The organism is Acidobacteriota bacterium (assembly GCA_039683095.1).
GTDB lineage: Bacteria > Acidobacteriota > Aminicenantia > Aminicenantales > Saccharicenantaceae > RBG-16-66-30.
Genome location: JBDKSB010000003.1, coordinates 1 through 175,408 on the forward strand (window position 1 = coordinate 1; position 175,408 = coordinate 175,408).

Genomic DNA, 175,408 nt, shown 5'->3' on the forward strand with positions numbered 1-175,408 from the left:
CCGCGGACTGGACGCGCTTGATCCGGGCGCTCGACGACGAGGCCTTCCGCTTGGCCGGCGGCGGCGGGGGCGGGGGGGGCGGCGGCGGCGGCGCCAGGAACGCGCTGTAGACCTCGACCGTGGGCAGTTCGCCGGTCGAGAGGAGTGGAACAACGATGGCCGTCACGATGAGGACGACGTGGAGGATCAGGGCGACGGGGAAAACGAGGGCTTTCCGCTTCGTGCCCTTCTCGCCCACGAAGAACGAGTCCCTGAAGAGCGCGGGGACGGGGGCCGCTGCTCCTGAGGGCTTTTTCGCTTCCGTCATGATGTTACCTCATGCTCGGGATATTACAGAAACTCACGCCACTAGTATAAAAGAAAAGTGACCCTTTGACAAGGGAATTTTATCGTCTCCTCGCATTTTTCGACCCGAACCAGCTCTGCCAGAAGAGCACGACCGGGCACGACATGTAGACCGTCGAGTAAACGCCCTCGATCGTGCCGATGAGCATCAGGAAGGCGAAGTCGTTGATGACCTCGCCGCCGAAAAGAAAGAGCGCCATGACGGTCAGGAAGACCGTGCCCGAGGTGATGATCGTCCGGCCCAGGCACTGGTTGATCGAGATGTTCATGACGTCTTCCAGGGGCTTGCCGCGCATCAGCTTCTGGTTCTCGCGGACCCGGTCGAAGATGACGATGGTGTCGTTTATGGAGAAACCGACGATGGTCAGGATGCCGGCGATGATCGGCAGGTTGATCTCGCGGCTGGTGAACGAATAGATGCTCATCGTGATCAGGACGTCCTGGGCCAGGGTGAAAATGGCCGCGACGCCGTTGGCGACCTTGAAGCGCAGGGCGATGTAGACGAGCATGCCCATGAGCGACCAGATCGTCGCCAGGACGGCCTTGCGCCGCAGGTCGGACCCGGCCTGGGGGCCGACTGTCTCGCGGCTGAGGGTGGTCATTTTGCCGAGGTAGGTCTTGTCCTGGATATACGACCGGACCTCCGGCTTGAGCCCGAGGCCGTCGAGCTCCCGGAAATCGGCCACGATGCCGGCCGTGTTGCGCTGGGCTATTATCGCCCGGGCCGCCTCCGGGCCGGAGCCGGGGAAGGCGCTCTCGAGGAGCGCGGTCAGCGATCTTTCGTCGATGCCGTTGAGGTCGACGAGACCGCGGGCCCGCTCGGCCGTGCCGTCGTCGCCCTTGAGAGCGGCGATGATCTTGTCGGCCAGGGCCTCGTGGGCCTCGATCTGCTCCTTGTCGCTCGGCTTGGTCCGGACCGATTCGACGGCCCGGATCTGGAACTCGCGGCCGCTCGAGCCGGATTTCTGGACCTGGCTCTTGCCCAGGCCGACCGTCTGGAGGAGGTCCCGGATATGGCCCTCGTCCGACGGCGTCTTGAGCATGATCCGGAGAAGGGTGCCTTCCCCGAAATCGACGCCGAGCTTGAGGCCCTTGAAGAAGGCGATGTTGATCACGCCGGCCAGGACGATGGCGAAGGCGAGGCCCAGGGCCAGGTACTTGTATTTCAGGAAGCGGATGCTGGGGGTCTTGAAGAGTTGCATGTCAGATACTCAGCTTCTTGGCGGATTTGCGGACCATCAGGTCGAAGAGAAGATGTGAGATGAAGACGGCCGTGAACAGGTTGGCGAGCAGGCTGATCACCAGGGTCACGGCGTAACCCCGGATGGGTCCGGTGCCGAACTGGAACAGGAAGACGGCCGAGATGATGGTCGTCAGGTTGGAGTCGAAGATGGCCGAAAAGGCCCGGGAGAATCCCTGCGTGATGGCGCTGGCCACGCCCTTGCCCACGGCCAGCTCCTCCTTGATGCGCTCGAAGATCAGGACGTTGGCGTCGACCGCCATGCCGATGGACAGGATGATGCCGGCGATGCCGGGCAGGGTCAGGGCGGCCTTGAAGTAGGCCAGCGCCCCGAACAGGATGAGGACGTTGAGGATCAGGGCGATGACCGCATTGGCCCCGGAAAGCTTGTAGAAGACGATCATGAAGGCCATCACGGCGACGATGGCCACCAGCCCGGCCAGAAGGCCCTGGCGGATGGAGTCGGCGCCGAGGGCCGGGCCGATCGTCCTCTCCTCGAGGTACTTGATGCCGGCCGGCAGGGCGCCCGCCCTGAGGATGACGACCAGGTCGTCGGCCTCCTGGGGCGAGAACCGGCCCTGGATGACGCCGCCCTGGGCCCTCGAGATGCGGGCCTCGACGAGCGGGGCCGATTGGACCTTGTTGTCGAGGATGATGGCGATCTGCTTGCCGATGTTGGCCCCGGTGACCTGCTCGAAGCGGGCCCCGCCGTCGGAATTGAGGGAGAAGGAAACGGCCGGGTTGTTCCATTCGTCGGTGACCCGGCGGATCGTCCTCAGGTCCTTGCCCGTGACCACGGCGACCTTGTTGACGAGATAGAAGCCGCCCTGGCCGCGCTTGGGATCGCCCCGGAGGACCTCGGCGTCGTCCGGGACCTGCCCGTTCGTCGCCTGGAGGAGGGTGGCCTCGTCGGGGGCCGGACCGGCCTTGACCAGCTTCCACTCGAGGATGGCCGTGACCTTGATGAGATCCTTGATCCTCTCGGGGTTGTCGACGCCGGGCAGCTCGACGATGATCTTGTCGTTGCCCTGCCGCTGGATGAGGGGCTCGGAGACGCCGAGACCGTTGACGCGGTTGTCGATCGTCTCCTTGGCCTGGACGACCGACATGTCGCGGAGGGCTTGGGCCGCCAGCGGCTTGAGGCTCAGGTTGGCCCGGTCGCCGGTGAAGGAGTAGTCCCAGTCGCGGGAATACTGGTCGAACAGGTCGCGGGTCTTGCCCTCCTGGTCGGCCAGCGTGCCCTGGATCGAGATGCGTCCGAGACCTTCCTTGGCGAACTTCTGGTAGGTGAGGCTGTTCTTCTTGAACAGCTCCTCGAGCCGGGAGATCTCCTGGTCGGTCTCGATGTTGATGGCATCGTCGGTGATGACCTGGAGGCTCAGGTGGATGCCGCCCTTGAGGTCGAGACCGCGATGGATCTTGGTGTCGTTGAAGGGGTAAGCCAGGAAGATCGACAGGCCGATGACCGCCACCGCCAGGACGACCTTCCATTGCAGGTTCTTTTTCATATGACCTTCACTCTCGCGGGGATATTCGAGGCCGGGGAGGGGAGGCGGCCCCTCCGCCGGGGCCTCATTCGCCTTCGATCTGGTCCGTGGCGCCGCGGATGACGCCGACGGCGCTCTTGGTGATCTTGATGTTCGTGCCGGAGGAGATCTTCAGCTCGACGACGTTCTTGCTGACGCCCATGACAGTGCCCAGGATGCCGGCCGTGGTGATGATCCGGTCGCCGGGCTTCAGGGCGTCGACCATCTGCATGTGCTTTTTCTGCTTCTTCCTCTGGGGCATGATGATGAGGAGGTAGAAGATGACGAAGACGAGGACGAAGGGCAGCAGGGCGCCGAGCATGTTGGGCTGGGCTGCCTGCGCTGCTCCGGTCTGGCGGGCCAGGTCTGCGACTGCTCCGAAGATCATGTCAGTTCTTCCTTTTGAGAAACGTTGGACATCAAATCCTTCTTCAAGGAGGCGAAGGAGTTAGACGAAATAGAATGGCGTATTTCCCGGAAGATGTCAAGATAGAAATGCAGGTTGTGGATGGTGTTCAGGACGGCCGATGTGATCTCGTTCCGCTCGTAGAGGTGGCGCAGATAGGCCCGGCTGAAATGGCGGCAGGTGTAGCAGCCGCAGGCCTTGTCCAGCGGCCGCTCGTCCCGGGCGTACTTGAGGTTCTTGATGGCGATCCGTCCCTGGCGCGTGAACAGGGTGCCGTTGCGGGCGTTGCGGGTCGGCAGGACGCAGTCGAAGAGGTCGATGCCGCGGGCTACGGCCTCGACGACATCCTCGACGTAGCCCATGCCCATGAGGTATCGCGGCCGGTCGGCGGGCAGGAGGCCGTGGCCGAGCTCGAGCGTCTCGAAGAGCCGGGTCTTGGGCTCGCCGATGCCCAGCCCGCCGTAGGCGTAGCCTTGGAAATCCTGTTCCAGGAGGCCCTCGATCGACCGCGTCCTCAGGTCGGCGTGGACGCCGCCCTGGCTGATCCCCCAGAGCTGCTGCCGGGTCTCGTGTTCGGCGAAGCGGGCCTTGGAGCGGCGGGCCCACAGGCCGGTCAGGCGGACCGACTCGCGGAGGGCCTCGTCGGCATAGGGGTAGGCCGGGAAATGGTCCAGGCACATCAGGATGTCGGTCCCCAGGCGGAGCTGGAGATCGACGACGTCCTCGGGCCTGAGGAAGATCCTGGAGCCGTCGAGGTGGGAGGCGAAGCTGACGCCCTCGTCCGACAGGCGGACCAGGGGCGACAGGCTGTAGATCTGGAAGCCGCCGCTGTCGGTCAGGATGGGCCTGGGCCAGGACATGAAGCGGTGGAGGCCGCCCAGGGCCTCGACGGCGTCCACGCCCGGCCGGAGGAACAGGTGGTAGGAGTTGACCAGAAGGACCTGGGCCCCCAGGGCCTCGACCTGGGCGTGGGTCAGGCCCTTGACCGTGCCCTGGCTGGCCACCGGCATGAAGGCCGGCGTCTCGATCGAGCCGTGCGGGGTCTCGAGAAGGCCGGTCCGGGCCGCCGAGCCGGGATCCTGAGCCGTCAGACGGAAGGCGGCGCTCATGCGGCGAACCGGAAGTAGATGACGTCGCCGTCCCGCACGACGTAGTCCTTGCCCTCGAGCCGGATGGCCCCGGCCTCCTTGGCCTGTTGCAGGGTCCCGTGGCGGAGGAGCTCCCCGGCGGAGACGACTTCGGCCCGGATGAAGCCGCGGGCGATGTCCGAGTGGATGGCCGCGGCGGCTTCGGCGGCCGGCGCGTCGCGCCTCACGGTCCAGGCCCGGACCTCGTCCTTGCCCACGGTGAAGAACGAGATGCGGTCGAGGAAGGCGGCGGCCCGGCCGGTGAAGAGCGGGGCGCTCATCCCGTCCAGGCCGTATTCGGCCATGAAGGCCGTCCGTTCGCCGGGCTCGAGTTCGGCCAGGTCCGATTCGATGCGGCCGCAGAAGGCCAGGACCCGGCGTTCCGCGCCGACGGGGAAGAGGGCCTCGGGCGTCCGGATCCGGGCCAGGTCCTTTTCGTCGATGTTTATGAAATGGAGGAGCGGCTTCAGCGTCAGGAAGGCGAAGCTGCGGATGAGCCTCTCTTCGGCCGGCGCGAGCGCCAGGCCGCGCAGGCACCGGCCCGCCTCGAGCTCGGGGCGCAGCCGCAGGAGCAGGTCCCGTTCCTTCTCGCCCTCGGGGTCCTTCATCTTCTTGAGGTCCTTGTCCAGGCGCTCGAGCCGGGAGTCGGCCAGGACGAGATCGGCCAGGACGAGCTCGTCCTCCATGGCCCGGATTTCTGCGACGGGGTCCAGACGGCCCCGCGCCGGCGGGATGTCCTCGTGGCCGAAGGCCCGGACGACGTGGACGAGGCCGTCGGCTTTCCGCAGGTGGCCGAGGAAGAGGCTGGTCTTGACCTCGCCGAAGGAGATGCCGACGAGGTCGGTCAGGTCGAGGGAGGCGGCGACCTTCTTCCTGTCGGGGTAGGCCGCGGCGATGCGGTCCAGGCGCGGATCGGGCAGGGGCACGGCCCGGACGTTCGGCTCCCGCTTGCCGTCGTCGTAGGCATGGACGGCGGCCCGGGTCCCGGCCAGGAGGTTGAACAGGGTCGTCTTGCCCGCCTTGGGATAGCCGAACAGGGTGACGTTCACGCGACTAGTAAACCCGGAATGGCAGGGGGTGTCAAGGCGCGAGACCGACGGCCGGGCGCGCGGAACGTTCTTGATGTCCCCGCCGTTTTCCTTTATATTAGGCTTTAATCATCGTGAGGGACATGAGCAACGAAGCGAAAGACAGGAAGCCGAGGGACAAGAGCGTTTTCCGCGAGTATTTCGAGCTCATCGCCGAGACGGCGGTCTTCGTCTTCTTCGTCATGACCTTCGTCGTCCAGGCCTTCCAGATCCCCACCGGGTCCATGGAGCCGACCCTCCTCGTCGGCGATTTCCTCCTGGTCAACAAGCTGGCCTACACCCGGCCCGTCCTGCCGATCGAAGGCGCGATCCTGCCCCGCAAGCCGATCGAACGGGGCAACATCGTCGTCTTCAAGTATCCCAAGGACCTGACCAAGGATTTCGTCAAGCGGGTCATCGGCCTGCCGGGGGAAAAGATAGAGGTCAGGGACAAGCAGGTCTATGTCAACGACAAGCCCCTCGACGAGGCCTACAAGGTCCACATCGACAGCCACATCAATTCCAAGAACGACTTCTACAACTACGACGAGATCATCCGCGATAATTACGGTCCGGTCACCGTGCCGCCGGACCAGCTGTTCGTCATGGGCGACAACCGCGACAACAGCATGGACAGCCGTTACTGGGGCTTCGTGCCCCTGGACTCGATCAAGGGGCGGCCCTGGGTCATCTATTTCTCCTACAGGGCGGAGCGGGACTCTTGGCAGAAAACGGGCTTCCGCGACCGCCTCAGGAAGCTGGTCAGCTTCATCCCCAAGGCCCGCTGGGGCCGCATGCTCCGCATCATCAACTAGGCCTCGGCCGGCCGGGGTGTCCTCGGGGATGGTCTCCGCTCGCCGGGCTGATCTTTCACGCCGTTCCGCACGCCGGACCCGTCGCCAAAAAAACCCGCTCGGCTTGCGCTGAACCTCGCTCAGACACGTTTTGGCGGTTTCCAGGGAAACTGCCCCCGCCCGGCTCCGGCTCCGGAACGGCTAGATCAGCTCTTATGCTCGCTTCGACGATCCCCTCGGACCCCGAAGCGCCGGCTTCCCTTTTTCGAGGTCCGGCGGATCGGTTCACGGCCGCGGGGGAAGCCGCCGATGATGACGGGATGTCGCTCCGGGTTGACGGGCCTTGGGGGAAACGCCTAACATGGGGCCGGCATGAAGAAAGCGGAGCTGGTGACCGGCCGGGAGTGCCTCGACGGCACGGTCGACGAGATCGTCTTCTACAATCCCGACAACGGCTACACGGTGGCCAAGTTCTCGACCGATGACGGCGAGCCGCTGACCATCGTCGGCTCGTTCCCGCCGCTCTCGCCGGGCGAGGTCCTGAGCATCCGCGGCGGCTGGGAGCTCAACCCGCGCTTCGGGCGGCAATTCAAGGTCGACCACTTCACCATGACCCTGCCGGCCTCGGCCAAGGGCATCGAGAAGTTCCTGGCTTCGGGGCTGGTCAAGGGCATCGGCCCCGTCCTGGCCGGGCGCATCGTCGCCGCCTTCGGGGCCGGGACCATCGATATCCTGACCCGCGATCCGGAACGCCTCCGCGAGGTCGGGGGCGTCGGCGCGGTCAAGCTCAGGGAGATCCGCCGCTCCTGGGCCGAGCACCAGGACATCCGGGACCTGATCATGTTCCTCCAGGAACACGGCGTCTCGACCAGCCTGGCCACCAAGATCCACCGCCAGTACGGCGACCGGTCCTTCACGGTCCTCCGGGCCAATCCCTACCAGCTCAGCTTCGACATCTGGGGCGTCGGCTTCAAGACGGCCGACCAGCTGGCCCTCAAGCTGGGCCTGGACCCGGCCTCGCCCGAGCGGGTCAAAGCCTACATCCTCTATATGCTCGAAAAGGACAACGAGCAGGGCCACGTCTACTCGGCCGCGGCCGAGGTCGGGGAGAGGTGCGCCGCGGACCTCGCCGTGCCCTCCGAGAAATGCGAGCAGGCCCTGGCCGGGCTCATCAAGGGCGGGCAGGTCGTCGCCGAGAACGGGGCCGGCGGCACGGCCCTCTACCTGCCGTTCTTCCACCAGGCCCAGAACGAGGTCGCCCGGGCCATCCACAAGCTGGCCGGCTTCCCCTGCCAAGCCCCCGGCTTCGATCTCGACCAGGCCGTGGCCGCGACCGAGCGGGACCTCGGCCTGGCCTTCTCGCCGCTCCAGCGCCGGGCCATCCGCGAATCATTCGAGCGCAAGATCCTGGTCATCACCGGCGGCCCGGGCACGGGCAAGACGACCATCATCCGGGCCATCACCGACATCTATCGCAAGTGGGGCAAAGAGGTCATCCTGGCCGCGCCGACCGGCCGGGCCGCCAAGCGGCTGGCCGAGGCCACCGGCCTGGACGCCCGGACCATCCACCGCGTCCTCGAGTTCCAGCCGAAGAAAGGGACCTTCAAGCGCAACGCGGCGAACCCCCTGCGCGGCGAGGCCCTGGTCGTCGACGAGTTCTCGATGGTCGACCTGCCGCTGATGTTCCACCTGCTCCAGGCTGTCCCGCCGTTCATGAGGCTGGTCGTCGTTGGCGACAAGGACCAGCTGCCTTCGGTCGGCCCCGGCAACCTGCTCCACGACATCATCGAGTCGGGCACGGTCGACGTCGTCCGGCTCGACGAGATCTTCCGCCAGGAGAAGGAGAGCCTCATCGTCGCCAACGCCCACCGGATCAACCAGGGCCTCGCGCTCCTTCGCCCGGAGAAGGACGACCGGGACGCCGACTTCTACTTCATCCGCCAGGACGACGAGAAGAAGGCCTTCCAGGCCATCGTCAAGATGTGCGCGAGTAGCGTGCCGCGCAAGCTCGGCCTGAGCCCGCTCTCGCCCCAGATCCAGGTCATCAGCCCGATGTACAAGGGGATGGTCGGCGTCGACAACCTCAACGCCGAGCTCCAGGCCAGGCTCAATCCCGGCGGGGAAGGGCTGCAGGCCGGGGCCCGCACGTTCAAGGCGCGGGACAAGGTCATGCAGGTCCGCAACGACTACGACAAGGACGTCTTCAACGGCGACATCGGCTCGGTCGTCCACGCCGACAGGGCCAAGTATCGCCTCTACGTCGATTATGACGGCCGGACGGTCTGCTACGAGAAGGACGAGCTGAACGACATCACCCTGGCCTACGCCGTGTCGGTCCACAAGGCCCAGGGCAGCGAGTACCAGGCCGTCATCATGCCCCTCATGACCCAGCACTTCATCATGCTCCAGCGCAACCTCTTCTACACGGCGCTGACCCGGGCCAAGAAGCTGGGCGTGGTCATCGGCTCGTACAAGGCCCTCTGGATCGCCGTCAAGAACGACAAGCCGGTCAAGAGGAACTCGCGGCTGAAGGACAAGCTGGCGGCGCTGGGGACGCCGCGTTGACTCGACGTCCCGTTCAGATATAATAAGGCCGTTCCCAGATCCCCGAGTTCGTGAAAGGACGCCCCTGCGATGGCCGGACCGGCGCCGGGTCCGGGAGACATGTCCTGACGGAGAACTGAAAGGAGAGGTCATGGATAAGTACGAATGCACGGCCTGCGGCTATATCTACGATCCCGCCGTCGGGGACCCGGACCATGGCATCCCCCCCGGGACGAGCTTCGAGTCCCTCCCGGACAGCTGGGTCTGCCCGCAATGCGGGGTCCCCAAGGACCTCTTCCAGAAGCTCGCCTGAGCCGCCGGGAGCCTGAGCCGCCGTGAGGATCGTCGTCGTCGGAGGCGGGCTGGCCGGCACCATGGCCGGCAAGACCGTCCGTGAGCTCGACCCCGAGGCCGAGATCGAGATCATCGGCGAAGAACGTTATCCCTACTACCCGCGGCCCAACCTGATCGAGTACGTGGCCGGGCGGCTGCCGCGCGACCAGATGTTCGCGTTTCCCGAGGGCTGGGCAGGGCGGCAGAGGATCGCCCTGAGGCTCGGCGAAAAGGTCGTCCGCGTCCGGCCGGCCGAACGGCGGGTCGAAACCTCGTCCGGCGCCGAGCTCGGCTATGACGCGCTCCTCCTGGCCACCGGCGCCCGGGCCGCCGTTCCGCCCGTGCCCGGCATCGACCGGAAAGGCGTCTTTGTCCTGAGGACTCTCGACGACGCCGAGGCCCTGATCGGGCGCCTCGCCTCGCCGCGGCGGGTGGCCGTCCTCGGCGGCGGGCTGCTCGGCCTGGAGATCGCCCGGGCCATCCGAAGCCGTGCGACGCCGTCCGAGGTCGAGGTGATCGAGTTCTTCGACCGCCTGCTGCCCCGCCAGCTCGACACGGCCGCCGCCGCCCTGCTCAAAGCGCACTTCGAGAAGGCCGGCATCGCCGTCCGGCTCTCCGCCGCGGCGACCGAGATCCTCGGCGGCGAGGAAGCGCGGGGCGTGGCCTTCAGGTCCGGCGGCGTCGCCGGGGCCGACACGATCGTCGTCGCCGCCGGCATCAAGCCCGAGACCCGCGTCGCGGCGGAAGCCGGCCTCCGGGTCGGACGGGGCATCATCGTCGACGACCGCCTGAGGACCTCGGCGCCCGCAGTTTTCGCGGCCGGGGACGCGGCCGAGCACCGCGGCCGGATCCACGGCCTCATCCCGGCCGCCTTCGAGCAGGCCCGCGCCGCCGCCTACAACATCGTCGGCCAGGACAAGGCCTACCCGGGCACGATCGCGGGCAGCACCCTCAAGGTCGCCGGGGTGTCCCTGACCTCGGTCGGGGAGATCGACGCGGAGGGGCCCGGCTACGAATCGCACGTCCGTTCGGTCCCCGAAGAGGGGCTGTATAAAAAGATCGTCTTGCACAAGGGCCGGCTGGCGGGCGCGATCTGGATGGGCACGAAGAAAGGGGCGGCCGAGATCACCCGCCTGGTCGCCCTTCACAAGGATGTCGGGGAGTTCAAGGACGCCCTGCTCGCCGACGATTTCGATTTCTCGGAGCTCGCATGAAAACAAGAACCGTCGTCCTCGCGGCCGCGCTCGTCGCGGCCCTGGCCCGGCCGGGCCTCGGCCAGACCGCCGTTCAGACCCAGACCCAGACCCAGGCCGCCGCCCGGACCCAGGTCGGGGGCTATATGTCGCTCGAGTACATCAAGGGCCAGCCCGAGAGCGGCTTTCACCACGGAGCGATCGAGAACCTCCTGGCCGGCGTCCTGGCCGGCGGACAGATCGGGCAGAAGTTCGGATTCGCGGCCGAGGTCCAGGCCCGCGGCGTCGACACGTTCAGCCTGAACCAGGCCTGGGCCGGGTTCCTGCCGTCGCAGGCCTTCGCCGTCCGGGCCGGCCTCTACCTCGTGCCTTTCGGCGCCTGGAACACGGCCAGCCGGCCCTACGAAACGGTCCTCATCCGCACGCCCCTCGACCTGGAGTTCCTCTACCCGTCGAGCTGGCGCGACCTGGGCGTCCTGGTCCAGGGCCAGATCGGCGTCGTCAGCTACGCCGGCTACATCGGCAACGGCCTGGCCGAGACGGCCGGCGACACGACGCTGGCCTATATCCAGCAGTTCCACGACAACAACCAGGACATGGCCAAGGGCGGCCGCATCGGGTTAGTCGCCGGCCAGGCCATCCAGGGCGGCGTCTCCTACTACTCGGGCAAGTATGACGACCAGAACATGCGCGACCTGACCCTGGAGGGCGCCGACTTCTCCTGGGTGACCGATCAATGGGAGGTCCACGGCGAATACGCCAAGGCCCTGGTCGAGAACCCGCAGCCCTACCCGCGCGGCGAGACCGAGGGTTGGCACGTCTGGGCCTGCATGAGCTTCAAGAGCCTCCAGCCGGTCGGCAGCTTCCAGAAGGTCCGGATGACGGACGTTTACCACGACGGCGGCGTCGATCTCGACCGGAGCCGCTGGAGCGCGGGGCTGCGCTACGTCCTGAGCCAGACGCTCTTCGTCAAGTTCGAATACGACTGGAACAAAGAGAAGGGGACCCAGCTCAAGAACAATCAATGGCAGGTCCAGCTGGGGCTGAGCTTCTGAGCCCGGCGGGCCTTCCCAGCAAAGGATAGCATCGACATGGCCAATCTGCTCGTTCTCGGAACTCAATGGGGCGACGAAGGCAAGGGCAAGATCGTCGACCTCCTGACGCCCGCCTTCGACGTCGTGGCCCGCTACCAGGGCGGACACAACGCCGGCCACACCGTCTGGGTGCGCGGCCGCAAGATCGTCCTCCATCTCATCCCCTCCGGCATCCTCCATCCCGGGACGCTCTGCGTCATCGGCAACGGCCTGGTGGTCGCTCCCGCCGCTTTCTTCAAGGAGATCGGCGACCTCGAGGCCCAGGGGGTCGCCGCCGGCCCGGACCGCATCGCCGTCAGCCGCGGCGCCCACCTGATCATGCCCTGGCACCCGATGTCCGAGCGCGTCTCCGAGGACCGGCGCGGCGCGAAGAAGATCGGCACGACCTGCCGCGGCATCGGCCCGGCCTACGAGGACAAGGCGGCCCGGATCGGCGTGAGGGCCGGGGACCTGGCCGACCCGAAGGTCCTGCGCGAGAAGATCGCCGACGCCGCCGCGGCCAAGGGCCCGGCGTTCAAGGCCTTCGGCCTGCCGCCCCTGGACGTCGAGGCCATCTGCCGGGAGTACGCGGGCTGGGCGGAGAAGCTAGGGCCGTACCTCCGCGACGTCTCGCTGCTCCTCGACGAGCGCATGAAGCTCGGCCAGAACGTGCTCTTTGAGGGGGCCCAGGGCGCCCTGCTCGACCTCGACCACGGCACCTATCCGTACGTCACCTCGTCGAGCTCGACGGCCGGCGGGGCCGCGACCGGGCTCGGCGTCGGCCCGCGGGCCATCCACGGCGTCCTCGGCATCACCAAGGCCTACACGACGCGCGTCGGGGAGGGGCCGTTCCCGACCGAGCTCGAGGGCGAGACGGGGCGGACGATCGCCGCTCGCGGCGACGAGTTCGGGGCCACGACGGGCCGGGCCCGCCGCTGCGGCTGGTTCGACGCCGTGGCCGTGCGCTACGCCTGCCGGGTCAACGGGGTCGACCGCATCGCCCTGACCAAGCCCGACGTCCTCGCGGGATTCGCCGAGATCCCGGTCTGCACCGGCTACCGCTACAAGGGCGAACGGCTCGCCAGCTTCCCGCCGGAGCCGTGGATCCTCGAGCAGGTCGTCCCGGAATACCGGGTCATGCCGGGCTGGCCCGAGTCCCTGCACGGCGCGTCCGACCCGGAGGCCCTGCCGAAGACGTTCGCCGAGTATGTCCGCGTCCTGGAGGACCTCGTCGAGGCCAGGGTGGCCATCGTCTCGACCGGCGTCGAGCGGGCCGAGACGGTTTTCCTCGACGGGAAGCTCCAGGGCCTCGTCGACCTGTCCCGGGTCCGGGCGGCGGCGGGCTGAGGGGCGCGGGCATGGGCGGCCGGGCCGTGGAGCGCGTCGAGATCAGCCGCCGGGCCCTCGTCCGCAACATCCGCGGCTTCCGCCGCCTCATCGGGCCGCGGCGGAAGTTCCTGGCCGTGGTCAAGGCCAACGCCTACGGACACGGCCTTCTCGAGGTCGCCGGGATCGCGGCCGGCGAGGGCGTCGACTGGTTCGGCGTCGATTCCGTCGACGAGGGCGCGGCCCTGCGCCGGGCCGGGATCGGGGCCCCCATCCTCGTTCTCGGCTACGCCCCCCTGGCCTCGCTCGAAGAGGCCGTGGCCGCGGACCTGCGCCTCACGGTCTACAACAGGGAAACGGTCGCCCGGCTGGCCGGGCTGGCCGCGCGGCTGAGGAAGACCGTCCGCCTGCACGTCAAGGTCGAGACCGGGACGTGGCGCCAGGGCGTGGCGCCGCGGGACCTGCCGGCCTTTGTCCGCGACATCCGCCGCCGGCCCGGCCTGGTCGTCGAGGGGCTGTCGTCGCATTTCGCCAACATCGAGGACACGACCAGCCACGACTATCCCCGCCGCCAGCTCGAGACCTACCGCGCGGCCTGCCGGGCCCTCGAGGGCGCCGGCCCGCGCCTCCCGCTGAAGCACATGTCCTGCACGGCGGCCGCCATCCTCTTCCCCGAACCGGGCTTCAACCTGGCCCGGGTGGGCATCGGTCTCTACGGCCTCTGGCCCTCGAAGGAGACCTTCCTGTCGTGCCTGCTCGACAGGAGGGAGCCGCTCGCGCTCGAGCCGGTCCTGTCCTGGAAGGCCCGGATCGCCCAGATCAAGAAGGCGCCGGCCGGGGCCGACATCGGCTACGGCTGCACCTACCGGACGACCCGGCCGACCGTGCTCGCGGTCGTTCCGGTCGGCTACTTCGACGGCTACGACCGCGGCCTGTCCAACGCCGCCCACGTGCTCGTCCGGGGCCGGCGGGCGCCCGTGCGCGGCCGGGTGGCCATGGACTTCTTCATGGCCGACGTCACCGACGTCCCCGCCCCGGCGCTCGAGGACGAGGTGACGCTCATCGGCGCCGACGGCCGGGAGCTGATCACGGCCGACGACCTGGCCTCGCTCGCCGGGACCATCAGCTACGAGATCCTGGCCCGCATCAACCCCCTCGTCCCCCGGGTCGTCGTCTAGCAGGGGAGCGGGGAATGCGGCTTCCCTCGGGCCCTTTGAAAAAAACACTACTGGAATTATAGGAATTCGTGTATAATGTCGGCCTGGAGGAGGTGGGCGATGGCCAATGAAGAGAGGACCAAGGCCGCGGCCGCGCCGGTCGAGCTCGACCGCGGAGCGCTCAGCGCGGAGCAGATCGACCTGATGATGACGCATCTGCCAGTCGACGTCTCGTTCGTCGACGAGACCGACACCGTGCGCTATTATTCGGCGTCGCCCGGCCGCATCTTCCGCCGGACGCCGTCGGTGATCGGCCGGAAGGTCCAGAACTGCCACCCGGCCGAGAGCGTCCACATCGTCCAGCGGATCGTCGACGCCTTCCGGAGAGGGGAGCGGGACACGGCCGAGTTCTGGATCGAGCTCCACGGCCGGTTCGTCCACATCCGCTATTTCGCCCTGCGGGACAAGGCCGGAGCGTACCGGGGCGTCCTCGAGGTTTCCCAGGACGCGACGGGCATCCGGGCCCTGCGCGGCGAGCGGCGCCTGCTCGATTGGGACCGGGCCGAGCATCAGGGAGACATCTGACCCGCCGGATGGCGGGCCGATCGATCGTCGCAGGAGGGAGGAACGAGATGGCCACCACGAAAGCGAAGAAGCCGGCTCCGAAGCCCAAGGGCCGGAAGGCCGCGGCCAGGCCGGGGAAGCCCGCGCTCGAGTGCGGCGTCTGCGGCTACCGGCTGATCGTCGACGAGGCCTGCGGCTGCACCGAAGAGCACGTGCTCTTCTGCTGCGGCCAGCCGATGAAGAAAAAGGGCTAGCCCGGCCGGACCGGCCCTGCGCCTTGTCATGCGCCACCGGGCGGCGTAAAATAAGGGGACCAGCGCCCGGACAGACGAGGAGATTTACATGAAAGAGAAGGTCGAACAAGCTTTGTCCAAGATCCGCCCGGCCCTCCAGGCCGACGGCGGCGACGTTGAGCTCGTGGACGTCGGGCCGGACGGCGTCGTCAAGGTCCGCCTGCGCGGCGCCTGCGGCGGCTGCCCGATGTCGCAGCTGACCCTGAAGATGAGCATCGAGCGGATCGTCAAGAAAGAGGTCCCCGAGGTCACGGCCGTCGAAGCCGTCTGATCCCGGCCGCCGCCGGCCGCCGGGGACGGGCCGTCCCGCCGGAGGCCGCCGGAGGGGGAAGGGTCATGAAGAGGATCTATCTCGACCATATCGCGGCTACGCCCGTGCGCCCCGAGGTTCTCGAGGCCATGCGGCCGTTCCTGGCCGACTCGTTCGGCAATCCCCAGAGCCTTCACGCCTGGGGGCGGCAGGCCCAGGAAGCGGTCGAGGCCGCCCGGGCCGAGGTCGCCGCCCTGATCGGGGCCGATCCCGCGGAGATCTACTTCACGGCCAGCGGCAGCGAGGCCAACAACTTCGCCGTCAAGGGCCTGGCCGCGGGCCAGCAGGCCCGGGGCCGGCACCTGGTCGTCTCGGCCATCGAGCACACCTCCGTCCTCAATTCGGTCAAGGCCCTGGAGAAGTCCGGCTTCACGGCCACGCTCGTCCCCGTCGATCGCGAGGGACGGGTGGACCCGGCCGCGGTGGAGAAGGCCCTGACCAGGGAGACCGTCCTGGTCTCGGTGATGACCGCCAACAGCGAGGTCGGGACGATCGAGCCGGCGGCCGAGATCGCCGCTGTCTGCCGGGCCCGCAACATCCTCTTCCACACCGACGCCGTGGCCGCGGCCGGCAGCATCCCGGTCGACGTCAAGGCCCTCGGGGCCGACGCCCTGAGCCTGGCCGGCGACCAGTTCTACGGGCCCAAGGGCGCGGCCGCCCTTTTCGTCCGCAAGGGCGTCCGCATCATGCCGCTCATCGACGGCGGCATCCAGGAGGGCGGGCGCCGGGGCGGCACCGAGAACGTGGCCGGCATCGTCGGGCTGGGCCGGGCCGCCGCCCTGGCCCGGACGGAAATGGCCGCCCGGGCCGCCGCCCTCGTCCCGCTGCGGGACCGCCTGCTCGAGGAGCTGCCCCGGCGCGTCGGGCACGTCCTCGTGACCGGCCCGCGGACCGGCCGGCTGCCCTTCCACGCCAGCTTCTGCGTCGAGTTCGTCGAAGGGGAAGGCATGCTCCTCTTCCTGGACATGAAGGGCTTCGCCGCCTCGAGCGGCTCGGCCTGCACCTCCAAATCCCTCAAGGCCTCGCACGTGCTCCTGGCCATGGGCCTAGACCACGCCACCGCCCAGGGATCGCTCATCTTCAGCCTGATCGACGGGACGAAGGGCGGGGACGTCGAGGCCCTGCTCGAGAGCTTCCCGCCGATCGTCGAACGGCTGCGGGGCATGTCCCCGCTCTATACCGAGTTTCTCAAGCAGCGAGGTTCCTGATGTACAGCGACAAAGTGATGGACCATTTCGCCAATCCCCGCAACGTCGGGATCATCCCCGACGCCGACGGCGTGGGTCAGGTCGGCAATCCGGTCTGCGGCGACATGATGACCTTCTACATCAAGGTCAGGGACGGACGGCTGGCCGACGTCAAGTTCCAGACCTTCGGCTGCGGCGCGGCCATCGCCGTGTCCAGCATGGTCAGCGAGATGGCCAAGGGCAAGACGATCGACGAGGCCCTGGCCATCACCAACGAGCTCGTGGCCCAGGAGCTCGGCGGGCTGCCGAAGAACAAGATGCACTGCTCCAACCTCGGCGCCGACGCCCTGCACGAGGCCATCAGGAATTACCGCGACCGGCAGGCCGGCCTGGTCCCGGCCGGGGCCGCGGCCTCCGACCCGCACGAGCACGACGAGGGGATGGCCTGCCCCTACTGCGACACGGCCCTGGACGAGAAGGACAAGACCTTCTGCCGGGCCTGCCGGATCGAGTTCGAGGAGTGCCCGTCCTGCGGCGGCATAACCAAGAAGGGCGACTCGGCCTGCATCCATTGCGGCCGGCCCCTGCGGGGCGAGGCCTGAGACGATGGACGTCCTCGAGCGGATCGGCGAGCTGAAGCGGCGCGGGAACGCCGTCATCCTGGCCCACAACTACCAGGCCCCGGAGGTCCAGGACGCGGCCGACTTCGTCGGCGACTCCCTCGAGCTCAGCCGCAAGGCCGCCGGGCTCGAAGCCTCGACCATAGTCTTCTGCGGCGTCCACTTCATGGCCGAGACGGCCGCCGTGCTGGCGCCGGGCAAGACCGTCCTCCTGCCCGAGATCGAAGCCGGCTGCCCCATGGCCGACATGATCAACGGCCGCGAGCTCCGGGCCTGGAAGGCCGGCCATCCCGGCCTGCCGGTCGTCTGCTACGTCAACAGCAGCGCCGAGGTCAAGGCCGAGAGCGATGTCTGCTGCACCTCGAGCAACGCCATCGCGGTCGTCAACTCGCTCGGGACCGACAAGGTCCTGTTCGTGCCGGACAAGAACCTGGCCGCCTATGTCGCCCGGGAGACGCACAAGACCGTGATCGCCTGGGACGGCTACTGTTACGTCCATCACCGCTTCACGCCGCGGGACATCGAAGAGGCCCGGGCCCGCCACCCGGAGGCCGAGGTCTGGGTCCACCCGGAATGCCCCATGGACGTCATCGAGCGGGCCGACCGGGTCCTGTCGACCGGCAAGATGGTCGTCGAGGCCCGGACGACGTCCCGCCGGGAGATCGTCATCGGCACCGAGAAGGGCATCATCTACCGCCTGTCCAGGGAGAATCCCGGGGTGAGATTCTATCCGGCCCGCGAGACCGCTCTCTGCGCCCATATGAAAATGACGACGCTCCCCAAGGTCCTGCGGGCCCTGGAGACCGGCACGACCAGGGTCGAGGTCCCCGCCGACGTCGCCGACCGGGCCCGGGGCGCCATCCAGGCCATGATCCGGATCTCCTGATTGATATATTGTCAGCAAAAGGAGAACGCGCCATGATGAAGACGACCGAAGACAACGTCAAGGCCGCCTTGGCCGGCGAGAGCCAGGCTCACGTGAAGTACGCCGCCTTCGCCGGGAAAGCCGAGGCCGAGAAGCTGGCGAACATCGCCCGGACCTTCAAGGCCAATTCCTACGCCGAGCAGGTCCACGCCTCGAACTACGTCAGGATCCTGGGCGCGCTGGGCCCGACCAAGGACAACCTGGCCGCGGCGGAAGGGGGCGAATCGCACGAGATCGCCGAGATGTACCCGGCCTTCATCGCCGCGGCGGAGAACGAGGGCGAAAAAGCGGCCGGGACCTATTTCCGGTACTCCCTGGCCGCGGAGAAGGTCCATGCGGGCATGTACCGGGCAGCCCGCGAGGCGGTCGCGGCGGGCCAGGACATCGCCTTCAAGCCCATCCACGTCTGCTCGGTCTGCGGCTTCACCATGGAAGGCGACGCGCCGGACAAGTGCCCGATCTGCGGCTCGCCCAAGTCCAAGTTCGTCGCCTTCTGAGGCCGGGCCGGCGAAAGGGGAGGGGCCCATGGAGGCCGCGCGACTGCGGATCAAGCCGATCATCAGGCTGCTGCGGAAACACTACCCGGAGGCGCGGACGGCGCTCGAGTTCCGGAACCCGCTCCAGATCCTCGTGGCCACGATGCTGGCCGCCCAGAGCACCGACAAGCTGGTCAACACGGTCACGCCGGCCCTGTTCCGCAAGTACCCGACGGCCGAGGCCTTCGCCCGGGCCGATCGGGCCGAGCTCGAGCGGGAGATCCACGCGACCGGCTTCTTCCGGAACAAGGCCAAGGCCATCATCGGGGCGGCGCAGCGGATCGTCTCGGCCTACGGCGGCGCCGTCCCGGACTCCATGGAGGAGCTGACGACCCTGCCTGGCGTGGCCCGCAAGACGGCCAACATCGTCCTCTCGGCGGGCTACGGCAAGGCGGAAGGGATCGCCGTCGATACCCACGCCCTGCGCCTCTCCCAGCGGCTCGGCCTGAGCGGGGAGAAGGACCCGGTCAAGGTCGAGCGCGACCTCATGGCCCTGGTGCCCCGGCCCGATTGGCTCGATTTCAACTTTCTGCTCGTGGATCACGGCCGGGCCGTCTGCCAGGCCCGCAAGCCGGACTGCCCGGGCTGCTTCCTGAGGCGGCTCTGCCCCTCCGCCGCGGAGTTCTTCCCGGAGCTGGAGGGCCCGTGATCCGCGAGGCGATGCTCTGGGACCCGACCGAGGCCGGCGCGGCGGCCTGCCGGCTCTGCGCCCACCGCTGCGTCATCAAGCCCGGCCAGGCCGGCGTCTGCGCCGTCCGCGAGAACCGTGACGGGCGGCTGGTGACGCTCGTCTACGGCGAGGTCGTGGCCGCCCACGTCGACCCGATCGAAAAGAAGCCCTTCTACCATTTCTTCCCCGGCTCGCGGGCCCTGTCCGTGGCCGCGGCCGGGTGCAACTTCCGCTGCGGCTTCTGCCAGAACTGGCAGATCTCGCAGGCGCCGCGGCGCCCTGGCGGCGGAGTGGCCGGGGAGCCCTTCGAGCCCGAGGCCATCGTCCGCGCCGCCCTGGCCGATGGCTGCCGCAGCATTTCCTACACCTACACGGAGCCGACCATCTTCTTCGAGTACGCCTACGACACGGCCCGCCTGGCCCGCCAGGCCGGCCTCCTCAACAATTTCGTCACCAACGGCTACATGACGGCCGAGGCCCTCGAGGCCGTCCGGCCGTTCCTCGACGCGGCCAACGTCGATCTCAAGGCCTTCCGCGACGAGACCTACCGGAAGGTCTGCGGCGCCCGGCTCGAGCCCGTTCTCGAGACCATCCGGCGGATGCGGGCCGTCGACATCTGGGTCGAGGTGACGACCCTGGTCGTCCCCGGCCTCAACGACGGCCCGGCCGAGATCGAAGGGATAGCCAGGTTCATCGCCTCGGTCGATCCCGACATCCCCTGGCACATCAGCCGCTTCCATCCGGATTTCGAGTACGACCGGACGCCGCCGACCCCCCTGGCCACCCTGCGTGCCGCCGCCGAGACGGGCCGCCGCGAGGGCCTCCGGTACATCTACGTGGGCAACGTCGGCGGCGAGTCCGAGGACACGGTTTGCCGGACCTGCGGCGCCGTCCTCATCCGCCGGCGCGGCTTTTCCGTCCTGGCCGACGCCCTGCGGGGCGCGAGCTGTCCCAAGTGCGGCGCCGTCCTGCCCGGGCGCTTCGTCTGAGACCCGGTCGCCGGTCCTTTCCTTCCGCGCCGAATCGGTTATAATGGTGCCTTTTGAGGAGGCCTCATGAACGCTAAGACGCGATTTGGGGCGGTCGTCCTCCTGGCCGCCGCCCTCTCGATCGCCGGCGCGGGCCGGCTCGCGGCCCAGGGCCGCCAGGCCCCGCCGGAATACAAGGAACTTGTCGCCGCCTACCAGATGACCGATCCGGCGGCGCGTCTCAGGGAGTTCGAGCGGATCAAGGCCGCTTATCCGAGCTCGCAGTTCATGGAGGCCATCGAGGGCGGCATCCAGGAATCCAAGGTGGCCCTGGCGGCGAACCTCGAAGACCTGCTGGCGCTGCAGAAGGATTTCCTGGCCGGGGCCCGGGGACCGACCCGGATGCAGAGGCCCGTGGCCATGGGCGCCCAGCTCCTCAACCATCCGCTCGTCGAAACGTTCGACCACGCCAGGGTCCTCGAGACCGTCCTGTCCTACCGGGGCGCCGCGCTCCAGGCCGCGGCCGACCCGGCGGCCTACGAGGGCATCCCCCAGGATCAGCGCGACCAGTTCAAGGCCAACGTCGTCAACGCCGTCGAGCTGCTCACGGCCCGGGCCTGCCTCAACGCCGGGGACGCGGACAAGGCCGAGACCTCGATAGCGGCCTATAAGAAAGGCGGCGGGGCCGCTGGCGGGAACTATTATTATATCCTGGCCGGCATCCTCGAGAACCGGGGCAAGACCGCCGAGGCCGCCGACGCTTATCTGTCCGCCGCGGCCGACGGCTTCAGCGACGCGACTTCGAAGGCCCGGGCGCTCTACGGCCGAGTCCACGGCTCCGAGGCGGGCTTCGAAAACGCTCTCGCGGACCGGCTCAAGGCCCTGCCGTTCAAGCCGGAGCCTTTCAAGGCCCCGGCCGGCTGGAAGGGCAAGACCGTCCTGGCCGAGCTCTTCACCGGCTCGGAGTGCCCGCCCTGCGTCGGCGCCGATATCGCCTTCGACGGGCTCTCCGAGACCATCCCGTCGAAGTACCTGGCGGTCCTGGTGTACCATTTGCCCATCCCGCGGCCGGACCCGATGATAAACCCGGCCTCGACCCTGCGGGCCGGCGCCTACGGCATAGGCAGCACGCCGACGATCGTCATCGACGGCGCCAACAAGTCCGTCGGGGGAGGCAATCGCAGCTCGGCCGAGGGCAAGTTCAAGCAGTTCCGGAGCGTCATCGAGCCGCTCCTGGCCGAGGCGCCCGGCGTGTCCCTGAAGGCCCGGGCCGCGATCGCCGGCGACAAGGTCCAGGTTTCTTTCGACTTCGACAAGGCCGTCACCGGCGTCGAATACCTGCTCGTCCTGGTCCAGGACGAACAGGAGCACGCGGGCGGCAACGGCGTCACGGCCCACCGGATGGTCGTCCGCGATCTCTACGTCCTCGATCCGGCCGCGCCGAAGACGGCCGTGTTCGACCTCGCCGAGTCCGAGAAGAAGACGGACGGCTTCCTGACCGAATTCGAGAAGTCCTACACCCGGATCCCGGGATTCAAGTGGGCCGTCCGGCGGAACGCGATCTCCCGGACCGGCCTGCGGGTCGTCCTGTTCGCGCAGGAGAAGTCCACCGGCCGGGTCCTAAACGCTTTCGTGGCCCCGGTCCAGTAGCCGTCCGGCTGACTTTTCCGGGCGGATGGGCTAGGATATCCCCGGAGGGGGAGAGGCCGCGATGGAGACGGAACGCTACCGGATCCTGCCCCACACCGCCGACGGCAAGTTCCAGGCCTACGGCCGGACCCTCGGGGAGGCCTTCGGGAACGCGGCCCTGGCTCTGGCTTCCCTGATGTGGGATTGGCGCCGGGTCGAGCCCAAGGTCCGGCGCCGGGTCCGCGTCGACGGCATGGACCGGGAACAGCTGCTGGTCAAGTTCCTCGGCGAGATCGTCTTTCTTTTCGAAGCCCGCCGGTTCCTTCTCGGCCGGGTGGACGAGGTCGAGATCAGGCCCGGCTCCGGGCGCCTCAGCCTCGAAGCCGTCCTGGCCGGAGAGACCCTGTCCGCCCGCCACGAACTCCACGGCGGCGTCAAGGCGGTGACCTACCACGACCTCAGGATCGAGGAGCGCGGCGGCTTCACGGTCCAAGTTGTCGTGGACATGTGAGGCGGCCATGGACCTGCGCCGGATCGACGACAACACCTGGGAGATACCGGCCGAGGGCCCGATGCGGGTCCCGGCCGTCATCTACGCCTCGGCCCGCCTCCTCGACGACATCCGGCGGGACCAGACGCTGGTCCAGGCCCGCAACGTCGCCTGCCTGCCGGGCCTGGTCCGCCGGTCCTTCGTCATGCCCGACGCCCACCAGGGCTACGGCTTCCCGATCGGCGGCGTGGCCGCCTTCGACCCAGACGACGGGATCATCTCGCCGGGCGGCGTCGGCTACGACATCAACTGCGGCGTCCGCCTGCTCCGGACGGACTACACGGAGGCGGATGTCGGCGCCAGGCGCCGGGAGCTCCTGGCCGAGATATTCAAGGAAGTGCCGGCCGGGGTGGGCAAGGGCGGCGTGACCAGGCTCAGCCGGGCCGTGCTGCGCGATATCCTGGCCCGCGGGGCGGAGTGGGCCGTCGGGAACGGCTACGGCTGGGCCGAGGACCTGGAGCGGACCGAGGAGCGCGGCCGGATGAAGGACGCGTCCGTCGAGGACGTTTCCGAGCGGGCCCTGGAGCGGGGCGTCCCCCAGCTCGGGACGCTCGGCGCGGGCAACCATTTCCTGGAGATCCAGAAGGTCGACCGGATCTACGACCAGGAAGCGGCCCGGGCCTTCGGGGTCGCGGCCCCGGGCCAGATCATGGTCATGGTCCACTGCGGCAGCCGCGGCCTGGGCCACCAGGTGGCGACCGATTTCATCGAGATCATGGAGAACGCCTTCGGCGTGGCCGGGCTGCCCGACCGCGAGCTCGTCCACGCCCCGTTCACGTCGGCCGAGGGCCGGCGCTATTACCGGGCCATGTGCGCCGCGGTCAACTACGCCTTCGCCAACCGCCAGATGATCGCCCACTGGATCAGGGACGTCTTCGCCAGGGTCCTGGGCAGCGCCGAGGGCATGGACCAGGTCTACGACGTCTGCCACAACGTGGCCAAGGTCGAGGAGCACGAAGTCGACGGCCGGCCGCGGCGGCTCGTCGTCCACCGCAAGGGCGCGACGCGCAGCTTCGGGCCGGGCCGGCCCGAGGTCCCGGCGGCCTACCGGGCCGTCGGCCAGCCGGTCATCATCCCCGGCAGCATGGGCACGGCCTCGTTCCTCCTGGCCGGGACGAAGCAGGCCGAGGGCCTGAGCTTCGCCTCGACCGCCCACGGCGCCGGCCGGGTCATGTCGCGGCACGAGGCCCTGCGGCGCTTCCGCGGCGAGACGATCCGCGACGATCTGGCCCGGCGGGGCATCGAGCTCCGGTCGACGAACTGGAAGGGCGTCGCCGAGGAGGCGGCCGAGGCCTACAAGGACGTCGAGGAGGTCGTGCGCGTCTCGAACGAGGTCGGCCTGGGCCGCCTCGTCGCCAGGCTCCTGCCGCTCGGGGTCATGAAGGGCTGAGAGCGCGCCGCTGCGTCGCGCCCTCGGCTGATGTAGTTTGACAAAAACGGCGACGGACTCTAAGGTAGAGGGACCATGAAAGTGGTCCTGGCCGGATACAACGTCGACAGCGTCGTCCTCGACGAGCTCAAGCGGAATTCGCCGACGCGCCAGGACGCGACCCCCGAGACCCTGTCGGCCTCCTACGCCCGGATCTCGCGCGATCCGCGCCCGGTCGACGAGCTGCGGGCCGCGGCCCGGGCCGAGGTCGACCGGAGCCGGCGGTCCAACCAGGCCATCATCTTCAGGATGGGCCACCATTCGGTGGCCGAGCACGCCGTTTTCAACTTCGACGTCATCGGCGTCAGCCGGCTGGCCATCGAGGAGATCGAGCGCTTCCGGCTGATGTCCTTCACCGAAAAGTCCCAGCGCTACATCACGCTCGGCGAGGACTTCGTCGTCCCCGAGGAGGTCCGCCGGGCCGGACTCGAGGGCATTTTCACCGGCGCGGTCCGGGCCCAGAACGCCCTTTACCACAAGCTTTACGCCCGCCTCAAGCCCTTCGTCTTCGCCAAGCACGCCGGCGCCGCGGCCGACCCGCGCAACCACGCCGTCCTCGACGGCTGGGCCAAGGAGGACGCCCGTTATGTCGTCAGCCTGGCCACGGAAGGCCAGCTGGGGCTGACGGCCAACGCCCGCAGCCTCGAGCTCGTCATTCGCCGCTTCGCCGCCAAGGGGCTGGCCGAGCTCCGGGAACTCAACGCCCGGCTCTATGATCTGGCCAAGGAGGCCGCGCCCTCGATCATCCTGTTCACCGACCCAAGCCCGTTCGACGCCGAAACCTATGACGACTTGGCCGGGGCCGCGGCCGCCTGGGGGGAGCCCGGCCGGCGGCCGGCCCGTCGGCGCCGGGCCTCGGCGCCGGGCGTCGTCCTGGCCGGCGCTCCGGCCGACGGCGACCAGCGGGTCATCGCCGCCCTGCTCCATTCGGTCACCCGCTGGCCCTACCGGGAATGCCTGGACCGGGCCGGCCGGGCCAGGCCGGCGGCCCGCCGGGACATCGTCCGCCGGGCCCTGGCCCGGATGGAGTTCTACGATTTCCCGCCCCGGGAATTCGAGCACGCCGATCTCGTCTACGATCTCGTCCTGTCGGCCTCCTGCTTCGCCCAGCTCAAACGGCATCGCATGGCCACGCTGACCTGGCAGCGCTACGATCCCGGCCTGGGCGTCACCGTCCCGCCGTCGGTCCGCGAGGCCGGGGGCGAAAAGGATTTCCTGGAGGTCATCGACCGGACGAACGAGACCCACGCCCGGCTGGAGAAGGAGATCGGGCCGGCCGCCGATTACGTCCTGACCAACGCCCACCGGCGCCGGGCCCTGCTCAAGCTCAACGTCCGGGAGCTCTACCACGTCTCGCGCCTGCGCCAGGATGAGTCGGCCCAGTGGGAGATCCGCGGCCTCGCGGCCGCGATGTCCCGCCAGGCCGCCCGGGTCATGCCGCTGGCCTGTCTCCTGATCGGCGGCAAGGACGCCTATCCGGGGATCTACGCCAAGGTCTTCGGCCGTCCGCCGAAGATGGTCCCGCCCCGGATCCTGAAGTAGGCGTCCCGGCCGTCGGCGCGGAGGGGAGGGATGGAGCGGCCGTGCCGGACCGGGGCGCGTCAGGCCCCGGGCCCGAGGATGAACACGCGGCGGCCCCGGACCTCGAGCCGGCCCTCGAAATAGAGCTTGACGGACTCGGGATAGATCTTGTGCTCCTCGACGAGGATGCGGGCCGCCAGCGTCTCCTCCGTGTCGTCCTGGAGCACCGGGACGCAGGCCTGGAGGATGATCGGGCCCATGTCGACCTCGGCGGCCACGAAGTGGACCGTGCAGCCCGAGAAGCGGACGCCCCAATCGATAGCCCTCTGCTGGACATGGAGGCCGGGAAAGGCGGGGAGGAGGGCCGGGTGGATGTTGAAGATGCGGTTCCTGAAGGCGTCGCACAGGGCCGGCGTCAGGACCCGCATGTAGCCGGCCAGGCAGACGAGGTCGATCCGCCGCTTCTCGACCTCGGCGATGATCGCCCGGTCGTAGTCTTCGCGGGAAGCGAAGAGCTTGGGATCGAGGAAGAGGGTCTCGAGCCCCCATTCCCGGGCCTTGAGCAGGCCCGGGGCGTCGGCCTTGTTGCTAAGGACCAGGGCGATCTCGGCGTTGACGGCGCCGCGGGCCGCGGCCTCGCGGATGGCCATGAAGTTCGAGCCCCGGCCGGACAGCAGGACGGCGACGCGGCCCTTCTTGCGCGGGCTGCGGAAGACGGCTTCGTCCATGGCGCCCCCTAGGTCCGGACCTTGAAATAGGCCGGCAGGCTGTCCTTCCAGGCATGGAAGGCCGCGTCGACCGAAATATGCAGGATCTCCCGTCCCCGCCGGCTGACGATCAGGGCCGTCCCGCCGGCGCGGCCGATGGCCCGGGCCGGCACGCCGCGTCCCTCGGCCATCTCCAGGAACCGGGCCAGATCGGCCTTCCGGCAGGTGACCAGGACGCGGGACTGGGTCTCGCTGAAGAGGAGGACGTCGTCCCGCATCCCGCCGCCGTCGAGCTCGACGGCGCAGCCGATCCGGCCGTCGCCGTGGAACGCGCATTCGGCCAGGGCCACGGCCAGCCCGCCCTCCGCGAGGTCGTGGGCCGAACGGACGAGCCCGGCCTCGATGGCCTCGAGCAGGAACTCCTGGTGGCGCTTTTCCCGTTCGAGGTCGATCGCCGGCGGCGCGCCGGCCTCGAGGCCGTGGACGGCCCGGAGGTATTCCGAGCCGCCGAGCTCGCCGAGCGTCTCGCCGACCAGCACCACGGCGTCGCCGGCGGCCCGGAAGCCCGGCCGGACGGCCCGGCCGACGTCGTCGATGAGGCCGACGACGCCCAGGACCGGGGTCGGATGGATGGACAGCCCCTCGGTGTCGTTATAGAAGCTGACGTTGCCGCCGGTGACCGGGATGGCGAAGGTCCGGCAGGCCTCGGCGATGCCGTTGACGGCCTGCTCGAACTGGCCCATGACCTCGGGCTTCTCGGGATTGCCGAAGTTCAGGCAGTTGGTGACGCCGATCGGCCGGGCGCCGACGCAGGCCAGGTTGCGGCAAGCCTCGGCCACGGCGATCCGGGCCCCGGTCCGGGGGTCGAGCCGGGTGTAGAGCCCGTTGCCGTCCAGGGTCATGGCCAGAGCCTTCTTCGAGCCCTTGATGCGGAGCACGGCCGCGTCGGCCCCGGGCAGGAAGACCGTGTTGACCTGGACCATGTGATCGTACTGGCGGAAGATCCACTCCTTGTCGGCGACGGTGGGCGAGGCCAGGACCGTGAGCAGGGCCTGATTGAGGTCGCCGGGCGCGGCCAGCGTCTCGAGCGGCGGAAGGGGCGGGGGAGGGGCGGGCGCGGCGATGGGCCGGTTGTAGGCCGGGCAGAGGTTGACCACGGCGTCGACCGGGATGTCGACGACGACCTCGCCCTTGAACGAGATGCGGGCCCGGCCGCCCTCGACGACCTCGCCGACGACCGGCGCGTCGAGGTCCCACTTGGCGAAGGCCGCCTGGACGGCGGCGACCTTCCCGGGCTCGGCCACGATGAGCATGCGCTCCTGCGACTCCGAGAGCAGGATCTCGTAGGGGGTCATGCCGCTTTCGCGCTGGGGCACCTTGTCGAGGTCGAGGACGACGCCCATGCCGCCCTTGGCCGCCATCTCGGTCGTCGAGCAGGTCAGGCCGGCCGCGCCCATGTCCTGGATGCCGACGATGAGGTCGCGGTCCATGACCTCGAGGCAGGCCTCGACCAGGAGCTTTTCCTTGAACGGGTCGCCGACCTGGACGTTGGGGCGCTTCTGCTCCGTGTCCTTGCCGAACTCGGCCGAGGCCATGGTCGCGCCGTGGATGCCGTCGCGGCCGGTCTTGGCCCCGACGTAGAGGACCTTGTTGCCGGCCCCCTCGGCCTTGGCGTAGAAGATCTTGTCCTTGTCGGCCAGGCCGAGGCAGAAGACGTTGACCAGCGGGTTGAGGGCGTAGCAGGGATCGAAATAGACCTCGCCGCCGACGGTCGGGACGCCGATCGAGTTGCCGTAGCCGGCGATGCCGGAAACGACGCCCTCCATGATCGAGCGGTTCTTCGGGTCGTCGGGCGGGCCGAAGCGCAGCGAGTCCAGGACGGCGATCGGCCGGGCGCCCATGGTGAAGATGTCCCGGAGGATGCCGCCGACGCCCGTGGCCGCGCCCTGGTAGGGCTCGATGTACGACGGGTGGTTGTGGGACTCGATCTTGAAGACGACGACCTGGCCGTCGCCGATGTCCAGGACGCCGGCGTTCTCGCCGGGCCCCTGGACGACGTGCTTGCCATCGGTCGGGAACTTCTTGAGATGGACGCGCGAGCTCTTGTAGCCGCAGTGCTCGGACCACATGACCGAGAAGATGCCGAGCTCGGTCAGGTTCGGCTCCTTGCCGATCAGCTCGACGATGAGCTTGTACTCGTCTTCGGTCAGGTTATGCCGGTCGAGGACGGATTTATCGATCATGGCGGACCTTCTTGCGGGGGGCGGGGCGCCGGGCCGGCCGGCCCCGCTCGATGCTGAGGATGAGGGACTCGAAGATCGTCCGGCCGTCCCGGCTGCCGAGCAGGGACTCCGCGGCCCGCTCCGGGTGGGGCATCAGGCCGAGGACGTTGCCCTCCCTGTTCCGGATGCCGGCGATGTTGCCGAGGGAGCCGTTGATGTTGGCCTCGGCGGTGACGTTGCCGCCGGGATCGCAGTAGCGGAAAACGACCTGGCCGTTCCGCTCGATCTCGGCCAGCGTCCGGGCCGGGGCGTAGTAGTTGCCGTCGAAGTGGGCGATGGGGATGCGCAGGACCTGGCCCTTTCGTCCGGCCCGGGTGAAGTCCGTCCGGGCGTCCTCGATCCGGACGTGGACGTGCTGGCAGAGGAACTTGAGGTTCTTGTTCCGGAGCATGGCCCCGGGCAGGAGGCCGAGCTCGAGCAGGATCTGGAAGCCGTTGCAGATGCCCAGGACGCGGCCGCCGCCGCGGGCGAAGGCCTTGACCTCCTGCATGAGCGGGGAGAAGCGGGCGATGGCCCCCGAGCGGAGGTAGTCGCCGTAGGAGAACCCGCCCGGCAGGACGACGCAGTCGACGCCCTGGAGGTCGTGGTCCTTGTGCCAGAGCATGACCGTCGGGCGCTTCATCACGTCCTTCAGGGCGTGGAGCGCGTCGAAGTCGCAGTTGGAGCCGGGGAATTGGACGACGCCGAACTTCATGGCAGCGACCTCAGCGGCCCTTGATGATTTCCCAATCGAACTTCTCGATGATGGGATTGGCCAGGACCCGGCGGGAGATCTCGGGGACCAGGTCCTCGGCCTCCTTCCGGGTGACGCCTTCGAGGTCGAGCTCGAAGACCTTGCCCTGGCGGACGTCCGTGACCGCGGCGTAGCCCATCGTGTGGAGAGCGTTCTTGACGGTCTGGCCCTGGGGGTCGAGGACGCTGTCCTTGAACGAAACGAGGATCCGTACTTTCATCGGAGAACCCTTTCGAAGATGTAGTCGATCTTGGCGAGATACGGGTCGAGCGCGAAGCAGGCGGCCGTCTCCTTCGGGCCGAGGACCTTGGCGACGTCGGGGTCGGCCGCGACGAGGGCCCGGAAGTCGAGGTTCTCGTTCCAGGCCTTGAGGCTGTTGCGCTGGACGATCTGGTAGGCCGCCTCGCGGCTCAGGCCCTTCCGGGTCAGGGCCAGGAGAACGCTCTGGGAGAAGATGAGGCCCCGCGTGGCGTCGATGTTGGCCCGCATGCGCTCGGGGTGGACGACCCAGTGGGCGACGATGTCGGCGGCGTCGGCCAGCAGGAAATCGGCGGCGATGAACGAATCCGGGAAGACGATCCGCTCGGCCGAGGAGTGGGAGATGTCGCGCTCATGCCAGAGGACCATGTTCTCGAGGCCCACCCCGGCGTTGGCCCGGACGACCCGGGCCAGGCCCGAGATCCGCTCGGAGCGGACGGGGTTCTTCTTGTGGGGCATGGACGACGAGCCCTTCTGGCCCTTGGTGAACGGCTCCTCGAGCTCGAGGACCTCGGTCCGCTGGAGGTGGCGGACCTCGACCGCGATCTTCTCGACGGTCGTGGCCAGGAGGGCCAAGGCCGAGAGGACCTCGGCGTGGCGGTCGCGCTGGAGGACCTGGGTCGAGACCCTGGCCGGCTCGAGGCCGAGCTTCCTGAGGGCGATGACCTCGACGCGGGGATCGAGGTGGATGAACGTGCCCACCGAGCCGGAGATGCGGCCGACGGAGATCGTCTTCAGGGCGTGCTCGAGGCGGTCGATGTGGCGGCCGACCTCCTCGTACCAGACGAGGATCTTGAAGCCGAAGGTGATCGGCTCGGCGTGGACGCCGTGGGTGCGTCCGATGCAGACGGTCTTGCGGTGCTTGACGGCCTGGCGCTTGAGCAGGCGGTGGAAGGCCCGCAGGTCGGCCAGCAGCTTTTCGAGCGATTCCTTGATGAGGAGCGACAGGGCCGTGTCGACGACGTCGTAGGAGGTCAGCCCGAGGTGGATGTGGCGCGAGGCGGGGCCGACCTTCTCGGCGACAGAGGTCAGGAAGGCGATGATGTCGTGCTTGACGACCTTCTCGATCTCGTCGATGCGCTTGACGGAGAAGCCGGCCTTGCCCCGGATGACGCGCAGGTCGGCCTGGGGGATCTTCCCCAGGCGGGCCCAGGCCTCGCAGACGGCCAGTTCGACGTCGAGCCAGCGGCGGTACCTGTTCTCCTCGGTCCAGATCGCCCCCATGACCGGGCGGGTATAGCGTTCGATCATCTCGATACAGCCTTTCTTGGAATGGTCGGATGATAGCACAAAAACGGGGGACACGGAACCGGTTCCCCGCAAAAACCGGGCGCGGGCCGCGTTCCGGCCCTATCCGCGGCGCCGGCCGAAAAGAAGCCCTTGACAAGCCCCCTGATTTCCTCTAGCATAGCTCTCGGTCGTTCTATATATTTCAGATTAAATCTCTGAATAAAAAGAACACTTTCGAGCTCGAGAAGAGAGGTTTTGTTCATTTTTAGCTTCGTCTTCTCGGCATTTCCCCCGATTTAGCAGGTGAGCGGCGAGACGAGTGGAGGGAACGCCAGCGTAGCTCAGCAGGTAGAGCGGCTGATTTGTAATCAGCGGGTCAGGGGTTCGAATCCCTTCGCTGGCTTAGACGGGCGATCGAAGGCGAGAACGATGTACCATAATGCGGGCAGGTTCCAGAGTGGCCAAATGGGACGGGCTGTAAACCCGTTGCGGAAACGCTTCGGAGGTTCGAATCCTTCCCTGCCCATTTTCCTCTGCTTCTTAACGGATCGGGACGGCTGCGGATCTATGAAGAGGCCGGGGGGCGCGGGAATAGCTCAGTTGGTAGAGCGTCAGCCTTCCAAGCTGAACGTCGCGGGTTCGAATCCCGTTTCCCGCTCTTTTTCGAGGTTGCCGGGCCCAAGTAGCTCAGTTGGTAGAGCACGTCCTTGGTAAGGACGGGGTCACCAGTTCAATTCTGGTCTTGGGCTCTCTTATGATTCCGATAAAGGCCCGCCGGGGCCGGGAAGGACCGATATGCGAGAGATCATCACGCTCCAGTGCGGCGAGTGCAAGAGGCGCAACTACAGCACGACCAGGAACAAGAAGAAGCAGACGGAAAAGCTCGAGACGAACAAGTACTGCCCGGCCTGCCGGAAGCACACGGCCCACAAGGAATCCAAGTAACAGGACGACAGGTGAGTAGCTCAATTGGTAGAGCAGCGGTCTCCAAAACCGCAGGTTGCGGGTTCGAGCCCTGCCTCACCTGCCATGATCGCTCCCGGAGGAGGGGAGGCCGGGCCTGACGGCCCGGGTTTCCGAAAGAGAGACCCCCATGAGTGAGACGAAGCTTCGCTGGTACAAGCGGTTCTGGAATTTCCTCAAGGACGTCTGGGCCGAGCTCAAGCGGGTGACCTGGCCGTCCAAGAACGAGGTCGTCAACACGACCATCGTCGTCATCGCCGCCACGATCTTCTTCGGATTCTACCTGTTCTTCATGGACGTCATCTTCGCCTGGCTCCTCAATCAGGTCAAGAACCTCTTCGGGTGAGGCAAGGATTCGGACGATGGCAAAGAACTGGTTTGTCGTTCACACCTACTCGGGCTTCGAGAAGTTCGTGGCCGAGTCGATCCGGCAGAAGGCCATCGAATGCCACCTCGAGGACCAGGTCGGGCAGATCATCATCCCGACCGAGGACGTCATCGAGATCCGGGCCGGCAAGAAGGTCGTCTCGACCAAGCGCTCCTATCCCGGCTACATCCTCGTCGAGATGGAGATGAACGACGAGAACTGGCTCATGATCCGGCAGGTCCCGAAAGTGACGGGCTTCGTCGGCTCGGGCCGGACGCCGACCCCCCTGAGCAAGAAGGAGGTCGGCCAGATCGTCGAGCACATGGAGACGACCTCGGAGAAGCCCAAGCCCAAGCATTCGTTCGAGAAGGGCGAGGCCGTCCGCATCATCGACGGCCCGTTCTTCAACTTCAACGGGATCGTCGAAGAGGTCCACCCCGAGCGCAGCACGCTCAAGGTCCTGGTCACCATCTTCGGCCGGTCGACCCCGGTCGAGCTCGAGTTCCTGCAGGTGGAAAAGCTTTAGGAGGCCGTTCATGTCGAAAGAAGTCGTCGCCAAGATCAAGCTGGAGATCGTCGCCGGGCAGGCCAGCCCCGCGCCCCCCGTCGGGCCGGCCCTGGGCCAGCACGGCGTCAACATCATGGGCTTCGTCCGGGAGTTCAACGACCGGACGAAGAAGATGGACGAGGGCACGGTCGTCCCCGTCCTCATCACCGTCTTCAAGGACAAGTCGTTCAACTTCGTCGTCAAGACCCCTCCCGCCTCGTACCTCCTGAAGAAGGCGGCCGGCATCGCCAAGGGCTCCGGCACGCCGAACAAGGAGAAGGTGGGCAAGGTCACCGCGAAGCAGATCGAGGAGATCGCCAGGATCAAGCTGGCCGACCTCAACGCCTACGACGTCGAGGCGGCCAAGAAGATCATCGAGGGCACGGCCCGCAACATGGGACTGGAGATCATCAGTGAGTAAGCACGGCAAGAACACCATCAAGGCCCGCGAGGTCAAGGGGACCGAGGCCCGGACGTACACCCTCGAGGAGGCCGTCGGCCTGCTCAAGAAAGCCCACTTCGCCAAGTTCGACGAATCGGTCGACATGGACATCCGGCTGGGGGTCAATCCCAAGTATTCCGACCAGATGGTCCGCGGCACGGTCGTCCTGCCCCACGGCACGGGCAAGACCAAGAAGATCTGCGTCATCGCCGCGGGCGAGAAGATCAAGGAGGCCGAGGAGGCCGGGGCCGATTACTTCGGCGGCGACGACATCATCGAGAAGATCGCCGGCGGCTGGATCGACTTCGACGTCGTCATCGCCACGCCCGACGTCATGCGCGGCGTCGGCAAGCTCGGCCGCATCCTGGGGACCAAGGGCCTCATGCCCAATCCCAAGTCCGGCACGGTCACCTTCGACGTCCGCAAGGCCGTCGAGGAGACCAAGGCCGGCAAGGTCGAGTTCCGGGTCGACAAGACGAGCATCGTCCACTCCACGGTCGGCAAGGTCTCCTTCCCCGAGGCCAAGCTGGTCGACAACCTGAAGACCTTCATCCAGGCCATCGTCCACGCCAAGCCGCCGGCCGCCAAGGGCAAGTACATCAAGACGATGTTCGTGTCCTCGACCATGGGCCCGTCCTTCCGGATCGCCGAGGACATTCTCGAGAGCTAGAGGAGAGCGCCGTGAAGAAGGAAGCCAAGATCCCCGTCGTCGAGACGCTCGGGCGCCTGTTCGAGACGAACGACACCTATTACCTGATCGATTTCAAGCGGATGAAGGTGGCCCAGGCCGTCGAGCTGCGCAAGACCCTGCGCAAGGCCGGCTACGCCTACAAGGTCATCAAGAACCGGCTGGCCCTGCGGGCCCTGGGCGAGAAGTGCCCCGAGGCCCTGCGGCCGGTCTTCCAGAAGCCGACGGCCGTCGCCTTCGCCGACAAGGACCCCATCGCCCTGGCCAAAATCCTCAAGGACTTCTCCAACCAGGGCAAGGTCCTGGCCGTCAAGGGCGGCCAGATCGAGGGCCGGATCATGCCCTCGGAGAGGTTCGACGAGGTCACCAAGCTCGGCTCCCGCCGGGAGCTGCTGGGCAAGGTGGGCTATCTCATGGCCAACCCGCTGCACCGGCTCATGCGGACCCTCCAGGCGCCCCTGGGCAACCTGGGGATCCTGCTCAGCGAGCTGAAGAAGACGAAAAACACCTGAAATCTCATATTATTAAGGAGAGCGTGACATGGAAAAACTCACCAAGGAACAGTTCTTCGCCCACCTGGACAGCCTGACGATCCTCGAGCTTGCGGACTACATCAAGGAGTTCGAGAGCCGGTACGGCATCAGCGCCGCCGCCGCCGCCCCGGTCATGATGGCCGGCGCCGCCCCCGCCGCCGAAGCCGCCAAGGCCGAAGAGAAGACCGAGTTCACGGCCGTGCTCAAGTCGGTCGGCGACAAGAAGATCAACGTCATCAAGGTCGTCCGCGAGGTCACGAACCTCGGGCTCAAGGAAGCCAAGGACCTCGTCGACGGCGCCCCCAAGCCGCTCAAGGAAGCCGTGAGCAAGGAAGAGGCCGAGGCCATCAAGGCCAAGTTCGCCGAAGTCGGAGCCGTCATCGAGATCCAGTAAGTGACCTATTTGGCTGAGCGTCCGTCGGGCCGGTGCCGGAAACAAGGACACTCGATCTCTGCGTGAGAGTGAGACAGAATGGCCAAAGAACCTAGACAACCGTACCGCGAGAGGGTCGACTTCTCGAAGATCAAGGCGGTCTTCCCGATGCCGGACCTTCTGGACATCCAGACGCAGTCCTACCGCGATTTCCTCCAGATGGATCTCATGCCCGAGGAGCGGAAGGACGCCGGCCTCCAGGCCGCGCTGAAGGATGTCTTCCCGATCTCCGATTTCAAGGAGACGACGGAGCTCGAATTCCTGAGCTACTCGATCGGGACGTGGGAATGCAAGTGCGGGCGGCTCAAGGGGGTCGAGAACTCCCGGGCCAAGTGCACGGCCTGCCAGACCCTGCTCCCCGCGGACATGGAGATCTCCGAGAAGGAGGTCTGCCCGTTCTGCGGCGCGGCCCGGAAGATCGAGCTGCCGCTCTGCGAGCACTGCGGCGACCGCGTCGGGCTGCGGATCAAGTACACCCCGATGGAGTGCATCCAGAAGGGCTACACCTATTCCATCCCCCTCAAGCTCAAGGTCCAGCTCGTTTCCTGGGACAAGGACGCCACGACCAAGGCCAAGCGGCTCAAGCACATCAAGCAGCAGGAAGTCTATTTCGGCGACATCCCGCTCATGACCGACAAGGGCACGTTCATCTTCAACGGCATCGAGCGGGTCGTCGTCAGCCAGCTCCAGCGCTCGCCGGGCGTGTTCTTCCGCCAGGCCGAGACCAAGGGCTTCTATATCGCCAAGATCATCCCGTACCGGGGCGCCTGGGTCGAGTTCGAGCACGACGCCAAGAACCTGCTCTGGGTCCGCCTGGACCGCAAGAAGAAGTTCCTGGCCACCGTCTTCCTCCGGGCCCTCGGCTACGGCAGCGACGAGGAGATCCTCCGGCTCTTCCACAAGGTCGCCAAGGTCGTGGTCGAGGACGGCAAGCTGTTCTGGGAGGTCGGGGACGGCCTCCTCGGCCGGACCCCGGCCGAGGACGTCATGGACGCCAAGGGCCGCAAGGTCCTGGCCCCGGCCAAGAAGAAACTGACCGCCGAGACGCTGGCCGCCCTCAAGGAAGCCGGCGTCAGCCGCGTCCCCGTCAGCAAGAAGGACATCATCGGCGCCTATTCCCTGGCCGCCATCAAGGGCAAGGTCCGGACCAACGAGCCCATCGAAGACACCTCGCTCGAGATCCTGACGGCCCGGGGCGAGCCCTTCGAGGTCTTCTATCCCGAGGAGGACCGGGCCGGCCTGATCATCAGCACGACGCTCAAGAAGGACCTGCGCAAGGACACGCCCTCGGCCCTCGGCGAGATCTACCGCAAGCTGAGGCCCGGCGAGCCCCACACCCAGGAGAGCGCCCACAACCTGTTCCAGAGCCTGTTCTTCAATCCCCAGAAATACAACTTCTCCCGCATCGGCCGGCTGAAATTCAACATCAAGCTCGGCCTAGAGACGCCGCTCGAGGAGAAGACCCTCGGCAAGCAGGATTACGTCGAAGTCCTCAAGTACCTGCTCAACCTGCGCTTCGGCGAGGGCGCGGTCGATGACATCGACCACCTCGGCAACCGGCGCGTCCGCTCGGTCGGCGAGCTGGTCGAGAACGCCTTCCGCATCGGGCTGACCCGCATGGAGCGGACGATCAAGGAGAAGATGACCATCACCGCGGACCTGGCGGCGGCCATGCCCCAGGACCTCATCAACTCCAAGCCGGTCATCGCCGCCCTCAAGGAGTTCTTCGGCAGCTCCCAGCTCTCCCAGTTCATGGACCAGATCAACGCCCTGGCCGAGATCACCCACAAGCGCCGCCTCTCGGCCCTCGGCCCCGGCGGCCTCAGCCGCGAGCGGGCCGGCTTCGAGGTCCGCGACATCCAGACCTCGCACTACGGCCGCATCTGCCCGGTCGAGACGCCTGAAGGCCCGAACATCGGCCTGATCTCCTCGCTCAGCTGCTTCGCCCGGGTCAACGAGTACGGCTTCATCGAGACCCCCTACCGCAAGGTCGACAGCGGCCGCATCATCGACTTCGTCCAGGTCCTCCACCCCGGCAGCAGCGAGTACAAGATCGGCGACGTCGTCAAGAAGGACGAGATGGCCAAGGTCGTCGAGCGGCTCAAGGCCGAGAAAGCCCGCCGCCTGCCGACGGTCGAGCCCTATTGCTACTACCTGACGGCCTGGGAAGAGGAGAAATACAACATCGCCCAGGCCAACGCCCCCGTCGACGAGCGCGGCCGGTTCCTGAACGACCTCGTCAGCGCCCGCGAGAAGGGCAACTTCAAGAACATCCCCCGCGAGCAGATCCACTACATCGACGTCTCGCCCAAGCAGCTCGTCTCCCTGTCCGCGGCCCTGATCCCGTTCCTCGAGCACGACGACGCCAACCGGGCCCTGATGGGCTCGAACATGCAGCGCCAGGCCGTGCCCCTCATCCGGCCGGAGGCCCCCCTGGTCGGCACCGGCATCGAGGACCTGGTCGCCGTCGGCTCCGGCGACGTGGTCGTCTGCAAGCGCAGCGGCACGGTCGGCTTCGTCGACGCCGAGCGGATCATCGTCCGCGTCGACGAGAAGGAGGGCGGCCGGGGCTACGACGTCGGCACCGACCTCTACACCCTGACCAAGTTCCTGCGGACCAACCAGAACACCTCGACCAACCACCGGCCCATCGTCCGCAAGGGCGACAAGGTCGCCCGCGGCCAGGTCCTGGCCGACAGCTCCTGCACCGACGGGGGCGAGCTGGCCCTCGGCCGCAACGTCCTCTGCGCCTTCATGCCCTGGCGCGGCTACAACTACGAGGACGCCATCATCGTCAGCGAGAAGCTCATCAAGGACGACGCCTTCACCTCCCTCCATATCGTCGAGGAGACCATCGAGGCCCGCGACACCAAGCTCGGCCCCGAGGAGATCACCCGCGACATCCCCAACGTCCCGGAGAACCTGCTCCGCAACCTCGACGAGAACGGCATCGTCCGCATCGGCGCCCACGTCAAGTCCGGCGACATCCTCGTCGGCAAGGTCGCGCCGAAGGGCGAGACGCAGCTGTCGCCCGAGGAGAAGCTGCTCAAGGCCATCTTCGGGGAGAAGGCCCTGGACGTCAAGGACGCCTCCCTCTACTGCTCGCCCGGCGTCGAGGGCACGATCATCGACGTCCGCATCTTCTCGCGCCGGGGCATCGAGAAGGGGCCCCGGGCCAAGGCCATCGAGAAGGACGAGATCGGGACGCTCAAGCGCAACCTCGACGACGAGATCCTGATCATGGAGCACGAGAAGTGGGACAAGGTCCGGGCCCTGCTCAAGGGTTCGACCGTCGAGAAGGCCCAGAAGCTAGAGGACCTGAGCCTGGAGAAGGGCGCCAAGCTGACCGACAAGGTCCTCGAGTCCCTCGAGTTCGAGGACGTCCTCAAGCTCAAGCTCAACGACGACGAGGCCCGCGACCGCGAGATCAAGGACCTCGACAAGAAGGTCAAGCGCCAGATCGAGGCCCTCCGCGGTATCTTCAAGGAGAAGGTCGAGAACCTCAAGAAAGGCGACGAGCTTTCTCCCGGGGTCATCCAGTCGATCAAGGTCTTCATCGCCATGAAGCGGCGCCTGTCGGTCGGCGACAAGGTCTCCGGCCGCCACGGCAACAAGGGCATCGTCGCCAAGATCGTGCCCGAGGAGGACATGCCCCGGCTGCCCAGCGGCCTGCCGGTCGAGATCGTCCTCAACCCGCTCGGCGTCCCGTCCCGAATGAACGTCGGCCAGATCCTCGAGACCCACGCCGGCTGGGCCGCGCGGACCCTCGGGTTCTGGATGGCCACCCCGGTCTTCGACGGGGCCAGCGAGACCGAGATCAAGCAGCTCCTCAAGAAGGCCGGCCTGCCGGAGACCGGCAAGACGCCGCTCTACGACGGCGTCACCGGCGAGTTCCTGGACCAGGAAGTGACCGTCGGCTACATCTACATGATGAAGCTCTTTCACCTCGTCGACGACAAGATCCACGCCCGCTCGACCGGCCCGTACTCCCTCATCACCCAGCAACCGCTCGGCGGCAAGGCCCAGTTCGGCGGCCAGCGCTTCGGCGAGATGGAGGTCTGGGCCCTCGAGGCCTACGGCGCCGCCTACTGCCTCCAGGAGCTGCTGACGGTCAAGTCCGACGACGTAGAGGGCCGGGCCAAGATCTACGAAGCCATCGTCAAGGGGGACCTCGACTTCACGCCCGGCCTCCCCGAATCGGTCAACGTACTCATCCGCGAACTCCAGAGCCTGTGCCTGAACGTGGAGCTGGAGAAGGGCGAGAAGGACGAGATGCTCCCCTGGGGCATCGCCGTGCCCCAGCCGGGCAAAGGAGAAGCCTAATGGACATTCGACCTCCGATCACCACGGCTCCCCGGCCGCGGCCCGAGTTTGACCGGGTCCGGATCAGCATCGCCTCGCCGGACAAGATCAAGAGCTGGTCCTGGGGCGAGGTGACCAAGCCGGAGACGATCAACTACCGGACCTTCAAGCCCGAGAAGGACGGCCTGTTCTGCGCCAAGATCTTCGGGCCCATCAACGACTATGAGTGCCTCTGCGGCAAGTACAAGCGGATGAAGTACCGGGGCATCATCTGCGAGCGCTGCGGCGTCGAGGTCACCAAGAGCAAGGTCCGCCGCGAGCGCATGGGCCACATCCAGCTGGCCTCGCCCGTGGCCCACATCTGGTTCTTCAAGAGCCCGCCGAGCCGCATCGGCCTCGTCCTCGACCTGTCCATCAAGGACCTGGAGAAGGTCCTCTACTTCGAGTCCTACATCGTCATCGACCCGGCCGACACGCCGCTCAAGGAGAAGCAGCTTCTCAACGAGGAGGAGTACAAGGACGCCCAGGAGAAGTACGGCGACAAGTTCGAGGCCTCCATCGGCGCCGAGGCCATCAAGACCCTCCTCGTGAAGATCAACATCCAGAAGGAGGCCGACCGCCTGCGCAAGCTTATGAAGAAGGAGACGTCCCAGCAGCGCAAGCTCCGCTACGCCAAGCGCCTCCGCGTCTTCAAGGCCCTCAAGCGCTCCGGCAACCGGCCGGAGTGGATGGTCCTCGACGTCATCCCCGTCATCCCGCCCGACCTGCGGCCCCTCGTCCGCCTGGACGGCGGCCGCTTCGCCACCTCGGACCTGAACGACCTCTACCGCCGGGTCATCAACCGCAACAACCGGCTCAAGAAGCTCATCGAGCTCAAGGCCCCCGAGCTGATCATCCGCAACGAGAAGCGGATGCTCCAGGAGGCCGTCGACGCCCTGTTCGACAACGGCAAGCGGGGCCGGGTCCACCTCGGCGCCAACCGCCGGCCGCTCAAGTCGCTGAGCGAGGCCCTGCGCGGCAAGCAGGGCCGCTTCCGCCAGAACCTGCTGGGCAAGCGCGTCGACTACTCGGGCCGCTCGGTCATCGTCGTCGGCCCCGAGCTCAAGCTCAACCAGTGCGGCCTGCCCAAGAAGATGGCCCTGGAGCTGTTCAAGCCCTTCATCTTCAACAAGCTCGAGAAGGAGGGCCTCGTCCCCAGCGTCAAGGTTGCCCGGGAATGGCACGAGCAGGAGCGGCCCGAGGTCTGGGACTACCTCGAGGAGGTCGTCCGCGAGCACCCGATCTTCCTCAACCGCGCGCCGACCCTGCACCGGCTCGGCATCCAGGCCTTCGAGCCCCTGCTCGTCGAGGGCAAGGCCATCCAGATCCACCCGCTCGTCTGCGCCGCGTTCAACGCCGACTTCGACGGCGACCAGATGGCCGTCCACATCCCGCTCTCGGTCGAGGCCCAGATCGAGGCCCAGACCCTGATGCTCTCGACCAACAACATCCTGTCGCCCGCCCACGGCCGGCCGCTGACCATCCCCAGCCAGGACATGGTCCTCGGCTGCTACTACCTGACCCTCGAGAAGAAGGGGCTGAAAGGGGAGGGCCGCATCTTCGGCTCGCCCGAGGCCGCCCTGCTGGCCATGGAGGCCGGCGAGGTCGCCCTCCAGAGCATCATCAAGCTGCGCTTCAGCGGGCCGTTCATGAACCTGGCCACCTACTACGACGACCAGGGCGTCATGACCTGCCCGGTCCAGTCCTTCAAGAACGAGCTGGTCGAGACGACCCCCGGCCGCATCATCTTCAACGGGGTCCTGCCCAAGGGCCACCCCTTCGTCAACGGGGTGCTGCGCAAGAAGGGCATGGAGAACCTCGTCTTCTACACCTACCTCAAGGTCGGCCTCCAGCCGACCGTCCAGATGCTCGACGCCCTGAAGCAGCTCGGCTTCACCTACGCCACCCGGGCGGGCTTCTCCCTGGGCATCGACGACTTCGTCATCCCCGGCGAGAAGAAGGCCCTGGTCGACAAGGCCGAGCGCGAAGTCCAGGCCATCGAGAACCTCTACCGCGACGGCACCATCTCCTCGGGCGAGCGCTTCAACCGCGTCGTCGAGATCTGGGGCACGGTCACGGACAAGGTCTCGAGCGCCATGATCGAGGAGATGAAGCGCATCAGCCTCGAGGGCAAGGAGCTCAACCCGCTCTACGTCATGGCCGACTCCGGGTCGCGCGGCAACAAGCAGCAGATCCGCCAGCTGGCCGGCATGCGCGGCCTGATGTCGAAGCCCTCGGGCGAGATCCTCGAGACCCCCATCACGGCCAACCTCCGGGAGGGCCTGAACGTCCTCCAGTACTTCATCTCGACCCACGGCGCCCGCAAGGGCCTGGCCGACACGGCCCTCAAGACGGCCAACTCGGGCTACCTGACCCGCAAGCTCGTCGACGTCTGCCAGGAGGTCATCGTCGACGAGCACGACTGCGGCACGCTCAAGGGCATCAACGTCTCGGCCATCGTCGAGAACGGCGAGATCATCGAGCCGTTCCTCGACCGGATCGTCGGGCGCGTCGCCCTCGAGCAGGTCGTTCACCCCGACACGGGCGAGGTCATCGTCGAAATGAACGGCGAGATCACCGAGAAGATCGCCCAACAGTTCCAGGACCTCGGCATCGAGCGGGTCAAGATCCGCTCGGTCCTGAGCTGCGAAGCGAAGCGCGGCATCTGCCAGCTCTGCTACGGCCGCTCGCCGGCCTCCGGCAAGATGGTCGAGCTCGGCGAGGCCGTCGGCATCGTCGCCGCCCAGTCGATCGGCGAGCCCGGCACCCAGCTGACCATGCGCACCTTCCACGTCGGCGGCATCGCCATGGGCGGTGCCGAGCGGTCCAAGATCGAGGCCAAGAACGAGGGCGTCCTGAAGTTCAACAACCTCAAGGCGGTCGCGAACAAGGAAGGCACGCTCATCGTCGTCAACCGCAGCGCCAACATCGCCGTCCTCGACCACCGCGGCCGCGAGGTCGAGCACTACCAGGTGCCCTACGGCGCCCGCATCCTCGTCCCCGAAGGCCAGGAGATCAAGTCCCGCCAGGCCTTCGCCGAGTGGGACCCCTTCAACACCTTCATCTTGACCGAGGAGTCGGGCGCGGTCCGTTTCCACGACGTCGTCCTCGGCGTCAGCATGGAGGAGGTCCAGGACGAGTTCACCGGCCTGATCACCCAGGTCATCATTGACCCCAAGGACGAGAAGCTCCAGCCCCAGGTCGAGATCGTCGATCCGAAGCGGACCGACGACAAGGGCCGGCCGGTCCTCCTGCGGAAGTACTTCCTGCCCTCGGGGGCCAACCTCGAGATCAAGGACGCGGAGGCGGTCTTCGCCGGCGACGTCCTGGCCAAGATCCCGCGCGAGGCGGCCCGCACCAAGGACATCACGGGCGGCCTGCCCCGGGCCGAGGAGCTGTTCGAGGCCCGGCGGCCCAAGCTGCCGGCCGTCATCAGCGAGATCGACGGCACCGTCCAGATCGGCGGCCTCGTCCGCGGCTACCGCAAGATCACCGTCCGCAACGAGCGCGGCGGCGAGAAGGAATACCTCATCCCCAAGGGCGCCCACCTGAGCGTCTCCGACGCCGAGCGCATCCGGGCCGGCGACGCCCTCATGGACGGGCCGGTCAATCCGCACGACATTCTGCGCGTTCTCGGCGAGAAGGAGCTGGCCGAGTACCTCCTCAAGGAGGTCCAGGCCGTCTACCGGCTCCAGGGCGTGGCCATCAATGACAAGCACATCGAGACGATCATCCGGATGATGCTGCGCTGGGTCAAGGTCGAGGAAGTCGGGGACACCGAGTTCCTGATCGACGAGCAGGTCGACAAGTTCGTCTTCCAGGCCGAGAACGAGAAGGTCATGAAGAAGGGAAGCAAGCCGGCCAAGGCCCGGCCGCTCCTCCTGGGCATCACCAAGAGCGCCCTGAGCACGGACAGCTGGATCTCGGCCGCCTCCTTCCAGGAGACCACCCGGGTCCTGACCGAGGCCTGCCTGTACGGGAAGGTCGACTACCTCCGCCGGCTGAAAGAGAACATCATCATGGGACGGCTCATCCCGGCCGGAACGGGCTACAAGTTCTACCGGAACGTCGAGCTGAAGGAAGAAATGCAGCCGCTCCTGGCCGAGAAGGAAGAGGAGGAGGTCCTGCCGGACGCCTGAGCCCGGGAGAACGACAAGTCCGTAAATTCCTTGACAGGATGGACAAATTTTGCTAATATCGCACCATTCGTCTCGGGCTATCCCCCTGGGGATGAATAAAACCTTTTGAGAAATCTTGTGTAGAGGAGTATTTTTCATTGCCGACCGTCAACCAGCTCATCCGCAAGGGGCGAACGCCCAAGAAATACAAGAGTAAGTCTCCGGCCCTCGACGCCTGCCCTCAGAAGCGGGGCGTCTGCACCCGGGTGTTCACGACGACCCCGAAGAAGCCGAACTCGGCCATGCGCAAGGTCGCCCGCGTCCGCCTGACCAACAACATCGAGGTCACGGGCTACATACCCGGCATCGGCCACAACCTCCAGGAGCACTCGATCGTCATGATCCGGGGCGGCCGCGTCAAGGACCTGCCCGGCGTCCGCTACCACATCATCCGCGGCACGCTCGACGCCGAAGGGGTCCAGAACCGCTGCAAGGCCCGCTCCCGCTACGGGGCCAAGAGACCGAAAGAGAAGCGGGTGGCGGCCTAAGGCCAGGAGCATTTCCCATGCCGAGACGCGGAACCATCAAGAAGCGCAAAACGCCGGTCGACGCCATCTACAACAGCTCGGTGGTCGCCCGGTTCATCAATCTCTTCCTGCGCAAAGGGAAGAAGACGACGGCCGAACGGGTGGTCTACGGCACGATGGACATCCTCAAGGCCAAGACCAAGGAAGACCCGCTCAAGGTCCTGGAGAAGGCCCTGGAGAACGTCCGGCCCTTCCTCGAGACCAAGTCGCGGCGCGTCGGCGGCGCGAACTACCAGGTCCCCATCGAGGTCGCGCCGGGGCGGTCCTATTCCCTGGGCTTCCGCTGGCTGGTCAAGTACGCCAAGGAGAGGGGCGGCAAGAGCATGCAGGAGAAGCTCTCCGCCGAGATCATCGACGCGATCAACAACCGCGGCGGCGCGGTCAAGAAGCGCGAGGATACGCACAAGATGGCGGAGGCCAACCGGGCCTTCGCTCATTATAAATGGTAGTCTTCAAGAAAGAGCTCGGTCTGTGATTTGGGTCGATATGGAGCGAACTGTTTATGCGGTCATACCCGGTCGAGAGAGTACGGAACATCGGCATTATGGCCCATATCGACGCCGGCAAGACGACCACGACCGAGCGGATGCTCTTTTACACGGGTATGACCTACAAGATTGGCGAGGTGGACGACGGAACGGCCGTGATGGATTGGATGGTCCAGGAGCAGGAGCGCGGGATCACCATCACCTCGGCCGCGACGACGTGCGCCTGGCGTGACCACCGTATCAATATCATCGATACGCCCGGTCACGTGGATTTCACCGCGGAGGTCGAGCGCTCCCTGAGAGTGCTCGACGGCGCGATAGCCATACTGTGTGGAGTTGGCGGCGTCGAACCGCAGTCCGAGACAGTGTGGCGCCAGGCCGATAAGTATCGGGTGCCGCGGATCGTGTTCATCAACAAGATGGACAGGGTCGGCGCGGACCCCGAACGGGCGGTCCTCATGCTGAGGACGCGGGTGGCGGCCAAGCCTCTGCCGGTCCAGATCCCCCTGGGTAGGGAGGACGGATTCCGCGGCGTGATCGACCTCATCGACCGCAAGGTCTATGACTGGGGTCAAGACATCCTGGGGACGGACTATGTCGTCCGCGAGGTCGCGGACGGAGAGCGCGAGGAAGTCGAACGGAAGCGACAGGACATGCTGGAAATGCTGAGTGAGCACGACGACGCCCTGATGGCGAAGTACCTCGACGGGATCGAGGTGCCTGCGCCGGAGCTGCGCGCCGCCGTCCGCCGGGCCACCCTGGCCCAGGACTTCGTCCCCGTCCTCTACGGGGCCGCCTTCCGCAACAAGGGCGTCCAGCCGCTGCTCGACGCCGTCGTCGACTACCTGCCCTCGCCGGCCGACATCCGGCCGGTCGTCGGGCATCACCCCAAGACGATGGCCGAGGAGACGCGGCCGGCCTCGGACGAGGCCCCGTTCTCCGGCCTGGTCTTCAAGATCGCCAACGACCCGTTCCTGGGCAGCCTGGCCTACTTCCGGGTCTACTCCGGCAAGGCCAAGGTCGGGCAGGCCGTCTACAACTCGACCAAGGGCGAGGAGGAGAAGCTCTCCCGCCTGCTCGAGATGCACGCCAACAAGCGGACGGAGATCAAGGAGGTCTACGCCGGGGACATCGCGGCCATGGGCTCGATGAAGAACATCTCGACGGGGGACACGCTCTGCCTCAAGAGCCATCCCATCGTCCTCGAGTCCATCCGCTTCCCGGAGCCGGTCATCTCGGCGACCATCGAGCCCAAGACCAAGGCTGACCACCCCAAGCTGGCGACGACCCTGGCCAAGCTCGTCCGCGAGGACCCGACCCTCAAGGTCAGCCAGGACCCGATGACGGGCCAGACGCTCCTGCGGGGGATGGGGGAGCTGCACCTCGAGATCGTCATGGACCGGATGGAGCGCGAGTTCGGCGTCAAGGCCAACCTGGGCAAGCCCCAGGTCGCTTATAAAGAGACCATCCAGGCCGAGGCCGAGGGCGAGGGCAAGTACATCCGCCAGGCCGGCGGCAAGGGCCTGTACGGCCATGTCGTCCTCAAGCTCGAGCCCCTCGACCGGGGCCGCGGCTTCGAGTTCGTCGACCGGACCCGGGGCGGGGTCATCCCGCGCGAGTTCATCGGCGACATCGAGAACGGCGCCCGCGAGGCCTGCGAGGCGGGCGTCGTGGCCGGCTTCCCGGTGACCGACCTGCGGGCCGCCCTCGTCGGCGGCTCGACCCACGACGTCGACGCGGCGCCGGTCGCCTACAAGATCGCGGCTTCCCTGGCCTTCCGCGAGGCCGCCAGGAAGGCCGCCCCGGCGCTGCTGGAGCCGCTGATGAAGCTCGAGATCGTCGCCCCCGACGAATATCTGGGCGACGTCGTCGGCGACATCAACGCCCGGCGGGGCAAGATCGAGGGCATGGAGATGCGCAGCGGCTCACGCGTCATCATGATCCATGTCCCCCTGGCCGAGATGTTCGGCTACGCGACGGCGCTCCGGACCCTGACCCAGGGCCGCGGCGTCTTCGTCATGGAGTTCGCGCGGTACGACCGGACGCCCCAGGGCGTCCAGGACGAGATCGTCGCCCGGATCGAGGGCCGCATGCCGTTCCGGGCCGACGCCTAGGAAGCGTTTGGAGTTAGTAAGCCATACAGGAGGTGAGCGATGGCGAAAGAAAAGTTTGCGAGGACGAAACCCCATGTCAACGTCGGTACGATCGGTCATATCGACCACGGCAAGACGACGCTGACGGCCGCCATTACCAAGGTTTTGGCGACCAAAGGCCTGGCCCAGGCCAAGAGCTACGACGACGTCGCCAAGGCCGACGCCAAGATGTTCCGCCGCGACGCGACGAAGATCCTGACGGTCGCCCTGAGCCACGTCGAGTACGAGAGCGAGAAGCGGCATTACGCCCACATCGACTGCCCCGGCCACGCCGACTACATCAAGAACATGATCTCCGGCGCGGCCCAGATGGACGGCGCCGTGCTGGTCGTGTCCGCCGCCGACGGCCCCATGCCCCAGACCCGTGAGCACATCCTGCTCGCCCACCAGGTCAACGTGCCGGCCATCGTCGTCTTCATGAACAAGTGCGACCTCGTCGACGATCCCGAGATCCTCGACCTGGTCGAGCTCGAGGTGCGCGAGCTGCTCTCGAAGTACGACTTCCCCGGAGACAAGGTCCCGGTCATCCGCGGCAGCGCCACCAAGGCCCTGGAAGACCCGGCCGGCGAGGGCGCCAAGCCCATCTGGGAGCTGGTCAAGGCCATGGACGACTACATCCCCGAGCCCCAGCGCGAGGTCGACAAGCCGTTCCAGATGGCCATCGAGGACGTCTTCTCGATCACCGGCCGCGGCACCGTCGTCACCGGCAGGGTCGAGCGCGGCGTCGTCAAGGTCGGCGACGAGTGCGAGATCGTCGGGCTCCGCCCGACCCGCAAGACCGTCGTCACGGGCGTCGAGATGTTCCGCAAGCTCCTCGACCAGGCCCAGGCCGGCGACAACATCGGGGCCCTGCTCCGCGGCGTCGGCAAGGACGAGGTCGAGCGCGGCCAGGTCCTGGCCAAGCCCGGGTCCATCACGCCGCACCGGAAGTTCAGGGCCCAGGTCGTCGCCCTGACCAAGGAAGAGGGCGGGCGGCACACGCCGTTCTTCAAGGGCTACCGGCCGCAGTTCTACTTCCGGACGACCGACGTCACCGGCTCCGTCAAGCTGCCTGACAACGTCGAAATGGTCATGCCCGGCGACTCCGTCAACCTGGAGATCGAGCTGATCACCGACGTGGCCATGGAGAAGGCCCTCCGCTTCGCCATCCGCGAGGGCGGCCGGACGGTCGGCGCCGGCACCGTCACCGAGATCATCGAGTAACAGCGAGGCCGCCGAGGGTCCGCGGGCCGCGTGGCCCGGGAGAGCCCGAGGGATAACAGAGGAACGAACGATGGAAAAGATCAGAATCCGCTTACAGAGCTTCGATCACCGCCTGCTCGACCAGTCCGTCAAGGACATCGTCATCAAGGCGAAACGGACCGGCGCCAGCGTCGCCGGCCCCATCCCCCTGCCGACGCGCATCCACAAGTTCTGCGTCCTCCGTTCCCCGCACGTCGACAAGAAGTCGCGCGAGCACTTCGAGATGCGGATCCACAAGCGGCTCATCGACATCAGCGAATACAACAACGAGACGATCGAGGAGCTCCAGAAGCTCGACCTGCCGGCCGGGATCGACGTCGAGATCCAGGCCTCCGGGACGGGAGAATGACCATGATCCAGGGACTGATCGCCAAGAAGATCGGCATGAGCCAGCAGTTCGACGACGCCGGCAACGTCGTCCCCGTCACCGTCCTCAAGGCGGGGCCGTGCACGATCATCCAGAAGAAGACGGACGAGACCGACGGCTACACGGCCGTCCAGCTCGGCTTCGTCGAGGAGCGGGCCGTCGCCCGGCCGCGCAGGCCCCAGTCCGGGCATTTCAAGAAGGCCGGCGTCCCCGTGGTCAAGAAGCTCCAGGAGGTCGGCTGCTCCGATCTCGCCGCCGTCAAGGAAGGGGACCAGGTCCTGGTCGACATCTTCGAGGTCGGCGAGACGATCGACATCATCGGGACGAGCAAGGGCAAGGGCTTCGCCGGCGTCGTCAAGCGCCACCACTTCGCCGGGGGCGGCGCCGCCCACGGCTCCATGTTCCACCGCGCGCCCGGCTCGATCGGCGCCTCGTCCTATCCCTCGCGGGTCATCAAGGGCATGCGCATGGGCGGCCACATGGGCCACGACCGGGTCACGGTCCGCAAGCTCACGGTCGTCGCCACGGACAAGGACCAGAACCTCCTCATCGTCAAGGGCGCCGTGCCCGGCGCCAAGGGGGGCTACGTCCTGGTCCGCAAGGCCGCGCCGGCCCCCGCGCGGGCGAAATGAACGGGAAAGAGGGCACCATGGCCAAACTCGACATCATCGACCGCAGCGGCCAGACGGCCGCGCAGGTGGACCTGCCCGACGCCGTCTTCGGCGGGCGGGCCAAGGACCACCTGATCTACGAAGCCGTCGTCAACTACCAGGCCAACCAGCGCCAGGGCACGGCGGCCACCAAGACCCGGGCCTTCGTCAGCGGCGGCGGCAAGAAGCCGTGGCGGCAGAAAGGCACCGGCCGGGCCCGCGTCGGCAGCACGCGCTCACCTCTCTGGAAGAAGGGCGGGACGGTCTTCGGGCCGCAGCCCCGCGACTATTCCTACGAGCTGCCGAAGAAGGCCCGCCGGGGCGCCCTGCTCTCGGCCCTGGCCCAGAAGCACGCCGCCGGCGAGCTCCTCGTCGCCAGCGACCTCGACGTCAAGGAGCCCAGGACCAAGGAGGCCGTGGCCCTGCTCAAGGCCTACAAGCTGGGCTCGGCCCTCCTCGTCGACCTGCCCGACAACGCTCACCTCTTCCGGGCGGTCCGGAACCTGCCCCGGGTCAAAGCGGTCGATGTCGCCGGCCTCAACATCTACGACGTCCTCGCCCACAAGTCCGTCGTCTTCAGCCGGCGGGCGTTCGAGGCCGTCCTGGAGAAACTGTCGTGATCAAAGACCCCCACAAAATCATCCTGCGTCCGGTGATCACGGAGAAGACGACCCGGCTCAAGTCCGAGAGCGGCGTCATCTGCTTCGAGGTCGCCCGGAACGCCAACAAGATCGAGATCAAGCGGGCCATCGAGCACCTGTTCAAGACCCACGTGGCCGAGGTCCGGACCCAGGCCAAGGCGGGCAAGGTCCGCCGGGTCGGCCGCAACGCGGGGCGCACGAGGGACTGGAAGAAGGCCTACGTCCGGCTCCGCGAGGGCGAGAAGCCGATCGAATACTTCGAGGCGGCATAACATGGGCATCAAAACATACCGGCCAATGACACCCGGCCTGCGCCACAGGACGGGCAACCGCTACGACGAGCTGAGCGGGGACACCCCGTACAAGCCCCTGCTCACGTCCCTGTCCAAGTCCGGCGGGCGCGACAGCCGCGGCCATCTGTCGATGCGCAACCGCGGCGGCGGGCACAAGCAGCTCTACCGCATGATCGACTTCAAGCGGGACAAGATCGACATCCCGGGCACGGTCGAGACCGTCGAATACGATCCGAACCGCTCGTCCTTCATCTCGCTCGTGCGCTACCGGGACGGCGAGCGCCGCTATATCATCTACCCGGCGGGGCTCCAGGTCGGGCAGGAGGTCGTCTCGACCGACCGCCAGGCCGACATCCTGCCGGGCAACGCCATGCCGCTGCGGTTCATCCCGCTCGGCACGGTCATCCACAACATCGAGCTCCGGAAAGACAAGGGCGGCCAGGTTGCCAAGTCGGCCGGGGCCGGCGCCCAGATCCTGGCCAAGGAAGGGGACTACGCCCAGGTCCGGCTGCCCTCGTCGGAGATCCGCAAGGTCCACCTGGACTGCCGGGCGACGATCGGCCAGATCGGCAACGCCGACCACTCGAACATCAGCATCGGCAAGGCTGGCCGGAGCCGCTGGCAGGGCATCCGGCCCCACGTCCGCGGCACGGCCATGAACCCCATCGACCATCCGCACGGCGGCGGCGAGGGCAAGGCCAAGGGCGGCCGGCACCCGGTCAGCCCGACGGGCATCCCGACCAAGGGCTTCAAGACCAGGAAGAACAAACGGACCCAGGCCTTCATCGTCCGGCGCAGGAGCAAGTAACCATGAGCAGATCGCTGAACAAGGGCCCCTTCATCGACGGGCACCTCCTCGAAAAGGTCCAGGCTTTGTCGACGCCGGCGGGCAAGCGCCAGGTCATCAAGACCTGGTCCCGTCGGTCGACGATCATCCCCGAGATGGTCGGCATGACCATCGGCGTCCACAACGGCCGGAAGTTCATCCCGGTGTTCGTCACCGAGAACATGGTCGGGCACAAGCTCGGCGAGTTCTCCCCGACGCGCCACTTCAAAGGCCACACGTCGAAGACGGCCAAGCAGCTGAAGGTGGAGAAGAAATGAACGCCCAGCCCCAGCCCCCGCTCGCCCATGCCATCGCCCGGTTCGTGCGCATGAGCCCCCAGAAGGGCCGGCTCGTCGCCGACCAGGTCCGCGACCGGTACGTCGGCGAGGCCCTGACCATCCTGCGCTTCAGCGAGCGCAAGAAGATCGGCGCCATCCTCGAGAAGGTCCTGCGTTCGGCCATCGCCAACGCCCAGCAGAAGTCGCCGAACGTCGATGTCGATACGCTCTACATCTCGCACATCCAGATCAACGGCGGGCCGATGGCCAAGCGCATCCGCCCGGCGCCCCAGGGACGGGCCTACCGCATCCAGAAGCGGACCAGCCACGTCCATATCTATCTCGACGAAAAGGGGAGATGACCGTGGGACAGAAAACTCACCCGTACGGATTCCGGCTCGGCTTCAACAAGCCGTGGACGTCCCGCTGGTTCGCCAAGGGCCCGGACTACGCCCGCCTCATCCATGAAGACCTGAGGATGAAGAAGGCCATCAAGGAGAAGTACTTCCACGCCGGCATCGCCGGCGTCGACGTCGAGCGCGTCGGGCCGAAGATCAGGGTCATCATCCACACCGCCCGGCCCGGCATCATCATCGGCCGGGGCGGCAAGGAGATCGAGAGCCTGAAGGCCTACCTCGAGACGATCGCCAAGCGGGACGTCTACGTGGACATCCGCGAGGTCGACAAGCCCGAGCTCAACGCTCTGCTCGTGGGCGAGAGCATCGCCGTCCAGCTGGAGAAGCGGATCGCCTACCGCCGGGCCATGCGCAAGGCCGTCGAGTTCGCCCTCAAGATGGGGGCCAAGGGCATCAAGGTCATGTGCGCCGGCCGGCTCGGCGGCGTCGAGATCGCCCGGTCCGAGTGGTACCTCAAGGGCCAGCTCCCGCTGCAGACCCTCAGGGCCGACATCGACTTCGCCTTCACCGAGGCCTTCACGACCTACGGGCAGATCGGCATCAAGGTCTGGGTCTACCGGGCCGACGTGGAGAAGCCCAAGATGACCTCCCAGATGGCCGAGGTCGAGGAGATCTAGCCATGTTGATGCCCGCCAAAGTCAAATACCGCAAGCAGCAGCGGGGGCGCATGCGCGGCACGGCCCTGCGCGGCGGCACGCTGACCTTCGGGGCCTACGGGCTCCAGGCCCTCGAGCCCGGGTGGCTGACCTCCCGGCAGATCGAGGCCGGCCGCATCACCATCACCCGGCATATGAAGAGGAAAGGCAAGCTCTGGATCCGGACCTTCCCCTGGAAGTCGGTCACCAAGAAGCCGACCGAGGTCCGCATGGGCAAGGGCAAGGGCGATCCCGAGTTCTGGGTCGACGTCATCCGCCCGGGCAAGATCCTGTTCGAGATCGAGGGCATCGACCTGGCCGAGGCCCAGGAGGCCATGCGCCTGGCCGGCCATAAGCTGCCGATCAAGACGCGCTTCATCTCCCGGGAAATGAGGGAGCTCAGATGAAGATCAAGGAACTCAGAGAACTCTCGAACGAAGAGCTGAAGCACAGGGAGTCGGAGCTCGTCGATCAGCTCTTCAAGCTCCGCTTCCAGAAATCCCTGGGCCAGCTCGAGAGCCCGATGAAGATCAAGTCCATCAAGAGGGACATCGCCCGCATCAAGACCATCTTGAACCGGGCGACGCCCGCGGAGTAGCCCATGGATACCCCCACGAAAGCCCGGAAGACCACCAAGGTCGGGACCGTCGTCGCCAAGAAGATGAAGAAGACGGTCACGGTCCAGGTGGAGCGGCAGATCCGCCACCCCCTGTACCGGAAGATCATCCGCCGGAAGCAGACCTTCCTGGTCCACGACGAGGCCGAGGCCTGCAAGGTCGGCGACGTCGTCCGCATCATCGAGACGCGGCCGATCAGCAGGACCAAGCGCTGGCGCGTCCTGGCCGTCATCGGCTTGACGCCCGAACTGACGGCCAGCGCGATCGTGGAGACCCCGATCGTCGAGGCCCCGGCCCCCAAGGCGCCGGCCGCGGAAGCCCCGGCCGCTGAAGCCCCGGCCGCCGAGGCGCCGGCGGAGACGAAGACGGGAGAACCCCGATGATCCAGATGCGCACGATGCTCAAGGTCGCCGACAACTCCGGCGCCCGGCGGATCCAGGCGATCACGCCGATCGGCGGGGCCGTCGGCCACATCGCCCGGATCGGCGACGTCGTCTCGGCCACGGTCAAGGAAGCCGACCCCGAGAGCAAGATCCAGAAGGGCAAGGTCATCCGGGCCGTCGTCGTCCGGACGCGCAAGGAGGTCCGCCGCAAGGACGGCTCCTATATCCGCTTCGAGGACAACGCCGCGGTCATCATCGACAAGGCGGGGGAGCCCGTCGGGACGCGCGTCTTCGGGCCGGTCGGCCGCGAGCTGCGCGAGCGGAAGTTCATGAAGATCGTCTCCCTCGCGCCGGAGGTCCTCTGATGTCCAAGATCGCGCTCAAGAAGAACGACCTGGTCGTCGTCATCCGGGGCAAGGACAAGGGCAAGCAGGGCAAGGTCCTGAAGCTCATCCCCGAGACCAACCGGGTCATCGTCGAACGGGTCAATTTCGTCAAGCACTTCGTCAAGGCCGACCGCAGCAAGAACCAGCAGGGCGGGGTCATGGAGAAGGAAGCCCCCATCGCCGTGTCCAACGTCATGCTCTACTGCGCCGAGTGCGGCCAGGGCGTCCGGGCCCGCAGCCGGCGGCACGAGGACGGGTCCAAGGACCGCTACTGCCACCGCTGCGATACGCTGATCGAAAAGGCCAAGTGAGGAAACGCCCATGAGCCGCTTATACGACAAGTACCGCAAGGACGTGGTCCCCGCGCTCGAAGAGGAGCTCGGGATCAAGAATATCATGGCCGTGCCCCGGCTCGAGAAGATCATCGTCAACGTCGGGGCCGGGGACGCCATCGGCAACATCAAGCTCCTCGACACGGCCAAGGCCGAGCTGGCCCAGATCACCGGCCAGCTACCGGGCATCGGCCGGGCCAAGAAATCGATCTCGGCCTTCAAGCTGAGGAAGGGCCAGGCGATCGCCTGCTACGTCACCCTCCGCAACCAGCGGATGTACGAGTTCCTCGACCGGCTGGTCAACATCGTCCTGCCGCGGGTCCGCGACTTCCGCGGCGTCCCGGCCACGTCCTTCGACGGCCGGGGCAACTACACCCTGGGGATGCGCGACCAGCTGGTCTTCCCCGAGATCGACTACACCAAGGTCGAGCGGCCCCGGGGCATGAACATCACCATCGTCACGACGGCCCGGACCGACAAGGAGGCCCTGGCCCTCCTGAAGCACCTGGGCATGCCGTTCCGGGAATCCTGAGAAGCGAGGTCGATATGGCAACCAAAGCGCGCAAGGCCAAGATGGTCCGTCCCCTCAAGTACGCCATCCGGATCCGGCACCGCTGCCGTCTCTGCGGACGGCCGCGGGCCTATTATCGGAGGTTCGATCTCTGCCGCCTCTGCTTCCGCGAGCTGGCCCTCAAGGGCGAGATCCCGGGCGTGACCAAGTCGTCCTGGTGAGATCGGAGAAAGGAACACCCATGGATTCGTTATCTGACCTGCTCACCCGGATCCGCAACGGCGTGAAGTCCAAGAAGCGGGAAGTCAACATGCCGTCCTTCCGGCTGGGGATCGAGGTCGTCAAGATCCTCAAGGAAGAGGGCTACGTCAAGAATTACAAGGTCCTCGACGACAAGAAGCAGGGGATCCTCAACGTGACGCTCAAGTACACCGAGGACAACCGCAGCGTCATCAGCGGCCTCAAGCGGGTCAGCACCCCGGGCTGCCGGATCTACTGCACGCGCGACTCCGTGCCCAAGGCCCTGGACGGGCTGGGCCTGGTCGTCGTCTCGACGTCCCGCGGCGTCATGACCGGCCGCGCCTGCGAAGAGGCCGGGGTCGGCGGCGAAGTCCTCTGCAGCATCTGGTAGGCGGGGAGAGGAAGCATCATGTCGAGAGTCGGGAAGAAACCCATCGCCATTCCGGCGGGCGTGAAGGTCACGGTCCACCCGGACCGGATCGAGTTCGAGGGCAAGAAGGGCAAGCTCGAGACGCCGCTCCAGCCGGGCATCACGGCCGCCCTGGAAGGGTCGAGCCTGGTCCTGAGCCGGGCCGACGACAGCAAGACGTCGCGGGCCAACCACGGCCTCGGCCGGGCCCTGGCCCACAACGCCGTGGTCGGCGTCACCGAGGGCTACGTCAAGCAGCTCGAGATCGTCGGCGTCGGCTACAAGGCCAAGATCGAGAAGGGCAGGCTCGAGATCAGCCTGGGCTATTCCCGGCCGATCTCCTACGAGATCCCGGCGGGCGTCGAGATCGTCGCCGAGAAGCCCACGCTGCTGACCGTCCGGGGCATCGACCGGCAGAAGGTCGGGCAGGTGGCCGACGACATCAAGAGCCTGCGCATCCCGGACCCCTACAAGCAGAAGGGCGTCCGCTACCTCGGCGAGCGGCTCATCAAAAAAGAACGAAAAGCGGGAGTGACCGGTGCTTAAAGACAAGACCAGCGAAAGAAAGGTCCGGGACGACCGGCTCCGGAAGCGGATCCGCGAGCGGGTCCAGGGCACGCCGGAGCGGCCCCGTCTGCACGTGTTCAAGAGCAACGCCTACGTCTACACCCAGGTCATCGACGACCGGAAGGGGACGGTTCTCCTGACGGCCTCGACCCTGGAGAAAGAGTTCCGGGCCAAGGCCAAGGGGACCAAGAACAAGGACGCCTGCGGCCTGCTCGGCCAGATCCTCGGCCAGCGGCTCAAGGCGGCCAAGATCGAGAAGGTCGTCTTCGACCGCGGCACCCACCCGTATCACGGGCGGGTCAAGACCCTGGCTGACGCCATCCGTAAGGAAGGCATCCAGTTCTGAGCGGACGGACGAACAAGGAGACAGCAACGTGGACGATCGCAGACACCAAAGGAAAGTCGGGGTCCTCGACGAAGATGGCCAGGAGCTCAAGGACCAGGTCATCTCCATCCGCCGGGTAACCAAGGTCGTTAAGGGCGGCAAGAACCTGAGCTTCTCGGCCCTGGTCGCCGTCGGCGACCAGCGGGGCCGGGTCGGCATCGGCAAGGGCAAGGCCCGCGAAGTGCCGCAGGCCATCGCCAAGGGCGTCGAGGCGGCCCGCAAGAGCATGATCCGGGTGCCCCTGGCCGAGACGACCATCCCGCACCTGGTCAAGGGCATCGACGGCGCGGGCCTGGTCGTCCTGCGCCCGGCCTCGAAAGGCACCGGCGTCATCGCCGGCGGCGCCGTCCGCGTCATCATGCAGCTGGCCGGGATCAGGGACATCCTGACCAAGTCCCTCCGCAGCAGCAACCCCATCAGCGTCGCCAACGCGACCCTGGACGCACTGCGCCACATCCGCAACCCCGAGGACGTGGCCAGGATCCGCGGCAAAGCGAAAGGTGCGTTATGAGCGAAAGCGTCAAGAAGCCCGTCAAGGCGGCCCGGGGCGCGAAGAAGCCGGCTGAAGGCCCATTCGTCCGGGTCACCTTGGTTCGCAGCCTCATCGGCTACCCGCCGGAACAGCGGCAGACGGCCCGGGGCCTCGGCCTGCGGAAACCCCAGTCGAGCGCGGTCCTGGTCGACACGCCCGCGGTCCGCGGCATGATCCGCAAGATCGTTCACGCCCTCAAGGTGGAAGCGGTGGAGAAACCATGAACCTGAGCAACCTCAAACCGGCCCCCGGATCGCGGAAGGCGCGCAAGCGCGTCGGGCGAGGGCCCGGCTCCGGCCTCGGCAAGACCGCCGGGGCGGGCAGCAAGGGACAGCTCCAGGGCAGCGGCTATTCCCGCAAGCGCGGCTTCGAGGGCGGCCAGATGCCCCTGACCCGGCGCATCCCCAAGCGCGGCTTCACCAACATCTTCCGCGAGGAGATCGCGGTCGTCAACCTCGACCGCCTGGCCAAGCTGCGCAAGGACGAGATCGGGCCGGCCGAGATGGCCGAGCACCGCCTCATCCGCAGCGCGGCCGACCGGGTCAAGGTCCTCGGCCGCGGCGACCTGGCCTCGGCCAAGACCGTCAAGGCGCACGAGTTCTCCGCCTCGGCCGTCCAGAAGATCGAGGCCAAGGGCGGCAAGGCCGTCGTCATCGGGAAAGACTAATGTTAGACAGCATCCGCAACATATTCAGCGTCCCCGAGCTGCGGAAGAGGGTCATCTTCACCCTTCTCCTGCTCGCGGTCTACCGGGCCGGCGGCGTCATCCCCAATCCGGGCTTGAGCGCCTCGGCCCTGGCCGAGTTCTGGCAGAGCCAGAAGGGCTCCCTTCTCGGCTTCATCGACCTGTTCTCGGGCCGGAACATGTCCCGGATGACCATCTTCGCCCTGGGCATCATGCCCTACATCTCGGCCTCGATCATCCTCCAGCTGCTGACGGTCGTCTGGCCCTACCTCGAGCGCCTGTCCAAGGAGGGCGAGCTGGGGCGGAAGAAGATCACCCAGTACACCCGCTACGGCACGATCGTCATCTGCCTGATCCAGGCCATCGGCATCGCCATCTTCCTCGAGGCCCTGACGACGCCGGCCGGCGCCCACGTCGTCCTCAACCCCGGCTGGGGCTTCAAGCTGTTGACCGTGCTGACCCTGACGACGGGGACCGTCTTCGTCATGTGGCTGGGCGAGCAGATATCCGAGCGGGGCATCGGCAACGGCATCTCGCTCATCATCTTCGCCGGCATCGTCGTCGCCTTCCCGAGCAACCTCGGGCGGCTGGTCGCGGGCCTGCGGACGGGGAACATGGATCCCCTGAAGATGATCTTCGTGGCCGCCCTGATGATCGCGGTCGTCGCCTTCATCGTCTTCGTCGAGCGCGGCCAGCGCCGCATCCCGGTCTCCTACGCCAAGCGCGTCGTCGGCCGGAAGGTCTACGGCGGGCAGAGCACGCACCTGCCGCTCCGGGTCAACACCGGCGGCGTCATCCCGATCATCTTCGCCGCCTCGGTCATCAGCATCCCGGCGACGGCGGCCAGCCTGATCAAGGCGCCCTGGGCCAAGGCCATCTCGGACCAGTTCGGCATGGGCATGCCGCTCTACAACCTGATCTACGTCGCCTCCATCATCTTCTTCACCTACTTCTACATCTCGATCATCTTCAACCCGGTCGACGTGGCCGACAACCTCCGCAAGTACGGCGGCTTCATCCCCGGCATCCGGCCGGGCAAGAACACCTCCGACTATATCGACGAGGTCCTCAGCCGGATCACCCTGGCCGGCGCCATCTACCTGGCGGTCGTGGCCATCCTGCCCGAGTTCCTGCTGACCGGCTTCAAGGTCCAGGGCCTGCCCTGGATCGGCCCCTGGCTCGAGGCCAACATGCCCAAGTTCATCACCCAGGGCATGGGCATCGACTTCATGTTCGGCGGCACGTCGATCCTGATCGTCGTGGGCGTGGCCATGGACACGATGCAGCAGATCGAGGCCCAGCTGGTCATGCGCCACTACGACGGGTTCATGCGCCGGAGCCGGATCCGCGGGAGGCGCGGATGAGGATCATCCTCCTGGGCGCGCCAGGAAGCGGGAAGGGGACCGTGGCCGAAGCCCTGCGCGCGGCCTACGGCTGGCCCAAGGTCGCCACGGGCGACCTGCTCCGCGAGGCCGTCCGGGACAAGACCCCCCTCGGCCTGGTCGCTGCGGCCCAGATGGGCAAGGGCAACCTGGTCGACGACGACACGGTGATGGCCCTGCTCCGCGAGCGTCTGGCCAAGGACGACTGCCGTGACGGCTGCGTCCTCGACGGTTTCCCCCGGAACGTGACCCAGGCCGACCGCCTCGACGCCGCCGGCCTGCCGGGGCCGGAGATCGTCATCGACCTCCGGGTCACCGACGACGTCGTCATGGAGCGGCTGACCCACCGCCGGATCTGCCCGGATTGCGAGGCCATCTACCATCTCGTCAACAGGCCGCCCAGAACGGCCGGCATCTGCGACCTCTGCGGCGCGGCCCTGGTCCAGCGCAACGACGACAAGCCGGAGATCATCCGCGAGCGGCTCAAGACCCACTATGCCAAGACCGAGCCTCTGGTCGCCCGCTACGCGGCCAGGGGCCATCTCCACAGGATCGACGGCGACGGCCCGGCCGAAGCGGTCGTCCGCGAGGTCCGGCGCGTCCTCGACGCCGAGCTCGGCCGCCCGGCGGCCGGGGAGGGGAAGGGCGCATGATCACCTACAAGTCCGCGACCGAGATCGAGGCCATGCGGCAGAGCGGCCGCATCGCCGCCGCGGTCCTCGGCGAGCTCGAGCCGCTCATCCGGCCCGGCATCCGGACGCGCGACCTCGACCTCTACGCGGAGAAGCGGACCCGGGAGCTCGGCGCGGCGCCGGCCTTCAAGGGCTACCGCGGCTATCCGGCCTCGGTCTGCATCTCGGTCAACGAAGAGGTCATCCACGGCATCCCCTCGGGGCGCATCCTTCAGGAAGGCGACATCGTCAGCCTGGACTTCGGCGTCCTCTACGAGGGCTTCTACAGCGACTCGGCCCTGACGGCGCCGGTCGGCCGGGTCTCGACCGAGGCCCTGGCCCTGATCGCCGCGGCCGAGCGTTCCTTCGCCAAGGGCCTGGAGCAGATGAGGGAGGGCAACCGGCTGTCGGACGTCTCGGCGGCCATCCAGGCCTCGGTCGAGAGCGAGGGCTTCTCGGTCATCCGCCAGTTCGTCGGTCACGGCATCGGCCGGGCCCTCCACGAGGAGCCCCAGGTCCCGAACTTCGGGGCGCCTGGCCGCGGCCCCAGGATCAAGCCGGGGATGACCCTGGCCATCGAGCCGATGATCGCCGCGGGCACCTACGAGGTCGAGATCCTCGAGGACGGCTGGACGGCCGTCACCCGGGACCATCGGCTGTCGGCCCACTACGAGCATACCGTGGCCATGACCGAGAACGGCCCGGAGATCCTCAGCGCCCGGCCGGGGACGCGCCTCCCCAAGGAGGGACCGCATGCCTAGACAGGACATGTTCGAAGCCGAGGGCGTGGTCCTGGAGACCCTGCCGAACGCCATGTTCCGGGTGGAGCTCCAGAACAAGCACGTCATCCTGGCCCACATCTCCGGCAAGATGCGCAAGCACTTCATCCGCATCCTGCCCGGCGACCGGGTCCTCCTCGAGCTGTCGCCCTACGACCTGACCAAGGGCCGGATCACCTATCGATTCAAATAAAAGGACGGGACGATGAAAGTCAAAGCCTCCGTGAAGAAGATCTGCCGGAACTGCAAGATCGTCCGGCGCAAGGGCGTGGTGCGGGTCATCTGCTCCAACCCGAGGCACAAACAAAAACAGGGATAAACGAGGTAATTCCATGGCACGAATCGCAGGCATCACCCTCCCGCCGGACAAGCGCATCGAGATCGGCCTGACCTACATCTATGGGATCGGCCGGTCCAAGAGCCGCCAGCTCCTCGACGAGGCCAAGATCGACAAGAACAAGAAGGTCAAGGCCCTGACCGAGGACGAGGTCAACAAGATCCGGCAGATCATCGAGAAACGGGAGAAGATCGAGGGCGACCTCCGCAAGGAGGTCACCATGAACATCAAGCGGCTGGTCGACATCGGCTGCTACCGCGGCCTCCGGCACAAGAAGAAACTGCCGGTCCGGGGCCAGCGGACCAAGACCAACGCCCGGACCCGCAAGGGGGTCAAGGGGCAGCGGATCAAGAAGCTCAAAGAAGCGAAGAAAGCGTAAGGAGGGCCAGCCGCCATGCCGCCAAAAACCACTGCCAAGAAGAAGAAAGCCCGCCGCGAGATCGGGTTCGGGGTGGCCCACATCCAGTCCACCTTCAACAACACGATCATCACCATCACCGACCATGTCGGCGCCACGGTCGTCTGGGCCAGCGGCGGCACGTCGGGGATGAAGGGCGCCCGCAAGGGCACGCCCTTCGCCGCCCAGCTCGCGGCCAAGGACGCCGCGACCAAGGCCCGGGAGTACGGCGTCCGCTACGTCGACGTCCGGCTCAAGGGCCCCGGCGCCGGGCGCGAGTCGTCCATCCGGGCCATGCAAGCCGCCGGCCTGGAGATCAAGTCCATCAAGGACGTGACGCCCATCCCGCACAACGGGTGCCGCGTCCGCCGCCGCCGGCGGGTCTGAGGAGAGAGATATCATGGCGAAGTATCAAGGAGCCGATTGCCGGCTCTGCCGGGTCGAGAAGAACAAGCTCTATTTCAAGGGCGCCAAGTGCCTGACCGACAAGTGCCCGCTGGAACGGCGCGCCTACGCGCCGGGCCAGCACGGGCGCTCGCGCAAGCGCGTGCTGGGCTACGCCATCCAGCTCCGGGAGAAGCAGAAGCTGAAAAGGTACTACGGCATGTCCGAGGAGCAGTTCCGCTTCTTCTTCGAGCGGGCCGAGCGGCAGAAGGGCGTCACCGGCGAGAACCTCCTGTCCATGCTCGAGCGGCGCCTCGACAACGTCGTCTACCTGTGCGGCTTTTCCCTGTCGCGCGGCCACGCCCGCCAGCTCATCGGGCACGGCCACTTCCGTCTTAACGACCACAAGGCCGATATCCCCTCCGCCCTGGTCAAGCCGGGCGACGTTATCGCTTTCCGGCCCCGTTCGGCCAAGAGCGAGGACGTCCAGGCCGTCGTGGCCTCGAACCGGTCCAAGACCCTGCCGGGCTGGCTGCAGGTCGATTGGGAGAACCTGAAGGGCCGGGTCCTGGCGCTGCCGACGCGCGCCGACGTCACCCTGCCTGTCGAGGAGCACCTGGTCGTCGAGTTGTACTCCAAGTAAGGAGAACGTCCCATGACAGAGACGAATTTCCAGAGACCCAAGTTCCTCGAGTGCGATTACGAGACCCTGACTCCCCAGTACGGGAAGTTCATGGCCCAGCCCTTCGAGCGCGGCTACGGCGTCACCGTGGGCAACGCCCTGCGGCGCATCCTGCTGTCCTCGATCACCGGGGCGGCCGTAACCTCGGTGCGGATCCACGGCGTCCTGCACGAGTTCTCGACCATCCCCGGGGTCGTCGAGGACGTCACCGACATCATCCTCAATCTCAAGTCCATTCCCCTGAAGCTCCGGGGCGACGAGCCGCGGCGGATGAGCATCAAGAAGGCCGGCCCGGCCACGGTCACCGCGGCCGACATCCAGCACGACGCCGACATCGAGATCCTGGACCAGGCGATCGCCGTCGCCTCCGTCGATGTCGACGGGACGCTCGACGCGGAGATGGTGGTCAAGAACGGCCGCGGCTACATCCCGGCCGACCAGAACTTCGACGAGGAACAGAGCCTCGACTACATCCCGCTCGACTCCTCGCACTCGCCCGTCCTCAAGGTCAACTACAAGGTCGAGCCGGCCCGCGTCGGCAAGCGCATCGACTACGAGAGCCTGACCCTGGAGATCTGGACGACCGGGGCCATCCGGCCCATGGACGCCCTGTCCCAGGCGGCCAAGCTCATGCGCGACCACCTCGGCATCTTCCTCAACGTCGTCGACGAGCCGCTCGAGCGCGAGCCGGCCGCCTCGAAGAAGGAGATCCCGTACCTGGGCCAGGCCGACGTCCTGGCCAAGACCATCGATCACCTGGAGCTCTCGGTCCGCTCCAACAACTGCCTCCGCTCGGCCGGCATCGAGCGGATCTACGAGCTCGTGCAGAAGACCGAGGACGAGCTCCTCAAGACCAAGAACTTCGGCCGCAAGTCCCTTGCCGAGATCAAGGAGACGCTGGCCAATCTGAACCTCGGGCTGAACATCGAGCTCCACCCTCGTCTCATCGAGCGGATCCAGGCGGAGATCAAGGCCGGCGCGCCCGAGAAGGAGACTGAGGCATGAGGCACCAGGTCAAAAAAGGAATGCTCGGGCGCAATACCGCCCATCGCCGGGCGCTGCTGCGCAACCTCGTGACGTCCTTCCTCGAGCGGGAGCGGGTCCGGACGACCCTGGCCAAGGCCCGGGAGGTCCGGCCCATCGCCGAGAAGATGGTCACCCTGGGCAAGCGGGGCACCCTGCACGCCCGGCGCCAGGCCCTGGCGTACATGACCAAGGAGACCGCGGTCAAGAAGCTCTTCGACGAGATCGGCCCGCGCTTCAAGGAGCGTCCGGGCGGCTACACCCGGATCGTCAAGCTCGACCGCCGGGCCGGCGACGGCGCGGCCATGGCCCTGATCGAGCTGGTGGACGCGGAGTTCAAGGCCAAGACCAAGAAGAAGAAGAAGGAGGCCAAGAAGCCGGCGGCCAAGTAGCTTAGGCGAGGATCATAGGGGGCCCGGCGTTCGCCGGGCCCCTTTTTTATTGGCTCGGGAAGCAGCTCTCTCCGGCTCTGACAAGAGCTCTGTTCGGACATTTCCCGGAAGCATGGCTCGGGGCCGCTCAAGCGGGCTCCCGCCCTCAGCTCACTTGGCGGGCGCTTCGGCCGGACGCCGCGCGGCCTGGTAGATCTTTGTCCAGTAGGCGTCGGCCAGGCGGTCAATGCGGACGCAGGGCGTCTCGTGGACCGTCGCGTTGATGAAGTACTCGCGGTCGATCATCATGCCCACGTGGCCGATCTTGTTCAGGGCCTGGCCGAAGAAGATCAGGTCGCCGGCCTGCTCCTGGCCCTTGGGCACCTCCCGCAGGCCGCTCTCGGTCATCTGGATGTCGGCGTCGCGGAGGATCGGCACGCCGTTCATCTTGTAGACGAGCTGGGCCAGGCCCGAGCAGTCGAGCCCGAGCGGGGAGGTCCCGCCCCAGGTGTAGGGCACGCCGAGGAGGCGCTTGGCCAGGGCGACCATGTCGGCCGCGGGCCGGCGGGGCCAGGTCCAGGGGGCCTCATGGATCTCCCCGTCTCCCTTCTGGATCCAGGCCCGGACGCCGTCCGGCAGCAGGACCTCGAGCCAGCGGTCGTTCTTCTCGCCGGCGACCTCGAGGACCGAGCTCAGGGGCGCCGTTCGCACCGGCTTGTGGGCCGTGACGTCCGCTTCCCGGTAGGTGTTGGCCAGCAGCCCCAGCACGACGAAGACCCGGCCCGACGAAGCGTAGGGCTTCTCGCCCGGCTTCAGGAAGCGCAGGGAGGAAGCCGGGACCCAGCCCGGGTAGGCATCCGGCGTCTCGATCCGGACCCAGTCTTCCCCGGCGGCGTTCTTCTCTCTCTTGACGATCTTGACGTTGTCGCCGAGCAGGGCCTGGCTGACGACGTCGACCGTATCCGTGGGGCCGCTGAACATGTTCTCGACCGAGCGGATCACCACGGCCGCCGTCGGCCCGGCCGCGAGCTCCGGGCGGAGATCGGCCGGCTTCGCGGTCTGCGGCTGGGTTTGGCCGGCGCAAGCCAGCACGGGGGACAGGGCGATCAGGATCGCGGCGATCAGCGTCTTGGCCATGAGGCACCTCCGGGCGAACGTCCGAATGAATATCATAGCCGTGTTGAGGGCGGGAGACAAGCGGGTATCGGGGGACACGACCGCATTTCCAAATGTCCTCTTTTTTCCGTTATAATGCGGGGCGGAGGTGACGACATGAAGCGCAAGGAATTCCTGGGACTCGCCGGCGCCGCCGCGGCCGGGTCGCTCGTTTCCATCCGGCCGGCCCTGGCCCAGGCCCTGACCGGCGGCGGCGGCAGGACGAAGCTTTCGATCAAGATCATGGACCTCAAGCTCCAGTACGCCTGGGGCCTGTCGCGGGGGACCTGGACGACCCGCCGGAACGCCTTCGTCAGGATCGAGCGGGACGGCCTGGCCGGGCTGGGTGAAGCCGCCCCCATCGCCCGCTATAACGAGACGGCCGAAGGCGCCGCGGCCTTCTTCGAAAAAGCCCGCCCCGTCCTCGAGCGCGACCTCTGGGAATACGCCGTCCGCTGGAACGATCTCGAGGCCCTGGCCCCGGCCGAGCACGCGGCCAAGGCGGCCCTGGACATGGCCCTGCTCGACTGGGTCGGGAAGAAGCTGGGCGTGCCGGTCTGGAAGCTCCTCGGCCTCGACAAGGGCGGCGCCCTGAAGACGACCTATTCCATCGGCATCGACGAGGTCCCGGTCATGCAGGAGAAGATCCGCGCCTACCCGGACTTCGGCGTCTACAAGATCAAGGTCGGCACGAAGGACGACCGCAAGATCATCGAGGGCATCCGGGCCGTGACCTCGAAGCCCCTCCGTGTCGACGCCAACGAAGGCTGGAAAACCAAGGAAGAGGCCCTCGAGAACATCAACTGGATGGCCGGCCTGGGGATCGAATACGTCGAGCAGCCGATGCCCGCCGGCATGCTCGGGGACTACGCCTGGCTCAAGGAGCGCTCCAAGCTCCCCCTCTACGCGGACGAGAGCCTGATGAAGGCCTCGGACATCCCGCGCATCGCCCCGTACTTCGACGGCCTCAACATCAAGCTGATGAAGTGCGGCGGGATCCAGGAAGCCGTGCGCATGGCGGCCATGGCCCGGGCCCTGGGCCTGAAGCTGATGATCGGCTGCATGGTCGAGACGTCGCTGGCCATCTCGGCCGCCGCGGCCATAACGCCGCTCTTCGACCACGCCGACCTCGACGGCAACCTGCTCTCGGCGACGGATCCGTTCAAGGGCGTCAGGACGGTCAAGGACCAGCTGGTCCTCAACGACAAGCCCGGGCTGGGGGTCGAAGGCAGCGTCTGGTAACGGCGCGCGCCGGGCGGGATCAGGTCGTCTTGCCGGCGGTGACGACGAGCTTCTGGCCCACGTAGAGGATATCCGAGGCCAGGCCGTTCTCGGCCTTGATCTTGTCCACCGTCGTCTTGAAGGACTGGGCGATCTGGAACAGGGTATCGCCGCCGCGCACCGTGTAGTTGACCTTTTCGCCCTCGGCCGCCGCCGTCGCCGCGCCCGCAGCGGCCGGGGTTTCCACGCCGCCCCGGGAGGGCACCCGGAGGACCTGGCCGACCCGGATGAGGTTCGACCTCAGGCCGTTCAGGCTCATGATGGCGTTAACCGAGGTCCGGTAGCGCCGGGCGATCGCTCCCAGCGTGTCGCCCGGGCGTACCGTGTGCCGGTCGGTGACGACATCGGGGGGGATGTACTGGGGGAGCGTGGCGATGCAGGCCAGGCATTTCTCGCCGTAGCCCGCCGGGACGCGGAGGCCGTAGGAGTAATTCGGGGTCGAGTCGTGGCGCAGCTCCGAGTTGAGGGAGACCAGTAGCGCGGGATCGAGCGCCAGGTTCTGGGACAGCGTCGCCAGCTTGACGGCGGCGTCCACCTTGACGGTTTCGAAGGGGAGGGGCGGGTCGGGCGTCGGCAGGTCGAAGCCGTACTTGGCCGGGTCGCCGACGATCAGCAGGGTGGCGATGAAGCGGGGCACGTGCCGGGCCGTCTCGAAGGGCAGGTTGGCGAAGATGTCCCAGAAGCTGTCGAAGTACTCGACCTTCTGGGCCCGCATGACCCGCTGGACCTGGGCCTCGCCGCAGTTGTAGGCGGCGATGGCCGACATCCAGTCGCCGAACATGTCGTGGAGCTCGACCATGTACTGGATGGCCGCCCGCGTGGCCTTGACCGGGTCCATGCGCTCGTCGATGTACTTGTCCTGCTTGAGGCCGTAGCGGAAGCCCGTCGAGCGGATGAACTGCCACATGCCCAGGGCCCGGGCCCGGGACAGGGCCCGCGGCCGGAAGGCGCTCTCGATGAGCGGGATCCAGGACAGCTGCTCGGGCAGGCGCTCCTTGCGCAGCTCCTCGAGGATCATGTCCCGGTACTGCCCGGAGCGCTTGTAGGAGTCGAGGAAGGCGTTGCGCTCGACCGTCTGGAAGGACTTGATCTCCCGGAGGACCCACTGGTTCTCGACCAGGGGGATGGAGCCATTGACCGAATGGGCCAGGGTCGTCCGGGCCGCCGAGAGCTTCTGGATGCGCTGGGCGATCAGGAGACGGAGGTCATGCTTCTCCTGGAGGAGGGGCGAGTCGGCCGGGACGGACATCCTCAGGAGGTAGCCGTAGGCCTCGTCGAGCTTGACCAGGGCGCCGTCCATGTCCTCCCGGTCGATGGCCGCCTGGGCTTCCTCGACCGTGGCATAGGCCGCCTCGAGCAGGACCGACGGGTCTTTCTCGTCGATATCGGGTTTCGCGGCCTGGACGGCTTCCTTGTCCTCGTCCCGGGCCGGCTTGGGAGCCGGCTCGGCCTCGACGGCGGGCTTCTCGGGCTGGGGCGCCGGGGCCTGGACGTCGGCCGGCGGGGCCGCGGCCGGCTTCGAAACCGGCTTGGGGGCCGTCGCGGCGGGCTTGGGGGCGGGAGAACAGGCCGCCAGCAGGAGCAGGATCAGGGGAAAAGCGGCCCAGGCCAGGGGTAAATTGCGTTGTTGCTTCATTTTCGGACACATCTTATACCACAGGGGCCGGCCGACCGTCAACGCCGAAAGGGGGTAGAAGCGGCTCAGGCTGCTTTGCGGTGCCAGTTCCAGGCCGATCCGACGATCGTCTCGAGGGAGGACAGGCGCGGGGTCCAGCCCAGGACCCGCCCGGCCTTGGCCTTGGAGGCCAGGAGCACGGCCACGTCCCCCTGGCGCCGTGGCGCGACATCATAGGGGACCGGGCGGCCGGTCACCTTTTCGGCCGTCCGGATGACCTCGAGAACGGAATGGCCCGCCTCGGTGCCCAGGTTGATGACGTCGCCGGGCCCGCCGGCCAGGAGCGACTTCAGGGCCAGGACATGGGCGTCGGCCAGGTCGGTGACGTGGATATAGTCCCGGACGGCCGTCCCGTCGGGCGTCGGGAAATCGCCGCCGAAAACCTTCAGGCGGGGCGCCTTGCCCAGGAGGCTGAGCAGGACGTTAGGCACGAGGTGGGTCTCGGGGGAATGGCATTCGCCCGCCGTCCCGTCGAGGGCCGCCCCGGCGGCGTTGAAATAGCGAAGCGCGATCGAGCGCAGGCCGTGGGCCCGCTCATAATCCCGGAGGATGTCCTCGACCATGAGCTTGGCCCGGCCGTAGGGGTTGGCCGGCCGCGTCGGGTGGCTCTCGGGGATGGGTGTGGTCTCGGGCTCGCCGTAGACGGCGGCCGTCGACGAGAAGATGAGGGCCCTGGTCCCGGCCTCGAGCATGGCGTCGAACAGATTCAGGCTGGTAGTCAGGTTGTGGGTGTAGTATTTCCTGGGGTTGACCCAGGATTCACCGACCTGGATGAGCGAAGCGAAATGGAGCACCGCCCCGATCTCATGGTCGCGGAAGACCCGACGCAGGGCCTCGCGGTCGAGGAGGTCGGCCTTGATCAAGGGCGCCGCCCCGACAAGCTCCGGCCGGCCGCTCGAGAGGTTGTCCAGGACGAGGACGTCGAAGCCGTTCCGGACGAGCTCCCTGACGGCGTGCGAACCGATATAGCCGGCCCCGCCGGCGACGAGTACGGTCATGGCGCCTTCCTTTCGAGGAGGCGGCGCGCCCTGGCCAGGCCGGCCGCCTTGGTGTCGAACGCGTTGTCGAGCTGGGCCCGGTAGAGCTTCTTGAGCAGGCGGCCCATCGCCGGCCCGGGCTGGACCCCGAGGGCGATCAGGTCCCGGCCCATGACCAGGGGCCTGATCGTCTCCCGGTTGACCCGGAGCTCGTCGAACTTCTTGAACAGCCAGCGGGCCTGCCGGTCGAGCCCCCGGAGGAGGCGGGCGCCCCGGCCGGCCCGGTCGGCGGCGTCGAGGAGAACGACGAGGTCGATCTCGCCCTGGACGTCGGCGGCCAGCCGGTTGAAGGCCTTCCTGGTGACCTCCTCGCGGCCGTTCCACAGCTCGCCGGCCCGGTGATGGACGCGGATGAGCAGGGGGACCATGCGGCCGATGGGATAGCCGTTCCAGGTCTGGACCTTGAACCGGAGCAGGACCCGGCGGGCCGCCCGCTCGCTCTGGATGTCGTGGCCGGCCGAAGTCAGGGCCATGCGGCCGCGCTTGAATTCCCAGCGGGTCGTCGTGGCCTTGCCCAGGTCGTGATAGAGGGCGGCCAGCAGAAGGGCCAGGCGCTTGGGCGTCGGGAGCCCGCGCAGGCGCCCCAGGGCGGCGGCCTGGTCGACGGTGAGCTTGATGTGGGCCCAGACCGTGTGGTGGCCGTAGTCGTCCCGCTCGGGGTGGAAGACCGAATCCTGGATGGCCAGGGTCAGGGCCTGGAGCTCGGGGAACCACTGCTCGAGAACGCCGAGACGGAACATCTCCTCGAGGCCGACGGACGGCCGCGGCGATCCGAGGAGCAGCTTGAACATCTCGTCGTTGACCCGCTCGACGCTCAGCCCGGCCAGGTTCACGGCCCGGGCGGCCGGGTAGATCGAGGGATCGACCTTGAAGCCCAGGACCGAGGCGAAACGGGCCACCCGGACGACGCGCAGCGGGTCGTCGGGGAATGCGGCCGGGTTGGTCAGGCGGATGCGCCGGGCCAGCGTGTCCTTGCGGCCCTCGAAGGGGTCGATAAGGCTCCCGTCCCTGAGGCGCAGGGCCATGCTGTTCGTCCGGAAATCGCGGCGCTCGAGATCCTTCTCGACGGGCAGGCCGGGGTCGGCGGCGACGACGATGTCCTTGTGGCCCCGGGCGCCGGACGCCGCCGCCCGGTCGACTCGGGGCAGCGCGACGTCATAGGTCCGGCCCTGGCGGGTGAACTTGATGATGCCGAAGCTCCGGCCGACCAAGTCGACCCGGCCGTGCTTCCCGAGGCGGGCGATGATCGTCTCGAGCGGCCGCCTGGCGACCAGGAGATCGACCTCCGGCGAGGGCCGGCCGAGGATGAGGTCGCGGACGAAGCCGCCGACGGCGTAGACGTCGCCGCCGAAGAGCCGGACGAAGAGAGCCCGGTCGGGGAAGTCGAACTTCAGCTTGGTCATTGGGCGGACGGGAACTTCTCCAGCATCTCCCTGACCGCGTCCTTGTGGACCATGAACATCAGGCACTTGAGGCGGATGTAGTCGGCCTGATAGAAGAAGTAGCCCTTGACGTTCCCCCACCAGGCGTTCTCCCAGGAATCCTTGATCAGGTACCAGTTGCCCCTGGCCTCTTCGATGTAGCCGACGCAGTGGACGGCGTGGTCGTCGGTCGAGGCGCCGCTCGTGAAGCGGCACTCGCGGCTGGACTGGTCGATGTACTGGGACGGGATGTCGAAGCTGGGCACCATGGCCAGGTTGTCCCGGCCCAGGTAGCCGGGCTCGGAGAAATCGACGGCCAGGGTGGCGGAGTAGCCCCGCCGCAGGGACCGGAGCAGGGCCAGCGAGAACTCGTAGAGGGGCAGGTTCAGGTAGTCCCTGGAATGCCACCAGTTGTCGGGGACCCGGTATTCTCCCTTGGCGTAGAAGGGCAGATACATGAAGCTGATGAACGAGACGTAGTCGTCCGGCCTGAGGCCGAGCGCGGCCAGGTATTCGAGCGGCGTGAGTGACCGGCCGTCGACGTCGATGCGGGCGGGCGGGCGCCCCAGGTGCTTGTCCAGGATGGCCCGAACGCCGGCGACGGCGGCCGCTTCGTCCCATCGGTCCCCGGCGGCCAGGCCGTTGAGGAAGTCGCGGAACTCGCGGAAGAGGGGGCCGTGATCGTGGGCGGTCTTGCCGCCGGGCAGGCCAGGATAATCGGTCTCGCGGACCAGGCCGTACTGCTTGATCCGGGCCAGCGCCGAATTGGGCTCGGAGCCCTGGCCGAGGAAAGACTTGCCCTTCTCCCGGATGAAGCGGCGGGCCTTTTCGACGTATTCCCAGTAGACCGTGTGCATCTCGGACAGCTTGACCTCGGCCTGGCCCTTGCGCCGCAGCTCGGATTCGAGGAGCGAGGTGGCCGCGAAGGCCCAGCAGGTCCCCGTGTTGCCCTGTGGGACGGGCGGCAGGTGGAAGAGCTTGGTGAAGGCGTTGAGGTCGGTCGGATGGGCGAAGCCGGTCAGGTCGGCGGCCAGGAACGAGGCTTCGGCGCTCGCCGGGCCCTCTTTGATGTAGACCGCCTGGTCGTGCTTGGGCCCGGGGCCCGCGGACGCAGGGGACCCGGCCTTCTTGCCGCAGGATATCGTCAGTCCCGCGGCCAGGGCCATGACCAGGATAAGCACCGCCAGTCTGCGCATATTCATCGCTGTCCCTCCTCCCGGAAGATCGCGCCGGGGCGCGGATTTCCATTATAGGATTCGCGGCCCTGAACTGCAAAACGAAAAAGAGCGGAAAAGGGGGAGTTCCCGTTCTTGACCGGCTTGTCAGGCGGCGCCTTTTTGGGTATCCTGGAAGGAAGACATGAACGCGCGCCAACGTCCGACAGCCGCCCCGCTCGCCGTTGCCGTCATGCTGTCGACGCTGGCTTTCGCCCTGGCGCCGCCGGAGGCCCGGCCCGCGCCGGCTTCTCCCGCCGGGGGACGGGACGAGGTCAGCCTGACCCTCCGGGAGAAGGTCATCAAGGACCTCAGCTCGTCCGGGCTGGTCCTGGCCTTCCACGTCCTCGTCGCCAACCCGGCCGAGGCGCCGCGTGAGCTTGTCCGCTACCGCTACCGGGTCCGCATCGACCAGAAGGAATACATCAACACGGAGATCGCCCTCGACGCGCCGCTGGCCGTGCCGGCCGGCGGCCGGACGCTCATCGCCCTGCCGGTCAAGATCACCTACGAGCTGTTGTTCAAGGTCACCGGGCCGATCGAGGGCCAGGCCCTCTGCGACATCGTCGGCGACATGTATTTCCGGAACGAGCGGCTGAAGGAGCAGAGAGCATCCTTCGCCTACAGCGGGGAGTTCCCGATCTTCAAGGACCCCGAGGTCGACCTGCTGCCCCTCGACGTCCTGGACCTGACGGTCGGCGGGGCCGACGTGGTCTTCCATCCGCGGTTCAAGAACCTGAACCGCTACGATCTCATCGTCGAGACCATCGACTATGAGCTTTTCTTCAGCGGCCGCCCCGTGCAGGCCGGGTCCATCCCCGGCGACAAGAGCCTGCCTGGGACCGGCGAAAAGAGCTTCGCCCTGCCGTTCCTGCTGGATTTCTTCGAAGCCGGCGACGACGTCCGGGCCGGCTTCGCCCAGGACGAGTTCCCCTGCCGCTTCGCCGGGCGGGTCGTCATCGCCTCGGTTTGGGGACGGCTGGCCATCCGCTTCGACAGGACCCAGCCTCTCCGGCTCAACAAGAAGGTCTGATCCCCCAAACAAAAGGGCGCGCCCCCGGGGGGACGCGCCCGCACGTCGATCTTGAGGCCGGGAACTAGAACCAGTAGCTCAATCCGGCTGTCAGAGCCAGCCCGCCCAGGTCGAGAGGCTCGAAGCCGGCGAACCAATTGTCGAGCTTGGCCTTGACCGAGTGATAGCGGACCTCGGCCTCGATGGTCGTCCGGTAGCCGATGGGGATCTGGAATCCGCCGAAGGCGTGCCAGCCGAAGGACGCGCCGCTCTCGCGGCCGAGCACCGACTCCACGGGATAGATGTCGACGTCGCCCAGTTCGGGATCGGGGTAGACCCAGGGATCGGCGAAGTTGACCATGTCGCCGAACATGCGCACGCTCCAGAAGACGAGGCTGGCGCCGCCGCCGAAGTAGGGGACGAGCTTCGCCCGCCGGCCGAGGGGCAGGAGCTTGACCGACAGCTGCAGCGGGGTCGAGGTGACCCGGAAGGAATGGGCGATATCGTTGCCCATGTAATATTCATAGGGGAACGCGAAATCGCCCTCGTCCAGGGAGTTCAGGACCCAGTCCCTGTAGTAGCCGTACTGGCTCCTGTTGAACGTGTCCAGGGCCAGGCTGAGGCTGATGTTCTTGCCGAGGAAGTAGTCGTAGGCGGCGCCGAGCATGGCCCCCCGGTAGTCGCTCTTGTTGAAGCTCATCTGGCTGAGCTCGATGGCCCAGAGGCTGTCGGGGTGGGCGGTCGGGTCGGTCGAGAACTGCGGCATGAAGAACCCCAGCCGGAACTGGACCGAATCGGAAAAAGCGAGGGTCGGGACGAGAAGAAGGAGTCCCGCGGCGAGGATGGTCAGCTTTTTCATTTCGTTCCTCCTGTTCGCCATGAATTATAGCAAAAATTATGCCAGCCCGGACCTGGGGAGATCCGGGCCGCCGCCCCCGGGGGCTGTGCCCAAAACAGGTCAGGTGTCCTCCATGCCGGGCCGGGGGGGCGTTTGACTTTCGGGCCGGGGCCGGGATACCATCCCGGCCGTGACGAAGACCCTGATCGTGCCGCTCGACCCCGGCGCCGGGACCGCGTTCCCGGCCGGGGAGATAGCCGGCCGCCTGCTGGCCGGGGCCGTGGCCGCCTACCCGACGGAGACCTTCTACGCCCTGGGCGCGGCCGCCTTCGCCGGGAAAGCCGTGGACAGGATCTTCCGCCTGAAGAAGCGCGGGGCCTCCAAGCCCCTGTCCTTCATCGTCTCCGACATGGAAATGGTCCGCGAGGTCGCCGCCGCGATGCCCGCCGCGTTCACGGCCCTGGCCGCGGAATTCTGGCCGGGCCCGCTGACCCTCGTCCTCCCGGCCGCCGCCGGCCTGCCGGACCGGCTGCTCGGGCCGGGCCGGACGATCGCCGTCCGCATCCCGCCGCTCGCCTGGCTGCGGGCCCTGGTGCGGGAGATGAGCGAGCCGCTGACGGCGACCAGCGCCAACCTGGCCGGGGAGCCCGAGATCGCCGGGGCGGCCGAGGTCCGGGCCCTGTTCGAAGGGCAGGTCGACATCATCATCGACGGCGGCCCCGCGCCCGGCGGCCGGCCCTCGACCATCGTGGACTTGTCCGCCGGGACGCCGCGCATCCTGCGCCAAGGGGCGATCCCCGCGGAACGGATAAAAGCATTTATCGGCGGCCCGGCTTGATCGCCGGCCGCGCCCCTTTCGAGACGCGCCCCCGATGCCCCGCTACTTGACGGTGGCCCCGGCCTCGATCTCGCGGTCGAAGAAGGGGACGACGGCCTTGTTGTCGGGGGTGATGGCGGCGAGCAGCATGGCCTGGGACTCGATGCCGCGGATGACCGCCGGCTTGAGATTGCAGATGACGATGAGCTTCTTGCCGACGAGCTCCTCCGGCGCGTAGGTCTCGGCGATGCCGGCGACCATCTGCCGCTGCTCCGTGCCGATGTCGATCTTGAGCTTGAGGATCTTGGTCGCGCCGGGAATGCGTTCGGCCTCGAGGATCCGGGCCACCCGGAGGTCCATCTTCTTGAATTCGTCGTAGCTGATGATGTCCATTCCCTTCGCTCCCTTCGTCGTCGTTTCGGGCCCCGCGGCCGGCGCGGCGGCCGGTCCCGCGGCCTGGGTCCCGGCCTCGTCGGCCAGGAAGTCCTTCAGCGCCACCCTCGGGAAGAGCGCCTGCGGCGTCCCGACCTTGCGGCCGGGGCCGAAGCCGCGGAATTCGATCTTCTCCCAAGGCACGTCGGACGGCTTGGCCGGCTCCCCGAGGAAGCCCCAGACCTTCTCGACCGACCGGGGCATCACGGGGTAGGCGAGATAGCTCGCGCCGCGGATGGCCGCCGCGGCCTGGAGCAGGACACGCCCCAGCCTGGGCCGCCGGGCCGGGTCCTTGGCCATGATCCAGGGCTCGTTGTCGGCCAGGTACTTGTTGACCCGGCCGATGTAGGCCCAGATCTCCTCGAGGGCCTTGTTGAGGGCGCAGGCGTCATAGAGTTCGAAGACGCGGCCCTTGAGCTCCTCGAACCCGGTCCGGACGGCGGCGTCCTCGGCCGTCTCCTCGCCGGGAGCGTCGATCGTCCCGCCGAAGTAGTTGCCGATCATCGTCAGCGTCCGCTGGACCAGGTTGCCGAAGTCGTTGGCCAGGTCCGAGTTGACCCGGTGCAGGAAGCCCTCGTGGGAGAAGTTGCCGTCCTGGCCGATGGGGATCTCGCGCAGCAGGAAGTAGCGCAGCGGGTCCGGCCCGAAGGCCTTCAGCAGGACGTGCGGGTCGAGGACGTTGCCCCGGGACTTGGACATCTTGGTGTCGTCCTTGAGCCACCAGCCGTGGCCGTAGACCGTGCGGGGCAGGGGCAGGCCGGAGGCCATCAGGAAGGCCGGCCAGTAGACCGCGTGGAACCTCAGGATGTCCTTGCCGACCAGGTGGATGTCGGCCGGCCAGAACTTCTCGAAGCGGTCCATGTTCCAGTCGTAGCCGATGGCCGTGACGTAATTATGGAGGGCGTCGAACCAGACGTAGATGGTGTGCTTGGGATCGCCAGGCACCGGCACGCCCCACTTGACCGTCGTCCGGGTGATGCTCAGGTCCTTGAGCCCGCCCCGGACGAAGCTGGCGACCTCGTTCATCCGGCTCTGCGGCCGGACGAAATCGGGGTGCTCCTCGTAGAGCTTAAGGAGCCTGTCCTGGTAGGCCGACAGGCGGAAGAAGTAGGTCTCCTCGGAGACGACCGAGGCCTTCTTGCCGCAGTCGGGGCAGGTCTTGCACCCGTCGGCCTCGACGGGCACGTCGTCGGCGAGGAAGTTCTCGTCGGAGACGCAGTACCAGCCCCGGTACGTGCCCTTGTATATGTCGCCCCTGCCGAGCAGGATCTGGAAGAGCTTCTGGACGCCCTTCTCGTGGAAGTCCATGGTCGTGCGGACGAAGAAGTCGTAACGGATATCGAGGGCCTGCCACAGGTCCTGGGCCCGGCCGACCACGGAATCGGCCAGGGCCTTGGGGGTCATCCCCCTTTCGGCCGCCGCCTTCTCGATCTTCTGGCCGTGTTCGTCCGTCCCGGTCAGGAAGAAGACGTCCTTGCCGGCCAGCTTCTGGAAGCGGGCCAGCGTGTCGGCGATGATGGTCGTGTAGGCGTGCCCGATGTGGGGCACGTCGTTGACGTAATAGATCGGCGTCGTGATATAGAAGGTCTTTTTAGAGTTCTTGGCCACTGCCGTGTCCTCCTCGGATGAGCATCATGGCCTCGGCCCGCGTCGCCGGGTTCTTGCGGAAGACGCCGCGGACGGCCGAGGTCACCGTGATCGACTTGGGCTTCTTGGCCCCGCGCATCGACATGCACATGTGCTCGGCCTCGATCACGACCATGACGCCCAGGGGCTCGAGGTGCTTGTCGAGCAGGTCGGCGATCTGCTTCGTCAACCGCTCCTGCACCTGGAGCCGCCTGGACAGGGCCTCCACGACCCGGGCGATCTTGCTCAGCCCGACGATGCGCCCGGCCTTCGGAATATAGGCCACGTGGGCCACTCCCGCGAAGGGGAGGAGATGATGCTCGCACATCGAATAGAGGGGGATGCTCTTGATGAGGACCATCTCGTCGTGCTTCTCGTCCTCGATGACGCGGAGGTTCCGCGTCGCCTCCTCTTCGGTGCCGCCGAGGATCTCGGCCAGCATGTGGGCCACCCGCTGCGGCGTCGCCTTGATGCCGGGGCGGCCGGGGTCCTCGCCGACGCCCTCGAGGACGAGGCGGACGCCCTTCTCGATCTTCTTGGGATCCATGATGTCCTTGCTTTCGCCTCCGGCCGCCGCTAGGGCTTCCCCGTGAAGCCGCTCGCGGCCCGGCGGGCGATCTCTTTCAGCGGCCTCCCGGTCCGGCGGGCCGCCGCAACGAGGTCGTCGTATTCCGGCTGGACGTTGACCGTCCGGCCGGCCAGCCTGGCCACCTTGACGCCGATCTTCCGGCCGTCCACCCTGACGGTCCGGACCTCGCGCTCGAGGACGCGGCGGCCGACCGGATAATAGCGGACGCCGATCGAGGTCGTCTCGCGGAAGACCGCCTCGATCAGGTCGTCCAGGCGGGCGGACTCGACCAGGAGCGAGAGCTTGGTCCCCAGCCGGTTCTTCTTCATGACCACGGCGGAAAGGGTGGCGTCGAGCGCGCCTTCCTCCAGGGCCCGCTCCAGGAAGTGGGCCAGGAGCTGGGGCGTGGCGTCGTCGATCGTCGCCTCGATGATGTAGACGCTCTTGCCCGGGTCGAACGAGCCGGCCTCGCCGTAGTAAACCCTCAGGATATTGGGGATCTCGGGGAATTCCTTCGTCCCGGCGCCGCGGCCGATCTTCTCGTAAGCGAGCTCGGGCAGACCGGCGAATCTCCCGGCCAGGGCCGAGACGATGGCCGCGCCGGTCGGGGTCACGAGCTCGGATTCGACCCAGGCGGAGTAGACCGGAACCTTCGTCAGCAGCTCGGCGACCGCCGGCGGCGGCACGGCCAGCCGGCCGTGTGACGTCCGGATCCAGCCCGAGCCGACGTTGAGCGGCGAGCAATAGACCTCGCCGACGCCCAGCTCCTCGAGGAGGAAGGCGGTCCCGACGACGTCGACCAGGGCGTCGTCGGCCCCGGCCTCGTGGAGGTGGGCTTCCTTGAACTTCCGGCCGTGGACCTTCGCCTCGGCCTCGAACAGCCGCCGGAAGACCGCCTGGGCCCGGTCCTTGACGGCCGGCGCGAAGCGGCTCTTGAGGACGACCCGCTCGACGTCGGCGAACGTCCGCTCGCCGTGCTTGCGATCCCGGATCTCGACGTCGACCTTGACCGCGGCGAAGCCGCCCCGGCGGACCCGGCGGACGGCGATCTCCACCGGCAGGCGGAGCCCGGCCATCCGGTCCCTGAACAGGGCCGGATCGACCCCCAGGTCCAGGAGCGCGCCGAGGCACATGTCGCCGCTGACTCCCGACGAAGCGTCGAGATAGACGTACTTCATGGTCCATTAAGAATATCGTTTTCATGGGAAAAATGCAAAATCGCGGGGGTTGACTCGGCCTCGCGGAAAAATGTATATCAAGGCGAGGAGGATCCATGGCCGGAACAAAGAAGAGCGCGCCTCCCGTGGCCACGATCGGCATACTCGGCGGCACGGGGCTCTACGAGATCGAGGGCTTCAGGAACAAGAGGGAGGTCCGGCTGCGGACGCCCTTCGGCGAGCCCTCCGGTCCCTATGTCGTCGGCACCCTCGAGGGCCGGCGGGTGGTCTTCCTGGCCCGCCACGGCCAGGGCCACCGGCTCCTCCCGGCCGAAGTCCCGTACCGGGCCAACATCTTCGGGTTCAAGAAGCTGGGCGTCGAGCGGCTGATCTCGATCAACTCGGTCGGCTCTCTCCGCGAGGACATCCCGCCGCGGGACATGGTCCTGCCCGACCAGTTCTTCGACCGCACCCGCCGGGCCGGCACGTTCTTCGGCGGCGGGCTCGTCGCCCATGTCAGCCTGGCCGAGCCGGTCTGCCCCGACCTGGCCGCGACGCTCCATGACGCGGCCGCGAGCCTGGGCCTGAGGGCCCGCCTGGGCGGCACCTACGTCTGCATCGACGGGCCGGCCTTCTCGACCAAGGCCGAGTCGAAGGCCTACCGGTCCTGGGGCGGCACCGTCGTCGGCATGACCGCGGCCACCGAGGCCAGGCTCTGCCGTGAAGCCGAGATCTGCTACGCCACCCTGTGCCTGGTGACGGACTACGACGTCTGGCACGAGACCGAGGAGCCGGTGACGGTCGAGCTCGTCCTCCAGAACATGTCCTTCAACATCGCCAACGCCAGGGAGGTCCTCAGGAAGGCCGTGGCGGCGATGGGGAAGGACGCCAAGCCAGGCTGTGACTGCAGTTCGGCCCTCCGGAACGCCATCGTCACGGCGGCGGGCGTCATCCCGGCGGCGACGAAAAGGGCCCTGGCCCCGATCGTCGGGAAGTACCTGGGATAGGGCCGGGGCGGGCGCCATGAGCCTGGTCATCGTCGGGTCGGTCGCCTTCGACACCGTCCGCACGCCCTGGGGCGACCGGGAGAGGATCGTCGGCGGCTCGGGGACGTACTGCTCGCTCGCGGCCAGCTTCTTCACCCGGCCGCGCGTCGTCGGCGTCGTCGGCCGCGACTTCCCGCGCAAGACGATCGCCTTCCTCCGGTCGCGCGGCGTCGACCTGGCCGGGCTCAAGATCAAGGCCGGCAAGACCTTCCATTGGGAAGGGAAGTACGAGGACGATCCCAACCGCCGGACGACCCTGCGCACGGACCTCAACGTCTTCGCCGACTTCCGGCCGGAGATCCCGGCGGCCTACCGGAACTCTCGCATCGTCTACCTGGCCAACCTCAACCCGGAGCACCACGAGTTCGTCCTGGGCCAGTTCCGCCGGCCGGCCCTGGTGGCCATGGACACGATCCGCCTCTGGATCGACACGAAGCGGGAGGCCCTGCTCAAGGAGCTCGGCCGGAGCGACATCTTTTTCGCCAACGACGAGGAGGCCCGCCTGATCACCGGCGAGCTGAACCTCATCGCCGCCGGCAAGGCCCTCCTCGGGCTCGGCCCGTCGCTGGTCGTCCTCAAGAAGGGCGAGCACGGCGCGCTCGTCTTCCGCCGGAACTTCGTCTTCGGCGTGCTGGCCCACCCCTGCGAGCATGTCATCGACCCGACCGGGGCCGGGGACAGCTTCGCCGGCGGCTTCCTCGGCTATCTCGACAAGCGCCGGACCCTGGCCGCGCGGGACGTGCGCCGGGCCGCGGTCTACGGCAGCGTCATGGCCTCGTTCGCCATCGAGGATTTCGGGATCGGCCGCTTTCAGGCGCTCGACCGGGACCTGGTCGAGGGCCGGTTCAGGCAGTTCCGCAAGCTGACGACATTCTAGGACACGCGCCGGCCCCGGCCCGTCCGGGACGCGGCGGGGGAGGATAAAAAATGGCAGAGATCAAGCCGCCCATGGAGCCTTTTCGCATCAAGGCCGTCGAGCCGCTGCGCGCGACCACGCGCCGGGAGCGGGAGACGCTGCTCAAACAGGCCGGCTTCAACCCGTTCGGCCTGCCGGCCGACAAAGTGACCATCGACCTGCTGACCGACTCCGGCACCTCGGCCATGAGCGACAACCAGTGGGCCGGGATCATGACCGGGGACGAGTCCTACGCCGGGGCCCGCAACTTCTACAACCTCGAGGAGTCCGTCCGCTCCATCTTCGGCTTCAGCCATGTCATCCCGACGCACCAGGGCCGGGCGGCGGAACGCGTCCTCTTCACCTCGATCCTGAAGAAGGGCGACAGCGTCCCCAGCAACATCCACTTCGACACGACCCGGGCCAACATCGAGGTCCTCGAGGCCAGGGCCGAGGACCTGGCTGCCGCCCCGGCCTACGACCCCGACTCGAACGAGCCGTTCAAAGGCGACATGGACGTGGCCAAGCTGAAGAAGTTCATCGAGCGGCGGGGCCGGGAGCGGGTGCCGCTGGTCATGATGACGGTGACGAACAACAGCGGCGGCGGCCAGCCGGTCTCGCTCAAGAACATCAAGGAGACGAGCGAGGTCTGCGCCCACTTCGGCGTCCCGTTCTTCCTGGACGCCTGCCGCTTCGCCGAGAACGCCTGGTTCATCAAGAAGCGGGAGAAGGGCTACGCCAAGAAGAGCGTCCTCGAGATCGCCCAGGAGATGTTCTCCTACGCCGACGGGGCGACCATGAGCGGCAAGAAAGACGCCCTGGTCAACATCGGCGGCTTCGTCACCCTGGACGACGACGCCCTGGCCGAGAGGATCAAGAACAACCTGATCATCAGCGAGGGCTTCACCACCTACGGCGGGCTGGCCGGCCGCGACCTGGAGGCCATGGCCCGCGGCCTCAAGGAGGTGCTCGACGAGGACTACCTCGAGCACCGGACGGCCCAGGTGGCCTACCTCGGCGGTCTCGTCGACCAGGCCGGCGTGCCCGTCCTGAAGCCGTTCGGGGGCCACGCCGTCTACATCCTGGCCGACCGCTTCCTGCCGCACATCCCCCGGGCCCAGTATCCCGGCTGGGCCCTGACCGTGGCCCTCTACCGCGAGTACGGCATCCGGTCCGTCGAGATCGGCGGGGTCATGTTCGGGCGCAAGACGGGCAAGGGGAAGGAAGAGGCCTACCCGGCCCTGGAACTCGTCCGGCTGGCCGTCCCGCGGCGCGTCTACACGGCCTCGCACCTGCGCTACGTCGCCGAGGCGCTCATCGACCTCCACAAGAACCGGGACAAGGTCAAGGGGCTGCGGATCGTCCGCGAATCGCCCTTCCTGCGGCACTTCACCGCCCGGCTCGAGGAGATCTGACGGCCGGGAGGCCTCAGGTCCTGATCAGGCCCGACGGCTCGCAGCTGAGGTCGAGGCTGCCGATGCCGGCGTCGATGTCGATCTCGATGGTGACGGGACTCCTGCCGTAGGCGCCGTTGACGTAGGCGCCGCCCTGCTTGGTCAGGCCGCGGGCGTCGACCGACCCGAGCCCGCCGTCGACCTTGACCCGGACGCCGACCTCGGCCGGCAGGCGGAGCTTGCCGCTGCCGACGCCGCCGTCGATCTTGACGTTGAAGCCCGCGGCGTGGGGGCCGCGGAGGTCGAGTTCCGTCTCGCCGACGCCCATGTCGATCTCGACCCGCTGGAGCTTGAGGCCGCGCAGGTCGAGCCTGCTGCGCCCGGCCCCGAGGTCGATGACGAGATCGAGCGGGACCGTGTCGGCCAGGGTCAGGTCCCAGCGGTTCCGGCTGCGGCCGAAGCTGCTCCGGTGCCGCCGGGGATGACGGACCTCGAGGAGGCCCTTGTCCCCGAGCAGGCGGTAATCCACCTCGGGGCGGTAGCGTTCGCGGCTGAACTCGAAAGCCGCGTCGAGGAGGGCCGGCTGGCCGGCGCCGCAGAGGCTCAACTCGCCGGCGCCCATGCTGATCCGGGCTTCCACCCGGGCCGCCCCGCCGAGTTCCACCGTCCTGGTCTCCCTGATCAGGTTCCCGGGCTCGTCGCAAGCGGCGAAGAGGGCCGCCAGGACGGGGACCGCGATCCATAATTTCTTCTCAATCAATGGCATGGCCGGGCCTCCCTGTCTGATTTGACCTTCCGTTCCGATATACGAAGGCGCCGGGCGCGTGGTTCCCGGCCTCAGGGCCTCCGGATCTTATGGGCCGGCAGGTCCTGCCCGCCCTGATGGAGGACGAGGCCGGTCACCCGGCCCGACGCGTCGACGGTGAAATCGATCTGGGCATCGACGACCTTGAGGAAGAACCGCGTTTCCGATTCGGGGAAGAGCTCGACCTCGGGCTGCCCCGTGGCCTGGGAAAAAAGCCCGTCGCCGCGCCGGACCAGGGTGATGATGAAGCCCGGCGTCAGCTCGTAATCCCCGATCAGGCGGTCGTAGAGCTTGGGATCGAGCGCGATCGCCTGCCGCGCGGCCGGCAGGGGCTTGTCCGTTCTGGCGAAGATCTGGGCCGGCCCGAGGCGGGATTGGATTCGAAGGCCGGCGGCGCGGCCGGCGGCGTCCGTCGAGAAAACGAAACGGGCCGGGTTGTCCTTGAGGAAGAACTCGGTCGGCGAGGCCGGATAGAGCTCGTTCCTCGAGCCGCCCTGTCTCTGGGCGAAGAGCTTCGCCCCTTCGCGGCTGAAGTAGTATTCGTTCTTCTGCTCGTCCACGTAGACGCCGGCGATCCTGTCGAGAACGGCGGCCGGTACCGCCGCGGCCTTTCGTTCCGGCTCGGGCAGGCCGAGCGTCAGCCAGGCGATCTTGACCGCCCGGGGCTCGGGGGCGCGGCCGGCGATGGCGCTGTTGGTCAGGATGGCGATGAAGATCCTGTCCTCGGGGAAGGTCATCTCGTAGGAGGTGAAGCCGTTGATTCCGCCGCCGTGCTCGATCGAGCGGTGGCCGCCGAAGTCGGCGATGAACCAGCCGTAGCCGTAGCCGCTCGATTCCCCGCCGGCGAGCTTGTACGGCCTGAAGGCCAGGTCGAGCCAATCCCTCCTGACGAGCTTGCCGGCGAAGACGGCGTCGCTCCAGACGGCCAGGTCGTCGACGGTCGAGAGGAGCGAGCCGGCCGCGTAAGGCTGGGTCATGCTCAGGTAGGGCGCGTTCAGGAAAGCGTCCTTGTCCGCCTGATAGCCGCGGACGCGGCGGGGGAGGACGCGCTCGGTGTGGTCGTAGGAGGAGCTCTTCATGCCCAGGGGCTTGAAGATGCGCTCGTCGACGAACTGCTCGTAGGTCCGGCCGGAGACCCGCTCGATGATGGCCCCGAGCAGGATGTACCCCGAATTGTTATAGGCCCAGCTCCGGCCGGGCTCGAACTGCATGGGCTTGTCCTTGAAGAGATCGATAAGCTCCTTGACCGTGAAGTCTTTGCGCCAGAGCGGCAGCCACTCGGCCATATCGGTATAGCTCTGGATGCCGGAGGTGTGGGTCAGGAGGTGCTCGACGGTGATCTTGCGGCCCCGGGCCGGATAATCGGGCAGGAACCTGGTGATCTCGTCCTGGAGGCCGAGCTTGCCCTCCTGGGCCAGCAGGAGGATGGACACGGCCGTGAACTGCTTGGTGATCGAGCCCAGGCGGAAGATCATGTCCGGCGCGACCGGGACGCCGAGCTCGAGGTCGGCCAGGCCGTAGCCCTTGCGGAGGATGGTCCGGCCGTCCTTCCGGACGATGACGGCCGCGCCGGGCTGCCCGGGCTTGTAGGTCTCGGCCATGACCGCGTCGATCCTGGCCGCCAGCGCGTCGTCCGCGGCCGGCGCGGCGGCGGCCGCGCGGGCCGGCGCAACGAACGACGTGAAGACAAGAAGCGCAATGCCGGCGACGGCGGCTTTCCTGTTCATGGGCGTTCGAACCTCCTGGGACCGGAACTCGGGGAGGCGCGGGCCCGGCGGCCCGCATCCCCTTGAACCATACAATAATACAAGACGGCGGCTGATGACAAAATGTTCATCCGGCCCGTCCCGCGGTCCCGGCGCCGGCGCGCCCGGGGGCCGGTCAGGCCGCGCCGCCATGGCCGTTCCGGGCGTAAGCGCCGATATCGAGGAAGCCGTGTCCGCTCAGGTTGAAAAGGATGTTCACGGGACGCCGCTCGGCCCTGGCCTTCAGGGCCTCGGCCACGGCCGCGGCGACGGCGTGGGCGGATTCCGGCGCGGGCAGGATGCCTTCCGTCCTCATGAACAGCGCGCCGGCGTCGAAGGCGGCCTTCTCGCCGACCGCGGCCGGTTCGACGAGGCCCATCGCCGCGAGGTGGCTGACCAGGGGCGCCATGCCGTGGTAGCGGAGCCCTCCGGCATGGAGCGGAGGCGGCACGAAGTCCGCGCCCAGCGTGTGCATGTACAGCAGGGGGGTCAGCCCGGCGCTGTCGCCGAAGTCGTACCGCAGCGCGCCCCGGGTCAGAGAAGGGCAGTCCTCCGGCTCGACCGCGACGAAGCGCGTCTGGCGGCGGCCGGCCAGGACGTGCCGGGCGAAGGGGAAGGCCAGGCCGGCGAAGTTCGAGCCGCCGCCGACGCAGCCGATGACCGTGTCGGGGACGGCGTCGAACTCCTCGATCTGCTTCTCCGCCTCGAGCCCGATGACCGTCTGGTGCATCAGGACGCTGTCCAGGACCGAGCCGAGGGCGTATTTGACGTCCGGGTCCTTGACCGTCACCTCGACGGCCTCGGAGATGGCCATGCCCAGGCTGCCGGGGTGGTCATGGTCCCGATCGTAGAACTTCCGCCCGGCCTCGGTCGTCGGGCCCGGGCTTTCGAAGACGCGGCCCCCGAACATCTCCATGATGACCCGGCGTCCCGGCTTCTGGCGGAAGCTCGAGCGGACCATGAAGATCCTCGTCCCGACGCCGAAGCGCGAGCCGGCGTAGGCCAGGGCCGAACCCCATTGCCCGGCGCCGGTCTCCGTGGCCAGCGTCCGGACGCCGTCGCGCGCGGCCAGGAAGGCCTGCATGAGCGCCGTGTTGGTCTTGTGGCTGCCGACGGGCCCGGCGCCCTCATATTTATAGAAGATGCGGGCCGGGGTGTTGAGCTCCTTTTCCAGGGCGGTCGCCTCGACCAGGGGCGTGGGCCGGAAGACCTCGTAGGCCTCGAGCACGGGGCCGGGAATGGGGACCTCGCGGGCCGTTTCGATCTCCTGGCGGATGAAGCTCTTCGGGAAGATGGCCTCGAGGTCCTCGGGCTTGAGAGGCGCCTTCGTTCCCGGATGCAGGGGCGGCTTCGGCGGCTCCGGGAGGTCGGCCTTGATATTGTAGAAGGCCCGGGGAAGAAGGTCCGTCCTTCGCGATGCGAAGCGCATGATGGTGTTGTCCTTTCACGACGTCTTTCCCGTCGTATCCATGGGGTCCTTGGCTCAAGGGGCCGGCGCGCGCGGGCATCCCGGCGGGAGCTGTCCCGGCAGGGGCTGTCCTTCTTGAACAGAAGCGCACCGGCACCTTAAAAGGGGAATGCGCGGGGGAAAGGACTTATCGGGCGGTTGGCACCGCCCACCAGTTCCAGAGCCACGAGGACAGCGCGACGGCGGCGGCGGTCAGGAGGTCGTTCCGGCTGTCCATATCGCGCGGATTATAGGGAACGGGGATCGGGCTGTCAAGCGAAAAAGGAAGTTCTTCTCTCGCCGGAAAAATGTTAACATCGTGATCCGTCTCTTTGGAGGACAGAGCATGAAGTCGCTTGGCAAGAGAAAACCCGCCCCGGTCGCGGCGGCCGCAATGAGCCTGCTCCTTGCGGCCGGGGCAGCTTTCGCCCAGGACCTCGACGGGCTGACGAAGCTCAAGCCGGGGCGGTCGCGGGCCGTGACCTCGACCGACCCGAGCTTCACCGGCAACGCCGACCGGATCAAGCACATCGCCCCGGGCGAGACTCGGGTCCTGGCCGATATCAAAGGCCCGGCGGTCATCCGCCACATCTGGCTGACCTTCAGCGAGGCCCGGCCGAACTGGCTCGAAGCTGCCGGCTCGGCCGCGCCCGACGAGATCGTCCTGCGCATGTACTGGGACGGGGCCCGGGAGCCGGCCGTCGAGGCGCCGCTCGGCGACTTCTTCGGGGCCGGCTTCGGCCGCCGCTCGGAGCTCGTCTCGGTCCCGGTCCAGGTCGAGACCGGCGGGGACGGCTACAACTGTTTCTGGCCCATGCCCTTCTTCAAGCGCGGCCTCATCACCGTCACCAACGAAGGGGCCAAGAACGTCCGCTCGTTCTATTACCAGATCGATTACGCCGGGGAGCCGGGCCTGGCCCGGGACGCCGCCTACTTCTGCGCCCAGTACAACCAGGCCTTCCCAGAGAGGCTCGGGCGCGACTACACCGTCGCCGACATCCGGGGCCAGGGCCATTACGTCGGCACGGTCATGTCCATGCGGGCCCGCAGCCCGATGTGGTTCGGCGAGGGCGATGCCCGGTTCTACGTCGACGGCGAAGCGAAGCCGTCCATCCAGGGCACCGGGACCGAGGACTACTTCCTCATGGCCTGGGGCATGTCGCTCGGCATGTATCCCTATTTCGGCTGCGTCCGCTGGAGCCCGGAAGGGGAGATCCCGGGCACCGAATACTGCATGTACCGCTGGCACATCGCCGATCCGGTCCGGTTCGAGAAGTCCCTGCGCTTCGATATCGAGCACACCGGCTGGATCTCGGCCGACGAGACGGAGAGCGGCAAGATCGAGGGACACGTCGAGCGCGAGGACGACATCGCCACCGTCGCCTTCTGGTACCAGAAGGGCCAGCCCCGGCGCTTCACCGCCCTGCCGCCGCTCGCGGCCCGGCGCTTCCCGGATCTCGATATCGTCGTCGAGGGGAAGACGCTCGCCGCCTCGGCTCGGAAGACGCGGGGCGAGGCCGAGCTCCAGAAAGGATACGATTGGACGGCGGAGGGGCAGGTCCTTTTCCGCCCGACCGGCGACAAGTCCGCCCTCGAGGTCGATTTCGACGTGACCAGGAAGGAGTACCGGGGACTGGTCCTGCGCCTGACCTACGCCGACGACTACGGGGCCTGGCGCGTCTTCCTGGACGGCAAGCCGGCGCCGCTGGCCGAGGACGGGACCGTCCCGTCGGAGAGCCCGGTCATCGATTTCTACTCGCGGGACCTCGACGTCCGGGACGTCTATCTGGGCAGCCTGACCCTCGCGCCGGGACGGCACACCCTCCGCTTCGAGGCCGCGGGCCGGAACCCGCTGGCCAGGGGCGGCGCGCTCGGCCTGGACTCGGTGAGATTGCGGGAGCGGTGGGCGAAGAAACGGAAGCTCCTGACCTGAGACGGCCGGCCGCCCGGATCAGTAATTCTTCTTCTGAGGCAGGGCCATCCAGGCCTCGAAGAGCTCGAGGCACTCGTCCCGCATGAAGCCGGGGACCAGCCGGATCCGGCTTCGGCCGAGCGCCCTCATCTGAGCGTTCGAGATCCGGAGCTCGTTGAAGCCGGACCGCGCGGCGTCGCGGATGCCGGCGCCGAAATAGACCGTGCCGATGCGGGCCCAGTGGATGGCCCCGAAGCACATCGGGCAGGGCTCGGTCGTAGAGTAGATCTCGCAGCCGCCGAGGTCGAAGGTGCCGAGCTTCTTCGAGGCCCTGCGGATGGCGTTGACCTCGGCATGACAGGTGGCGTCGTGCCCCAGGACCGTGTTCCTGGCCGCGGCGACGACCCGGCCGTCCTTGACGATGCAGGCCCCGAAAGGCCCGCCGTCGGGGCGGGCGAGGTTCTTTCTCGCCTCGCGGACGGCGCGGGCCATGAACCGGCGATCCGGCGCGGCGGGTTTCGTCCTCATGGGACCTCCTCGGCCGATTATACTCTGTTGACCGTTCCGGCCGAAATCTGGTTAAATAAGTTTCCATGAGACACCCGAAAGCCCTGCTGGCGGTCGTTCTGTCTTGCGCCGTCCTGTTTCCCGCGGCCTCGGGCCCGGCAGCCGCGGACCGCGGCGCGCCGGCCCTCATCCGCATCCCCAAGGGCGCGACGCTGCCGGTCCGGGCGCTGGCCCGGCTCCAGCTCGACATCCGCCAGGATCTCGGCACCTGCCTGCTGGCCCTGGCCGACGGCGAGGACCTGGCGCTGCTGCGCCGCGGCGGCATCCGCTACACCATGATCAGCAGGGAAGCGGCCCGGCACGAGCTCCTCCTCGTCGACACGAGCCGCCCGGGCGCGCTCGAAGCGCTCCGCGCCGCCGGCCACGCCGTGGCCGTGGAAGCGGGGACCGCGGTCTTCTGGACGGACCAGGGAAGCGCTGCCGAGGCGGTCCCGGCCGGCCTGCCGCGCAAGGTCCTGCCGTCCCGCCGCCTCCCGCTGCAGCTCCGGGTGCCGCCGGCCGGGACCCCCGCTCCGGCCGAGGCATCGGCCCAGGATCCCCTGATCGAATTCATCGTCTCGAACGTCACGCCGGCCGACCTGGCCGCCGAGGTCCAGACGCTCCAGGATCACCAGACCCGCTACGCCTCGACCGCCAACTGCGAGGCCGCGGGCGAATCGCTCTATAGCTCGTTCTCGGCCCTCGGGCTCGACGACGTCCATTTCGAGCCGTTCTCCTTTTCGACGGGCTATGCCTCGCGCAACGTCGTGGCCGAAAAGACCGGCGAGACGTTCCCCGACGACATCTTCATCATCTGCTCCCATTACGATTCGTACTCGCCGTCCCGCCTGACCCTGGCACCGGGGGCCGACGACAACGCCAGCGGCACCGCTGCCGTCCTCGAAGCCGCCCGGGTGCTGGCGCCGTATCCGCTCGACTACACGGTCCGGTTCATCGCCTTCTCGGCCGAAGAGTGGGGTCTCTGGGGCAGCCGCGCCTATGCCGACGCGGCCCATGCCGCCGGGGACCGTATCGTCGGCGTCATCAACCTGGACATGATCGGCTACGCCGACGCGACGCCCGAGGACCTCCAGATCATCGTCAACGACGGTTCGGCCTGGCTGGCCGATCTCTTCGCCGCCGCCGGCCCGAATTACGGCCCGGTCACGGCCACGAAGATGGTCGACCAGACGATCGTCTACTCGGACCATTCGCCGTTCTGGGACAACGGCTATCCTGCCCTCCTGGCCATCGAGGATTATCCCCTGAACAATCCTTACTACCACCAGACGACCGACACCCTCGACCGGCTCAACGTCGACTTCTGCACCGCCGCCGCGCGCGCCTCGATCGGGCTCCTGGCCGAGCTGGCTCAGCCGGTCAGGGACGGCCATCCGAGAACGCCCGCCCGCCTGAACGCCGAGTGGGAATCCTACAGCTCGCTTTTCAGGACCCTGGCCTTCGTCAACCTGAGCTGGGACGCCCAGGCCGATGCCGCGGGATACAATGTTTATCGGACGAGGACCTCGCACCTAAACTATGTCAAGATCAACGATGCGCCCGTGACGGGGACGTCGTTCGCCGACGACACGGTGAGCGCGGGCGCGGAATATTATTACGTTTTGACCGCGGTCGGCCCCACCGGCCTCGAGAGCAACCGTTCCCGGGAGAACGCCTGGGGGGCGGGCGGGACCGTCACGACGGCCGCGGGGGCGCCGGTCAGGCGGGCCGTCACGCCCCGGATGTTGAGGGGGCCCCGATGAAAGCCCGGCGCCTGACGCTCGTCCTGGCCGGAGTCGCGCTGGGGCTGGCCGTTTCCGCCGCGGCGCCGGCCCAGGAGCTTTCGGTCTCGTTCGCCGCGGGGGGCTTCTTTCCATCCGGGTCGGCCTACCGCGATATTTACGGGCCGGGGGCGTCGATCGCCGGGGACGTCTGGCTCAAGCTCAAGGGACCGTTCGGATTTGCGGCCGGGTTCGGCCGCCTGTCCGACCGGGGCTTCGCCGTGCCGACGGCCGGCAGCGGGACGGATGCCTATCCGCTGGAGTTCCGCCGGACCTCCGTCCCGGTCATCGCGTTTTATCAGGTCGCGGCCGGGCCGGCGATCATACGCCTGGGCGCGGGACCGGGTTTTCACAGCTACCGCGAGACCTGGACGACGGCCGGCCTCGAGTACGCCGGGCACAAGGCCGCGCTGAGGTTCGTCCTGGCGGCATCGGTCAGGATCGCCGGCCGGATCTCGGTCTTCTGCGAATCATGCTACGAATCCATCCGGACGGGCCAGGGCACTTCGCTCGACGTCAACGTCAACGTGGGCGGCGCCCAGGTCCTGGGCGGCCTGTCCTTCCGGATCTTCTGATAATTTCCCAATCACTCATCGAACAGGAGAAGCCATGAGCGAAGAGAGCGGGAGCGGCAGGCGGAGCCGGAGGGATTTCCTAAAGATCGGCGCGGCGGCCGGTTTGGGCGCCGCGGTGGCCGGGCTGGGCCTCGAAGCGGGGACGCCGGTCATCGCCGGGGAAGCCCGGCCGCAATTCAGGGCGCCGGCCATCCCGACGGTCAAGGTCGGCTTCGTCGGCGTCGGCGGGATGGGCTCGGCCCACGTCCAGAATTACCTCAGGATCGACGGCGTTGAGATCAAGGCCATCTGCGACATCCGCCCGGCCCATGTCGAACGGGCGCGGAAGTGGGTGGTCGAGGCCGGGCAGCCCGAGCCGGCCGGATATTCTGATGGGGAGAGGGACTTCGAGCGGATGTGCGAGACCGAGGACCTCGACCTGGTCATGACGGCGACGCCCTGGGAGTGGCACGTGCCGGTCTGCCTGGCGGCCATGCGCAACGGCAAGCACGCGGCGACCGAGGTGCCGGCGGCCATGTCCATCGAGGATTGCTGGGCCCTGGTCGAGGCGGCCGAGAAGCACAAGAAGCACTGCCAGATGATGGAGAACTGCTGCTACGACCGGATCGAGCTGATGACCCTGAACCTCGTCCGCAAGGGGATCCTGGGCGAGGTCCTCCACGCCGAGGCCGGCTACCTGCACGACCTGCGCGGCGTCAAGTTCTCGAGCGAGGGCGAAGGTCTGTGGCGGCGGGCCTGGGCCCGGAAGGTCAACGGAAACCTCTACCCGACGCACGGCCTGGGGCCCGTGGCCCAGTGCCTGAACGTCAACCGGGGCGACGCGTTCGATTATCTCGTCTCGATGAGCTCGCCGGCCCGGGGGCTCCACGAGTACGCCGTGGCCAAGTTCGGCGCCGGATCGGCGCAGGCCCGGGAGCGCTACGTCCTCGGCGACGTCAACACCAGCCTGATCAAGACCAGGCTCGGCAAGACGATCATCCTGATCCATGACACGAACCTGCCCCGGCCCTACAACCGGATCAACTACGTCCAGGGGACCCGGGGGTTGGCCCACAAGTGGCCCGACCGGATCTATGTCGAAGGCCGGTCGCCCAAGCCCGACGATTGGGACGATTTCCAGTCGTTCGCGGCCGAGTTCGAGCACCCGCTCTGGAAGTCCATCGCCGCGAAGGGCGAGGGGAGGGGCCACGGCGGCATGGACTACATCGAGGATTATCGGCTGATCCAGTCGCTGCGCCGGGGCGAGCCGCTCGACCAGGACGTCTATGACGCGGCGGCCTGGAGCGCCATCGTCGGGGCCAGCGCCAGGAGCGTCGAGCTCAAGGGCCGGCCGGTCGCCATACCGGACTTCACCCGCGGCCAGTGGAAGAGCACCGCGCCCCTCGGCATCGTCGGAGCCTGATAAAAGGGATCCTGGAAGGGGTCAAATCCTCTTTTTGCCCAAAAAAGCCTAAAAAGCAGGTTTGACCCCCTCCTTATTGGTTTGCCCCCCTCTCCTTGACAAGGCCTTATTTTTATCTATAATAAAACTGTGAAAACCAAACAAGTTTCCACAGTATCAAGACCGGGCCGGCGGGAAAGGTGCGCTGGGCCCGCGGCGCGGGCGAGGATCGTCGCGACGGCCCGGGACCTTTTTCTCCGGCGGGGCTTCCTGGGGACGACCGCCGACGACATCGCCAGGGAGCTCGGCATCAGCAAGGCCACGCTCTACAAAACCTTCCGCAGCAAGGAGGAGATCCTCAGGGCCGTCGTCCGCGAGAACATGGCCGAGATCCAGGCCGGCGTCGAGGGCCGGATCGGCGACGCCTCCCTGGGCTTCGTCGAGAAGATGGCCTCCCTCCTGGGCTTCCTGGCCGACCGGATCTCCCTGTTCGGTCCGTTCCTGGCCAGGGATATCCAGCGGAGGGCCCCCGACATCTGGCAGGAGATCGATGAATTCCGGCGGGACAAGATCCTCAAGAACTTCCGGATCGTCCTCGGATCCGGCCGCCGCGAGGGCATCTTCCGCGCCGACGTCGACCTCGATCTCCTCCTGCGGGTGTTCCTCGGCCTGGTCCAGCAGTTCGTCACCCCCGACGAGGTCCGCCGCACCGGCCGGTCGCCGGCGGAGATACTCGAGTCGATCGTCAAGGTCTTTTTCCAAGGCATCCTGACCGACAAGGGGCGGCTCGATCTCTCGGCCCGCACCCCGTCCCTGTTCGAGCCCCGAAAGGAGAGCGCATTATGAGATCGAAGATCATGGTCCTCGTCCTGATCCCGCTGGCCGCGCTGGCCTGCTCGGGGGGAAGGGACAAGAAGGCCATCACCGCCTCGGGCACGATCGAGGCCATCGAGGTCAACGTCGCTTCCAGGGTCTCCGGCCAGATCCTTTCCCTGGCCTTCGACGAGGGGGCCCGGGTCAGGCCGGGCGATGTCCTGGCCACGATCGATCACGCCACGGCCGACATCCAGCTGCGCCAGGCCGAGGCCGGCGTCAAGCTGGCCGAAGCCCAGCTCGCCCTCCTGGTCAAGGGTTCCCGCAAAGAGGACATCCAGCAGGCCGAGGCCGCCCTGACGCAGGCCGAAGCCGGCCTCCATGTGGCCTCCGACGACGCCAGGCGCATGCGCGAGCTGGCCAAGACCGGAAGCGTCACGCCTAAGCAAAAGGACGACGCCGAGGCCCGGCTCGTCGTCGCCGGGGCCCAGCGCACGGCTGCCGCCGAGACCCTGAACAAGGCCCGCCGGCTGGCCCGGCCCGAGGAGATCCAGGCCGCCGAAGCCCGCCTGGCCCAGGCCCAGGCGGCCGCGGACCTGCTGGCCAAAACGATCGCCGATTGCACCATCACGGCTCCCGCGGGCGGCATCGTCACCCACAAGGCCCTGGAGGCCGGCGAGCTCGTATCGCCGGGCGCGACCGTGGTCACCATCTCCGCGCTCGACAGCGTCTATGTCATGATCTACCTGCCCGAGCGGGAGGTCGGCCGGGTCCGCCTGGGGGACGCCGCCGAGATCGAGATCGACAGCTACCCCGGCCGGCCCTTCCCCGGCCGCATCACCTACATCTCGCCCGAGGCCGAGTTCACGCCCAAGAACGTCCAGACCAAGGATGACCGGATCAAGCTCGTCTTCGGGGTCAAGGTCGAGATCGAGAACCGGGATGGCCTGCTCAAGCCGGGCCTGCCCGCCGACGCGGTCCTCCGGGCCGCCGACGCCGGCCGTTAGGAGGATCGGGTCATGGCCGCCCTGGCCGTCGAAACGCACGGTCTCTCCAGATCGTTCGAGACCGTGGACGCCGTCCGCTCCCTCGACCTCTCGATCGCGGAGGGGGAGATGTTCGGCCTCGTCGGCCCCGACGGCGCCGGCAAGACGACGATCCTCCGCATGCTCTGCGGCCTGCTCGCGCCGAGCTCGGGCCGGGCGGCGGTCCTTGGACGCGACGTCGTCAAAGAGGCCGGGGCGCTCAAGAGCCGGGTCGGCTATTTCTCGCAGAGGTTCAGCCTCTACGGCGACCTGACCGTGGACGAGAACATCGAGTTCTTCGCCGAGATCCACGGGGTCGGCGGATTCGGGCCCCGCCGCGAGGAGCTGCTGGCTTTCACCCGCCTGACGCCCTTCCGCGGCCGGCTGGCCGAGCGCCTCTCCGGCGGCATGAAACAGAAGCTGGCCCTGGCCTGCGCCCTCATCCACACGCCCCGCATCATCTTTCTCGACGAGCCGACCACCGGCGTCGACGCCGTCTCGCGCCGCGATTTCTGGAAGATCCTGTCCGGGCTCCTGCGGACCGGCATCACCATCGTCATGACGACGCCCTACATGGACGAGGCCGAGCGCTGCACCCGGGTCGGGCTGCTGGCCGGCGGCCGGCTGCTGGCGGCCGACACGCCGCAGGCGCTCAAAGGGCTCATGCGCGGCGCGGTCGTCGAGATCCTCTGTCCCGAGATCCGGCGCGCGTTCGCCGTGCTGAAGGACCTTCCCGGCGTCACCGAGGTCCAGCTCTTCGGCGACCGGCTGAACGCCGTCGTGGGCGACCCCGACCGCGAGATCCCCCGCATCGAGTCGGCCCTGGCCGCGGCCGGCATCACCGTCGCCCAACGGCGGGTTCTGGCGCCGTCGCTGGAGAACGTCTTCATCTCAGTCACCCAAGAGGGACCGCCTCCCGGGGGAGAGGTCCCGCCCAGCTCGCTGGAGGGACGATCCCCCCAGGGGACGATCCCCGGAGGCCGATCATGACCAGGAAATTCATCGTTATCGCCGCGTTCTTGGCCTTCCCGCTGGCCGGCCTGGCCCAGACGCGCTCGCTCACCCTCGATGAGGCCGTCGCCGCGGGACTCGACGCGAGCCCGGCCCTTCACGCCTCCAGGATGAGGGCCGAATCGTCGGCCGCCCGGGCCCGCGAGGTCGCCGCCGCCCGCCTGCCCGCGGTCCGGCTGGGCGCCGGCTACACGCGCTTGAGCGAGGTGCCGGACTTCCAGGTGACGCTGCCCATCTCGCCGAACCCGATCGTGGTCTCCCAGAGCTACTTCAACAACTGGAACCTGCGCCTCTCGGTCCAGCAGCCGGTCTTCACCGGCTTCCGGCTCGAGGCCGGCGCCAGGTCGGCCCGGATGCTGGAGCGGTCGGCCGGCTTCGACCTGGCCAAGGACCGCTCGGAGCTCGTCTTCGCCATCAAGAGCGCCTACTGGGGCCTCGCCCGGGCCCTTCAGTACGAGGCCGTCGTGGCCGAGACCGTCGGCCAGGTCCGGGAGCACCTCAAGGACGTCCGGGCCTTTTTCGACCAGGGACTGCTGGTCAGGAACGAGGTCCTGCGGGCCGAGATACAGCTCTCGAACGCCGATCTGGCGGCCATCGACGCCCGGAACGGAGTCGAGGTCGCCCAGACCTCTCTCCTGAACCTGATCGGCCTGCCCGTCGACACGAAGATCGAGCTGGCCACCTCGGCCGAGAGCCAGGCTTCGCGCCTCCCCGGCGACGAGGCGGCCGCCCGGGCCCTGCTCGACATGGCCCTGGCCGGCCGGCCCGAGATCAAGGCGGCCGAGTTCCGCATCCGGGCCTCCGAGGCCGGGCTGAAGGCCGCCAAGTCCGGCTGGTACCCCCAGGTCTCGCTGGCCGGCAACTACTACTCCATGCGCCCGAACTCGCGTTATCTCCCGGCCCTGAACGAGTTCAAGGACACCTGGGACATCAGCCTGTCCGTCTCGCTCGACGTCTGGAACTGGGACCAGACCAGGAACCAGGCCGCCCAGGCCCGGGCCCAGCTGGCCCAGGCCCGCGACGCCCGGGAGCTCCTCGAGGACCAGGCCGTCCTGGATGTCACCCAGAGCCGGCTGGCCCTGGTCCAGGCCCGCCGCAAGACTGAGGTGGCGGCGGCCGCCGTCGGCCAGGCCGACGAGAACCTGCGCCTGGCCCGGGACCGTTTCCGCCATGGCGTGGCCGTCAACACCGACGTCCTGGACGCTGAGGTCTTCCTGCTCCAGGCCAGGACCGCCAAGGTCCAGGCGGCCATCGATCTCGTCCTGGCCCAGGCCCGCCTGGAAAAAGCGCTGGGGAACTAGGGCCCGGAGGGAAACGAGGGGAGCGCGCCATGCCCGCCAAGGCCATCGAGGTCAAGTCGCTGACCAAGAGGTTCGGCGCCTTCACGGCGGTCGATGCGGTCTCGTTCTCCGTCGAGCGGGGGGAGATCTTCGGCTTCCTCGGGGCCAACGGGGCCGGCAAGTCGACGACCATCCGCATGCTCTGCGCCCTGCTCGATCCGACCTCGGGCACGGCCTCCGTCGGCGGCTTCGACATCCGGCGCGAGCCCGAGCGGGTCAAGCGCTCGATCGGCTACATGTCCCAGAGATTCTCGCTCTATGACGATCTGACCGTGGCCGAGAACATCCGCTTCTTCGGCGGCGCCTACGGCCTGGACCGCAGGGCCATCGAGTCCCGCATGCCCTGGGTACTGGAGATGGCCGGCCTGCGCGGCCGCGAGGGCAGCCTGACCCGAACGCTGTCGGTCGGCTGGAAGCAGCGCCTGGCCCTCGGCTGCGCCGTCCTGCACGAGCCCGGGATCGTTTTCCTCGACGAGCCCACCGGCGGAGTCGACCCGGCCTCGCGGCGTCGCTTCTGGGAGCTCATCAACGGCCTCTCGGAGCGGGGGATCACCATCTTCGTGACGACCCATTACATGGACGAGGCGGAGTACTGCAACGACATCCGGCTCATGCACGCCGGCCGGATTGTGGCCGGCGGCAGCCCCACCGAGCTCAAGGCCGCGGCCATCCGCCATCCCATCCTGGAACTGGCCTGCGATCGCCCGGTCGAGGCCATGGAGATCCTGCAGAAGGAACCCTGGGTGGTCGACACCTCGATCTTCGGGCTGTCCCTCCACGTCGGCGTCGGCGAGGAGGCCGAGGGCCGGCGGCTCCTGGCCGATCGGCTGGGGCGGGCCGGCATCGCGGTCCAGCGCGTCGACCGCATCAGGCCGTCCCTCGAGGACGTCTTCATCCACGAGATCGAGACGAACGCGGCCCCCGGGCCGGGCGCGGCGGGGGAGGCGAAGCCGTGAAGGGGCCCACGTTCGCCGGCATCCGGTGCATGGTCAAGAAGGAGTTCCGGCAGATCCGCCGGGACACCCGCTCGCTGGGCTTCATGATCTTCCTGCCGGCCTTCATGCTCCTGATGTTCGGCTTCGCCCTGACCCTCGACGTCAAGCACATCGCCCTGGCGGTCGTCGACGAGGACGGCAGCCAGGCCAGCCGCGAGCTCGTCGAGCAGTTCAGCACCACCGAGTACTTCGACCTCAAGGCCGTCCTGCCCGCGACGACGGCCATCGATCCCCTGATGGCCCGGGGGGACATCAAGGCCGCCCTGGTCATCCCGCCCCGGTTTGCCGAGGACCTCCTGGCCGGCCGCAGCCCTTCGGTCCAGGTCCTGGTCGACGGATCGAACGCCCTGAGCGGCACCACGGCCGGGGGCTATATCGCCGCCATCCTCCAGACCTATTCCCAGAGGATCACGCTCGAGACCCTGGCCCGGCGGGGCCTGGGCCGGCTCTCGGTCCCGATCGCGGCCGAGGTCCGGGTCTGGTACAATCCAGAGCTCCGCAGCTCCAACTTCCTCATCCCCGGCCTGATCGCCTTCATCCTCATGGTCATCGTCACGGTCTCCACCGCCTCCTCCGTCGTCCGGGAGAAGGAGCGCGGCACCATGGACCAGCTGCGGATCTCGTCGCTCAGATCGTCGGATCTCATCATCGGCAAGATGATCCCCTACGCCCTGATCTCGCTCGGCGCGGCCCACCTGGTCCTCCTCTTGAGCCAGATCCTGTTCGGGGTCGGCATCAAAGGCAGCTATCCCTTGCTCCTCCTGGCCATGGTCCTGTTCGTCTGCGGCGCCCTGGGCCAGGGGCTGTTCATCTCGTCGGTGACCCGGACCCAGCAGGTGGCTTTCCTCCTGGCCATCCTGACGAGCATGCTGCCGACCTTCATCCTCTCGGGGTTCGTCTTTCCCGTCCGCAACATGCCCGCGGTCGTCCAGGCCGTCACCTACTTCGTGCCGGCCCGGTATTTTCTGGCCGCGCTGCGGGCCATCGTCCTCAAGGACGCCGGCCTGGCCGCGATCTGGCAGCAGATCCTGTTCCTGGCGGGCTTCGCTCTCCTGATGCTGGGGGCCAGCGCGGCCCGGATGGGACGCGGCGAAAAAGAGCCGCGGCCGCGGCGGGGGAGGGCTCGGGCATGAAGGCCATCCTGTCCATCGTTCACAAGGAGTTCCTGCAGCTCCGGCGCGACCGCCGGCTCTTCCCGCTCCTGTTCCTCTCGCCGGTCCTGCAGCTGCTCCTGCTGGGCTACGCCGCCAACCTCGACGTCCGCAACATCCCGGCGGTCGTCTGCGACCAGGACGGTTCGGCGGCCAGCCGCGAGTTCATCGCCGGCTTCCTCAACTCGGGCTATTTCTCGGTCCGGGCCCGGGTCGAGCGGCTGGACGAGATCGACGCCTACCTCGACCGGGGCCAGGCCTCAACCGCCTTCGTCATCCCCCGCGGCTTCGGCGACGACCTGGCGGGCGGCCGGCCGGGCAAGGTCATGATCATCGCCGACGGCGTCGAGAGCCAGACGGCCACGATCGGCGTCAACTACTCCACCATGATCGCCAAACGGTACGCTCAGCGCCTGCTTCTCGAGCGCTTCGAGCGGGTCCAGGGCCGGGGCGGGATCCGCCCGGTCCAGGTCGAGGCCCGGGTCCGGGTCTGGTACAACCCGGAGCTGAAGAGCCGGAACTTCATGATCCCCGGCGTCCTCGGCCTGATCCTGATGGTCATGACCATCGCGCTGGCCTCCATGGGCATCGTCCGCGAGAAGGAAGCCGGGACCATGGAACAGCTGATCGTCACCCCCATCCGGCCTTACCAGCTCATCGTCGGCAAGCTCCTGCCGTTCGTGCTCATCGGCCTCGTCGAGGCCGCGTTCGTCATGGCCGTGGCCGCGTTCTGGTTCGTCGTCCCGGTCCGGGGCAGCCTCGGGCTGATCCTCCTGGCCTGCCTGGCCTTCATGCTCAACACCCTGGGCTTCGGCCTGTTCATCTCGACCATCTCCCGGACCCAGCAGCAGGCCATATTCACGGCCATCTTCTTTATCATGCCGATGATCATGCTCGGCGGGTTCGTCATCCCGATCGAGAGCATGCCGCCGTTCTTCCAGGCCGTGTCCCGCGTCATCCCGACGCGCTACTTCTTCACCATGATCCGCGGCCTCATGATCCGCGGCGCCGGCTGGCCGGAGATCTGGGACCAGATGCTTCCGCTGGTCGCGCTCGGCGCCTTCGTCCTGAGCATGAGCATCGCCCGCTTTAAAAAGAAGCTCGATTAGCGTCCGGCGGGTTGACAGCTCCCCCGACCCCGGGCTATAAGGGCCCAATGAGAGCCCGGCCCGTTAACCTCCGCCGCGGACGGCCGCGGCGATCCGCCCTCCGGGGGGCCGTCCCTCCCGCGTTCGCGGCCTTCCTCCTGGCCGCCCTCCTGGGCCTCGGGACCTGCTCCGCCGACCGGCCCGTTCCGGCCGGGCGGGCGGTTGCCCGCGGGCAGGACCGGCTCTGGTACCGCCAGCCGGCCGCCGACTGGAACGAGGCCCTGCCGGTCGGGAACGGCCGGCTCGGAGCGATGGTCTTCGGCTGTCCGGACCACGAGAGGCTCCAGCTCAACGAGGAGACGGTCTGGGCGGGGAGCCCCGTCGACAACAACAACCCCGGGGCGCTCGAGAACCTGCCCCTGATCCGCCGGGCCCTGTTCGAAGGGCGTTATGCCGAGGCCTCGGCCCTGGCCGAAAAGCATCTGCTGGGCACGCCGCCGCGCATCCGGTCCTACCAGCCCCTCGGCGACCTGCTCATCGACCTGGATGGCGTCCGGGCCGGTTCCGGATACGAGCGGGCTCTGGATCTCCGGGACGGCGTCGCCTCCGTCGTCTGCGAAACGCCGGAAGGGGCGAGGATCGAGCGGGAGGTCTTTTCCTCGGCCGCGGACGACGTCCTGTCCGTGCGGATCACGGCCGGCCGCGGGGCGCGGATGACGGGCTCGATCCGCCTGGCGCGGTCCAGGGACGCCGTCACGAAGGCGGTCGGCTGGAACAGGCTCGTGATGTCAGGCCGGATCATGGACAAGCCCGATCCGCTGACCGGCCCCGGCGGCGCCCATATGCGCTTCGCGGCCGCGCTCGAGGTCCTCGCCGACGGCGGCCGGGTCAGCCCGGCGGGGGAGGGGCTCAGGGTCGAAGGCGCGCGGGGCCTGACCATCCTTCTCGCCGCGGCCACGGACTACGACCCGGCCCTCCTCGCCTGCGATCCCGGCCTCGATCCGGAGGCGAGATCGGCCGCGACCCTGGCCCGGGCAGGCAGGCGTTCCGGCGGGCAGCTGCGGGCCCGGCATGTCGCCGAGCACCGCGCGCTCTACGACCGGGTCGCTCTCGACCTCGGCGGCTCGCCGGCGGCGGCCGCGCTCCCGGCCGACGAGCGCCTGGCCCGGGTCAAGGCGGGCGGCGAGGACCCGGCCCTTGTTGCGCTCTATTTCCAGTACGGCCGCTACCTGCTCATGGGCTCGTCGCGGCGGCCGGCCGCGCTCCCGGCCAACCTCCAGGGCATCTGGAACCAGGATTTCGAGGCGGCCTGGAACTCCGACTTCCACACCAATATCAACCTGCAGATGAACTACTGGCCGGCCGAAGTGGCCAACCTCTCCGAATGCGTCGCTCCGCTCGCCGGCTTCGTCGGCCGCCTGACCGTCCCGGGGACGGCGACGGCCCGCAAGACCTACGGCGCCCGCGGCTGGACCCTCCACCACCTGACCGACCCCTTCGGCCGGACCGGCGTCGCCGACGGCGTCTGGGGCGTCTCGCCCATGGCCGGACCGTGGCTGACCTTCCCGCTCTGGGACCACTACGAGTTCGGCGCCGACACGGCCTTCCTCCGCGACGCGGCCTATCCTGTCATGAAGGGCGCGGCCGAGTTCGTGGCCGATTTCCTTGTCCCGTCGCCGGAGGGCTGGCTGGTCACAGCGCCAGCGCATTCGCCCGAGAACGCTTACATCGACCCGACGACGAAAAAGGCCGAGTCGCTGACCTACGCCGCGACGATCGACGTCGAGATCGCCCGGGCCCTGTTCGAGAACTGCATCCGGGCCGCCGGCATCCTGGGCGTCGACGCGGATTTCGCCGCCCGCCTGAAGGAGATCGAACGGCGGCTGCCGCCCCTCCAGGTCGGAAAGTTCGGCAACCTCCAGGAGTGGATCAAGGACTACGACGAAGCGGAGCCGGGGCACCGGCACATGTCCCACATGCTGGCCCTCTACCCCCTGGCCCAGATCACGCCGGAGACGCCCGAGCTCTTCGAGGCGGCCAGGCGGACGATCGCCCGGCGGCTCGCGCACGGCGGCGGCCAGACCGGCTGGAGCCGGGCCTGGATCGTCAGCTTCTACGCCCGGCTGCTCGAAGGCGAGACCGCCTATCAGAACCTGCTGACGCTCCTGCGCCAGTCCACGATGAAGAACCTCTTCGACACCCATCCGCCGTTCCAGATCGACGGGAACTTCGGCGGCGCGGCCGGCATCGCGGAGATGCTCCTGCAGTCCCACCGGGGCTTCATCCAGGTCCTGCCGGCTCTGCCGGCCGCCTGGGCCGGGGGGAGGTTCAGGGGGCTTTGCGCCCGGGGCGGGTTCGAGATCGACGCGTCATGGGCGTCCGGCCGGGTCGTCGAGCTCCATGTCCGCTCCAGGGCGGGGGGCCGGCTCCGTCTGGCCGATCCCTTCGGCGGGCGCGAGGTCCGTGTCTCCGGCGCGGAGCCGGCGGGCGCTCTGCCCCGTCAGGGCATGATCGAGATCGAGACGCGTCCTGGCCAGGAGATCGTCTATTCGACGACGATCTCGTCGGCGAAGATCCAGGACTTGCCGCCCGCGCCGTAGTGCCAGCCGGGGACGGCGCCGATCGACCGGGCCCGGACCCGGACACGGCGGACGGGGCGCTTCTCGAACCGGGCCGCGAATTCCTTGATGGTCGGTTCGGCCAGGCGCGGCGAGATATCGTTCGCGACCTCGCCGACGATCTCGTATGTCTTTCCGTCCGCGGAGACGGCGAACTCGACCGCCGCCGGCAGGAAGATCCAGGAGTTGATGTTCTGCAGGGCCCTCAGGGAGATCGAGCGGACGGCTTTTCGGCCGCCCAGGTCGATGACCGCGTCGAGGTCCGTTCCCTCGAAGCCCTGCCAGCGGCCGTCGCCCGAATCGAGCGAGCCGAGGAGGCCGTCGGTCAGGCCGGTCTCGCCGCCGGCCGCGTGCTCGGGGCTGAAGGCCAAGGCCAGGGCCGGCTTGCGGCCGAGCGCGGCGTGCGCGACGAACTCTTCGGACGCCACGGCCGGGCTCGCCTGTTCGGCCCCGTCGAAGGCCGCCGCCCGGACCTTGGCCGTCTTCTTGAGGACGATCGGCTTCCTGTAGAGCTTTGACGCCGGGCCGGGATCGGCGCCGTCCATCGTGTAGCGGATGTCGAGCCCGGGGATCTCGGTCGCGAGCGTCAGGGCGGCCCGGGTGCCGCCCCGCTGCGACCCGGTCCTGATGTCGACGAGCCAGGCGCTCCGGGCGAAGTTCAGGCCGGCCTGCTCATAGCGGGGGAGGAGCCGGCCAAGCCGGGCCGCGAAATCCGGCCAGTCGCGCCGGGCCTGCGGCGACCAGACCGCTTCGGCCAGGGCCGCGATCCGGGGCAGGGCCATGTACTCGGCGTGCCGGCCGTTCGGGACATATTCGGTCCAGAGATTGACCTGGCCGCCGAGGATGTGGGCGGCCTCGGCTTCGGTCAGGGCCTCGGGCGCGGGGTCGAAGGCATAGACCTTGGAGAGCGGCACGAAGCCGCCGATCGAGGGCGGCTCGACCGCCGGATCGCCCTGATAATAATCAATGTAGCAGTGGGTCGTCGGCGACATGACGACGTCGTGCCCGGCCTTGGCGGCGGCGATGCCGCCTTCCGTGCCGCGCCAGGACATGACCGTGGCCCGCGGGGCGATTCCGCCCTCGAGGATCTCGTCCCAGCCGACCAGGCGCTTGCCCAGGCCTTCGAGGACCCGTTCGATGCGCCGGGTGAAGTAGCTCTGGAGCTCCTGCTCGTCCTTGAGGCCTTCGGCCTTCATCCGGGCCTGGCACCTGGGGCAGCGCTTCCACTCGGTCTTATCGACCTCGTCTCCGCCGATGTGGACGAAGGGGCCGGGGAAAAGGGCGGCGACCTCGGTCAGCATGTCCTCCAGGAACCCGAACGTCTTCTCGTTGCCGGGGCAGAAGACGTCGGTGATGGGCCAGTAGCCGCCCGGCTTGACCGTGAACGGGCCGCCGGTGCACGAGAGTCCGGGATATGCGGCCAAGGCCGCCATGGCGTGGCCGGGCATCTCGATCTCGGGGACGACGGTGATGAAGCGCGCCGCGGCGTAGGCCACGACATCGCGGATCTCAACCTGGCTATAGAAGCCTCCGTAGGTCGCGGCCTCGCCCGGCTTCTGGGGTTCGCGGGCGTTCCAGTGCTTGTCCTCGCGGTCGACCCGCCAGGCCCCGACTTCGGTCAGCTTCGGATATTTCTTGATCTCGATGCGCCAGCCCTGGTCGTCGGTCAGGTGCCAGTGGAAGGTGTTGAGCTTATGGCTGGCCAGGATGTCGATCCAGCGCAGGACGAAGTCCTTGGGGAAGAAGTGCCGGGAGCAGTCGAGCATGGCCCCGCGCCAGGCGAACCGGGGCCGGTCCTCGACGGAGACGCAGGGGACGGTCCAGGCCGTCGCGGCCGCCGCCGCCGAGCCCGGAACGGCCGGCCGCTCGATGGCCGCCGGCAGGAGCTGGCGAAGGGTCTGCGCGCCGTAGAAGGCGCCGGCCGGCGCCGCGGCCCTGATCTCGATCCTGTCCGGCTTGACCTCGAGGAGATAGCCTTCGTCCCCGACGCGGGCCTGAAGATCGTCGAGCCGGAGGACGATGGACCCGGCCGGCGCTGCGGCCTCGGGCGAGGTCGCCGGCGCGGCGACGACGGCGATATCGAGCCCGGCCGGCCGGCCCAGCATGTCCTTGAGATACGCGGCCACGGGCGTCAAACCGTCCTGTCCTTCAAGGACGACGATCTTCGTTCCGGGTCCGAGGGCGAAAGTGCCCGGCTCGGCCTTCAAGCTCAGGGGCGCCGGCACGAGCGCGGGCCCCGCCGGTCGCGCCGGCCCGTGACCCTGGGGCGCCGAGGCGCAGCCGGCCAGGAGCAGCGCGATGACGGGGCGAATCCACCGCCATAATATCCGGGCTCCGCGTCGATCGGTCATGATGCGCCTCCTGTGGGCGGGGGATTCGGGATGTCGATAGTAAGTTCCTGATCGCGCCGTGTCAAGGCCGCCGCCGCGGTTCCGTTGACGGGCCCCTCCCGGAGGCGTATCATGGCGCCCGATTTATCTGCCATGGCCACAGTCGCCCTGCTCACCATCTCCAACGTCTTCATGACCTTTGCCTGGTACGGGCATCTCAAGTACAAGAACATCGCTCTCTGGAAGGTCGTTCTCGTCTCCTGGTCGATCGCCCTCCTGGAATACTGCTTCCAGGTCCCCGCGAACCGCATCGGCCATCGGCATTTTTCGGCGGCCCAGCTCAAGACGATCCAGGAAGTCATCACCCTGCTCGTCTTCGCCGGCTTCTCGGTCTTCTACCTCAAGGAGGACCTGAAGTGGAACTACATCGTCGGCTTCGGGTTCATCCTGGCCGCCGTCTTCTTCGTCTTCCACAAATGGTAAGGCCGGTTGACAGTCTCCGCGGCCGCGGTCTATGATGCCTCCATCCCATCCCGGAGGGAGAGCATCATGCGCAAGACCGTCCTCCTGATCCTCACGCTGAGCCTGGCCGCCTGGGGCTGCCGGGGCGACAAGGCCGCGGGGACCGCCGCCGAGGGCGGGCCGCAAGCCTCCCAGGCCGCCTCGGCCGCCTTTGTCACGGTCAAGGACGGCAAGTTCATGCTGTCGGGCAGGCCCTTCTATTTCGTCGGGGCCAACTTCTGGCAGGGCATGAACCTGGCCGTCGACGGGCCGAGCGGCGACCGGCCGCGGCTCCTGCGGGAGCTCGACCGTCTCCGCGACCTCGGCGTCACCAACCTGAGGGTCATGGCTTCCTCCGAGGGGCCGAACACGGAGCCTTACCGAATGGTCCCGGCCCTGATGACCTCGCCCGGGGAGTACGACGGCAGCGTCCTCGACGGCCTCGACTTCCTGCTGGCCGAGATGGGCAAAAGGGGCCAGCGCGCCGTCATGGTCCTCAACAACTTCTGGCAGTGGTCGGGCGGCATGGCCCAGTACGTCTCCTGGCACGAGAAGACGCCCATCCCGTATCCCGGCGATTATCCGAAGTTCGTCGATTACTCGGCCAAGTTCTACGGCTACCCCGAATGCCAGGACTGGTTCCGCGACCACATCGCCATGATCGTCGGGCGGACGAACCCCTACACCGGCCTCAAGTACCGGGACGACCCGGCCGTGTTCTCCTGGGAGCTCGGCAACGAGCCGCGCCGCTATCCCCAGGGCTGGATCGACGACACCTCCGCCTACATCCATTCGCTGGACCCGAACCACATGGTCACGACGGGCTCGGAGGGCGCGCCGCCTGAAGAGAAGGGCCAGGACTTCGTCAAGACCCATAGCTCGCCCGGGATCGACTACGTCACCATCCACATCTGGCCGCAGAACTGGGATTGGTACGACCCCAAGCGGCCGGCCACCTACAAGGCGAAAGCCGAGCCCCTGGCCATCGAATATTTCAAGAAGCTGGCCGATCAGACGAAGGCCATGGGCAAGCCCCTGGTCCTTGAGGAGTTCGGCCTGGCCCGCGATTGGGCCACTAAGCACAACAACTACGACCCGGCCTCGACGACGACGACGAAGGACCTCTACTACGCGGCCCTCTACAAGCTGGTCGAGGACTCGATCGCCTCGGGCGGCCCGGCCATGGGCGACAACTTCTGGGCCTGGGCGGGCGAGGCCCGGCCGGGCGGCAAGCCCTGGGTCGGCGACCCGCCGCACGAACCGGCCGGCTGGTACTCGGTCTATGACGCCGACGCCTCGACCATCGCCATCATCTCCGGCCACGCCAAGAGGATCGCGGAGCTCACGAAGTAGGATGGTCAGGCTCCTCGTCGCCGCCGACTGGGCCCCGATCCGGGCCTTCGAGCCGATCGTGTCGAAGGACCCCCTGGCCGTCTATGGGGACATGCTGCCGGTCCTCCGCCGGGCCGATCTCCGCGTCGTCAACTGCGAGTGCGCCCTGACCGCGGCCGGCGAGCCGGTCTGGAAGAGCGGCGCGGTCTTCAAGGGCCTGCCGGCCCACGCCGCCGGACTGGCCGCCGTCCCGTTCGAGGCGGCCTGCCTGGCCAACAACCACGTCTTCGACTACGGATTGAGCGGCTTCAAGGAGACGCTCCGGGTCCTCCAGCGGAGCGGCATCCGCACGGTCGGGGCCGGGCTGACGCGCGAGGAGGCCGAGGCCCCGCTGCGGCTGACGGCCGGCCGGGCCCGGATCACGATAGTCAATTTCGGCGAAGGCGAGGACCTGACGGCCTCGACGGGCGGCCCCGGCGCCTGCGGCTGGGAGATCGAGCGGCTGGCCGGCGAGGTCCGCAGGGCCAAGAAGCGGGGCGATTTCGTCCTGGCCGTCGGGCACGCCGGCCTCGAATACATACCCTTCCCGCCGCCGTACGTGGCCGCGGCCTTCCGGGCCCTTGCGGATGCCGGGGCCGACTGCGTTGTCGGCCATCACCCCCACGTTCCCCAGGGATTGGAGACGCGCCGCGGCCGGCTCATCGCCTACAGCCTGGGCAATTTCGCCTTTTTCCAGCCGCCCGAGCTCCATTACCGCCGGACCGGGTTTTGCCTTTCACTCGATATCCGGGCGGGCCGTCTGGCCGGCTACGAGATCCATCCCTATGGCATCACCGCGCAGGGGCTTCGCCGTCTCGGCAAGGGAGAGGAGAATAGGTTCAGGGAGGCGCTCCGCCGCGTCTCCGCTCCTCTCGCCTCGGCGCGCGGCGTCGCCGAAGCCTGGCGAGCCTATCTCGCCTATTACGGGCCGGAGGGATTCAAGAAAGAGGTCCGGGGCATCCTCGAGGAGATGGAGAGGGAGCCGCGCAAGGGCGCGGCCATGTTCCGGAACCGCATCACCACCCTGCAGCACGCGGAGCTGTGGCGGGACGCCCTGACCCGCTTCATGTCCGGAGATCCGGCCCCCGCCCGTCCGGCCTTGACGCGCCTCATCGGCGAGTGGCTGACGAAACCCCTGGCGCCCGCGGCGCGCTGACGGCTCAGGCCAGGCCGCAGCGCTTCCCGGCCGACTCGATGATCGCCCGAATGAGCCCGCGGTAATCCTCGTCCTCGCCCTGGGGCGAGCCGTGGTAGAGGGTATAGATCTGCGGCGCCCAGCTCTTGTGGGGCTTGAGCCCGGGGATGCCGTTGACCTCGATGATGCGCAGTTTCCCCGTCCTGTCGACCCGCATGTCGATGCGGACGTGATCCAGGCAGCCCATGGCCCCGGCGGCGGCGTCGCCCAGGAGCCGCGCTTCTTCCGTTCGGGCCCCGGCCAGGCCGATGCGGGTCAGGCCGACGCCCCGCAGGTCGCTCCGGAGGATGCGGTAATTCCGGTAATGCGAGTCCTCGACCGTGACCAGGCCGGGCAGGACCTCGCGCGTCTTGCCGTTGCCGATGACGAGGGCCGTGTATTCGTCGCCGGGCAGGAACTCCTCGACCAGGGCCGGCTCGTCGAACTCCTGTTCGACGAAGGCGACGCGGCGGCGGAGCTCCATCTCGTCGTGAACGACGCTCTCGTCGGAGATGCCGACCGAGCGCGATTCGCAGATGGGCTTGACGAAGGCCGGATAGGAGACGGACGAGGCATCGTCGGCCGAGTGGAGGAGGACGTGGGCCGGCACGGCCACGCCGGCCGCGGCCAGGATCTCGTGGGTCTCGAACTTGTCGATCATGGCCCGCATGGTCCGGCTGTTCGAGCCGATGTAGGGGATGCGCCGCTCGTCCAGGACGTCGGCGACCCAGGTGCCGGCGGCGTTGCGGCCGATGAAGGCCTCGTTCGGGGTGATGTGGTAGAGGGCGCTCCAGACGATGTCGAAGTCGGGCTTGTCGACGAGGCGGAAGAACTCCGCTTCGTCCGCGACGTAGGCGACCCTGGCCGGGTGGCCGAGCGACTCGGTGGCCGCGCGCATGGATTCGGTGACCTTCATGTCTCCCCAGCCCTGGGCGTCGCCGCCCGGGCCGGTCAGCAGCAGGATCCTCATGACGTTTCTCCGTGGAAGAGATCGGGTTCGCAGCGGTAATCGAGAAGGGCCTGGGCCGCGGCCGCCGAAACGGGCCCGAGGCGCCGGGCCACGGCCCGCCGCTGGGCCTCGGCCAGCTCGACCTTGGAAACGACCTCGACGGGAACGGGCCGTAAGCCGGAGCCGGCCGGGCGCCGGGCCAGGCCGTCGGTCAGGCCGTCGACGAGGCGCTCGCCCGGATCGAGGATGACGACCCTCGATCCGGTCAACCGTCCCAGCGAGGCCCGGAAGGACTCGGCGACATAAGCGTAGTGCGTGCAGGCCAGCCCGGCGTAGACGGGCGCTTCGGGGGGGATCCGGGGCGAGAACCGGCGGACGCATTCGTCGACGAGACCCGGCAGCGCCGGCGAGTCGGGATCCTTGTCGATGGCCGCGGCCAGGCCGTGGCAGGGCTCGGCGACGACGCGGCCCGGGTCCAGGCCCCGGCGGGCCATCCGCCGGATATGTTCGCCCGAGCCGATGGTCGTCCGTGTGCCGACGAGGGCGAGCACCCCGGCGGGGTCGCGCAGGAGCTCCCCGGAGAACAGGGCCGCCCCTTCGTCGAGGATGCCGGTCACGGGGACGGCCGGGAACCGGCTGAAAGAGGTCGCTTCGTAGACGACCGACAGCGTGTTGCAGGCGATCAGGATGAGGTCCGGCCGGAAGGACATCATCGCGGCCAGGGCCCGGTCGAAGACGGCGGCCCTGGCGCCCATGTCCGGCAGGTCGTTGTAGCCGCGACTCGCGTCCGGCCAGGCGTTGACGTAGACGAGGCGGACGGGGCCCTGGCCGGCCGTCCCGCGCAGGCGCCGCTCGAGCCCGGCGCAGATAAGAAGCCCGCCCAGGCCGGAGTCCGTGACGATGACGGTCAGGCCGCCGGGCCGGTCCTCGAAGGCGGAGAGGCTTTTCATCCGGGTGGCCGCCTCAGGCGATCCCTTCCGGCGCGTCCCCGGCCCCGGCCCGGAAATCCGCCCGGACGCGCTCCAGGAGGCCCGGCTCGGTCAGGATGCGGGCGGCCGCGGCGGCCAGGAAATAGACGCCGTCGAGGAGGGCTTTCTCGCCGCCGGGACCGACGGCGTCCCGGGCGAAGCCCTCGGTGTGGATGGGGAAGTCGCTGGCCTTGATCATCGGCTCGATGGTCGGCGCTACCCAGGAGACGTTGGCCAGGTCGGTCGAGCCGTAGGACTCCCGGAGCCTGGCCGGATCGGGGCGGCCGCGCTCGACGAAGAGCTCCGAAAAGACGTCCTCGAGGGCGCGGTTGCGGCGGAAGGTCGTGACGCCCGGCCCGGGCTCGCCGACTTTGACCCGGCAGCCGGCCTCGGCGGCGGCCTTTTCGGCCAGGCCCCTGGCCTCGGAGACCAGGCGCCCGAGCCCGGACATGGTGTCGGCCCGCAGGGAGAACCGGCCGCGGGCGTAGTCGGGGATGATGTTCGGCACGTCGCCGCCCGATTCGATGATGCCGTGGAAGAGCGTTCCCGGCGCGAATTTCGTCCGGGGCAGGGCGGCCGCGTAGTAGAAGGCGACCAGGGCGTCGAGCGCGTTCCGGCCCTCCCGGGGCGCGGCGGCGGCGTGGGCCTTCTTGCCGAAGAACTCGACGACCAGGGTGCGCCGGGCCAGGGCCTGGCAGATGACCGTGTCCAGCATGTGGGGATGGATCTGGAGGACGACATCGGAGCGGGCGAAGACCCCGTCCTGGATCAGGCGGACCTTGCCGCTGCCGCGCTCCTCGGCCGGGGTGGCGACGACCTCGATCGTGCCGGCAAGGCCGTCCGCGAAAGCGGATTTCAGGACGACGGCGGCGTAGGCCCCGGCCGTGCCGATGATGTTGTGGCCGCAGGCATGGCCCAGGCCGGGGAGGGCGTCCATCTCGGCGGTGAAGGTCACCCGGGGACCGTCCGCGGACAGGGAGCGAACGGCCCGGAACGAGGTCGGCAGGGCCTCCGAGGCGGGGGACAGGTCGAATCCCTCGGCCTTGAGCAGGGACCGGAGCAGGCGCGACGTCCGCACTTCCTCGAAGGCGAGCTCGGGATCGGCGTGGATGCGGCGGCTCAGGTCGAGGATATCGGAACGGCGTTCCTCGACGGCCTTGGCGATCCGGGCGTTGATGTCCATGTCCGATCAGGAGCCATGATAATTCAGAAGCAAAATTGTTGTCAAAAGGCGGCGCCGTTCTCGGCGCGGCTCCTTCAGCCGCCGGTCTCGTCGATTTCCGCGGGAACGAGCTTGATCGAGTCGTGGATCCTGAACGACTCGCCCCTCCTGGCGCCATGGCCGCGGCAGACCGGGATGATGTACCACGCGGGGTCGTCCGAGCCGCCGTCCCTCTGGACAGGCGCGCCGGCCTCCGGCCTCAGGTAGCAGCTGACCTCGGAGCAGTAGCGCGGCAGGGGCTGGCCGCTGTGCTTGAGCCAATGGTCCAGCCATGAGCCGCACCGGCATTCCGGGCCGTCCGCCCCGTTGACGTTCTTGACCTTCAGCGCGTTCATGACGATAAAGTCCTCCACTCTCCGCAGGCGATCTGCGCCGCAGCCGTCAGGGGACGCCCCGACGGCTCTTTCCCGGCTAGCAGTTCAGTCGGCCGCGTGGATCAGCAATCAATCCAAAGATAGTAAAGGCTCAAAGGGCCGACCTTGCCGCCGCCGAGACCGCTGTAGATCAGGATGTAGCACCGGTTGTCGCAACAGTTCGGGCAATCGCATCTCTCCGGGACCGGGCCGGCGGCCACGGGAACGAGCCTCGCGATCTTGCGGACGACGCCGTCGTAAGTCACGTACTTCGCCGTCGAAGGCACGAAGGCGATGTCCGGCCCGTGGACCTCGACGAGGGGACCGATGGCCCCGGCCGCGGCCGGCGGGTCGTTCTGCTGGACGCCCGAGACGATCCCGAGAAAGAGCACGTCGAAGAGCACCAGGAAAAGTCCGACTCCATTCTTTTTCATTGGCTTCCCTCCTGAGGATATTGGCATCTCTCCTGATGATAAAGACACTCGGCCGGGCCTTTTCTCGTCGCCGCAAAAAAATATTTTTTCCAGGGGCTAAATGGGGTCGGCTTGCCGGTGACGCCGTTTTTGCCTAGAATGGCGGGATTACCGGAGAAGGCTTATACAAAAAATAGCATTTTTCATCCCCAAGCCGAGGATCCGGGCGCTCGCCGCCCTGGTCATCGCCGGGACCAGTCTGTTCGCCTTTCCCAAGAGCGGCCCTGGGGTCGGGTCCGGCGAGGCGGAACCGGCCTTCCTGGCGGAAGGCGCGGCCCTGGTCGAGAAAGGGGCCTACGAAGAGGCCATCGCCTATTTCAAGGAAGGCCTCTTACGGCCTGATGCGAGGACCTCCGAAAGGGCCCGCATCTATCATTTACTCGGCTACCTCCTCCTGTATGTAGACCGGAATGAGGAAGCCATTCAGAACACGCACGTCGCGCAAAAGTGGGCAATCGAATACGGGCTAAAGGCCGAAAACGCCGAGTTCAAGGCCGAATCGGCCATCATCCAAGCCTACATTCGGGCTCTCGCCCTCCGGAGCTCGCGCGACATCCCCGGCTCCAACGCAAAATTCGAGGAAGCCTTTCGGCTGGCCGGAACAGACGCGGGCCGGCCCTACCGGCTCAAGATCGCCGGATCCTGGAGCGTCAACTATACGACCTCAAAGGACGGGCAAGCAAAATATCTTGACCTCAACTTACGGGCCCTTGAACTGGCGACCACACTTAAGTACAAACTCGAGGCCTCCCGGGCCGCAAATAAGGTCGGCGCGTATTACGCCATGAGAAGCGATTATTCCCGGGCCCTCAGCTTCTTTCTGAATGCCCTGAATTATTCAAGAGATGTCCCGGACAACGGGAACCTGATCGGATGCTTGAACAACGTCGCCGGGATGTACAGCTCCCTGGGGGACTATGTCAAGGCGAAAGACTATCTTCTGGCCGCTTTTTCGCTCCTGCCAGAAGGCTCGACGAGGGCTTTCGATTCTTCGGTGCTCCTCAATCTTGGCACCCTGTTCTACGGCCTGGGGAAGCGTCTGCAGTCCGATGACTTCCTGCAGAGGGCCCTGGACTGCTTCGGTTCCTTCCTCGAACTCAAGAGCGTGCCGGGGGGCGGGCCTCTCCGCCTGGACGCGCTGGCCGGAATGGCGGCCGTTTATATCGACCAGGGCCGCGCAGATGAGGCGCGGAGGATCCTCGCGCCCGCCCTCGGGGAGGCCATAAAAACGAACGCCCCGTCCCTCACCGCCGGCAAGATCCATGCCCTGTCGGGGAGCTTGTCGCTGCGGACCGGAAACGTCCCCGAAGCCAGGACGCATTTCGAGGAGACTGGTTCCATATCCGAACGGACCGGAAGCCCTCTCCTGAAGGCGGACGCCGCTTTCGGCCTGGGCCGCTGCGCCGAAGCGCTCGGGGACTACGGCCAGGCCATCGAGAACTACGAGCATGCCCTTGAGATCGTCGGCGAAGGGTTCTCCGGCATCGTCAGCGATATCCAGCGGGCCGAATTCATCGGGACGACCCTCAAGCCCTTTCAGGCCCTGATCGGCCTCTATCTCAAGCTGTCCAGGACGGAGAACAGCGACATCTATGACCGCGAGATGTTCCGCCTGTCCGAGTATCTGAGGGCCAGGTCCTTCCGGGAGTTCCGGGACAGGCTGTCCAGGAATCCGCCGCCCCCTGCGGGAGCGCCGGAGGGACCAGACGAGGCGGCGCTCAACCGGGAACGGACCGGGCTGCTGAAGTCGCTGTCTCAGGGAGGCCTCGGCGGGGATAAGCGGGAGCGGATCAGGGCCAGGCTGATCCAGCTCGACGACCTGCTGGACGCCGGGATCCTCGACAGATACGGCCCGGCCGACCCGACCATCAGGTCTCCCAAGCCCATGTCCCTCGATGTCCTTCAGGGCCGGGTCCTGGACGACCGCACGGCCGTCCTCGAGTACCTCCTGGGGGAGTCGGCGTCGGTCCTTTTCTGCGTCACCAGGCATTCCCTGCGCCTCATCGAGCTGCCTCCGGCCCGCGGCATCAGGAACGCCCTGACGGGTTATCTGGCCTTCCTCGAGGACCCGTCGATGCCCGTGGGGAAGGGGCTCCCCGCGGCCAAGCGGCTTTACAGAACCCTGCTTGAGCCCGCGGAGCCGTTCCTGCCGGCCCGGGTGGACCGGCTGATCGTTATCCCAGACGGGATGCTCTTCCGGCTGCCGTTCGAGGCCCTGGCCCTGCCGGCGGCGGAGGCGGCGAAACCGGTCTATGTCAACGACCGCTTCACCGTCTCCTACGCGCCCTCCGCCTCGTCGCTGGAGCTTCCCGGGACGGCTCAGGAAGTCCAATACGCCAAGAGCGCGCTCGCGTTCGGCGTTTCGAAGTACCCGCGTCCGAACCGCCTCAGCGCGCAGGCGGCGCCTCTCTCGCCGAGCGCCATCCTCGACGACATCTACGGCCGGCGGGGCTTCGAGATCGGCTCCCTGCCCCACGTCGGGGAGGAGATCGCCGACCTGGCCCGGAGGCTCGGCCCGGGCAAGATCGACGCCTACGAGGGACCGCAGGCGACGGAGAAGGCGCTGAAGGGGCTCGATCTCAAGGCCTACCGGCTCATCCACCTGGCCTGCCATGCCTTCTCCGACGACAATAACCCCTTGAGGTCGGCGCTCCTGCTGGCGCCCGGGGACGGCGACGAGGAGGACGGCTATCTCCAGGTCTCCGAGATGTACAACCTGGGGACCAACGCGGACCTGGTCGTACTGTCCGCCTGCCAGACGGGGAGGGGCACGATCGTCATGAACGAGGGCAACCTCGGCCTGCCGCGGGTTTTCTTCTATATGGGCGCCCGGTCGGTCCTGTCGACGCTATGGCCGGTCTACGACAACGCCGGGGCCGCCTTCATGAAGAGCTTCTACGACGCCTATTTCGGCGGCCAGGGCGAGGCCGAGGCCGTTCGGGCCGCGAAGAAGGCGATGCGGGAGAAGGGATTCTCGCATCCCTTTTTTTGGGCGCCCTACGTGCTGACGGGCGGGTTCTAGCGGGCTATTTCCGGACCGAGAACTCGGACAGCTTCGAAGCCAGCTCCTGTCCGTCCTCCAGGACGGCCGTGACCCTCCAGAAATATGTCTGGCCCGCCGGAACGGCGTCCCGCGCCTCCTCGGGGAGCTTCAGGCGGGTTTCCGTGACCGGGTCGCTCTGCCAGGTCTTTTGCAGGGACTGGTCGAAGATCTCCACGACATAGCGCACGGCCCTGGGCGCGGGCTCCCATTTGAACTCGATCTCGCCGGCGGCGACCGAAGCCTCGTTCTTGGGGACGATGAGCCGGACCTGGGTCTCCGAGACGCCCCGGATGACGGGCCGCTCGGTCAGCCGGATCACCGAATAGGTGACGATGGCGAGCCCGGCCAGCCCCGCCAGGGCCGCGACGGCGGCCCTCCGGCCGACGGACAACCGCGCGCCTTCACCGGCGAACCGCGTCCGACGGGCAGGGGCGTCGGCCAGGATGCCGTCCAATTCGGCCGAGAGCCGGAGAGCCGATCGAACGAGAAGGGCGCAGTCGCGGCAGCCGGCGACATGGTCCAGGAGCCTCGAGCGCTCTTTCCGGCGCGCCTCATCGGTGACCAGCCGGACCAGGTCATCGGGAGCCGGGCATCCCGCGCCGGGTTCGGCTCCTTTCTCCGCCAGGCAGGCCCAATAGGCCGCCATCAGCCCGGACATGTCAGTCTTCAAGGTCGATCCCCCTTTTTCCCAGTATATCCTTCAAGTCGGCGATGCCGCGATAATAGGTGCTCTGGGCCCTCCGGAGGGACCAGGAATGGAGCCGGGCGATCTCCTCGAAGGAGAATCCCTCGAGGCGAAGCTCGAGGACCCGGCGCTTGGCGGCCCCGACGCTCCCGAGCGATTCGCGAACGACCTCCTTCAGCATGTCCATCGCTCCCGGCCGGGCCCGCCCGTATCCATCGATGCGAGACTCGTCGGTCTTGGCCGCGTCGAAGATCTTTTTCTCACGGTTGGTCTTCTGTCCTTCATTGATAAAGACAGACAAAACCACCTTTTTTACATAGGCGTTGAAAAAAATAATTTTTTTCCCCTGGTTCTCCCTGAGAACCTGCCAGATCCTCAGGCGGATCTCCTGGAGCAGGTCGTCCCTCTCGGGGGAAGGCGCGGCGCAGCCGAGGGCCCTGAGCTCCGAGATCAGGAAGGGCGTCAGCGAATCGAGAATATCTTCTATGGATTCCGGCATGACAGAGGCAGCCCCGTACTTGGCGGGGGCCATCGTACTGAATACAGGCGGGAAGTTCAAGCCCTGGAGAACCGCACAAGGAGAGATGTTTATGTTAACATGGCGGCCGACTCGAGAGATCGACGGCCCGCTAGCGAACGGGCCGGCAAGGAGCTCGCAAGGATGAACCTGGCAAAGAAGCCGATCTTGGCCCTCGTCCTGGGCCTTTCCCTGGCCGCCGGGGCGCAGGCCCGGCAGGCCTTCAGGACCGATCGTTTCGAAATGGAGATCAACGCCCGCGGGGAGATCGTCAGGCTGGCCGACCTGAAAACCCGGCGGAATTACGCCCCGGAAGGCCGTCCCGGATATCTCGTCCGGGTCAAGGACGCCGGCGGCGCCGAGCTCGTCCCGGCCGCGGTCCGGGCCGATAAGGACAGGATGACCTTCATGTTCGGGGGCGGGATCGAGCTTGTCGTCCGGGCCGCCGCTAAACCCGATTACCTGCGGTTCGAGCTGGTCAAGGCCGCGCCCCAGGGGAAGATCGACGCCGTCCTCTGGGGACCGGTCCTGACGACGATCGGCGAGACGATCGGCGAGGTGGTCGGGGTCGTGAGGGACCGGGATTTCGCCATCGGCATCCAGGCCCTGAACGCGAAGACGTGCGGCGGCCGGCTGGTCAACGAGGAAGGGACGACGGAGGGCCGGACAACGGCCACGCCGGAGCCCTTCGGGTCGAGCCTCCAGGCCTTCTGCGTCAACCAGGCCCGGGACCGGGTCATGACCGTCTGGCGTCAATTCCGGAACGTTCCGGTCAAGGCCCTGCCCGGGTTCAGGCTGGAGGGGACCGCCCTGGCCGTCTTCGGGACGACGCCCGGCGCGGCCCTGCCCCTGATCGGCAGGATCGAGCTGGCCGAGGGCCTGCCGCATCCGACGATCGACGGCGAATGGATCAAAACCTCGGGGGTAACGGGCCGTCCCTACCTGATCGCCGATTTCGGCGAGAAGAACATCGACGAGATGCTGGAATACGCCCGCCGCCTGGGGTTCTATTCGCTCTACCACAGCGGCCCGTTCAGAACCTGGGGCCACTTCGACCTGCTGGAGGAATTGTTCCCCAACGGCCGGGCCGGCATGAAGCGGTGCGTGGACAAGGCCCGGGCCATGGGCATCCGCATCGGCTCGCACACGCTCACGAACTTCATCACGACGAACGACCCGTTCGTCACGGCCCCGGCCAACCAGGGGCTGATGGCCGCGGGCGTCGCCGCCCTCCAGAAGGACATCGACCCGGCCGCGACGGAGATCGCCGTCGACCGCGAGGACTGTTTCAGGCAGGAGTCGACCCTCAACAGCGTCCTCATCGGCGGCGAGATCGTCCGCTACCAGGACGTGACCGGGAGCGGGCCGTACGTCCTGACGAACTGCGTCCGGGGGGCCTTCGGGACGGCCGCGGCGGCCCATGCCAAGGGCCAGCCGGCCAGGAAGCTCATGGACCACCCCTACAAGACCCTCTTCCCCGATTGGCCCATGCAGGAGGAGCTCATCCGCAACCTGGCTGCCTACTTCAACGAGACCGGGGTCTCGCACATGGACTTCGACGGCCACGAAGGGACCTGCTACCTCGGCCGGGGCGATTACGGCCACGACCACTTCGTCGAGGCTTTCCAGTCGCAGGTCGACCACCTGGTCGTCAACGGCTCGAGCAACGTCGGCCATTTCTACTGGCACATGAACAGCTACATCAATTGGGGCGAGCCCTGGTACGCGAGCTTCCGGGAGAGCCAGTCGGAATACAGGTTCAGGCACCAGCCGTTCCTCGAGCGCAACTACCTGCCCAACATGCTCGGCTGGTTCCTCATGACGCCCGACACGCGGCTCGAGGACATCGAATGGATGCTGGCCCGGGCGGCCGGATATCGCGCCGGCTACGCCTTCGTCGCCGATCCCGAGTCCTTCGAGAGGAACCCCGATACGGACGCCATCATCGCGGCCATCAGGACCTGGGAGGAAGCCAAGCAGCTGGGCGTCTTCAGCGAGGAGCAGCGGGCCAGGCTCAAGGACCCGGAGCGGGATTTTCACCTGGAGAGAACGGGGGAGAAGCGCTGGGCCATGCGGAGCTTCGACAAGTTCGTTTTCGAGCACGCCAGGAAGGTCCTCCAGCCCGGCGAGCCGGCGCAATCGGAGTTGAGCTTCGAGAACGCCTGCGAGGATCAGCCTCTTCATCTCCATCTCCTGCTCACGGGAGGGGCGGACGCCCAGGCCCGGGAGGTCGGGATCGAGGTCGACCGGTTCTTCACGGTGACGGTCCCGGCCACGCTGAAAAAGGGACAATCCCTGGTCTGGGACGGCTCCGGCCGGATGATCCTCTACGACGACAAGGGGCGTAAGGTCCAGGATCTCCCGGCCGGCCGGAGCCTGCCGCTGCTCGGGAAGGGCAGGCACACGGTCGCCATCGAGGCCCGTTTCGACGGGAGCGACCCGGTCATCAAGGGGACCGTGAAGCTCAAGGGCGCGGTCGAATCCGTCGAACGATGAAGCTCATGAACGGACGGCGGGAGGCTGGATTGAAAACCTGGCGCGCAGGCGTCCTGATCCTGATCGGGCTCGGATTCGGCTGCTGGGGCCGGGCGCCCGGCCGCGCCCCCGTGAAGCTCTGGTACGACCGGCCGGCCGACGCCTCTGTGCCGGACGTCAAGGACGGCTGGCGGAACGATCCGGAATGGCTCAAAGCCCTGCCCGTGGGCAACGGCTCCCTGGGGGCCATGGTCTTCGGCGACGTGAACCGGGAGCGTCTGCAGCTTAACGAGAAGGGCGTCTGGTCGGGCGGCCCGGATGACAACGACAATCCCGGGGCCGCGGCCTCCCTCGGCGAGATCCGGCGGCTGCTCTTCGCCGGGAAGTACAGGGAGGCGACGGACCTGACCCTCAGGACGCAGGTTTGCAGGGGCGCCGGTTCCGGATACGGCAACGGCGCCGAGGTGCCGTTCGGCTGTTTCCAGACACTGGGCGACCTGGGGCTCGATTTCGGGAAGACGTCGGCCTTTGAAGATTACCGCCGCGAGCTCGATCTCGAGCGCGGGATCGTCAGCGTATCCTACCTCCAGGACGGGGTCCGCTATCGGCGCGAGGTCTTCTCGAGCTTCCCCGACCGGGCCCTGGTGGTGCGCCTCGCGGCCGACAAGAAGGGCGCCCTGAGCTTCAAGGCGGCCCTGACGCGTCCGGAGCGCTGCGAGACGCGGACGGAAAAAGGCCACCTGCTGATGACCGGCGTCCTGACCGACGGCAAGGGCGGCAAAGGGGTCCGTTACGCCGCCCGGCTGAAGGCCGTCGCCAGGGGCGGGCGCGTGACCTGTTCACAGGGCGCCCTGGAGGTCAGCCGGGCCGACGACGTCGTCCTGATCCTGACCGCCTCGACCAGCCACAAGCTCGAATACCCCCGTTATCGCGGGGCCGACCCCCTGGCCGCGACGGCGGCCGAGCTCGAGAGCGCCGCCTCCCGGCCCTACGCGTCCCTGCTCCGGCGGCACGTCGAGGATCACGCCCGGCTCTTCGGCCGGGTCCGCCTGGCCCTGTCCGGCGGCGCCCCGGATGCGGTCCCGACGGACCGGCGGCTGCGGGGACAAGAGGACCGCCCGGACGACCTGCGCCTGCAGGAGATCTATTTCCAGTTCGGGCGCTATCTCCTGATCGCCTCCTCCCGCGAGGGGTCGCTTCCGGCGAATCTGCAGGGGCTTTGGGCCAACAAGATCCAGACGCCCTGGAACTGCGATTATCACACGGACATCAACGTTCAGATGAACTATTGGCCGGCCGACCCGACGAACCTGGCCGAGTGCAGCGGACCGCTCACAGGGCTCATCGGCTCCCTGGTCAAGCCGGGCGAGCGGACGGCCGCCGTCCAATACGGGGCCGCCGGCTGGTGCGTCCATCCGATCACCAACGTCTGGGGCTTCACCGCGCCGGGAGAGCACCCGAGCTGGGGATTGCATGTCGGGGCCGGCGGCTGGCTCTGCCACGACCTCTGGGACCATTATCAGTTCACGCTGGACCGGCAGTACCTGGAGGCGGTCTATCCGATCATGCTGGGCTCGGCCCGGTTCTACCTCGATTGGCTGGTCGCGGACCCGGCCACCGGCGAGCTGGTTTCCGGGCCGGCGACCTCTCCCGAGAACTCGTTCGTCGCGCCGGACGGCTCGACGGCCCAGATGAGCATGGGGCCGTCGCATGACCAGGAGGTCATCCGCGATCTCTTCACCAGCGTTCTCGCGGCCGCGGCCGTCCTCGGGGACAGGGACCTTCTTCTGCCGAGGATCGAGGCCGCCCTCGGCAAGCTGGCCCGGCCGCGGATCGGATCGGACGGCCGGCTGATGGAATGGCGGGAGGAGTTCAAGGAGGTCGAGCCCACGCACCGCCATGTCTCTCACCTCTTCATGCTCCACCCCGGGAGCGAGATCGATCCGGAGAGAACGCCCGGGCTGGCCGCCGCCGCGCGAAAGAGCCTGGAGGCGAGGACGGACACCGGCACGGGCTGGTCGCTGGCCTGGAAGATCAATTTCTGGGCCCGTCTCGGGGACGGCGACCGGGCCTACCGGCTGCTCCGGAACCTCCTCCGGCCGATCGACCAGACGGGAGTCAACATGTCGAACGCCGGCGGGACCTATCCCAACCTCTTCTGCGCCCACCCGCCCTTCCAGATAGACGGGAATTTCGGGGCCACGGCCGGCATCGCCGAGATGCTCCTCCAGAGCCATCTCAAGGAGGGCGGCCGGTACGTCCTGAAGCTCCTGCCGGCCTTGCCCGGAGCCTGGCCGAACGGCGAGGTGACGGGCCTGAGGGCCCGCGGCGGCTTCGAGGTCGACATGACCTGGAAGGCGGGGAGGCTCGTGAGAGCCGAGATCCGGTCCGGCAAGGGCAGCCCGGCGATCGTCCGCTATGGGACGGCGGCCCGGGCCGTCGATCTCGAGCCCGGCCGGAAGCTCGTTTGGGCCGGTCGATAAGAGCCCGGCCGGAAGCGCCGGTCGGGGGGAGCCGCCGGAGCCGCATGGCCGGAGCGGGGCTTTGCCGGCGTCCGCTCAGAGGATAAGCATGCAGTCGCCGTAGGAGAAGAAGCGGTAGCGCTCCCTGACCGCCTGGCGATAGGCTCGCATGACCAGCTCGTAGCCGGCGAAGGCCGAGACGAGCATCAGCAGGGTCGACTGGGGCAGGTGGAAGTTCGTCAGCAGCCGGTCGACCACATGGAACTCGAACCCGGGGGTGATGAAAAGCGCCGTCGAGCGGCGGCCCGGGCGGACCGCGCCGTCCTGCCAGGCGCTTTCGAGCGTCCGGACGACCGTCGTGCCGACGGCCGTGACCGGCCGGCCCTCCGGCCTGGCGGCATTGATCGCCCTGGCCACGGCGGGAGCGACGGCGTAGCTTTCCTCGAGCATCCTGTGGCCGGCGACGAGCTCGGCCCGGACCGGCTGGAACGTGGCCGGGCCGACGTCAAGGGTGACGCGCCGGACCTCTACGCCCCGGTCCCCGAGGGCCTTCAATATGCCCTTCGTGAAGTGAAGTCCCGCGGTCGGGGCGGCGATGGCCCCTTCCCGCCTCGCGAAGACAGTCTGGTAGCGGTCGATGTCCTCCGCTCTCGCGGCCTCGTCCTGCCTGGCCCGCTTGATGTACGGCGGCAGGGGGGCATAGCCGGCCTCGCGGAGCAGGGCCCGGACGTCGGCCCGGCCGAAGTCGAGGAGCCGCCGCCCTTCCTCCCCCCGCCCCGCCACCCGGGCCGCTGCTCCCCCGGGGAAGCGGACGGCGCTCCCGTCGCGGACCCTTTTCGCCGGCCGGCACAGGACCTCCCAGGTCCCCGGACCGGCCTCGCGGATGAACAGGAACTCGATCTTCGCCTCGCCGCTCGCGCCCCAGAGACGGGCCGGCAGGACCCTGGTGTCGTTCAGAACGAGCAGGTCGCCAGCGTCCAGGCATCCGGCGAACTCGCGGAACCGGCCGTGCCGGATGGCGCCGGCGCGCCGGTCCACGATCATCATCCGCGAATCGTCGCGATGGGGGAGGGGGTGCTGGGCGATGAGCTCCGGCGGCAGATCGTAGTCGTAATCCGAGACGCGAAGGGGATTGCCGGAGGTCATGGCCGCTCGGTTTGGGATCAGTCCCTGAAAAGCTTCTTCTGGCCGGACGGCCGGGCCTTGCCGCGCGAGCCGGGCTCGCGGTATTCGTAGCCCAGGTGGGCATAGGCCTTCGGGGTGATGACCCGGCCGCGGATGGTCCGGTCGAGGAAGCCGATCCGCATCAGGAAGGGCTCGTAGATGCTCTCGATCGTGTCCTTCTCTTCGTCGATGGCCGCGGCGATGGTGCCGATGCCGACAGGCCCGCCGCCGAAGTTCTCGATGATGGTCGAGAGGATCTTGCGGTCGACGTCGTCGAGCCCCAGGGCGTCGACCTCCATCATGTCCAGGGCCCGCTGGGCCTCCCTGGCCGTGATGACGCCGTCGCCCTTGACGTCGACGTAGTCGCGGACGCGGCGCAAGAGGCGGTTGGCGACGCGCGGCGTGCCCCGCGAGCGCAGGGCGATCTCGCCGGCCCCGGCGTCGTCGACCTTGACCTTGAGGATCCTGGCCGAGCGCTGGATGACCTTCTTGAGGTCCTCGTCCTGGTAGTAATCGAGGCGGTGGATGATGCCGAACCGGCCGCGCAGCGGGGCCGTGATCCGGCCGGCCCGGGTCGTCGCGCCGATGAGGGTGAACTTCCTGATCTTGAGCTTGTGACTGCGCGCCCCCGGCCCCTGGCCGATGACGATATCCAGGCTGAAGTCCTCCATGGCCGAGTAGAGGATCTCCTCGACCGAGGGCTGCAGCCGGTGGATCTCGTCGATGAACAGGACTTCCTTGGTCTGCATGTTCGTCAGGATGGCCGAGAGGTCGCCGGCCCGCTCTATGACCGGGCCGGAGGTCGGCTTGATGCCGACGCCCATCTCCCTGGCGATGAGGTAGGCCAGGCTGGTCTTGCCCAGCCCAGGCGGTCCGTAGAGGAGGACGTGGTCAAGGTGCTCGTCGCGCTTCTTGGCCGCCTCGATGAAGACCTTGAGGTTGGCCTTGACCTTGTCCTGGCCGACGAACTCGTCGAACGTCTTCGGCCGGAGGCTGTCCTCGAAGAGGACGTCCTCCTTCGTTCGGATGGGACTGAGGATGGCTGGCATATTGTCGACTCTCTGCTATTTTACTCAACTCCCGTTTCAGGGCAAGCCCGCCGTGAGACGGCGATCCGCCGGTCCGGCGCCGACCCGCAGGCGAGGCCTTTCGCCGGGGAGCCATCCCGCCGCTCTTGACAACGACCGGCTGCCTGGTCAAGAATGGCTTTCCTCGGAAGCTAGGACCCGAGACGGTTTCCCCGGCCGCCCGGCCGTGAAGGCGCATCGGCCGTCGGTCCGGATCAGAATATCCCGGGAGAGATGATCATCGTCCCTTCATATAGTCTGCCGCGCCGGGCGCGGTGAGGAGCCGGCCATGACGAAGAAGTTCCATCCGGAGGAGCGGATTCGCGCGGCGGAAGAAGCCGTCCGCCTGTCCGAGAGGAAATGGCGGGCCCTCTACGACAACATGCCGGACGGCTTGGTCAGCATCGGCCGGGACGGTCGCATCCTCGGGATGAACAAGGCCTTCCGGGCCCTGACCGGGTACACGGCCGAGGAACTCCGGCGGATGACCTACCTGGATCTGACCCCGAAGAAATGGCACGAGATGGAGAAGACCATGCTCGAGGGCCAGATCAGGAGCCGGGGGCACTCCTCGACCTACGAAAAAGAATATCGGAAAAAGGACGGGACCATCGTCGCGGTCGAGCTCCGCACTTTCCTGAGCGGCGACGAGGCCGGGTCCGGGGAGTGCATGTGGGCCGTCGTCCGCGACGTCTCCGCGCGGCGGCGAAACGAGCAGGCCCTCGTCCGCTCGGAAGAGAAGTTCGCCAGGATCTTCGCCGGGAGCCCGATCTCCCTCTGGCTGACCACTGTCCGGGACATGAAGCTTCTCGATGTCAACGCGAGCTTTGTCCGGGACACGGGGTTCTCGAGGGAGGAAGCCCTCGGACGCACGTCGCTCGAACTGGGGCTTTTCCCCGACGCCGCGGGCCGCGAGCGCTTCATCGCCGGCATGGAGGCTTCGGGACAGGTCCGGGACATGCATCTGACGATTCGCGCGAAGTCCGGCGAGACGCGCGACATGCTTTTTTCCGGGACCGCGGCGACGATCGGAGGGAAGCCCTGCTATCTCGTCTCGGCCGTGGACATCACCGAGCGCAGGCGCGCGGAGGCCGCCCTCCAGCAAAGCGAGGCCTTCATCAAGGCGGTCCTCGACAGGCTTCCGGTCGGCGTGGCCGTTGGCTCGATGGGCCCGCCGACGACATTCATATATATGAACGACAATTTTCCCGGCTTCTGCCGGACGACGCGGGAGAAGCTCGCCGCCCCGGACGGCTTCTGGGACGCCGTCTACGAGGACCCGGCTTTCCGGGAGCGGGCGAGGAAGCGCGTGTTGGAAGAAGGCGCGGCCGGGGACCCGGAGCGGACGCTGTGGACGAACGTCCCCATCACCCGCGCCGGGGAGGAGACGACGTTCGTCACCATGCGGAACGTCCCCGTTCCCGGAAGATCGGTGACGATCTCGCTGGTCTTCGACGTCACCGAGCGCATCCGGAACGAGGAGAGCCTCAAGAAGCGCCTGCGCTACGAGGAGACGCTGTCGTTCATCTCCTCGCTGGCCGCGGCCGCGGCGGACATGGACAGCTTCCTGAACGACGTCCTGCGGAAGCTGGGAACGGCCCTGGATGTCAGCCGGGTCTACATCTTTGAATACCGCCCGGAGACGGACAAGGGCGACAACACCTACGAATGGACGGCCCCCGGCATATCGTCCCAGATGGCCGATTTCCAGAGGGTCCCGGCGGCGGGGGTGACCTGGTTGATGGAGCGGATGCGGAGCAATACGGCCATCAACTGTCCCGACCTGGGCGAGGTCGCCGACGAGAGAACGAGGGATCTCATGGCCTGCGGAGGGGCCGTCTCGGTCCTCATCGTGCCGCTTTTGGTCGGCGGCGACTTCTTCGGCTTCATCGGCTTCGACGAATGCCGCCGCCGCCGGGATTGGCCGCAGGAGGACGTGGACCTCCTTTCTTCGATATCGAGGATCATCGCCGCCGCGATCGAGCGCCGGCGGGCCGAAGCGCGCCTGGCCGAGCAGCTCGACGAATTGCGCCGCTGGCAGACCGTCACGCTGGGCCGGGAGAGGCGCGTCCTCGACCTCAAGCGCGAGGTCAACGAGCTCCTCGTCCGCTCGGGGCTGCCGCCGCGCTATGCCAGCGCGGAGGAGGAGAAATGACGGCCCCGCGGGATCGGCCGCGGCGCGGCCGAGGCGGCGCCCGGCCCCTGAAGCCCGAAGCGGGGGCCGAGGCCGCGCCGTCTCCCGCCATCCTGGTGATCCTGTTCGTCCTGCTCGTCGCCGGCATCTCGGCCATCGGCATCACGGTCTTTCAGAACTTCCGGGCGAGGTTCCTGGCCCAGGCGCAAACGATGCTCGACTCCATCTCCAGCCTCAAGGCCAGGGAACTCCAGGACTGGCGGCAGGACCTGCTGGCGGACGCGGACATCTTGTATCGCAACGCCGCCTTCGTCGAGGCGGTGCGGCGCGGCCTGTCGGATCAGGCCGGGGGCCGGGCCCTGCTTCACGATTGGCTCGACCACTTCCTGACCTCGGGGCGCTATGACCGGGTCTCCATCGTTGACCGGCACGGTTTCGAGATCTTCTGTGTCCAGGGAGAGCTCCAGGGCCTTCCCGCCTGCCCGGCCCGGGAGATCGAAGCCAGCCTCGGGAAGGGAAGGGTGGCCTTCCTGGATTTCTGGCGGGACCGCACTCCAGGAGGCGTTCGCTTGGCGCTCCTCGTCCCCATCCTCGGTCTCGCCCCCGCGCCGGACGAGGCCGGGACGCCGGCCTGCGTCGTCCTGCGCGTCGACCCTCGCCGGAGCCTCTTCCCGCTCATCCGGCAGTGGCCCGGAGCGGAGCCCCGGGCCGAAACGTTCATCGTCCGGCGCGAGGGCGACGACATCCTCTATCTCAGCGATCTCGAGGACCGGCCGGACGCGGCCTTAGATCTGAGATCCCCCCTGGGCCGGCCCAACCTGCCTTCCGCCATAGCCGTGAAGGGAGGGGAGACCGTCATGGAGGGAGTGGACCGGCGGGGAGTGCCCGTCTTCGCGGCCGTGCGCCCCGTGCCCGGATCCCCCTGGTTCCTGGTGGTCCAGATGGCCAGATCCGAGGTCATCGCCGGGCTCCGGGAACGCCGCTGGCAGGCGATCGCCTTCACGGCGGCGCTCATCGTCCTCACCGGCACCGGCCTGGGCCTTGTCTGGCGGCGCCAGCGCGAGATATATTTCCGCGGCCAGGCCAGGTCGTCGGAACGGCTGCGGGAAAGCCTGGAGCGCTTCGAGTTCGTCAATCGCGCCTCTTCCGATATCATTTGGGACTGGGACCTCCGGACGGGGACGATCTGGTGGAATGACAATTTCGCGAGGCTCTTCGGCGGCACGGACGGGGAGACCCGGCAGGGCTACGGATCCTGGATCCGGCGGATCCATCCCGGTGACATCGGCCGGATCGAGGAGGGCCTCCGGGCGGCGATCGATTCCGGGGCCGCCTCGTGGTCGGGTCACTATCGGTTCCGGCGCGAGGACGGCGCCTACGCGGAGGTCGAGGACCAGGCCTATATCAGCCGTGACGGCGGGGGCCGGCCGTTCCGCCTGATCGGGGCGATGCGCGATGTCACGGAGAGTCACGCGGTCGTGGCCGCGCTCAAGGAGAGCGAGGAGCGTTATCGGCTTCTGACGGAACATGCCCCCATCGGGATCGTCCTTTATCGCGACCACAGGATCATCTTCGCCAACAAGGCCGCGCTGGGCCTGCTGGGCGCGGACTCGGAAGCGCAGGTCCTCGGCAAGTCCGTAGCGGACATCGTGCATCCCGGCTCGCTGGCCTCGGTCCGGGAGCGCCTTTTGAAGATGCAGTCCGGCGAGGACGGGCTCTTCTCCGCCGAGGACGTCTACGTGAGGCTGGACGGCAGCCCCATCGACCTCCAGATCATGGCCACGCCGCTCATCCTCGGGGGAAGCCCGGCCCTCCAGGTCCTCATCTCTGACATATCGGAGCGGAAGAAGTCGGAGAAGGAGATCCACTCCGCCCAGGCCGAGCTGAAGCGGCTGCTGGAAGAGGCCGTCCAGTCGCGCCGGGCCCTGCTCAGCGTGGCCGAGGACCAGAAGGCGGCGGAGGAGGAGGTCCGCCAGCTGAACGTCCAGCTGGAGCAGCGCGTCCGCGACCGCACCGCCCAGCTGGAGGCGGCCAACGCGGAGCTGGAAGCCTTCTCCTATTCAGTTTCCCACGATCTGCGCGCCCCGCTGAGGGCCATCAACGGCTACACCCGGATCCTGTTCGAGGACTACAAGCCGAGCCTCGACGAGAAGGGCCAGCGCATCTGCTCCGTCATCGGCGACAGCGCCCTCAACATGGGACAGCTGATCGACGCCCTCCTGGCGCTGTCCCGGCTGGGGCACTCGGAGATGCGGCTCTCGGCGATCGACATGAGAACGCTGGCCAACTCGATCTTTTTCGAGCTGACCACGCCGGAGGCCCGGGCGAGGATCGACTTCCGGCTCGGGCCCCTGCCGGCGGCCGTCGGCGACCCGCACCTCATCCGCCAGGTCTGGACGAACCTCCTCTCCAACGCCCTCAAGTTCTCGGCGAAGAGGGACAGGCCGGTCATCGAGGTCAAGGGGGAGCGGGCGGGGCGGGAGAACGTCTATTCCGTGAAGGACAACGGCGTGGGATTCGACATGGCCTACGGGCACAAGCTCTTCGGCGTCTTCCAGCGCCTCCACAGCGCCGGGGAATTCGAGGGGACGGGCGTCGGCCTGGCCATCATCGAGCGCATCGTCCGCCGCCACGGCGGGCGGGCCTGGGCGGAGGGCAGTGTCGGAGAGGGGGCGACCTTCCATATCGCCATGCCGGCGAGGGAAGCCTGACCATGAAGAGGGGAGAGGAGCCATGACCCAACACCTGCGCGTCCTGATCGTCGAGGACCTGCCGACCGACGCGGAGCTGTGCGAGCGCGAGATCAGGAAGGTCGCCGCGGCGGCGGAGTTCGAGCGCGTGGAGACGCGGGAGGCCTACCTCTCGGCCCTGGAGGCGTTCAGGCCCGATCTGATCATCTCGGACTTCAAGCTGCCGCGGTTCGACGGCATGAGCGCCCTGCGGCTGGCGCTGGAAAGGGCCCCCGACACGCCGTTCATCGTCACCACGGGATCGATGAACGAGGACACGGCGGTCGAATGCATGAAGGCCGGCGCCTGGGACTACGTCATCAAGGAGCACATCAAAAGGCTGGGGCCGGCCGTCATCAGCGCCCTGGAGCAGAAGCAGGTCCGCCTGCGGCAGAAGCGGGCCGCGGAGGACCTCCGGGCGAGCGAAGAGAAGTACCGCTGCCTCATCGAGTCGACGGACGATCATGTCTATCTCATCGACCGGGACCTCCGCTTCATCTACGCCAACGGAAGGTACCTGCTTCGCCACGGGCTGGCCCTCGAAAGCCTGGTCGGCCGGTCCTACGGGGAGGGGCATAGCCCGGAAAGGGTCGAGCGATTCGCCAGGAGGGTGAACCAGGTCATCGCCTCGGGATCGTCGATCACCTATGAGCATAAGAGCCTGAAGGACGGCCGGACCTTCCTCCGGACCCTGAGCCCGGTGAAGGAGTCCGCGGACGGCCCGATCGACAAGGTCACGGTCATATCGATGGACATCACCGAGCGCAAGCAGGGCGAGGAGAGGCTCAAGGTCGCCTTCGGCTCCATCATCAGCGTCATCGCCGGGATGGTCGAGAAGCGGGACCCCTACACGGCCGGCCACCAGAGGAGGGTGTCGGACCTGGCCGAGGCCATCGCCTGCGAGATGGGCCTGCCCTCGGAACGGGCGGCGACGATAAAGACGGCCGGCATCGTCCACGACCTGGGGAAGATCGTCATCCCGGCCGAGATCCTGAGCAAGCCGTCGATGCTTTCCGAATACGAGTTCAAGCTCCTCAAGACCCATCCCCTCGAGGGATACGACATCCTCAAGGACGTGGACCTGCCGGGGCCGATCGCCCGCATCGTCCTGGAGCACCATGAGCGGCTGGACGGCTCGGGCTATCCCGGCGGGCTGAAGGGCGCCGAGATCCTGCTCGAGTCCAGGATCCTCGCGGTGGCCGACGTCATCGAGGCCATGGCCAGCCACAGGCCTTATCGCCCGGCCCACGGCATCGTCAAGGCCCTCGAAGAGATCGAGCGGGGCCGGGCCTCTATCTATGACCCGGACGTCGTCGATGCCTGCCTCCGGCTGTTCCGGGAGAAGCGGTTCGCCTGGGACGACGGCTCGGCGCGGCGCTGACCGCCGGTCCTCCCGGCCGCGGCCCCGCGGCCATGAATGCCGTTCATCGAAAATCTTTGGAGAATTCATTTCCCCCGGCGCCGGATAGGCGTATGATAGAAGGTTCGTGGGGGCCCCTCCGCGGCGCCGAGAGACCGATCTTTCCCCCGCCTCCTCCGAAGGGATAGGATTGCGGACGGGACCGCCCCCGAGCTGAGAGAAGGAACGGCACCGATGAATCGGATCCTCCGGAAGGACGAACTCGCTCCGGACATCTTCCGGATGCGGCTGTCCGCCCCCCTGATAGCGGCGGGCCGCCGGCCCGGCCAGTTCGTCATCCTGCGCGCGACCCGGGACGGCGAGCGCATCCCGCTGACCATCGCCGACGCCAGCGTCGAGGAGGGATGGATCGACGTCATCGTCCAGGTCGCCGGCGCGGGCACGATGCGGCTGGCCTGCCTGCGGCAGGGCGACGCGGTCCCCGACCTGGTCGGGCCCCTGGGGCAGCCGACCCGGCTCGGGCGCTACGGACGCTGCCTGGGCGTCGCCGGGGGGGTCGGCATCGCTCCCCTTTATCCCATCGCCCAGGCCCTGAAGGCGGCCGGCAACCACGTCACGATCATCCTCGGGGCGCGGAGCCGGGACCGGCTGATCCTGCGGCCCGAGATCGGAGCCTGGGCCGACGAGGTCCTGACGGCCACGGAGGACGGCTCGGCCGGAAGGAAGGGGCTCGTTTCGGATGTCTTCCTCGACCTGGCTCGGCAGGGGAGGGCGTTCGACCGGGCCGTGGTCATCGGCCCGGCGCCAATGATGCGGGCCGTCTCCGAGCTGACCATCCGCCAGGGCATCCCGACCATCGTCTCTCTCAACCCGATCATGATCGACGGCACCGGGCTCTGCGGCGGCTGCCGGGTCGAGGTCGACGGGCAGATGAAGTTCGCCTGCGTCGACGGGCCCGAATTCGAGGCCGAGGGGATCGACTGGGAATCGTTCCTGAGGCGCCTGCACAGCTACAGGGACTTCGAGCGCCGGACGCGCGAGATGGAATCATGCCGGCTGACGAGCGTCTGAACGGCGGCGTCCGCGGCCGGCTCGACCCGGCGGTCCGGGTCCCGATGCGGGAGCAGGATCCGGCTGTCCGGACCGCGAATTTCGACGAGGTCCCGTTCGGCTATTCCGACGAGGAGGCCCGGGCCGAAGCCCGGCGCTGCCTGGGCTGCCGCAACGCGCCCTGCGTCGCGGCCTGCCCCGTCGAGGTCCCCATCCCGGCCTTCGTCCGTCAGATCGCGGACGGCGCCTTCAAGGCTGCGGCCCGGACCGTCCGCCAGGCCAACGCCCTGCCGGCCATCTGCGGCCGCGTCTGCCCCCAGGAGGATCAGTGCGAAAAGGCCTGCCTCCGCGGCCGGCGCGGGGACTCCGTGGCCGTCGGCCATCTCGAGCGGTTCGCCGCCGATCGGGAACGCCGGACCGGCCGGATCGAGGTTCCCGTCCGGAAGGCGGCCGCCGGCTGGCGCGTGGCCGTGGCCGGCTCGGGTCCGGCGGGCCTGACCGTGGCCTCGGAGCTGGCCAGGCAGGGCTGCTCGGTCTTCGTCTTCGAGGCGCTCCACGAGATGGGCGGCGTCCTGACCTATGGCATTCCCGAGTTCCGCCTGCCCAAGGCCATCGTCCGGGAGGAGATCGCGGACCTGGAGACCCTCGGGGTCTGGTTTGTCCGCAACTTCGTCGTCGGCCGGACCGAGACGGTCGACCACCTTCTCGGCCCGGGAGGGTTTGACGCTCTCTTCATCGGAACCGGGGCCGGCTTGCCGGCCTTCCTGGGCATCCCCGGCGAGGGCGCCATCGGCGTCTATTCGGCCAACGAATACCTGACCCGGAACAACCTGATGAGGGCCTACCGGGACGGGGCCAAGACGCCCATCCTGTGCGGCCGCCGGGTCGTGACGGTCGGCGGCGGCAACGTGGCCATGGACGCGGCCCGGACCGCCCTCCGGCTGGGGGCCAGGGAGTCCATGATCGTCTACCGGCGCGGCGAAGCGGAGATGCCGGCCCGGGCCGAAGAGGTCCGGCACGCCCGGGAGGAGGGGATCATCTTCCGGACGCTGGCCAATCCCGTCGCCATCCTGGAGGACGGCGACGGCTTCGTGCGCGGCCTGACCTGCGTGAGGATGGAGCTCGGGGGGCCCGACGGATCGGGCCGCCGCAGCCCCAGGCCGGTTCCAGGCAGCGAATTTCCAGTCGATTGCGACGTCGTTGTCGTGGCCGTCGGCAACCGGCCGAATCCCCTGATCCCGGCCACCACGACTGACCTCCGCGTCTCGGCCCGGGGGACCATCCTGGCCGACCCGGCCGACGGGCGGACGTCCCGGCCGCGGGTCTACGCCGGCGGGGACATCGTGACGGGCGCGGCCACGGTTATCCGGGCCATGGGCGCCGGCAAGGCGGCCGCCCGCAGCATCCTGGCCGATCTCGCGGCCCGCCGCTGAGCGTCGACCCGTCTCCCTGCCCCCCTCCGGGGCCAAAGATAAGCTTGCAGATCGCCGCGTCAGGCCGCCGTCGCCTTTCTCCTCCTGGGGACGGCGACGAGCCTCAGGCACAGCCAGGAAAGCCCGAAATAGAGGACCGCGAGAAGGCCCTGGTGGAGATAGGCCCCGCCCAGCCAGCGGAGGGAATCCGGAATGGCGGTCAGGGTGGTCCAGGCGTTCAGGATGGGCGTCGTGGGCAGGATGGCCGCGATCGGGCGCAGGACCGGCGACATGTCCTCGAGCGGCCAGGTGTAGCCTCCCAGAAAAAAGGCCGGCATTGAGAAGAAGACCGCCGCCTGTATGAGCGCTTTCCGGCTCCTGAAAAGCGCGCCGAGGACCTGGGAGAAGCCGACGACCGCCTGGACGAACAGGACGAGGAGCAGGACGAGCGGCAGGAGATTGGCCGAGGGCATCCGCAGGATCCAGAAGTACCCGCCCAGGACGGCCAGCAGGATGGGCGCCTGGCAGATCGTATAGATGAACTGCCGGCGGAGGAGGTAGCGCAACGGGCCGCCCGCCGCCGCGACCGCGCCGGCCAGGGTGCCCTGCTCCGATTCGCCCGCGATCGCCACGGCCGAGCCGACCAGCAGGCACTGCTGGATGATCATGACCAGGATGCCGGTGAGGACGAAGAAGGAATAGTCCACCGCCGGATTCCCCAGGGCATGGGAATGGAAGCGCAGGGGCAGGACCATGTCCCGGGCCTGGGCCGCGGGCGCGAGCTTCTTGTAGATCAGGAACTTGATCCCGGCCTGGCCGAACCCGAAGGCCTTTTGCATGGCCGTCATGATGAAGTTGGCGTTGACCATGTTCCGGGCGTCGACCAGCACGTCGATCTGGACGGGCTGGCGCGATTTCAGATCGCTCTCCAACGAGGCGGGCAGGACGATCGCGGCCATGATCCGGCCCGCGGCCATGTCCTCGCGGGCTTCCTGCTCGGTCCGGACGACGGACACCACGTCGAGCTCGGGGCAGCTCTCCATGTAGTGCCGGGCCAGGCGCGAGCCGTAGTCGGCGTCCCGGTCGACTATGGCCACCGGGTAGTCGCGGCCGACGCGGTTCATGAACAGCGTCCCGTAAGCCAGAAGCCCGAGCGCCGGGAAAATGACCAGGTAGATCAGGACGACCTTGTCCCTGGCCATCTTGCCTATTTCGCGCTTGATGAATCGGCCGATTCCGCTCATGCCCGGCCTCCGGAGAACCGCTTTGCCTTGACCGCGACCAGGGCCAGCCCCAGATAGGCCAGGGCCTGGGCGGCCAGCAGCCAGGGATGGACGGGAAACCCGGTTCCGTAAATGATCTTGGCAACCTCCTCGAGGAACGGCGTCAGCGGGGAGACGCGGGCCAGAGCCCGCCAAAACGAAGGGAACAGGAACAGGGGCCAGGTGTACCCGGAGATGGTGAAGCCGACGGCCCCGACGATGATCATCAGGGAAGTGCCGAGCGCCTGGTCGCCGGCCAGTCCGGCCACGGCCATGCCCATCCCGATGCAGGCCAGCGAAAAGACGGCGAAGAGCGCGGTCAGCGCGACCGGCTGGCCCAGAGGCAGCCCGAACAGGGGAAAGAAGACCCCATAGGTCAGGGCGAAGGGGACCAGGAAGAACCCGAACAGGACGGCGGTCTTGACCGCCAGGAAAAGGGCCTTCGACCGCCCACGGTAAGCCGCCGCGTTCATGAAGAAGGCGGTCGTGCCGAGCAGGGTCATAAGTTGGAAGAGCACGGCCAGCAGGACGCCCGGGAGCATAAAACGGGTGTATTCGAGGGAGGGATTGTAGAGCGGCCGGAAATTGATCCCGACGGGCTTGGCCAGGAACTCGCTGCCGCTGGCCATGATCCCCTTGTCCTTGAACTGATCCTGGAGGAGGTCTTTCTGGTACCAGGATTCGACCTTGTACAGGTTCTTCATCAGCGTCCGGCCGGGCAGCAGGAAGGTGAAATCCTCGTAGACGACGACGTCGGCGGTCTCCCGCCGCGCGATCCGCCGGGAGAAGTCGCCGGGGATGACCATGAAGCCGCGGATCTTCCGCTGGGACAGGAGCTTGCGGCCTTCCTCCATTCCGGTCAGGACATAGCGGAGGTCGAAGGCCGGGTTGCTTCGGACGAAGCGCACGAGCTCGCGGGAGTCGCGGCTCCCGTCCTGGTCCCAGACGGCGAAGGGAATGGCCCGGGCGGTCCTGGCCGGAAGGAAGACCGCTCCGAACAGGACGTCCAGGACGACGGGAACGGCGATGAGCAGGACGAGGAAGGTCCGGCTCCGGAGGCAGGCCCGGACCTCGCTCTTCGCCAGGGAAAGAAAGCCTTTCATGCTCCTACCATTCGATCTTGACGGTCATGCCGGCCCGCAGGCCCGCGGCGGCGCCGGTCATCCGTCCCCGGACCTCGAAGGTCCTGATGTCCCAGGAGCCCTTCTCCTGGGTGGCCTCGGACTTGGCGAAATCGGCCAGCGGGGCGATGTAATAGACCTCGATCTGCCCCTTCCGGCCCAGGGCCGGAACGTCGATATCGAGCTTGTCGCCCAGCTTGAGCCCCTTGTAGTCGGTCTCCTTCAGGTTGAAGACGACGTACGGGTCGGGTTCCAGCATGGTCGCCAGGGCGAAGCCGGCGCTGACGACCTCGCCGACCTCGCCGTTGATCTCCTTGAGCTCGCCGTCGATCGGGGCCTTGAGAAACGTCTCGTCCTCGTAGCTCCGGGCCTCCTTGACCTTTTCCTCCATGGCCTTGACCTGGGCCCGGAGCTGCTCGATCTGCTCCCTGCGGGCCCCGTTGTTGACCATGTCCAGGTAGGACTTGGCCTGCTCGTACTGCTCCGTGGAGATCCTCCAGCGGAACTCGGCCGTGTCCTTCTCCTGGGCGGAGATGCCGCCGTCGTTGAAGACCTTGAGGACCCGCTCGTAGGTCCGCTGGACGATCTCCATATTGTCCCGGGCGATGTTGAACTGCCTCTGGGCCATCTGCCTCTCTTCGTCCCGGGCGCCCTTGAGCCCCAGGCGCAGCTGAGCGTCGGCGGCCTCCAGGCCGGCCTTGGCCTGTTCGACCTTGGCCTTGATGTCGTCGCTCTGCAGGACGGCGATGAGGTCGCCCTTGTGGAGGACATCGCCTTCCTTGACCTTCATCTCGATGATCCGGCCCGGGATCTTGGCCGCGACGTCGACTTCCCGGGCTTCGGCATATCCGTACTGAACGCGGGCCGGCGTTCTGGAGCAGGCGCAGGCCGCCGCCAGGCAGGCCAGCAGGACCGCGGGCTTGATGGTTTTCATCGGGTTCCCTCCATGTCTTTGATGTAGCCGTCAAGGCTCTGGGAAAGCTCGTGGATCTTCAGCCACGAGACGATGTATCCGTAGACCGCCTGGGCCCTCTCGGCCCTGATCTTCTCCAGGACCAGGTTGGCGTCGACCACCTCGAGGGAGATGCCCAGGCCCGAGGAGAAACGGGACTCGGCCAGGCGAAGGTTCTCTTCGGCTTCCTCCTGCCGGGCCGGGAAGCTGTCCACGGTGTTCTTCCGGGACTCGGCCTGGTAATAGAGCTGGTCGCCGGCCCTGTTCAGGAGGTCCTCGACGTCCTTCTTCTTCTCCTCGACCTCCAGGCGGAGCGCGTCGTCTGCGGCCAGCTTGTGAAGCTTCTCCCCGCTCGAGAAGACGTTGAGCTTGACGCCCACCCCGACGGCCCAATCCGGGTCCATGAAGGTCAGGTCTCCCCGGTAGAGCTCGTAGCGGCCGAAGGCGTAGATCTGGGGCAGGTAGGCGGCCAGGTCGCCGCGCTTCTTGGCCCCGACGAGGTCCCGCTTGATGTCCAGCATCTTCAGGGTCCGGCTGCCGGCCAGCAGGCTCGAACGAACCTGGTCCCTGGATGCGGCCTCCGGCTTGAACGGCAGGGGAGTGGTCAGGACCAGCGCCTCCGGATCGCCGGCCTTGACCAGGTCGGCCAGGACGCTGCGGGCGGTCTTCAGGTCGGCCTCGGCGTTCGCGAGGTTCTTCCGGGCTTCGGAATGGGCCACCTTGGCCCTGAGGAGCTGGGATCTGGCGATCAGGCCGGAATTGTAGAGGCTTTCGGCCTGACGGAGATGACGGGCTATCCCGGCCTCGGCGTCCCGGTTGGCGGCGGCGACTTCTTCGAGGAGCTTGGCCATGAAATAGATGCGGCAGGTCTCCTCCCTGACCGTCTCCTGGTCGATGAGGAATTCCTCCAGGCCTTCCTGGTAATGGAGATCGGCCCCCTTGTTGAGGGCGGCGATCTTCCCGCCCATCCAGATGGGCTGGACGAACTCCAGCGAGGCCCGCCAGACGTCCTGGTCGAGAAGATGCATGTCCATGGACGGAATGGCCGAATCCAGGGCCGCGGCGATCTGGGACGAGTAGGCGGTTGTCTCGGGGCCGGTCAGGCCGAAGCCCCGGCTCATGAGCATCTGCAGGTCGATGTCGGCCAGCTTGTTCTGGGTCTGGAGGCCGATGAGCAGGGTCCGCAGGGGGCTGAGATCGAGCTCGATGGGCTCGTTCAGCCTGGTGTAGGACCCGGCGACGTCGATCCTGGGGAAATAATGGCTGCGAGCCTCCTTCTTTCCGGCCTGCAGGAACTCGATGTGCTTGTGCTTGGCCAGGAGGTCATGGTTGGCGGCCAGGGCCTTGTCCACGGCCGTCGACAGGGTCATCTCCTGGGCCCCGAGAAGCCCCGGCATCAATAGAAGCAAAGCGAGCCAGAATCGTTTCATTGATTCCTCCGTTGGTGTTTTCCGGACAAGCGCGCCGGGCCTGGCCCGGCCCCCCTCGGCGCCCTTCGTCAGTCGTCCCGGCGGGGTTGCCCTTCCATCCTTTTCGGGGAGCCGTCCGGTCCGGGACGCGGCGCCGGGCGCGCCGGCGGCGTCAAAATACCCTCCAGGACGGAGGACAGGACCAGGTCCTTGACCTGCCGGCGGTCGTCCGATCCGGCCTTGACGGCCGGCTCGAGGACCATGGTCAGGACGAGGCCGGCCCACATGGAGACGATGCCCAGGTTCAGCCGGGCGGCCGGCAGGGACCCGGGGAATTGTCCGCGGGCCTGGCCCTCTTCGATGATGCTCTCGCCGAGAGCCAGGAAGCGGCGGAAGTTCGAGAAGGCCGGCCTCTTTGGCAGCTCGATCTCCTTCCGGCGCAGATCGACGAAGATGATCAGGAAGAAATCCGGATGCTCGAAGGCGTAATCGATGCTGTCCTCGATGTAAATGGCGTATTTCGCGACGGGATCGGTCCGGCCTTCGATCCTCTTGGTCAGCCTTTCCAGGAGCAGGGCGGAGGAGTGCCTGTAGATGCCGGTCAGGAGGTCTTCCTTGTTCCGGTAATAGAGGTAGATGGTCCCCACGGCGATCCCGGCCGCCTCGGCGACGTCCTTCATCGACGTCTCGTTATAGCCCCGGCGGGAGAAAAGGCGGGCGGCCGCCCGAAGGATGGCGATCCGCTTGCCGCCGGCCTCCGGGAGGCTGGTCTTGTCTGCGCTCGCGTCCGCGTTCATCATGGTCGCCGCTCTGAATGAATGTTCATTCATATGATAAGCGCAGAACCGGCGTTTGTCAAGTCGACGGTCATTTCCGGAGGCCCTTTCTCAGATCTTGGCCAGGCGCTTGAGGCAGTCCCGGAGGAGCTTCTCGAACTCCGTCCCGGGCTTGTTGGCGGCGATCGTCTGGTCGACGGCCCGTTCGGCTTCCTTGCGCCGGAAGCCCATGTTCTGGAGGGCCGAGAGGAGGTCCTCCTTTTCCGGCGAGCCCTTGGCCGCCAGGAGCTTTTCCTTCTTTTCGAGCTTGTCCTGGAGCTCCATGGTCAGGCGCAGGGCCGTCTTCTTGCCGATTCCCGGCACGAGCGAGATGCGGGCGACGTCGCTCGTCCGGACGGCCTCGGCCAGGTCTTCCGGGGCGATGCCCGAGAGGATGTTCATGGCCAGCTTGGGGCCGATGCCGGTGATGCCGATGAGCTTGAGGAACATGTCCTTCTCGTCCTGGGAGACGAACCCGTAGAGGCACAGGCTGTCGTCGGACATATGGGTGTGGATGAAGAGCTCGACCGTGCCCCCGACCTCGCCCAGCCGGACATAGGACGACACGGGGATGGCGGCGGCGTAGCCGACGCCGCCCGTCTCGACGACGACGCGCCCGGGCGTCTTCTGGATGAGGGTTCCCCGGAGATAGGCGATCATGGCTCGTCCTCGCCTCCGATCTTGGCCTGGTACTGGCGGGCATTGAGGTGGCAGATGGCCGCGGCCAGGGCGTCCGAGGCGTCGAGCGGGATGGCGTCGTCGTCGATCCCGAGAAGCGAGCGGACCATCGTCAGGACCTGCTCCTTGTCGGCCTGGCCGTAGCCCGTGACCGCCTTCTTGATCTCGAGCGGGGAGTACTCGGCGAGCCCGCAGCCCGTTGCGGCCACGGCCACCAGCACCGCGCCGCGGACCTGGCCGAGGATCAGGGCCGTCTTCTGGTTTTGGGCGTAAAAGACGTTCTCGATGGACACGTCGCCCGGCCCGTAGGTCCGGATGAGGCTCTCAAGCTCGGACTTGATCTCGGCCAGCTTCAGATGAAGCGGAAGCCTAGCCGCGGGCTTGATGATGCCGTAGGCGACGGGGGTGAGGGCGCCGTTCGCCTCCTCGACGATCCCGAACCCCGTGGACTTGAGGCTGGGATCGATCCCGAGGACCCGCATGGCTTGCGCCCGGGCGTCACCCGGCCTGCGAGAAGCTGGCGATCTCCTCTTCGGAGATGTCGAAGTTGGAGGAGACGGACTGGACGTCGTCGTGGTCCTCGAGCTCCTCGACCAGCCGCAGCACCTGCTGGGCTTCCTTGCCCTCGACCTTGACGTAGTTCTGGGGCAGGAACCCGACCTCGGAGGCGGCGACCTCGATCTCGGCCTTCTTGACGGCCTCTAGGACGGCGTCGTACTTTTCGGGCGAGGTGATGACCTCGAAGAGGGAACCCTCGTCCTTGAGGTCGTCGGCCCCGGCCGACAGGGCGACGTCCATCAGGATGTCCTCGGACGCCTTGGCCTTCTCGACGTCGATGTAGCCCATGCGCTTGAACATCCAGGCGACCGAGCCTTTCTCGCTCAGCGTGCCGGCGTTCTTCTGGAAGATATGGCGGATCTCGGAAACCGTGCGGTTCTTGTTGTCGGTGACGGCCTGGAGGAAGATGGCCACGCCGCCGGGGCCGTAGCCTTCGTAGGCGACTTCTTCGTAGGCCGCGCCTTCGAGCTGGCCCGTGCCCTTCATGATGGCCCGCTTGACGTTGTCGGCCGGCATGTTGGCGCTCTTGGCGTCGGCGATGGCCTTGCGCAGGGCGGCGTTCTTGTCGGGATCGCCGCCGCCGGCCCGGGCGGCCATGCTGATCTCGCGGATCAGGCGGGTGAAGATCTTGCCGCGCTTGGCATCGGTCGCGGCCTTCTTATGTTTGATAGACGCCCACTTGGAATGTCCGGACATGGCTATCTCCTTGTCTTTCCGAGCCCCAAAAGAATAGCACAAAGAGTATCTTCGCGCAACCCCGGCGGAAAGACTACAATAATACTAGGGAATATGGTAGGATGGTGACAGCGCTATAATTCGGGACGCAGGAAGAAGGTTCCCATCCGGCCGCCGGCGGCCGACGATCCGGTCCCGGGGAGGAGTGCGGCTTATGAACGACAGGGGAGGTTCCGGGGCGGGGAAGAGAGCGGCCGCGGGGTCCGAGACCCGCTTCGACTTCTCCGTGACGGGCATGGACTGCGCCAGCTGCGCCGCCAACGTCGAGCGGGCGCTCAGGAAGGTGCCGGGGGTCCGCGAGGCGGCCGTAAATCTCGCTGCCGGGCGGGCGACCGTGCTCTATGACCCGGGGAAAGCGGGCCCGCGGGACCTGGCCAAGGCCGTCCGGGACGCCGGCTACGGCGTCGCCGCGTCGGAGGAAGCCGCCAGGGAGACCGCCGACCAGGATTACCGCTCTCTGCGGACGTCGGTCATCTGGGGCGGCCTGCTGGCCCTGGTCATCATCCTGGGAAGCATGCCCCATTGGTTCCCCTGGCTGCCGGCTTTCCTCCGGAATTTCTATGTCCTCTGGGCGCTGGCGACGCCGGTCCAGTTCGTCCTGGGCCTGCGCTTCTACAAGTCCGCCTGGAGCGCCCTCAGGCGCGGCACGGCGAACATGAACACCCTGGTGGCCGTCGGCACGTCGGCGGCCTATCTTTTCAGCGTCGCGGCCACCGTCCTGCCGGGGTTCTTCCGCGGAGCCGGGGTCGAGCCGCAGGTCTATTTCGATACCTCGGCCGTCATCATCGTCCTCGTCCTATTCGGGCGCGCGCTCGAGGCCCGGGCCAAGGGCAAGACCTCGGGCGCCATCCGGCGGCTCATGGGCCTGCGGCCGCGGACGGCGCACGTCCTGGGACCGGAAGGCGAGCGCGAAACGGCCATCGAGGAGGTCCGCGCCGGCGACGTCCTCGTCGTCCGGCCGGGCGAGAGGATCCCGGTCGACGGCGTCATCCTCGAAGGGCGGACGTCGGTCGACGAGTCCATGATCACCGGCGAGAGCCTGCCCGTCGACAAGGGGCCGGGCCAGGAGATCATCGGGGCGACGATGAACAAGTGGGGAAGCTTCCGCTTCCGGGCCGTCCGCGTCGGCGAGGACACGGCCCTGGCCCGGATCATCCGCCTGGTCGAGGAGGCGCAGGGCACCAAGGCCCCCATCCAGCGCCTGGCCGACGTCATCTCGGCCTGGTTCGTGCCTGTCGTCATAGGCATCGCCGTCCTGACCTTCGCCGCCTGGGCCCTCGCCGGCCCGCCGCCGCGCCTGGTCTTCGCCCTGCTCAACTTCGTGGCCGTGCTGATCATCGCCTGCCCCTGCGCCATGGGCCTGGCCACGCCGACGGCCATCATGGTCGCGACCGGCCGGGGCGCCGAGCGCGGCATCCTCATCCGGAGCGGGGAGAGCCTGGAGACCGTGCACAAGGTCGACACGTTCGTCTTCGACAAGACGGGGACGCTGACCAACGGCCGGCCGGAAACGACCGACATCGTGCCGGCGGCGGGGGTCGAGCCCCGGACCCTTCTGGCGCTGGCCGCTTCGGTCGAGAACGGCTCCGAGCATCCGCTCGGGCAGGCCGTCGTCCGCCGGGCCCGGGCCGATGGCGTTCCCGTCGACGCGGCGCAGGACTTCCGGGCCCTCGAAGGCATGGGGGTCGAAGGCGCGGCGAACGGCCGCCGCGTCCTGGTCGGCAGCCGGAAGCTCGTGGCGGAGGCCGGGATCGACCTCGCGGCGCTGGCCGGCCCGGCCGAGAAGCTGGCCGGGGCCGGCAAGACCGTGGCCTATGTCGCCGTGGACGGGCGACCCGCCGGCCTGCTGGGCCTGGCCGACACGCTCAAGCCGGGCGCCCGCGAGACCGTCGACGCCCTCCGGCGCTCGGGCCGGCGCGTGGTCATGCTGACGGGCGACAACGCCCTGACCGCCCGGGCCCTGGCCGCCGAGGCCGGCATCGACGAGGTCCGGGCCGAGGTCCTGCCGGGCGACAAGGCCGAAGTCGTCCGCGCTCTCCAGGCGGAGGGACGGCGCGTGGCCATGGTCGGCGATGGCATCAACGACGCCCCCGCCCTGGTGCAGGCCGACGTCGGGCTGGCCCTCGGAACGGGCACCGACGTGGCCATGGCCTCGGCCGATATCACCCTGATGTCGGGGGACCTGGGAACGGTCGTCTCGGCCGTCGAGCTCAGCCGGCGGACCATCCGGACCATCCGGCAGAACCTGTTCTGGGCGTTCGCTTACAACGTGATCGGGATCCCGGTTGCCGCGGGCGCGCTCTATCCGTTCCTGAAGGTCCTGCTCAACCCCATGATCGCCTCGGCGGCCATGGCCCTGAGCTCGGTCTCGGTGGTGAGCAATTCCCTCCGGCTCCGGCGGGCGAAGATATAGATTCCCTCGCCGTCTCTAGAAGGAAGATCCTTAGAAGACGAAGCGGATGGCCAGGCCGGCCCGGAAGAAGGACGGGTTGACGCGCAGGCTGCCCAGGCCGATCGCCGCCTCGATCTCGTCGAGTGGCACGGTGATGACGTCGTCCGGGACGATGTGCAGCGGCAGGTCCTTCCTGGCGGAGCCGTAGTAGCGCAGGTCGAAAGCCAGGATGACGTGGCGGAAGGCCTCGTAGGCCGCCTCGACGCCGGCGTTCACGCCGTATTTCGTCTCCGGGCCGAAGTCCGCGACCATGTGGAAGGTGTCGGCGGACAGCTCATACTGGTCCCCGACGAGCGCGAGACTGCCGTAGGTGTAGTCGATGTAGCCGGCCTTGCCCTCGAAGTGGAAAACGCTCGGCCCGGCCGAGAGGCTGAGCGACAGGGTGTCGGTGAGCCGGAAGCGGGCCAGGGCGTTGAGGCTGAAGGTCGTCACGGTCAGGTTCCCGTTCGGGGAAGGCCCGTCGACGGTGAACGTATAGCTCTCGGGCTCGAAGGCCTGAAACTGCATGTTGACGTCATAGGCCGGGTTCGAGCCGCCGAAGTGGGGGCGGTGGTAGTCGGCCAGAAGCTGGATGCCGACGTTCTCGGTGAAGAGCACGTTGAAGTAGCCGTTCATGCCGTAGGTCGTCTTGGGCTTGAAGCGGAGGGTCTGGGCGGCCGAGCTGTCGATGTACCGGTCCGCCGGCGTGAACGGGGGCTTGTAGCTGTTGGCGTAGGACGAGTTCATAGTCGGGCCGACTAGGGTCCAGCCGAAGCCGAGCTCGAACCGGATGTCGCCCGCGGCCAGGGGGCCGGCGGCCCCGAGAAGGAGGGAGAAGGCAAGAAACAACGTTAGCTTTCGGGTCATGGTCTTGGCGCCTCCTAGCGGGGCCCAGCGTAGCACGGCCGGCCGGCAAAAGTCAACCCCCCGCCGGCGTCCAACTCCTTTAAGATCAATCCGTTTCGGATCGGCCGGGCTAGCCGAAGAAGACCTTGGCCATGTCGTAGAGATCGGCGTCGACCGTCTTGGGCTCGGCCAGGGCCTCCTCGAGAGGCACCGAGACGATGCGGTTGCCCCTCAGGCCGACCATGAAGCCGAACTTCTCCTGCTTGACCAGGTCGATCGCGGCGATGCCGTAGCGGGTGGCCAGGATGCGATCGAAGGCCGTCGGCGAGCCGCCCCGCTGGATATGGCCGAGGACCGTGACCCTGGTGTCGATGGCCGTCCGCATCTCGATCTCGCGGGCGATCATGTTGCCGATGCCGCCCAGGCGGACATGCCCGAAGGCGTCCTTTTCGGCCGTCTGGGTGATCAGGCTGGCGTCCTGGGGCTTGGCCCCTTCGGCGACGACGACGATGCTGAACAGCTTGCCGCGCTCCCGGCGCTTCAGGATCTGGGCGCAGATCTCGTCCAGGTCGAAGGGGAATTCCGGGATGAGGATGATGTCGGCCCCGCCGGCCAGCCCGCCCTCGACGGCGATCCAGCCGGCATGGCGGCCCATGACCTCGACGACCATGACCCGGTGATGGGCCTCGGCCGTGGTGTGGAGGCGGTCGAGCGCCTCGGTGACGACGGTGATGGCGGTGTCGAAGCCGAAGGTATAGTCGGTCCCGGAGAGGTCGTTGTCGATCGTCTTGGGCACGCCGACGACGCGCAGGCCCTTGTCGCTGAGCTTCTTGGCCACGCCGAGCGTGTCTTCGCCGCCGATGGCGATCACGGCGTCGACCTCGAACTTCTCGACCTGGGAGAAGATCTTGCCGATGCCGTCATCGACCCGGAAGGGGTTGGTGCGGGAAGTGCCGAGGATGGTGCCGCCCCGGGGCAGGATGCCGGAAATGGAATTGAGATCGAGCGGATAGATCTTGCCCTCGATGAGGCCGAGCCAGCCGTTCTTGATGCCCAGGATGTCGAAGCCGTAGACGACGATGCCCTTGCGCGTCACGGCCCGGATGACCGCGTTGAGCCCCGGGCAATCGCCCCCGCCGGTCAGGATGCCAACTCTCATTTTCGCAAACCTCCGAACAATGCTCCCGCTTTTCCCCGAAATCGACGAAGATTATACGCGCGCGCCGCCGGCATTTCAAGCGCGCCCGTCCGGAGGGGACGCGCCGCGGGGCGCCATCGGCCGATCGGCGCCCGGCCGGGGCCGGGCCTCTGGACACGGCCCCCGGGAGGGAGTATCCTGGTTTCAAGTTTCAGAGAACAGCCGCCGTCGAATGATCGAGCTGCGAGGCGTTTCCAAGAGATTTTCGGTCTTCACCGTCGTCGACGACGTCAGCTTCGCCGTCCGTCCCGGCGAGGTCCTGGGCTACCTGGGGCCGAACGGCGCGGGCAAGACCACGACCATCCGGATGCTGGCCGGCCTGCTCGAGCCGACCCGGGGGGACATCCTCTTCGAGGGGCGCGACATCCGGAAGGATATCTTTTTCTACAAGAAGCGCCTCGGCTATGTCCCCGAACAGTCGGAGATCTACCCGCACCTCAGCGCCTGCGACTACCTGACCATGGTCGGGCGGCTGCGGCGCCTGCCGGAGAGGTCCCTCAGGGACAAGATCTCCGGCTTCATGGACATCTTCGGCCTGCGCCATGACATGGACAGCCCCCTGTCGACCTATTCTAAGGGCATGCGGCAGAAGGTCCTGATCGCGGCCGCCATGCTCCACGACCCCGACATCCTGCTCCTCGACGAGCCCTTGTCCGGCCTGGACGTGACGACCGGGCTCGTCATCCGCGACCTGATCAGAAAGCTGGCCGCGGAGAACAAGATCATCATCTATTCCTCCCACGTGCTCGAGGTCACCGAGCAGGTCTGCTCGCGGATCATCATCCTCCATCGGGGCCGGGTCGTGGCCAACGATTCCGTGGCCAACCTGCGGAGCCTGATGCACCTGCCCTCGCTCGCCGAGATCTTCAGCCAGCTCGTCGTCCATGAAGACACGGCGCTCGCGGCCGAACGGATCGTCCGGACCATGAAGGGAAGAGACTGACGGCCGTGGGGGAGGAACTGGCCCAGCTCCGCATCCTGACCCGCCACTTCTTCGAGCGCCTCTTCCGGAACGATATCGTCGACTTCGAGGACCAGATGAAGGCCCGCCTAGTCGCCGTCCTGTCGGTCCTGGCCGTCATCATGGGCTGGAGCTCCTATCTGCTGATCTTCTTCAGGTACGAGCTCTCTCCCGACGCCGGCCTGTCCTGGCAGGAGAAGAACCACGTCTTCATCCTGATGATGATCATCTTCGCCATCGTCACGCTCCTCGAATGGGAGACGCTCTTCCCCGACCGCCGGGACTTCGTCAACCTGACGCCCCTGCCGGTCCGGCTGCGGACGGTCTTCGCCGCCAAGCTGGTCTCGTTCGTCGCCTTCATCGGCCTTTTCTCTGCGGCCATGAACAGCTTCTCTTCGGTCGCGTTCGCGTTCTTTCTGGCCCAGTGGAGGTCGAACAGCGTGTTCTTCCTGCTCCGCCATGTCCTGGCCCATCTGGCCAGCGCGTTCGCGGCCTGCTTCTGCGTCTTCTTCGCCTGCGTGTTCATCAATTTCTTCCTCATGGCCGTCCTGCCGCCGGGGCTCTACCGCCGGGTCTCGATCCTGGTCCGCTTCGCCCTGGTCGGCTTTTTCGTCTTCCTGCTCCTTTCGTTCCTGGTCGAGCCCGGGAGCTTGAGCGGCGCGATCCGGTCGCTGGCCAAGCTCAAGGACCACGGGTCGCCGCTTGTCTTCCGCATCCCGTCCATGTGGTTCGTCGGGCTCTACGAGGTCCTCCTGGGCACGAAGGACGCCGCGTTCATCGCCCTGGCCCGGATAGCCGGCCTTGCCTTCGGGCTTTCGCTCGGCGCCTTCGGCCTGGCCTGCGGCCTGAGCTATCTCCGGCATTTCCGGAAGACCCTGGAATCGGCGAAAAAGAAGCCCCGGTCGCGCCGCCTGCGCGAGGCCGCCGCGGGGCTTCTCCAGCAGGCCGTGTTCTGGAACCCCGAGGAACGGGCCGTTGGAGCGTTCTTTTCCAAGACCCTCCGGTCTAGCGCGAAACACCGGGCGGTGCTCGTCAACGGCCTGGCCGTCGCCGCGGCGCTGGTGACGCTGTCGATCGTCGCCAACAGGGGGAACCTCCAGGCCTTGACCCCCGGCCGCTCGTCCTTCCTGGCCCAATCGCTCCTGGTCGTCTTCGTCCTGCTCGCCGGTCTCCGCGTCGTGGTCGACGTGCCCGCCGCGCTCGAGGGCAACTGGGTCTTCCGGGTGACCGAAACGCCTGAACGAGGGCGCTACGTCTCGGGCCTCAAGAAAGCCGTGTTGCTCCAGTGGTTCCTGCCCCTGGCGGCCCTCATTTTCCTGGCCCATCTCTGGCTTTGGCGGGATGCCCGGGCGGCGTCGCTTCACGCGGTCTTCTGCCTGGCCCTTTCGGCTCTCGGCATCGAGGCCTTCTTTTATCATTTCCGGAAGGTGCCGTTCGCCAGCACGCACGTCCCGGGCAAGCTGCGGATTCAGACCCGGGGCATCCCTTATCTTGCCGGCCTGCTGGCGCTCCTGGCGGCGCTTTCCGCCCTCGAAAAGGCGCTCCTGGCGCATCCCGGCGCCTTCCTGGCCTTCCTCCCGGCGGCGGCCGGCCTCTGGGCCGTTCTGAGGATCGACAACGCGCGCTTCCTCAAGGGCAGCGGGCTCGTCTACGAGGAAGAGCCGGAACCGGCCATGATCGGCTTCCCGGAGGACGCCTGACCATGGGAACCTTGCGCGTCGCCGGCCGGCTTTTGATCATCGCCCTGTCCCTGGCCTTGTCCCTGATCGGCTGCCGCAGCGGGAATGTCGAAGGATGGAGCAGCAAGGCCCGGACGATGATCCTGACGAGCGGCCCTACGGAGATCGTCATTTCATCGTCCAGGGTCCCCGGCTATTGGGCCCGGCAGGCGGCCAGCGATCAGGATATCTTTCTTTACACCCGGGCCAGGTCTTTTGAAAAAGGGAACCGGGTCAAGGTCGAGGGCCCCTTCGGCGGCGCCGCGGCCGCCGTCTTCAATGAAGACGCCGGGACCTACAGGCATTCCCGGGAAGTTCCGCTCTCGGTCCTTGTCGTCTGGAAGATGGAGAGGTGCGATGACGCGCCGCGTCCCTGAGATCCTTCTGACGGCGCTTCTGGCCGGGCTGGCCTTCCTTGCCGCCGGCTGCGACCCCGAAGGGCGTTCCTGGATCGAGCCCGAAGATCTCGAGGTCAAGGTCCTTTCCGGCGCCATGTTCGTCAGGACCAGCCGGGGCGACTATGTCGACGGCTTTCTGGCCGAATACACGAAGGACTTCGAGACCAGGCGGATGTTCATGGCCATGGAGATCACGCGCTACGTCAAGGGCGAACGGCTCGCCGTCACGGGGCGATTCGCCGGCGGAAGCGTCCGGTTGGCCCCCGGGGAGCGGGCCCGGGAGACGGTCCCGGTGTTCGAGGTCGAGAGGGCGGCCCCGCGCGTTTCCAAGGCGCCGGACCTCCCGCCCCGGAGATGAGCCGGCCCGACGGCCCTCGTCCCGCCTTGACCGCCCCGGCCCTTTTGTTTATGGTAGGGGAGACATCCATCGCGATCAACGAGGAGGGCGCATGGCGGCGACGATCATCAGCGGCAAGGACGTTTCGGCCCGGATCCGGGAAGAGCTCAAGGGCCGCGCGGCCCGTCTCAGGGAAAAGGGGCGCCTGCCCGGCCTGGCCGTCGTCCTAGTCGGCGAGGACCCGGCCTCGGTGTCCTACGTCACGGCCAAGGGCAAGGCGGCCGAGGAGATCGGCATCTTCGAGACGACCATCCGCATGCCGGCCGATTCCTCGGAAGAGTCCATCCTCCGCCAGGTCGACGAGCTCAACCGCGACCAGCGCTACGACGGCTTCCTCGTCCAGCTGCCCCTGCCGAAGCACGTCGACGCCGGGAAGGTCATCAACCTCATCTCGCCGGAGAAGGACGTCGACGGCTTCCACCCGGTCAACGTCGGCAAGATGCTGCGGGGCGAGCCCTGCCCGCTGCCGTGCACCCCCTACGGCGTCGTCCAGCTCCTGGTCCGCGGCGGCTACGGCCCGGACGGCAAGCACGTCGTCATCTGCGGCCGGAGCAACATCGTCGGCAAGCCGCTGGCGGCCATGCTCATCCAGAAGCGGAAGGGGGCCAACGCCACGGTGACCGTGTGCCACACCGCGACGCCCGACATCCGCCGCTTCACGCTCCAGGCCGACATCCTCGTCGCCGCCATGGGCGTGCCGCGGGCCATCCGGGCCGACATGGTCCCCGACGGCTGCGTCGTCATCGACGTCGGGGTCAACCGCGTCCCGGACCCGGCGGCGGCCAAGGGCTTCCGCCTCGTCGGCGACTGCGATTTCGAGCCGATCAAGGAGAAGGCCGCGGCCATCACGCCGGTGCCGGGCGGCGTCGGGCCCATGACGGTGACGATGCTGATGATGAACACCATCGAGGCCGCCGAGCGCAAGGCCGGGCTGGCCTGAGGCGCCGGGGGAGAGGCCATGAAGATCGGCAAGATCGACCAGACCGATTTCCGCGCGCTGGTGATGGGCAAGTTCGGCCGGCGCGACCCGACCGTCCTCGTCCCGCCCCGGGCCGGCGTCGACGCCGGCGTCGTCGATCTCGGCGGCGGCCGGGTGCTGGTCGTCGCCGAGGACCCGATCTTCACCATGCCCCGGCTGCCGCTGGAGATGTTCGGCCGGTTCACGGTCCACATCGGGGCGAGCGACGTCGCGGTCATGGGCGTCCGGCCGCGCTACATGACCTACTCGCTGCTGCTGCCGCCCGAGACGGTCCGGGAGGACATCCGGCGGATCATCGATTCCATCCACGGCGCGGCCCGCGGCCTCGGCCTGGCCATCGTCGGCGGCCACACCGGCTATTATCCGGGATTCACGGCGCCGACGATCGGCGGCATCACCGTGTTCGCCCTGGGCCGGAAAAAGGACGTCGTCACCCCGGCCGGGGCCCGGCCCGGCGACGAGGTCATCCTGACCAAAGGGCCGGCCATCGAGACGGCCGCCCTGCTGGCGTCCCTGAGGGAGGAGGAGCTCCTGGCCGCGAACCCGGCGGCCCTCGTCGACAAGGCCAAGTCGCTGGCCGGCTCCATCACCGTGGTCGAGGACGCCCTGACGGCCGCGGCCGCCGGCGGCGTCACGGCCATGCATGACGCGACGGAGGGCGGGGTCCTGGGCGGGCTCTTCGAGATCGCGGCCGCGAGCGGCGTCGGCATGGAGATCGACGAGTCCCGCTTCGTCTATCCCGACGAGGTCCGGATGGTCTGCGAGACGTTCGGCATCGACCCGGTCCGGTCGATCGCCGAGGGCAGCCTGCTCATCACCGTCCGGCCGGGCAGGGGCGCGGGCGTCGTCGCCCGGCTCAAGAAGAAGCGCATCGCCGCTTCGGTCATCGGGGAGGTCGTTCGCGATCGCCGCCGGCGGACCATCCGCCGGGCCGACGGCCGGACCGAGGCGCTGGCCGTCCCGGAGCAGGACCCGTTCTGGCCGGCTTTCTTCGCGGGCCTGGACAAGGCCTAGCGGGCCCTGGCCTTGGGCTTCCGGTCCTTCTTGTCCTTCTTCTCGGCCATGGCCAGGGCGTCCTTGAGGGTGATGCCGTCGAAATAGTCCTTGAGGATCGCCGTCGCGCGCTTCCAGATCTCGAAGGTCGGGCAGGTGTCCGTGTATTCGCAGAAGGCCTCGTCCTCGATGCACTCGACCAGGCAGCAGTTGCCCTCGAGGGCCCGGAGGATCTCGCTGAGCCTGATGTCCTCGGGCTTGCGGGCCAGCGTGTAGCCGCCGCCCGCGCCGCGGATGCTCTTGACCAGGCGGTTGATCTTGAGGGGGATGATGATCTGCTCGAGGTAGCGGATGGAGATGCGCTCGTCCTCGGCGATGTTCTTGAGGATGACGGCCTCGTTGCCGGCCCCGTAGTGGCGGGCGAGGTTGAGCATCAGGCGCGTGCCGTAGCGCCCCTTGGTGGAAAGTCTGATCATGGCCGGCTCCTTGGCCATCCATTTTACAGGGCTTGCCTTCGAATATCAACATGGCTTGATAGGAATAATCAAGTTAATCGGAGCCCCGGGCGCGGCCGGGCGCGGCCGCTTGACACCCCCGGCGGTCTCTGAGTATCCTAGCCGGGAAATCCCTTCGATAAAGGAATGTACAAATGTCCCGTCAGATACTGCTCGGTGACGAAGCCGTGGCCTTGGGGGCAGTCCACGCCGGCCTATCGGCCGCCTATTCCTATCCCGGGACCCCCGCCTCAGAGATCATGGAATATCTCGTGCGCCTGTCCGCCGAATCGAGGGCCTTCGCGGCCGTCTGGTCGGTCAACGAGAAGGTCGCCTACGAGGAGGCCCTCGGCGCTTCGTTCGCCGGCAAGCGGGCCATGGTCTCGTTCAAGCACGTCGGCCTCAACGTGGCGGCCGATCCGTTCATGAACTCGGCCATCACCGGCGCCAACGGCGGCTTGCTCGCCGTCAGCGCCGACGATCCCGGCATGCACAGCTCCCAGAACGAGCAGGACAGCCGCTTCTACGTCCAATTCGCCCAGATCCCCGGCTTCGAGCCCTCGGACCACCAGGAAGCCTACGACATGGCCCGCGAGGCCTTCGATCTGTCCGAGAAGTTCGGCCTGCCCGTCCTCATGCGCCTGGTCACGCGGCTGTCGCACAGCCGTTCGGCCGTGGAGACGCGCGAGGCCCGGCCGCAGAACGAGCTGAAGAAGGGGACGGGGAAGGACTGGATCCTGCTCCCGGGGAACGCCCGGGGACGCTTCAGCCAGCTGCTCGACCGCCAGGCCGAGATGGTCCGCTGCTCCGAGGAGTCGCGGTTCAACCGGCTCGAGCTCAACGCCGGGGACCGCTCCTTCGGCGTCATCGCCTCGGGCATCGCCTACAACTATTTCCGCGAGGCCGTGGCCGGGGACGCCGCCCCGCCCTCCTTCCTCAAGATCTCGACCTACCCGCTGCCGGAGAGCCTTGTCCGCCGGCTCGTCGCCCACGTGGACAAGGTCCTGGTCCTCGAGGACGGCTATCCCTTCATAGAGCGGCAGGTCAGGGGCCTGTTCGGGGTGCCGGGCAAGACGGTCCTGGGCCGGGCGAGCGGCGACGTGCCGGCGTCGGGCGAGCTGACGCCGGACATCGTCCGCCGGGCCCTCGGTCTCGGCCCGCTGCCGGCGCTCCCGGTGAGCGGGCTGCCGCTGGCCAACCGGCCGCCCCAGCTCTGCGCCGGCTGCCCCCACGCCGACACGTTCAAGGCGCTGAACAAGGCCCTCGAGGGCCGCGCCGGGGCGAGCGTTTTCGGCGACATCGGCTGCTACACGCTGGGGGCCCTGCCGCCCTTCAACGCCATCAACAGCTGCGTCTGCATGGGCGCGAGCATCAGCATGGCCCGGGGCGCCTCCGACGCCGGCCTCCATCCGGCCGTCTCGGTCATCGGCGACTCGACCTTCGCCCACTCGGGCATCACGCCCCTGCTGGGCGCGGCCCGGGCGGACGCCGACATGACCGTCATCATCCTCGACAACGCCACGACGGCCATGACCGGCGGCCAGCCCACCTACGGCTCGGGCCAGCCCCTGCTCCGCCTGATCGAGGGGCTCGGCGTCCCGAAGGAGCACATCCGGACGATAGAGCCGCTGCCGAAGAACCACGAGACGAACGTCCGGATCATCCGGGACGAGATCGAGCACCGCGGCCTGTCCGTCATCGTCGCCGTCCGCGAGTGCATCCAGGAACAGCGGAAGAAGAGGAGCTAGGTCATGAAACAGGACATCATCCTCGCGGGCGTCGGCGGGCAGGGCATCCTGTCGATCGCCTACGTCATCGACAACGCCGCCCTGGCCGACGGCCTGACCTTCAAGCAGGCCGAGGTCCACGGCATGGCCCAGCGCGGCGGCGCCGTCCAGTCGCACCTGCGCCTGGCGGACGGGACGATCTGGAGCGACCTCATCCCCAAGGGCCAGGCCGACCTGATCCTCAGCGTCGAGCCGCTCGAGGCCCTGCGCTACATGGACTACCTCAGGCCGGACGGCACGGTGGTCACCAGTTCGACCCCCTTCAAGAACATCCCCGACTACCCCGATGTCGCCCAGGTTTTGGAGGCCGTCCGCAAGGCCCCCCGGAGCGTCGTCGTCGACGCGGAGAAGCTGGCCAAGGAAGCCGGGACGGTCAAGGCCCAGAACATCGTTCTCCTGGGCGCGGCCGCGCCGGTCCTGATCCTCAAGGAAGCGAGCCTGCGGGCCACGATCGACCAACTCTTCCGGGGCAGGGGGTTGCCCATCCTCGAGGCCAACCTCAAGGCCTTCGATCTCGGCAGGAAAGCCGCCCTCGGCCAATGAGCGCGGCCTGGACCAGGACCATCCGCGTCCTCGAACGCGCGGAGAAGGACGGCCGGAATTTCCTGCTGGAGCCCGAGGTCTACGAGATCCTGAAGGATGCGGGCATCGCCACGCCCCGCCACGTCTTCGTCGCGCCCGGCCAGGCGCCGGCGCGGGAAGCGCTGCGGGCCCTGGGCACGCCCGAGGTGGTTATCAAGGTCGTCTCGCCGCTCGTCATCCACAAGTCCGACGTCGGCGGCGTGGCCATCGTCCGGGCGACGCCGGCCGCCGTCAAGGAAGGCTGCGCGGCCATGCTCCGGACCGTCGTCGCCCGCAGCCGGGCCGCGGACCGGAAGGCCGTCCGGGCCTCCATCCGCGGCTTCCTGGTCGTCGAGAAGGTCGCCTTCGACGATGTCGGGTTCGGCTCGGAGATCCTCTTCGGCCTGCGCAACTCCCAGGATTTCGGGGCCGTGCTGACCGTCGGCTCGGGCGGCCTCGACGTCGAGTACATGAACGCCCGGCTCAAGGAAGGCCGCGCGGTCGCCATCGCCTCGGCCCATCTGCTGGACGAGGCCGGGGCCTGGCCGCTCCTCGAGCCGCTGGCCTTCGCCGGCAAGCTGGCGGCCGAGTTCCGGGGCCGGAAGCCGCTCGTCGCGCCCAAGGTCCTGGTCGAGGCCCTGCTTCGCTTCCGCGGCCTGGCCGCCGCTTTTTCGGCCTTCTCCGGGTCGACGCCGTTCGTGCTGGAGGAGGCCGAGGTCAACCCATTCGTCGTCCGCCGGGGCCGGCTCGTGCCGCTCGACGGCGTCTGCCGCTTCTCCCGGAACAAGGCCAGGCCCTCGGCCCGGCCGGTCGAGGCCGTGGGCCGACTGCTCCGGCCGGAGACGATCGGCATCATCGGCGTCTCGGAGAAGATGAACATCGGCCACGTCATCCTCAACAACGTCCTCAAGGGCGGCTTCCCGGCCGGAAAGGTGACCGTGGTAAAACCGGGGCTGGACGCGATCGAGGGCTGCCGCTGCGTTCCCTCCATCGAGGCCATGCCGGAGACGGTCGACCTGTTCGTCCTGACCCTGGGCGCCGACCAGTGTTACGACGTGATGAGGGACCTGGTCGATCACGGCAAGGCCCGCTCGGTCATCCTCATCGCCGGAGGCATGGGCGAAAAGGAGGGCGGGGCCTCGATCGAGGACCGCATCCGCGGTCTCCTGGCCGAGGGCCGCGCCGGCGGCCGGGTCACGCCGGTCGTCAACGGCGGCAACTGCCTGGGCGTCGTCTCCAAGCCCGGGCTGTACGACACCCTGTTCATCCCCGATTACAAGCTGCCCCGCCCGAAGAGCGCCGGCTCGGCCTCGGCCATGATCAGCCAGAGCGGGGCCTTCATGATCTGCCGCATGAGCAAGCTGCCGTCCATCGAGCCCCTCTACTCGGTCTCCCTGGGCAACCAGCTCGACCTGACGGCCTCCGACTATCTTAACTATCTCAAGGACGATCCGGCGGTCCGGACCTTCAGCGTCTACATGGAGGGCTTCAAGCCCGGCGACGGACTGGCCTTCGCCCGGGCCGTCCGCGATATCACCGCGTCCGGCCGGACGGTCCTGGTCTACAAGGCGGGGCGGAGCCCCGAGGGGCGGTCGGCGACCTCGAGCCACACCGCTTCCGTGGCCGGGGATTACGGCGTCTTCAAGGCGCTCTGCGAGCAGGCCGGGGCCATCGTGGCCGGGAGCCTGTTCGAGTTCGAGAGCTTCATGAAGGGCCTGGCCTGGCTCGAGGGACGGCCGGTCCGGGGCCGGCGGGTCGGCCTGGCCAGCAACGCCGGGTTCGAATGCGTCATGATGGCCGACAACCTCAAGGACGGCGCGGGCCTCGATTTGGCCGCCTTCGCCCCGGAGACGAAGGCGCGCATCCTGGAGAGCCTGCGCCCGCTCGGCATCGACAAGCTCCTCGACATCCACAATCCGCTCGACGTCACCCCGGTCGCGGACGAGGCCGCGTTCATGAACAGCGTGCAGGCCGTCGTCGAGGACCCCGGCGTCGATTGCGCGGTCATCTCCAACGTGCCGCTGACCAAGGCCCTGCAGACCCTGCCGGCCGGGGAGGGGCACGGCGAGGACATGGCCCGGCCGGGGGGATTCGCGGCCCGGACGATCGAGCTCTTCCGGGCCACGGACAAGCCCGTGGTCGTCAACATCGACGCGGGACCGCTCTACGATCCGCTGGCCGCCCGTCTCGAGAAGGCCGGGATCCCGGTCTTCCGGCGGGCCGACGAAGCGCTGCGCTTCCTCAGGACGTATATCGACCGCATGTCCCCGAAAAAATAGGCCCGGAAACCGCCCGGCTCCGGGAGGGACGCCTCCCCGCGGGGACGGTCCCCGGGAGCGATCAGCGCAGCCGGGTCTGGAACCGGTGGGGGAAATTGTACGGGTTCGTCGTCGTGATCGGGCCCGTGTGGCAGACGTTGCACGCGGTCGGCTGCGTGCCGCCATGGGCGCTCACGACGCCGTTCAGTCCGCCGCCCTTGGAACTGTCGTGGCAGACCCTGCAGCTGCCGATCGCCAGGGCCTTGTTCTGGTACTGGAGGGCCTGGTAGTTGTCCGGGTCCTTGGTCGACGGCACCTGGGCGTGGGCCGGGCCGTGGCAAGCCGGGCAGGACAGGCCGCCGTGGCCGACGCCGTCGCGATAGAGCGCCGTCCCCGTATCGACCTCGGCCACGAAGGTGTGGCAATCGACGCACTTCGGTTCGGTCGCCCAGGGCACCCGGCCGCCGGCGATCGTGCCGGCCAGCCCGGTCAGCGAGCCGTGGCAGTTCGTGCACTCGCCGTCGCTGGCCGTATGGGCCTTGCTCCGGTTGCCCAGGGTCGTCGACCCGGGATGGCAGTCGTAGCAGGCGATCGTCTGGTTGTAATGGACGATGTGGATGGCGTAGGACAGCGTCTCCGAGGCCGCCGTCGAGCCCGTCCGGCCCAGGGCCAGGCTGTCATGGCAGGAGGCGCAGAGCACGGGGGCGGCGTCATCGACGAAGGTCGTCTCCTCGTTGTCGTCGTGCTCCTGGAGGACCGACCCGATCTCGGTGTCGTCGACCGTCTGGCCGTGGCACTTGGCGCAGTTCATCTCGTCGGAGGTCTCGACGGTGGCCCGCGTCCGGGCCAGCTCGGCGCCCGTGGACGAGTTCTTCACGACGACCTCGGCGACCTGGTAAGCGTCCCACGTCAGCGAGTCGTTGAGGGGCACGACCGGGATGCCGTCGGCCTGGAAATGCGCGTCCTTGACCAGCATCGTGCCGGTCAGGCCGTTATGGACGTCCGGATCGACGAAGTTGAGCCCGGTGTTCGGAGACAGCTCGGCGCCGAAGAGGACGACCGAGTTGTCCCAGAACTTGGAGAAGTCCCGGACGGTGTCGGTCGTCGACTTGCCGTAGGAGTAGGAGTTGCCGACGATGCTGTACTCCACCGTGACGCCGGTCGTCACGATCTGGGGCGGGTCGCCCCGCTTGATGACCTGGGCGCGGAGGGTGTTGTAGGGCACGGAGAGGACCCCGGCATCGTAGGTCGAATTGAGGAAATGCATGCCCTCAGTGCTCCAGGCCAGGACGATATAGTCCATCGAGGCGGCCGGGATCTCGACCGCCGTGGTCGTTTTCTTGGCTGAGCAGCAGCCCAGAACGGCGGACAGAGCCAGGATGAACAGGGCGGGGACGATCCGTCGGCGTTCAGGCATGCATCTCTCCTTTCGGGATATTATTCACGGAATCCTGCCAATTTGCAAACGCCGGATGCGGCCGGTCCGTTTCCTTGTCACCCCGAAGACGGCATGATACAATCGGCGCGGATGAAGAAGGCCGCCGTTCTCGCCGCCGTCCTGGCCTGTTTCGTAGGAGGGCCCTCCCTGATGAGCCGACCGCAAAAACCGGATCCCGGACCCCTGGCCTCGTTCATCCCGCGGACGGCCGGGCCCTGGCTGTCGGAGGCCGACCAGGTCTTCGACGCGGCTTCGATATTCAGCTACATCGACGGCGCCGGCGAAGTCTACCGGTCCTACAACATGAAGCTCCTGGTGGCCCGCCGCTTCCACAAGGACGGCAAGCCGGACCTCGTCGTGGACGCCTTCGACATGGGTTCGCCGGCGGACGCTTTCGGCGTCTTCACCCACGACCTCGACGGCGAGGACGCCGGCATCGGGCAGGGGTCGAACTACAAGGCCGGCCTGCTGTCGTTCTGGAAGGACCGCTACTTCCTCTCGGTCTACGCGGAGGAGGAAACTCCGGAGACGAAGGCCCTCGTCCTCGGCCTGGGCCGGGCCGTCGCCGCGGCCATCCCGGGCGAGGGGAAAAAGCCGGAGCTCCTGGACCTCCTGCCGCCGGCCGGGCTGGAGGCCGGGAAGGTCCGGTATTTCCGGAGCTTTTCCATCCTGAACTATCATCATTTCGTGGCCGACGCCGATATCCTGAGGCTCGATCAGGCGGAGGACGCGGTCCTGGCGCCCTACGAGGGCGGCGGCGGACAGAGCGACCTCTTGATAGTCCGTTATGGCCAGGAAGCGAAGGCCGGGCTCGCGGCAGGCTCCTTCCGCGAGGCTTGTCTCCCGAACTCGAAGGGGAAGGCGCAGCGGATGAAGAACGGCCGCTGGACCGCCTGCCGGGCCCTGGCCCGGTACGTCGCGGTCGTTTTCGACGCGGCCTCGGCCAAAGAGGCGGAGACCAGGCTGGACGCCGTCAGCCGCCTGGCGACCGGGCCGCGCCCCGGCTGGAAATAGGGACGCCCGGCGGAAGCGAAGGAGGGGACCAGTTGAAGAAAAGAACGATCACCCGACGCGATTTTCTCAAGGCGGCCGCCGCGGCGCCCCTGGCCGGGGCGGCGATCCCGGTCCTGCGCGGCGCGGCTTCCGCGGCCGCCGGGCCCGCGGCGACGTCGCCGGACGGAAAGGTCCGGGTCGTTCTCGTCCGCGACCCCAGCCCCCTCGGCCCGGGCGGCGCGCCGCCGGCCGAGGTCGTCCAGCGCATGCTTGACGACGGCGTTCGGGCCCTCCTCGGCGAAGCCGATGTCGTCAAGGCCTGGAAGACCCTGGTCAAGCCCGAAGACACGGTCGGCATCAAGACCAACCGCTGGCGCTACATCCCGACGACGGCCGAGGTCGAGCAGGCCCTCAAGCGGCGCGTCCTGGACGCCGGCGTCGCCGAGGACCGCGTCGGGATCGACGACCAGGGCGTCCTGCGGAATCCCGTTTTTCGGAACGCCACGGCTCTCGTCAACGCCCGGCCCATGCGCAGCCATCACTGGGCCGGCGTCGGCAGCCTGATCAAGAACTACATCATGTTCACGCCCCAGCCCTCGGCCTGGCACGACGACACCTGCGCCGACCTGGCCAAGATCTGGTTCCTGCCGGCCGTCAAGGGCAAGACCCGGCTCAACGTCCTGGTCATGTTCACGCCGCTCTTCCACGGCGTCGGTCCGCACCACTACGCTAGGGAATACACCTGGGAGTACAAGGGGCTCATCCTCAGCCGGGACCCGGTGGCGGCCGACGCGACCGGGTTGCGCGTCATCCAGGCCAAGCGCCGCGAATTCTTCGGCGACGACCGGCCGCTGCAGATGACCCCGCACCACATCCAGCTGGCCGACACCCGCCATCACCTGGGCGTGAGCGACCCGGCCCGGATCGAGCTGGTCAAGCTCGGCTGGGGCGAAGGGGCCCTGATCTAGATGCCCGCCGGCGAAAGCGGCCGCGGCGGAGCGGCGGGCGCGAAAGTGGAGGAGACCTGATGGAGATCCTGCTGTTCGCGGCCGGCGTCATCTTCGGCGCCGTGGTCGTGCTCGTCGTCCATATGCTCCGGAAGAAGGACACCCGGGAGATCGCCCGGGCCCTGGTCAGCGAGACCGAAGGCGAAAAGATCAGGGACCTCGACCGCCTGCTGGGACAGGTCCGGGATAGCTTCGGGGCCCTGTCGCAGGACGCGCTCCAGTCCTGCACGACCCAGCTGCTCCAGCTGGCCCGGGAGAACCTGGACGGACGGGTCCACCTCGGCGAGAAGGACCTCGAGTCGAAGAAGCAACTCATCGACCAGAACTTGGCCGTCATGAAGGGCGACATCCACAAGATGCAGGAGCTGGTCTCGAAGTTCGAGACCGAGCGGGCCCGCCAGTACGGCCAGCTCGACAGCCAGCTGAAGACGGCGGCCCGGGAGACCTCGCGCCTCCAGGACACGGCCGATCACCTGCGCCAGGCCCTGGTCAGCACCAAGGCCCGGGGCCAGTGGGGCGAGCGCATGGCCGAGGACGTCCTGCGCCTGGCCGGGTTCGTCGAGGGCGTCAACTACATCCGGCAGAAGGTCCTGGACATGGCCGCCTCGCGGCCGGACTACACCTTCTGGCTGCCCCAGGGCCTGAAGGTCAACATGGACGTCAAGTTCCCGCTCAACAGTTACCTGCGCTACCTCGAGGCCGACAACGACGCGGTCCGCGAGGGCCACAAGACCCAGTTCCTGCGCGACGTCCGGACACGGATCAAGGAGGTCACGACCCGGGACTACATCAACCCGGAGGAGAAGACGCTGGATTACGTCCTGGTCTTCATCCCCAACGAGCAGGTCTACGCCTTCATCAACGAGAACGACCCGGAGATCATGGACGAGGCCCTGAAGAGCAAGGTCATCCTCTGCTCGCCGTTCACGCTCTTCGCTATCCTGGCCATCATCCGCCAGTCGCTCGACAACTTCAGCATGGAGAAGACGGCCGGCGAGATCCTCGGCCTGGTCAAGAACTTCAAGAAGGAATGGGAGAAGTTCACCGAGTCCATGGCCAAGATGGGGGAGAAGCTCGACGGGGCGCGCGAGGAGTACCGGCGGATGACGACGACGCGCCACGACAAGCTCGACAAGTCCATCCTGAAGATCGAGGACCTGCAGCGGCTGAAGGGCCTCGAGGCCGCCGATGCGCCGGCCATCGAGGCCGAGGCCGGGACGGTCGAGCTCGAGGCGGGGGAGGCCAGCGAACCCGGGGATTAGCGGGTCAGCGGCGCGGGCCGAAGATGGCCGCGCCGATGCGGACCAGGTTGGCGCCTTCCTCGACGGCCACGCGCCAGGAATGGGACATGCCCATGGACAGGAAGCGCATCTCGGCGCCGGGGACTGCGGCCCGCCGGAGGGCCTCGAAGACCCGCCGCGTTTCCCGGAAATAAGGTCTCGACTCCTCGGGATCTCCCTCGAACGGCCCCATGGTCATGAGGCCGAGGACACGGAGGCGGGGGAGAGCGGCCAGGGAGCGGGCGAGGGCCTCGGCGGCCTCGGGCATGACCCCGGCCTTCTGGGGCTCGCGGCCGCTGTTGACCTCGATCAGGACCTCCATGATCTTGCCGGCGGCCGCGGCGCGCTTGTCGAGCTCGAGGCCGAGGGCGACGGAATCCACCGTCTCGACCAGGTCGAAGATCTCCACGGCCTTCCTGGCCTTGTTTGTCTGGAGATGGCCGATGAGGTGCCAGCGAGCCCGGGGACCGACGGCCGGGATGACGGCGGCCGCCTCCTGGACGTAGTTCTCGCCGATGATCGTGATCCCGGCGTCGATGGCCTCCAGGATCTCGGCCGCCGTGCGGGTCTTGGCCGCGGCGACCAGCTCGACGCCGGGCGGCAGCTCGGCCAGGACGGCCTTGACATTCGACGTGATCGCGCTCATGCCTAGATTCTAGCAGAGGCTCTGCGGGGGTCAAGAAGGGGTCTGGCGGGGGATCGCGGCTATCTGCTATAATCGCGGCGTTCCGGGGAGCATGTCCATGACCATCCGCGAAGAATTGGAGAAGACCGAGTTCAAGATCCTGTCGCCCAAGGCCTGCTTCAGCGCCCGGTCGAAGGGCCGGGCCCGGCCCGAGGCCCAGCACGTCCTGCGGACGGACTTCCAGCGCGACCGCGACCGGATCATCCACTCGAAATCGTTCCGCCGCCTCAAGCACAAGACCCAGGTCTTCCTCTCGCCTTTCGGGGACCACTACCGGACGCGGCTGACCCACTGCCTCGAGGTGTCGCAGATCGCCCGGACGATCGCCAAGGCCCTGCGCCTCAACGAGGACCTGACCGAGGCCATCGCCCTGGGCCATGACCTGGGCCATACGCCCTTCGGCCACGCCGGCGAGCAGACCCTGCGCCAGCTCCTGCCTGGCGGCTTCCGCCACGCCGACCAGAGCCTGCGCGTGGTCGAGAAGCTCGAGTACGAGGGCAAGGGGCTCAACCTGACCGCCGAGGTCCGCGACGGCATCCAGAAGCACTCCAAGGGCCGCGGCGTGATCTTCGACGAGGACGTCGAGGACATGCCCTCGACGCTGGAAGGCCAGATCGTCCGCGTCTCGGACATCATCGCCTACGTCAACCACGACATCGACGACGCCCTGCGGGCCGGGATCATCAGGGAGGAGGACATCCCTGCCGGGCTGGTCAAAACGCTGGGCAAGTGGCACGCGACGCGCATCGACCGCATGGTCATGGACGTCGTCGAGGCCAGCCTGGCCGCGGGCTTGGAGCGGATCGCCATGAGCGACCGGATCATGAAGGCCGTGGTCGAGCTCCGCGAGTTCCTCTACCAGAACGTCTACTTCAATTCCGCGGCCCGCGACGAGCTGCGCAAGACCGAGAAGATCGTGACCGAGCTCTTCGGCCGCCTGATGGAGAATCCCGGCGAATACGTCCGCCCCTATCCGGCCGCCGACCCGCTCGTCGTCCGGGTCGGCGACTTCATCGCCGGCATGACCGACAGCTACGCCATGGCCCTCTATGAGCGGATCTTCCTGCCCAAGGCCTGGCCGATCCTGTAGGGCCGACAGCCCCTTGCGGCCGCGCCGCCGGGCGCGGCCCCGGCCTCTTTCCGGCTTTGTCTGATCGGGGTTTCGTGCTATCATCAGCCCTTCGGGGACGCCCCCCAGATCAGAGAGGAGATCCATCCCATGGCCAGAATCGACGACCTCCAGAAGATAGCCGCCCGCCTTCGCATCCACAGCCTGCGCATGACCACCGCGGCCGGCTCGGGCCACCCCTCGACCTGCCTGTCCGCGGCCGACCTGGCCGCCGCCCTCTTCTTCTCCGAGATGCGCTGGAACGTCCATAGCCCGACCGACCCGGCCAACGACGAGTTCGTCCTGTCCAAGGGCCACGCCGCGCCGCTCCTCTGGGCCGCCTATGCCGAAGCTGGCCTCATCCCGGAGGACAGCCTGCTCGATCTGCGCAAGATCAACAGCAACCTCGAGGGCCACCCGACGCCGCGGATGCCCTGGGTCAAGGCGGCCACCGGCTCGCTCGGCCAGGGGCTGTCCGTCGGTGCCGGCATGGCCCTGGCCCAGCGGCTCGACAAGTCGCCCGCCCGCACGTTCGTGCTGCTCGGCGACGGCGAGTGCGCCGAGGGCCAGGTCTGGGAAGCGGCCGCGGCCGCGGCCAACTGGAAGCTCCGCAACCTCGTGGCCATCGTCGATGTCAACCGCCTCGGCCAGTCCGACCCGACCATGCACCAGCATGACTTGGCCGCCCTGGCCCGCAAGTTCCGGGCCTTCGGCTGGAACGCGATCGTCTTCGACGGCCACCGGATGGCCCGCGTCCTGGCCGCCTTCGAGAAGGCCCGCCGGGCGGCCAAGCCGACCGTCCTTCTGGCCCGGACGATCAAGGGCAAGGGCGTGAGCTTCATCGAGGACAGGAACGGCTGGCACGGCAAGCCGCTCAAAGCCGACGATCTCGCCCGGGCCCTGGCCGAGATCGGCCCGATGCCCGAGATCGACTCCCAGCGCCTCGTCCGCAAGCCGAAACCCGTCCGCAAGAGGATGACGTTCGTCGCCCAGGGCCTGCCCCGGACCTCGTACACGGACAAGGCGGCCACCCGGCTGGCCTACGGCAATGCCCTGCTCGCCCTGGGCCGCATCGATCCCTCGGTCGTGGCGATCGACGGCGACGTCAAGAACTCGACCTACGCCGATAAGTTCTTCGAGGCCTTCCCGAACCGGTCCTTCCAGGGCTACATCGCCGAGCAGAACATGATCGGCGCGGGCATGGGCCTGGCGGCCAAGGGCTACATCCCGTTCATGGCCACGTTCGCCGCCTTCCTGACCCGGGCCCACGACCAGGTCCGCATGGCCGCCTACTCGTTCTCCAACATCAAGGTCTGCGGCTCCCACGTCGGGGTCAGCATCGGCGAGGACGGGCCTTCGCAGATGGGGCTCGAGGACCTGGCCATGTTCCGGCCCATCCCGGGCTGCGTCGTCCTTTATCCGAGCGACGCGGTCTCGGCGGAGGCCTGCGTCGAGGCCGTGGCGGCCCACCAGGGCCTGTGCTATATCCGGACCTCGCGGCCGGCCACGCCCATCCTCTACCCGGCCGGCGAGACATTTCCGATCGGCGGCTCCAAGGTCCTGCGCAAGTCCGGGGGCGACGCCGTCACGGTCATCGCCGCAGGGATCACCGTCCACGAGGCCGTCAAGGCCTGCGAGACGCTCAAGAAGGAAGACATCGGCCTGCGCCTGATCGACGCCTATTCCGTCGCCCCGCTGGACAGGGAGACGATCGCCCGCGAGGTGGCGGAGACCGGCGGCCGGGCGATCGTCGTCGAGGACCATTACCCCGCCGGCGGGCTGGGCGAGGCCGTGGCTGCGGCCCTGGCAGGCCGGGCGACCCTGGTCCACCTTTGCGTCCGCGAGCTGCCGCGCTCGGGCAAGCCGGACGAGCTCCTGGAACGGTTCGGCATCAGCGCCTCGCATATCGTCCGCGCCGCCAAGGAGCTCATCGGCCGTTGAGCATCCGCCGCCCCGTCCCGCCCGTCCTGGCCGCGGCGGCCATCGCCGCCGCGCTGTTCCTGGCTTTGCCCCGGGCGGCCGCCCCGGTCGACGGCCGGGAGACGCTCCGGGGCACGGTCACGACGGTCTATGACGGGGACACGATCAGGGTCCGGCTGGCCGGGAGCGCCGACGAGAAGGTCCGCCTGATCGGGATCGATTCGCCCGAGCTCGACGACGGGCGCGAGGCCGTCCGGATGATGGCCTTCCTGGCCAAGCGTTTCGCCTTCTCCCGGCTCTATCAGGCCGAGGTCGAGCTCCTGCCCGGTCCCGAGGCGAGGGACGCCTATGGCCGCCTGCTGGCCTTCGTCCGCCTGGCCGGCGGGGAGATGTTCAACGTGACGCTGGTCCGGGAGGGCTATGCCTTCGCCTTCCTCAAGTTCCCCTTCGACGAGTCCCTGCGGAAGGAGCTGAAGGCGGCCGAGGCCCAGGCCCGCCGGGACGGCCGCGGCCTGTGGCGGAAGGAGCCCTATCCCGTGGTCGGGGCGGGGGAGGCCGGCCGGCGCGAAGGCGAGATCCTGACCGTCCGTTTCCTCTGCCTGCGCTCGGTCAAGCGGGGCAGCTTTCGCCTGCTCGAGGCCGACGGCGCGGACTTCGACGCGGCCATCCCGGCCGACGTCTTCCGGTCGCTTCCCGGCCCGCTCGACTTCGAGGGCCGGACCGTCGAGGCGACCGGCCTGGTCGAAACCTACAAAGGACGGCCGCAGATCGTGATCGGCGTGCCCGTCCAGCTCAAGCGCCTCGGCGCGAAGGAGACCCGATGAGCTCGATGATCACCCCGGCCGTCCGGGCCGAGATCGAGGCCGCCGTCGGGGCGGCCAACGCCTTTTCGGACCCGGACAAGGCCTGCGATTACGGGCACGACGAGTTCTCGCTGAAGGAGATCGCCCACGAGCCGGACGTCGTCGTCCGGCCGAGGACGACCGCCGAGGTCGCGGCCGTCGTCCGGATCGCCAACGCCCACGGCATCCCCGTGACGCCGCGGGGAGGCGCGACCGGCCTCTGCGGCGGCTGCGTCCCCGTCCGGGGCGGCATCGTCCTGTCGCTCGAGCGGATGGCCCGCGTCCTCGAGGTCGACGCCGACAACCAGATGGCCGTCACCGAGGCCGGCGTCCGCCTGTCCGACTTCAGCAAGGCGGTCGAGGAGGCCGGGCTCTATTTCCCGCCGCACCCCGGCGACGAGAGCGCCATGATGGGCGGCCTGGCCGCCACCAACGCCGGCGGCAGCCGGGCGGTCAAGTACGGCACGATCCGCACCTACGTCCGAGGCCTCGAGCTGGTCACCCCGGCGGGCGACATCATCGAGCTCGGCGGCAAGCTCGAGAAATCGAGCACCGGCTACAACCTCATGCACCTGGTCATCGGCTCGGAAGGGACGCTCGGCGTCATCACCAGGCTCACACTGCACCTGATGGCCAGGCCGGGGATCATGCGCTCGCTGGTCGTGCCCTTCGAGGCCCTCGAGCCGGCCCTGGAGACCGTGCCGCTGATCATGAAGCGCGGCATCGTTCCGCTGGCCGTCGAGTTCCTGGAGATCGAGCCGATCATCATCACCGAGGAACACCTGCGCAAGAAATGGCCGACCAGGCTCGGCAAGACGCACCTCCTGGTCATCCTCGACGCCTCGACCGGCGAGGAGATGGACCGCCTGTCCCAGGCCGTGGCCGAGGTCTGCTGTGAGAAGGGAGCCATCGACGTCTTCATCGCCGACACCCCCAGCAAGCAGGACGAGGTCCTGGCCATCCGCTCCATGATCTACGACGCCATCAAGGCCGGCACGGTCGAGATCCTCGATATCGCCGTGCCCCGGGCCGAGGTGGCCGGCCACGTCCGCAAGGTCCGGGAGGTCGCGGCCAAGTACGACATCTGGCTGCCGACCTTCGGCCACGCCGCGGACGGCAACGTCCACACCCATATCATGAAGGCCCGCTACGAGAACGGGGCCATGGCGCCCGTGCCGGAGAGCGAGTGGCGGCCCAAGACCGATCCGGTCCGCCAGGAGCTCTTCCGCGACTGCAAGGCCCGCGGCGGGGTCATCTCGGGCGAACACGGCATCGGCCTGGTCAAGAAGCCGTACCTGTCCATGGTCCTCGACGAGCGCCAGATCGCCCTCATGCGCGGCATCAAGAGGGCCTTCGACCCGAACGGGATCATGAACCCGGGAAAGATCTTCGACTAGTCTTTCCCGCCACGGGCATGGCGTCTCCCGGCCGGCCGGAGGGATTTGCGAAGAGGGGAGAATCGTGCTATGAATAGGGCAGAGGGGCGATGAAATCCTGATGTAGGGGGTATGCTTATGGTCGAACGCATCACCGAGATCTACGTCATCCTGGAGAACAAACCGTCCCAGCTGGGGGACCTCTGCAGTTTCCTGGCCGAGAACGAGATCAACATCGACGCCATCGGCGTCTTCCACGACACGGCCAAGCTGGTCGTCCAGCAGCTCAACAAGGCCGTCAAGCTCCTGACCAAGCTCAACTACACGACCGAGCTGCGCGACGTGCTCAAGGTCGATCTCGAGAACAGGCCGGGCTCGCTGGCCGAGATCACGACCAAGCTCGGCGACGAGGGCGTCAACATCGAGTATTGCTACGGCACGCTGTCCCACAAGGGCAACGGCGTCTCGGTCATCATGGACGTCTCGAACATCGAGAAGGCCAGCCAGATCCTAGGGGCCTGATGCCGCCCGGCGGGCTCCCACCCGGCCGCCCTTTGCGCCGCCGGCCGCAATCGGATAGACTGACCGCATGGCGGACACGTATGACCTGGCCGTCGTCGGCGCCGGCGCGGCCGGCCTGACCGCGGCCATCAGCGCCAGGCGCCGCGGGGCTTCCGCGGCGGTCCTGGAACGGCTGCCGTCCCCGGGCAGGAAGATCCTGGCCAGCGGCGGCGGCCGCTGCAATCTCCTCAACGACAGCCTCGCGGGGTCCTCGTTCACCTCTACGGACCCGGCCCTCGTCGCCTCGGTCCTGGAGCGGTTCGGCCGGCGGGAGATCCGGGACTTCTTCACCGGGCTCGGCCTGCGCCTCCAGGCCGACGAGAAGGGCCGCGTCTATCCGGCGACGAACCAGGCCGCCTCCGTGCTCAAGGTCCTCGAGCTCGAGGTCCGGCGGCTGGGCGCCCCGGTCGAGACCGGGTTCGCCGTCGGCCGGATCGAGCCCCGGGCCGCGGACTTCCGCCTCCGGGCCGCGGACGGCCGGGTTGTCGAGAGCCGGGCGGTCATACTGGCTGGGGGAGGGAAGTGCTATCCGGCCCTCGGCTCCGACGGCTCGTGCCACGGGCTGGCCGCCTCGTTCGGCCATCGCATCGTGGCGCCGGTCCCGAGCGCCGTGCCCCTGCTCGTCAAGGACCGCCTCTGCCATCTCCTCCAGGGCCAGCGCCTGCAGGTCCGCGTCGAAGGCCGGATCGCCGGCCGGGCCGCCGGGACGGCCGAAGGCGAGCTGCTCTTCACCCAGTACGGCCTCTCGGGCACGGCCGCCCTCGACATCAGCGAGGGCCTGTCGATCGCCCTGAACCGGGAGGGCCGGCGGGACGTCTCGGTCGTCGTCGATCTGCTGCCGGACCTGTCCGCCAGGGACCTCGAGGCCGAGCTGGCCCGGCGATGCGCGGCCGGATGGGAGACGCGGAACATCCTCTCCGGGCTCCTGCCGGAGAAGTTCGGCCCGCTCGTGCCGCAGCTGGCCGGCGCGGCCCGGGAAGAGGGCGGCGCGCCGGGAGCGGCCGGACGCCTGGCCGCGGCCCTGAAGAAGATGGAATTCCCGGTCCAGGGGACGCGCGGCTGGAACGAGGCCGAGTTCACCGCTGGCGGCGTGGATGCCCGCGAGGTGAAGCCCGGCACCCTCGAATCGAAGCTCCGGCGCGGCCTTTATCTCGCCGGCGAGGTCCTTGACGTTCAGGGCGGCCGCGGCGGGTTCAATCTGGCCTGGGCCTGGGCCTCCGGCTTCGTCGCCGGCCTGACGGAGTAGCCGGCCGATCGCCTCCCCGGCGGATCACGTCTCCGGATAAAGGAGAGCGTTCAGCAGGAACTTGTACGTCCCGTGGGACTGGGCCCGGTTCTGGCAGCGGACGCCGATGAGGATGATCCGGCCGTCCTTGTCCTTGGCGTCGACGACGGCGGCCTTGCGGGTCAGGTATTCCTCGCCCAGGAGCCAGCCGCTCAAAAGCACGTCGTCCTCGGGATAGGAAGCGACGACCTTGCGGTCCCAGCCGTAGGCCGGCGAGAAGGTGTCAAAGGCCAGGCTGTTGACGAACATGGCCGCGGCCTCCCTAGGCATGCCGTAGCCGATCGGCGTCTCGTTGTCGACCGCGATCCTGAGGATGGAGGTCGGGCAGAAGAACTTCGTCCGGTCGAGGCCCGCCAGGGCGTTGCGGGCCGGGGCGCCGAACTCGTTTATGGCCAGCTCCGAAGCGCCGTTGAGCGCGACCAGCCGGCCGCCCTTCTCGACGAAGGCCTTCAGGGCGTCCACGCCCTCCTGCCCGATGCCGCCTTCATACTCGGGCGGGACGGGCATCTGGCGGAACATCCGGGCCATCGGCGAATCGGGGGCCGCGCCGCCGGGGCCGGGCCCCGGCCGCACGCCCTTGATGGCGTTGGCGCTCTCGTCGGCGAAGACGATGACGTCGAAGCCGGCCCGCAGGTCGGGCTTCTGGTCCTTCGTCCCCTTGATGTCGGCGTTGTGGAGCGTCTTGTAAGGGATGCCCATGTCGTCGAAGACGTAGCGGGTCCAGCCCTCGTCGGCATTGCCCCGCCAGGATTGGAAGAGCCCGATGCGCGGGAATTTGACCGGCGCCTGGTCGAGCCCGGAGACATCATCGACGTCGAGCACGGCCAGGCCGAGCTTCCCGGCCAGGGCCGGGAGGGCCTTCTTCACCGCGGCCGAGTTCTTGACGACGAAGCAGCCGGGCTGGAGGTCGTGCCCCTTGACGGTCGCCCGCGTCCTCGTCCGCCAGACCTCGGCCCCGTCCTTGAGCAGGGCCATGGCCATGGCGTAGGAGGCGTTGACCCGGGCGTCAAGGAGGAAATATCCGCTCCTGCCCTGGGCCGGCGCCTTGGGATAGGGGACGGCGTCGAGCTTGTCGAGCTTGGCCTCGAAAGGCTCCTCGATCTTGTCGCAGATGACGCCCATCTGCAGGGGCAGGGTCCAGGCGGCGTTGTCGTAGGGCGGGATCGGCGGGCCGCCGGGGTACTGCCGCAGGTCGGGGTATTTCTGCCTGTCGAGCAAGGCCCAGGCGAAGGTCTTGTAGGGCTGGGCCGTCTTGACCACGAACGAGCCGGCGGTGTAGAAGCGGCCGCCGGCGACGAAGTCGGCCCTGGCCTGGTGGATCTCGACGCCGCCCGTCTTCAGGACCTCGAGCATCTTGAGCATGGTCGGGTAGTCGCGCTGGACGGCCGGGATGACGAAGGCGTGGGGCTGGCCCTTGTCCGTCTGCTCGACGGAGTTCTTGTACATCCGGTAGAAGTTGAAGAGCAGGTCCTCCTTGTGGAGGGCCGCCGTCTTGATCAGGCTCTGCGACAGGACGAGCTCGTAGTCGACGATGTCGCGCAGCCGCCACCAGCCGCCCGGCCAGGGATCGACGAAGTCCATGCGCTTTTCGAAGTACTCCGACTGGATCTCCGTGGGCTCGATATAGACGGGCGTGGCGCCGCGGACCGAGGCCGCTTCGCTGAGGCAGCTCAGGACGTTGTGGAGCCAGCCGGTGTCGTCGCAGGCCCCGATCCACCAGGCGGTGTACGAGCGGCCGTTGACGATGCCGCTCATGTCGTGCTTCTGGAGGTCGTAGCTCATTTCCGTGCCGATGAGGTTGACCCCCCGCCAGACCGAGGGCTGGATGTTCGGCAGGGGCGGGTCCATGAACGGCGGGACGAAGAGCCGGGCGCCGTTCGAGCCCTGCTGGTGCTCGTCCAGGTGGATCTGGGGCAGCCAGTCGTGGTAGAGGACCCGGGTCACCGCCCGGGTCTCGGGCAGGTTGAACATATACCAGTCGCGGTTGTTGTCGTGGCCGGCGTAGACGTGGTAGAGCCAGGGCAGGTTGCCGCCCTCGTATTGCGTCCCGACATATTTCTTGTACCAATCGACGACCATCTGGTTGCCGTCCGGGTTGTGGGTCGGCACGAGCAGGAGGATGACGTCATCGAGGGCCTTTCCGGCGTCGATGAAGGTCTTGCCGGTGACGAGATCGTAGGCCAGCTCCATCGACATCTGGGAGGCGCCGATCTCGCTGGCGTGAAGGGAGCAGGTGATGAGCACGAGGGCCTTGCCTTCCCTGGCCAGCCGGCGGGCCTCCTCCACTGACGTCGTCCGGGGGTCGCGCAGCTTGCGGGTGATCTCTTTCCAGCGGTCTAACTTGGCCAGGTTGGCGGGCGTGGAGATGGCGGCCATGATGATCGGCCGCTTCTCAACGGACTCGCCGATCGTGAACAGCTTGATCCTGTCCGACTCCCGGGCCAGCTTCTCGAAGTAGGCCTTGATCTGGGCATAGTCGGCCAGCTTGCGGTCCGCGCCGACCCTGAAGCCGAGGAACTGATCGGGCTGGGTCTGGGCGGCGAGCGTTCCGGCGGCCAGGGCCAGGGCGGCCAGAACGAGGATGACCGGGGCGGCGGGGCGGGATCTCTTCACGGGCGACCTCCTGCGGAAGATCGGAGGGCCTTATCTATCACCGGGGCGGAAGACTGTCAAGGCGCCGTCGGGCCAGGCGGGGAAGACCGCCGGCCTGCCAGAGGCCGGGCAGGACCTTGAACCGGACATTCCTCCGGTATTCGCCATAATCCCCGGGGAATTCCCGCTGATGGGCCGGCCTAGTCTCGGGACGAGCGCAGCAGGAACATGCGCAGGAGCTGGACCGCGGCCATGGCCGTCGACGCGACGTAGGTCAGGGCCGCCGCGCTGAGCACCTGCCTGGCCCCGGCCAGCTCGTTCGGGCTCAGGAACTGGCGTTCGCCGAGGAGCGCCAGGGCCCTCTTCGAGGCGTTGAACTCGACGGGCAGGGTGACGACCGTGAAGGCGACGGCCCCGGCGAAGAGCAGGATGCCGATGTCCATTAACGTCGTCGAGGTCCGGCCCCCGAAGAACAAGCCGACCAGGAAGATCGGGAAGGCCAGGGTCGAGCCCAGGTTGGCGACGGGATAGATGACCGAGCGCAAGGCCATCGGCTGGTAATGCGCATGGTCCTGGATGGCGTGGCCCGTCTCATGGGCGGCTATGCCGAGCGCGGCGATCGAAGGGCTGTCGTGGACGCCCTGGGAGAGGCGGAGGACCTTCTTCCGCGGATCGTAGTGATCGGTCAGATCGCCGGGGATCTTCTCGATCGTGACGTTGCCGGCTCCGGCCGCCTGCAGCAGCTGGTAGGCGGCCTGGGCCCCGGTGAGGCGCGACGAGGCGATCACCTGGCTGTACTTGGCGTAGGCGCCCCTGACCTTGGCCTGGGCGTAAAGGGAAAGGATCAGGGCCGGGATGACTAGAAGAAAGGTCGGGTCGCCGAGAAACATGGTCGAATCCTCCTTGGGAACGGCTTTCATTTTACCCTATTCCCGGCAAAAAATGTATAATAGGGCCGACCGTGCTAGACGGGGAGCCAGCGGTGCCCTGTGGCCCACAATCCGCTCCAGTGGGGTCGAATTCCCTGCCGAGGCTTCCCTCTTTCTGGCCGGTGCCCGGGCGCGTGGCGTCGAAGGCCGGGGTCCTGCGCGAAGGGCCTCCCGCGAACTCCGTCAGGACCGGAAGGTAGCAGCGGCAACGGGACGGTTCCTTGTGCGGCAGTCAACCTCGCCGGAGCCGGCGGCCCGGGACACGCAGGGAGAGTGTTGTCGGAGCCGGGTGCACGGTCGTTCCTTCCGCTCACGGGCTCGGCCCGGCCGCGGGCCGGGTTTGTTATTCACGCTTCAACCAAGGAGGGGCTGATGAAAAGAACTGTCTGGTCGGTGGTCCTGGCGACGCTCATCCTGCTTCCGCTTGCCCTGGCGGCTCAGGAAACGGACGCGGAGGGCTGCAAGGATTATCCCCTGCTGGGCCGGATGAAGGGATTCGTCATCACCGAGTGCGAGTCGAATTTCGACGCGGTCGAATTCGTCGTCGGCGATGACAAGACCGAGAAGCTCGAAGGGCAGAAGACGTTCCTGGCCTACGGCCTGATGGAGGGGTCCAAGGCGCCGTCCGAGCTGCAGATCGTCCGGAACTATACCAACGCCGTCAAGGCCGCCGGCGGCGCCGTCGTCCACGAATACGAGGGCTACGCCTCCATGAAGATCGTCAAGGGGGCGAGCCAGGTCTGGGTGGCCGTCGAAGTCTTCAACAACGCAACGGTCTATCACCTGACCATCCTCGAGATCGGCGAGATGGCCCAGGAGGTCACGGCCGGGGACATGCTGGCCGCCCTCAACAAGGACGGACGCATCGCCCTGGAGATCCATTTCGACACGGGCCAGGCCACCATCAGGCCTGAGTCGCAGAAGATCGTCGGCGAGATCGCCGCGCTTCTCAAGGACAATCCCGGCCTGCGGGTTTCGATCGAGGGGCACACGGACAACACGGGGACGCCGCAGGGCAACAAGACGCTCTCCGAGGAGAGGGCCAAGGCCGTCGTCGCGGCCGTCGCCGCCCTGGGCGTCGAGGGCGCGCGCCTGAGCGCCGTGGGCTGGGGCCAGGACAAGCCGGCCGCCGACAACGCAACCGAAGAAGGGCGGGCCAGGAACCGCCGGGTCGAGGTCGTCAAGAAGTAGCGAGCCCGAGCCGCCGCAGCAGGGCGGCGATCTCCGCCCGGGCCGCGTCGTCGACCGGGAGCAGGGGCAGGCGGGTCGGGCCGCCGTAATATCCCCGCAGATCCTGGGCGTGCTTGAGGCCGGCGATGCCGTAGGTCTCCGTGAGCGCCTTGTTCAGGGGAACGAGGTCGAGCTGAAGCTCGCGGGCCTGGTCCTTCCTGCCGGCCTTGAACAGCCGGAAGATCTCGGCGCACATCTCCGGCGCCGCGTTGGCCACGGCCAGGACGGCCCCGGAGGCGCCCAGCTCGAGGCCCGGATAGATAACGTGGCCCGAGCCGACGAAATAATGGAACCGTTCCGGGACCTGGCGGACGACCTCTTCCAGGAAAGCGATGCTGCCCGAGCTCTCCTTGAGCCCGATGATGTTCGGGTGCCTGGCCAGATCGACCACCAGGGCGGGTTCGAGAGAGATGCCCGTGTTGGCCGGCATGTTGTAGACGATGACGGGGTGGGGGCTGGCCTCGGCCACGGCCAGGTAATGGGCCCGGAGGGCCTCCCGGGTCATCTTGGGCTTGAAGTAGCACGGCGGACGCACCAGGACTGCGGCCACGCCGCGGGCCGGGAGACTGGCCGTGAAGTCGATCGTCCCCCTTGTCCATTCGCGGGCCGTGCCGACGAGGACTTTCTTCCCTGGGCCGGCCGCGTCCAGGGCGGCCTCGACGAGCGCGAGCGATTCGGCGTCCGTCAGGGACACGCTTTCCCCGGTCGAGCCGAGGACGAGGAAGCCGGCGACGGCCGTGGCGTTGAGCCGCCGAATGTTCTCCCGGAGCCTCTCCGGCGCGACCCTGTCCCCGGCGAACGGCGTCGTCAGCGCGACATAGATGCCTTCGATGGGCTTGGTCATGTACGTTCTCCCCGGCGCCGCTCCCGGACGGCCCGCTCGATCTCGCGCAGCTCCGCCTCGCCCAGCCCGAAATAGTGGCCGACCTCGTGGAGGACCGTGTCCCGGACCTGGTCCTTGATGTCGTCGTCCGTCCGGGAGATGGCCTCGATGGGCCGCTGGTAGATGACGATGACGTCGGGCGCATAGCTGCCGTAGGACGCCGGGCTGCGGTGGGGGTAGGGGACGCCGTGATAGAGGCCGAGCAGGTTCGTCCCCGGCGGGCAATCGTCCTCGACCATGACGTTGACGTTCTCGATGAGCTTGCGGAACCTGGCCGGGATCTCGTCCATGGCCGCGGCCACGAGTTCCTCGAAGCGGGCCCGGTCCATGGACGGCCGGAAGGGGCTCCGGCCGAAGGGGTTCGGCCGCCGGCTCATTTCTCGATGCCCTTGCGGGCCTTGACGCCCTTGGCGAAGTAGTGCTTGATCTCCGTCATCTCGGTGACCAGGTCGGCCCGGTCGATGAAGGACTCGGGGGCGTAGCGGCCGGTCAGCACCAGCTCGACCCCGGCCGGACGCTCGTCGATGAGGGCGAGGACGTCCGCCTCCGGCAGGATCCTGAAGTGGACGGCCGTGTTGACCTCGTCGAGGACGACGATCCGGTATTCGCCCGAGAGCATGGCCTCGCGGGCCCGGGCCAGGCCGGCCCTGGCCCGGTCGATGTCCTCGTCGCCGGGGCCGTCCTTGACCGTGATGAAGCCCTCACGGCCGAACTGCTCGATGGTGATCAGGGGCGCCAGCTTCTTTGCCGCCTCGATCTCGCCCGTCGGTTGGGCCTTCAGGAACTGGGCGACGTAGGTCCTGAGGCCGTGGCCGGCCGCCCGGAAGGCCAGGCCGAACGCGGCGGTCGTCTTGCCCTTGCCGTTGCCGGTATAGATCTGAACGTAGCCTGTCATCCCGCCTATTGTTGAACATTCCTTCTCTCGTGTCAAAGAGACGTTCGACAGGGGGAGGGGAAATGGGGGACACGATCCCATTTCAAGAGAAATGGGTCATGTCCCCCATTTCCCTCCCATTTCCTCAAGTCCCCTGGTTCCGTGCTATAATCGCTCCATGCTCGACCCCAAGTTCGTCCTGGAAAACCTTGAGTCCGTTCAGAATAGGCTGGCGGCGCGCGGACCGCGGATCAGCCTCGAAGAATTCGTCCGCGTCTCCCGCGAGAGGAAAGAGGTCCTCAAGAGGACCGAAGAGCTGCGGACGGTCAAGAACAAGGCCTCGGAGGACGTCTCGCGGCTGAAGAAGGCTGGCCAGGACGCCTCGGCCATCATCGCCGAGATGCGCAAGGTCGGCGACGAGATCGGCGCCCTCGAGGACAAGCTGAAGGGCTTCGACGAGGAGCTCAAGGCGACCCTGCTCAACATCCCCAACATCCCCCACGATTCCGTGCCCGTCGGGCAGAGCGCCGAGGACAACCGGGAGGTCCGGCGGTGGGGGAGCCGGCCGGAATTCGCCTTCAAGCCCCAGGCCCACTGGGATATCGGCGAGAACCTGGGCGTCCTCGACTTCGAGCGGGCGGCCAAGATCACGGGGTCCCGGTTCGCCGTCTATTTCGGGGGGGCAGCCCGGCTGGAGCGGGCCCTCATCAGCTTCATGATCGACATCCACACCCGCGAGCGTGGCTTCTCCGAGGTCCTGCCGCCGTTCATCGCCAATGCCGACAGCCTGACCGGGACGGGCAACCTGCCGAAGTTCAAGGAGGACCTGTTCAAGCTCGAGGGCTTCGACTGGTATCTCATCCCGACGGCCGAGGTGCCGCTGACGAACATATACCGGGGCGAGATCCTCGACGGCGCCGTCCTGCCGGTGCGCTTTGTCGCCTGGACGCCCTGCTTCCGGAGCGAGGCCGGGTCCTACGGCAAGGACGTCCGCGGCCTCATCCGCCAGCACCAGTTCAACAAGGTCGAGATGATGATCTTCAGCCGGCCCGAGACGTCCTTCGACGAGCACGAGCACATGACCGCCTCGGCCGAGGAGGTCCTGAAGCGGCTGGGGCTCCATCACCGCGTCGTTCTCCTGTGCACCGGCGACATGGGCTTCGCCAGCGCCAAGACCTACGACCTCGAGGTCTGGATGCCCAGCCGCGACGGCTTCATGGAGATCTCGTCCTGTTCGAACTGCCTGGACTTCCAGGCCCGGCGGTCGAACATCCGCTTCAAGCGCGAAGCCAAGGGCCGGCCGGAGTTCGTCCACACCCTCAACGGCTCGGGCCTGGCCGTCGGCCGGACCGTCAGCGCCATCCTCGAAAACTACCAGCAGGCGGACGGCTCGGTCGTGGTGCCGGAGGCGCTGCGGCCGTACATGAACGGCCTCGAGCGCATCACGTCAGCGAAGAAATAGGGCGACGGAGGGATGGCCGAGTGGTTGAAGGCGGCGGTCTTGAAAACCGCTTTCCGGTCCTCCGGAACGGGGGTTCGAATCCCTCTCCCTCCGCCATTTCATGCCGGACCGCCCAAGCGGCGGGGCCCGGCCTGAGGAGGGAACCATGAACGACGATCAGCAGAACGCCGAGTGCTGCCCAAGGTTCGATCCCGCGCCCTGGGACGGCAAGGTATTCACCTGGGATCGGAAAAAGTTCGTCAAGGACAAGGTCTTCACTTTCTTCCACGTGCCGGTCAACTTCGGCGCCGTGATGCGGCGGCTCGTCCCGAAGGTCCAACGGGCCGGGGCCATGTCTCCCGAGTCAATGTGCCTGTCCGACCACACCTCGAGGTGGAGCATGGACCTCTATCTCGCCGCGACCAGGGACGTGGAAGGCGCCGTGAACGTCGCCTTGTCGGGCCGCTACCTGAGCAAGGTCTACGAGGGGGACTTCCGGCAGACCGGCGCGTGGTGCAAGGATTTTAGCGCCTTCGCCGAAGGCCAGGGTCTGACCGTTAGAAAGCTGTACGTGTGGTACACGACCTGCCCCAAGTGCGCCAAGAAATACGGCAAGAACTACGTGGCCATCGTGGGCGAGGTCGAAGGGCCGGCCCGGTCGTGAGCGCGCCGGCCGGGCCCGTCCGGAAGCTCACCGACCTTCCGAACATCGGCAGGACGACGGCGGCCAAGCTCGAAAAGATCGGCATCAGGACCGCCGAGGATTTCCTGAAGCGCGATCCTTACGACGTCTTCCGCGAGCTGAGGGATAAAGTCGACCCGACCCTGTGCCGCTGCGCCCTGGCCGGCATAGTCGGGGCCAAAAGGGGAGAGCCCTGGCACAAGATCACCAAGAAGACGGCCGCCGAATATGAGCGACGCCATCCCGGCCATCGCTGGGGCCCGTGCTGAAGGGGCAGGCAAGGGTCTTTCTCCCGTCTCCGGGATGCCCTGAGCGAAGCCGAAGAGAGGCTCCTCCCGGAATCGGGAGAAAAACGGAAGAAGGCCCTTCTCACAATTTCGTGCCCTGAGGCCGATCTTCTCCGGGGCCCGTCGGAAGGTTGTTGCACCAACGTGATAACTTCCGGATTGGCCAACGTGAAAACTTCCGCTTTTTTCGGCTAAGGTATGGCCTCCTGAGGAAGGAGGCCGGACTTGAAGCGGAAGGAACTTATCACATTGAGCCGGGAAGAACATGATCGGTTATTGATCGTCCGGAAGGTCATGAAGCGGGAGATGAGCCAGGTCGAAGCGGCCGATCTACTGAACATCTCGGACCGGCAGGTCCGGACGCTGATCGACAAGGTTCGGGAGAAGGGGGCCAAGGGGCTGGCCCATGGGAACCGTGGCCGGGAGTCTCCCCGGAAGATGGCGGAGGCGGAAGAGGGCCGGATCGTCGGGATCCTCAAGGACAAGTACTGGGACTTTGGGCCGACGTTTGCGGCGGAGAAGCTTTGGGAGAGGGACGGGATCAGGGTCAGTGACGAGAAGCTGCGTCAGATCATGATCGGCGCTGGGATCTGGCGGGTGCGTCGCCGCCGGGGCGAGATCCATCAGTGGCGGGAGCGGAAGCACTTTGCCGGGGAGCTGGTGCAGCTGGACGGCTCCCATCATGCCTGGCTCGAGGATCGCGGCCCGAAGCTTGTTTTGATGGGCTACATCGACGATGCGACCAACACGAGCTTTGGCTATTTTTACGACTCGGAGGGGCTCCAGCCGGCGATGGAGAGCTTGGAGGCGTACATCCGGCGTTACGGCGTCCCTAGGGCCATTTATCTCGATAAATTAAGCACTTACAAGGCCGTTCGCCAGGCGACGCTGGAAGAGCTGCTGAGGGGCGAAGAGGCCCAGACACAGTTCGAACGAGCGGCCAAGGAGGTGGGGATCAACGTCATCCACGCCGACTCGCCGCAGGCCAAGGGCCGGATCGAACGGGAGTTCGGGACGCTGCAAGACCGGTTGGTCAAGGAGCTGAGGTTGGCCGGTGTCTGCACCAAAGACGAGGCGAACCGGTTCCTGGAGGATTATTGGCCGATCCATAACCAGCGTTTTGCCCGGCCGGCCAAGCGGCCGGATGACCTGCACCGGCCGCTTCCCAAGGGTCTGGACCTTCGAGACATCTTCTGCCTCAAGGGGTCCAGGACGATCAACGATGGCTACATGGTCCGTTGGAAGGGCCGGCTGCTGGTGATCTCCAGCCCCTCGATCGCCATGAGGCGGCGCCAAACACAGGTCCTGGAGCGCTTTGACGGCACTCTGACCATCCGCTTCAACGGCCGGAGCCTGGAGTATCGGGAGGTCCGGGATATCAAGCCCGGACCTCGGCCTTCGGCAGCACCGGAAAAGGCCACGGTCAAGCCGAACAAGGCGCATAAACCGGCCCCTAACCACCCCTGGCGGAGGTGGGAGCCTCAACTTCATCACAACAGTTACCTGGAACGTGCCTGCCGATGAGAAAAGCGGAAGTATTCACGTTGGTAGAAACCGGAAGTATTCATGTTGGCTTGACA

At 67.6% G+C, this 175,408-nt stretch carries 169 protein-coding genes, 6 tRNA genes and 1 other RNA gene; 124 read left to right on the forward strand and 52 right to left on the reverse strand.

What is annotated here, in order from left to right; all coding sequences use genetic code 11:
• From ABFD52_03490 to ABFD52_03515, 6 genes are all read right to left on the reverse strand, one after another.
• Positions 1-307, reverse strand: a 307-nt coding sequence (locus tag ABFD52_03490) for a hypothetical protein (protein ID MEN6559823.1), incomplete at its 3' end; no start/stop codon positions are given.
• 79 nt (positions 308-386) lie between these two features.
• Positions 387-1,547: a protein translocase subunit SecF gene (gene secF / locus ABFD52_03495; GenBank protein ID MEN6559824.1), complete on the reverse strand. Its 1,161-nt coding sequence runs from the start codon at positions 1,545-1,547 to the stop codon at positions 387-389.
• A 1-nt stretch (position 1,548) separates the two neighbouring features.
• On the reverse strand, positions 1,549-3,093 hold the full coding sequence (gene secD, locus ABFD52_03500; GenBank protein MEN6559825.1) for a protein translocase subunit SecD: 1,545 nt from the start codon (positions 3,091-3,093) through the stop codon (positions 1,549-1,551).
• Between the two features lie 64 nt (positions 3,094-3,157).
• On the reverse strand, positions 3,158-3,499 hold the full coding sequence (gene yajC / locus ABFD52_03505) for a preprotein translocase subunit YajC (protein MEN6559826.1): 342 nt from the start codon (positions 3,497-3,499) through the stop codon (positions 3,158-3,160).
• Entirely contained in the window at positions 3,496-4,626 is a 1,131-nt protein-coding gene (gene tgt / locus ABFD52_03510; protein MEN6559827.1) for a tRNA guanosine(34) transglycosylase Tgt, read from the reverse strand. The genes yajC and tgt overlap by 4 nt, the downstream gene beginning before the upstream one ends.
• Positions 4,623-5,693 (reverse strand): DUF933 domain-containing protein, encoded by a 1,071-nt coding sequence (locus tag ABFD52_03515; protein ID MEN6559828.1) that lies wholly within the window; start codon positions 5,691-5,693, stop codon positions 4,623-4,625. Before ABFD52_03515 ends, tgt begins: the two co-directional genes overlap by 4 nt.
• A 122-nt stretch (positions 5,694-5,815) precedes the next feature.
• Here ABFD52_03515 and lepB point away from each other — a divergent pair, with 122 nt between their 5' ends.
• From lepB to ABFD52_03615, 20 genes are all read left to right on the forward strand, one after another.
• Complete coding sequence (lepB, locus tag ABFD52_03520) at positions 5,816-6,526, forward strand: signal peptidase I (GenBank protein MEN6559829.1); 711 nt, start codon at positions 5,816-5,818, stop codon at positions 6,524-6,526.
• Between the two features lie 351 nt (positions 6,527-6,877).
• Positions 6,878-9,070 (forward strand): ATP-dependent RecD-like DNA helicase, encoded by a 2,193-nt coding sequence (locus ABFD52_03525; GenBank protein MEN6559830.1) that lies wholly within the window; start codon positions 6,878-6,880, stop codon positions 9,068-9,070.
• Positions 9,071-9,200: 130 nt separating this feature from the next.
• Positions 9,201-9,362 carry a rubredoxin gene (rd, locus tag ABFD52_03530; GenBank protein ID MEN6559831.1) on the forward strand — a complete coding sequence of 54 codons (162 nt, stop codon included), beginning with the start codon at positions 9,201-9,203 and terminating at the stop codon, positions 9,360-9,362.
• A gap of 22 nt (positions 9,363-9,384) precedes the next feature.
• Positions 9,385-10,596, forward strand: a complete 1,212-nt coding sequence (locus ABFD52_03535) for an FAD-dependent oxidoreductase (protein MEN6559832.1) — start codon at positions 9,385-9,387, stop codon at positions 10,594-10,596.
• Positions 10,593-11,630, forward strand: a complete 1,038-nt coding sequence (locus tag ABFD52_03540; GenBank protein ID MEN6559833.1) for a hypothetical protein — start codon at positions 10,593-10,595, stop codon at positions 11,628-11,630. Before ABFD52_03535 ends, ABFD52_03540 begins: the two co-directional genes overlap by 4 nt.
• A gap of 36 nt (positions 11,631-11,666) precedes the next feature.
• Positions 11,667-12,995: an adenylosuccinate synthase gene (locus tag ABFD52_03545; GenBank protein ID MEN6559834.1), complete on the forward strand. Its 1,329-nt coding sequence runs from the start codon at positions 11,667-11,669 to the stop codon at positions 12,993-12,995.
• An 11-nt stretch (positions 12,996-13,006) separates the two neighbouring features.
• Complete coding sequence (alr, locus tag ABFD52_03550; GenBank protein MEN6559835.1) at positions 13,007-14,152, forward strand: alanine racemase; 1,146 nt, start codon at positions 13,007-13,009, stop codon at positions 14,150-14,152.
• A gap of 99 nt (positions 14,153-14,251) precedes the next feature.
• Positions 14,252-14,716 carry a PAS domain-containing protein gene (locus ABFD52_03555; GenBank protein MEN6559836.1) on the forward strand — a complete coding sequence of 155 codons (465 nt, stop codon included), beginning with the start codon at positions 14,252-14,254 and terminating at the stop codon, positions 14,714-14,716.
• 47 nt (positions 14,717-14,763) lie between these two features.
• Entirely contained in the window at positions 14,764-14,949 is a 186-nt protein-coding gene (locus ABFD52_03560; GenBank protein ID MEN6559837.1) for a hypothetical protein, read from the forward strand.
• A gap of 88 nt (positions 14,950-15,037) precedes the next feature.
• Positions 15,038-15,259, forward strand: a complete 222-nt coding sequence (locus ABFD52_03565; protein MEN6559838.1) for a NifU family protein — start codon at positions 15,038-15,040, stop codon at positions 15,257-15,259.
• 65 nt (positions 15,260-15,324) lie between these two features.
• Positions 15,325-16,506, forward strand: a complete 1,182-nt coding sequence (locus ABFD52_03570) for an aminotransferase class V-fold PLP-dependent enzyme (protein MEN6559839.1) — start codon at positions 15,325-15,327, stop codon at positions 16,504-16,506.
• On the forward strand, positions 16,506-17,087 hold the full coding sequence (gene nifU / locus ABFD52_03575; protein MEN6559840.1) for a Fe-S cluster assembly scaffold protein NifU: 582 nt from the start codon (positions 16,506-16,508) through the stop codon (positions 17,085-17,087). Before ABFD52_03570 ends, nifU begins: the two co-directional genes overlap by 1 nt.
• Before the next feature lie 4 nt (positions 17,088-17,091).
• Positions 17,092-17,991 (forward strand): quinolinate synthase NadA, encoded by a 900-nt coding sequence (nadA, locus tag ABFD52_03580; GenBank protein MEN6559841.1) that lies wholly within the window; start codon positions 17,092-17,094, stop codon positions 17,989-17,991.
• Positions 17,992-18,023: 32 nt separating this feature from the next.
• Positions 18,024-18,527, forward strand: a complete 504-nt coding sequence (locus tag ABFD52_03585; GenBank protein MEN6559842.1) for a rubrerythrin family protein — start codon at positions 18,024-18,026, stop codon at positions 18,525-18,527.
• Positions 18,528-18,555: 28 nt separating this feature from the next.
• Complete coding sequence (gene nth, locus ABFD52_03590; protein ID MEN6559843.1) at positions 18,556-19,215, forward strand: endonuclease III; 660 nt, start codon at positions 18,556-18,558, stop codon at positions 19,213-19,215.
• Positions 19,212-20,225: an AmmeMemoRadiSam system radical SAM enzyme gene (gene amrS / locus ABFD52_03595; protein MEN6559844.1), complete on the forward strand. Its 1,014-nt coding sequence runs from the start codon at positions 19,212-19,214 to the stop codon at positions 20,223-20,225. The genes nth and amrS overlap by 4 nt, the downstream gene beginning before the upstream one ends.
• A 66-nt stretch (positions 20,226-20,291) precedes the next feature.
• On the forward strand, positions 20,292-21,854 hold the full coding sequence (locus tag ABFD52_03600; GenBank protein MEN6559845.1) for a hypothetical protein: 1,563 nt from the start codon (positions 20,292-20,294) through the stop codon (positions 21,852-21,854).
• Positions 21,855-21,915: 61 nt separating this feature from the next.
• On the forward strand, positions 21,916-22,344 hold the full coding sequence (locus tag ABFD52_03605) for an archease (protein MEN6559846.1): 429 nt from the start codon (positions 21,916-21,918) through the stop codon (positions 22,342-22,344).
• A gap of 7 nt (positions 22,345-22,351) precedes the next feature.
• Positions 22,352-23,773 carry an RtcB family protein gene (locus ABFD52_03610; GenBank protein ID MEN6559847.1) on the forward strand — a complete coding sequence of 474 codons (1,422 nt, stop codon included), beginning with the start codon at positions 22,352-22,354 and terminating at the stop codon, positions 23,771-23,773.
• 75 nt (positions 23,774-23,848) lie between these two features.
• Positions 23,849-25,354, forward strand: coding sequence for an FAD-dependent thymidylate synthase (locus ABFD52_03615; protein MEN6559848.1), 1,506 nt, complete (start codon positions 23,849-23,851; stop codon positions 25,352-25,354).
• Positions 25,355-25,413: 59 nt separating this feature from the next.
• Here ABFD52_03615 and purN read toward each other — a convergent pair whose 3' ends face one another.
• From purN to purB, 5 genes are read right to left on the reverse strand one after another with little or no spacing between them, the layout of a single operon-like run.
• Positions 25,414-26,061, reverse strand: coding sequence for a phosphoribosylglycinamide formyltransferase (gene purN, locus ABFD52_03620; GenBank protein ID MEN6559849.1), 648 nt, complete (start codon positions 26,059-26,061; stop codon positions 25,414-25,416).
• A gap of 8 nt (positions 26,062-26,069) precedes the next feature.
• Positions 26,070-28,283 carry a phosphoribosylformylglycinamidine synthase subunit PurL gene (gene purL, locus ABFD52_03625; GenBank protein ID MEN6559850.1) on the reverse strand — a complete coding sequence of 738 codons (2,214 nt, stop codon included), beginning with the start codon at positions 28,281-28,283 and terminating at the stop codon, positions 26,070-26,072.
• The gene (purQ, locus tag ABFD52_03630; protein ID MEN6559851.1) at positions 28,273-29,016 is read right to left on the reverse strand and encodes a phosphoribosylformylglycinamidine synthase subunit PurQ; all 744 of its coding nucleotides are present in this window, start codon (positions 29,014-29,016) and stop codon (positions 28,273-28,275) included. The genes purL and purQ overlap by 11 nt, the downstream gene beginning before the upstream one ends.
• 10 nt (positions 29,017-29,026) lie before the next feature.
• Positions 29,027-29,275, reverse strand: a complete 249-nt coding sequence (gene purS / locus ABFD52_03635; protein MEN6559852.1) for a phosphoribosylformylglycinamidine synthase subunit PurS — start codon at positions 29,273-29,275, stop codon at positions 29,027-29,029.
• Complete coding sequence (gene purB, locus ABFD52_03640) at positions 29,272-30,564, reverse strand: adenylosuccinate lyase (GenBank protein MEN6559853.1); 1,293 nt, start codon at positions 30,562-30,564, stop codon at positions 29,272-29,274. The genes purS and purB overlap by 4 nt, the downstream gene beginning before the upstream one ends.
• Before the next feature lie 309 nt (positions 30,565-30,873).
• Here purB and ABFD52_03645 point away from each other — a divergent pair.
• The 49 genes from ABFD52_03645 (at position 30,874) to rplQ (ending at position 62,645) form a co-directional block, all read left to right on the forward strand.
• Positions 30,874-30,946: transfer RNA gene (locus ABFD52_03645), tRNA-Thr, on the forward strand.
• Between the two features lie 40 nt (positions 30,947-30,986).
• Positions 30,987-31,069: transfer RNA gene (locus ABFD52_03650), tRNA-Tyr, on the forward strand.
• Between the two features lie 59 nt (positions 31,070-31,128).
• Positions 31,129-31,201 (forward strand) — tRNA-Gly (locus tag ABFD52_03655).
• 18 nt (positions 31,202-31,219) lie between these two features.
• Positions 31,220-31,292 (forward strand) — tRNA-Thr (locus ABFD52_03660).
• Positions 31,293-31,338: 46 nt separating this feature from the next.
• Positions 31,339-31,488, forward strand: a complete 150-nt coding sequence (gene rpmG / locus ABFD52_03665) for a 50S ribosomal protein L33 (GenBank protein ID MEN6559854.1) — start codon at positions 31,339-31,341, stop codon at positions 31,486-31,488.
• Between the two features lie 9 nt (positions 31,489-31,497).
• Positions 31,498-31,573: transfer RNA gene (locus ABFD52_03670), tRNA-Trp, on the forward strand.
• Between the two features lie 63 nt (positions 31,574-31,636).
• Positions 31,637-31,852 carry a preprotein translocase subunit SecE gene (gene secE / locus ABFD52_03675; GenBank protein MEN6559855.1) on the forward strand — a complete coding sequence of 72 codons (216 nt, stop codon included), beginning with the start codon at positions 31,637-31,639 and terminating at the stop codon, positions 31,850-31,852.
• A 16-nt stretch (positions 31,853-31,868) separates the two neighbouring features.
• Positions 31,869-32,399, forward strand: a complete 531-nt coding sequence (nusG, locus tag ABFD52_03680; protein MEN6559856.1) for a transcription termination/antitermination protein NusG — start codon at positions 31,869-31,871, stop codon at positions 32,397-32,399.
• A gap of 10 nt (positions 32,400-32,409) precedes the next feature.
• A complete protein-coding gene (gene rplK / locus ABFD52_03685; GenBank protein MEN6559857.1) occupies positions 32,410-32,841 on the forward strand; it encodes a 50S ribosomal protein L11 in 432 nt (143 codons plus the stop codon).
• Entirely contained in the window at positions 32,834-33,532 is a 699-nt protein-coding gene (gene rplA, locus ABFD52_03690; GenBank protein ID MEN6559858.1) for a 50S ribosomal protein L1, read from the forward strand. Before rplK ends, rplA begins: the two co-directional genes overlap by 8 nt.
• A gap of 11 nt (positions 33,533-33,543) precedes the next feature.
• Positions 33,544-34,062, forward strand: a complete 519-nt coding sequence (rplJ, locus tag ABFD52_03695; protein MEN6559859.1) for a 50S ribosomal protein L10 — start codon at positions 33,544-33,546, stop codon at positions 34,060-34,062.
• A gap of 28 nt (positions 34,063-34,090) precedes the next feature.
• The gene (gene rplL, locus ABFD52_03700) at positions 34,091-34,477 is read left to right on the forward strand and encodes a 50S ribosomal protein L7/L12 (protein ID MEN6559860.1); all 387 of its coding nucleotides are present in this window, start codon (positions 34,091-34,093) and stop codon (positions 34,475-34,477) included.
• A 78-nt stretch (positions 34,478-34,555) separates the two neighbouring features.
• On the forward strand, positions 34,556-38,839 hold the full coding sequence (gene rpoB, locus ABFD52_03705; GenBank protein MEN6559861.1) for a DNA-directed RNA polymerase subunit beta: 4,284 nt from the start codon (positions 34,556-34,558) through the stop codon (positions 38,837-38,839).
• On the forward strand, positions 38,839-42,996 hold the full coding sequence (gene rpoC, locus ABFD52_03710) for a DNA-directed RNA polymerase subunit beta' (protein ID MEN6559862.1): 4,158 nt from the start codon (positions 38,839-38,841) through the stop codon (positions 42,994-42,996). The genes rpoB and rpoC overlap by 1 nt, the downstream gene beginning before the upstream one ends.
• A gap of 137 nt (positions 42,997-43,133) precedes the next feature.
• On the forward strand, positions 43,134-43,523 hold the full coding sequence (gene rpsL / locus ABFD52_03715; GenBank protein ID MEN6559863.1) for a 30S ribosomal protein S12: 390 nt from the start codon (positions 43,134-43,136) through the stop codon (positions 43,521-43,523).
• Positions 43,524-43,540: 17 nt separating this feature from the next.
• Positions 43,541-44,011 (forward strand): 30S ribosomal protein S7, encoded by a 471-nt coding sequence (rpsG, locus tag ABFD52_03720; protein ID MEN6559864.1) that lies wholly within the window; start codon positions 43,541-43,543, stop codon positions 44,009-44,011.
• A 53-nt stretch (positions 44,012-44,064) separates the two neighbouring features.
• Positions 44,065-46,164, forward strand: coding sequence for an elongation factor G (fusA, locus tag ABFD52_03725; GenBank protein MEN6559865.1), 2,100 nt, complete (start codon positions 44,065-44,067; stop codon positions 46,162-46,164).
• A gap of 39 nt (positions 46,165-46,203) precedes the next feature.
• Positions 46,204-47,406: an elongation factor Tu gene (gene tuf, locus ABFD52_03730; GenBank protein MEN6559866.1), complete on the forward strand. Its 1,203-nt coding sequence runs from the start codon at positions 46,204-46,206 to the stop codon at positions 47,404-47,406.
• Positions 47,407-47,476: 70 nt separating this feature from the next.
• The gene (gene rpsJ / locus ABFD52_03735) at positions 47,477-47,794 is read left to right on the forward strand and encodes a 30S ribosomal protein S10 (GenBank protein MEN6559867.1); all 318 of its coding nucleotides are present in this window, start codon (positions 47,477-47,479) and stop codon (positions 47,792-47,794) included.
• Positions 47,791-48,444 (forward strand): 50S ribosomal protein L3, encoded by a 654-nt coding sequence (gene rplC, locus ABFD52_03740; GenBank protein ID MEN6559868.1) that lies wholly within the window; start codon positions 47,791-47,793, stop codon positions 48,442-48,444. The genes rpsJ and rplC overlap by 4 nt, the downstream gene beginning before the upstream one ends.
• Before the next feature lie 17 nt (positions 48,445-48,461).
• Entirely contained in the window at positions 48,462-49,082 is a 621-nt protein-coding gene (gene rplD / locus ABFD52_03745) for a 50S ribosomal protein L4 (protein ID MEN6559869.1), read from the forward strand.
• Positions 49,082-49,375, forward strand: a complete 294-nt coding sequence (locus tag ABFD52_03750; GenBank protein ID MEN6559870.1) for a 50S ribosomal protein L23 — start codon at positions 49,082-49,084, stop codon at positions 49,373-49,375. The genes rplD and ABFD52_03750 overlap by 1 nt, the downstream gene beginning before the upstream one ends.
• Position 49,376: 1 nt before the next feature.
• Entirely contained in the window at positions 49,377-50,204 is an 828-nt protein-coding gene (gene rplB / locus ABFD52_03755) for a 50S ribosomal protein L2 (GenBank protein ID MEN6559871.1), read from the forward strand.
• 2 nt (positions 50,205-50,206) lie between these two features.
• Positions 50,207-50,500 carry a 30S ribosomal protein S19 gene (rpsS, locus tag ABFD52_03760; GenBank protein ID MEN6559872.1) on the forward strand — a complete coding sequence of 98 codons (294 nt, stop codon included), beginning with the start codon at positions 50,207-50,209 and terminating at the stop codon, positions 50,498-50,500.
• Entirely contained in the window at positions 50,497-50,862 is a 366-nt protein-coding gene (rplV, locus tag ABFD52_03765) for a 50S ribosomal protein L22 (protein MEN6559873.1), read from the forward strand. Before rpsS ends, rplV begins: the two co-directional genes overlap by 4 nt.
• A gap of 2 nt (positions 50,863-50,864) precedes the next feature.
• The gene (rpsC, locus tag ABFD52_03770) at positions 50,865-51,533 is read left to right on the forward strand and encodes a 30S ribosomal protein S3 (protein ID MEN6559874.1); all 669 of its coding nucleotides are present in this window, start codon (positions 50,865-50,867) and stop codon (positions 51,531-51,533) included.
• A 2-nt stretch (positions 51,534-51,535) separates the two neighbouring features.
• Positions 51,536-51,958 carry a 50S ribosomal protein L16 gene (gene rplP / locus ABFD52_03775; protein ID MEN6559875.1) on the forward strand — a complete coding sequence of 141 codons (423 nt, stop codon included), beginning with the start codon at positions 51,536-51,538 and terminating at the stop codon, positions 51,956-51,958.
• On the forward strand, positions 51,955-52,149 hold the full coding sequence (gene rpmC / locus ABFD52_03780) for a 50S ribosomal protein L29 (protein ID MEN6559876.1): 195 nt from the start codon (positions 51,955-51,957) through the stop codon (positions 52,147-52,149). The genes rplP and rpmC overlap by 4 nt, the downstream gene beginning before the upstream one ends.
• A 3-nt stretch (positions 52,150-52,152) precedes the next feature.
• Positions 52,153-52,551: a 30S ribosomal protein S17 gene (gene rpsQ, locus ABFD52_03785; protein MEN6559877.1), complete on the forward strand. Its 399-nt coding sequence runs from the start codon at positions 52,153-52,155 to the stop codon at positions 52,549-52,551.
• Positions 52,548-52,916 (forward strand): 50S ribosomal protein L14, encoded by a 369-nt coding sequence (gene rplN / locus ABFD52_03790; GenBank protein ID MEN6559878.1) that lies wholly within the window; start codon positions 52,548-52,550, stop codon positions 52,914-52,916. The genes rpsQ and rplN overlap by 4 nt, the downstream gene beginning before the upstream one ends.
• A complete protein-coding gene (gene rplX / locus ABFD52_03795; protein MEN6559879.1) occupies positions 52,916-53,248 on the forward strand; it encodes a 50S ribosomal protein L24 in 333 nt (110 codons plus the stop codon). The genes rplN and rplX overlap by 1 nt, the downstream gene beginning before the upstream one ends.
• A gap of 10 nt (positions 53,249-53,258) precedes the next feature.
• A complete protein-coding gene (gene rplE, locus ABFD52_03800; GenBank protein ID MEN6559880.1) occupies positions 53,259-53,801 on the forward strand; it encodes a 50S ribosomal protein L5 in 543 nt (180 codons plus the stop codon).
• Between the two features lie 14 nt (positions 53,802-53,815).
• Positions 53,816-54,001: a type Z 30S ribosomal protein S14 gene (locus ABFD52_03805; GenBank protein ID MEN6559881.1), complete on the forward strand. Its 186-nt coding sequence runs from the start codon at positions 53,816-53,818 to the stop codon at positions 53,999-54,001.
• A 20-nt stretch (positions 54,002-54,021) separates the two neighbouring features.
• Positions 54,022-54,411: a 30S ribosomal protein S8 gene (rpsH, locus tag ABFD52_03810; protein MEN6559882.1), complete on the forward strand. Its 390-nt coding sequence runs from the start codon at positions 54,022-54,024 to the stop codon at positions 54,409-54,411.
• Between the two features lie 18 nt (positions 54,412-54,429).
• Positions 54,430-54,975, forward strand: coding sequence for a 50S ribosomal protein L6 (gene rplF, locus ABFD52_03815; protein ID MEN6559883.1), 546 nt, complete (start codon positions 54,430-54,432; stop codon positions 54,973-54,975).
• Positions 54,968-55,342, forward strand: a complete 375-nt coding sequence (gene rplR, locus ABFD52_03820) for a 50S ribosomal protein L18 (protein MEN6559884.1) — start codon at positions 54,968-54,970, stop codon at positions 55,340-55,342. Before rplF ends, rplR begins: the two co-directional genes overlap by 8 nt.
• 28 nt (positions 55,343-55,370) lie before the next feature.
• Entirely contained in the window at positions 55,371-55,892 is a 522-nt protein-coding gene (rpsE, locus tag ABFD52_03825) for a 30S ribosomal protein S5 (protein MEN6559885.1), read from the forward strand.
• Positions 55,893-55,969: 77 nt separating this feature from the next.
• The gene (gene rpmD, locus ABFD52_03830; protein ID MEN6559886.1) at positions 55,970-56,137 is read left to right on the forward strand and encodes a 50S ribosomal protein L30; all 168 of its coding nucleotides are present in this window, start codon (positions 55,970-55,972) and stop codon (positions 56,135-56,137) included.
• Positions 56,134-56,580: a 50S ribosomal protein L15 gene (gene rplO / locus ABFD52_03835; protein MEN6559887.1), complete on the forward strand. Its 447-nt coding sequence runs from the start codon at positions 56,134-56,136 to the stop codon at positions 56,578-56,580. Before rpmD ends, rplO begins: the two co-directional genes overlap by 4 nt.
• The gene (gene secY, locus ABFD52_03840; GenBank protein MEN6559888.1) at positions 56,580-57,962 is read left to right on the forward strand and encodes a preprotein translocase subunit SecY; all 1,383 of its coding nucleotides are present in this window, start codon (positions 56,580-56,582) and stop codon (positions 57,960-57,962) included. The genes rplO and secY overlap by 1 nt, the downstream gene beginning before the upstream one ends.
• Positions 57,959-58,633 (forward strand): nucleoside monophosphate kinase, encoded by a 675-nt coding sequence (locus tag ABFD52_03845; GenBank protein MEN6559889.1) that lies wholly within the window; start codon positions 57,959-57,961, stop codon positions 58,631-58,633. Before secY ends, ABFD52_03845 begins: the two co-directional genes overlap by 4 nt.
• Complete coding sequence (gene map / locus ABFD52_03850; protein ID MEN6559890.1) at positions 58,630-59,412, forward strand: type I methionyl aminopeptidase; 783 nt, start codon at positions 58,630-58,632, stop codon at positions 59,410-59,412. The genes ABFD52_03845 and map overlap by 4 nt, the downstream gene beginning before the upstream one ends.
• A complete protein-coding gene (gene infA, locus ABFD52_03855) occupies positions 59,405-59,623 on the forward strand; it encodes a translation initiation factor IF-1 (protein MEN6559891.1) in 219 nt (72 codons plus the stop codon). The genes map and infA overlap by 8 nt, the downstream gene beginning before the upstream one ends.
• Before the next feature lie 12 nt (positions 59,624-59,635).
• Positions 59,636-59,749 carry a 50S ribosomal protein L36 gene (gene rpmJ / locus ABFD52_03860; protein MEN6559892.1) on the forward strand — a complete coding sequence of 38 codons (114 nt, stop codon included), beginning with the start codon at positions 59,636-59,638 and terminating at the stop codon, positions 59,747-59,749.
• A gap of 13 nt (positions 59,750-59,762) precedes the next feature.
• Positions 59,763-60,146 (forward strand): 30S ribosomal protein S13, encoded by a 384-nt coding sequence (gene rpsM / locus ABFD52_03865; protein MEN6559893.1) that lies wholly within the window; start codon positions 59,763-59,765, stop codon positions 60,144-60,146.
• A gap of 15 nt (positions 60,147-60,161) precedes the next feature.
• A complete protein-coding gene (gene rpsK / locus ABFD52_03870; GenBank protein MEN6559894.1) occupies positions 60,162-60,551 on the forward strand; it encodes a 30S ribosomal protein S11 in 390 nt (129 codons plus the stop codon).
• A gap of 13 nt (positions 60,552-60,564) precedes the next feature.
• A complete protein-coding gene (gene rpsD, locus ABFD52_03875) occupies positions 60,565-61,191 on the forward strand; it encodes a 30S ribosomal protein S4 (GenBank protein ID MEN6559895.1) in 627 nt (208 codons plus the stop codon).
• A gap of 12 nt (positions 61,192-61,203) precedes the next feature.
• Positions 61,204-62,235 (forward strand): DNA-directed RNA polymerase subunit alpha, encoded by a 1,032-nt coding sequence (locus ABFD52_03880; protein ID MEN6559896.1) that lies wholly within the window; start codon positions 61,204-61,206, stop codon positions 62,233-62,235.
• Positions 62,232-62,645, forward strand: coding sequence for a 50S ribosomal protein L17 (gene rplQ, locus ABFD52_03885; protein ID MEN6559897.1), 414 nt, complete (start codon positions 62,232-62,234; stop codon positions 62,643-62,645). The genes ABFD52_03880 and rplQ overlap by 4 nt, the downstream gene beginning before the upstream one ends.
• A gap of 150 nt (positions 62,646-62,795) precedes the next feature.
• Here rplQ and ABFD52_03890 read toward each other — a convergent pair whose 3' ends face one another.
• A complete protein-coding gene (locus tag ABFD52_03890; protein ID MEN6559898.1) occupies positions 62,796-63,761 on the reverse strand; it encodes an NlpC/P60 family protein in 966 nt (321 codons plus the stop codon).
• A 135-nt stretch (positions 63,762-63,896) separates the two neighbouring features.
• Here ABFD52_03890 and ABFD52_03895 point away from each other — a divergent pair, with 135 nt between their 5' ends.
• Positions 63,897-65,021 (forward strand): dipeptide epimerase, encoded by a 1,125-nt coding sequence (locus ABFD52_03895; protein MEN6559899.1) that lies wholly within the window; start codon positions 63,897-63,899, stop codon positions 65,019-65,021.
• 19 nt (positions 65,022-65,040) lie between these two features.
• On the opposite strand, the gene ABFD52_03900 is transcribed toward ABFD52_03895, so the two are convergent.
• The 4 genes from ABFD52_03900 to ABFD52_03915 all read right to left on the reverse strand — a co-directional run bounded on the left by ABFD52_03900 (position 65,041) and on the right by ABFD52_03915 (position 70,395).
• Positions 65,041-66,696: a LysM peptidoglycan-binding domain-containing protein gene (locus tag ABFD52_03900; GenBank protein MEN6559900.1), complete on the reverse strand. Its 1,656-nt coding sequence runs from the start codon at positions 66,694-66,696 to the stop codon at positions 65,041-65,043.
• A gap of 65 nt (positions 66,697-66,761) precedes the next feature.
• Positions 66,762-67,733, reverse strand: a complete 972-nt coding sequence (gene galE / locus ABFD52_03905) for a UDP-glucose 4-epimerase GalE (GenBank protein MEN6559901.1) — start codon at positions 67,731-67,733, stop codon at positions 66,762-66,764.
• Complete coding sequence (locus ABFD52_03910; GenBank protein MEN6559902.1) at positions 67,730-69,175, reverse strand: HD domain-containing protein; 1,446 nt, start codon at positions 69,173-69,175, stop codon at positions 67,730-67,732. Before ABFD52_03910 ends, galE begins: the two co-directional genes overlap by 4 nt.
• On the reverse strand, positions 69,172-70,395 hold the full coding sequence (locus ABFD52_03915) for a C1 family peptidase (protein MEN6559903.1): 1,224 nt from the start codon (positions 70,393-70,395) through the stop codon (positions 69,172-69,174). Before ABFD52_03915 ends, ABFD52_03910 begins: the two co-directional genes overlap by 4 nt.
• A 157-nt stretch (positions 70,396-70,552) precedes the next feature.
• Between ABFD52_03915 and ABFD52_03920 the strand changes: the two genes are divergently transcribed.
• Positions 70,553-71,440, forward strand: a complete 888-nt coding sequence (locus ABFD52_03920) for an LEA type 2 family protein (GenBank protein ID MEN6559904.1) — start codon at positions 70,553-70,555, stop codon at positions 71,438-71,440.
• 64 nt (positions 71,441-71,504) lie between these two features.
• On the opposite strand, the gene ABFD52_03925 is transcribed toward ABFD52_03920, so the two are convergent.
• Entirely contained in the window at positions 71,505-72,278 is a 774-nt protein-coding gene (locus tag ABFD52_03925; GenBank protein MEN6559905.1) for a hypothetical protein, read from the reverse strand.
• A gap of 169 nt (positions 72,279-72,447) precedes the next feature.
• On the opposite strand from ABFD52_03925, the gene ABFD52_03930 reads away from it, so the two are divergent.
• Complete coding sequence (locus ABFD52_03930; GenBank protein MEN6559906.1) at positions 72,448-73,095, forward strand: L-threonylcarbamoyladenylate synthase; 648 nt, start codon at positions 72,448-72,450, stop codon at positions 73,093-73,095.
• 42 nt (positions 73,096-73,137) lie between these two features.
• Here ABFD52_03930 and metG read toward each other — a convergent pair whose 3' ends face one another.
• From metG to larC, 3 genes are read right to left on the reverse strand one after another with little or no spacing between them, the layout of a single operon-like run.
• Positions 73,138-75,114 carry a methionine--tRNA ligase gene (gene metG, locus ABFD52_03935; GenBank protein ID MEN6559907.1) on the reverse strand — a complete coding sequence of 659 codons (1,977 nt, stop codon included), beginning with the start codon at positions 75,112-75,114 and terminating at the stop codon, positions 73,138-73,140.
• On the reverse strand, positions 75,098-75,679 hold the full coding sequence (gene folE, locus ABFD52_03940) for a GTP cyclohydrolase I FolE (protein MEN6559908.1): 582 nt from the start codon (positions 75,677-75,679) through the stop codon (positions 75,098-75,100). Before folE ends, metG begins: the two co-directional genes overlap by 17 nt.
• A gap of 29 nt (positions 75,680-75,708) precedes the next feature.
• Positions 75,709-76,878: a nickel pincer cofactor biosynthesis protein LarC gene (larC, locus tag ABFD52_03945; GenBank protein ID MEN6559909.1), complete on the reverse strand. Its 1,170-nt coding sequence runs from the start codon at positions 76,876-76,878 to the stop codon at positions 75,709-75,711.
• Between the two features lie 95 nt (positions 76,879-76,973).
• Between larC and mtnP the strand changes: the two genes are divergently transcribed.
• The 3 genes from mtnP to ABFD52_03960 are packed head-to-tail and all read left to right on the forward strand — an operon-like array spanning position 76,974 to position 80,213.
• Positions 76,974-77,864, forward strand: a complete 891-nt coding sequence (gene mtnP / locus ABFD52_03950; GenBank protein MEN6559910.1) for an S-methyl-5'-thioadenosine phosphorylase — start codon at positions 76,974-76,976, stop codon at positions 77,862-77,864.
• Positions 77,865-77,880: 16 nt separating this feature from the next.
• Positions 77,881-78,780: a PfkB family carbohydrate kinase gene (locus ABFD52_03955; GenBank protein ID MEN6559911.1), complete on the forward strand. Its 900-nt coding sequence runs from the start codon at positions 77,881-77,883 to the stop codon at positions 78,778-78,780.
• 59 nt (positions 78,781-78,839) lie between these two features.
• Positions 78,840-80,213, forward strand: a complete 1,374-nt coding sequence (locus tag ABFD52_03960; GenBank protein MEN6559912.1) for a tryptophanase — start codon at positions 78,840-78,842, stop codon at positions 80,211-80,213.
• Positions 80,214-80,226: 13 nt separating this feature from the next.
• Here ABFD52_03960 and ABFD52_03965 read toward each other — a convergent pair whose 3' ends face one another.
• From ABFD52_03965 to ABFD52_03975, 3 genes are all read right to left on the reverse strand, one after another.
• Positions 80,227-80,958, reverse strand: coding sequence for a toast rack family protein (locus ABFD52_03965; GenBank protein ID MEN6559913.1), 732 nt, complete (start codon positions 80,956-80,958; stop codon positions 80,227-80,229).
• A gap of 71 nt (positions 80,959-81,029) precedes the next feature.
• Positions 81,030-82,724, reverse strand: a complete 1,695-nt coding sequence (locus ABFD52_03970) for a serine hydrolase (protein ID MEN6559914.1) — start codon at positions 82,722-82,724, stop codon at positions 81,030-81,032.
• A gap of 154 nt (positions 82,725-82,878) precedes the next feature.
• Positions 82,879-84,171 (reverse strand): TrpB-like pyridoxal phosphate-dependent enzyme, encoded by a 1,293-nt coding sequence (locus tag ABFD52_03975; protein ID MEN6559915.1) that lies wholly within the window; start codon positions 84,169-84,171, stop codon positions 82,879-82,881.
• A gap of 364 nt (positions 84,172-84,535) precedes the next feature.
• Between ABFD52_03975 and ABFD52_03980 the strand changes: the two genes are divergently transcribed.
• Positions 84,536-86,122 carry a glycoside hydrolase family 172 protein gene (locus ABFD52_03980; protein MEN6559916.1) on the forward strand — a complete coding sequence of 529 codons (1,587 nt, stop codon included), beginning with the start codon at positions 84,536-84,538 and terminating at the stop codon, positions 86,120-86,122.
• A gap of 18 nt (positions 86,123-86,140) precedes the next feature.
• Here ABFD52_03980 and ABFD52_03985 read toward each other — a convergent pair whose 3' ends face one another.
• Complete coding sequence (locus ABFD52_03985; protein MEN6559917.1) at positions 86,141-86,629, reverse strand: nucleoside deaminase; 489 nt, start codon at positions 86,627-86,629, stop codon at positions 86,141-86,143.
• Between the two features lie 65 nt (positions 86,630-86,694).
• Between ABFD52_03985 and ABFD52_03990 the strand changes: the two genes are divergently transcribed.
• The 11 genes from ABFD52_03990 to ABFD52_04040 all read left to right on the forward strand — a co-directional run bounded on the left by ABFD52_03990 (position 86,695) and on the right by ABFD52_04040 (position 100,407).
• Positions 86,695-88,410, forward strand: coding sequence for a M20/M25/M40 family metallo-hydrolase (locus tag ABFD52_03990; GenBank protein MEN6559918.1), 1,716 nt, complete (start codon positions 86,695-86,697; stop codon positions 88,408-88,410).
• On the forward strand, positions 88,407-89,003 hold the full coding sequence (locus ABFD52_03995) for a hypothetical protein (protein ID MEN6559919.1): 597 nt from the start codon (positions 88,407-88,409) through the stop codon (positions 89,001-89,003). The genes ABFD52_03990 and ABFD52_03995 overlap by 4 nt, the downstream gene beginning before the upstream one ends.
• Positions 89,004-89,037: 34 nt before the next feature.
• Positions 89,038-90,405, forward strand: coding sequence for a Gfo/Idh/MocA family oxidoreductase (locus ABFD52_04000; GenBank protein ID MEN6559920.1), 1,368 nt, complete (start codon positions 89,038-89,040; stop codon positions 90,403-90,405).
• A 129-nt stretch (positions 90,406-90,534) separates the two neighbouring features.
• Positions 90,535-91,230 (forward strand): TetR/AcrR family transcriptional regulator, encoded by a 696-nt coding sequence (locus ABFD52_04005; GenBank protein ID MEN6559921.1) that lies wholly within the window; start codon positions 90,535-90,537, stop codon positions 91,228-91,230.
• A complete protein-coding gene (locus tag ABFD52_04010) occupies positions 91,227-92,204 on the forward strand; it encodes an efflux RND transporter periplasmic adaptor subunit (protein ID MEN6559922.1) in 978 nt (325 codons plus the stop codon). Before ABFD52_04005 ends, ABFD52_04010 begins: the two co-directional genes overlap by 4 nt.
• A gap of 12 nt (positions 92,205-92,216) precedes the next feature.
• Positions 92,217-93,212 (forward strand): ABC transporter ATP-binding protein, encoded by a 996-nt coding sequence (locus ABFD52_04015; protein ID MEN6559923.1) that lies wholly within the window; start codon positions 92,217-92,219, stop codon positions 93,210-93,212.
• Entirely contained in the window at positions 93,209-94,534 is a 1,326-nt protein-coding gene (locus ABFD52_04020) for a TolC family protein (protein MEN6559924.1), read from the forward strand. Before ABFD52_04015 ends, ABFD52_04020 begins: the two co-directional genes overlap by 4 nt.
• A gap of 29 nt (positions 94,535-94,563) precedes the next feature.
• Positions 94,564-95,529, forward strand: a complete 966-nt coding sequence (locus tag ABFD52_04025; GenBank protein MEN6559925.1) for an ABC transporter ATP-binding protein — start codon at positions 94,564-94,566, stop codon at positions 95,527-95,529.
• On the forward strand, positions 95,526-96,701 hold the full coding sequence (locus tag ABFD52_04030) for an ABC transporter permease (GenBank protein ID MEN6559926.1): 1,176 nt from the start codon (positions 95,526-95,528) through the stop codon (positions 96,699-96,701). The genes ABFD52_04025 and ABFD52_04030 overlap by 4 nt, the downstream gene beginning before the upstream one ends.
• Positions 96,698-97,828: an ABC transporter permease gene (locus tag ABFD52_04035; protein ID MEN6559927.1), complete on the forward strand. Its 1,131-nt coding sequence runs from the start codon at positions 96,698-96,700 to the stop codon at positions 97,826-97,828. Before ABFD52_04030 ends, ABFD52_04035 begins: the two co-directional genes overlap by 4 nt.
• A 47-nt stretch (positions 97,829-97,875) precedes the next feature.
• Positions 97,876-100,407 (forward strand): glycoside hydrolase family 95 protein, encoded by a 2,532-nt coding sequence (locus ABFD52_04040; GenBank protein MEN6559928.1) that lies wholly within the window; start codon positions 97,876-97,878, stop codon positions 100,405-100,407.
• Here the strand turns inward: ABFD52_04040 and ABFD52_04045 are convergent.
• Positions 100,353-102,776 (reverse strand): family 20 glycosylhydrolase, encoded by a 2,424-nt coding sequence (locus ABFD52_04045; GenBank protein ID MEN6559929.1) that lies wholly within the window; start codon positions 102,774-102,776, stop codon positions 100,353-100,355. The two genes, ABFD52_04040 and ABFD52_04045, sit on opposite strands and share 55 nt — an antisense overlap.
• A gap of 132 nt (positions 102,777-102,908) precedes the next feature.
• Here ABFD52_04045 and ABFD52_04050 point away from each other — a divergent pair, with 132 nt between their 5' ends.
• The 3 genes from ABFD52_04050 to ABFD52_04060 all read left to right on the forward strand — a co-directional run bounded on the left by ABFD52_04050 (position 102,909) and on the right by ABFD52_04060 (position 105,783).
• Positions 102,909-103,238 carry a DMT family protein gene (locus tag ABFD52_04050; protein MEN6559930.1) on the forward strand — a complete coding sequence of 110 codons (330 nt, stop codon included), beginning with the start codon at positions 102,909-102,911 and terminating at the stop codon, positions 103,236-103,238.
• 66 nt (positions 103,239-103,304) lie between these two features.
• The gene (locus tag ABFD52_04055; protein ID MEN6559931.1) at positions 103,305-104,609 is read left to right on the forward strand and encodes a mannanase; all 1,305 of its coding nucleotides are present in this window, start codon (positions 103,305-103,307) and stop codon (positions 104,607-104,609) included.
• 1 nt (position 104,610) lies between these two features.
• Positions 104,611-105,783 carry a CapA family protein gene (locus tag ABFD52_04060; protein MEN6559932.1) on the forward strand — a complete coding sequence of 391 codons (1,173 nt, stop codon included), beginning with the start codon at positions 104,611-104,613 and terminating at the stop codon, positions 105,781-105,783.
• A gap of 4 nt (positions 105,784-105,787) precedes the next feature.
• Here the strand turns inward: ABFD52_04060 and ABFD52_04065 are convergent, their stop codons facing one another.
• The 5 genes from ABFD52_04065 to ABFD52_04085 all read right to left on the reverse strand — a co-directional run bounded on the left by ABFD52_04065 (position 105,788) and on the right by ABFD52_04085 (position 109,727).
• The gene (locus ABFD52_04065; GenBank protein MEN6559933.1) at positions 105,788-106,771 is read right to left on the reverse strand and encodes a hypothetical protein; all 984 of its coding nucleotides are present in this window, start codon (positions 106,769-106,771) and stop codon (positions 105,788-105,790) included.
• On the reverse strand, positions 106,768-107,700 hold the full coding sequence (locus ABFD52_04070; GenBank protein MEN6559934.1) for an aspartate/glutamate racemase family protein: 933 nt from the start codon (positions 107,698-107,700) through the stop codon (positions 106,768-106,770). Before ABFD52_04070 ends, ABFD52_04065 begins: the two co-directional genes overlap by 4 nt.
• A gap of 13 nt (positions 107,701-107,713) precedes the next feature.
• The gene (locus tag ABFD52_04075) at positions 107,714-108,901 is read right to left on the reverse strand and encodes a M20 family metallopeptidase (GenBank protein MEN6559935.1); all 1,188 of its coding nucleotides are present in this window, start codon (positions 108,899-108,901) and stop codon (positions 107,714-107,716) included.
• A 74-nt stretch (positions 108,902-108,975) separates the two neighbouring features.
• Positions 108,976-109,275, reverse strand: coding sequence for a hypothetical protein (locus ABFD52_04080; protein ID MEN6559936.1), 300 nt, complete (start codon positions 109,273-109,275; stop codon positions 108,976-108,978).
• A 101-nt stretch (positions 109,276-109,376) separates the two neighbouring features.
• Positions 109,377-109,727 (reverse strand): hypothetical protein, encoded by a 351-nt coding sequence (locus tag ABFD52_04085; GenBank protein ID MEN6559937.1) that lies wholly within the window; start codon positions 109,725-109,727, stop codon positions 109,377-109,379.
• Positions 109,728-110,643: 916 nt separating this feature from the next.
• On the opposite strand from ABFD52_04085, the gene ABFD52_04090 reads away from it, so the two are divergent.
• Positions 110,644-112,788, forward strand: a complete 2,145-nt coding sequence (locus ABFD52_04090) for a CHAT domain-containing tetratricopeptide repeat protein (GenBank protein ID MEN6559938.1) — start codon at positions 110,644-110,646, stop codon at positions 112,786-112,788.
• Positions 112,789-112,792: 4 nt separating this feature from the next.
• Here the strand turns inward: ABFD52_04090 and ABFD52_04095 are convergent, their stop codons facing one another.
• Both ABFD52_04095 and ABFD52_04100 read right to left on the reverse strand, forming a co-directional pair.
• Positions 112,793-113,467 (reverse strand): hypothetical protein, encoded by a 675-nt coding sequence (locus ABFD52_04095; GenBank protein ID MEN6559939.1) that lies wholly within the window; start codon positions 113,465-113,467, stop codon positions 112,793-112,795.
• 1 nt (position 113,468) lies between these two features.
• On the reverse strand, positions 113,469-113,993 hold the full coding sequence (locus tag ABFD52_04100) for a sigma-70 family RNA polymerase sigma factor (GenBank protein ID MEN6559940.1): 525 nt from the start codon (positions 113,991-113,993) through the stop codon (positions 113,469-113,471).
• A 162-nt stretch (positions 113,994-114,155) separates the two neighbouring features.
• Here ABFD52_04100 and ABFD52_04105 point away from each other — a divergent pair, with 162 nt between their 5' ends.
• A complete protein-coding gene (locus ABFD52_04105; protein MEN6559941.1) occupies positions 114,156-116,507 on the forward strand; it encodes a hypothetical protein in 2,352 nt (783 codons plus the stop codon).
• 29 nt (positions 116,508-116,536) lie between these two features.
• On the forward strand, positions 116,537-118,969 hold the full coding sequence (locus ABFD52_04110; GenBank protein MEN6559942.1) for a glycoside hydrolase family 95 protein: 2,433 nt from the start codon (positions 116,537-116,539) through the stop codon (positions 118,967-118,969).
• A gap of 75 nt (positions 118,970-119,044) precedes the next feature.
• On the opposite strand, the gene queA is transcribed toward ABFD52_04110, so the two are convergent.
• Together queA and ruvB are read right to left on the reverse strand one after the other, a co-directional pair.
• On the reverse strand, positions 119,045-120,094 hold the full coding sequence (gene queA, locus ABFD52_04115) for a tRNA preQ1(34) S-adenosylmethionine ribosyltransferase-isomerase QueA (GenBank protein ID MEN6559943.1): 1,050 nt from the start codon (positions 120,092-120,094) through the stop codon (positions 119,045-119,047).
• A gap of 17 nt (positions 120,095-120,111) precedes the next feature.
• Entirely contained in the window at positions 120,112-121,161 is a 1,050-nt protein-coding gene (ruvB, locus tag ABFD52_04120; protein MEN6559944.1) for a Holliday junction branch migration DNA helicase RuvB, read from the reverse strand.
• Positions 121,162-121,468: 307 nt separating this feature from the next.
• Here ruvB and ABFD52_04125 point away from each other — a divergent pair, with 307 nt between their 5' ends.
• The 5 genes from ABFD52_04125 to gltA all read left to right on the forward strand — a co-directional run bounded on the left by ABFD52_04125 (position 121,469) and on the right by gltA (position 129,885).
• Positions 121,469-123,334 (forward strand): PAS domain S-box protein, encoded by a 1,866-nt coding sequence (locus ABFD52_04125; GenBank protein MEN6559945.1) that lies wholly within the window; start codon positions 121,469-121,471, stop codon positions 123,332-123,334.
• A complete protein-coding gene (locus ABFD52_04130) occupies positions 123,331-126,024 on the forward strand; it encodes a PAS domain S-box protein (protein MEN6559946.1) in 2,694 nt (897 codons plus the stop codon). Before ABFD52_04125 ends, ABFD52_04130 begins: the two co-directional genes overlap by 4 nt.
• 22 nt (positions 126,025-126,046) lie before the next feature.
• Positions 126,047-127,423 (forward strand): HD domain-containing phosphohydrolase, encoded by a 1,377-nt coding sequence (locus ABFD52_04135; GenBank protein MEN6559947.1) that lies wholly within the window; start codon positions 126,047-126,049, stop codon positions 127,421-127,423.
• 213 nt (positions 127,424-127,636) lie between these two features.
• On the forward strand, positions 127,637-128,473 hold the full coding sequence (locus ABFD52_04140) for a sulfide/dihydroorotate dehydrogenase-like FAD/NAD-binding protein (GenBank protein MEN6559948.1): 837 nt from the start codon (positions 127,637-127,639) through the stop codon (positions 128,471-128,473).
• On the forward strand, positions 128,452-129,885 hold the full coding sequence (gene gltA, locus ABFD52_04145; protein ID MEN6559949.1) for an NADPH-dependent glutamate synthase: 1,434 nt from the start codon (positions 128,452-128,454) through the stop codon (positions 129,883-129,885). The genes ABFD52_04140 and gltA overlap by 22 nt, the downstream gene beginning before the upstream one ends.
• 59 nt (positions 129,886-129,944) lie before the next feature.
• Here gltA and ABFD52_04150 read toward each other — a convergent pair whose 3' ends face one another.
• From ABFD52_04150 to ABFD52_04185, 8 genes are all read right to left on the reverse strand, one after another.
• Complete coding sequence (locus tag ABFD52_04150; GenBank protein MEN6559950.1) at positions 129,945-131,108, reverse strand: ABC transporter permease; 1,164 nt, start codon at positions 131,106-131,108, stop codon at positions 129,945-129,947.
• Positions 131,105-132,229, reverse strand: coding sequence for an ABC transporter permease (locus tag ABFD52_04155; protein ID MEN6559951.1), 1,125 nt, complete (start codon positions 132,227-132,229; stop codon positions 131,105-131,107). The genes ABFD52_04150 and ABFD52_04155 overlap by 4 nt, the downstream gene beginning before the upstream one ends.
• A gap of 4 nt (positions 132,230-132,233) precedes the next feature.
• Positions 132,234-133,181, reverse strand: coding sequence for a biotin/lipoyl-binding protein (locus tag ABFD52_04160; protein ID MEN6559952.1), 948 nt, complete (start codon positions 133,179-133,181; stop codon positions 132,234-132,236).
• Positions 133,178-134,629, reverse strand: a complete 1,452-nt coding sequence (locus ABFD52_04165) for a TolC family protein (protein MEN6559953.1) — start codon at positions 134,627-134,629, stop codon at positions 133,178-133,180. The genes ABFD52_04160 and ABFD52_04165 overlap by 4 nt, the downstream gene beginning before the upstream one ends.
• A gap of 68 nt (positions 134,630-134,697) precedes the next feature.
• Positions 134,698-135,405, reverse strand: a complete 708-nt coding sequence (locus ABFD52_04170; protein MEN6559954.1) for a TetR family transcriptional regulator — start codon at positions 135,403-135,405, stop codon at positions 134,698-134,700.
• 90 nt (positions 135,406-135,495) lie between these two features.
• The gene (ruvA, locus tag ABFD52_04175; protein ID MEN6559955.1) at positions 135,496-136,083 is read right to left on the reverse strand and encodes a Holliday junction branch migration protein RuvA; all 588 of its coding nucleotides are present in this window, start codon (positions 136,081-136,083) and stop codon (positions 135,496-135,498) included.
• A complete protein-coding gene (ruvC, locus tag ABFD52_04180; protein MEN6559956.1) occupies positions 136,080-136,583 on the reverse strand; it encodes a crossover junction endodeoxyribonuclease RuvC in 504 nt (167 codons plus the stop codon). Before ruvC ends, ruvA begins: the two co-directional genes overlap by 4 nt.
• A gap of 16 nt (positions 136,584-136,599) precedes the next feature.
• The gene (locus tag ABFD52_04185) at positions 136,600-137,355 is read right to left on the reverse strand and encodes a YebC/PmpR family DNA-binding transcriptional regulator (protein MEN6559957.1); all 756 of its coding nucleotides are present in this window, start codon (positions 137,353-137,355) and stop codon (positions 136,600-136,602) included.
• Between the two features lie 193 nt (positions 137,356-137,548).
• Between ABFD52_04185 and ABFD52_04190 the strand changes: the two genes are divergently transcribed.
• Positions 137,549-139,807, forward strand: coding sequence for a heavy metal translocating P-type ATPase (locus tag ABFD52_04190; GenBank protein ID MEN6559958.1), 2,259 nt, complete (start codon positions 137,549-137,551; stop codon positions 139,805-139,807).
• Between the two features lie 30 nt (positions 139,808-139,837).
• Here ABFD52_04190 and ABFD52_04195 read toward each other — a convergent pair whose 3' ends face one another.
• Both ABFD52_04195 and ABFD52_04200 read right to left on the reverse strand, forming a co-directional pair.
• Entirely contained in the window at positions 139,838-140,692 is an 855-nt protein-coding gene (locus ABFD52_04195) for a hypothetical protein (GenBank protein MEN6559959.1), read from the reverse strand.
• 109 nt (positions 140,693-140,801) lie between these two features.
• Positions 140,802-141,830, reverse strand: a complete 1,029-nt coding sequence (locus ABFD52_04200; GenBank protein MEN6559960.1) for a 6-phosphofructokinase — start codon at positions 141,828-141,830, stop codon at positions 140,802-140,804.
• A gap of 211 nt (positions 141,831-142,041) precedes the next feature.
• Between ABFD52_04200 and ABFD52_04205 the strand changes: the two genes are divergently transcribed.
• The 6 genes from ABFD52_04205 (at position 142,042) to ABFD52_04230 (ending at position 147,336) form a co-directional block, all read left to right on the forward strand.
• Positions 142,042-142,812 (forward strand): ABC transporter ATP-binding protein, encoded by a 771-nt coding sequence (locus tag ABFD52_04205; protein MEN6559961.1) that lies wholly within the window; start codon positions 142,042-142,044, stop codon positions 142,810-142,812.
• Positions 142,813-142,817: 5 nt separating this feature from the next.
• On the forward strand, positions 142,818-144,530 hold the full coding sequence (locus ABFD52_04210; protein MEN6559962.1) for a hypothetical protein: 1,713 nt from the start codon (positions 142,818-142,820) through the stop codon (positions 144,528-144,530).
• A 2-nt stretch (positions 144,531-144,532) separates the two neighbouring features.
• A complete protein-coding gene (locus ABFD52_04215; GenBank protein ID MEN6559963.1) occupies positions 144,533-144,925 on the forward strand; it encodes a hypothetical protein in 393 nt (130 codons plus the stop codon).
• The gene (locus tag ABFD52_04220) at positions 144,906-145,304 is read left to right on the forward strand and encodes a hypothetical protein (GenBank protein ID MEN6559964.1); all 399 of its coding nucleotides are present in this window, start codon (positions 144,906-144,908) and stop codon (positions 145,302-145,304) included. Before ABFD52_04215 ends, ABFD52_04220 begins: the two co-directional genes overlap by 20 nt.
• A gap of 91 nt (positions 145,305-145,395) precedes the next feature.
• A complete protein-coding gene (locus ABFD52_04225) occupies positions 145,396-146,283 on the forward strand; it encodes a tetrahydrofolate dehydrogenase/cyclohydrolase catalytic domain-containing protein (protein ID MEN6559965.1) in 888 nt (295 codons plus the stop codon).
• A gap of 18 nt (positions 146,284-146,301) precedes the next feature.
• Complete coding sequence (locus ABFD52_04230) at positions 146,302-147,336, forward strand: AIR synthase family protein (protein ID MEN6559966.1); 1,035 nt, start codon at positions 146,302-146,304, stop codon at positions 147,334-147,336.
• Here ABFD52_04230 and ABFD52_04235 read toward each other — a convergent pair.
• Complete coding sequence (locus ABFD52_04235; GenBank protein MEN6559967.1) at positions 147,333-147,791, reverse strand: Rrf2 family transcriptional regulator; 459 nt, start codon at positions 147,789-147,791, stop codon at positions 147,333-147,335. The genes ABFD52_04230 and ABFD52_04235 overlap by 4 nt on opposite strands.
• Before the next feature lie 173 nt (positions 147,792-147,964).
• Here ABFD52_04235 and ABFD52_04240 point away from each other — a divergent pair, with 173 nt between their 5' ends.
• From ABFD52_04240 to ABFD52_04250, 3 genes are read left to right on the forward strand one after another with little or no spacing between them, the layout of a single operon-like run.
• Entirely contained in the window at positions 147,965-149,557 is a 1,593-nt protein-coding gene (locus tag ABFD52_04240; protein MEN6559968.1) for a thiamine pyrophosphate-dependent enzyme, read from the forward strand.
• Positions 149,558-149,560: 3 nt separating this feature from the next.
• Positions 149,561-150,139, forward strand: coding sequence for an indolepyruvate oxidoreductase subunit beta (locus ABFD52_04245; protein MEN6559969.1), 579 nt, complete (start codon positions 149,561-149,563; stop codon positions 150,137-150,139).
• Positions 150,136-152,436 carry an acetate--CoA ligase family protein gene (locus ABFD52_04250; GenBank protein MEN6559970.1) on the forward strand — a complete coding sequence of 767 codons (2,301 nt, stop codon included), beginning with the start codon at positions 150,136-150,138 and terminating at the stop codon, positions 152,434-152,436. Before ABFD52_04245 ends, ABFD52_04250 begins: the two co-directional genes overlap by 4 nt.
• A 61-nt stretch (positions 152,437-152,497) precedes the next feature.
• On the opposite strand, the gene ABFD52_04255 is transcribed toward ABFD52_04250, so the two are convergent.
• Positions 152,498-153,832 carry a hypothetical protein gene (locus tag ABFD52_04255; GenBank protein MEN6559971.1) on the reverse strand — a complete coding sequence of 445 codons (1,335 nt, stop codon included), beginning with the start codon at positions 153,830-153,832 and terminating at the stop codon, positions 152,498-152,500.
• 171 nt (positions 153,833-154,003) lie between these two features.
• Between ABFD52_04255 and ABFD52_04260 the strand changes: the two genes are divergently transcribed.
• From ABFD52_04260 to ABFD52_04270, 3 genes are read left to right on the forward strand one after another with little or no spacing between them, the layout of a single operon-like run.
• Positions 154,004-154,867, forward strand: coding sequence for a DUF6599 family protein (locus ABFD52_04260; GenBank protein MEN6559972.1), 864 nt, complete (start codon positions 154,004-154,006; stop codon positions 154,865-154,867).
• 32 nt (positions 154,868-154,899) lie between these two features.
• Positions 154,900-155,814, forward strand: a complete 915-nt coding sequence (locus tag ABFD52_04265; protein ID MEN6559973.1) for a twin-arginine translocation signal domain-containing protein — start codon at positions 154,900-154,902, stop codon at positions 155,812-155,814.
• Positions 155,815-155,873: 59 nt separating this feature from the next.
• Positions 155,874-157,115 carry a DNA recombination protein RmuC gene (locus ABFD52_04270; protein MEN6559974.1) on the forward strand — a complete coding sequence of 414 codons (1,242 nt, stop codon included), beginning with the start codon at positions 155,874-155,876 and terminating at the stop codon, positions 157,113-157,115.
• Positions 157,116-157,119: 4 nt separating this feature from the next.
• On the opposite strand, the gene ABFD52_04275 is transcribed toward ABFD52_04270, so the two are convergent.
• Complete coding sequence (locus ABFD52_04275; protein ID MEN6559975.1) at positions 157,120-157,779, reverse strand: YggS family pyridoxal phosphate-dependent enzyme; 660 nt, start codon at positions 157,777-157,779, stop codon at positions 157,120-157,122.
• A gap of 97 nt (positions 157,780-157,876) precedes the next feature.
• On the opposite strand from ABFD52_04275, the gene ABFD52_04280 reads away from it, so the two are divergent.
• From ABFD52_04280 to ABFD52_04305, 6 genes are all read left to right on the forward strand, one after another.
• Positions 157,877-158,908, forward strand: coding sequence for a deoxyguanosinetriphosphate triphosphohydrolase (locus tag ABFD52_04280; GenBank protein MEN6559976.1), 1,032 nt, complete (start codon positions 157,877-157,879; stop codon positions 158,906-158,908).
• A 129-nt stretch (positions 158,909-159,037) separates the two neighbouring features.
• Positions 159,038-160,867 carry a transketolase gene (locus ABFD52_04285; GenBank protein ID MEN6559977.1) on the forward strand — a complete coding sequence of 610 codons (1,830 nt, stop codon included), beginning with the start codon at positions 159,038-159,040 and terminating at the stop codon, positions 160,865-160,867.
• On the forward strand, positions 160,864-161,670 hold the full coding sequence (locus tag ABFD52_04290; GenBank protein MEN6559978.1) for a thermonuclease family protein: 807 nt from the start codon (positions 160,864-160,866) through the stop codon (positions 161,668-161,670). Before ABFD52_04285 ends, ABFD52_04290 begins: the two co-directional genes overlap by 4 nt.
• Entirely contained in the window at positions 161,667-163,085 is a 1,419-nt protein-coding gene (locus tag ABFD52_04295) for an FAD-binding oxidoreductase (GenBank protein MEN6559979.1), read from the forward strand. Before ABFD52_04290 ends, ABFD52_04295 begins: the two co-directional genes overlap by 4 nt.
• Positions 163,086-163,202: 117 nt before the next feature.
• Positions 163,203-163,586, forward strand: coding sequence for an ACT domain-containing protein (locus ABFD52_04300; protein ID MEN6559980.1), 384 nt, complete (start codon positions 163,203-163,205; stop codon positions 163,584-163,586).
• A 67-nt stretch (positions 163,587-163,653) separates the two neighbouring features.
• Entirely contained in the window at positions 163,654-164,871 is a 1,218-nt protein-coding gene (locus ABFD52_04305) for an aminoacetone oxidase family FAD-binding enzyme (protein ID MEN6559981.1), read from the forward strand.
• Positions 164,872-164,895: 24 nt separating this feature from the next.
• Here ABFD52_04305 and ABFD52_04310 read toward each other — a convergent pair whose 3' ends face one another.
• A complete protein-coding gene (locus tag ABFD52_04310) occupies positions 164,896-167,523 on the reverse strand; it encodes a M14 family metallopeptidase (protein ID MEN6559982.1) in 2,628 nt (875 codons plus the stop codon).
• A 179-nt stretch (positions 167,524-167,702) separates the two neighbouring features.
• Entirely contained in the window at positions 167,703-168,422 is a 720-nt protein-coding gene (locus tag ABFD52_04315) for a zinc metallopeptidase (GenBank protein MEN6559983.1), read from the reverse strand.
• 39 nt (positions 168,423-168,461) lie between these two features.
• On the opposite strand from ABFD52_04315, the gene ffs reads away from it, so the two are divergent.
• Both ffs and ABFD52_04325 read left to right on the forward strand, forming a co-directional pair.
• An RNA gene (gene ffs / locus ABFD52_04320) (signal recognition particle sRNA large type) lies at positions 168,462-168,728 on the forward strand.
• Positions 168,729-168,803: 75 nt separating this feature from the next.
• Positions 168,804-169,622, forward strand: a complete 819-nt coding sequence (locus ABFD52_04325) for an OmpA family protein (GenBank protein ID MEN6559984.1) — start codon at positions 168,804-168,806, stop codon at positions 169,620-169,622.
• On the opposite strand, the gene ABFD52_04330 is transcribed toward ABFD52_04325, so the two are convergent.
• From ABFD52_04330 to ABFD52_04340, 3 genes are read right to left on the reverse strand one after another with little or no spacing between them, the layout of a single operon-like run.
• Positions 169,612-170,505, reverse strand: a complete 894-nt coding sequence (locus ABFD52_04330) for a dihydrodipicolinate synthase family protein (protein MEN6559985.1) — start codon at positions 170,503-170,505, stop codon at positions 169,612-169,614. The genes ABFD52_04325 and ABFD52_04330 overlap by 11 nt on opposite strands.
• Positions 170,502-170,921: a metallopeptidase family protein gene (locus tag ABFD52_04335; protein MEN6559986.1), complete on the reverse strand. Its 420-nt coding sequence runs from the start codon at positions 170,919-170,921 to the stop codon at positions 170,502-170,504. The genes ABFD52_04330 and ABFD52_04335 overlap by 4 nt, the downstream gene beginning before the upstream one ends.
• The gene (locus tag ABFD52_04340) at positions 170,918-171,520 is read right to left on the reverse strand and encodes a cob(I)yrinic acid a,c-diamide adenosyltransferase (GenBank protein ID MEN6559987.1); all 603 of its coding nucleotides are present in this window, start codon (positions 171,518-171,520) and stop codon (positions 170,918-170,920) included. The genes ABFD52_04335 and ABFD52_04340 overlap by 4 nt, the downstream gene beginning before the upstream one ends.
• Positions 171,521-171,596: 76 nt before the next feature.
• Between ABFD52_04340 and serS the strand changes: the two genes are divergently transcribed.
• The 5 genes from serS to ABFD52_04365 all read left to right on the forward strand — a co-directional run bounded on the left by serS (position 171,597) and on the right by ABFD52_04365 (position 175,352).
• Positions 171,597-172,880: a serine--tRNA ligase gene (gene serS, locus ABFD52_04345; GenBank protein MEN6559988.1), complete on the forward strand. Its 1,284-nt coding sequence runs from the start codon at positions 171,597-171,599 to the stop codon at positions 172,878-172,880.
• Between the two features lie 6 nt (positions 172,881-172,886).
• A tRNA-Ser gene (locus ABFD52_04350) sits at positions 172,887-172,976 on the forward strand.
• A 49-nt stretch (positions 172,977-173,025) separates the two neighbouring features.
• Positions 173,026-173,523, forward strand: coding sequence for a hydrolase (locus ABFD52_04355; GenBank protein MEN6559989.1), 498 nt, complete (start codon positions 173,026-173,028; stop codon positions 173,521-173,523).
• Positions 173,520-173,810, forward strand: a complete 291-nt coding sequence (locus ABFD52_04360; GenBank protein MEN6559990.1) for a helix-hairpin-helix domain-containing protein — start codon at positions 173,520-173,522, stop codon at positions 173,808-173,810. Before ABFD52_04355 ends, ABFD52_04360 begins: the two co-directional genes overlap by 4 nt.
• 243 nt (positions 173,811-174,053) lie before the next feature.
• Positions 174,054-175,352 (forward strand): ISNCY family transposase, encoded by a 1,299-nt coding sequence (locus ABFD52_04365; GenBank protein ID MEN6559991.1) that lies wholly within the window; start codon positions 174,054-174,056, stop codon positions 175,350-175,352.
• Positions 175,353-175,408 lie beyond the last annotated feature (56 nt).

What these genes read in the sequence shown, in the direction of transcription:
- rpsQ (MEN6559877.1), top strand. Translation starts at nt 52,153, where the DNA reads ATGGATACCCCCACGAAAGCCCGGAAGACCACCAAGGTCGGGACCGTC.
- rpmC (MEN6559876.1), top strand. Translation starts at nt 51,955, where the DNA reads ATGAAGATCAAGGAACTCAGAGAACTCTCGAACGAAGAGCTGAAGCAC.
- secY (MEN6559888.1), top strand. Translation starts at nt 56,580, where the DNA reads ATGTTAGACAGCATCCGCAACATATTCAGCGTCCCCGAGCTGCGGAAG.
- ABFD52_03560 (MEN6559837.1), top strand. Translation starts at nt 14,764, where the DNA reads ATGGCCACCACGAAAGCGAAGAAGCCGGCTCCGAAGCCCAAGGGCCGG.
- ABFD52_03910 (MEN6559902.1), bottom strand. Translation starts at nt 69,175, where the DNA reads ATGACCAAGCTGAAGTTCGACTTCCCCGACCGGGCTCTCTTCGTCCGG.
- ABFD52_04025 (MEN6559925.1), top strand. Translation starts at nt 94,564, where the DNA reads ATGCCCGCCAAGGCCATCGAGGTCAAGTCGCTGACCAAGAGGTTCGGC.
- ABFD52_04335 (MEN6559986.1), bottom strand. Translation starts at nt 170,921, where the DNA reads ATGAGCCGGCGGCCGAACCCCTTCGGCCGGAGCCCCTTCCGGCCGTCC.
- rpsK (MEN6559894.1), top strand. Translation starts at nt 60,162, where the DNA reads ATGCCGCCAAAAACCACTGCCAAGAAGAAGAAAGCCCGCCGCGAGATC.
- ABFD52_03995 (MEN6559919.1), top strand. Translation starts at nt 88,407, where the DNA reads ATGAAAGCCCGGCGCCTGACGCTCGTCCTGGCCGGAGTCGCGCTGGGG.
- rplL (MEN6559860.1), top strand. Translation starts at nt 34,091, where the DNA reads ATGGAAAAACTCACCAAGGAACAGTTCTTCGCCCACCTGGACAGCCTG.
- ABFD52_04105 (MEN6559941.1), top strand. Translation starts at nt 114,156, where the DNA reads ATGAACCTGGCAAAGAAGCCGATCTTGGCCCTCGTCCTGGGCCTTTCC.
- map (MEN6559890.1), top strand. Translation starts at nt 58,630, where the DNA reads ATGATCACCTACAAGTCCGCGACCGAGATCGAGGCCATGCGGCAGAGC.
- rpoB (MEN6559861.1), top strand. Translation starts at nt 34,556, where the DNA reads ATGGCCAAAGAACCTAGACAACCGTACCGCGAGAGGGTCGACTTCTCG.
- ABFD52_03570 (MEN6559839.1), top strand. Translation starts at nt 15,325, where the DNA reads ATGAAGAGGATCTATCTCGACCATATCGCGGCTACGCCCGTGCGCCCC.
- ABFD52_04315 (MEN6559983.1), bottom strand. Translation starts at nt 168,422, where the DNA reads ATGAAAGCCGTTCCCAAGGAGGATTCGACCATGTTTCTCGGCGACCCG.
- nusG (MEN6559856.1), top strand. Translation starts at nt 31,869, where the DNA reads ATGGCAAAGAACTGGTTTGTCGTTCACACCTACTCGGGCTTCGAGAAG.
- tuf (MEN6559866.1), top strand. Translation starts at nt 46,204, where the DNA reads ATGGCGAAAGAAAAGTTTGCGAGGACGAAACCCCATGTCAACGTCGGT.
- lepB (MEN6559829.1), top strand. Translation starts at nt 5,816, where the DNA reads ATGAGCAACGAAGCGAAAGACAGGAAGCCGAGGGACAAGAGCGTTTTC.
- rpsG (MEN6559864.1), top strand. Translation starts at nt 43,541, where the DNA reads ATGCCGAGACGCGGAACCATCAAGAAGCGCAAAACGCCGGTCGACGCC.
- ruvB (MEN6559944.1), bottom strand. Translation starts at nt 121,161, where the DNA reads ATGCCAGCCATCCTCAGTCCCATCCGAACGAAGGAGGACGTCCTCTTC.
- ABFD52_04270 (MEN6559974.1), top strand. Translation starts at nt 155,874, where the DNA reads ATGGAGATCCTGCTGTTCGCGGCCGGCGTCATCTTCGGCGCCGTGGTC.
- ABFD52_03615 (MEN6559848.1), top strand. Translation starts at nt 23,849, where the DNA reads ATGAAAGTGGTCCTGGCCGGATACAACGTCGACAGCGTCGTCCTCGAC.
- galE (MEN6559901.1), bottom strand. Translation starts at nt 67,733, where the DNA reads ATGACCGTACTCGTCGCCGGCGGGGCCGGCTATATCGGTTCGCACGCC.
- ABFD52_04075 (MEN6559935.1), bottom strand. Translation starts at nt 108,901, where the DNA reads ATGGACATCAACGCCCGGATCGCCAAGGCCGTCGAGGAACGCCGTTCC.
- ABFD52_04045 (MEN6559929.1), bottom strand. Translation starts at nt 102,776, where the DNA reads ATGACCGATCGACGCGGAGCCCGGATATTATGGCGGTGGATTCGCCCC.
- ABFD52_04100 (MEN6559940.1), bottom strand. Translation starts at nt 113,993, where the DNA reads ATGCCGGAATCCATAGAAGATATTCTCGATTCGCTGACGCCCTTCCTG.
- rpsS (MEN6559872.1), top strand. Translation starts at nt 50,207, where the DNA reads ATGAGCAGATCGCTGAACAAGGGCCCCTTCATCGACGGGCACCTCCTC.
- rplN (MEN6559878.1), top strand. Translation starts at nt 52,548, where the DNA reads ATGATCCAGATGCGCACGATGCTCAAGGTCGCCGACAACTCCGGCGCC.
- secF (MEN6559824.1), bottom strand. Translation starts at nt 1,547, where the DNA reads ATGCAACTCTTCAAGACCCCCAGCATCCGCTTCCTGAAATACAAGTAC.
- ABFD52_03565 (MEN6559838.1), top strand. Translation starts at nt 15,038, where the DNA reads ATGAAAGAGAAGGTCGAACAAGCTTTGTCCAAGATCCGCCCGGCCCTC.
- ABFD52_04255 (MEN6559971.1), bottom strand. Translation starts at nt 153,832, where the DNA reads ATGCCTGAACGCCGACGGATCGTCCCCGCCCTGTTCATCCTGGCTCTG.
- rplE (MEN6559880.1), top strand. Translation starts at nt 53,259, where the DNA reads ATGAGCCGCTTATACGACAAGTACCGCAAGGACGTGGTCCCCGCGCTC.
- ABFD52_04340 (MEN6559987.1), bottom strand. Translation starts at nt 171,520, where the DNA reads ATGGGATCGTGTCCCCCATTTCCCCTCCCCCTGTCGAACGTCTCTTTG.
- ABFD52_03605 (MEN6559846.1), top strand. Translation starts at nt 21,916, where the DNA reads ATGGAGACGGAACGCTACCGGATCCTGCCCCACACCGCCGACGGCAAG.
- ABFD52_04195 (MEN6559959.1), bottom strand. Translation starts at nt 140,692, where the DNA reads ATGACCCGAAAGCTAACGTTGTTTCTTGCCTTCTCCCTCCTTCTCGGG.
- purL (MEN6559850.1), bottom strand. Translation starts at nt 28,283, where the DNA reads ATGATCGATAAATCCGTCCTCGACCGGCATAACCTGACCGAAGACGAG.
- rplX (MEN6559879.1), top strand. Translation starts at nt 52,916, where the DNA reads ATGTCCAAGATCGCGCTCAAGAAGAACGACCTGGTCGTCGTCATCCGG.
- purB (MEN6559853.1), bottom strand. Translation starts at nt 30,564, where the DNA reads ATGATCGAACGCTATACCCGCCCGGTCATGGGGGCGATCTGGACCGAG.
- ABFD52_04300 (MEN6559980.1), top strand. Translation starts at nt 163,203, where the DNA reads ATGGTCGAACGCATCACCGAGATCTACGTCATCCTGGAGAACAAACCG.
- ABFD52_04355 (MEN6559989.1), top strand. Translation starts at nt 173,026, where the DNA reads ATGAACGACGATCAGCAGAACGCCGAGTGCTGCCCAAGGTTCGATCCC.
- ABFD52_03585 (MEN6559842.1), top strand. Translation starts at nt 18,024, where the DNA reads ATGATGAAGACGACCGAAGACAACGTCAAGGCCGCCTTGGCCGGCGAG.
- ABFD52_04065 (MEN6559933.1), bottom strand. Translation starts at nt 106,771, where the DNA reads ATGAGGATCCTGCTGCTGACCGGCCCGGGCGGCGACGCCCAGGGCTGG.
- rplQ (MEN6559897.1), top strand. Translation starts at nt 62,232, where the DNA reads ATGAGGCACCAGGTCAAAAAAGGAATGCTCGGGCGCAATACCGCCCAT.
- ABFD52_04085 (MEN6559937.1), bottom strand. Translation starts at nt 109,727, where the DNA reads ATGAAAAAGAATGGAGTCGGACTTTTCCTGGTGCTCTTCGACGTGCTC.
- ABFD52_04260 (MEN6559972.1), top strand. Translation starts at nt 154,004, where the DNA reads ATGAGCCGACCGCAAAAACCGGATCCCGGACCCCTGGCCTCGTTCATC.
- ABFD52_04165 (MEN6559953.1), bottom strand. Translation starts at nt 134,629, where the DNA reads ATGAAACGATTCTGGCTCGCTTTGCTTCTATTGATGCCGGGGCTTCTC.
- rpsJ (MEN6559867.1), top strand. Translation starts at nt 47,477, where the DNA reads ATGGAAAAGATCAGAATCCGCTTACAGAGCTTCGATCACCGCCTGCTC.
- ABFD52_03975 (MEN6559915.1), bottom strand. Translation starts at nt 84,171, where the DNA reads ATGCGCTTCGCATCGCGAAGGACGGACCTTCTTCCCCGGGCCTTCTAC.
- fusA (MEN6559865.1), top strand. Translation starts at nt 44,065, where the DNA reads ATGCGGTCATACCCGGTCGAGAGAGTACGGAACATCGGCATTATGGCC.
- rplP (MEN6559875.1), top strand. Translation starts at nt 51,536, where the DNA reads ATGTTGATGCCCGCCAAAGTCAAATACCGCAAGCAGCAGCGGGGGCGC.
- ABFD52_03805 (MEN6559881.1), top strand. Translation starts at nt 53,816, where the DNA reads ATGGCAACCAAAGCGCGCAAGGCCAAGATGGTCCGTCCCCTCAAGTAC.
- ABFD52_04160 (MEN6559952.1), bottom strand. Translation starts at nt 133,181, where the DNA reads ATGAAAACCATCAAGCCCGCGGTCCTGCTGGCCTGCCTGGCGGCGGCC.
- ABFD52_04000 (MEN6559920.1), top strand. Translation starts at nt 89,038, where the DNA reads ATGAGCGAAGAGAGCGGGAGCGGCAGGCGGAGCCGGAGGGATTTCCTA.
- ABFD52_04155 (MEN6559951.1), bottom strand. Translation starts at nt 132,229, where the DNA reads ATGAAAGGCTTTCTTTCCCTGGCGAAGAGCGAGGTCCGGGCCTGCCTC.
- ABFD52_04050 (MEN6559930.1), top strand. Translation starts at nt 102,909, where the DNA reads ATGGCCACAGTCGCCCTGCTCACCATCTCCAACGTCTTCATGACCTTT.
- secE (MEN6559855.1), top strand. Translation starts at nt 31,637, where the DNA reads ATGAGTGAGACGAAGCTTCGCTGGTACAAGCGGTTCTGGAATTTCCTC.
- rplB (MEN6559871.1), top strand. Translation starts at nt 49,377, where the DNA reads ATGGGCATCAAAACATACCGGCCAATGACACCCGGCCTGCGCCACAGG.
- ABFD52_03900 (MEN6559900.1), bottom strand. Translation starts at nt 66,696, where the DNA reads ATGAAGCAACAACGCAATTTACCCCTGGCCTGGGCCGCTTTTCCCCTG.
- ABFD52_04060 (MEN6559932.1), top strand. Translation starts at nt 104,611, where the DNA reads ATGGTCAGGCTCCTCGTCGCCGCCGACTGGGCCCCGATCCGGGCCTTC.
- ABFD52_03955 (MEN6559911.1), top strand. Translation starts at nt 77,881, where the DNA reads ATGAGCCTGGTCATCGTCGGGTCGGTCGCCTTCGACACCGTCCGCACG.
- ABFD52_03890 (MEN6559898.1), bottom strand. Translation starts at nt 63,761, where the DNA reads ATGGCCAAGACGCTGATCGCCGCGATCCTGATCGCCCTGTCCCCCGTG.
- ABFD52_04280 (MEN6559976.1), top strand. Translation starts at nt 157,877, where the DNA reads ATGACCATCCGCGAAGAATTGGAGAAGACCGAGTTCAAGATCCTGTCG.
- ABFD52_03980 (MEN6559916.1), top strand. Translation starts at nt 84,536, where the DNA reads ATGAAGTCGCTTGGCAAGAGAAAACCCGCCCCGGTCGCGGCGGCCGCA.
- ABFD52_04225 (MEN6559965.1), top strand. Translation starts at nt 145,396, where the DNA reads ATGGCGGCGACGATCATCAGCGGCAAGGACGTTTCGGCCCGGATCCGG.
- rplV (MEN6559873.1), top strand. Translation starts at nt 50,497, where the DNA reads ATGAACGCCCAGCCCCAGCCCCCGCTCGCCCATGCCATCGCCCGGTTC.
- serS (MEN6559988.1), top strand. Translation starts at nt 171,597, where the DNA reads ATGCTCGACCCCAAGTTCGTCCTGGAAAACCTTGAGTCCGTTCAGAAT.
- ABFD52_03920 (MEN6559904.1), top strand. Translation starts at nt 70,553, where the DNA reads ATGAACGCGCGCCAACGTCCGACAGCCGCCCCGCTCGCCGTTGCCGTC.
- ABFD52_03895 (MEN6559899.1), top strand. Translation starts at nt 63,897, where the DNA reads ATGAAGCGCAAGGAATTCCTGGGACTCGCCGGCGCCGCCGCGGCCGGG.
- ABFD52_04240 (MEN6559968.1), top strand. Translation starts at nt 147,965, where the DNA reads ATGTCCCGTCAGATACTGCTCGGTGACGAAGCCGTGGCCTTGGGGGCA.
- ABFD52_04200 (MEN6559960.1), bottom strand. Translation starts at nt 141,830, where the DNA reads ATGAGAGTTGGCATCCTGACCGGCGGGGGCGATTGCCCGGGGCTCAAC.
- ABFD52_04330 (MEN6559985.1), bottom strand. Translation starts at nt 170,505, where the DNA reads ATGACCAAGCCCATCGAAGGCATCTATGTCGCGCTGACGACGCCGTTC.
- ABFD52_04035 (MEN6559927.1), top strand. Translation starts at nt 96,698, where the DNA reads ATGAAGGCCATCCTGTCCATCGTTCACAAGGAGTTCCTGCAGCTCCGG.
- ABFD52_04215 (MEN6559963.1), top strand. Translation starts at nt 144,533, where the DNA reads ATGGGAACCTTGCGCGTCGCCGGCCGGCTTTTGATCATCGCCCTGTCC.
- ABFD52_03985 (MEN6559917.1), bottom strand. Translation starts at nt 86,629, where the DNA reads ATGAGGACGAAACCCGCCGCGCCGGATCGCCGGTTCATGGCCCGCGCC.
- rpmJ (MEN6559892.1), top strand. Translation starts at nt 59,636, where the DNA reads ATGAAAGTCAAAGCCTCCGTGAAGAAGATCTGCCGGAACTGCAAGATC.
- nifU (MEN6559840.1), top strand. Translation starts at nt 16,506, where the DNA reads ATGTACAGCGACAAAGTGATGGACCATTTCGCCAATCCCCGCAACGTC.
- ABFD52_04015 (MEN6559923.1), top strand. Translation starts at nt 92,217, where the DNA reads ATGGCCGCCCTGGCCGTCGAAACGCACGGTCTCTCCAGATCGTTCGAG.
- ABFD52_04010 (MEN6559922.1), top strand. Translation starts at nt 91,227, where the DNA reads ATGAGATCGAAGATCATGGTCCTCGTCCTGATCCCGCTGGCCGCGCTG.
- secD (MEN6559825.1), bottom strand. Translation starts at nt 3,093, where the DNA reads ATGAAAAAGAACCTGCAATGGAAGGTCGTCCTGGCGGTGGCGGTCATC.
- ABFD52_03970 (MEN6559914.1), bottom strand. Translation starts at nt 82,724, where the DNA reads ATGAACAGGAAAGCCGCCGTCGCCGGCATTGCGCTTCTTGTCTTCACG.
- folE (MEN6559908.1), bottom strand. Translation starts at nt 75,679, where the DNA reads ATGGATCCCAAGAAGATCGAGAAGGGCGTCCGCCTCGTCCTCGAGGGC.
- ABFD52_03990 (MEN6559918.1), top strand. Translation starts at nt 86,695, where the DNA reads ATGAGACACCCGAAAGCCCTGCTGGCGGTCGTTCTGTCTTGCGCCGTC.
- ABFD52_04325 (MEN6559984.1), top strand. Translation starts at nt 168,804, where the DNA reads ATGAAAAGAACTGTCTGGTCGGTGGTCCTGGCGACGCTCATCCTGCTT.
- ABFD52_03880 (MEN6559896.1), top strand. Translation starts at nt 61,204, where the DNA reads ATGACAGAGACGAATTTCCAGAGACCCAAGTTCCTCGAGTGCGATTAC.
- ruvC (MEN6559956.1), bottom strand. Translation starts at nt 136,583, where the DNA reads ATGCGGGTCCTCGGGATCGATCCCAGCCTCAAGTCCACGGGGTTCGGG.
- ABFD52_03555 (MEN6559836.1), top strand. Translation starts at nt 14,252, where the DNA reads ATGGCCAATGAAGAGAGGACCAAGGCCGCGGCCGCGCCGGTCGAGCTC.
- ABFD52_03610 (MEN6559847.1), top strand. Translation starts at nt 22,352, where the DNA reads ATGGACCTGCGCCGGATCGACGACAACACCTGGGAGATACCGGCCGAG.
- ABFD52_04140 (MEN6559948.1), top strand. Translation starts at nt 127,637, where the DNA reads ATGAATCGGATCCTCCGGAAGGACGAACTCGCTCCGGACATCTTCCGG.
- ABFD52_04040 (MEN6559928.1), top strand. Translation starts at nt 97,876, where the DNA reads ATGAGAGCCCGGCCCGTTAACCTCCGCCGCGGACGGCCGCGGCGATCC.
- alr (MEN6559835.1), top strand. Translation starts at nt 13,007, where the DNA reads ATGGGCGGCCGGGCCGTGGAGCGCGTCGAGATCAGCCGCCGGGCCCTC.
- ABFD52_04305 (MEN6559981.1), top strand. Translation starts at nt 163,654, where the DNA reads ATGGCGGACACGTATGACCTGGCCGTCGTCGGCGCCGGCGCGGCCGGC.
- ABFD52_04285 (MEN6559977.1), top strand. Translation starts at nt 159,038, where the DNA reads ATGGCCAGAATCGACGACCTCCAGAAGATAGCCGCCCGCCTTCGCATC.
- ABFD52_04235 (MEN6559967.1), bottom strand. Translation starts at nt 147,791, where the DNA reads ATGATCAGACTTTCCACCAAGGGGCGCTACGGCACGCGCCTGATGCTC.
- rpsM (MEN6559893.1), top strand. Translation starts at nt 59,763, where the DNA reads ATGGCACGAATCGCAGGCATCACCCTCCCGCCGGACAAGCGCATCGAG.
- larC (MEN6559909.1), bottom strand. Translation starts at nt 76,878, where the DNA reads ATGAAGTACGTCTATCTCGACGCTTCGTCGGGAGTCAGCGGCGACATG.
- rd (MEN6559831.1), top strand. Translation starts at nt 9,201, where the DNA reads ATGGATAAGTACGAATGCACGGCCTGCGGCTATATCTACGATCCCGCC.
- ABFD52_04055 (MEN6559931.1), top strand. Translation starts at nt 103,305, where the DNA reads ATGCGCAAGACCGTCCTCCTGATCCTCACGCTGAGCCTGGCCGCCTGG.
- ABFD52_03915 (MEN6559903.1), bottom strand. Translation starts at nt 70,395, where the DNA reads ATGAATATGCGCAGACTGGCGGTGCTTATCCTGGTCATGGCCCTGGCC.
- purQ (MEN6559851.1), bottom strand. Translation starts at nt 29,016, where the DNA reads ATGAAGTTCGGCGTCGTCCAATTCCCCGGCTCCAACTGCGACTTCGAC.
- ABFD52_04095 (MEN6559939.1), bottom strand. Translation starts at nt 113,467, where the DNA reads ATGTCCGGGCTGATGGCGGCCTATTGGGCCTGCCTGGCGGAGAAAGGA.
- ABFD52_03540 (MEN6559833.1), top strand. Translation starts at nt 10,593, where the DNA reads ATGAAAACAAGAACCGTCGTCCTCGCGGCCGCGCTCGTCGCGGCCCTG.
- ABFD52_04070 (MEN6559934.1), bottom strand. Translation starts at nt 107,700, where the DNA reads ATGAAAAGCCTCTCCGCCTTCGAGGACCGGCCCGGCGGCCTGACCGTC.
- ABFD52_03545 (MEN6559834.1), top strand. Translation starts at nt 11,667, where the DNA reads ATGGCCAATCTGCTCGTTCTCGGAACTCAATGGGGCGACGAAGGCAAG.
- queA (MEN6559943.1), bottom strand. Translation starts at nt 120,094, where the DNA reads ATGACCTCCGGCAATCCCCTTCGCGTCTCGGATTACGACTACGATCTG.
- tgt (MEN6559827.1), bottom strand. Translation starts at nt 4,626, where the DNA reads ATGAGCGCCGCCTTCCGTCTGACGGCTCAGGATCCCGGCTCGGCGGCC.
- ABFD52_04190 (MEN6559958.1), top strand. Translation starts at nt 137,549, where the DNA reads ATGAACGACAGGGGAGGTTCCGGGGCGGGGAAGAGAGCGGCCGCGGGG.
- yajC (MEN6559826.1), bottom strand. Translation starts at nt 3,499, where the DNA reads ATGATCTTCGGAGCAGTCGCAGACCTGGCCCGCCAGACCGGAGCAGCG.
- ABFD52_04130 (MEN6559946.1), top strand. Translation starts at nt 123,331, where the DNA reads ATGACGGCCCCGCGGGATCGGCCGCGGCGCGGCCGAGGCGGCGCCCGG.
- gltA (MEN6559949.1), top strand. Translation starts at nt 128,452, where the DNA reads ATGCCGGCTGACGAGCGTCTGAACGGCGGCGTCCGCGGCCGGCTCGAC.
- ABFD52_04125 (MEN6559945.1), top strand. Translation starts at nt 121,469, where the DNA reads ATGACGAAGAAGTTCCATCCGGAGGAGCGGATTCGCGCGGCGGAAGAA.
- ABFD52_04185 (MEN6559957.1), bottom strand. Translation starts at nt 137,355, where the DNA reads ATGTCCGGACATTCCAAGTGGGCGTCTATCAAACATAAGAAGGCCGCG.
- rplK (MEN6559857.1), top strand. Translation starts at nt 32,410, where the DNA reads ATGTCGAAAGAAGTCGTCGCCAAGATCAAGCTGGAGATCGTCGCCGGG.
- rplF (MEN6559883.1), top strand. Translation starts at nt 54,430, where the DNA reads ATGTCGAGAGTCGGGAAGAAACCCATCGCCATTCCGGCGGGCGTGAAG.
- nth (MEN6559843.1), top strand. Translation starts at nt 18,556, where the DNA reads ATGGAGGCCGCGCGACTGCGGATCAAGCCGATCATCAGGCTGCTGCGG.
- ABFD52_03925 (MEN6559905.1), bottom strand. Translation starts at nt 72,278, where the DNA reads ATGAAAAAGCTGACCATCCTCGCCGCGGGACTCCTTCTTCTCGTCCCG.
- ABFD52_04205 (MEN6559961.1), top strand. Translation starts at nt 142,042, where the DNA reads ATGATCGAGCTGCGAGGCGTTTCCAAGAGATTTTCGGTCTTCACCGTC.
- rpsH (MEN6559882.1), top strand. Translation starts at nt 54,022, where the DNA reads ATGGATTCGTTATCTGACCTGCTCACCCGGATCCGCAACGGCGTGAAG.
- ABFD52_04250 (MEN6559970.1), top strand. Translation starts at nt 150,136, where the DNA reads ATGAGCGCGGCCTGGACCAGGACCATCCGCGTCCTCGAACGCGCGGAG.
- rplC (MEN6559868.1), top strand. Translation starts at nt 47,791, where the DNA reads ATGACCATGATCCAGGGACTGATCGCCAAGAAGATCGGCATGAGCCAG.
- rpoC (MEN6559862.1), top strand. Translation starts at nt 38,839, where the DNA reads ATGGACATTCGACCTCCGATCACCACGGCTCCCCGGCCGCGGCCCGAG.
- ABFD52_04135 (MEN6559947.1), top strand. Translation starts at nt 126,047, where the DNA reads ATGACCCAACACCTGCGCGTCCTGATCGTCGAGGACCTGCCGACCGAC.
- ABFD52_04020 (MEN6559924.1), top strand. Translation starts at nt 93,209, where the DNA reads ATGACCAGGAAATTCATCGTTATCGCCGCGTTCTTGGCCTTCCCGCTG.
- purN (MEN6559849.1), bottom strand. Translation starts at nt 26,061, where the DNA reads ATGGACGAAGCCGTCTTCCGCAGCCCGCGCAAGAAGGGCCGCGTCGCC.
- rpsD (MEN6559895.1), top strand. Translation starts at nt 60,565, where the DNA reads ATGGCGAAGTATCAAGGAGCCGATTGCCGGCTCTGCCGGGTCGAGAAG.
- ABFD52_04170 (MEN6559954.1), bottom strand. Translation starts at nt 135,405, where the DNA reads ATGAACGCGGACGCGAGCGCAGACAAGACCAGCCTCCCGGAGGCCGGC.
- ABFD52_03525 (MEN6559830.1), top strand. Translation starts at nt 6,878, where the DNA reads ATGAAGAAAGCGGAGCTGGTGACCGGCCGGGAGTGCCTCGACGGCACG.
- nadA (MEN6559841.1), top strand. Translation starts at nt 17,092, where the DNA reads ATGGACGTCCTCGAGCGGATCGGCGAGCTGAAGCGGCGCGGGAACGCC.
- ABFD52_04150 (MEN6559950.1), bottom strand. Translation starts at nt 131,108, where the DNA reads ATGAGCGGAATCGGCCGATTCATCAAGCGCGAAATAGGCAAGATGGCC.
- ABFD52_04245 (MEN6559969.1), top strand. Translation starts at nt 149,561, where the DNA reads ATGAAACAGGACATCATCCTCGCGGGCGTCGGCGGGCAGGGCATCCTG.
- rplD (MEN6559869.1), top strand. Translation starts at nt 48,462, where the DNA reads ATGGCCAAACTCGACATCATCGACCGCAGCGGCCAGACGGCCGCGCAG.
- ABFD52_04275 (MEN6559975.1), bottom strand. Translation starts at nt 157,779, where the DNA reads ATGAGCGCGATCACGTCGAATGTCAAGGCCGTCCTGGCCGAGCTGCCG.
- ABFD52_03845 (MEN6559889.1), top strand. Translation starts at nt 57,959, where the DNA reads ATGAGGATCATCCTCCTGGGCGCGCCAGGAAGCGGGAAGGGGACCGTG.
- ABFD52_04230 (MEN6559966.1), top strand. Translation starts at nt 146,302, where the DNA reads ATGAAGATCGGCAAGATCGACCAGACCGATTTCCGCGCGCTGGTGATG.
- rplO (MEN6559887.1), top strand. Translation starts at nt 56,134, where the DNA reads ATGAACCTGAGCAACCTCAAACCGGCCCCCGGATCGCGGAAGGCGCGC.
- ABFD52_03600 (MEN6559845.1), top strand. Translation starts at nt 20,292, where the DNA reads ATGAACGCTAAGACGCGATTTGGGGCGGTCGTCCTCCTGGCCGCCGCC.
- infA (MEN6559891.1), top strand. Translation starts at nt 59,405, where the DNA reads ATGCCTAGACAGGACATGTTCGAAGCCGAGGGCGTGGTCCTGGAGACC.
- mtnP (MEN6559910.1), top strand. Translation starts at nt 76,974, where the DNA reads ATGGCCGGAACAAAGAAGAGCGCGCCTCCCGTGGCCACGATCGGCATA.
- ruvA (MEN6559955.1), bottom strand. Translation starts at nt 136,083, where the DNA reads ATGATCGCCTATCTCCGGGGAACCCTCATCCAGAAGACGCCCGGGCGC.
- ABFD52_04220 (MEN6559964.1), top strand. Translation starts at nt 144,906, where the DNA reads ATGACGCGCCGCGTCCCTGAGATCCTTCTGACGGCGCTTCTGGCCGGG.
- ABFD52_04080 (MEN6559936.1), bottom strand. Translation starts at nt 109,275, where the DNA reads ATGAACGCGCTGAAGGTCAAGAACGTCAACGGGGCGGACGGCCCGGAA.
- rpmG (MEN6559854.1), top strand. Translation starts at nt 31,339, where the DNA reads ATGCGAGAGATCATCACGCTCCAGTGCGGCGAGTGCAAGAGGCGCAAC.
- ABFD52_03965 (MEN6559913.1), bottom strand. Translation starts at nt 80,958, where the DNA reads ATGCCATTGATTGAGAAGAAATTATGGATCGCGGTCCCCGTCCTGGCG.
- ABFD52_04295 (MEN6559979.1), top strand. Translation starts at nt 161,667, where the DNA reads ATGAGCTCGATGATCACCCCGGCCGTCCGGGCCGAGATCGAGGCCGCC.
- purS (MEN6559852.1), bottom strand. Translation starts at nt 29,275, where the DNA reads ATGAAAGTACGGATCCTCGTTTCGTTCAAGGACAGCGTCCTCGACCCC.